General features: G+C 72.1%; 223 protein-coding genes, 1 tRNA gene, 2 pseudogenes and 1 riboswitch (2 of these 227 only partly in view). Of the genes and pseudogenes, 82 read left to right on the top strand and 144 right to left on the bottom strand.

The annotated features are described in order from the left end of the window. Positions 1–407, top strand: partial view of a SpoIIE family protein phosphatase gene (locus NCI01_RS05650; protein WP_254180495.1) — the 3' portion only. It extends 1,690 nt beyond the left edge of the window; only the last 407 of its 2,097 coding nucleotides appear in the window; its start codon lies off the left edge, out of view; the stop codon is at positions 405–407. 30 nt (positions 408–437) lie between these two features. Here the strand turns inward: NCI01_RS05650 and NCI01_RS05645 are convergent, their stop codons facing one another. Next, on the bottom strand, positions 438–587 hold the full coding sequence (locus tag NCI01_RS05645) for a hypothetical protein (protein WP_254180494.1): 150 nt from the start codon (positions 585–587) through the stop codon (positions 438–440). 152 nt (positions 588–739) lie between these two features. On the opposite strand from NCI01_RS05645, the gene NCI01_RS05640 reads away from it, so the two are divergent. Further along, a complete protein-coding gene (locus NCI01_RS05640) occupies positions 740–1,309 on the top strand; it encodes a potassium channel family protein (protein WP_254180493.1) in 570 nt (189 codons plus the stop codon). Between the two features lie 116 nt (positions 1,310–1,425). Beyond that, complete coding sequence (locus tag NCI01_RS05635) at positions 1,426–2,925, top strand: MFS transporter (RefSeq protein WP_254180492.1); 1,500 nt, start codon at positions 1,426–1,428, stop codon at positions 2,923–2,925. A gap of 10 nt (positions 2,926–2,935) precedes the next feature. On the opposite strand, the gene NCI01_RS05630 is transcribed toward NCI01_RS05635, so the two are convergent. Then, positions 2,936–3,442 (bottom strand): hypothetical protein, encoded by a 507-nt coding sequence (locus tag NCI01_RS05630; RefSeq protein WP_254180491.1) that lies wholly within the window; start codon positions 3,440–3,442, stop codon positions 2,936–2,938. 104 nt (positions 3,443–3,546) lie between these two features. After that, on the bottom strand, positions 3,547–4,773 hold the full coding sequence (locus tag NCI01_RS22625) for a peptide ligase PGM1-related protein (protein WP_254180490.1): 1,227 nt from the start codon (positions 4,771–4,773) through the stop codon (positions 3,547–3,549). A gap of 11 nt (positions 4,774–4,784) precedes the next feature. On the opposite strand from NCI01_RS22625, the gene NCI01_RS05620 reads away from it, so the two are divergent. Continuing rightward, entirely contained in the window at positions 4,785–5,429 is a 645-nt protein-coding gene (locus NCI01_RS05620) for a peptidase dimerization domain-containing protein (RefSeq protein ID WP_254180489.1), read from the top strand. Between the two features lie 166 nt (positions 5,430–5,595). Here NCI01_RS05620 and NCI01_RS05615 read toward each other — a convergent pair. Continuing rightward, positions 5,596–5,667 (bottom strand) — tRNA-Val (locus NCI01_RS05615). Between the two features lie 48 nt (positions 5,668–5,715). Continuing rightward, positions 5,716–6,219, bottom strand: a complete 504-nt coding sequence (locus NCI01_RS05610; protein ID WP_254180488.1) for a PGPGW domain-containing protein — start codon at positions 6,217–6,219, stop codon at positions 5,716–5,718. Positions 6,220–6,426: 207 nt separating this feature from the next. Here NCI01_RS05610 and NCI01_RS05605 point away from each other — a divergent pair, with 207 nt between their 5' ends. After that, entirely contained in the window at positions 6,427–6,861 is a 435-nt protein-coding gene (locus tag NCI01_RS05605; RefSeq protein WP_254180487.1) for an SsgA family sporulation/cell division regulator, read from the top strand. Positions 6,862–6,886: 25 nt separating this feature from the next. Here NCI01_RS05605 and NCI01_RS05600 read toward each other — a convergent pair whose 3' ends face one another. The 8 genes from NCI01_RS05600 to priA form a co-directional block, all read right to left on the bottom strand. Then, positions 6,887–8,698 (bottom strand): ABC transporter ATP-binding protein, encoded by a 1,812-nt coding sequence (locus tag NCI01_RS05600; protein WP_308213190.1) that lies wholly within the window; start codon positions 8,696–8,698, stop codon positions 6,887–6,889. Further along, positions 8,695–10,551 (bottom strand): ABC transporter ATP-binding protein, encoded by a 1,857-nt coding sequence (locus NCI01_RS05595; RefSeq protein ID WP_254180486.1) that lies wholly within the window; start codon positions 10,549–10,551, stop codon positions 8,695–8,697. Before NCI01_RS05595 ends, NCI01_RS05600 begins: the two co-directional genes overlap by 4 nt. Before the next feature lie 137 nt (positions 10,552–10,688). Next, positions 10,689–11,441: an amino acid ABC transporter ATP-binding protein gene (locus tag NCI01_RS05590; protein WP_372495112.1), complete on the bottom strand. Its 753-nt coding sequence runs from the start codon at positions 11,439–11,441 to the stop codon at positions 10,689–10,691. 77 nt (positions 11,442–11,518) lie between these two features. Beyond that, a complete protein-coding gene (locus tag NCI01_RS05585; protein ID WP_254180485.1) occupies positions 11,519–12,394 on the bottom strand; it encodes an amino acid ABC transporter permease in 876 nt (291 codons plus the stop codon). Then, positions 12,394–13,308, bottom strand: coding sequence for an ABC transporter substrate-binding protein (locus NCI01_RS05580; RefSeq protein ID WP_254180484.1), 915 nt, complete (start codon positions 13,306–13,308; stop codon positions 12,394–12,396). Before NCI01_RS05580 ends, NCI01_RS05585 begins: the two co-directional genes overlap by 1 nt. Positions 13,309–13,335: 27 nt before the next feature. Continuing rightward, entirely contained in the window at positions 13,336–14,097 is a 762-nt protein-coding gene (hisF, locus tag NCI01_RS05575) for an imidazole glycerol phosphate synthase subunit HisF (protein ID WP_254180483.1), read from the bottom strand. Next, complete coding sequence (locus NCI01_RS05570; protein WP_254180771.1) at positions 14,094–14,540, bottom strand: NUDIX hydrolase; 447 nt, start codon at positions 14,538–14,540, stop codon at positions 14,094–14,096. The genes hisF and NCI01_RS05570 overlap by 4 nt, the downstream gene beginning before the upstream one ends. Positions 14,541–14,542: 2 nt before the next feature. Next, a complete protein-coding gene (gene priA / locus NCI01_RS05565) occupies positions 14,543–15,289 on the bottom strand; it encodes a bifunctional 1-(5-phosphoribosyl)-5-((5-phosphoribosylamino)methylideneamino)imidazole-4-carboxamide isomerase/phosphoribosylanthranilate isomerase PriA (protein ID WP_254180482.1) in 747 nt (248 codons plus the stop codon). An 87-nt stretch (positions 15,290–15,376) separates the two neighbouring features. Between priA and NCI01_RS05560 the strand changes: the two genes are divergently transcribed. From NCI01_RS05560 to NCI01_RS05550, 3 genes are all read left to right on the top strand, one after another. Next, entirely contained in the window at positions 15,377–15,754 is a 378-nt protein-coding gene (locus NCI01_RS05560; protein ID WP_254180481.1) for a hypothetical protein, read from the top strand. 74 nt (positions 15,755–15,828) lie between these two features. Further along, positions 15,829–16,263: an AAA family ATPase gene (locus NCI01_RS05555; protein ID WP_254180480.1), complete on the top strand. Its 435-nt coding sequence runs from the start codon at positions 15,829–15,831 to the stop codon at positions 16,261–16,263. Between the two features lie 95 nt (positions 16,264–16,358). After that, complete coding sequence (locus NCI01_RS05550) at positions 16,359–16,880, top strand: hypothetical protein (protein ID WP_254180479.1); 522 nt, start codon at positions 16,359–16,361, stop codon at positions 16,878–16,880. Here the strand turns inward: NCI01_RS05550 and NCI01_RS05545 are convergent. The 3 genes from NCI01_RS05545 to NCI01_RS05535 form a co-directional block, all read right to left on the bottom strand. After that, complete coding sequence (locus tag NCI01_RS05545; protein ID WP_254180478.1) at positions 16,847–17,479, bottom strand: hemerythrin domain-containing protein; 633 nt, start codon at positions 17,477–17,479, stop codon at positions 16,847–16,849. The genes NCI01_RS05550 and NCI01_RS05545 overlap by 34 nt on opposite strands. Positions 17,480–17,539: 60 nt before the next feature. Continuing rightward, entirely contained in the window at positions 17,540–18,019 is a 480-nt protein-coding gene (locus NCI01_RS05540; RefSeq protein ID WP_254180477.1) for a calcium-binding protein, read from the bottom strand. Positions 18,020–18,106: 87 nt separating this feature from the next. After that, positions 18,107–18,487, bottom strand: coding sequence for a hypothetical protein (locus NCI01_RS05535; RefSeq protein WP_254180476.1), 381 nt, complete (start codon positions 18,485–18,487; stop codon positions 18,107–18,109). A 74-nt stretch (positions 18,488–18,561) separates the two neighbouring features. Here NCI01_RS05535 and NCI01_RS22930 point away from each other — a divergent pair. Both NCI01_RS22930 and NCI01_RS23000 read left to right on the top strand, forming a co-directional pair. Further along, positions 18,562–19,432, top strand: a pseudogene (locus NCI01_RS22930) (ABC transporter ATP-binding protein); the annotation flags it as partial. A gap of 27 nt (positions 19,433–19,459) precedes the next feature. Beyond that, the gene (locus NCI01_RS23000) at positions 19,460–21,046 is read left to right on the top strand and encodes an ABC transporter permease (RefSeq protein ID WP_504928446.1); all 1,587 of its coding nucleotides are present in this window, start codon (positions 19,460–19,462) and stop codon (positions 21,044–21,046) included. A 27-nt stretch (positions 21,047–21,073) separates the two neighbouring features. Here NCI01_RS23000 and hisH read toward each other — a convergent pair whose 3' ends face one another. The 4 genes from hisH to hisD are packed head-to-tail and all read right to left on the bottom strand — an operon-like array spanning position 21,074 to position 24,769. Then, positions 21,074–21,709: an imidazole glycerol phosphate synthase subunit HisH gene (hisH, locus tag NCI01_RS05525; protein ID WP_254180475.1), complete on the bottom strand. Its 636-nt coding sequence runs from the start codon at positions 21,707–21,709 to the stop codon at positions 21,074–21,076. After that, on the bottom strand, positions 21,706–22,314 hold the full coding sequence (gene hisB / locus NCI01_RS05520; RefSeq protein WP_254180474.1) for an imidazoleglycerol-phosphate dehydratase HisB: 609 nt from the start codon (positions 22,312–22,314) through the stop codon (positions 21,706–21,708). The genes hisH and hisB overlap by 4 nt, the downstream gene beginning before the upstream one ends. Beyond that, a complete protein-coding gene (locus NCI01_RS05515; RefSeq protein WP_254180770.1) occupies positions 22,311–23,441 on the bottom strand; it encodes a histidinol-phosphate transaminase in 1,131 nt (376 codons plus the stop codon). The genes hisB and NCI01_RS05515 overlap by 4 nt, the downstream gene beginning before the upstream one ends. A gap of 5 nt (positions 23,442–23,446) precedes the next feature. Next, positions 23,447–24,769 (bottom strand): histidinol dehydrogenase, encoded by a 1,323-nt coding sequence (gene hisD, locus NCI01_RS05510; protein WP_254180473.1) that lies wholly within the window; start codon positions 24,767–24,769, stop codon positions 23,447–23,449. A 78-nt stretch (positions 24,770–24,847) separates the two neighbouring features. Here hisD and NCI01_RS05505 point away from each other — a divergent pair, with 78 nt between their 5' ends. Both NCI01_RS05505 and ybaK read left to right on the top strand, forming a co-directional pair. Continuing rightward, positions 24,848–25,513 (top strand): LON peptidase substrate-binding domain-containing protein, encoded by a 666-nt coding sequence (locus NCI01_RS05505; protein ID WP_254180472.1) that lies wholly within the window; start codon positions 24,848–24,850, stop codon positions 25,511–25,513. 128 nt (positions 25,514–25,641) lie between these two features. Then, positions 25,642–26,130: a Cys-tRNA(Pro) deacylase gene (gene ybaK / locus NCI01_RS05500; protein WP_254180471.1), complete on the top strand. Its 489-nt coding sequence runs from the start codon at positions 25,642–25,644 to the stop codon at positions 26,128–26,130. 30 nt (positions 26,131–26,160) lie between these two features. Here the strand turns inward: ybaK and NCI01_RS05495 are convergent, their stop codons facing one another. From NCI01_RS05495 to NCI01_RS05480, 4 genes are all read right to left on the bottom strand, one after another. Further along, positions 26,161–27,828 (bottom strand): DUF3352 domain-containing protein, encoded by a 1,668-nt coding sequence (locus NCI01_RS05495; RefSeq protein ID WP_254180470.1) that lies wholly within the window; start codon positions 27,826–27,828, stop codon positions 26,161–26,163. 68 nt (positions 27,829–27,896) lie between these two features. Next, complete coding sequence (locus tag NCI01_RS05490) at positions 27,897–28,457, bottom strand: hypothetical protein (protein WP_254180469.1); 561 nt, start codon at positions 28,455–28,457, stop codon at positions 27,897–27,899. 7 nt (positions 28,458–28,464) lie between these two features. Further along, positions 28,465–32,040 (bottom strand): DNA polymerase III subunit alpha, encoded by a 3,576-nt coding sequence (gene dnaE / locus NCI01_RS05485; RefSeq protein ID WP_254180468.1) that lies wholly within the window; start codon positions 32,038–32,040, stop codon positions 28,465–28,467. Positions 32,041–32,212: 172 nt separating this feature from the next. Beyond that, positions 32,213–33,175, bottom strand: a complete 963-nt coding sequence (locus tag NCI01_RS05480) for a DUF2332 domain-containing protein (RefSeq protein ID WP_254180467.1) — start codon at positions 33,173–33,175, stop codon at positions 32,213–32,215. Between the two features lie 154 nt (positions 33,176–33,329). On the opposite strand from NCI01_RS05480, the gene NCI01_RS05475 reads away from it, so the two are divergent. Further along, positions 33,330–34,466 carry a ThuA domain-containing protein gene (locus NCI01_RS05475; protein WP_254180466.1) on the top strand — a complete coding sequence of 379 codons (1,137 nt, stop codon included), beginning with the start codon at positions 33,330–33,332 and terminating at the stop codon, positions 34,464–34,466. Positions 34,467–34,553: 87 nt separating this feature from the next. Here the strand turns inward: NCI01_RS05475 and NCI01_RS05470 are convergent, their stop codons facing one another. The 4 genes from NCI01_RS05470 to NCI01_RS22610 are packed head-to-tail and all read right to left on the bottom strand — an operon-like array spanning position 34,554 to position 37,192. Then, entirely contained in the window at positions 34,554–35,252 is a 699-nt protein-coding gene (locus NCI01_RS05470) for a GNAT family N-acetyltransferase (protein ID WP_254180465.1), read from the bottom strand. After that, positions 35,242–36,180, bottom strand: a complete 939-nt coding sequence (locus NCI01_RS05465; protein ID WP_308213188.1) for an RluA family pseudouridine synthase — start codon at positions 36,178–36,180, stop codon at positions 35,242–35,244. Before NCI01_RS05465 ends, NCI01_RS05470 begins: the two co-directional genes overlap by 11 nt. Continuing rightward, a complete protein-coding gene (gene lspA / locus NCI01_RS05460) occupies positions 36,177–36,758 on the bottom strand; it encodes a signal peptidase II (protein ID WP_254180464.1) in 582 nt (193 codons plus the stop codon). The genes NCI01_RS05465 and lspA overlap by 4 nt, the downstream gene beginning before the upstream one ends. After that, entirely contained in the window at positions 36,731–37,192 is a 462-nt protein-coding gene (locus NCI01_RS22610) for a TraR/DksA family transcriptional regulator (RefSeq protein WP_254180463.1), read from the bottom strand. Before NCI01_RS22610 ends, lspA begins: the two co-directional genes overlap by 28 nt. Positions 37,193–37,223: 31 nt before the next feature. On the opposite strand from NCI01_RS22610, the gene NCI01_RS05450 reads away from it, so the two are divergent. Further along, positions 37,224–37,829, top strand: a complete 606-nt coding sequence (locus tag NCI01_RS05450; RefSeq protein ID WP_254180462.1) for a hypothetical protein — start codon at positions 37,224–37,226, stop codon at positions 37,827–37,829. A 95-nt stretch (positions 37,830–37,924) separates the two neighbouring features. On the opposite strand, the gene NCI01_RS05445 is transcribed toward NCI01_RS05450, so the two are convergent. The 19 genes from NCI01_RS05445 to mraZ form a co-directional block, all read right to left on the bottom strand. Next, on the bottom strand, positions 37,925–38,680 hold the full coding sequence (locus NCI01_RS05445) for a DivIVA domain-containing protein (protein WP_254180461.1): 756 nt from the start codon (positions 38,678–38,680) through the stop codon (positions 37,925–37,927). 104 nt (positions 38,681–38,784) lie between these two features. Continuing rightward, positions 38,785–39,078, bottom strand: a complete 294-nt coding sequence (locus NCI01_RS05440) for a YggT family protein (RefSeq protein ID WP_254180460.1) — start codon at positions 39,076–39,078, stop codon at positions 38,785–38,787. A 15-nt stretch (positions 39,079–39,093) separates the two neighbouring features. Continuing rightward, on the bottom strand, positions 39,094–39,579 hold the full coding sequence (locus NCI01_RS05435) for a cell division protein SepF (RefSeq protein WP_254180459.1): 486 nt from the start codon (positions 39,577–39,579) through the stop codon (positions 39,094–39,096). 61 nt (positions 39,580–39,640) lie between these two features. Further along, positions 39,641–40,342 (bottom strand): YggS family pyridoxal phosphate-dependent enzyme, encoded by a 702-nt coding sequence (locus NCI01_RS05430; protein WP_254180458.1) that lies wholly within the window; start codon positions 40,340–40,342, stop codon positions 39,641–39,643. Beyond that, a complete protein-coding gene (locus NCI01_RS05425) occupies positions 40,339–40,992 on the bottom strand; it encodes a purine nucleoside phosphorylase YfiH/LACC1 family protein (protein ID WP_254180457.1) in 654 nt (217 codons plus the stop codon). Before NCI01_RS05425 ends, NCI01_RS05430 begins: the two co-directional genes overlap by 4 nt. A 38-nt stretch (positions 40,993–41,030) precedes the next feature. Then, positions 41,031–42,275: a cell division protein FtsZ gene (gene ftsZ / locus NCI01_RS05420; protein ID WP_254180456.1), complete on the bottom strand. Its 1,245-nt coding sequence runs from the start codon at positions 42,273–42,275 to the stop codon at positions 41,031–41,033. A 250-nt stretch (positions 42,276–42,525) separates the two neighbouring features. Continuing rightward, positions 42,526–43,476, bottom strand: a complete 951-nt coding sequence (locus NCI01_RS05415; RefSeq protein WP_254180455.1) for a cell division protein FtsQ/DivIB — start codon at positions 43,474–43,476, stop codon at positions 42,526–42,528. Further along, positions 43,477–44,889, bottom strand: a complete 1,413-nt coding sequence (murC, locus tag NCI01_RS05410; protein WP_254180454.1) for a UDP-N-acetylmuramate--L-alanine ligase — start codon at positions 44,887–44,889, stop codon at positions 43,477–43,479. Continuing rightward, positions 44,886–45,965: an undecaprenyldiphospho-muramoylpentapeptide beta-N-acetylglucosaminyltransferase gene (murG, locus tag NCI01_RS05405; protein ID WP_254180453.1), complete on the bottom strand. Its 1,080-nt coding sequence runs from the start codon at positions 45,963–45,965 to the stop codon at positions 44,886–44,888. Before murG ends, murC begins: the two co-directional genes overlap by 4 nt. 11 nt (positions 45,966–45,976) lie before the next feature. Continuing rightward, positions 45,977–47,287, bottom strand: a complete 1,311-nt coding sequence (gene ftsW / locus NCI01_RS05400; protein WP_254180452.1) for a putative lipid II flippase FtsW — start codon at positions 47,285–47,287, stop codon at positions 45,977–45,979. 29 nt (positions 47,288–47,316) lie between these two features. Next, positions 47,317–48,834, bottom strand: coding sequence for a UDP-N-acetylmuramoyl-L-alanine--D-glutamate ligase (murD, locus tag NCI01_RS05395; protein ID WP_254180451.1), 1,518 nt, complete (start codon positions 48,832–48,834; stop codon positions 47,317–47,319). A 10-nt stretch (positions 48,835–48,844) separates the two neighbouring features. Beyond that, positions 48,845–49,957, bottom strand: coding sequence for a phospho-N-acetylmuramoyl-pentapeptide-transferase (mraY, locus tag NCI01_RS05390; protein WP_254180450.1), 1,113 nt, complete (start codon positions 49,955–49,957; stop codon positions 48,845–48,847). Further along, positions 49,954–51,354 carry a UDP-N-acetylmuramoyl-tripeptide--D-alanyl-D-alanine ligase gene (locus NCI01_RS05385; RefSeq protein WP_254180449.1) on the bottom strand — a complete coding sequence of 467 codons (1,401 nt, stop codon included), beginning with the start codon at positions 51,352–51,354 and terminating at the stop codon, positions 49,954–49,956. The genes mraY and NCI01_RS05385 overlap by 4 nt, the downstream gene beginning before the upstream one ends. After that, a complete protein-coding gene (locus NCI01_RS05380; protein ID WP_254180448.1) occupies positions 51,351–52,904 on the bottom strand; it encodes a UDP-N-acetylmuramoyl-L-alanyl-D-glutamate--2,6-diaminopimelate ligase in 1,554 nt (517 codons plus the stop codon). The genes NCI01_RS05385 and NCI01_RS05380 overlap by 4 nt, the downstream gene beginning before the upstream one ends. 17 nt (positions 52,905–52,921) lie before the next feature. Continuing rightward, complete coding sequence (locus NCI01_RS05375) at positions 52,922–54,709, bottom strand: peptidoglycan D,D-transpeptidase FtsI family protein (RefSeq protein ID WP_254180447.1); 1,788 nt, start codon at positions 54,707–54,709, stop codon at positions 52,922–52,924. A gap of 92 nt (positions 54,710–54,801) precedes the next feature. Further along, a complete protein-coding gene (gene ftsL / locus NCI01_RS05370; protein ID WP_254180446.1) occupies positions 54,802–55,362 on the bottom strand; it encodes a cell division protein FtsL in 561 nt (186 codons plus the stop codon). Continuing rightward, positions 55,359–56,336: a 16S rRNA (cytosine(1402)-N(4))-methyltransferase RsmH gene (rsmH, locus tag NCI01_RS05365; RefSeq protein WP_254180445.1), complete on the bottom strand. Its 978-nt coding sequence runs from the start codon at positions 56,334–56,336 to the stop codon at positions 55,359–55,361. Before rsmH ends, ftsL begins: the two co-directional genes overlap by 4 nt. A gap of 4 nt (positions 56,337–56,340) precedes the next feature. After that, entirely contained in the window at positions 56,341–56,502 is a 162-nt protein-coding gene (locus NCI01_RS05360) for a hypothetical protein (RefSeq protein WP_254180444.1), read from the bottom strand. A gap of 263 nt (positions 56,503–56,765) precedes the next feature. Beyond that, entirely contained in the window at positions 56,766–57,194 is a 429-nt protein-coding gene (mraZ, locus tag NCI01_RS05355; protein ID WP_056607086.1) for a division/cell wall cluster transcriptional repressor MraZ, read from the bottom strand. Positions 57,195–57,571: 377 nt separating this feature from the next. Between mraZ and NCI01_RS05350 the strand changes: the two genes are divergently transcribed. From NCI01_RS05350 to NCI01_RS05340, 3 genes are read left to right on the top strand one after another with little or no spacing between them, the layout of a single operon-like run. Beyond that, positions 57,572–58,567 carry an AAA family ATPase gene (locus NCI01_RS05350; RefSeq protein WP_254180443.1) on the top strand — a complete coding sequence of 332 codons (996 nt, stop codon included), beginning with the start codon at positions 57,572–57,574 and terminating at the stop codon, positions 58,565–58,567. Beyond that, a complete protein-coding gene (locus NCI01_RS05345) occupies positions 58,560–59,828 on the top strand; it encodes a DUF58 domain-containing protein (RefSeq protein WP_254180442.1) in 1,269 nt (422 codons plus the stop codon). The genes NCI01_RS05350 and NCI01_RS05345 overlap by 8 nt, the downstream gene beginning before the upstream one ends. After that, on the top strand, positions 59,825–62,191 hold the full coding sequence (locus tag NCI01_RS05340; protein ID WP_254180441.1) for a transglutaminase TgpA family protein: 2,367 nt from the start codon (positions 59,825–59,827) through the stop codon (positions 62,189–62,191). The genes NCI01_RS05345 and NCI01_RS05340 overlap by 4 nt, the downstream gene beginning before the upstream one ends. A gap of 236 nt (positions 62,192–62,427) precedes the next feature. Here NCI01_RS05340 and NCI01_RS05335 read toward each other — a convergent pair whose 3' ends face one another. The 7 genes from NCI01_RS05335 to NCI01_RS05305 form a co-directional block, all read right to left on the bottom strand. Beyond that, the gene (locus tag NCI01_RS05335) at positions 62,428–62,865 is read right to left on the bottom strand and encodes an SCO2097 family morphological protein (protein WP_254180440.1); all 438 of its coding nucleotides are present in this window, start codon (positions 62,863–62,865) and stop codon (positions 62,428–62,430) included. 92 nt (positions 62,866–62,957) lie between these two features. Then, complete coding sequence (dinB, locus tag NCI01_RS05330) at positions 62,958–64,127, bottom strand: DNA polymerase IV (protein ID WP_254180439.1); 1,170 nt, start codon at positions 64,125–64,127, stop codon at positions 62,958–62,960. Positions 64,128–64,151: 24 nt separating this feature from the next. After that, entirely contained in the window at positions 64,152–64,937 is a 786-nt protein-coding gene (locus NCI01_RS05325) for a methyltransferase domain-containing protein (protein ID WP_254180438.1), read from the bottom strand. Between the two features lie 76 nt (positions 64,938–65,013). Further along, positions 65,014–68,907, bottom strand: coding sequence for a DNA polymerase III subunit alpha (locus NCI01_RS05320; RefSeq protein WP_254180437.1), 3,894 nt, complete (start codon positions 68,905–68,907; stop codon positions 65,014–65,016). Positions 68,908–68,919: 12 nt separating this feature from the next. Then, the gene (locus tag NCI01_RS05315; RefSeq protein WP_254180436.1) at positions 68,920–69,360 is read right to left on the bottom strand and encodes an SAV_6107 family HEPN domain-containing protein; all 441 of its coding nucleotides are present in this window, start codon (positions 69,358–69,360) and stop codon (positions 68,920–68,922) included. An 11-nt stretch (positions 69,361–69,371) separates the two neighbouring features. Beyond that, positions 69,372–69,731, bottom strand: coding sequence for a DUF6504 family protein (locus tag NCI01_RS05310; protein WP_254180435.1), 360 nt, complete (start codon positions 69,729–69,731; stop codon positions 69,372–69,374). A gap of 189 nt (positions 69,732–69,920) precedes the next feature. Next, entirely contained in the window at positions 69,921–70,388 is a 468-nt protein-coding gene (locus tag NCI01_RS05305; protein WP_254180434.1) for a hypothetical protein, read from the bottom strand. Between the two features lie 48 nt (positions 70,389–70,436). On the opposite strand from NCI01_RS05305, the gene NCI01_RS05300 reads away from it, so the two are divergent. The 3 genes from NCI01_RS05300 to NCI01_RS05290 are packed head-to-tail and all read left to right on the top strand — an operon-like array spanning position 70,437 to position 72,845. Then, positions 70,437–70,910: a YbaK/EbsC family protein gene (locus tag NCI01_RS05300; RefSeq protein WP_254180433.1), complete on the top strand. Its 474-nt coding sequence runs from the start codon at positions 70,437–70,439 to the stop codon at positions 70,908–70,910. A gap of 13 nt (positions 70,911–70,923) precedes the next feature. Further along, positions 70,924–71,514: a DUF4126 domain-containing protein gene (locus NCI01_RS05295; protein ID WP_254180432.1), complete on the top strand. Its 591-nt coding sequence runs from the start codon at positions 70,924–70,926 to the stop codon at positions 71,512–71,514. Between the two features lie 20 nt (positions 71,515–71,534). Next, entirely contained in the window at positions 71,535–72,845 is a 1,311-nt protein-coding gene (locus NCI01_RS05290) for a phytoene desaturase family protein (RefSeq protein WP_308213187.1), read from the top strand. A gap of 44 nt (positions 72,846–72,889) precedes the next feature. On the opposite strand, the gene metF is transcribed toward NCI01_RS05290, so the two are convergent. Further along, complete coding sequence (gene metF, locus NCI01_RS05285) at positions 72,890–73,780, bottom strand: methylenetetrahydrofolate reductase [NAD(P)H] (protein WP_254180431.1); 891 nt, start codon at positions 73,778–73,780, stop codon at positions 72,890–72,892. A gap of 64 nt (positions 73,781–73,844) precedes the next feature. Here metF and NCI01_RS05280 point away from each other — a divergent pair, with 64 nt between their 5' ends. Continuing rightward, positions 73,845–74,909 (top strand): polyprenyl synthetase family protein, encoded by a 1,065-nt coding sequence (locus NCI01_RS05280; protein ID WP_254180430.1) that lies wholly within the window; start codon positions 73,845–73,847, stop codon positions 74,907–74,909. A 33-nt stretch (positions 74,910–74,942) separates the two neighbouring features. Here NCI01_RS05280 and NCI01_RS05275 read toward each other — a convergent pair whose 3' ends face one another. The 3 genes from NCI01_RS05275 to NCI01_RS05265 form a co-directional block, all read right to left on the bottom strand. After that, complete coding sequence (locus NCI01_RS05275) at positions 74,943–75,377, bottom strand: barstar family protein (protein WP_254180429.1); 435 nt, start codon at positions 75,375–75,377, stop codon at positions 74,943–74,945. 85 nt (positions 75,378–75,462) lie between these two features. Next, positions 75,463–75,945 carry a guanyl-specific ribonuclease gene (locus tag NCI01_RS05270; RefSeq protein WP_254180428.1) on the bottom strand — a complete coding sequence of 161 codons (483 nt, stop codon included), beginning with the start codon at positions 75,943–75,945 and terminating at the stop codon, positions 75,463–75,465. Continuing rightward, the gene (locus tag NCI01_RS05265) at positions 75,945–76,316 is read right to left on the bottom strand and encodes an Rv2175c family DNA-binding protein (protein ID WP_254180427.1); all 372 of its coding nucleotides are present in this window, start codon (positions 76,314–76,316) and stop codon (positions 75,945–75,947) included. Before NCI01_RS05265 ends, NCI01_RS05270 begins: the two co-directional genes overlap by 1 nt. A gap of 89 nt (positions 76,317–76,405) precedes the next feature. Between NCI01_RS05265 and NCI01_RS05260 the strand changes: the two genes are divergently transcribed. The 6 genes and pseudogenes from NCI01_RS05260 to NCI01_RS05235 all read left to right on the top strand — a co-directional run bounded on the left by NCI01_RS05260 (position 76,406) and on the right by NCI01_RS05235 (position 82,644). After that, positions 76,406–77,206: a glycoside hydrolase family 16 protein gene (locus NCI01_RS05260; protein WP_254180426.1), complete on the top strand. Its 801-nt coding sequence runs from the start codon at positions 76,406–76,408 to the stop codon at positions 77,204–77,206. Positions 77,207–77,494: 288 nt separating this feature from the next. After that, the gene (locus NCI01_RS05255) at positions 77,495–78,172 is read left to right on the top strand and encodes a transglycosylase SLT domain-containing protein (RefSeq protein ID WP_254180425.1); all 678 of its coding nucleotides are present in this window, start codon (positions 77,495–77,497) and stop codon (positions 78,170–78,172) included. Positions 78,173–78,322: 150 nt separating this feature from the next. Further along, positions 78,323–79,300: pseudogene (locus tag NCI01_RS22980) on the top strand (protein kinase domain-containing protein); the annotation flags it as partial. Positions 79,301–79,492: 192 nt separating this feature from the next. Beyond that, entirely contained in the window at positions 79,493–80,506 is a 1,014-nt protein-coding gene (locus NCI01_RS22975) for a Stk1 family PASTA domain-containing Ser/Thr kinase (RefSeq protein ID WP_308213195.1), read from the top strand. Between the two features lie 17 nt (positions 80,507–80,523). Then, positions 80,524–81,423: a DMT family transporter gene (locus NCI01_RS05240; RefSeq protein WP_254180424.1), complete on the top strand. Its 900-nt coding sequence runs from the start codon at positions 80,524–80,526 to the stop codon at positions 81,421–81,423. A 363-nt stretch (positions 81,424–81,786) separates the two neighbouring features. Further along, positions 81,787–82,644 carry an NADase-type glycan-binding domain-containing protein gene (locus tag NCI01_RS05235; protein ID WP_254180423.1) on the top strand — a complete coding sequence of 286 codons (858 nt, stop codon included), beginning with the start codon at positions 81,787–81,789 and terminating at the stop codon, positions 82,642–82,644. On the opposite strand, the gene NCI01_RS05230 is transcribed toward NCI01_RS05235, so the two are convergent. The 4 genes from NCI01_RS05230 to NCI01_RS05215 all read right to left on the bottom strand — a co-directional run bounded on the left by NCI01_RS05230 (position 82,622) and on the right by NCI01_RS05215 (position 88,221). Continuing rightward, complete coding sequence (locus NCI01_RS05230; RefSeq protein ID WP_254180422.1) at positions 82,622–83,623, bottom strand: threonine aldolase family protein; 1,002 nt, start codon at positions 83,621–83,623, stop codon at positions 82,622–82,624. The genes NCI01_RS05235 and NCI01_RS05230 overlap by 23 nt on opposite strands. Positions 83,624–83,890: 267 nt before the next feature. After that, positions 83,891–85,228 (bottom strand): class II 3-deoxy-7-phosphoheptulonate synthase, encoded by a 1,338-nt coding sequence (locus NCI01_RS05225; protein ID WP_254180421.1) that lies wholly within the window; start codon positions 85,226–85,228, stop codon positions 83,891–83,893. 88 nt (positions 85,229–85,316) lie between these two features. Continuing rightward, positions 85,317–86,702, bottom strand: a complete 1,386-nt coding sequence (locus tag NCI01_RS05220; protein ID WP_254180420.1) for a metallophosphoesterase family protein — start codon at positions 86,700–86,702, stop codon at positions 85,317–85,319. Positions 86,703–86,769: 67 nt separating this feature from the next. Continuing rightward, complete coding sequence (locus NCI01_RS05215) at positions 86,770–88,221, bottom strand: APC family permease (protein WP_254180419.1); 1,452 nt, start codon at positions 88,219–88,221, stop codon at positions 86,770–86,772. A gap of 196 nt (positions 88,222–88,417) precedes the next feature. On the opposite strand from NCI01_RS05215, the gene NCI01_RS05210 reads away from it, so the two are divergent. Next, on the top strand, positions 88,418–89,614 hold the full coding sequence (locus tag NCI01_RS05210; RefSeq protein ID WP_254180418.1) for a pyrophosphate--fructose-6-phosphate 1-phosphotransferase: 1,197 nt from the start codon (positions 88,418–88,420) through the stop codon (positions 89,612–89,614). Positions 89,615–89,820: 206 nt separating this feature from the next. Here the strand turns inward: NCI01_RS05210 and NCI01_RS05205 are convergent, their stop codons facing one another. Next, entirely contained in the window at positions 89,821–91,068 is a 1,248-nt protein-coding gene (locus NCI01_RS05205; RefSeq protein ID WP_254180417.1) for an MFS transporter, read from the bottom strand. Positions 91,069–91,122: 54 nt separating this feature from the next. Here NCI01_RS05205 and NCI01_RS05200 point away from each other — a divergent pair, with 54 nt between their 5' ends. Together NCI01_RS05200 and NCI01_RS22595 are read left to right on the top strand one after the other, a co-directional pair. Then, positions 91,123–91,980, top strand: coding sequence for a DUF1028 domain-containing protein (locus NCI01_RS05200; RefSeq protein ID WP_254180416.1), 858 nt, complete (start codon positions 91,123–91,125; stop codon positions 91,978–91,980). Beyond that, the gene (locus NCI01_RS22595) at positions 91,977–93,353 is read left to right on the top strand and encodes an FGGY family carbohydrate kinase (RefSeq protein WP_254180415.1); all 1,377 of its coding nucleotides are present in this window, start codon (positions 91,977–91,979) and stop codon (positions 93,351–93,353) included. The genes NCI01_RS05200 and NCI01_RS22595 overlap by 4 nt, the downstream gene beginning before the upstream one ends. On the opposite strand, the gene NCI01_RS05190 is transcribed toward NCI01_RS22595, so the two are convergent. The 3 genes from NCI01_RS05190 to NCI01_RS05180 are packed head-to-tail and all read right to left on the bottom strand — an operon-like array spanning position 93,350 to position 95,607. Beyond that, positions 93,350–94,249, bottom strand: a complete 900-nt coding sequence (locus tag NCI01_RS05190) for a hypothetical protein (protein ID WP_254180414.1) — start codon at positions 94,247–94,249, stop codon at positions 93,350–93,352. The two genes, NCI01_RS22595 and NCI01_RS05190, sit on opposite strands and share 4 nt — an antisense overlap. Positions 94,250–94,258: 9 nt before the next feature. Then, the gene (locus NCI01_RS05185) at positions 94,259–94,717 is read right to left on the bottom strand and encodes a GNAT family N-acetyltransferase (RefSeq protein WP_254180413.1); all 459 of its coding nucleotides are present in this window, start codon (positions 94,715–94,717) and stop codon (positions 94,259–94,261) included. Further along, complete coding sequence (locus tag NCI01_RS05180; RefSeq protein ID WP_254180412.1) at positions 94,714–95,607, bottom strand: arylamine N-acetyltransferase family protein; 894 nt, start codon at positions 95,605–95,607, stop codon at positions 94,714–94,716. The genes NCI01_RS05185 and NCI01_RS05180 overlap by 4 nt, the downstream gene beginning before the upstream one ends. 176 nt (positions 95,608–95,783) lie before the next feature. Between NCI01_RS05180 and NCI01_RS05175 the strand changes: the two genes are divergently transcribed. The 3 genes from NCI01_RS05175 (at position 95,784) to NCI01_RS05165 (ending at position 98,316) form a co-directional block, all read left to right on the top strand. After that, the gene (locus NCI01_RS05175; RefSeq protein ID WP_254180411.1) at positions 95,784–96,665 is read left to right on the top strand and encodes a DUF4397 domain-containing protein; all 882 of its coding nucleotides are present in this window, start codon (positions 95,784–95,786) and stop codon (positions 96,663–96,665) included. Positions 96,666–96,898: 233 nt separating this feature from the next. Continuing rightward, positions 96,899–97,318, top strand: a complete 420-nt coding sequence (locus tag NCI01_RS05170; protein ID WP_254180410.1) for a class F sortase — start codon at positions 96,899–96,901, stop codon at positions 97,316–97,318. Positions 97,319–97,680: 362 nt separating this feature from the next. Continuing rightward, on the top strand, positions 97,681–98,316 hold the full coding sequence (locus NCI01_RS05165; protein ID WP_254180409.1) for a hypothetical protein: 636 nt from the start codon (positions 97,681–97,683) through the stop codon (positions 98,314–98,316). 24 nt (positions 98,317–98,340) lie between these two features. Here NCI01_RS05165 and NCI01_RS05160 read toward each other — a convergent pair whose 3' ends face one another. The 5 genes from NCI01_RS05160 to NCI01_RS05140 are packed head-to-tail and all read right to left on the bottom strand — an operon-like array spanning position 98,341 to position 102,273. Beyond that, positions 98,341–98,985: a response regulator gene (locus NCI01_RS05160; RefSeq protein ID WP_254180408.1), complete on the bottom strand. Its 645-nt coding sequence runs from the start codon at positions 98,983–98,985 to the stop codon at positions 98,341–98,343. A gap of 36 nt (positions 98,986–99,021) precedes the next feature. Continuing rightward, positions 99,022–99,528 (bottom strand): flavin reductase family protein, encoded by a 507-nt coding sequence (locus tag NCI01_RS05155; RefSeq protein WP_254180407.1) that lies wholly within the window; start codon positions 99,526–99,528, stop codon positions 99,022–99,024. A 4-nt stretch (positions 99,529–99,532) separates the two neighbouring features. Further along, on the bottom strand, positions 99,533–100,678 hold the full coding sequence (gene macS / locus NCI01_RS05150; RefSeq protein ID WP_302181670.1) for a MacS family sensor histidine kinase: 1,146 nt from the start codon (positions 100,676–100,678) through the stop codon (positions 99,533–99,535). Positions 100,679–100,683: 5 nt separating this feature from the next. After that, on the bottom strand, positions 100,684–101,451 hold the full coding sequence (locus NCI01_RS05145) for a lysophospholipid acyltransferase family protein (protein ID WP_254180405.1): 768 nt from the start codon (positions 101,449–101,451) through the stop codon (positions 100,684–100,686). Between the two features lie 9 nt (positions 101,452–101,460). After that, positions 101,461–102,273, bottom strand: a complete 813-nt coding sequence (locus tag NCI01_RS05140; protein WP_254180404.1) for an alpha/beta hydrolase — start codon at positions 102,271–102,273, stop codon at positions 101,461–101,463. A gap of 127 nt (positions 102,274–102,400) precedes the next feature. Between NCI01_RS05140 and NCI01_RS22590 the strand changes: the two genes are divergently transcribed. Both NCI01_RS22590 and NCI01_RS22585 read left to right on the top strand, forming a co-directional pair. Continuing rightward, positions 102,401–102,874, top strand: coding sequence for a hypothetical protein (locus tag NCI01_RS22590; protein WP_254180403.1), 474 nt, complete (start codon positions 102,401–102,403; stop codon positions 102,872–102,874). Positions 102,875–102,957: 83 nt separating this feature from the next. Beyond that, positions 102,958–104,193 (top strand): ornithine cyclodeaminase family domain, encoded by a 1,236-nt coding sequence (locus tag NCI01_RS22585; RefSeq protein ID WP_254180402.1) that lies wholly within the window; start codon positions 102,958–102,960, stop codon positions 104,191–104,193. On the opposite strand, the gene NCI01_RS05125 is transcribed toward NCI01_RS22585, so the two are convergent. Next, complete coding sequence (locus tag NCI01_RS05125) at positions 104,178–105,137, bottom strand: ROK family protein (RefSeq protein ID WP_254180401.1); 960 nt, start codon at positions 105,135–105,137, stop codon at positions 104,178–104,180. The genes NCI01_RS22585 and NCI01_RS05125 overlap by 16 nt on opposite strands. 185 nt (positions 105,138–105,322) lie before the next feature. On the opposite strand from NCI01_RS05125, the gene NCI01_RS05120 reads away from it, so the two are divergent. Both NCI01_RS05120 and NCI01_RS05115 read left to right on the top strand, forming a co-directional pair. After that, complete coding sequence (locus NCI01_RS05120; protein WP_254180400.1) at positions 105,323–105,772, top strand: TadE/TadG family type IV pilus assembly protein; 450 nt, start codon at positions 105,323–105,325, stop codon at positions 105,770–105,772. 17 nt (positions 105,773–105,789) lie between these two features. Next, positions 105,790–107,031, top strand: coding sequence for a pilus assembly protein TadG-related protein (locus NCI01_RS05115; RefSeq protein WP_254180399.1), 1,242 nt, complete (start codon positions 105,790–105,792; stop codon positions 107,029–107,031). 1 nt (position 107,032) lies between these two features. Here the strand turns inward: NCI01_RS05115 and NCI01_RS05110 are convergent, their stop codons facing one another. From NCI01_RS05110 to NCI01_RS05100, 3 genes are read right to left on the bottom strand one after another with little or no spacing between them, the layout of a single operon-like run. Beyond that, positions 107,033–107,416: a hypothetical protein gene (locus NCI01_RS05110; protein WP_254180398.1), complete on the bottom strand. Its 384-nt coding sequence runs from the start codon at positions 107,414–107,416 to the stop codon at positions 107,033–107,035. Beyond that, positions 107,413–108,612: an ArsA family ATPase gene (locus NCI01_RS05105; protein WP_254180397.1), complete on the bottom strand. Its 1,200-nt coding sequence runs from the start codon at positions 108,610–108,612 to the stop codon at positions 107,413–107,415. The genes NCI01_RS05110 and NCI01_RS05105 overlap by 4 nt, the downstream gene beginning before the upstream one ends. Before the next feature lie 14 nt (positions 108,613–108,626). Then, complete coding sequence (locus NCI01_RS05100) at positions 108,627–109,064, bottom strand: SRPBCC family protein (protein WP_254180396.1); 438 nt, start codon at positions 109,062–109,064, stop codon at positions 108,627–108,629. A 118-nt stretch (positions 109,065–109,182) separates the two neighbouring features. Here NCI01_RS05100 and NCI01_RS05095 point away from each other — a divergent pair, with 118 nt between their 5' ends. The 10 genes from NCI01_RS05095 to NCI01_RS05050 all read left to right on the top strand — a co-directional run bounded on the left by NCI01_RS05095 (position 109,183) and on the right by NCI01_RS05050 (position 120,452). Further along, complete coding sequence (locus NCI01_RS05095) at positions 109,183–110,979, top strand: AMP-dependent synthetase/ligase (protein WP_254180395.1); 1,797 nt, start codon at positions 109,183–109,185, stop codon at positions 110,977–110,979. 260 nt (positions 110,980–111,239) lie between these two features. After that, entirely contained in the window at positions 111,240–112,025 is a 786-nt protein-coding gene (gene cpaB / locus NCI01_RS05090; protein ID WP_254180394.1) for a Flp pilus assembly protein CpaB, read from the top strand. Positions 112,026–112,072: 47 nt separating this feature from the next. Then, a complete protein-coding gene (locus NCI01_RS05085; protein WP_254180393.1) occupies positions 112,073–113,287 on the top strand; it encodes a CpaE/TadZ family protein in 1,215 nt (404 codons plus the stop codon). A gap of 1 nt (position 113,288) precedes the next feature. Next, positions 113,289–114,713: a TadA family conjugal transfer-associated ATPase gene (locus NCI01_RS05080; protein WP_254180392.1), complete on the top strand. Its 1,425-nt coding sequence runs from the start codon at positions 113,289–113,291 to the stop codon at positions 114,711–114,713. Beyond that, complete coding sequence (locus NCI01_RS05075; protein ID WP_254180391.1) at positions 114,710–116,596, top strand: type II secretion system F family protein; 1,887 nt, start codon at positions 114,710–114,712, stop codon at positions 116,594–116,596. Before NCI01_RS05080 ends, NCI01_RS05075 begins: the two co-directional genes overlap by 4 nt. A gap of 1 nt (position 116,597) precedes the next feature. Next, positions 116,598–117,524, top strand: a complete 927-nt coding sequence (locus tag NCI01_RS05070) for a type II secretion system F family protein (RefSeq protein ID WP_254180390.1) — start codon at positions 116,598–116,600, stop codon at positions 117,522–117,524. Positions 117,525–117,534: 10 nt separating this feature from the next. Further along, positions 117,535–119,115 carry a sensor histidine kinase gene (locus NCI01_RS05065; protein ID WP_254180389.1) on the top strand — a complete coding sequence of 527 codons (1,581 nt, stop codon included), beginning with the start codon at positions 117,535–117,537 and terminating at the stop codon, positions 119,113–119,115. After that, entirely contained in the window at positions 119,090–119,737 is a 648-nt protein-coding gene (locus NCI01_RS05060; protein ID WP_254180388.1) for a response regulator transcription factor, read from the top strand. The genes NCI01_RS05065 and NCI01_RS05060 overlap by 26 nt, the downstream gene beginning before the upstream one ends. 305 nt (positions 119,738–120,042) lie before the next feature. Then, positions 120,043–120,219: a Flp family type IVb pilin gene (locus NCI01_RS05055; RefSeq protein WP_254180387.1), complete on the top strand. Its 177-nt coding sequence runs from the start codon at positions 120,043–120,045 to the stop codon at positions 120,217–120,219. 71 nt (positions 120,220–120,290) lie between these two features. Then, positions 120,291–120,452, top strand: a complete 162-nt coding sequence (locus NCI01_RS05050; protein ID WP_254180386.1) for a Flp family type IVb pilin — start codon at positions 120,291–120,293, stop codon at positions 120,450–120,452. A 109-nt stretch (positions 120,453–120,561) separates the two neighbouring features. Here NCI01_RS05050 and NCI01_RS05045 read toward each other — a convergent pair whose 3' ends face one another. The 6 genes from NCI01_RS05045 to NCI01_RS05020 all read right to left on the bottom strand — a co-directional run bounded on the left by NCI01_RS05045 (position 120,562) and on the right by NCI01_RS05020 (position 126,276). After that, a complete protein-coding gene (locus tag NCI01_RS05045; RefSeq protein ID WP_254180385.1) occupies positions 120,562–121,752 on the bottom strand; it encodes a hypothetical protein in 1,191 nt (396 codons plus the stop codon). Positions 121,753–121,813: 61 nt separating this feature from the next. Then, on the bottom strand, positions 121,814–122,740 hold the full coding sequence (locus NCI01_RS22580; RefSeq protein WP_254180384.1) for a C40 family peptidase: 927 nt from the start codon (positions 122,738–122,740) through the stop codon (positions 121,814–121,816). 99 nt (positions 122,741–122,839) lie between these two features. Continuing rightward, positions 122,840–122,975, bottom strand: a riboswitch (cyclic di-AMP (ydaO/yuaA leader). A gap of 136 nt (positions 122,976–123,111) precedes the next feature. Then, positions 123,112–123,318, bottom strand: coding sequence for a hypothetical protein (locus NCI01_RS05035; protein ID WP_191196838.1), 207 nt, complete (start codon positions 123,316–123,318; stop codon positions 123,112–123,114). A gap of 63 nt (positions 123,319–123,381) precedes the next feature. Continuing rightward, positions 123,382–124,755: a hypothetical protein gene (locus tag NCI01_RS05030; RefSeq protein WP_254180383.1), complete on the bottom strand. Its 1,374-nt coding sequence runs from the start codon at positions 124,753–124,755 to the stop codon at positions 123,382–123,384. After that, complete coding sequence (locus tag NCI01_RS05025) at positions 124,752–125,990, bottom strand: NYN domain-containing protein (RefSeq protein ID WP_254180382.1); 1,239 nt, start codon at positions 125,988–125,990, stop codon at positions 124,752–124,754. The genes NCI01_RS05030 and NCI01_RS05025 overlap by 4 nt, the downstream gene beginning before the upstream one ends. A gap of 10 nt (positions 125,991–126,000) precedes the next feature. Beyond that, positions 126,001–126,276, bottom strand: a complete 276-nt coding sequence (locus NCI01_RS05020; RefSeq protein WP_254180381.1) for a hypothetical protein — start codon at positions 126,274–126,276, stop codon at positions 126,001–126,003. Between the two features lie 101 nt (positions 126,277–126,377). Here NCI01_RS05020 and NCI01_RS05015 point away from each other — a divergent pair, with 101 nt between their 5' ends. Further along, the gene (locus tag NCI01_RS05015) at positions 126,378–128,168 is read left to right on the top strand and encodes a DEDD exonuclease domain-containing protein (RefSeq protein ID WP_254180380.1); all 1,791 of its coding nucleotides are present in this window, start codon (positions 126,378–126,380) and stop codon (positions 128,166–128,168) included. Positions 128,169–128,171: 3 nt separating this feature from the next. Here the strand turns inward: NCI01_RS05015 and NCI01_RS05010 are convergent, their stop codons facing one another. Continuing rightward, the gene (locus tag NCI01_RS05010) at positions 128,172–128,450 is read right to left on the bottom strand and encodes an Lrp/AsnC family transcriptional regulator (protein WP_254180379.1); all 279 of its coding nucleotides are present in this window, start codon (positions 128,448–128,450) and stop codon (positions 128,172–128,174) included. Between the two features lie 97 nt (positions 128,451–128,547). Here NCI01_RS05010 and NCI01_RS05005 point away from each other — a divergent pair, with 97 nt between their 5' ends. After that, a complete protein-coding gene (locus NCI01_RS05005) occupies positions 128,548–130,101 on the top strand; it encodes a DUF2142 domain-containing protein (protein WP_302181609.1) in 1,554 nt (517 codons plus the stop codon). Beyond that, a complete protein-coding gene (locus NCI01_RS05000) occupies positions 130,098–130,721 on the top strand; it encodes a YgjV family protein (protein ID WP_254180377.1) in 624 nt (207 codons plus the stop codon). The genes NCI01_RS05005 and NCI01_RS05000 overlap by 4 nt, the downstream gene beginning before the upstream one ends. Before the next feature lies 1 nt (position 130,722). Here the strand turns inward: NCI01_RS05000 and trpD are convergent, their stop codons facing one another. From trpD to NCI01_RS04985, 3 genes are read right to left on the bottom strand one after another with little or no spacing between them, the layout of a single operon-like run. After that, the gene (gene trpD / locus NCI01_RS04995; protein WP_254180376.1) at positions 130,723–131,751 is read right to left on the bottom strand and encodes an anthranilate phosphoribosyltransferase; all 1,029 of its coding nucleotides are present in this window, start codon (positions 131,749–131,751) and stop codon (positions 130,723–130,725) included. A gap of 44 nt (positions 131,752–131,795) precedes the next feature. Further along, a complete protein-coding gene (locus tag NCI01_RS04990; protein ID WP_443689961.1) occupies positions 131,796–132,212 on the bottom strand; it encodes an Rv3143 family two-component system response regulator in 417 nt (138 codons plus the stop codon). A gap of 56 nt (positions 132,213–132,268) precedes the next feature. Further along, positions 132,269–133,195, bottom strand: a complete 927-nt coding sequence (locus NCI01_RS04985; RefSeq protein WP_254180374.1) for a cytochrome c oxidase assembly protein — start codon at positions 133,193–133,195, stop codon at positions 132,269–132,271. 38 nt (positions 133,196–133,233) lie between these two features. Here NCI01_RS04985 and ctaE point away from each other — a divergent pair, with 38 nt between their 5' ends. The 4 genes from ctaE to qcrB are packed head-to-tail and all read left to right on the top strand — an operon-like array spanning position 133,234 to position 137,702. Beyond that, positions 133,234–133,911, top strand: a complete 678-nt coding sequence (gene ctaE / locus NCI01_RS04980) for an aa3-type cytochrome oxidase subunit III (protein ID WP_443689960.1) — start codon at positions 133,234–133,236, stop codon at positions 133,909–133,911. 46 nt (positions 133,912–133,957) lie between these two features. Further along, positions 133,958–134,830 (top strand): cytochrome bc1 complex diheme cytochrome c subunit, encoded by an 873-nt coding sequence (gene qcrC / locus NCI01_RS04975; protein WP_254180372.1) that lies wholly within the window; start codon positions 133,958–133,960, stop codon positions 134,828–134,830. Beyond that, the gene (gene qcrA / locus NCI01_RS04970; protein ID WP_254180371.1) at positions 134,827–135,939 is read left to right on the top strand and encodes a cytochrome bc1 complex Rieske iron-sulfur subunit; all 1,113 of its coding nucleotides are present in this window, start codon (positions 134,827–134,829) and stop codon (positions 135,937–135,939) included. The genes qcrC and qcrA overlap by 4 nt, the downstream gene beginning before the upstream one ends. Continuing rightward, positions 135,936–137,702: a cytochrome bc1 complex cytochrome b subunit gene (qcrB, locus tag NCI01_RS04965; protein ID WP_254180370.1), complete on the top strand. Its 1,767-nt coding sequence runs from the start codon at positions 135,936–135,938 to the stop codon at positions 137,700–137,702. The genes qcrA and qcrB overlap by 4 nt, the downstream gene beginning before the upstream one ends. A 93-nt stretch (positions 137,703–137,795) precedes the next feature. Here qcrB and NCI01_RS04960 read toward each other — a convergent pair whose 3' ends face one another. From NCI01_RS04960 to ctaC, 5 genes are all read right to left on the bottom strand, one after another. Continuing rightward, positions 137,796–138,959, bottom strand: coding sequence for an RtcB family protein (locus tag NCI01_RS04960; protein WP_254180369.1), 1,164 nt, complete (start codon positions 138,957–138,959; stop codon positions 137,796–137,798). Between the two features lie 113 nt (positions 138,960–139,072). Continuing rightward, entirely contained in the window at positions 139,073–140,281 is a 1,209-nt protein-coding gene (locus tag NCI01_RS04955; RefSeq protein ID WP_254180368.1) for a L,D-transpeptidase, read from the bottom strand. A gap of 132 nt (positions 140,282–140,413) precedes the next feature. Further along, positions 140,414–140,812: a cytochrome c oxidase subunit 4 gene (locus NCI01_RS04950; RefSeq protein ID WP_254180367.1), complete on the bottom strand. Its 399-nt coding sequence runs from the start codon at positions 140,810–140,812 to the stop codon at positions 140,414–140,416. After that, the gene (gene ctaD / locus NCI01_RS04945; RefSeq protein WP_443689959.1) at positions 140,809–142,590 is read right to left on the bottom strand and encodes an aa3-type cytochrome oxidase subunit I; all 1,782 of its coding nucleotides are present in this window, start codon (positions 142,588–142,590) and stop codon (positions 140,809–140,811) included. The genes NCI01_RS04950 and ctaD overlap by 4 nt, the downstream gene beginning before the upstream one ends. Continuing rightward, on the bottom strand, positions 142,587–143,465 hold the full coding sequence (ctaC, locus tag NCI01_RS04940) for an aa3-type cytochrome oxidase subunit II (protein ID WP_254180366.1): 879 nt from the start codon (positions 143,463–143,465) through the stop codon (positions 142,587–142,589). Before ctaC ends, ctaD begins: the two co-directional genes overlap by 4 nt. 187 nt (positions 143,466–143,652) lie before the next feature. On the opposite strand from ctaC, the gene NCI01_RS04935 reads away from it, so the two are divergent. After that, positions 143,653–144,780, top strand: a complete 1,128-nt coding sequence (locus NCI01_RS04935; protein WP_254180365.1) for a cysteine desulfurase family protein — start codon at positions 143,653–143,655, stop codon at positions 144,778–144,780. Continuing rightward, on the top strand, positions 144,777–145,034 hold the full coding sequence (locus tag NCI01_RS04930) for a sulfurtransferase TusA family protein (RefSeq protein ID WP_254180364.1): 258 nt from the start codon (positions 144,777–144,779) through the stop codon (positions 145,032–145,034). Before NCI01_RS04935 ends, NCI01_RS04930 begins: the two co-directional genes overlap by 4 nt. A 28-nt stretch (positions 145,035–145,062) precedes the next feature. Here the strand turns inward: NCI01_RS04930 and NCI01_RS04925 are convergent, their stop codons facing one another. After that, a complete protein-coding gene (locus NCI01_RS04925; protein WP_254180363.1) occupies positions 145,063–146,049 on the bottom strand; it encodes a carbohydrate kinase family protein in 987 nt (328 codons plus the stop codon). A gap of 64 nt (positions 146,050–146,113) precedes the next feature. Here NCI01_RS04925 and NCI01_RS04920 point away from each other — a divergent pair, with 64 nt between their 5' ends. Then, on the top strand, positions 146,114–146,368 hold the full coding sequence (locus NCI01_RS04920; protein ID WP_254180362.1) for a hypothetical protein: 255 nt from the start codon (positions 146,114–146,116) through the stop codon (positions 146,366–146,368). Positions 146,369–146,424: 56 nt separating this feature from the next. Here NCI01_RS04920 and erpA read toward each other — a convergent pair whose 3' ends face one another. The 3 genes from erpA to NCI01_RS04905 form a co-directional block, all read right to left on the bottom strand. Further along, positions 146,425–146,784 (bottom strand): iron-sulfur cluster insertion protein ErpA, encoded by a 360-nt coding sequence (erpA, locus tag NCI01_RS04915; protein ID WP_090971856.1) that lies wholly within the window; start codon positions 146,782–146,784, stop codon positions 146,425–146,427. 366 nt (positions 146,785–147,150) lie between these two features. Continuing rightward, entirely contained in the window at positions 147,151–148,110 is a 960-nt protein-coding gene (locus NCI01_RS04910; protein ID WP_254180361.1) for a hypothetical protein, read from the bottom strand. 295 nt (positions 148,111–148,405) lie between these two features. Continuing rightward, entirely contained in the window at positions 148,406–149,488 is a 1,083-nt protein-coding gene (locus tag NCI01_RS04905; RefSeq protein WP_254180360.1) for a glycerate kinase family protein, read from the bottom strand. 61 nt (positions 149,489–149,549) lie between these two features. Here NCI01_RS04905 and NCI01_RS04900 point away from each other — a divergent pair, with 61 nt between their 5' ends. Both NCI01_RS04900 and NCI01_RS04895 read left to right on the top strand, forming a co-directional pair. Beyond that, a complete protein-coding gene (locus NCI01_RS04900; RefSeq protein WP_254180359.1) occupies positions 149,550–149,966 on the top strand; it encodes an SRPBCC family protein in 417 nt (138 codons plus the stop codon). Positions 149,967–149,986: 20 nt separating this feature from the next. After that, entirely contained in the window at positions 149,987–150,850 is an 864-nt protein-coding gene (locus NCI01_RS04895) for a GNAT family N-acetyltransferase (protein ID WP_254180358.1), read from the top strand. Between the two features lie 29 nt (positions 150,851–150,879). On the opposite strand, the gene NCI01_RS04890 is transcribed toward NCI01_RS04895, so the two are convergent. Further along, positions 150,880–152,106, bottom strand: a complete 1,227-nt coding sequence (locus tag NCI01_RS04890; protein WP_254180357.1) for a glucose-1-phosphate adenylyltransferase family protein — start codon at positions 152,104–152,106, stop codon at positions 150,880–150,882. A 55-nt stretch (positions 152,107–152,161) separates the two neighbouring features. Between NCI01_RS04890 and nadA the strand changes: the two genes are divergently transcribed. Then, the gene (gene nadA, locus NCI01_RS04885) at positions 152,162–153,346 is read left to right on the top strand and encodes a quinolinate synthase NadA (RefSeq protein ID WP_254180356.1); all 1,185 of its coding nucleotides are present in this window, start codon (positions 152,162–152,164) and stop codon (positions 153,344–153,346) included. A gap of 16 nt (positions 153,347–153,362) precedes the next feature. Next, positions 153,363–154,550 carry a winged helix DNA-binding domain-containing protein gene (locus NCI01_RS04880; protein WP_254180355.1) on the top strand — a complete coding sequence of 396 codons (1,188 nt, stop codon included), beginning with the start codon at positions 153,363–153,365 and terminating at the stop codon, positions 154,548–154,550. A 189-nt stretch (positions 154,551–154,739) separates the two neighbouring features. On the opposite strand, the gene NCI01_RS04875 is transcribed toward NCI01_RS04880, so the two are convergent. The 5 genes from NCI01_RS04875 to NCI01_RS04855 are packed head-to-tail and all read right to left on the bottom strand — an operon-like array spanning position 154,740 to position 158,495. Further along, a complete protein-coding gene (locus tag NCI01_RS04875; RefSeq protein ID WP_254180354.1) occupies positions 154,740–155,909 on the bottom strand; it encodes an ATP-binding protein in 1,170 nt (389 codons plus the stop codon). Beyond that, positions 155,906–156,478: a PspA-associated protein PspAB gene (pspAB, locus tag NCI01_RS04870; RefSeq protein ID WP_254180353.1), complete on the bottom strand. Its 573-nt coding sequence runs from the start codon at positions 156,476–156,478 to the stop codon at positions 155,906–155,908. The genes NCI01_RS04875 and pspAB overlap by 4 nt, the downstream gene beginning before the upstream one ends. A 14-nt stretch (positions 156,479–156,492) precedes the next feature. Then, a complete protein-coding gene (gene htpX, locus NCI01_RS04865) occupies positions 156,493–157,407 on the bottom strand; it encodes a zinc metalloprotease HtpX (protein WP_254180352.1) in 915 nt (304 codons plus the stop codon). A 12-nt stretch (positions 157,408–157,419) separates the two neighbouring features. Beyond that, the gene (gene pspAA, locus NCI01_RS04860; RefSeq protein ID WP_254180351.1) at positions 157,420–157,698 is read right to left on the bottom strand and encodes a PspA-associated protein PspAA; all 279 of its coding nucleotides are present in this window, start codon (positions 157,696–157,698) and stop codon (positions 157,420–157,422) included. After that, entirely contained in the window at positions 157,695–158,495 is an 801-nt protein-coding gene (locus tag NCI01_RS04855; protein WP_308213186.1) for a PspA/IM30 family protein, read from the bottom strand. Before NCI01_RS04855 ends, pspAA begins: the two co-directional genes overlap by 4 nt. A 230-nt stretch (positions 158,496–158,725) precedes the next feature. Here NCI01_RS04855 and NCI01_RS04850 point away from each other — a divergent pair, with 230 nt between their 5' ends. The 5 genes from NCI01_RS04850 (at position 158,726) to NCI01_RS04830 (ending at position 161,260) form a co-directional block, all read left to right on the top strand. After that, on the top strand, positions 158,726–159,307 hold the full coding sequence (locus NCI01_RS04850) for a DUF3043 domain-containing protein (protein ID WP_254180350.1): 582 nt from the start codon (positions 158,726–158,728) through the stop codon (positions 159,305–159,307). Beyond that, the gene (locus tag NCI01_RS04845) at positions 159,304–159,864 is read left to right on the top strand and encodes a GNAT family N-acetyltransferase (protein WP_254180349.1); all 561 of its coding nucleotides are present in this window, start codon (positions 159,304–159,306) and stop codon (positions 159,862–159,864) included. Before NCI01_RS04850 ends, NCI01_RS04845 begins: the two co-directional genes overlap by 4 nt. A gap of 108 nt (positions 159,865–159,972) precedes the next feature. Beyond that, positions 159,973–160,200, top strand: coding sequence for a hypothetical protein (locus NCI01_RS04840; protein WP_254180348.1), 228 nt, complete (start codon positions 159,973–159,975; stop codon positions 160,198–160,200). Between the two features lie 32 nt (positions 160,201–160,232). Then, positions 160,233–160,964 carry an AzlC family ABC transporter permease gene (locus NCI01_RS04835; RefSeq protein ID WP_254180347.1) on the top strand — a complete coding sequence of 244 codons (732 nt, stop codon included), beginning with the start codon at positions 160,233–160,235 and terminating at the stop codon, positions 160,962–160,964. Beyond that, complete coding sequence (locus NCI01_RS04830) at positions 160,964–161,260, top strand: AzlD domain-containing protein (protein WP_254180346.1); 297 nt, start codon at positions 160,964–160,966, stop codon at positions 161,258–161,260. The genes NCI01_RS04835 and NCI01_RS04830 overlap by 1 nt, the downstream gene beginning before the upstream one ends. A 25-nt stretch (positions 161,261–161,285) precedes the next feature. Here the strand turns inward: NCI01_RS04830 and dapB are convergent, their stop codons facing one another. Then, positions 161,286–162,053 (bottom strand): 4-hydroxy-tetrahydrodipicolinate reductase, encoded by a 768-nt coding sequence (dapB, locus tag NCI01_RS04825; RefSeq protein WP_254180345.1) that lies wholly within the window; start codon positions 162,051–162,053, stop codon positions 161,286–161,288. Positions 162,054–162,133: 80 nt separating this feature from the next. On the opposite strand from dapB, the gene NCI01_RS04820 reads away from it, so the two are divergent. Next, positions 162,134–162,649 carry a class I SAM-dependent methyltransferase gene (locus NCI01_RS04820; RefSeq protein ID WP_254180344.1) on the top strand — a complete coding sequence of 172 codons (516 nt, stop codon included), beginning with the start codon at positions 162,134–162,136 and terminating at the stop codon, positions 162,647–162,649. A gap of 12 nt (positions 162,650–162,661) precedes the next feature. On the opposite strand, the gene NCI01_RS04815 is transcribed toward NCI01_RS04820, so the two are convergent. The 4 genes from NCI01_RS04815 to NCI01_RS04800 form a co-directional block, all read right to left on the bottom strand. After that, positions 162,662–163,978 carry a M16 family metallopeptidase gene (locus tag NCI01_RS04815; protein WP_254180343.1) on the bottom strand — a complete coding sequence of 439 codons (1,317 nt, stop codon included), beginning with the start codon at positions 163,976–163,978 and terminating at the stop codon, positions 162,662–162,664. An 85-nt stretch (positions 163,979–164,063) separates the two neighbouring features. Next, a complete protein-coding gene (locus NCI01_RS04810) occupies positions 164,064–166,307 on the bottom strand; it encodes a polyribonucleotide nucleotidyltransferase (RefSeq protein WP_254180342.1) in 2,244 nt (747 codons plus the stop codon). Between the two features lie 284 nt (positions 166,308–166,591). Next, positions 166,592–166,867 carry a 30S ribosomal protein S15 gene (rpsO, locus tag NCI01_RS04805; RefSeq protein ID WP_186340976.1) on the bottom strand — a complete coding sequence of 92 codons (276 nt, stop codon included), beginning with the start codon at positions 166,865–166,867 and terminating at the stop codon, positions 166,592–166,594. A 239-nt stretch (positions 166,868–167,106) separates the two neighbouring features. Next, a complete protein-coding gene (locus NCI01_RS04800) occupies positions 167,107–167,373 on the bottom strand; it encodes a DUF6458 family protein (RefSeq protein ID WP_254180341.1) in 267 nt (88 codons plus the stop codon). Between the two features lie 130 nt (positions 167,374–167,503). Between NCI01_RS04800 and NCI01_RS04795 the strand changes: the two genes are divergently transcribed. Beyond that, on the top strand, positions 167,504–169,633 hold the full coding sequence (locus NCI01_RS04795) for a molybdopterin-dependent oxidoreductase (protein ID WP_254180340.1): 2,130 nt from the start codon (positions 167,504–167,506) through the stop codon (positions 169,631–169,633). A 64-nt stretch (positions 169,634–169,697) separates the two neighbouring features. Here the strand turns inward: NCI01_RS04795 and NCI01_RS04790 are convergent, their stop codons facing one another. The 6 genes from NCI01_RS04790 to ptsP form a co-directional block, all read right to left on the bottom strand. Further along, entirely contained in the window at positions 169,698–170,753 is a 1,056-nt protein-coding gene (locus tag NCI01_RS04790) for a hypothetical protein (RefSeq protein ID WP_254180339.1), read from the bottom strand. Continuing rightward, positions 170,750–171,100, bottom strand: coding sequence for a PadR family transcriptional regulator (locus NCI01_RS04785; protein ID WP_254180338.1), 351 nt, complete (start codon positions 171,098–171,100; stop codon positions 170,750–170,752). Before NCI01_RS04785 ends, NCI01_RS04790 begins: the two co-directional genes overlap by 4 nt. Positions 171,101–171,262: 162 nt before the next feature. Next, entirely contained in the window at positions 171,263–171,697 is a 435-nt protein-coding gene (locus tag NCI01_RS04780; protein ID WP_254180337.1) for a PTS mannitol transporter subunit IIA, read from the bottom strand. A gap of 144 nt (positions 171,698–171,841) precedes the next feature. Further along, on the bottom strand, positions 171,842–173,392 hold the full coding sequence (locus NCI01_RS04775; protein ID WP_254180336.1) for a PTS mannitol transporter subunit IIBC: 1,551 nt from the start codon (positions 173,390–173,392) through the stop codon (positions 171,842–171,844). A 147-nt stretch (positions 173,393–173,539) separates the two neighbouring features. Beyond that, complete coding sequence (locus tag NCI01_RS04770; RefSeq protein WP_254180335.1) at positions 173,540–175,276, bottom strand: zinc-binding dehydrogenase; 1,737 nt, start codon at positions 175,274–175,276, stop codon at positions 173,540–173,542. A gap of 28 nt (positions 175,277–175,304) precedes the next feature. Then, entirely contained in the window at positions 175,305–176,996 is a 1,692-nt protein-coding gene (gene ptsP / locus NCI01_RS04765) for a phosphoenolpyruvate--protein phosphotransferase (protein ID WP_254180334.1), read from the bottom strand. 92 nt (positions 176,997–177,088) lie between these two features. On the opposite strand from ptsP, the gene NCI01_RS04760 reads away from it, so the two are divergent. The 4 genes from NCI01_RS04760 to NCI01_RS04745 are packed head-to-tail and all read left to right on the top strand — an operon-like array spanning position 177,089 to position 181,225. Further along, positions 177,089–177,856 (top strand): DeoR/GlpR family DNA-binding transcription regulator, encoded by a 768-nt coding sequence (locus tag NCI01_RS04760; protein WP_254180333.1) that lies wholly within the window; start codon positions 177,089–177,091, stop codon positions 177,854–177,856. Continuing rightward, a complete protein-coding gene (locus tag NCI01_RS04755; protein ID WP_254180332.1) occupies positions 177,853–178,812 on the top strand; it encodes a 1-phosphofructokinase family hexose kinase in 960 nt (319 codons plus the stop codon). The genes NCI01_RS04760 and NCI01_RS04755 overlap by 4 nt, the downstream gene beginning before the upstream one ends. Next, the gene (locus NCI01_RS04750; RefSeq protein ID WP_254180331.1) at positions 178,809–180,926 is read left to right on the top strand and encodes a PTS fructose transporter subunit IIABC; all 2,118 of its coding nucleotides are present in this window, start codon (positions 178,809–178,811) and stop codon (positions 180,924–180,926) included. Before NCI01_RS04755 ends, NCI01_RS04750 begins: the two co-directional genes overlap by 4 nt. Before the next feature lie 56 nt (positions 180,927–180,982). After that, a complete protein-coding gene (locus tag NCI01_RS04745; protein ID WP_254180330.1) occupies positions 180,983–181,225 on the top strand; it encodes an HPr family phosphocarrier protein in 243 nt (80 codons plus the stop codon). Positions 181,226–181,396: 171 nt separating this feature from the next. Here NCI01_RS04745 and NCI01_RS04740 read toward each other — a convergent pair whose 3' ends face one another. The 8 genes from NCI01_RS04740 to rimP form a co-directional block, all read right to left on the bottom strand. Continuing rightward, on the bottom strand, positions 181,397–182,395 hold the full coding sequence (locus NCI01_RS04740; RefSeq protein WP_254180329.1) for a hypothetical protein: 999 nt from the start codon (positions 182,393–182,395) through the stop codon (positions 181,397–181,399). After that, complete coding sequence (locus NCI01_RS04735) at positions 182,392–183,327, bottom strand: bifunctional riboflavin kinase/FAD synthetase (RefSeq protein WP_254180328.1); 936 nt, start codon at positions 183,325–183,327, stop codon at positions 182,392–182,394. The genes NCI01_RS04740 and NCI01_RS04735 overlap by 4 nt, the downstream gene beginning before the upstream one ends. A gap of 21 nt (positions 183,328–183,348) precedes the next feature. After that, positions 183,349–184,206 carry a tRNA pseudouridine(55) synthase TruB gene (truB, locus tag NCI01_RS04730; protein WP_254180327.1) on the bottom strand — a complete coding sequence of 286 codons (858 nt, stop codon included), beginning with the start codon at positions 184,204–184,206 and terminating at the stop codon, positions 183,349–183,351. Continuing rightward, a complete protein-coding gene (rbfA, locus tag NCI01_RS04725) occupies positions 184,206–184,718 on the bottom strand; it encodes a 30S ribosome-binding factor RbfA (protein WP_254180326.1) in 513 nt (170 codons plus the stop codon). Before rbfA ends, truB begins: the two co-directional genes overlap by 1 nt. Positions 184,719–184,931: 213 nt before the next feature. Then, positions 184,932–187,739 (bottom strand): translation initiation factor IF-2, encoded by a 2,808-nt coding sequence (infB, locus tag NCI01_RS04720; RefSeq protein ID WP_254180325.1) that lies wholly within the window; start codon positions 187,737–187,739, stop codon positions 184,932–184,934. A 98-nt stretch (positions 187,740–187,837) separates the two neighbouring features. After that, entirely contained in the window at positions 187,838–188,131 is a 294-nt protein-coding gene (locus NCI01_RS04715; RefSeq protein ID WP_308213194.1) for a YlxR family protein, read from the bottom strand. Between the two features lie 100 nt (positions 188,132–188,231). Next, positions 188,232–189,215, bottom strand: coding sequence for a transcription termination factor NusA (gene nusA, locus NCI01_RS04710; RefSeq protein ID WP_254180324.1), 984 nt, complete (start codon positions 189,213–189,215; stop codon positions 188,232–188,234). Then, positions 189,215–189,721: a ribosome maturation factor RimP gene (rimP, locus tag NCI01_RS04705; RefSeq protein ID WP_254180323.1), complete on the bottom strand. Its 507-nt coding sequence runs from the start codon at positions 189,719–189,721 to the stop codon at positions 189,215–189,217. Before rimP ends, nusA begins: the two co-directional genes overlap by 1 nt. Positions 189,722–189,839: 118 nt before the next feature. Here rimP and NCI01_RS04700 point away from each other — a divergent pair, with 118 nt between their 5' ends. Next, a complete protein-coding gene (locus tag NCI01_RS04700) occupies positions 189,840–190,355 on the top strand; it encodes a hypothetical protein (protein ID WP_254180322.1) in 516 nt (171 codons plus the stop codon). Then, the gene (locus NCI01_RS04695) at positions 190,352–190,786 is read left to right on the top strand and encodes a ferritin-like domain-containing protein (RefSeq protein WP_254180321.1); all 435 of its coding nucleotides are present in this window, start codon (positions 190,352–190,354) and stop codon (positions 190,784–190,786) included. Before NCI01_RS04700 ends, NCI01_RS04695 begins: the two co-directional genes overlap by 4 nt. Positions 190,787–191,040: 254 nt before the next feature. On the opposite strand, the gene NCI01_RS04690 is transcribed toward NCI01_RS04695, so the two are convergent. Together NCI01_RS04690 and NCI01_RS04685 are read right to left on the bottom strand one after the other, a co-directional pair. Beyond that, positions 191,041–191,757, bottom strand: a complete 717-nt coding sequence (locus NCI01_RS04690) for an HAD family hydrolase (RefSeq protein WP_254180320.1) — start codon at positions 191,755–191,757, stop codon at positions 191,041–191,043. 111 nt (positions 191,758–191,868) lie between these two features. Continuing rightward, positions 191,869–193,650, bottom strand: a complete 1,782-nt coding sequence (locus tag NCI01_RS04685; protein ID WP_254180319.1) for a proline--tRNA ligase — start codon at positions 193,648–193,650, stop codon at positions 191,869–191,871. Between the two features lie 119 nt (positions 193,651–193,769). On the opposite strand from NCI01_RS04685, the gene NCI01_RS04680 reads away from it, so the two are divergent. Continuing rightward, the gene (locus NCI01_RS04680) at positions 193,770–194,762 is read left to right on the top strand and encodes a hypothetical protein (protein ID WP_254180318.1); all 993 of its coding nucleotides are present in this window, start codon (positions 193,770–193,772) and stop codon (positions 194,760–194,762) included. Between the two features lie 267 nt (positions 194,763–195,029). Here NCI01_RS04680 and NCI01_RS22575 read toward each other — a convergent pair whose 3' ends face one another. Then, positions 195,030–197,615, bottom strand: a complete 2,586-nt coding sequence (locus NCI01_RS22575) for a CHAT domain-containing protein (protein WP_254180317.1) — start codon at positions 197,613–197,615, stop codon at positions 195,030–195,032. 79 nt (positions 197,616–197,694) lie between these two features. Between NCI01_RS22575 and NCI01_RS04670 the strand changes: the two genes are divergently transcribed. After that, on the top strand, positions 197,695–198,984 hold the full coding sequence (locus NCI01_RS04670; RefSeq protein ID WP_254180316.1) for a S8 family peptidase: 1,290 nt from the start codon (positions 197,695–197,697) through the stop codon (positions 198,982–198,984). A gap of 13 nt (positions 198,985–198,997) precedes the next feature. Here NCI01_RS04670 and NCI01_RS04665 read toward each other — a convergent pair whose 3' ends face one another. The 6 genes from NCI01_RS04665 to dxr all read right to left on the bottom strand — a co-directional run bounded on the left by NCI01_RS04665 (position 198,998) and on the right by dxr (position 204,816). Next, the gene (locus tag NCI01_RS04665; RefSeq protein ID WP_254180315.1) at positions 198,998–199,456 is read right to left on the bottom strand and encodes a hypothetical protein; all 459 of its coding nucleotides are present in this window, start codon (positions 199,454–199,456) and stop codon (positions 198,998–199,000) included. Then, positions 199,453–200,046, bottom strand: a complete 594-nt coding sequence (locus NCI01_RS04660) for an RNA polymerase sigma factor (protein ID WP_254180314.1) — start codon at positions 200,044–200,046, stop codon at positions 199,453–199,455. The genes NCI01_RS04665 and NCI01_RS04660 overlap by 4 nt, the downstream gene beginning before the upstream one ends. A gap of 87 nt (positions 200,047–200,133) precedes the next feature. Further along, on the bottom strand, positions 200,134–200,985 hold the full coding sequence (locus NCI01_RS04655) for a GNAT family N-acetyltransferase (RefSeq protein WP_254180313.1): 852 nt from the start codon (positions 200,983–200,985) through the stop codon (positions 200,134–200,136). 54 nt (positions 200,986–201,039) lie between these two features. Then, positions 201,040–202,191 (bottom strand): flavodoxin-dependent (E)-4-hydroxy-3-methylbut-2-enyl-diphosphate synthase, encoded by a 1,152-nt coding sequence (ispG, locus tag NCI01_RS04650; RefSeq protein WP_254180312.1) that lies wholly within the window; start codon positions 202,189–202,191, stop codon positions 201,040–201,042. A 150-nt stretch (positions 202,192–202,341) separates the two neighbouring features. Continuing rightward, positions 202,342–203,688, bottom strand: coding sequence for a M50 family metallopeptidase (locus NCI01_RS04645; protein ID WP_254180311.1), 1,347 nt, complete (start codon positions 203,686–203,688; stop codon positions 202,342–202,344). A 42-nt stretch (positions 203,689–203,730) separates the two neighbouring features. After that, complete coding sequence (gene dxr / locus NCI01_RS04640; RefSeq protein WP_254180310.1) at positions 203,731–204,816, bottom strand: 1-deoxy-D-xylulose-5-phosphate reductoisomerase; 1,086 nt, start codon at positions 204,814–204,816, stop codon at positions 203,731–203,733. Between the two features lie 26 nt (positions 204,817–204,842). On the opposite strand from dxr, the gene NCI01_RS04635 reads away from it, so the two are divergent. Genes NCI01_RS04635 through NCI01_RS04625 form a run of 3 tightly spaced genes read left to right on the top strand, consistent with a single transcriptional unit; the run spans position 204,843 to position 208,294 of the window. After that, entirely contained in the window at positions 204,843–205,907 is a 1,065-nt protein-coding gene (locus NCI01_RS04635; protein WP_254180309.1) for a tetratricopeptide repeat protein, read from the top strand. Between the two features lie 21 nt (positions 205,908–205,928). Beyond that, positions 205,929–207,227, top strand: a complete 1,299-nt coding sequence (locus NCI01_RS04630; RefSeq protein ID WP_254180308.1) for an AAA family ATPase — start codon at positions 205,929–205,931, stop codon at positions 207,225–207,227. Between the two features lie 14 nt (positions 207,228–207,241). After that, entirely contained in the window at positions 207,242–208,294 is a 1,053-nt protein-coding gene (locus NCI01_RS04625; RefSeq protein WP_254180307.1) for a tetratricopeptide repeat protein, read from the top strand. Here the strand turns inward: NCI01_RS04625 and NCI01_RS04620 are convergent. Together NCI01_RS04620 and NCI01_RS04615 are read right to left on the bottom strand one after the other, a co-directional pair. After that, positions 208,291–208,899: a hypothetical protein gene (locus tag NCI01_RS04620; protein WP_254180306.1), complete on the bottom strand. Its 609-nt coding sequence runs from the start codon at positions 208,897–208,899 to the stop codon at positions 208,291–208,293. The genes NCI01_RS04625 and NCI01_RS04620 overlap by 4 nt on opposite strands. 2 nt (positions 208,900–208,901) lie before the next feature. Next, on the bottom strand, positions 208,902–210,371 hold the full coding sequence (locus NCI01_RS04615; RefSeq protein ID WP_254180305.1) for a M1 family metallopeptidase: 1,470 nt from the start codon (positions 210,369–210,371) through the stop codon (positions 208,902–208,904). A 194-nt stretch (positions 210,372–210,565) separates the two neighbouring features. Between NCI01_RS04615 and NCI01_RS04610 the strand changes: the two genes are divergently transcribed. Then, positions 210,566–211,474, top strand: coding sequence for a serine protein kinase RIO (locus NCI01_RS04610; RefSeq protein WP_254180304.1), 909 nt, complete (start codon positions 210,566–210,568; stop codon positions 211,472–211,474). Positions 211,475–211,488: 14 nt separating this feature from the next. On the opposite strand, the gene NCI01_RS04605 is transcribed toward NCI01_RS04610, so the two are convergent. Then, positions 211,489–212,136, bottom strand: coding sequence for a maleylpyruvate isomerase family mycothiol-dependent enzyme (locus tag NCI01_RS04605; protein WP_254180303.1), 648 nt, complete (start codon positions 212,134–212,136; stop codon positions 211,489–211,491). Between the two features lie 89 nt (positions 212,137–212,225). Here NCI01_RS04605 and NCI01_RS04600 point away from each other — a divergent pair, with 89 nt between their 5' ends. Then, positions 212,226–213,320: an LOG family protein gene (locus NCI01_RS04600; RefSeq protein WP_254180302.1), complete on the top strand. Its 1,095-nt coding sequence runs from the start codon at positions 212,226–212,228 to the stop codon at positions 213,318–213,320. Here NCI01_RS04600 and NCI01_RS04595 read toward each other — a convergent pair. From NCI01_RS04595 to rpsB, 10 genes are all read right to left on the bottom strand, one after another. Next, positions 213,298–214,515 (bottom strand): glycosyltransferase family 4 protein, encoded by a 1,218-nt coding sequence (locus tag NCI01_RS04595; RefSeq protein WP_254180301.1) that lies wholly within the window; start codon positions 214,513–214,515, stop codon positions 213,298–213,300. The two genes, NCI01_RS04600 and NCI01_RS04595, sit on opposite strands and share 23 nt — an antisense overlap. A gap of 189 nt (positions 214,516–214,704) precedes the next feature. Beyond that, on the bottom strand, positions 214,705–215,841 hold the full coding sequence (rlmN, locus tag NCI01_RS04590; protein ID WP_254180300.1) for a dual-specificity RNA methyltransferase RlmN: 1,137 nt from the start codon (positions 215,839–215,841) through the stop codon (positions 214,705–214,707). Between the two features lie 46 nt (positions 215,842–215,887). Continuing rightward, the gene (locus tag NCI01_RS04585) at positions 215,888–216,232 is read right to left on the bottom strand and encodes a hypothetical protein (protein WP_254180299.1); all 345 of its coding nucleotides are present in this window, start codon (positions 216,230–216,232) and stop codon (positions 215,888–215,890) included. A gap of 80 nt (positions 216,233–216,312) precedes the next feature. Further along, positions 216,313–216,825 (bottom strand): histidine phosphatase family protein, encoded by a 513-nt coding sequence (locus NCI01_RS04580; protein ID WP_254180298.1) that lies wholly within the window; start codon positions 216,823–216,825, stop codon positions 216,313–216,315. Further along, positions 216,822–217,604, bottom strand: a complete 783-nt coding sequence (locus tag NCI01_RS04575) for an SDR family oxidoreductase (RefSeq protein ID WP_254180297.1) — start codon at positions 217,602–217,604, stop codon at positions 216,822–216,824. Before NCI01_RS04575 ends, NCI01_RS04580 begins: the two co-directional genes overlap by 4 nt. A gap of 33 nt (positions 217,605–217,637) precedes the next feature. Then, on the bottom strand, positions 217,638–218,537 hold the full coding sequence (locus tag NCI01_RS04570) for a phosphatidate cytidylyltransferase (protein ID WP_254180296.1): 900 nt from the start codon (positions 218,535–218,537) through the stop codon (positions 217,638–217,640). A gap of 12 nt (positions 218,538–218,549) precedes the next feature. Continuing rightward, the gene (frr, locus tag NCI01_RS04565) at positions 218,550–219,104 is read right to left on the bottom strand and encodes a ribosome recycling factor (RefSeq protein ID WP_254180765.1); all 555 of its coding nucleotides are present in this window, start codon (positions 219,102–219,104) and stop codon (positions 218,550–218,552) included. Positions 219,105–219,165: 61 nt separating this feature from the next. Further along, positions 219,166–219,885, bottom strand: coding sequence for a UMP kinase (pyrH, locus tag NCI01_RS04560; protein ID WP_254180295.1), 720 nt, complete (start codon positions 219,883–219,885; stop codon positions 219,166–219,168). 257 nt (positions 219,886–220,142) lie between these two features. Then, positions 220,143–220,955, bottom strand: coding sequence for a translation elongation factor Ts (gene tsf, locus NCI01_RS04555; protein WP_254180294.1), 813 nt, complete (start codon positions 220,953–220,955; stop codon positions 220,143–220,145). Between the two features lie 112 nt (positions 220,956–221,067). After that, positions 221,068–222,096: a 30S ribosomal protein S2 gene (gene rpsB / locus NCI01_RS04550; RefSeq protein ID WP_254180293.1), complete on the bottom strand. Its 1,029-nt coding sequence runs from the start codon at positions 222,094–222,096 to the stop codon at positions 221,068–221,070. A 448-nt stretch (positions 222,097–222,544) separates the two neighbouring features. On the opposite strand from rpsB, the gene NCI01_RS04545 reads away from it, so the two are divergent. Then, positions 222,545–223,120 carry a M23 family metallopeptidase gene (locus NCI01_RS04545; RefSeq protein WP_254180292.1) on the top strand — a complete coding sequence of 192 codons (576 nt, stop codon included), beginning with the start codon at positions 222,545–222,547 and terminating at the stop codon, positions 223,118–223,120. A 37-nt stretch (positions 223,121–223,157) separates the two neighbouring features. Here NCI01_RS04545 and NCI01_RS04540 read toward each other — a convergent pair whose 3' ends face one another. The 3 genes in view from NCI01_RS04540 to NCI01_RS04530 are tightly spaced (at most 28 nt apart) and all read right to left on the bottom strand, a layout consistent with a single transcriptional unit that may run on beyond the window. Then, positions 223,158–224,111 (bottom strand): tyrosine recombinase XerC, encoded by a 954-nt coding sequence (locus NCI01_RS04540; protein ID WP_254180291.1) that lies wholly within the window; start codon positions 224,109–224,111, stop codon positions 223,158–223,160. A gap of 28 nt (positions 224,112–224,139) precedes the next feature. Next, a complete protein-coding gene (gene dprA / locus NCI01_RS04535; protein WP_254180290.1) occupies positions 224,140–225,315 on the bottom strand; it encodes a DNA-processing protein DprA in 1,176 nt (391 codons plus the stop codon). Next, positions 225,312–226,731: the 3' portion of a YifB family Mg chelatase-like AAA ATPase gene (locus tag NCI01_RS04530; RefSeq protein WP_254180289.1), read on the bottom strand. Its footprint extends 182 nt past the window's final position; only the last 1,420 of its 1,602 coding nucleotides appear in the window; the start codon falls outside the window, past its right edge — the gene reads right to left on this strand; the stop codon is at positions 225,312–225,314. Before NCI01_RS04530 ends, dprA begins: the two co-directional genes overlap by 4 nt.

Raw genomic sequence — 226,731 nt, 5'->3', positions numbered from 1 at the left:
AGGCGCCCTCCCCCCGTGAGGGGTCGTCAGGCGTCCTGCTGCGCTGGTCCCACGCCGGGCACCCACCGGCACTGCTCGTCGACCCGCACGGCGCGGTGACCCGGCTGGCCGACGCCGACGCCAACGACCTGCTGCTCGGCTTCGATCCCGCGGCCGACCGCCACGAGGGCGCGGTGACGCTGGAGTCAGGCGCGACCCTCGTGCTCTACACCGACGGCCTCGTCGAGCGCCGCGACCGTGACATCGAGGACGGCATCACGGTGCTCGAGCACCTGCTCGCCGAGATGGCTCCCACGACGTCCGACCTCGACCAGCTGTGCGACCGCCTGCTCGGTGCCATGGCGAGCCAGGAGCAGGAGGACGACGTCGCCCTGCTCGTCGTCCGGTGGGCTCCCGACGCCGCCTGAGGACGTCGTACGGCGGAGCCTGACGGGTCCTCAGGTGTTGTAGCGCAGCAGGCTGATGACGACGAAGATCGCCGCGATCAGCAGGACGCCGCCGATCACCGCCAGGATCGGGGTGACCTTGGGCCGGGGTCCGGGGGCGTTGAGGGGCTGGTTGGTGCTCGGGCGCTCACGATCGTCCATGACCTGCCGTACCCCGGGTGGAGACGCCCCATGCCGGCGCCGTCCCCCGCCGGCGCCTCCCGCTCACCCATGCGGGGGGAGGCGGGCGTGGCGCCGCGTGCCGGATCCTCGTCGGGGGCGGCTGTCCGCCGAACACAGGGAGGGTGCGCAGCATGAGCCAGGCACGTGCCGCGGCTTCCCGACGCGACATCTGGGTGCGCGGGCTCTTCATGCTCGGCCGGATGGTGCTGACGGTGTCGGCGCTGTGCGTGACGTACTTCCTGATCCCGACGAGGCGCCCGGGCGACGGGCTCGGGGTGCCGTGGCTGATCCTGCAGCTGTGCGTCTTCGCCGCGGTCGTCGGCGTGCAGGTCCCGGCGATCGTCCGGGCGAGGTATCCCATCCTGCGCGCGATCGAGTCCCTCGCCGTGCTGGTCCCGGTCTACCTGCTGATCTTCGCCCGGGTCTACCTCGCCAACTCCCAGAACGACCCGACGGGCTTCTCCCGCTCCCTCGACCACGTGACGGCGCTCTACTTCACGGTCACCGTCTTCGCCACCGTCGGCTTCGGCGACATCGTGGCGCAGACCGACAGCATGAGGCTGCTGGTGACCGCGCAGATGCTGGGCAACCTGGTGGTGCTCGGGCTGGGGATCAGGCTGCTCACCTCGGCGGCACGGCGCGGCATCGCCCGTCGGGGAGGGCAGCCGGACGTCGGGGAGCGTGACCGCCCCCTCGTCTGAGAGGTGCCGACTGCGGGCCCTCCGATCGCCCACGGCGGGTGAGGGCAGCGGAACCGCCCGCCCGTACGGTCGGGCCAGAAGCGGCAGCAGCCGGGGCGGTGACCGGGAGGATCCCGATGAGCGAGGTGGCCACGCGCAGCACCCGAGCGGGCGGGGTGCTCGCGGCCACCTGCATCTCCACCCTGGTGGTCAACGCCAACACCTCGGCGGTGAGCATCCTGCTCCCGGCGATCTCCGAGGACACCGGGATGTCGGTGACCACGCTGCAGTGGGCGGTCACCGGCTACTCGCTCGTCGGTGCGGCGGTGATCGTGACGTCGGGCTCGCTCGGCGACGTCTTCGGCCGGAGACGGATCTTCCAGCTGGGCCTCGCCCTGTTCGTCGGCTCGTGCGTGCTGATCGCGCTCGCCGGGTCAGGCGGCATGGTCATCGCGGGCCGCGTCATCCAGGGCGCGGCGGGCGCGACCATCCTGGCCTGCGGGCTGAGCCTGCTCTCGGTCGCCACCGACGGGCCCGCACAGCTGCGGGCCGTGTCCCTGTGGGGGGCGGCTGCCGCCGTCGGGGCAGCGGCCGGCCCGCTGCTGGGCGGCGTGCTCGTCGACGTCACGGGCTGGCAGGGGCTGTTCTGGATCGACGCCGGCGTCGCCCTGGGGTGCATGGCGCTGACCGCGGCGACCGTGCGCGAGTCACGCGACGAGGAGCGGTCGCGGTCGATCGACTACCTCGGCACGGTGCTGATCGCCCTCACCCTGACCCCCGTCATCCTCGGCGTGACCAGGAGCGGCGACTGGGGATGGCTCTCCGCGGCGACGCTCACGTGCTTCGCGATCTCCGTCGGCGCCGGGTATGCGTTCATCGTCGTGGAGGGGCGCGTCGCCGTGCCGCTGCTCGACCTCGCGCTGCTGCGCAACGTCGTCCTGGTCGCATCGACCATCGCGATCCTGATCGGCGCGGGCACCATCAACGGGTTGATGTACCTCCTCAGCCTCTACTTCCAGGACCCGGACGCGCTCGACCTCACGCCGCTCGAGGCCGGACTGGCAACCCTCCCCGCGACGGTCGGGCTCGTCGCCGTCGCTCCCCTGGTGCCCAAGCTGGCGGCCAAGGTCGGGAGCCGTCAGACGGTCGGGGTGGGCTTCGCCCTCAGCGCCGCCGGCTTCGCCGTCGTCGGCCTGATCGACGCCTCGTGGCACTACCGCGCGTTCCTGCTGCCGCTGATCGCCATCGCCGTCGGCATGGGGCTCTCCAACGGCCCCGCATCGGCGGCGGCGACCGCCTCGGTGCCCGAACGGCAGGTGGGCGAGGCGTCCGGGGTGTCCAACATGGCCCGCTACGTCGGCGCCGCGGTGGCCACCGCCCTGGCCGCCACGATCTACGGCACCGTCATCGGCAACCAGACGGCGGACGGCGCGGCGCGGTCCGACGCGCTGGCGAGCGGCCTGGGTGCCGCGTCGTGGATGATGGCGGTCTTCAGCGTCCTCGGCGTCCTGATGGCCCTGCTGCTCCGCCGGCAGCGCGTGGGACGTACGACGCTGGGCGACGCGGCCGCCGCAGCTGCTGCACACACCCACACGCTGCCGACCTCGAGGGCCGAGCAGGCGGGGACCGCTCCCTAGCGCCGCCCGCTCAGTGCAGGAACAGCTTGCCCAGCACGGCGAGGACGCCCAACGAGGCCGCGCCTCCCGACTCGAGCGCGAGCCGCCAGCCTCGGATCCCGGCCCGATGGGCTCCGAGGTAGCCGATCACGGCGAGGAACCCCACCGAGAACCACAGCGCCCACAGGGCCGCGCCGCGGGCGGGCAGCCCCAGCAGGTGCAGCAGGACGTAGACCACGACGGCGGGCACGGCACCGACGAGGATGAAGGCCTCCTTGGCCGCGGCGTGGGGCGTGCGGCGGTGGAGCGGCCGGCGGTCGCCCTCGTAGAGCATCTCCTGGGTCTCCGTGTAGACGTGGGCCAGCCAGTAGACGACCACGACGGCACCGACGCTGAGCGCGACCCGCTGGACGTGGGAGACGTTGGCGCTCACCGCGGCCAGCACTCCGGCCGTGACCACGGCCCCGTAGAGGAGGCCGCCGGGGTCGCGGCGCGCCAGCGTGTCGGCGACCCTGGTGCGACGGCGACCGCGACTCATGGCGGCGTCGGTCGCGGCGATCCCGTCGCGCGTGTGTGTCGGTGCATGCGTCGACCCTCCCGGGAGCATGCTCCCAGACAACCCGCTCCCCGACGATGGGGATCTCACCCGGACCGGCTGCTCCTGGTGCCGTCCCGGGACCGCCTGTCCTCCGTGCCCGGCGCCGCCCCGGCGGGATTGTGCGCCTGAGAGCCGATGGCCGTCACCGCGGCGTCGTGGAGCCGCTGCGCGTGCTCGGGCGAGCGACCGATCGTCGTCAGCCCCACGACCCCTTCGGCCTGCAGGCCGTTGAGCATGTGGAGGACCGCGCCGACACCGTGTCGCCGGTCGAACGTCAGCCCCGCGCGGTCGACGGCGTCGATGACGTCGATCTCCGGGCGCCCGCGCCACGCCGGGTCGACGAGGCTGTCGGTCGAGCGGTAGCAGCGTCGCGAACCGTCGGTCAGCGACCAGGTGCCGTCGGCGCCGTCGTAGTGGCCGGCGGTGAGGTTGTGCAGCAGGGTCAGCGGGTGCGACGTCCCGCTCTTGCGGAGGTTGATCTCGAGGCCGTGGAGGCGCCAGCCCGACGACGTACGAGTCGCCACGAAGTCGACACCGAACCGGCCCAGGGCGCCACGGTCCGCGAGCAGGCGCCCGACGGACGCACCGTGGGCGGCCAGGTCGTCGCGGTAGTCCTCCATCGCGGGGAACCGGCACCCCGCATAGAGCTGCCGGTCCGTGCCGTGGTGGACCTGCTCGTGGGTCGAGATGACGTCCACGCGGCCATCCGGCGTGATGTCGCCCTGCACGCTCGGACTGGTGAGCCGGTCGCCCGCCAGCAGCTCCTCGACGACGGCGCCGGAGGCGAGGTCCGCGAGGTAGCCCGGTCCGAAGGACTCGACGACCGCACGAAGCTGACTGCGGCTGTGGACGTCTGCCAGCCGGACCACCCGGTTGCCGATGCCCGACGCGCTGCTGTCCAGCTTGATGACGACCGCCTCCGCACCGGGGCTCCCCTGCCGCAGGGCGTCGACCGCCGAGAGCACGTCGTCGACGCTGCGGACGTCCTCGCGTCCCGTGGCCAGGGGCACGCCGGCCTCGCGCATGATCCGGCGTCCGTTGCTCTTGAACCCGAGCGGCCACAGGGCGGCGGGCGTGCCGTTCAGCGGGAGCCCGAGGCGCCGCGCGACCCACATCTCCAGGTGGGTCACGTTCCACGGCTCGATGAAGGCGAGGCGTCCGCGGGTCATCGACCGGATCGTCGCGAGGAGGTCGGGCCGGTCGAGGAGCTTGGCGGTGATCGTGCGCGGGGTGGGGTCGGGGACCTCCACCACGTGGAAGCGAGCGCGCACCCCCGCCCAGCTTGCGGGACCCGGACGGCAACACGACCGTCGAGGGCCTCGACAACACCCGCCGGTGGGAGGGCCAGCCCTACCCGCCCGAGCAGTTCGTCGAGGACGCCGGTGTCCTCGAGGGCGTGTCCCTGCTGGGGTCCGGTTCGGTGTCCGACATGCTGTGGGCCAGGCCGGCCGTCACGATCCTGGGCATCGACTGCCCGCCTGTCGTCGGCTCGGCGGCCGCCATCGTGCCCAGGGCGGCGGCGCGCCTCAACCTCCGCATCCCTCCGGGGCTGTCACCGGAGGTGGCGCAGAGGGCGCTCACGGCGCACCTGCGCGCCGCTGCGCCGTGGGGTGTGCAGGTGGGCATCGAGGTCGAGGCCACCGGCTCGCCGTTCCGGGCCGCGACCGACGGGCCGGCCTACCGGGCGATGGGAGCGGCGATGCTGGAGGCCTTCGGCAGGCCGATGGTCAGCCTGGGCCAGGGCGGCTCGATCCCCCTGTGCAACGTCTTCGCCGACACCTACCCCGAGGCCGAGATCATCCTCATCGGCGTGGAGGAGCCCCAGGCGCTCATCCACGCGCCCAACGAGAGCGTCGACCCGCACGAGATCAACGCGATGGCACTGACCGAGGCGCTGTTCCTCCAGCGCTACGCCGTCGCGGGCTGACGGGCTCTGCTCGGCCGGCTGTTCGACGCACCCCACGACGTGCGTCACCTCGGGGACCGCCCGTCGTTGGACAGGGCATGAGCCATCGCCGTGCTGGACGGGCCGCGAAATGCCGACAGCCCCTGGGTCCGCGGATGTCGCAGGTCAGGGGCCGTTCGGGGCTGGGTGGGCGATACTGGGTTCGAACCAGTGACCTCTTCGGTGTGAACGAAGCGCGCTACCACTGCGCCAATCGCCCGAGCTCGGCAGAACCGTATCCCATGGTGCGGCCCGAGCCGGAATCGGGTCAGGAATCGGCTGCGACGGTGCGCTCCTCCGCCGTTCGCCCCCGGGCCTTGATGTCGCGGCGCAGCTCGTCGGCCTTCTCCGGGTGCCCGTGGAAGCGACGGTAGCTGTAGATGATGAGACCGATCGCGATGAAGGCGGACGCCACCTGGGTGACACCGGTCCAGACGCCCCCGGGCAGCCACCACGCGTCGGAGACCGGCCACCAGTCCGGCGCGGGCGGCTTCATGATCCACAGCACACCGCACGCCGCCAGGACGACCGCACCCAGGCAGGAGGCGACGATGCGGGGCCAGGTCTCGACACTCTCCGCCGCGCCGAGCATCGCGCGCAGCCTGACCGGCTCGACGCGCTTCTCGGCCCAGTCGTACTGCTGGGACAGCAGCGCCAGGCCGGCGAAGATGCCGAGCAGTCCCGGACCCGGCAGGAAGATCGCCGCCACCCCGAGGATGAGGAGCGTCCATCCCAGGACCTCGAGACCGATGCGCTTGGCTGCCCCCGTCATGCGTAGAACCTACCCGGCCGGGCCAGCGGTTTTCTCCGCAGCGAAAGCGCGGGTTACCGTCAAGTTCGCCACGAGCCAGCATCAAGATCCGGTCTGGACCGGTTCGGGTCATATTTTGCCGTTCTGCATCACGAGGACGGCCCGATGCCGTCTCATGAGCACGCAACCCGGGGACCTCTCGCCCCGGGCGACCACAAGGAGCTCTCGATGAACCTGTCCGGTAGCGGGCACACCCTGTCCGACGTCGCGTTGGACATCACCGTCGAGTGCATGGACGACCGCGGCATCCGCCACGAGATCGACACCGTGCTCAGCTATGCGAGCTCGGACCCGTTCGCGGTGGCCATGACCTTCGTCACCTCCGACGGCAACCTGGTGTGGACGTTCGGCCGCGACCTGCTCATGCGCGGCACGGAGGCCCCGGCCGGCGACGGCGACGTGCACGTCTCCCCCGCGATCGGCCTCAGCGGCCGCGCGATGGTCTCCATCGAGCTCAGCTCCCCCGACGGCCACCTCGTGCTCCTCGCCCGCGCGGCCGACGTCCTCGACTTCATCACGCGCACCGTCGCGGTGGTCGCTCCCGGCACCGAGTCCGACGCCTTCGACGCCGACCTTCTCATCAGCCAGCTCCTGGCCTCCTGAGCCACGAGCCGCCGGGCGCCGCGACCTAGACCCGGGAGTGCTGGGCGACCCAGCTCGCGTGGAGGCCGGCGTAGACGGTTCCCTGCTGCGCGACGAGGTCGTGGTGCGGTCCGCGCTGCACGACCCGGCCCTTGTCGACCACGATCACCTCGTCGGCGCTCTCGGCCGTCGACAGCCGGTGCGCGATCGTGACCGACGTCCGTGACTGCATGAGCCGCTCGAGGGCCCGGCCGATCTGCATCTCCAGCGCCGGGTCGACCGCGCTCGTCGCCTCGTCGAGGACCAGGAGGTCGGGGTCGGCGAGGTGGGCGCGCAGCAGGGCGACGAGCTGGCGCTCGCCGGCCGACAGCGACTCGCCCCGCTGGCCGACCTGGGTGCGGAGCCCCCGCGGGAGGCCGCGCAGCCAGTCGTCGATGCCGAGCTCGATCGCCGAGGCGAGGATCTCGTCGTCGGTGGCATCGAGCTTGCCGTAGCGCACGTTGGCGGCGATCGAGTCGTCGAACAGGAAGCCCTCCTGCGGCACCAGCACGACACTGCGCCGCAGCGACTCCGCACGGATGCGGCGTACGTCGACGCCGTCGAGCAGCACGGACCCGTCGGTGGGGTCCATCAGCCGGGTCAGCAGCTTGGCGAAGGTCGACTTGCCGGACCCGGTCTCCCCCACGATCGCCACGCGCGTGCCGGCGTCGATGGCGAGGTCGACCTCCCGGAGCACCGGGGGGCCGTCGGGGTAGGCGAAGCTGACGTCGGCGAACCGGACGTCGATCGGCCCACGGGGCAGCACCTCGCCGTCGGCACCCGGGTCGACGAGGTCGGCCGGGGTCTCGAGGATGCCGAGGACGCGGCGCCAGCTGGCGATCGCGTTCTGCGCGTCGGTGAGGATCTGGGTGCCCATCTGGACCGGTCCCACGAAGAGCGTCACGAGGAAGGCGAAGGCCAGGACCTTGCCGGAGGTCATGTCGCCGGTGAACCCGAGCAGCACGCCCACGACGATCACCCCGGCGTTGGCCAGCCCGGCGGAGAGCCCGCCCAGGGAGAACGAGGTGACGGTGTAGGTCTGGGCGTGCGTGTAGGCGTCCTGCCAGTCCTGGATGGCGGTGTCGATGCGCTCCTGGGTCCGGGCCTCGACGCCGTAGGAGCGGACGACCGCGGCGCCGACGACCGGCTCGGAGATCGCGCCGAGCAGCACGCCCACCTGGTGGCGTACGACGGTGTAGGCGGCGGACAGCTTCTTCTGGAACCAGCGGATCGAGAGGAACAGCGGCGCGAAGGCCAGCCACACGACCAGCGCGAGCTCCCAGCTGTAGAAGATCATCAGCGCGGTCGCGACGAGCATCTGACCGATGCTGACGACGAAGATGAGGCCACCGAACACCAGGAACTGGCTGACCTGGTCGACGTCGCTGGTCACGCGCGAGACCAGCGCGCCGCGGCGCTCGGTGTTCTGGGTGAGCAGCGGGAGGTCGTGGACGTGGCGGAACGCCTTCGTGCGCAGCGTCGCGAGCCCTCGCTCGGAGACGGTGAACAGCCGGCTGGTCATGAGGTAGGACGCCCAGCTGGTCAGGGCGATCGCGATGGCGGCCAGCACGCCCATCCAGGCGACGTAGTCGAGGCGGGGCCCGCCGGGACCGTTGAGCCCGCGGTCGAGGGTCTGCTGGACGGCGATCGGCACGACGATCTGGCCGCACGAGGCGATGACGGCGTAGACGAGCGTCCGGCCGAGGCCCTCGCGCAGCTCGGGCGAGTACTTCATGCCGAGGCGCAGGGTGGCGATGGCGCCGATCTCCTCGCCGGTGTCCATCCGGGTGCCGGAGGTGGCGGGCGTCGTGGTGCTCACTGGGGGTCCCTCCCCGCGTCGGCGGTCCCGGCGCCCGCGTCGAGCGCGGCATCGGTCTCGTAGGCGTTGACCAGCTGCGCGTAGGCGGGGCTGGACGACAGCAGCTCGGCATGGGTGCCGCGGCCGACGATGCGGCCCTCGTCGAGGTGCACGACCTCGTCGGCCAGCGAGATCGTGGCCTTGCGGTAGGCCACCACGACGAGCGAGGCGGCCGAGCCGTCACCGCTGCCGTCGCCGTCTCCGTCACCGCGGTCGTCGCGCAGCGAGGCGAGGATGCGCGCCTCGACCTCCGGGTCCACCGCGGAGGTGGCGTCGTCGAGGATCAGCAGGCGCGGGCGCCGGACCAGGGCCCGCGCGAGGGAGAGCCGCTGGCGCTGGCCGCCGGACAGCGACGTGCCGCGCTCCCCCAGCTGGGTGTCGAGGCCTTCGGGGAGGGCGGCGACGAAGCCGTCGGCCTGGGCGGTGCGCAGGGCGGCCCACACGTCGGCGTCGGGGACGTCGGCGCCGAGCGTGACGTTGCCCCGGACGGTGTCGTCGAACATGAAGGCGGTCTGCGGGACCAGCGCCACGTCACGCGGCAGCTCGCCCCTGCGAAGACCCCGGAGGTCGTGGCCGTCGATGCGGATGTGGCCGGCGTCGGGGTCGACGAGGCGGGTCATCAGGCTGGTCAGCGTGCTCTTGCCCGACGCGGTGGCGCCCACGAGCGCGACGGTGCGCCCCGGACGTACGTCGAAGTCGACGCCGCGCAGGAGCGGCGCGTCGGCGTCGTAGGAGTAGTGGAGGTCCTCGACCTCCAGGAGCGCGCCGCCCCCCGCGCGGTCGGGCAGCCGGTCGTGGCCGTAGGCCATGCTGCCGGTCGCGTCGAGCACGGCCCTGGCCCGGCGGTAGCCCACGACCGAGCGCGGGAACTCGCCGAGGAGCCAGCCGATCGCGCGGATCGGGAAGGACACGATGGTGAGCAGGTAGGCGACCGTGACGACGTCGCCGGCATCGGTCGCACCGCTGGCGACGCGCGAGACGCCGACCGACAGCACGATGAGCACGCCGAGGTTGGGCAGGCTGGCCAGGGTCGGGTCGAAGATCGCGCGGAAGCGTCCGGCGCGGATGTTGACGTCGCGCAGCTCCTGGGCCTTGGCCCGGAACCGGTCGGTCTCCTCGACCTCGCGGCCCAGCGTCTTGACCACCATGGCGCCGTCGAAGGACTCGTGGGCGATCTCGCTGACCTCGGCGCGCAGCCCCTGCGCGCGCGTCATCAGGGGGGAGGAGAAGTGCTGGTAGAGCAGGTTGGCCCCCACGACGGCTGGGAAGACGAGCAGGCCGACCACCGCCATGACGACGTCGGCGACGAACATCTGGACCACTGCGATGACCATCATCACCACGGTGCCGAGCGCCATCGGCAGCGGCATGATCGGCGCCCACGCCGCCTCGATGTCCGAGGAGGCGTTGGACAGCAGCTGGCCGGTCGGGTGCCGCTGGTGCCACTCCATCGGCAGCGAGAGGTACTGACGGGTCACGCCGCGACGCGTGTGGGACTGCATCCGGTAGTACATGATGCCGCCGCCGAGACGCCGCGCGACGATGCCGACGGCGCGCAGGATCGCCACGCCCATGAACAGGGCGACCACCCACAGCAGCATGTCGGTGCCGATCTCACCGGTGTCGAACGCGGGGATCAGCACGTGCTCGGTGGCCCAGCCGAGCACCCAGGCGTCGGCCACCGTGAGGACCCCGAAGAGCACCGCGCCCAGCGTCGCGACCGTGAAGACGATCGGCTCGCGCTTGATGCCGACCCACAGGACCCGGAAGCCGTCGAGAGTGGTGGTGCCCCGCGGCTCCGCGTCGTCGCTCACAGGTGTCCCCCGCCTCCTCGTCGTCCCGATGTCTCCGCCGGTCGGTTGCCGAGGGCAACCAACCCGGGAGCAACCAACCCGTCGTTCAGGCTATTCCTCGGCACCGACAGCGGGCGAATCAGGACGCCGCGCCCGGCTCACGCGCGGATGCGGGACAGGAACGCGCGCGTGCGCTCCTGCTGCGGGTCGCCCAGCACCTGCTCGGGACGGCCCCGCTCGTGGATGCGTCCGTCGTGCAGGAAGCAGACCTGATCGGCCACGTCGCGTGCGAAACCCATCTCGTGGGTGTTGAGCAGCATCGTCACGCCCTCGGCCTTGAGGTCGGTCAGCAGGTCGAGCACCTCGCCGACGAGCTCGGGGTCGAGCGCGCTCGTCACCTCGTCGAGCAGCATCAGTCGCGGGTTGGCCACCAGCGCCCGGGCGATCGCCACCCGCTGCTGCTGCCCGCCGGACAGGTCGTCGGGCCGGGCGCCCGCCTTGGTGGCCAGTCCGACGCGGTCCAGCATCGCCGCGCCTCGCGAGCGCGCCTCCTCGGCCCCCACCCCGTGCACCAGTCGCAGCGCGAGGGTGACGTTGCCCATCACGTCGAGGTGCGGGAAGAGGTTGTAGGCCTGGAAGACCATCCCCATGCGGGAGCGCACCTCGTCGCCGTCCACCCGGGGGTCGGTGATGTCGCGGCCCTCGAACGTGATCACGCCGTCGTCGACGACCTCGAGGAGGTTGACGCACCGCAGCAACGTCGACTTGCCCGAGCCGGAGGCGCCGATCAGCACGACGCACTGGCCGGGCTCGACAGTGAGGTCGACGTCGCTGAGCACCACGTTGTCCCCGAAGGACTTGCGCACGCCGTCGAGCCTCAGCAGCTCGCTGCCCTCAGGTCGAAGGTGCAGCTGGTCGTGGATGTCGGGGTCCCCGCGGCGTTGTTCGGGGGAGCGCAGCGGAGGAGAAGAACGTCGTGGGGTGACTCTCACAAGTGGCCTCCAGCCCCGTGGTAGCCCTTCTTGCGGGCGTAGCGGTCGGTGAGCCGGGCCATCGGGATCGTGAGGCAGCAGAACAGCACGCCCGCGACGACGTAGGGCGTGTAGTTGAAGTCGAGCGCCGTCTCGATCTGCGCCTTGCGGATCGCGTCGCTCACCCCGAGCACCGCGATCAGGCCGGAGTCCTTCTGCAGGGAGACCAGGTCGTTCATCAGCGGCGGGATGACGCGGCGCCAGGCCTGGGGCAGCACGACGTGGCGCAGCGTCTGCCCGTAGGTCAGCCCGAGCGAGCGGCCGGCCAGTCGCTGGCTGGGGTGCACCGACTCGATGCCGGCACGGAACACCTCGGCGACGTAGGCCGAGTAGGACAGCACCAGCGCGGCTCCGCCCCAGAACAGCGGCGACGTCGGCAGGCCCTGCAGGCTCAGCGCCGGCCCGCCGAAGCCGAGCAGGAAGATCACCAGCAGCAGGGGCAGGCCGCGGAAGACGTCGACGTACGCCGTGCCGAGCAGCCGCAGCGGGAAGGCGACCGGGCCGCGCAGCGTGCGCACGATCGCGACGGTCAGGCTCAGCAGCAGGATCAGCAGCCAGCAGACCACCATCACGCGGATGTTGAGCCAGAGCCCCTCGAGCACCGCCGGGAACGACGAGACCGCCTTGTCCCAGTCGAAGTACGTCTCGCGGACCCGCTGCCACCCCGGCGAGCTGACGACGGCTCCGCCGACGGCACCGAGCAGCAGCAGGGTGCTTCCTGCCGCGATGACGGCGCTGCGGACCGTACGCCGTCGCCGCCACTCGTCGCGATCGCGCTGGACCTCGGAGGGCTGCCAGGCCCCAGGCGCCTCGTCGGCGACCGGATGGGCCATCAGGACAGCTCGGGGGCGCCCTGCTGGGCCAGCCACTCCTGGCCGATCTGGTCGAGGACGCCGTCCTCGCGCAGCGTGTCGACCGCCTGCGAGACGCAGTCGGTCAGCGGGCTGTCCTTGGCCAGCACCGCGCCGAACTGCTCCGGCTCGCCGTCGGGCAGCGGGAGCTGGCCGACGATGACGCCGTCGTCGAGCTGGACGGCGGTCATGAAGTAGGCGGTCGGCAGGTCGACGACGATGCCGTCGATCTGGCCGTTCTTGAGCGACTGCACCGCCTGGTCGTTGGTGTCGAAGACGGCCGGCTCCTCCGACGGCTGGATCTGGTCGGTGATGGCGGTGTAGCTGGTCGTGCCGACCTGGGCGCCGAGCTTGGCGTCGGCGAGGTCGGCGAGGCCGGTGGCGCCGTCGATCGAGCTGCCTTTGGTGGTGATGACCGCCTGCACGACGTCGTAGTAGCCGGAGGAGAAGTCGACGGCCTTGCGGCGGGCCTCGGTGATCGAGACCTGGTTGACGTCGAAGTCGAACTCCTTGGGGCCGGGCTGCACCACCTTGTTGAACGGCACCTTGACCCAGGCCACCTGCTCCGCGGTGTAGCCGAGCTGCTCGGCGATGGCGTAGGCCACGGCGGACTCGTAGCCCTCGCCGTTGGTCGGGTCGTTGTCGACGAACCACGGCTCGTAGGCCGGGTCGTCGGTCGCGATGGTGAGCGTGCCGTCGGTGACGGTCTCCATCGTGTCCGGCGTGCACTCGTCGGCGGCCGGCGCCTCGGAGCTCTCCGAGGAGTCGGCGGAGTCGGAGCCGCTGTCGGTGTCGGCCTCGTCGGTCGGGGCGCACGCGGACAGCGCGATCGCGGCGGCCGCGAGGGTGACGACGGCGAGGTGGCGCCGGGCAGCGCGCCGGGAGGTCTTCAGCATGGCGGAATCCTACGACTCCGCCCGGCGTCAGCGGACCGGGTAGCCGGCCGCGGACAGACCGGCCTTGACATCGCCGATGGTGAGGGTCCCGAAGTGGAAGACGGTGGCTGCCAGCACGGCGTCGGCCCCGGCCTCGACGGCGGGCGAGAAGTGCTCCACGGCACCCGCTCCCCCGCTCGCGATGACCGGGACGCCCACCTCGCGGCGTACGGCGCGGATGAGCTCGAGGTCGAAGCCGTCGGTCGTGCCGTCGGCGTCCATCGCGTTGAGCAGGATCTCGCCCGCCCCCAGCTCGGCGGCGCGCGCGGCCCACTCGATCGCGTCGAGGCCGGCGCTCTTCCTGCCACCGTGGGTGGTGACCTCGAAGCCGCTGTCGGTCCCCTCCGCCCGCCGGGCGTCGACGCTCAGCACGAGCACCTGGCTGCCGAACCGGTCGGCGATCTCGGCGACCAGCTCGGGGCGGTGGATGGCGGCGGTGTTGACCGCCACCTTGTCGGCTCCGGCGCGCAGCAGCCGGTCGACGTCCGCGACGCTGCTGACACCGCCGCCGACGGTGAGCGGGATGAAGACCTCCTCGGCGCAGCGGCTGACGACCTCCATGGTGGTCGCGCGGCCCTCGTGGGAGGCGGAGATGTCGAGGAAGGTCAGCTCGTCGGCGCCCTCGGCGTCGTAGAGGCGGGCCAGCTCGACCGGGTCGCCGGCGTCGCGCAGGTCCTCGAAGTTGACGCCCTTGACCACGCGTCCGCCGTCGACGTCGAGGCACGGGATGACCCGGATCGCGAGGCTCACTTCCTCGCCTCCCGTGCGGCGAGGGCGACGTCGACGATGTCCGCACGCGGCTGCCCGTCGAGCTCGGCGAGCGGGACCCACCTCGCGTAGTCGGTGGAGCCGTCGACCTCGGTCGTGCCGAGCTCGCCACCGGTGATCGTCGCGTCGAAGACGAAGCGCTGCGAGCGGAACCAGCCGTCGAAGGTGCGGCCACGTCCCGTGAAGAAGTGCTCGGCGAGGAGCGCACCCGGCTCGACGTGGTAGCCGCTCTCCTCGTAGACCTCACGCACGAGCCCGTCGAGCACCGACTCGTCGAAGTCGATGCCGCCACCCGGGAGCGACCAGACGGGGTCGCTGTGCCCCTCCCCGTTCCACCACGCGAGCAGCACCCGCTCCTGCCCCTCGACCTCGTCGACGAGGAGCACGTAGGCGGCCAGGCGGGTGTGGTACTCGGTGAACTCCATGCTCACGCGCCCCTCGTGAGCGCGAGCGCGTCCTCGAGGGTGAACCGGCCCTCGTAGAGCGCGGTGCCGGCGATGGCGCCCTCGACCCCGTCGTCGACGAGGGACATGAGCGCCCGGATGTCGTCGAGGGTGGTGACGCCGCCGCTGGCCACGACCGGCTTGTCGGTGGCGGCACAGACGTCGCGGAGCAGCTGGAGGTTGGGGCCCTGCAGCATGCCGTCCTTGTTGACGTCGGTGACGACGTAGCGCGCGCAGCCCTCGGAGTCGAGACGAGCGAGGGTCTCGTAGAGGTCGCCCCCGTCGCGCGTCCATCCGCGTGCGGCCAGCGTCGTGCCGCGGACGTCGAGGCCGACCGCCACCCGGTCGCCGTACGTCGCGATCGCCCGGGCACACCACTCGGGCTGCTCCAGCGCGGCGGTGCCGATGTTGACCCGCCGGCAGCCCGTCGCCATGGCTGCCTCGAGCGACTCGTCGTCGCGGATGCCGCCGCTCATCTCGACCTGGATGTCGAGCGTGCCGACGATCCGGGCCTGGAGCTCGCGGTTGTGGCCGTGCCCGAAGGCCGCGTCGAGGTCCACCAGGTGGATCCACTCCGCGCCGGCCTCCTGCCACCGCAGCGCCGCCTCGATCGGGTCACCGAAGCGCTTCTCCGATCCGTCCACCCCCTGCACCAGCTGGACGGCCTGGCCGCCCTTGATGTCGACGGCGGGCAGGAGCTCGAGGTAGGGCTGCTCGGGGGTGCTGGGCATGGGTCGATCCTAGGAGCGGGCGGCGCGGCTCCGGGCGGGGCCTCGCCGGGGCGAGACGGGGCTCACCCGGGCTGACAGGATCGCGCCATGGGGGTTCGACCGAGGACGATGCTCGCGGTGATGCTCGGCGCGTTGGCCGCGGCGGGCGTGGTGGCGCTCGTCGTGGCGGTGGCCAGCCTGGCCGGCCCGCAGTTCCCGTCGGAGGAGCACCTCCCGGACCTGCCACCGGGCTACTCCTACGCCGAGCCCGAGCGGGGGTGCGGTTCGGGCGGCTGCTTCCTCGAGGTCGCGGTCGTCGTGCCGGAGGATCTCGCGGCCACCGAAGCCGTGGCCGAGCTCGATGCCGCGGTGTCGGGCTGCCGCGCCCACAGCCTGCTCGACCGCCGCAGCCGCTGCACCGGCGTCGCGGTCCTGGGGCGCGACACGGTCACGGTCTCGGTCCAGCTCCGGGACCTCGGCAAGTAGTCGGGCCGCACGGGTCGCGCGGAGCTGCCGGGCACGGGCCTCGGCGTGTGAGTCGCCAGTGGCACGATGTCGAAGTGACGTCGCGACTCGTGGTGGTGTCGGGCCTCCCGGCCAGCGGGAAGACCACGGTCGGCAGGCTCCTCGGCGAACGACTGGCCATGCCCGTGATCGACAAGGACGCGATCCTCGAGGTGCTGTTCGACAGCCTCGGCTGCCCCGACCGGGCCGAGCGCACACGGCTGAGTCGCGCGAGCGACGAGGTGCTCTACGCGTGCCCGACCGACGTGGCGGCGGCGAGGTTCGCCTCGCGCGTCCGGCACCCCGGACACCATGACGGGGACCGCACCGCCTCCGACGTCCAGCGATCCTTCGACGGCCTGCCCGCGTCTGCGCGGGAGCCCTTGGGACTGGGGACGGTGGTCCGGGTCGACACCGGAGGCACCCTCGACGTCGACCTGGTCGTCCGTCAGGTGCGTGCGGCGCTGGACCGCACGTCCCTCTCCGCCTGACCCGACTGCCCGGGCACGCCGGTCGGGTCTCGCGACCGGACCTCGTCCCTCCTCGACCTACGACCGAGCGAGCATCGTCCGGCTAGCGTGGAGGCGTGATCGGCGACCGGTGGGGTGTCAGCGACGCGGAGGTGCGCCGCACGTACGGCTGCGACGACCTCGTCCCACGGCCGACGCTGGAGGCGTGGCGCGGCGTCACCGTCCACGCCGCCCCGGAGACCGTGTGGGCGCGGGTCCGGCAGGTGCGCCTGGCGCCCTACTCCTACGACCTCGTCGACAACCTGGGCCGGCGCTCGCCGCGGGACCTCCGTGAGCTGCCGGAGCCGCAGGTGGGCGACCCGTTCACCCGCGCGCTCGGGCGCGACCAGGGGCGGGTCGTGGCCGTGGATCCCGGCCGGGAGCTGACCGCGACGATCATGGGCGCCCACCTGTCGTACGCCGTCCTGCCGCACGGTCGCGACGTACGCCTGGTGCTCAAGGTGGTGGCCCGGACCAGCAGGTGGCTGGCGCCGGCCCTCTCGGTCGGCGACCTCGTGATGGCGCGCAAGCAGCTGCTGACCCTGAAGGCGCTGGCGGAGTCGGATCAGCGCCAGACCGGAGCGACCTCACGCCGGTAGCGGCGCGCGAGCAGCAGCGTCAGGACCGTGACGACCGGCCCCGGGATGGTCGCCCGCAGCGACGACCGCTCCCGCTCCCCCGCGCCGTCCTGCATCCAGGCCAGCGAGTTGGCGGCGTCGACCGGGCTCGCCGGCCGGAGCCTCTTGGTCAGCGCCTTGAACTCCTCGTCGTCCTTCAGGGCACCCATGGGCCCCTCCACGTCGCGCTCCTCGTGGTCGAGGTGGCCGTTGATCACCTCGCGGGCGCGTGCGACCTCGTCGGCGGCTGCCGAGGCGTTGATCGCCGACGGTGCGGCGACGACGCCGTCGAGGCTGGTCGACACCGACGACAGCGCCTGCTTCATCGCGACGTGCTCGGACTCCATCTGCTCGAGGAGCGTCAGGTCGACGCCGCGCGACTGGAGGAACGGCCATACGTGCTCGTCCTCGGCCTCGTGGTGGTGGGTCAGCTCGCGGACGAGGTTGCGCCAGGCCGTCCGGATCTGGCGGGCTCGCGCCGTGTCGCCGTCCGGCAGGGTCCGCAGCGCCTGCTCGGTGCGGGTCACGTCCGGGCGCACCGCGGCGTGGATGATCTGGTTCATGCTCAGCGGCTCGGTCATGGCGGGACGCTAGCCCCGCCGGCGCTCGCGCCGCGACCCCGTTCTTGGGGGTCTCAGGCATCACCCGAGACGGTCGTGCGAGTCGTCATGGGTGTCGTCGTGGGTGTCCTCGTGGTGACCGTCGTCCTCGCCGTGGTGCTCACCGTGGACGTCGTCGGTGCCGTCCTGCCCGTAGCACCAGTCCTCGCCCAGCCCGCCGCGTACGACGTCGTCGCCCGTGCCGCCGTAGAGGTGGTCACCACCACCGTGGCCGAGCACGTGGTCGTCCCCCGCCCCACCCCGGACGGTGTCGGCGTGCCCCGAGCCGCAGACCAGGTCGTCCCCGGCCCGGGCGCGGACGACGTGGCCGGGCGCGACGACGGCGACGACGTCACGACGGTCGGTCCCGTGGACCACGTGGGGTGAGTCGCGGGTGACGACCATCGTGGCCGGCTGACCATCGCAGGTGGGCGCCCGGTCGTCGAGAGGTGCGCCACCCGGGCCGGCGAGGGCCAGCACCACGGGCGCGAGGGCTGTCAGCATGGTCGTGGCGAATGTCATCTCGGGCCTCCTCGGACCTCCTCGGATCTGGCGGACCACGGGCCCGGCGCCCTCACGGGGCTCCGGGCCCGCCCCAGGTGGGTGCCCCTACCGGGCCGCACTCGTGGGTCGGTGCCAGTGCAGCAGACCCGTGTGGTCGACCAGCTTCACGGCCCAGACCACGAGGATCGAGCCCATGAACACCGCCAGCAGCGCCTCGGCGGCAGCCGTCTCCGCGAGGACCAGGGCCGCGAGGCCCAGGCCCGCCACGACGGCGGCGAGCGCCGTCTCGGCCTTGCCGAGCTGGTCGAACGAGTCGCCCCACGTCATCACGAGGTACGCCGCGATGCCGAGCACCAGACCGGTGCCCGCCATTCCTCGCGGGTCCTCGATGAAGGGCATTTCACCACGGATGAGGTAGCCGATGTAGGGCACGGCGATGGCCGCCACCAGGACGGTGGCCACCACGTCCTTCGCCTTCAGCTTCATCGTCGAACACCTCCTTCCACCTTCTTCCATGCTCGCCCCGGCGCGCGCCGGCCGGGAGGGCCGTTGGCCACCGGCTGGGGGCGGAAGGTCCTGGGAACGGTGGCTTCGGCACGACCGTGGCCCTCGACGGCCTCGACCTGCAGGTCGAGGAGGGCGAGGTGCACGGCTTCCTCGGTCCCAACGGAGCCGGGAAGTCCACGACGATCCGCATCCTGCTCGGGCTGCTCAGGAGCGACTCCGGCGAGGCCCGGCTGCTCGGCGGCGACCCGTGGCGCGACGCCGTCGCGCTGCACCGGAGGTTGTCCTACGTGCCCGGCGAGGTCTCGCTCTGGCCCAACCTGTCGGGCGGGGGGTCATCGACCTGCTCGGCCGGATGCGCGCGGCGGGATCGACGAGGACAGGAGGGCCTCGCTCATCGAGCGGTTCGAGCTCGACCCGGGCAGGCTCTGCCGCACCTACTCCAAGGGCAACCGCCAGAACGTCGGCCTGGTCGCCGGCCTCTGCGCCGACGCCGAGCTGCTGCTGCTCGACGAGCCGACGGCCGGGCTCGACCCGATCATGGAGGCGGAGTTCCAGCAGGTCGTCCGCGAGGAGGTGGCCCGGGGCCGCACCGTGCTGCTCTCCTCGCACATCCTCGCCGAGGTCGAGGCGCTGTGCGACCGCGTGAGCATCATCCGCGAGGGCCGCACGATCCTGTCGGGCTCGCTCGCCTCGCTCCGCAGCCGCACCCACACCACCCTCGTGGCGCGTCTGCGCGGCGCCCCGGACGGGCTGAGCAGCCTGCCCGGCGTCACGCTCGTGTCGGCGCACGACGGCGAGGTGCGCCTCGAGGCCGACACGACCGCGATCGACGACACCCTCCTCGCGCTGGGCCGGATCGGGGTCGACTCGATCGTGGCGCACCCGCCCACGCTCGAGGAGCTGTTCCTGAGCCACTACGACGACCCGGGCGGGCCCGGGGGGTGTCCAGCCGTGACCCTCTTCGCCGGCACCCTCCCGCTCGTGCGCCTCGCGCTGCACCGCGACCGCTGGCAGATCCCGCTGTGGGTGCTGGGCATCGGTGCCACGACCTACGCGACGGGCGTGTCGGAGGCCCGGGTCTACCCGACCCAGGCCACGGTCGACGCCTACGCCGAGCTCGTCGGGGAGTCCCCCGTCACCATCGCCTTCGGCGGGCCCCCCGTGGGCCTGCAGACCCTGGCCGGGGTCATCGTCTACGAGGCCGCGTTCATGATGATCCTCGGCGTCTGCCTGATGGCGATCACGATGACCGTGCGGCACACGCGCGCGGAGGAGGAGTCCGGGCGCAGCGAGGTCCTCCGGTCGACGGAGGTGGGTCGGCACGCGGCCAGCGCGGCCGCCCTCGTGACCACCACGGTCGCGTGCCTGCTCGTGGGGGCGGCCGTCTGGCTGGCCCTGGCGCCGTCGGCACTGACCTCGGGGGCGTCGCTGCTGCTGGGGGCCGGCATCGCTCCCCTGGGACTGGTCCACGCGGCCATCGCGCTGTGCGTCGCGCAGCTCTTCGTCCACTCGCGGACCGCGGTGGGCGCGTCGCTGGCGGTGTTCGCGGCGGCGTACGTCGTGCGGGCGGCCGGTGACGTCCGCGACGACTGGCTGGTCTGGCTCTCCCCGATCGGCTGGGTGCAGGCCACGCACGTGCCCGTCGACAACCGCTGGTGGCCCCTCGCCCTGCCCGTCCTGGCCACGGGGGTGCTGCTGGCCGTCGCGGTGTGGCTGGCCGAGAAGCGCGACCTCGGTGGCGGCATGCTGCCGACCAGGGCCGCCCGGACCCGCGCGCCGCGCAGCCTCTCGGGCGGCTTCGGGCTGGCGTGGCGGATCAAGCGCGGTGGCGTGCTGGGCTGGTCGGTCTCGGTCCTGCTGCTCGGGTCGCTGGTCGGCACGCTGGGTGACGCCATGGCGGACATGGCACGCGACAACCCGACGCTCGCCGACTACCTCGAGCTCGGCACCGGGGCGACCGTGACGGAGTCCTACCTCGCCACGATGGTGCTGATCCTCGGCCTGACCACGGGCGCCTTCGCCGTCTGGGCGTCCGGTCACGCCGGCGCGGACGAGGACGAGGGCCAGCTCGACGTGGTCCTGGCCGGCCCGACGAGCAGGACCCGGTCGATGACGACCGACGTGCTCGCGACGGTGGCCGGCTCGTGCGTGGTGCTCCTGGCCGCCGGGGTCGGACTGGGGATCGGCCAGGTCCTCGCCACGGACGTCGGCGACGCGGTGACGGCGCTGGGCGCCCAGCTGGCCTACCTCCCCGCGGTGCTGACGCTCATCGGCCTGGTGGCTCTGCTCGACGGGTGGCTGCCCCGCTGGACGTGGGTGGCATGGGCGGTGATGGCGTTCGCGCTCGTCCGCGGCTGGCTGGGCGGGCTGCTCGACCCGCCGCAGTGGGTCCTCGACCTGTCGCCCTACTCCCACGTGCCCCGGGTCCCGGTCGAGGACGTGTCGGCACCCGCCCTCGCCACCCTGGCCCTCGTCGCGGGCGGGCTCTTCCTCGGAGGCGTCGCCGGGTTCCGGCGACGCGACGTCGCCGCGCACTGACGAGGCCCGTCGGCGCTGGCGCGCTTGCTAGAGCGAGGTCACCCAGTTGCGCAGCAGCGCGGCGCCGGCGTCACCGGACTTTTCCGGGTGGAACTGGGTCGCCGAGAGCGGCCCGTTCTCCACCGCCGCGACGAAGCGGTCGCCGCCGTGCTCGGACCAGGTCACCAGCGGCGCGGCCGTGCGGTCGTTGGTGACGAGGTCCCACGTGCGCGCGGCGTAGGAGTGCACGAAGTAGAACCGCTCGTCCTCGACCCCGGCGAAGAGCCGCGTGCCCTCGGGCGCCTCGACGGTGTTCCATCCCATGTGCGGCACCACGTCGGCCTGCAGCCGGGTGACCAGGCCGGGCCACTCGTCGCAGCCGTCGGTCTCGACGCCGTGCTCGACCCCACCCGCGAACAGGATCTGCATCCCGACGCAGATGCCGAGGACCGGTCGGCCCCCGGCGAGCCGCCGGCCGATGATGCGCTCGCCCTTGATCGCGCGCAGGCCGGCCATGCACGCGGCGTAGGCGCCGACGCCCGGCACCACGAGGCCGTCGGCCGCCAGGGCGGCGTCGAAGTCGCCGGTCAGGGTGACGGACGCGCCCGCGCGCTCGACCGCGCGCACGACCGAGCGGAGGTTGCCCGACCCGTAGTCGAGCACGACGACGTCGGGAGCCGTCACAGGCTGCCCTTCGTCGACGGTACGCCGGTCTCGCGGGGGTCGATCGCGACCGCGTCGCGGAAGGCGCGGGCGAAGGCCTTGAACTGCGCCTCGACCACGTGGTGCGGGTCGCGACCACCGAGCACCCGCACGTGGAGCGCGAGGTGGGCGTGGAAGGAGACCGTCTCGAAGACGTGACGGGTCAGCGAGCCCATGTAGGTCGCGCCGGTGCCGCCGATGGCGACGTACTCCTGGCCCTCGGGCTCGCCGGTGTGCACGCAGTAGGGACGGCCCGACACGTCGACGACGGCCTGGACGAGCGCCTCGTCGAGCGGCACGGTCGCGTCGCCGAAGCGCCGGATGCCGGCCTTGTCGCCGAGGCCCTCGCGCAGCGCCTGGCCGAGCACGATGGCGGTGTCCTCCACGGAGTGGTGGGCGTCGATGTGGGTGTCGCCGCTGGTCTGGACGACGAGGTCCACCAGCGAGTGACGGGCGAAGGCGTCGAGCATGTGGTCGTAGAACCCCACGCCGGTCGACACGTCGGAGCGGCCGCTCCCGTCGAGGTCGACCTCGACGAGGACGCGGGACTCCTTGGTGGTGCGCTCGATCTTGGCGGTGCGGCTCATGCCGGCTCCTTCGTCGTCTCGGTTGTCTGCTGGATCGTCTCCAGCAGGGCCTGCCTGAACGCTGCCATCTCCTCCGCCGTCCCGATCGACACGCGGAGCCACCCGTCGGGCCCGGTCTCGCGGATGAGCACGCCGCGGTCGACGAGACCCTGCCAGACCGCGTGCCGGTCGACGAACCGGCCGAACAGCGCGAAGTTGGCGTCGGAGTCGGCGACCTCGAGGCCCTGGTCGCGCAGCCAGGCCACGGTGGCGTCCCGCTCGGCGCGCAGGTCGTCGACCTTGCCGAGCAGCTCCGGAGCGTGCCGCAGCGCCGCCAGGGCGGTCGCCTGCGTCACCGCGGAGAGGTGGTAGGGCAGGCGCACGACCCGGATCGCGTCGCAGATCGCGGGATCGGCGGCGAGGTAGCCCAGGCGCGCCCCGGCCAGGGCGAACGCCTTGCTCATGGTGCGCGTCACCACGAGGTTGCGGTGTCGCGGCAGCAGCTCGAGCGCGCTCGGGGTGCCCGCCCGGCGGAACTCCCCGTAGGCCTCGTCGACGACCACCAGCCCGGCCGGCTCGTAGGACGCGGCCGCCTCGCACAGCATCGTCACCGCCTCGGGCGGCAGCGCCGTCCCGGTCGGGTTGTTGGGGCTGGGCAGGAGCACCACCGAGGGGCGGCGCTCCTCGACCAGGCGGCGCGCGGCGTCGAGGTCGAGGGAGAAGTCCTCGGCGCGGTGGCCGGCCACCCACTCGGTCATCGTGTCGCGGGCGTACTCGGGATACATCGAGTACGTCGGTGCGAACGACAGCGCGACGCGGCCCGGGCCGCCGAAGGCCTGCAGCAGCTGCAGCATGACCTCGTTGGAGCCGTTGGCCGCCCACACCATCTCGGGGGTGATGCCCGTGCCGCCGGAGGTGTCGAGGTAGGCCGCGAGCGCCGTGCGCAGCTCGACGAACTCGCGGTCGGGATAGCGGTTGAGCGAGACCGCGGCCTCCCCGACGGCGCGGGCGATGTCGGCCGCCGCCTCCGGCGAGGGGCCGTAGGGGTTCTCGTTGACGTTGAGCTGCACGGGCGCCTGCTCCAGCGTCAGCTGGGGCGCACCGTAGGGCTCGATCCCCCGCAGCTCGTCACGCAGCGGTGGGAACAGCCCGCTCACCGCTCCGACCGGTCGCTGCCGAAGCGCACGCTGACGGCCTGGCCGTGGCCCGGGAGGTCCTCGGCCTCGGCCAGCGTCACGACGTGGTCGGCGACCTCGGCCAGCGCGGCCTGCGTGTAGTCGATGACGTGGACCGACCGGGTGAACGCCCGCACCGACAGCCCGCTGGAGTGGCAGGCGCAGCCGGCCGTCGGCAGCACGTGGTTGGAGCCCGCGCAGTAGTCGCCCAGCGACACCGGCGACCACGGCCCGACGAAGATGGCGCCGGCGTTGCGCACGCGTGCGGCGTGGGCGGCGGCGTCTCTGGTGACGATCTCGAGGTGCTCGGCGGCGTAGGCGTCGACGACCTCGACACCCTGGTCCATGTCGTCGACGAGCACGATGCCGGACTGGCGCCCGCCCAGCGCCGTGCGGATCCGCTCGGTGTGGCGGGTGGCGAAGAGCTGCTTGTCGAGCTCGGCCTCGACCGCGTCGGCGAGCACGAGCGAGTCGGTGACCAGCACGGACGCGGCCATCGGGTCGTGCTCGGCCTGGCTGACCATGTCGGCGGCGACGAACGCGGCGTCCGCGCTGTCGTCGGCCAGGATCGCGATCTCGGTCGGTCCGGCCTCGGAGTCGATGCCGACGACGCCGCGCAGCAGCCTCTTGGCGGCCGCGACGTAGATGTTGCCGGGACCGGTGACCAGGTCGACGCGGGCGCACGGTCCGGCGCCGTAGGCGAACATCGCGATCGCCTGGGCGCCGCCGACGGCGTAGACCTCGTCGATGCCGAGCAGCGCGCAGGCGGCGAGGATGGTCGGCTCGGGCAGGCCGCCGTGGTTCTTCTGCGGCGGGCTGGCCAGCGCGATCGAGCGCACCCCGGCCACCTGGGCCGGGACGACGTTCATCACCACGCTGCTCACCAGCGGGGCCAGACCGCCGGGGACGTAGAGGCCGACCCGGTCGATCGGCACCTTGCGGTGGGTGACGGTGGCGCCGGGAGCGACGGCGCTGGTGACGTCGTGCTCGAGCTCGGCCTCGCTGGTGGCGCGGAGCCGGCGGATGGACTCCTCGAGGGCCGCGCGCACCGTCGGGTCGAGCTCGTCGAGCGCGGCCGTGATGGCCTCACGGGGCACGGCGATGTCGTCGCTGCTCACGCCGTCGAAGCGGGCGGAGAAGTCGGTGATGGCCTCCACGCCACGGGCTCGTACGGCGTCGAGGATCGGCTGCACCTGATGCGTGGCGGCCTCGACGTCGAACTCGGCGCGGGGCACGCTCGCGCGGTAGTCGACGGACGCCGCGTCGGCGCCCCTCAGGTCGATGCGACGGATCAGGGACATGCCCTGATTCTAGGTTCCCCCGCGGGTCGACCCGAACTCGCGGGTGCAGGGTGGACTGCGGCCACTAGTGTCGTCGGTGTGAGCGAGCCGATGCCGATGTTCCCGCTGAGCACCGTGGTGTTCCCGGGGATGAGCGTGCCGCTCCACGTCTTCGAGGACCGCTACCGGCTGCTGGTGCGCCACCTGCTCGAGCAGGAGGACCCTGCCCAGCGGGTCTTCGGCACGGTCGCGATCCGCGAGGGCTACGAGGTCGGCGACCACGGCGCCCAGTCGGTCTACCGGGTCGGCTGCGTCCTGCAGCTGACCGAGGTCGACCGGCGTGAGGACGGCACGTTCGACATCGTCGCGGTCGCCCGCGAGCGCCTCGTCCTCGAGGAGATGCAGCGCGGCGTCGACTACCCGCAGGGCATCGCCGCCGTGCTCCCCGAGCCGCAGGTGCAGGTGCCGGCTGAGGTGCTCCAACGCGCCCGCGCCACCTTCACGGCCTTCCGCGCGGCGATGACCGAGCTCCAGGGTGACCCCTACAGCGGGACGCTCCCCCGCGACCCCGACTACCTGGCGTGGACCCTCTCGGCGCTGGCACCGCTCCCGATGGCCGAGCGCCAGGCGCTGCTCGAGGCGACCGACGCGACCGAGCGCCTCATCCTGGTGACCCAGCTGCTGACCGAGGAGCTTCGCGCGATCAACGTCATCCCGTCGCTGCCGGCCACCCAGGTGGCGCGCACCGCGTGGTCCCCCAACTGAGTCGCGCAGTGGCGCGCGAGGCACGAGCGCGGCGCGTGGGCGCGGCCAGATTGAGCAAGCGACGCGGCTGAGGGACGAAGTCGCACGAGCGCGTCGAAATCACCCAGCACGACGAGAAGGATCAAGCGGTGGCCAAACGAAAGAGCGCCGGAGGTACGCCGGCGACGGTCGCGCTCGCGGCCGCGGGCATCGCCTTCGAGGTGCGCACCTACGAGCACGACCCGCGGGCCGCGTCGTTCGGGCTGGAGGCCGCCGAGGCGCTCGGCGTCGACCCGGCGCGGGTGTTCAAGACGCTGCTCGCCTCCCTCGACGGCCGGCTCGTGGTCGGCGTCGTGCCGGTCTCGGGCCAGCTCGACCTCAAGGCGCTGGCCCGTGCCCTCGGTGGCAGCAAGGCGGTGATGGCCGACGTCGCGGCCGCGGAGCGCGCCACCGGCTACGTTGCGGGCGGCATCTCGCCCGTCGGGCAGAAGCGCGCCCACCCGACCGTGCTCGACGCCTCGGCGCTCGACCACGGCACGATCCTGGTCTCGGGTGGCCGGCGCGGCTTCGACCTCGAGCTCGCGCCGACGGACCTGGTGGCGATCACCGGAGCGGTGACCGCCACCATCGGTCGCTGAGCCGGGCGCCGGCGGACCGGCTTCCGGGGCTCAGTCGGTGGTGAGCTTGAAGAGCCCGTGCACCACGTCGTCGTCGACCCAGGAGCTCATGCCGAAGGCCGACAGCGGCTCGAGGTTCTTGCTGACCTCGGGCGAGTCGCCGGTGAGCCGGACCAACCAGTCGTTGTCGGCGTCGAAGTCGACGAACAGCACCGACTGCGCCTCGTCGACCTCCACGACCTCCGCGTAGGCCGCGCTGTCGCCCAGGCTGCCGCCCTCCTCGAGGTCGCCGCGGTAGCCCTCCTGCAGCGCGAGGACGGCGTAGCCGTCGCCCTCGGTGACCTGCAGGTAGTCGGCCAGCTCCGGTCCTGCCTGCGCGGCGATCTTGTCGAGGACGGCCTGGATCTCGTCGGGGTCGCCGTCGATCCGGATGCCCACCGGCACCTCGCCCGGTCCGCCGTTGGCGACGGCGTCGGGGTCGAGACCGGCACCGAGCGAGACGGTCAGGCCCTCGCCCAGGAGGGTCTCGAGGTCCTCGGGCAACGCCAGACCGGTCTCCGCCTCGAGCTGGGCGAGCTGCTCGTCGATGGACGCGCTGTCCTCGGGCAGCGCGGCCTTGACGTAGTCGAGCATGGCGCCGGCCCAGCCCTCCTCGAGGGAGAGACCGAAGGCGGCGAGGGTGTCGTCGGGCAGGCCGGCCACCATGTCGGCGCCGGTCCTGCTGTCGACGTACTTCGTCAGGTCGGGCTGGTAGTTGGACATGGCGTACTCGATCTCGACCGCACCGTCGTCGAAGCGGACGGTGGCCGCCATGCCGTCGAAGTCGTCGATCATCTGCCGGAGCTCGTCGGGGATCTCCTCCTCAGACGGTGCCTCCTCGGCAAACCAGCTGCCCTCGTCCATGGGCGACCCGGGCGTGCCCATCATCCCCATGCCGCCCATGGGACCCATGACACCGAGCTCGTCGAGGAACTTGGTGACGCCCTTGCCGACGTAGACCGACATGACGCCGTCGTCGCCGGCCTCGCCGGTCCACTCCCCGAAGGACGCGTCCGCTGCGAGCGTGGAGCCGTCGGCGGCGTCGACGACCTGCTGGGCGATCTCCTTGGTCTCCGCGAGGACGATCCAGTCGCCGTCGACGACCCAGCCGCCGACGTCGCCCTCGGCGTCCTCGCCGCCGCCGCACGCGTCGACGAGCGAGCCGAGCCCGTCCTCGGCCTTGCCGGAGTCGGTCGTCTGCACGACCCCGACCGGGGTCGGCTCGTCCTCCCCGAGGTCGACCATGGCCATCGCGGCGCGCGAGCCCAGCCAGGGCTCGACGTCGGCGTCGTAGTCGAGGCCCTCGCACTCGCCGGAGGAGGTCATCTCCTCGAAGAAGCGCTCGCGCAGGTCGTCGTCGGCCTGGAGGTCGACCTCGTCGACGAACCCGGGGAACTTGCGCAGCGTCTTGATGGCCTCGATCTTCTGCCCGCCGCTCGGGTCGAGGTCGACGCTGAAGTAGGCGACCGTCGAGGCGGGCAGCGCCTCAGCGGGCTGCGCGCCGGTGCTGAAGAAGCTGGTGGCCGCCCAGGCGCCTCCCGCGACGACGGCTCCGCCGGCGACGATCGCGCCCAGGGCGACCAGTCGCTTCTTGTTGTCGTTGTCGGGCGCCGACTGCGCGGGCCCCGATCCGTCGAGGTACTCAGGCCCGTCGGCCGGACCGCCCGGTGTCATGCTCATCTCGCTCTGCTCCCCCGTCGCACGGGTCCCGGCGGTGCCGGGACTGCCCAGTTGCGGGCGCAGCAAGCCTACCCACGCGAACGCCGCGCGAACCCCCAGTCGGGCAAGAGATAGCAGCAGACCAGACCAGCCATCGCACCGGCGGGCAGGGCGACGAGGGCGGTCGCGTGCCACGTCACCCGGCCCTCGTCTGGAGCGGTCAGCCCGAGGTCCCCCGGCAACGTGGTGTAGTCGGGCCGGCCCGCGGCCAGTGCCTGCGGGTCGGGCGGTCCGAGCGCGCTGCCGACGCCGTACATCACGGCCGCGGCGACGCCCGACGCCACGAGCACCGCCACCAGCGTGACGGTCTCGCGCCCCCGCCACAGACCCGCCAGCACGCCGAGGACGAGGCCGAGCGGGAACGCGATCACGACGAACAGGGCGATGGACTCGAAGGAGAGGTCGGGCCCGGCGGGCTCGAGGTACCAGCGGCCCTTGAAGGCGACGCCGGTGGGGGCGTCCCAGAGCCGCTCCCAGAGCACGCCGCCGGCCGCGCCGCCGGCCACGAACAGCGCGAGCACCGCCAGCACGCGGCGCACCAGCCGGCCGCCCGTCCCGGCGCCCGTGACGTCGTCCATGGCGGCGCTCATCCGGTCATCATCCGGTCAGGCAGCCGGGTCCGAGCAGCTGCTTGAGGTCGGCGAAGAGGGCCGGGCTGGGGCTCACGCGCAGGTTGTCGTCGAGGCGCAGCACCTTGGTCGAGCTCCGGGTGAGCAGCCGCAGCTGCACCTCGGTCATGCCGGGGTGGGTGCCGAGCACGTCACGCAGCTGGGCCACGACCGGCGGCGTGCACCGGGTCGACGGCAGGCTGATCACGACCGGCCCGGTCGGTCCGTGGGTCAGGTCGGGGGCGGTGACCTCCTGGGCGCGCAGCTCGGGCTGGTCCTTGTCACGTGAGAGCTGGCCCTTGATCCGGACGATGTTGTCCTCGACGAGCAGCGTCGACGCGAGGGTGTAGGCGCTCGGGAAGAGGAGCACGTCGATGGCACCGTCGAGGTCCTCGAGCGTGATGGTCGCCCACGGGTCGCCCCGCTTGGTGATCTTCCGGGAGACCGAGGTGATGAGTCCGCTGACGGTGATCGTGGAGTTGTGCGGCCGGTCCTCGTCGAGCAGGAGCTGGCCGATGGTGCAGTCGGTGCCCTGGGAGAGGACGTGCTCGAGGCCGAGGAGCGGGTGGTCCGAGACGTAGAGCCCGAGCATCTCCCGCTCGTGGCCGAGGAGGGTCATCTTGTCCCAGTCGTCGATGTCGGGGATGGTCACGCTGACCCCGAACCCTGCGTCGTCGTCACCGTCGCCGAGACCGGCGAAGAGGGAGTCCTGCCCGATGGCCTCGTTCTTCTTGAGGTCGACGAACTGGTCGACGGCCGTCTCGTGGACGGCGGCCAGCGCGCGCCGCTTGTGCTTCATGTCGTCGAACGCCCCGGCCTTGATCAGCGACTCCACGACCCGCTTGTTGCAGACGAGGGCGGGGACCTTCTCCATGAAGTCGTTGAAGTCGGCGTAGCGGCCCTTCTCCTCGCGAGCGGCCACGATGCCGGCGACGACGTTGTGGCCGACGTTGCGGACCGCGGTGAGGCCGAAGCGGACGTCCTGGCCAACCGGGGTGAAGTTGGCGTGCGACTCGTTGACGTCGGGCGGGAGGACCTGGATCTTCATGCGACGGCACTCGTTGAGGTAGATCGCCATCTTGTCCTTGTCGTCCTTCACCGAGGTGAGGAGGGCGGCCATGTACTCCGTCGGGTAGTTGGCCTTGAGGTAGGCGGTCCAGTAGGTGATGACGCCGTAGGCGGCCGAGTGCGACTTGTTGAAGGCGTAGTCGGAGAAGGGGAGCAGGATCTCCCACAGCTTGTCGATGGCCTGCTGGGGGAAGCCACGCTCGAGCATGCCGGCCTGGAAGCCGGCGTACTGCTTGTCGAGCTCCTCCTTCTTCTTCTTGCCCATCGCGCGACGCAGGTTGTCGGCGGCACCGAGCGTGAAGCCGGCGAGCACCTGCGCGATCGCCATCACCTGCTCCTGGTAGACGATCAGGCCGTAGGTCTCCCCCAGGACCGGCTCGAGCGCCTCGGCGAGGGCCGGGTGGATCGGCTCGATCGGCTCGCGGCCGTTCTTGCGGCGGGCGTACTTGTTGTGGGAGTCGGCGCCCATCGGGCCGGGGCGGTAGAGGGCGCTGACGGCCGTGATGTCGGCGAAGGCGTCGGGCTGCAGGGAGCGCAGCAGCGAGCGCATGCCCGAGCCGTCGAGCTGGAAGACGCCCAGCGTGTCGCCGCGACCCATCAGCTCGTAGGTCGCGCGGTCCTCGAAGTCGAGCTCCTCCAGGACGACCTTCTCGCCCCGGTTGACCTCGATGTTGGCGATCGCGTCGTCGAGGATGCGGAGGTTGGACAGGCCGAGGAAGTCCATCTTGACCAGTCCGAGCGACTCGCACATCGGGTAGTCGAACTGGGTGATCACCGCGCCGTCCTGCGGGCGGGACATGATCGGGACGATGTCGATCAGCGGCTCGCTCGACATGATCACGCCGGCCGCGTGCACGCCCCAGTTGCGGATCTGCCCCTCGAGGCCGACCGCCGTCTCGTAGATCGTGCGGACGTCGGGGTCCTGGCCGTGCAGCGCGCGGAACTCCCCGCCGTCGTTGTAGCGCTTGTGGTCGGGGTTGAAGATGTCCTTGAGGGCGACGCCCTTGCCCATCACGTCGGCCGGGTAGGCCTTGGTGATCCGGTCGCCGATCGCGAAGCCGTGGTCGAGCACGCGAGCGGCGTCCTTGATGGCGGCCTTGGCCTTGAGCCGGCCGAACGTCGCGATCTGCGCGACCCGCTCGGCGCCGTACTTCTCGCTGACGTAGTGGATGACCTCACCGCGGCGGGCGTCGTCGAAGTCGATGTCGAAGTCGGGCATCGAGGGACGCTCGGGGTTGAGGAACCGCTCGAAGAACAGGCCGTGCTCGAGCGGGCACAGGTCGGTGATGCGCAGCGCGTAGGCCGCGATCGAGCCCGCACCCGAGCCACGACCGGGCCCGACGCGGATGCCGTTGTCCTTGGCCCAGTTGATGAAGTCGGCGACCACGAGGTAGTAGCCGCAGTAGCCCTTCTGCGAGATGACCGCGAGCTCCATCTCGACGCGGTCGCGGACCTCCTGGTCGAGCCGGTCGCCGGGGTAGCGGGCCTCGATGCCGCGCCAGACCTCCTTGCGGAACCACGACTCCTCGGTCTCGCCGGCGGGCACGTCGGCGCGGGCCATGTAGCCGCCGGTGGACTCGGTGAACTCGACCTCGCACCGCTCGGCGATGGCGAGGGTGTTGTCGCAGGCCTCGGGCATGCCGAACCGGTCGGCCCACAGCTCGCGCATCTCGGCGGCGGACTTGATGTAGTAGCCGCCGCCGTCGAACTTGAGCCGGTTGGTGTCGGAGAGCCGCTTGCCCGAGGCGACGCAGATGAGGGCGTCGTGGGCGGCCGCGTCCTCGGGGTTGTTGTAGTGGGAGTCGTTGGTGGCGATGGGCGGCAGGCCCATCTGCTTGCCGAGGCGGAGCAGGTCGTCGCGGACCCGCTTCTCGATGTCGATGCCGTGGTCCATCAGCTCGAGGAACACGTTGTCGCGGCCGAAGATCTCCTGGAGCTCGCCCGCCTCCCGCACCGCCTCGTCGTACTGGCCGAGGCGCAGGCGGGTCTGGATCGCACCGCTCGGGCAGCCGGTGCTGACGATCAGCCCCTTGCTGTGCTCGGCGAGGATCTCCTTGTCCATGCGGGGCTTGTAGAAGTAGCCCTCCATGCTCGAGCGCGACGACAACCGGAACAGGTTGTGCATGCCCTCGGTGTTCTCCGCCCACATGGTCATGTGGGTGTAGGCGCCGCCGCCGGCGACGTCGTTGCCGCCCTCCTCGGCGAGGTCACCCTGGCCCCAGCGCACGCGCCGGCGCTCGCCGCGCATGGTGCCGGGGGTGATGTAGGCCTCGATGCCGATGATCGGCTTCACGCCGTACTTCTTGGCCTTGCTGTAGAAGTCGTAGGCGCCGTGGAGGTTGCCGTGGTCGGTCATCGCGATGGCCGGCATGCCCAGCTCACTCGTGCGGGCGAAGAGGCCGTCGAGCAGCGACGCCCCGTCGAGCATCGAGTACTCGGTGTGCACGTGGAGGTGCACGAAGTTGTCCGCGGAGCTGGTGGAGGAGCCGGACGACATGGAGGAGACTTCCGCGCCTTTCGGGGTCGCTGACGGGGGCGTGCGTGAGGAGAGGTGCTGGCTGCGCAGCGGTGCATCCAGAAGGAGGGGGAAGAGCAGTCAGCCTACGTCAGTGTGCCCGGCCCCACCGACAGGACACGGCGCGCGGTCCGGACCTCCCGACGGGTCACGCTCACAGCCAGTCGATCGCGTGCCCGTGGCCGTGGCTCCAGGCGACGGGCACACCGTCGAGCGCGGTCACGAAGCGGCCCGGGGGGACCTCCCGGCTCCCCGTGACCGCGGGCAGGACCCGGCCCCCCTCGTTGCTGATCCAGCGGCAGCGGCCGGCTGCGACCAGGCGCGTCATCAGCTCGTGGAAGCGCACCCGGTCGGGCTCCTCCAGGTAGGCGATGACCGCCGAGTGGAGCACGACCGGGGTGCCGTGCCCGGCCGCCTGGTCCACGAGGTCCTCGACGTGGTCGAGGAGGTCGCCCTGCCGCACCGCGGGGGGCTCGCGGCGAGCGACGTCGACGGCGGCGCGCAGCCGCTGACGACGCTCGTCCTGCTCGGGCCAGACCAGGTTCTCCAGCCAGGCCATCGCGTCCTCGTCCGTCACGTCGAGCGGGTTGAGGTCCACGCCGCCGCGCCAGGCGACGTCGGGGTGGGCGGCCGGCACCGGCAGGGTGCCGGTGGCCCGGGCGGTGAGCAGCGGCCCGCCGCTCCCCCGCAGCGCGCCGGACGGCGGCCAGGCGTAGTCGTAGCGGTCGGGGAACAGGCACAGCCCGGCGCTGGCACCGACCTCGACCAGCGCGAGCGGTCCCTCGACGAGCCCGAGCACCGGGACGAGCGTGGCGAGGCGGCCCACCTCGTTGGTCTGGGTCGCTCGCGCCATGACGGTCGCGCGCACGGCCGGCTCCTGCTCAAGCAGCACCGTGCGGAGGGCGTCGTACGGCGCCGGGGCGGGCGCACCGTGCCAGCGGGCGGCGGCGAAGACCAGGTTGGGCTGGCGCTTGATCGGCGGGAAGGTCCCCAACCACGCCAGGACCTCCGCGTCCCCCGCGACGCCGAGCGCCCACTCCTCGAAGCACGGCGAGTCGCCCGCCGCATAGGTCGCGAAGTCGCGGTACTCGGTCACCACGTCGTCGTAGAGCAGCACCCGGTCATCATGCGGGCCACGCCCCGGATCGGGACAGTGACCGGCCGAGCCCCGTTGACCTCAGTGACGTGGGTCACATAGCGTTCCACCCAGTTGCATTTGTTTGGGTTCCATACAAACAAACTCCCCCCACCCCTCCCGAGAGGACCGACCCATGAGGAAACCGCTCAGCCTGATCACCTCCGGCCTGGCCGCCGGCGCCCTGCTCCTGACCGGCGCGACCTACGCGTCCGCAGGAACCGACGCCGCCGAAGCACCAGCCGCCAGCCCGTCCGCCGCCGCGCCCTACAAGGTGCTGGTCGTCGGCAAGACGCTCGGCTTCCGCCACTCCCACATCGACGAGACGACCAACGCCGTCATCGACCTCGGCGGGGAGCACGGCTTCACCGTCGACGTCTGGGACCCGCCGACCGCGAACTCGCCCGGCCAGCCCGGCCTGACCATGGCGACGACGCCCTTCACGTCGGCCGAGGACCTCAGCCAGTACGCCACGATCATCTTCGCGTCGAACGTCGACGGCACCAACAACCAGGACCCCGCTCGCCCCCGCACCCTCGACGACGCCGAGCTGGCGGCCTTCCAGGGCTACATCCGGGGCGGCGGCGGGTTCGTGGGCCTGCACGCCGCGACGGACGCCATGCACGCCGTGCCGTGGTACAGCGAGCTCACCGGCGGCAGCGCGCGCTTCGCCGGCCACCCCGCGCAGCAGACGGCCACCATGGTCGTGGAGAGCCCCAACCACCCGTCGACCACGATGCTGCCGAAGAAGTGGATCCGCTTCGACGAGTGGTACAACTTCACGTCCAACCCGCGTGAGGACGTGCACGTCCTGCTGACCCTCGACGAGAGCACCTACAACCCGGGCCGCGGCGCGATGGGTGCGGACCACCCGATCGCCTGGTGCCACAACTTCGAGGGCGGACGATCCTGGTACGAGGGCGCCGGCCACGTCGACCAGTCCTACGCCGACCCGACCTTCCTGGCGCACCTGCTCGGCGGCATCGAGTGGACCGCCGGTGTCGTGGAGGGCGGTGGCAACTGTGTGACCTTCCCGGAGGTCGAGGAGATCACCGCCGACCTCAGCGAGGGCGGCAACCGCAACGCCAAGCTCGGCGCGGACGTGGCCGAGGCCCTCGCCGCGGCCGAGGCTGCTGCCGAGGACGGTGACCACGCTGCTGCCGCGCACATCCTCAAGAAGGCCAAGGGCAAGGCGCACGGGCTCCAGGACGAGACCCTCGTCGAGAAGCTCGCCGACCTGGTCGACTGGCAGGGAGGCCTGGTCGGCTACTGACCGACCGACACCCAGCAGCACACCTCGACGACCGGCCGCGCCCACCCGGGCGTGGCCGGTCGTCCCGCGTCCGGGACGACCCGACGATCAGCGCGAGGCGTCGAGCGACTCGGTGATGATCACGTCGACGATGCGCGCCACCCGCTCCGGGCCCAGCTCGGGCACCACCCCGGCCACGCGCTCTGCGATCTCCGCCTCGCGCACGGGGTCGCGCTCGTCGGACGGCTTCACCGCCTGCACGGCCCGGGTCAGGGCCGTGCGACGCGCCAGCACGTCGCCCAGCACGAGGTCCACCTCGTCGATCAGGCCGCGCAGGAAGGTCAGCGGGTCGGCACCCGGCCAGGCCACGCGGATGTCGGGTGCGCGCTCCTCGTTGGCCGACCCGTCCGTGCGCTCGAGCTCGAGGCAGCCCCGGCTGCGGTAGAACGCGCGCGCCGGCGCGTTGGACTCGAAGACCCACAGGCAGAAGCCGCCCGGGCGCATCGACGCGACGAGGTCGAAGAGCGCGGTCCCGACGCCGTGACCCTGGTGGTCGGGGTGGACGTAGAGGTCGTCGAGCCAGGTCGCGGTCCAGCGCGCGTAGCCGGCCGGCTCGCCGCCGCGCTCGGCCACCCAGACGTCGTACGACGCCAGGTCCCAGCCGGCGACCCAGGCCCGCGCCTCGTGGTCGGGGTGCACCGGGGGCGGGAAGGCCTCACCCGCGCCGTGCCGTGCCGCGAGGTGGAGGTCGGCGACGACGGCGAGGTCCTCGACCGTCGCCGGGCGCAGGGTGAGCTCAGTGCTCATCTCGGATGACGTCGAGCGCGTGCGCGAGGTCGTCGGGGTAGGTGGACTCATAGCTGACGTGGTCGCCGGTCTCGGGGTGCTCGAAGCCCAGGCGCATCGCGTGCAGCCACTGCCGCTCCAGCCCCAGCCGCTTGGCCAGTGTGGGGTCGGCGCCATAGGTCAGGTCGCCCACGCAGGGGTGCTTGAGCGCGCTCATGTGCACCCGGATCTGGTGGGTGCGCCCCGTCTCGAGGTGCACCTCGAGCAGGCTGGCGAACCGGTGCGCCTCGAGCGTCTCGTAGTGGGTGACGCTGTGGCGGCCGTCGGCCATCACGGCGAACTTGTAGTCGTGGTGGGGGTGACGGCCGATCGGGGCGTCGACCGTGCCGGCGAGCGGGTCGGGGTGCCCCTGCACCAGGGCGTGGTAGGTCTTGTCGACCGTGCGGTGGCGGAACGCGTTCTTGAGCACGGAGTAGGCGTGCTCGGACTTCGCGATGACCATGACGCCGGAGGTGCCGACGTCGAGGCGCTGGACGATGCCCTCGCGCTCCTTGGCACCGCTCGTCGAGATCCGGAAGCCCGCGCCGGCGAGGTGCCCCACGACGGTCGGCCCGCGCCAGCCCGGCGAGGGGTGCACGGCGACGCCGACGGGCTTGTCGATGACCACGATGGCGTCGTCGTCGTGGATGATCCGGATCCCCTCGACGACCTCCGCCTTCACCTCGAGCGGGTCGTGCTCGGCCGGGATCGTCACGTCGAGCATGGAGCCGGCGTGGACCCGGTCGCTCTTGCCGACGGCGCCTCCGTCGACCTGCACGAGGCCCTGCGCGATCAGGTCGGCCGCCCGGGTGCGCGAGAAGCCGAACATCCGCGCCATCGCCGCGTCGACCCGCTCGCCGGCGAGACCGTCAGGGACGAAGACCGTGCGCTGCTCGGCGTGGGTGGTCACGCATCCTCGCGATCGGACCCGTGCCCGGAGTCGCGGGTGCCGTCGAGGGCGATGCCCCGGAAGGTCTGGAGGATGATCAGGCCCGCCGCGACGTTGATGCAGATGTCGGCGATGTTGAAGACGGGCCAGTTGGGAAGCATCAGGAAGTCGACGACGTGCCCGTGGAACGGCTCGGGCTCGCGCACGATCCGGTCGGTGAGGTTTCCGGCGACGCCGCCCAGCAGCAGGCCGAGCGCCAGCGCCCAGCCGGTGCTGACGATGCGGCGGCTCAGCCACAGCACCACCGCGACCGCCACCATCGCCAGGCACGTGAAGACGATGGTGAAGTCGGTGCCGGTGCTGAAGGCGGCGCCGGGGTTGAACGTCAGGTGGAGGGTGAACCAGTCACCGAGCACGGGGATGTCACCGTCGGCCAGCTCGGACAGCGCCCACTGCTTGCTGGCGAGGTCGAGGGCGTAGGCCACGAGGGCCACCGCCGCGAACACCAGCCGCGCGTCGACGCGGGGTCGGGACGGGACCTGGTCGGCCTCGTCGGCCTGGTCGCTGGGATTCAGCGACGCTCCTCGCGCTGCTTGCATGACATGCACAGTGTGGCATGCGGCACCGCCATCAACCGATTCTTGCCCACGGGGTTGCCGCAGGAGTCACAGACACCGTAGGAGCCGTCGTCGATGTGGGCCAGTGCCCGCTCGATCTGCTGCAGGGTGTCCCGCTCGCGGGCGAGCACGGTGAGCTCGTGGTCGCGCTCGAAGCTCGTCGCCCCCACGTCGGCCTGGTCGTGGCCGGCGCCGTCGCCGGCGTCGCGCATCAGACCGGCGAGCTCCTGCTCGGACTGCCCCACGATGGCCGTCAGCCGGTCGCGGTGCTCCTTGAGCTCCTTGACGACCTCGTTGAGCTCGGCCTTCGTCCAGGGGTCCTCACCCTCGAGCACCACGAGGGTTGCGGGAGTGGCCTTGCGTACCTTCTTCGCCGGCGCGGCCTTCGTGGCAGGCGTCGGAGCGGCTTTCGTCACGGGTGCAGCCTTCTTCGTAGGAGTGGCAGTGGTGGGCGCGGCCTTCTTCGCGGGACTGGCGGCCGCTGTCGTCGTGGGGGTCGTCTTCCTGGCCGCTGTCTTCTTGGCCGCCGTCTTCTTGGCGGCTGTCTTCTTCGCAGGGGCCTTCTTCGCGGGGCTCTTCGTCGCCGGGGCCTTGGTCGCCGCGGTCGTGGCCGGCGCCTTCTTCGCGGCAGCCTTCGTCGCAGGGGCCTTCTTCGCGGGTGCCTTCTTCGCGGGCGCCTGCTTCGCGGTGGCCTTGGCCGGGGGCGCCTTCTTCGCGGGCGCCTTCTTCGCGGTGGCCTTGGCCGCAGGGGTCTTGCTCGCGGGCGCCTTCGCGGCGGAGGTCTTCTTCGCGGAGGTCTTCTTCGCGGGCGCCTTCTTCGCGGGCGCCTTCTTCGCGGGCGCCTTCTTCGTGGCCTTCGCGGAGCTGCTCTTCTTCGCCGGCGGCCGGGTCTCAGCCGCACCGTCGGGGCTCGCGGCACGCTTGCGACCGATCACCCGCTTCGCAGCGGCGGCCGCGGTTCCGGCCAGGGACTTGCGCGTGGTGCCAGCCATCTCCGAGGGCCTCCAGCATGCATCAGGTGTGGCGGGAACCACACGGTGGCAGGGAGGCTAGCCGCTGCATCCTGACGAACCAACATCGGCTCGCCGAAATGCGAGAACGACCACCCCGAGGGGCGGTCGTTCTCGATGCCGGACTGGAGCGCCGGGTCAGTTCTCGTCGTCGCCGAGGACCGAGCGGAGGCGCTTGGGCGCGTTGCCGCTGTCGACCGGGGCCTGCGTCTCGCCGCCGCTGGAAAGAGCCTCCAGCTGCTGCGTGAAGTAGGTCTTCAGGCGGGAGCGGTACTCGCGCTCGAACTGGCGCAGGGTCTCGACGTCGCTGTTGAGCTTGTCGCGCTCCTTCTCCAGGTCGCCGAACATCTGCTGGCGGCGCTCGGCGGTCTCGGAGTCGAGCATCTGCGAACGCTGGCGGGCGTCAGCCTCCATGCGGTCGGCCTTGGTCTTGGCCTCGGACTCGACCCGCTCGGCCTTGGTGCGCGCGGCGCCGACGATGCGGTCGGCCTCGTTCTTGGCGTCCTCGACGAGCTCGTCGGCGTTGCGCGTGGCGATCTCGAGCAGGCGCGCGGCGGCGTTGGACGCCTCGGGCACCGTCTCGACGCGCATCGTCTGCACGGGCGCGGCAGCGGCCACGGGCGCCGGCGCGGCCCGCTGGGGCTCCGGCTCCGGCTCGGGCTCGGGCTCCGGCTCGGGCTGGGCGAACGACGTGGTCGCCGGGGCGGGCGCGGACGCGGCACCGGACTGCGCGGCCGACAGCTTGGCCCGCAGGTCGTCGTTCTCCTTGGTCAGCCGGGCGAGCTCGGCCTCGACCTCGTCGAGGAACTGGTCCACCTCGCCCATGTCGTAGCCCTCGCGGAGACGGACAGGCGTAAAGCGCTTGTTGCTCACGTCCTCAGGCGTCAGCGGCATGACCTCACCCAAACTTTCACGATCGATATCACGGTGGCTCTGCTGTCAGGAGACAATAGCGCCCGGGACGTCACCGGGCACAGTGACCCGTGTGACGGATGGTTCTAGAGGCCGAAGATGGTCGCGACCACGTTGAGCAGCAGCCATGCTCCCACCATCACCAGCAGGAAGCTCAGGTCGAGGGCGACCTGACCGATCCGCAACGGCGGGACGACGCGGCGCAGCGCCACGATCGGCGGGTCGGTGGCGGAGTAGACGCCTTCCAGGGCCACAAGCAGCGGGCCCTTGGGCTCCCACCGACGCGCGAACACCTGGACCCAGTCGACGATGAAGCGCACCCACAGCAGGCAGATGAAGATGAAGAGGACGTACCAGAGGATCGAACCGATGATCACCACGACTGAAAGTATGAGTCAGCTCTGGTTGAAGAAGCCGTCCTCGGCGATCCGCTGCTTGTCCTCGGCGGAGACCGCGACGTTGGGCGGCGACAGCAGGAAGACCTTGTTGGTCACCCGCTCGATCGAGCCTCGGGTCGCGAAGATGAGGCCGGCGGCGAAGTCGACGAGGCGCTTGGCGTCGTTGTCGTCCATCTCGCTGAGGTTCATGATCACGGGCGTGCCGTCGCGGTAGTTCTCACCGACGAGACGGGCCTCGTTGTAGTTGCGGGGGTGCAGGGTGGTGATGCGGCTCAACTCGGCCACGACTCCTGTCTGGACCGGTGCCGGACGACGGCGCTCGGCGAGGTCGGACACGGGGGCAGGGCGACGCTCGCCCACGGCAGGACGCTGGTCGACGGCGTCGTGGGTCGTGGTCTCGGTGTCGCCGTCGTAGTCGTCGTAGTGGCCGGTGTCCTCGAGCAGGCCGAGGTACTCGCCGATCTTGCGCATCGCGCCGCTCATGAGACTGTTCCTCCGCTAGACCTGGCACCCAGGACCGGGCACCTGTTGACTGTTGTGGACATTACTGGACCGTGGGCCTCTCACCGAGGACCGCGGAGCCGACACGCACGTGTGTCGCGCCATGGCGGATCGCCGCCTCGAGGTCGCCGCTCATCCCGGCCGACAGCACGGTCGCCCCGGGATGCTCGAGCAGGAACGACTCACGGACGCGGGCGAGCCTGGCGAAGGCCGCGTCCGGGTCCTCCCCCAGCGGCGCGACGGCCATCAGGCCGCGCAGCCGGAGCGGCCCGGCCTCCTCGACGCGCCGTGCCAGCCCGTCGAGGTCGTCGGGCGCCGCCCCGGAGCGGTTGCCGGCGCCGGGCGGGTCGAGGCTGACCTGGAGGAGCACGTCGACGTCGCGGCCCCGTGCGTGGGCGCCGCGGGAGAGTGGCCCGACGAGCTTGGCCCGGTCGACCGACTCCACCACGTCGGCGTAGGACGCGACGGCCGCGGCCTTGTTGGACTGGAGGCCGCCGATGAAGTGCCAGCGCAGCGCGAGGTCGGCGCACTCGGCGGCCTTGGCCTCGGCCTCCTGGTGACGGTTCTCCCCCACGTCGGTGACCCCGAGCCCGGCGAGCACACGGACGTCGGAGGCGGGGAAGAACTTGGTGACCACCACGAGGGAGACGTCGCCCTCCGGGCGTCCGGCCTCGGCGCAGGCGGTGTCGATGCGGCGGCGTACGACCTCGAGGTTGGCGGCGATGGCGTCCGCGCGCGCGGTCACGGGTGGCTCCAGATCACGCCGGCGAACCGGGTCGCCGCGTCGCCGTCTCGTCGGTAGGACGGCCAGGAGGTGTCCTCGCGCGTGCAGGTGTCGACCACGCGTACGTCGTCGACGCCCACACCGGCGAGCTGCGCGCGCACGCCCGCACCCAGGTCGAGCGCCGGTGTGCCCCACGACGTCGTGGACCGCGCCTCGGGGACGAGGGCGACCACTTCCTCCTGGAGGGCGGCGGGGACCTCGTAGCAGGCGCCGCACACGTGGGGGCCGATCCACGCGACGGCGGGGTCGCCCCCGTGCTCGCGCAGGCGGGCGACCGCTGCGGGCACGACGCCGGCGGCCAGGCCCGGGCGACCCGCGTGGACGGCCGCGATCCATCCGGTCGCGGGGTCGGCGAGCAGCACCGGGACGCAGTCGGCCGCACGGGCCGTCAACGCGACGCCGGGCCGCGAGGTGAAGAGCGCGTCGCACGACGGAGGCTCGGTGGAGCCGTGGTCGTCGACGAGAGCGGCGTCCGCCCCGTGCACCTGGTGCATCAGCACAGGCGTCGCGCCGGTCGCCTCGGCCAGGCGCCGCAGCGCCTCGGACCGCACGGCGGCACCGGCCGCGTCGCCGAGGCTCAGGGAGACGTCGGTGAAGGCGACCTCGATCACGAGGTCGCCTTCGAGCCGATCGCGATGACGGAGCAGCGTCACTTCAGGAAGTCAGGCACGTCGAGGTCGTCGTCGTCGAACTGCACCTGACGGGCCGGCCGCGACGGCGCGGGCTGCTGCGCCTGCTGGGCGGGCTGGGACGCGGGCTGCTGCGGGGCCGACGGGCGGCCGTCCTGCGCCGACGGGGCGAAGGTCGTCTGCGCCGGGGCGCTGGACTCGTTGCGCGACGGCGCCGGCGGCTTCGTGGCGAGCTGCTGTGCGGCTGCCCGGGTCTGCTCCTGCGTCTGCGCCGGCTGCCCCTGGCGCAGCACGTGGCCGTCGGGGCGGCGCTTGGGCATGCCGCCGTCGAAGCCGGCGGCGATGACCGTCACCTTGACCTCGTCGCCGAGCGCGTCGTCGATGGTGGCACCGAAGATGATGTTGGCCTCGGCGTGGGCGGCCTGCGAGACGAGCGCAGCCGCCTCGTTGATCTCGAAGAGGCCGAGGTCGGACCCGCCGGCGATGGAGAGCAGCACGCCGTGCGCGCCCTCGATGCTGGCCTCGAGGAGCGGGCTGGAGACGGCCATCTCGGCCGCCGCGACCGCCCGGTCCTCGCCGCGCGCCGAGCCGATGCCCATCAGGGCCGATCCGGCGTTGGCCATCACCGACTTCACGTCGGCGAAGTCGAGGTTGATCAGGCCGGGGGTCGTGATCAGGTCGGTGATGCCCGAGACGCCCTGCAGCAGCACCATGTCGGCCTGCTTGAAGGCGTCGAGGATCGACACGTTGCGGTCGGTGATCGACAGCAGCCGGTCGTTGGGGATGACGATGAGGGTGTCGACCTCCTCGCGGAGCTGGCTGATGCCCTCCTCCGCGGAGTTGGCGCGACGGCGACCCTCGAAGGCGAACGGGCGCGTCACCACGCCGATCGTCAGGGCGCCCAGCGAGCGGGCGATGCGAGCCACGACGGGCGCGCCGCCGGTGCCGGTGCCGCCGCCCTCGCCGGCGGTCACGAAGACCATGTCGGCGCCCTTGATGACCTCCTCGATCTCGTCGGCGTGGTCCTCGGCCGCCTTGGCGCCCACGTCGGGGTTGGCACCGGCGCCGAGGCCGCGGGTGAGCTCACGACCGATGTCGAGCTTGACGTCGGCGTCGCTCATCAGGAGTGCCTGGGCGTCGGTGTTGATCGCGATGAACTCGACGCCCTTGAGGCCGACCTCGATCATCCGGTTGACGGCGTTGACGCCGCCACCACCGATGCCCACGACCTTGATGATCGCCAGGTAGTTCTGCGCTGCTGCCACGGCTCCGGGGCCTTTCTCGAGTGGGTCTGTGTGAAGTCTCGGGGACGAGGGTGCTGCACCCTCCGCGGCTCTGCGGAACCCTAACCGTGAGCCTGAGGGTTATAGTTATGTCAACCTCGCCTTTCGCCAGACACTAGGCACCGGGCGGCGTGAATCGCCGCCGGACACGCCCACGCGGCGCGTGTCGGTGAAGAATTTCTGGCGCACCCGGCTCGGCGGGACGAGGCGCGGTGCGTCAGGGCGTGGTGTGTCAGGGAGTGGTGCGGTAGGTCGGGTTGCCGGGGACGCTGACGTCGTAGTAGGGCGCCCGCTGCGCGGCCAGCAGCTTGTCGACCACCTGGGCCTTCAGCTCCGACTCCTCCGCGCTCCCCCACAGGACCTCGCGCTGGTCGCGCATGACGAGGGTGATCTGGTCGACGGTGGCGACCTCGACGTGGTCGACCCGGGTCGCCAGGTCGTCGGGCAGGGCGCTCACCACGGTGGCCGCCTCGCGCAGCGCGTCGGTGCCGGCTTCGGTCCCGGGACGCACGCGCGGCATGCCCCGGGGGACGGTCTCGTAGTCGCGGAAGACCACGCCGTCGGCGTCGAGGCCGCGGAGCCGGCCGGCCAGCTCCACCACCGCCACCGCGGTGCGCTCGACCACCGAGATCCGCACGCTGTCGGGCCAGGTGCGGGTGACGTCGACGGACGCCACCTCGGCGAGCGCGCCGACGCGTGCGTCGGCACGGTCGAGGTCGACGAGGGCGAGCTGGTCGCCCAGGGGGACGTCGGCGACCTCACGGACCCGGCCGTCGCTCAGCAGGCTGTTGCCGACGACCTCGACCCGCTTGACCTGCAGCCTGGTGGAGAAGAAGACGAGGTGGACCGACGTGGCGATCAGCGCCACGACGAGCAGCAGCGCCACGACGTAGCGCAGCGACAACCAGCGACGGGCCCACTGCCGTCGGGCGAAGCGGCGGCGCGTGCGGCGCGCCGACCTGGCCTGACGCCCTGCCTGCTTGTCCGCCTGGCTGCTGGTCTGCTGACCCGTCTGCTGCCCCGTCTGCTGCCCCGTCCGCTCGCCGGCCGGACGCTCGTCCGGCCGACCACTGCTCGCCTCGGCGGTGCCTGCCTCGCCGTGCGCGTCGCGGCCGGTGCCGGTGCTGGTGCTGGTGAGGCTGCCCGGGTCGCGTGGGCCCGGCCCCGGCACCTCGCGATCCACTCAGCCACCCCCGAGCAGGTCGAGCACCCGCGGCCCGACGCCGGTGATGTCGCCCGCGCCGAGGGTGATGACCAGGTCGCCGGGGCGCGCACGCTCGGCGAGGGCCTGGGCGGCGGCGCCCAGCCCGTCGACGTAGGTCACGTGCTGGACCGGCAGGGGCACGGCGTCAGCGACGAGCAGTCCGGTGACCTCCGGATCGGGGTCCTCGCGGGCGACGTAGACGTCGAGCACGACGACCTCGTCGGCGGCGCCGAGCTCGCGGCCCATCGCCTCGCCGAAGATGCGGGTGCGCGAGACGAGGTGGGGCTGGAAGGCGGCGACGACGCGGCCGTCGCCGGCGAGCGCGCGCGCCGCCTCGAGGTCACCGCGGATCTCGACGGGGTGGTGGGCGTAGGAGTCGTAGACGCGTACCCCGCCCACCTCGCCCTTGAGCTCCATCCGTCGGCCCGTCCCCGTGAAGCCGCCCAGGCCCTCGGCGAGGGCGTCGGCGGGCAGGCCGAGGCGCAGGCCCATGGCCAGCGCGGCCACCGCGTCGAGGACGTAGTGGCGACCGGGGATGCGCAGCCGCAGCTCACCGAGGTCGTCGTCGCCGCGGGTGACGCGGCACGTCGACGTGGAGCCGGCGAGCGTCAGGTCGTGGATGCGCACGTCGGCGGCGGACGACTCCCCCACCGTCACGACGTCGAGGCCGCGCGCGCGGGCCAGCTCCGCGAGCCGGGCGGCGCCGGGGTCGTCGACCACGCAGACGAGGAAGCCGTCGCGGTCGATCGTGTCGGCGAAGTCCTCGAAGGCACGGTGGTAGGCCTCCTCGGTGCCCCAGTTGTCGAGGTGGTCGGCCTCGACGTTGGTGACGATCGCCGCGTGGGGCCGGTAGTGCAGGAAGGCGCCGTCGCTCTCGTCGGCCTCGGCGACGAACAGGTCGTCGGCCCCGGCGTCGGCGTTGCGGCCGGTGGCGGTCAGCACGCCCCCGACGGCGTACGACGGATCGACGCCGGCCGCGAGCAGCGCGGAGGTGAGCAGCCCCGTTGTCGTCGTCTTGCCGTGGGTGCCGGCCACGGCGAGGACGCGGGAGCCGGCCATCACGGCGGCGAGCCCGGCCGAGCGGGGCAGGATCCGCAGGCCTCGGCGGCGGGCCTCGAGGACCTCGGGGTTGTCCTCACGTGCCGCGGTCGTCACCACGAGCGTGTCCGCGTCACCGACGCGGGCGGCGTCGTAGCCGAGGTGGCACGTCACGCCGAGCTCGCGCAGGGCGGGCAGGAACGGCGTGTCGTGGTCGTCGCTGCCGGTGACCGCGATGCCGCGCCGCGCCATGATGCGGGCGATCGCGGAGATGCCCGCGCCGCCGATGCCGACGCAGTGCACCCGTCCGAGCTCGGCGGCGGGCAGCACCTCGTCGGGGACCGGGATCCTCACGGGCGTGCGCCCCCTGCGTCGAGGACGAGCCGGGCCAGCTTCTCGTCCGCGTCGAGCGGGATGACGCCGGTGGCCGCGGCTCCCATGGCGGCGAGCCGCTCGGGGTCGTGGAGCAGCCCGGGCACGCTGGCCGCGACCCACTCGGGCGTCAGCGCGGCGTCGGAGACGAGCAGCCCGCCGCCGGCGTCGACGACGGGGCGGGCGTTGAGCGCCTGCTCGCCGTTGCCGATCGGCAGCGGCACGTAGATCGCCGGCAGCCCGACGCCGGAGACCTCGGTGACGGTGTTGCTGCCGGAGCGGCACAGCACCGCGTCGGCGGCGGCGTAGGCCAGGTCCATCCGGTCGACGTAGTTGAGCGCGACGTAGGGCACCTCGCTCGCCGCGATGGTGACCTCGTGCTTGGGCCCGACGACGTGCAGCACCTGCACGCCGGCCGCGGCGAGGGCGGGCGCCGCCCCGGAGACGGCGGCGTTGATCCGCGCCGCCCCCTGCGAGCCGCCGGTCACCAGGAGCGTGGGCAGGTCGTCGCGCAGGCCGAAGGTGGCGAGCGCCTCGGCCCGCAGCGCTCCCCGGTCCATCGTCGAGATGAGCCGGCGGACGGGCAGGCCGGTGCAGACGGCGCGCGGCAGGTCGGTGCCGGGGAAGCTGGTCGCGACGTGCGTGGTCATGCGGGCGCCGAGCTTGTTGGCGATGCCGGGGATCGCGTTGCCCTCGTGGACGACGATCGGCACGCCGCGCTTGCGGGCGGCGAGGTAGGCCGGGACGGAGACGTAGCCGCCGAACCCGACGACCACGTCGGGACGCACCCGGTCGACCACCTCGAGGGCGGCGGCGCGCGCGGCGCGCAGGCGGGTCGGCGTACGGAGCAGGTCGGGGCCGGGTCGGCGCGGGAGCGGGACGCGCGGCACGATCTCGAGCGGCAGCCCGGCCTCGGGGACGAGCCGGGCCTCGAGCCCCTCGCGGGTGCCGAGGCAGGTGATCTGGGTCGACGGGTCGAGCCGGCGCAGGGCGTCGGCGGTGGCGAGCAGGGGCGAGGTGTGGCCGGCGGAGCCGCCGCCGGCGAGGAGAACGCGCATCGGGGGCAAATCTAGCGAGCGCGACCCGCGGACAGACCGGCGGAGCGGTTGCGTCGGCGTGCCGCCAGCGCGGCCGCCGCCTCGGGCTCGCGGCGCGCGAAGCCGATCACGAGGCCGAGGGCCACGAGCGAGGGCAGCAGGGCCGATCCGCCGTAGGACACGATCGGGAGCGGGATGCCGATGACCGGCAGGACGGCGAGCACCATGCCGACGTTGATCATCATCTGGCCGAGCAGCCACACCACGATGCCGAAGGTGGCGTAGCGGACGAACGGGTCCTCGGTGCTGAGCGCGACCCGGACGGCGGCGTAGGCGATGGTGAAGAAGAGCCCGATGACGAGCAGGGTGCCGACGAGGCCGAGCTCCTCGCCGAGCACGGCGAAGATGAAGTCGGTGTGCGCCTCGGGCAGGTCGCCCCACTTCTGGGTCGAGGCACCGATGCCCTGGCCGAACCAGCCGCCGCTCGACAGGGCGTAGAGCCCGTGGGCGGGCTGCCAGCCCGCGTCGGTGTAGTCCTTGAACGGGTCGGTGAAGTGGGTGATCCGCTCGAGCCGCTCCGGGTCGGTGGCGGCCAGCGCGACGGCGGCCACGCCGAGCACGGACAGGCTGAGCCCGAAGAGCCGCAGGGGCGCGCCGACCACCCAGAGCATCCCGAGGAGGATCGCCGCCAGCACCATCGCGGTGCCGAGGTCGCGGCCGACCAGCACGAGGCCGATGACGGCGAAGAGCCCGGGCACGACCGGCACCAGCAGGTGGTGCAGCTCGCGCAGGCGGCGCTCCTTGTGGGCGTAGATGTTGGCGGCCCACAGCACGATCGCGAGCTTGGCGATCTCGGCGGGCTGGATGTTGACCGGGCCGAGGGCGAGCCAGTTCTTGTTGCCGTTGATGAGCACGCCGAACTGGGCGACGAGGCCGAGCAGCACCAGGGCGACCAGGAAGCCGGGGTAGGCGAGCCGGCGGACGTGCCGCACGGGGATCCGGGACGCCACCCAGGCGGCGGGGACCCCGAGGACCACCCAGAGCAGCTGCCGCTTCACCACGGCGTAGGAGTCGTCGTAGGTGAGGTAGGACCGCACGCTGGACGCGCTGAGCACCATGATCACGCCGATGGTGAGCAGCAGCGCCGACGACCCGAGCAGGAGGTAGTAGGACGCGAGCGGCTTGTCGAGCGCGTCGCGGACCGACCGCCACCCCGCGACGAGCCCCGACCCCAGCGGCGGACGTCCGGCCGCGGTCGAGCCGTCACCCTGCTCGGGCTGCGGGTCGAGGGACGGGCCCGGGCCGGCGTCCAGCCCGACTCCTCCGGGGTTGACGGTGGTCATCGTCGCGGCTCCCCTCGGGTCGGTGGCTGCTAGTCGCTGTCGGGCTGGTCGGGCTGGTCGGTGCGGGCGATGTGTGCGTGGACGGCGGCCGCGAACGCGTCGCCGCGGGCGCCGTAGTTGGCGAACATGTCCATGGAGGCGCACCCCGGCGCCAGCAACACCGTGTCACCGGACCTGGCGAGCCCGGCGGCCGCGTCGACCACGCGCTCCATCGGGTCCCCAGTCTCGTCGGCCCCCACATCGATGACCGGCACATCGGGCGCGTGTCGCGAAAGTGCGTCGGCCACGACCTGGCGGTCCCGGCCCAGCAGCACGACGCCGCGCAGGCGGCCTCGGACCGCGATGACGAGGTCGTCGAAGCGGGCGCCCTTGGCGAGCCCGCCCGCGATCCAGACGACGTCGTCGTAGGCGGACAGCGAGGACTGCGCGGCGTGGGGGTTGGTGGCCTTGGAGTCGTCGATCCACGTGACGCCGGCGGCCTCCGCGACGTGGGCGATGCGGTGGCCGTCGGGGCGGAAGGCGCGCAGTCCGTCGCGCACCGCCTGCTGGCTGACGCCGTGGGCGCGGGCCAGCGCGGCGGCGGCCAGGGCGTTGGCGACGAAGTGGGGGGCGGGCGAGGCGAGGTCGCCCAGCGTGCAGAGCTCGGCGGCGCTGGTCGCACGCTCCTCGATGAACGCGCGGTCGACGAGGAGGTCCTCGACGACTCCGAGGCTGCCGGGCGAGGGCGTGCCGAGCGTGAACCCGACGGCCCGCGCGCCCTCGACGACGTCGGCCTCGCGGACCATGTCCTCGGTGGCGGGGTCGGCGAGGTTGTAGACGCACGCACGCTGCACGCCCTCGTAGACGCGCGCCTTGTCGGCGGCGTAGACCTCCATGCCCGTCCGGGCGCCCGGCTCGACGCCCGCGCCCGGCTCGTCGTCGTACCAGTCGAGGTGGTCCTCGGCGATGTTGAGGACGACGGCCGACTCGGCCGACATCGAGCGGGTGTAGTGGAGCTGGAAGCTGGAGAGCTCGACGGCCAGGACGTCGTAGGGCTCGGGGTCCATCACGGCCTCGACGATCGGGCGCCCGACGTTGCCGACCGCGACGGCGCGGAGGCCGGCGGCGACGAGGATCGACTCCAGCATCTGCACCGTCGTGGTCTTGCCGTTGGTGCCGGTGACGGCGAGCCACGGCGCCGGGTCCTCGGGGTCGCGCAGGCGCCACGCCAGCTCGACCTCGCCCCACACCGGGATGCCGCGCTCGACCGCCTGCGCCAGGAGCGGGGCGGTCGGCTTCCAGCCCGGCGAGGTGACCACGAGGTCGACGTCGTCGGGCAGCACGGCGGTCGCGCCCGGCTCCAGCCGGACGGTCGCGCCCAGCGTCTCGAGGAGCTGCGCCTTCTCGGCCTTCTCCTCGCTGGTGGACTCGTCGAGCGCCGTCACCTGCGCGCCGAGGAAGAGCAGGTTGTCGGCGGCGGCGAAGCCGGACACCCCGAACCCGGCGACGACGACGCGTACGCCGGACCAGTCGCTGGTGCGGCCGAGCTGCTCGATGTCAGGTGTCATCGTGGCGTGGTCATCCGATCCCGGCGACCCACTCGGCGTAGAAGATGCCGAGGCCGGTGGCGACGGCCAGGCCGGTGACGATCCAGAAGCGGATCACGATCGTCACCTGCTCCCAGCCGAGCATCTCGAAGTGGTGGTGCAACGGCGTCATCCGGAAGACGCGGTGACCCGCCTGGACCTTGAAGATGCTGCGGAACAGCCCGCTCGCACGGCTGGCCTTGAAGACGGAGACCTGGATCATCACCGAGAGCGTGATGACCACGAAGAGGCCGCCGATGATCAGCAGCAGCAGCTCGGTGCGGGTCATGATCGCGAAGCCGGCCATCGCACCACCCAGGGCGAGGGACCCGGTGTCGCCGAGGATGATCTGCGCCGGCGACGCGTTCCACCAGAGGAACCCGAAGCAGGCACCGGTGAGGGCGGCGGCCACGACCGCCAGGTCGAGCGGGTCGCGGACCTCGTAGCACTTGGGCCCGGCCTCGAGCGCGCACGACTGGCTGTTCTGCCAGATGTTCACCAGCGTGTAGGCGGCGAAGATCAGGATCGACGCTCCGGTCGCCAGGCCGTCGAGGCCGTCGGCGAGGTTCACCGCGTTGCTGAAGCCGGTCACGATGAACCAGATCAGCAGCAGGACCAGCACGGCGGGCAACGCGAACCGCTCGTAGTCGCGGATGAACGAGATGTGGTCCGACGCCGGACGCCAGCCGCGCTCGTCCTCCAGCGCGGGCGAGAGCGCCAGGACGCCGAAGATGATCGCGACGACCGTCTGGCCGATCATCTTGGCGCGGCTGCGCAGGCCGGTGCTGTGCTGGCGACTCACCTTGAGGAAGTCGTCGAGGAAGCCGACCCCGCCGAGCCCGACGAGCAGGAAGAGCAGCAGCAGCGCCGAGGCGGTCGGGGCCTGACCGGTGATCAGCTTGGCGGCGAAGTAGCCGACGACGGTCGCGAGCACGACCACGGCGCCGCCCATCGTCGGCGTGCCGCGCTTGATGTGGTGGGTGGTGGGTCCGTCGTCGCGGATCGGCTGGCCGAATCCCTGCCGCGTGAAGAACCTGATCGCGTAGCGCGTGCCGAGTAGGGAGATGAGCAGGGAGAGGCCTCCTCCGAACAGGATGGCTCTCATGCGGTGCTTCCTTCCTTGCCGCAACCGATGAGGTCGTCGGCGATCAGTTCGAGCGCCGCCCCCCGTGATGCCTTCACCAGGACGACATCAGCAGCCGAGACATTGTGCCGCAGCCAGTCGGCCGCCTCGTCACGCCCCGCTGTGGTGGTGCTCACTCCCCCACCTCCGACGGACGCGAACCCCTCGGCGATCCCGGCCGCCTCGTCGCCGACGACCAGCAGCACGTCGACCCCGACGCGGGCGGCGTAGTCCCCGACCGATCGGTGGGCCTGGGCTGCTCCGTCGCCGAGCTCGAGCATCTCGCCCAGCACGGCGACCGTACGTCGTCCCGTGTCGGCGCCGATGCCCGCGAGGGTCTCGAGCGCGGCCCGCATCGACTCGGGGTTGGCGTTGTAGGCGTCGTTGAGCACGACGAGACCGTCGGAGCGCTCGGTCAGCTCCATCCGCCAGCGGCTGGCCGGCACGGCGTCGGCGAGGGAGTCGGCGACGGTGTCGAGGTCGAGCCCGGCCGCGAGGGCCATCGCGGCGGCCGCGGCGGCGTTGCGCCACTGGAAGGCGCCGACCTGGCCGAGGTGGACGGTCGCGCCGGAGCCGCGGTGGGCCAGCTCGAAGGACTGCCGGCCCAGCTCGTCGGTGGTGACCTCGCTGACGGCGACGTCGGGGACTCGGCCGTCGGCGGCTTCGCCGAAGGTGACGACCTGCGCGGTCGTGCGGGTCGCCATGGCGGCGACCAGCGCGTCGTCGGCGTTGAGCACGGCGGTGCCGTCGGCGGGCAGCGCCTCGACGATCTCCCCCTTGGCCGCTGCGATCGCCTCGCGGCTGCCGAACTCGCCGATGTGGGCGGTGCCGACGTTGAGCACGGCGGCGACGCGCGGCGGGGCGATCGCGCACAGGTCGGCGATGTGGCCGACCCCCCGTGCGCCCATCTCGACCACGAGGTAGCGGGTGTCGGGGGTCGCGCGCAGCACCGTCAGCGGCACGCCGAGCTCGTTGTTGAAGTTGCCACGCGTGGCGATCGTCGGCCCGGCCTCCGAGAGCAGGTGGGCCAGGTAGTCCTTGGTGCCGGTCTTGCCCTGCGAGCCGGTCATCGCGAGCACCACGGCGTCAGGCAGCCGGTCGACGACGTGGCGGGCGAGCAGACCGAGTGCTGCGACCGTGTCGTCGACCACGACGGTGGGCAGCTCGGTGGGTCGGCTGCCCAGCACGGCGGCCGCACCGGCCGCACCGGCGGCCGCGGCCAGGTCGTGGCCGTCGACGCGCTCGCCGGCGATCGCCACGAACAGCCCACCCTCCTCCGGCGTCCGGGTGTCGACGAACGCGCCACCGCTGACGACCGCCCGGCCGTGGGCGGTGCCGCCGACGACGGCGGCGATCTCGTCGAGGGTCATCTCGATCATGCGTCGCCTCCGGTCCGGCCGGCGCCGTCGTGCCCGGCAGCGAGGGCGCGGACCTCCTCGGCTGCGACCACGCGGTCGTCGAACGGGTGCACCACGTCGCCGACCTCCTGCCCTGACTCGTGACCCTTGCCGGCGATGAGCACGACGTCGCCGGGGCGCGCGCGGCGCAGGGCCTCGCGGATCGCCAGCCGCCGGTCGCCGATCTCCACGACCTCCGCCGGACCGCGTACGCCGGCCAGGACGGCGGCGCGGATCGACCCGGGGTCCTCGGTGCGGGGGTTGTCGTCGGTGACCACCACGACGTCGGCGAGCCGCGCGGCGATCTCGCCCATCACCGGACGCTTCACGGTGTCGCGGTCGCCGCCGGCGCCCACCACCACGACCACCTGGCCGTCGGTGAGCGGCCGCAGGGTGGCGAGCACGGCCTCGAGGGCGTCGGGCTTGTGGGCGTAGTCGACGACCACGGTGAAGTCCTGGCCGACCGACACCTGCTCCAGCCGTCCCGGCACCCCGCCCACGCGGGCGATGCCGTCGGCTACCTGTCGGGGGTCGAGTCCGGCGAGCGCCGCCGAGGCGATCGCGGCCAGCGCGTTGGAGACGTTGAACTCTCCCGGCACATGGACCTGTGCGGGCAGCTCGACGCCGGGCCCCAGGACCGTGAACGTCGCGCCACCCGCCGTGAGGTCGACGTCCACCGCGCGCCAGTCGGCGTCGGCGCCGCGGGAGGAGTAGGTCGACATCGGGATGCCCGCGACGTCGAGCAGACGGCGGCCGAACTCGTCGTCGACGTTGGTCAGGCCGACCCGCGCCCGCTCAGGCGTGAAGAGCCCGGCCTTCGCGGCGAAGTAGTCGTCGAGGTCGGCGTGGAAGTCGAGGTGGTCCCGGCCGAGGTTGAGGAAGGTCGCGACGTCGAAGACGACGCCGTCGACCCGCCCCAGCACGAGGGCGTGGCTGGAGACCTCCATCGCGCACGTGTCGACGCCGCGCTCGCGCATCACCGCGAAGAGCCCGTGCAGGTCCGGCGCCTCGGGCGTGGTGAGCTGCGTCTTGACGTCCTCCCCCGCGATCCTGGTGCCGACGGTGCCGATGACGGCCGAGGTGACCCCGGCCTCGGTGAGGCCCTGCTCCAGGACCCGGGTGGTGGTGGTCTTGCCCTGGGTGCCCGTGACGCCGATGACGCGCAGGCCCGTCGCCGGGTCGCCGTAGATCCGGGCCGCGAGGCGACCGAGCACGCGACGGGGGTCGGGCACCACGACGGCCGGCGTGCCGCCCGGCAGGCGGTCGAGGCCGGCGGGGTCGGTCAGCACGACGACCGCGCCCGCCGCCAGTGCCTGCGCGGCGAAGTCCGCGCCGTGGGCGCGTGCGCCCGGCAGCGCGGCGTACAGGTCACCCGGGCGGACGCGTGCGGTGCTCAGCGAGATCCCGGAGACGTCGACGTCGAGGTCGCCGTGGACGGCCACCTCGGTGGTCTCCGAGAGCCAGTGGGCGAGGCCGGCAGCAGGGGTCGACGGGGACTGCTGCGGCCGCGTCGCACTCCCAGGCTCCTGCACCGGCCGAGCGTATCGAGTCACCACTCGACGGGCAGGCGCGACGGGGTGCCGTTGGTCGGCTCGACGCCGTAGCGGCCCAGCACGTAGCCCATGATCCGCGAGAAGACCGGACCGGCGATGGAGCCACCGCCCCCGTCGACCTTGGGCGCGTGGACGACGACGTAGACGGTGAAGCGGGCGTCGTCGGCGGGCGCGAAGCCGCCGAAGGACACCGAGGTGCTGCCGTCGTAGCCCGTGCCGTCGCTGGCGACGCGCTGGGCGGTGCCGGTCTTGCCCGCGACGAGGTAGCCGGGCACCTGGGCGGCCGGCGCGACGCCGTCCTCGGGGTCGACGACCTTCTCCATCATCCGTGCGGTCGCGCGCGCCGCCTGCTTGCTCACCACGCGTGTGCGGGTGGCGACGTCGGTGCCGACGGTCACGCCGTCGTCGGTGACCGCGGAGCCGGCGATCAGGCTGGGCGAGACCCGCACGCCCCCGTTGGCGATCGTGTTGACGGCGGCGGCCATCTGCGCGACGTTGACCGACAGGGACTGGCCGAAGGCCACGCGGTCCTTGGTCTGCGAGGTCATCGCCTCGCCCGGGGTCAGGATGCCGGGGGTCTCGCCGCGCACACCGATGTCGGTGCGCTGGCCGAGGCCGAACCTCTGCAGGTAGCCCACCAGCTCCACCGGCGAGAACGCGTCGGCGGCGAGCACGGTGCCGATGTTGGACGACTTGGCGATGATGCCCGCCAGCGTCAGCCGGATGTTGCCGTGGTCGAACCAGTCGCCGATGACCCGGTCCTGGCGCGCCAGGTTGGGCGGCACCTTGAACCGCTGGCGCGGGAACGCCTTGCCGGCGTCGATGAGCGCCGCCGCGGTCAGCACCTTCTCGACCGAGCCGGGCTCGTAGGTGTCGCTCATCGCCCGCGAGCCGAGGTCGTCCTCCGACTTCGCCTCGGTCGGGGCGTTGGCGTCGAAGGTGGGCACGTCGGCGAGCGCGAGGATCTCACCGGTGCGGGTGTCCATCACGATCGCGGCGCCGCTGACGGCGCGGTACTGCCGCACCGACTGCGCGAGGACCTTCTGGGTGAACCACTGGAGGTCGCGGTCGATGGTCGTGCGCAGCGGCGCGCCGTTCTTCGCGGCCTTGAGGGTGCTCTCCCGCAGCGGGATCCGGACGCTCTTGCCGGAGGTGGACTGCCACGTGGCCTCGCCGTCGACGCCGGCCAGCTGCTCGTCGAAGGTGCGCTCGAAGCCGCCGAGCGGCTCGTCGGTGCCCATGTAGCCGAGGAGGTTGGCCGCGACGTCGCCGGAGGGGTAGGAGCGGATCGGGTCGTCCCGGAGGCTGATCCCCTCGAATCCCGCGGCATCCACCTCGGTCAGGGTGTCGCCGGCCAGGGTGCTCGGCACCCGCCGGGCGATGTACTCGAACTGGCTGCCCTCCTTGCGCCCGCGGAGCGCCGTGAGGGTCTTGAAGTAGTCGACCGAGAGCCGCTCCGAGAGCAGGCGCGCGAGCTCGGGCGCGCGATCGGCGGTCAGCACCGGGTTGGCGACGACCATCTTGCCCTTGACGGAGTCGGCGAGGGGCACGCCGTTGCGGTCGAGGATGTCGCCCCGCTCGGCCTCCAGCGGCACCCGCGCCGCGCCCTCGGCCGCCGCGCGGACGGCGTAGGAGCGCGGGTCGACACCCTGGAGCTGCACGAGCCGGGCGCCGAAGAAGGAGAGGACCATCGCGATGAGGACGAACCCGATGCGCAGTCGCAGCATCGGTGCGCCGCGTGAGGCGCCGCGCTTGCCACTGCCGGTGGCGCGGGTGCTCGGCACTGGTCTCCCTCGCTTCCGGGCGGCCCCCTCCTGGGGCCGACCTGCTCGACAAATCTAGGTGGGCGTGGCCGCGGATCGGCGCGACCGCGCCGTCAGCGGTTGCGGTTCTTCCGCGGCTCGGCGCCCGTCGCCCCGGGGTCCGTCGCCGCCTGCTCCTCGACCGTCGGCGCGGCCGGCACCTCGACCACGATCGGGTCCGGCGCCAGGGCCGCAGGCATGATCGGCGCGGGCGGCTGCAGCTGGATGGCGTTCTCCCGGGTGGCCGGCGTCCGGACGCCGGTGGTCTTGCCCGTCTCGAGGTCGAGGAACACCGGCGCCGACGGGATGACCATGCCCATCGCCTGCGCCTCGGTGGCCACCCGCTGCGGGTTGCGGAGCTCGTCGAGCTCCATCCGCAGCGTCTGCTCACGCGCGGCGAGCGTGTCGGCCTCGGCCTCGAGCGCGGACGCCGTGAACGAGGCCTGCTGCATCGAGGTGTTGAAGAGCAGGAGCCCGACGATGCCTCCGACGAGGACCAGGCTCACCAGCGTCATGAAGGGCACGCGCGGAGCGCGCGTCCGCACCCGCGGCACCACGGTGAGACGCGCCTTGTCGACCGCCTCCTGGGCGATCCGCGTGACCCGGGTGCGGGGTTGCAGGGCGGGGCTGCTCATCGGGCGACTCCTGGGGAAGAGGGAGTGGACGGGAGGACGCGCTCCACGGCGCGGAGGCGGACGGAGGCTGCCCGGGGGTTCTCGGCGATCTCGTGCTCGTCGGCCTGCTCGGCACCCCGGGTGACGAGCCGCAGGGCGGGCTCGGCCCCCTCGGGCACGAACGGGAGGTCGGGCGGCACGTCGAGCCGGGTGGCGTCGGCGAACGCCCGCTTCACCAGGCGGTCCTCCAGCGAGTGGTAGGACTCCACGACCACGCGCCCGCCGACCCCGATGGCCTCGATGGAGGCCGGGATCGCCCGGCGCAGCACGGCGAGCTCGTCGTTGACCGCCATCCGCAGCGCCTGGAAGGTGCGCTTGGCCGGGTGGCCGCCCGTACGTCGCGCCGGCGCCGGGATCGTCGCGTAGAGCAGCTCGACGAGGTCCTTGCTGGTGGTGAAGGGCGTGGTCTCGCGGCGGCGGACGACCTCGCGGGCGATCCTGCTGGCGAACTTCTCCTCGCCGTACTCCCGCAGGATGCGCGTGAGCTCCTGGGCGGTGGCGGTGTTGAGCAGGTCGGCCGCCGTGCGGCCGGTCGTCGGGTCCATCCGCATGTCGAGCGGTGCGTCCTCGGCGTAGGCGAAGCCGCGGTCACGCACGTCGAGCTGCATCGAGGAGACGCCGAGGTCGAAGAAGACGGCGTCGACGTGGTCGAGACCGAGGGACCCGAGCACCTCCGGCAGCTCGTCGTAGACCGCGTGGACGGCGAGGAAGCGGTCGCCGTGCGCCGCGAGCCGCTCGCGGGACATCTCGAGCGCGGTCGGGTCGCGGTCGATGCCGATGACCCGGACCTGCGGGAGGCGCTCGAGGACCGCCTCGCTGTGCCCGCCGAGGCCGAGCGTGCAGTCGACGTACACGGAGCCGGGGGCCTCGAGCGCAGGGCTCAGCAGGGCGACGACCCGGTCGAGGAGCACCGGGGCGTGGCGGGGAGTCGTCATCTGCTCAGCCCTGGGAGCCCAGGTGGGTCAGCAGCAGCAGGGCGAGGGCCAGGCCGCACGCCGTGGCGGCCGAGAACGCGATCAGGGCAGCCGCCTCGCGCGCCTGGTCGCGCACCCGCAGCGGCGCGGATGCCGGCGTGCGCCCCAAGGGCTGGGTGGTGCTCATGGTCTCGACCCCACTGGTTGCTGTGCTCGTGACGTGCTCGGCTGGTGCTGGTTGGCGGTGCGGCTGACACTCCCCGCCAGGTGGCACGGGGCGAGCCGCCGCACCAGGTCCCTGCCCGCTCCCTGGAAGGGGAAGGCCCTCTGGTGCCGGGGAAGTGCCCCAGATGGCCACGCGAGGGAGCGGGCTCGAGACCTGGTGATACGGGTCGCGATGTCAGCTGTGGAGTTGGGTTTTGTGGTGCTGCCTGTGGTGCGGGGTGGTGCTCAGATCCCGGGGAAGACCTCGTCGCTCAGCTCGGAGAACTTCTGCTCCTGCTCCTCGGAGTAGGTCGCCCACGCGGTCGGGTCCCAGATCTCGATCCGGTTCATCGACCCGATGACGACGCACTCCTTGCGGAGCGAGGCGTACTCCCGCAGGGGTGCCGGGATGTTGATGCGTCCCTGCTTGTCCGGCACCTCCTGGCTGGCGGCGGCGAACAGCATGCGGACGTAGTCACGGGTGTTCTTCTGCGTGACCGGCGCCTCGCGGAGCCGGTCGGTGAGCCTCCCGAAGTCCTCCAGCGACCAGACGGTGAGGCAGCGCTCCTGCCCCCTGGTCACCACGAGTCCCTCCGTCAGCTCGTCCCTGAACTTCGCCGGGAGGAAGAGCCGTCCCTTCTCGTCGAGCTTGGGCGTGTAGGTGCCGAAGAACACGCGGCACCTCCCTGCTCGGCGGGAAGATCGACCCTGTCCCCCACTTCGCACCACAGTACTCCACTTCTCACCACCGTCAACCAGATCGGGCGTGTTCCACGCGTGAATTTCGGGCCCGGCGGCGCCCCGGCGTCCGCCGCCACCACCCGCTGCAGGAGTGCGGATCACGCGTGGACGGGGCCGATCCACGCTCAGGACGCGTCAGGTGGAGCGTGGGTGGGGAGGCCGGGCCACGACTGGTGGGGGGAAGTGGGGGACGGCGTGTCGCCCGAGTGGGGGACGTCCGCCGCGACAGCGGCGCCCGCCTCGGTCGGGCGGGTATGTTGCGCGCACCACATACGGTTGTGGCGAGCACGCACGAGGGGACGGACAACAACGTGACGAGTGGGTCTTCCGGGCAGGCGCCCGACCTGGACACCGTGCGGCGGGTCACCGGCGCCGTACGCCACAACATCGAGCGCGTCATCGCCGGCAAGCCCGACGTCGTCAACGCCGCCCTCGTCGTCCTCCTCGCCGAGGGCCACCTCCTCATCGAGGACGTGCCCGGCGTCGGCAAGACCCAGCTCAGCAAGGCGCTCGCGCGCAGCATCGACTGCTCGGTGCGGCGCATCCAGTTCACCCCGGACCTGCTGCCCTCCGACGTCACGGGCGTCTCGGTGTTCAACCAGGACACCCGCGAGTTCGAGTTCCGCCCCGGCGGCGTGTTCGCCAACATCGTCGTCGGCGACGAGATCAACCGCGCCTCGCCCAAGACGCAGTCGGCGCTGCTCGAGTGCATGGAGGAGCGCCAGGTCACCGTCGACAACGCGACCTACCAGCTCGAGAAGCCCTTCATGGTCATCGCGACGCAGAACCCCATCGAGATGGAGGGCACCTACGCCCTGCCCGAGGCGCAGCGCGACCGCTTCATGGCGCGCGTATCCGTCGGCTACCCCGTGGAGTCCGCGGAGATCGCGATGCTCGAGGGGCACACCGCGCACAACCCGCTCGACGACCTCGAGCCGGTCACCGACGCCGGGGAGATCCGCAAGGTCGTCGAGATCGTCGGCCGGGTGCACGTCTCCCCCGCCGTCCAGCGCTACGCCGTCGCCCTCACCACCGCCACCCGTGCCAGCAACGACCTGCACCTCGGCGCCTCACCCCGTGCGACGCTCCACCTCGTACGGGCCGCCAAGGCGGTCGCCGCGACGCAGGGCCGCGACTACGTGCTCCCCGACGACATCCACGGCATCACGTCCCCCGTCCTCGCCCACCGGCTGCTGCCCAACGTCGAGGCGACGATGAGCGGACGCACGACCGCCGCGATCCTGTCGGGGATCATCGAGTCGGTCCCCGTCCCCGCGGGCCCCGGCTCCAGTGGCAGCCGTGCGTGAGGCACTCGCTGCACTGACCGTCCGCGGGCGGGCGTTCCTGGCCGCCGGCATCACCACCGTCGTGGCCGCGATCGTGGTCGGGCACTCCTCGGTGGTGCGCATCGGCGTCCTGGTGGCGGTGCTGCCGCTGCTCACCGCCTGGTGGGTCGGCCGCTCCCGCTACCGCCTCTCCCTCGTCCGCACGGTCTCGCCCCAGCTCGTCGTCGCCGGGCAGCCCGCCACCGTCGAGCTGACCGTCTCCAACGACTCGCGCACGCCCACGGGCGTGCTGCTGCTCGAGGAGCGCCTCCCCTACGTGCTCGGCACCCGCCCGCGCTTCGTCCTGGAGGGCCTCGGCCACGGGTGGCGTCGGCACGCGACCTACCAGGTGCGCTCGGAGCTGCGCGGGCAGTTCGACATCGGGCCCATGTCGGTCCGGGTGACCGACCCGTTCGGCCTCGTCGAGCTCGGCCGCACCTTCCACGCCACCTCGCGGCTGACCGTCACGCCGCGCACCATCCCCCTGCCGAGCATCCCCCTGGGCGGGGCGTGGACCGGCTCGGGCGACAACCGTCCGCGCGCCTTCGCCACCGGCAGCGCCGAGGACGTCACGGTCCGCGAGTACCGGCGCGGCGACGACCTGCGGCGCGTCCACTGGCGCAGCTCGGCCCGCGTCGGTGAGCTGATGGTGCGTCGCGAGGAGCAGCCGTGGCAGTCGCGCGCGACCGTCTTCCTCGACAACCGCGGCATCGCCCACCGCGGGCAGGGTGCCGCCAGCTCGCTCGAGGGTGCCGTGTCCGCCGCGGCCTCGATCGCCGTCCACCTGGCCCACCACGGCTACACCGTCCGCCTGGTCACCGCCTCCGGCGACAGCCGCGAGACCGAGTGGCACTCCCACACCGCCGAGGCCAGCACCATCCCGCTCCTGGAGGCGCTCGCCGTCGTCCAGCTCGACCACTCCCCCGCGCCCGACACCCAGTGGCTGGCCGAGCCCGGCCACGGCGGGCTCACGATCGGGATCTTCGGCGGTCTCGGTGAGCCCGACCTGCCGTTCCTCCGCCGCCTCCAGCACCACGCGTCGTCGAGCCTGGCGATCGCGCTCGACGTCGACGCGTGGGCGCCCCACCTGCCGGTCCAGCCGGGGCCGGGTGCGGCCGCCCACCTCACCTCCGCCGGGTGGCGCTCGGTGACCCTCGGCCCGCGCGACCGTCTCGACACCGCCTGGCAGGAGCTCGGCCTGATGCAGAGCCGGGCCACGGCCTCCTCGGGGGTCGGACGATGAGGGCCTCGTGGAGCACGCTCCCCCACCAGCTCCGCATCGCGGGCATCGCGCTGCTGGCGGCGTGGACCACCGTGCTGTCGTGGCGGGTCCTGACCGAGGGCTTCGCCGAGGTGGCCATCCCCCTGCTCCTCATCGGCGCCGTCCTCGCCGGCGCGGGCGCCCTGGCCCGTTGGAGCCGCCTCCCGGTGCTCGCCGTCGTCGCCGGGCAGCTGGTGCTCGGCGCGCTCCTCGTGCTCGGCACCACGACCGGCTCGATCGTCCCGACACCCGACAACGTCGACGTCTTCCTGGCCGCGGTGGACGACGCCCTCCAGACCTCGCGCAGCTATGCCGCGCCCGTACAGCTCGGCGTCCCGCCCGTCCACCCGCTCCTGCTCATCGGCGGCGCCCTCGTGGTGCTGCTGGTCGACCTGGTCGCCTGCACCCTGCGTCGTGCGCCAGTGGCCGGCCTCGTCCTGCTCGGCGCCTACACCCTTCCCGTCGCGGTCACCGGCGACGCGGTGTCGTGGTGGCTCTTCGCGATGGTCGCCGCCCTGTTCCTCACGCTCGTCTTCATCCAGCACAGCGACCACGTCACCAGCTGGGGGCGGGCACCCGACGGCGAGAAGGGGTCCTTCTCGGTCCGCACCGGTGCGATCGGCAACACCGCCCTGGCGCTCGGCGGGGCCGCCATCGCGCTCGCGGTCGTCGTACCCGTCGCCGTCCCGACGATGAGCATGAGCGTCTTCGAGGGCAACGGGCCCGGCACCCGCGAGGTCGAGGTGCAGGACCCGATGGTCGACCTGCGCCGCGACCTGCGCCGCGGCGAGGACGTCCCGCTGCTGTGGGTCACCACGTCCGGCCCCCGGCCGAGCTACCTCCGCATCTCGGTGCTGTCGCGGTTCAGCGGGTCGGAGTGGACGCCGGGCGACCGCGAGATCCCCGAGACGCAGGCGGCCAACGGCGCGCTGCCCCCGCTCGACGGGGTCGGCGTCGACGTGCCCCGCCGGCAGTTCAAGTACGACGTGCGCGTCGGACCCGACTTCGCCTCGTCCTGGCTGCCGACCGCCGCGCAGACGACCCGGATCGCCGCGGGCAGCGACTGGCGCTACGACCTCAACACCCGCGACGTCATCGCCGCCCGTGAGGACGTCACGACGGCCGACAGCACCTACGACTTCACCGGGGTGCAGCTGACCTACGACGCCGAACGGATGGACTCGGCCGTCTCGGGCGCCGGCTCGGTGGCCGGCATCTTCACCGAGGTGCCGAGCAGCCTCAACAACGAGATCCGGCGGCTCGCGGCGAGCGTCACCGCCGACGCGCCCACCCGCTTCCAGAAGGCGCAGGTGCTGCAGCAGTGGTTCCGCGAGGACGGCGGCTTCCGCTACGACCTCTCCGAGGTGCCGTCGGCGGGTGACGGCAGCGCGGACCTGCTGGCCTTCCTCAACGACCGTGTCGGCTACTGCGAGCAGTTCGCGGCCTCGATGGCGATCATGGCCCGCGTCCTCGGCATCCCGAGTCGCGTCGCGGTCGGCTTCCTCGAGCCCGAGCGCGCCACCAACGGGTCGTGGGAGTTCTCCTCGCGCGACCTGCACGCCTGGCCCGAGCTCTACTTCCCCGGATCGGGCTGGGTGCGCTTCGAGCCCACGCCCCAGTCCCGCGCGAGCGAGCCGCCCGCCTACACCGAGGCCGACTTCGAGCAGGCCCTGCCGACGCCGACGCCCAGCGCCGGGCGCCCCGCCGAGGAGCTGCCGCAGCGCGGCGAGGAGGCCGACGCCGCGGCAGCCGCCGACGAGGAGAGCGGCTCGTCCTTCCCGTGGGTGGCGGTCCTCGCCGGCCTGCTCGGGCTGGCGCTCGTGGTGCTGCTGGCCATGACGCCCCGGCTGGTCCGTACGTCGCGGCGCCGGCGCCGCCTCGAGGGCGACGTGGAGGACCTCTGGGTCGAGCTGCGCGACGTGACCCGCGACCTCGGTCACGCGTGGCCGGTGGGCCGCTCGCCACGACAGGCCGGCCACTGGCTCGGCCGCCTGCTCGCCGCCCCGGTCCACGACTCCACGCGGCCCGACCGTCCGCGCCGCGGGCGCGACCAGGCACCCGAGGCCGCGCAGGCCCTCGACCGGCTCGTCGCGGCGCTCGAGCGCAGTCGCTACGCCCGCGACCCCGAGACCTTCACCGCCGACCACCTCTCCGGCGACCTCGCCCTGGTCGAGGAGTCCCTCGCCGCCGGGGTGACCTCGCGGGAGGCACGCCGTGCGCAGTGGTGGCCCGCGTCCGTCGTCGGACGACGTACGTCCTGGCGCCCCCGCACCCGGCCCGGCCGAGCGACGACCACGACCCCCGACCACGAGTCCACCCGGACGGTCGACGAGCTGGTCGGCTGACGAGCTGGTCGGCTGACGGGCAGGTCGGCTGACGGGCAGGTCGGCTCAGCCCTCTCCGCTTCCTCCGCGCCGACCCTCGCTCGGGACGAGTTGCAGCAGACGCCGGCGCAGCCGACGTCTGCCCGCGGACGTCCGGAGGTGCTGGACGTCCGCGGGTCGTCCCGGGGTCCGGCGTCCGGACGCACGAACGCCCGGTCCGAGGACCGGGCGTGGGGTGCGATCAGGTCAGTGGCTGCTCAGAGGCCGCGTTCGCGGCGGCGACGCCACCGCTCCTCCATGCGCTCCATGAAGGGGCTGCCGGAGCGCTGCCGGCCGGACCGGTGCTGACGGCCACCGTCGACGACGCCGAAGCCGGTGCGGCCGGAGGCGCGCACCTTGGGAGTCGCGTGACCCGGGCTGCGCGCCGACGTGAGCGCCAGGATCGCGCCCGCGAGCATGACCACGAAGCCGAGGACGCCGACCACGGTCTGCAGCACGGCGGTGAGGTCGAGGAGCACGGCGACGATCAGGAGACCGATGCCGACGAGGAGGATCGCGCCTCCGAACACCATCCGGCGACGGGCGGCTCGCTGGAACGACGTGCCGCGAAGCGTGGAGGCGAGCTTGGGATCCTCTTCCACGAGGGCGCGCTCCATCTGCTCGAGCATTCGCAGTTCTTCCTCGGAGAGCTCCACGGTTCCTCCTCACCTTCTGGCCCAAGTCTAGGCACGCGCCCCCACCTACGGTAGGCGTCCCCGGAAAATTCACCCCCACGCAGGTGCGAGCCTCACACCAGGCTCGCCGGTCGGACTGCCTTGGCACCGAACCGCCGGGTCGCGCGGTCGACGGCGCGGTCGGCATCGGCCCACCCGTGCTCGGGCTCCCCGAGCGCGAGCTGGTGGTGCACCGTCGCACGCAACACGAGCCCCTCGACCCGTACGCCGACCAGCCGCACGCGCACGCGTTGGAGCCCCAGGGCGTCGTAGAGGTGGGTGACTGCGCGGTGCACCTCGACGGTGACGTCGGTGGCCTCGGGCATCGTGCGTGAGCGCGTGATCGTGGTGAAGTCGGCGAAGCGGACCTTCAGCGTGATCGTCCGCCCGGCCACCCCCGCGGCGCGCATGCGACCCGTGACCCGGGCCGCGAGGCGCAGCAGCTCGCGGACGATGACGTCGCGGTCGTCGGTGTCGCGCGCGAAGGTCTCGTCGGCACCCATCGACCGCTCCGGCTCGTGGGGCCCCGCGGTCGGCGAGAGGTCGCTGCGGTCGGTGCCCCAGGCGAGGTGGTGGAGGTGGCGCCCGAGGTGGTCACCGAGGGCGCGCTGGAGGGTCTGCAGCGGGGTGTGGGCGACGTCGCCGACGGTGAGCAGGCCGAAGCGGTGCAGGAGCGCCTGCGTCTTCTCCCCCACGCCGTAGAGCTCGCCGACGTCGAGGGGGTGGAGGAAGGAGGTCACCTCGGCCGGCGACACCACGACCACCCCGTCGGGCTTGGCGCGCCTGCTCGCCACCTTGGCGACCGAGACCGAGGCGGCGACGCCGACGGAGCACGTGATGCCCTGCTCGTCGTGGATGGTCGCCCGCAGGCGCTCGGCGATCTCCCTCGGCGAGCCGAGTCGCCGGGTCGCCCCCCGCACGTCGAGGAACGCCTCGTCGAGCGACATCGCCTCCACCACGGGCGTGACGTCGCGGAACGTCTCCATCACCGACGCCGAGACGCTGGTGAAGGTGTCGTAGTCGGGCGCGAGCACCACGACGTGCGGGCACAGGCGGCGGGCTCGGGTCATCGGCAGCGCCGAGCGGATGCCGTAGCGGCGCGCGACGTAGTTGGCGGCGAGCACCACCCCGCGTCCGCTGCCGCCCACGACGACCGGCTGGTCGACCAGGTCGGGGCGTTCGCGGAGCGCGACGGAGGCGTAGAACGCGTCCATGTCGACGTGCAGGAGCGGCGTGTCGGTCATCGCCCACCCCGGAGGGACCGAGGGTCAGCGGCGCGCGAGGACGTGCAGCTGGGCAGCGAGCGGAAGGTACTCGGGGCGGGTGGCCACGGCCTTCTCGAGCTCCACCAGCGCCGCGGTCGCGCCGGGCTCGAGGTCGAGGAGGCTCCCCGGTACGAGGTCGGCGAAGACGCGGACGGCGTGGACGGCGCCGGGGTCGAGGCCCGCTCCGGAGAGGAGGTCGACGACCTCGTCGTGGGTGAAGCGGCGTCCGCCGCGTCCGACCGGGCCGGTCGGTCCGTCGGCCGATCCGCCCGCCGGTCGGTGGGGCGCGTCGTCGAGCAGCTCGCGGGCGGCCTGGAAGTGGCCGGCCATGGCGCGGGCCACCACGGCCGCGTGCCGCTGGGCCACGAGCAGGCTGAGGTGACCGCCGGGACGCAGCACGCCCGCGATCGAGGCGAGGGACGCCGCAGGGTCCTCGACCATCTCCAGCACGCCGTGGCAGAGGACGAGGTCGGCCTCCTCGACCAGCCCGGCCAGGTCGGACAGGTCGCCCTGCTGGCCCGTGACCCGGTCGGCGACTCGGCGCTCGCGGGCGCGCCGGTCGAGCGAGGCGAGGGCATCGGGACTGGGGTCGATGACCTGCACGGTGTGTCCGAGCTCGGCCAGCGGCACGGCGAACCCGCCGGTGCCGCCGCCGATGTCGACGATGCGGGCCGGCTGCCCGTCGGCGACCGCCTCCTCCAGGAGGCGGCGCAGGCCGTCCCAGACCACGCCGGTGCGGACGGACTGGCGGCGCTCGCTGGCAGAGGAGCTCGCGGTCGGCTGGGCCATGGGCGCCACCCTAGTGGCTCGCTCCGCGGGCGCCCTCCCGCGTCACGAGCGCGGCCGGCCGGCTCCGGGCGGCGTGTCATCCCGGGCTCCCCGGGCTGCGGTGCCACAGGGCACGGGACGGGGACTGGTCGCCGACGTCGGCCGCGAGCCTGCGGCCGGCGCCACGAGGCGAGTCACCGGCCGGGCCGACGTCGGCGTAGGGGGAGAGCAGGAAGCCGGTGGAGTGGACGAGGACGCGCCTGGTGGCGGGCTCGTCCACGCCCCGCGAGTCGGGCTCGGGTCTCCGCGCCAGCTCGGCGCGCACCCGCTCGAGCGCCTCGTCCGTCGTGCGTGCCCGCTGCCACAGGGCGTGCAGCGCCGGAAGCTCCCACGCGCCGGTCGCCCGCAACGACACGCCCCGGCGGCCGGTGCGCCGCAGCTCACCGCGCACCAGCAGCAGCCAGGACGAGAACACGGTCGCGGCGTAGGGCCCCTGGGCGTCCTCGAAGAAGGTCGCGTCGACGGGGCCGGTGCCGTCGTCGACGGTCAGGAACACCACGCGGCGCCCGGACCTGATCGGCGGCGTCTGGGTGGCGACCTTGACCCCGGCCACGAGCAGCTCGGAGCGGCTCCGGCGTCGCAGCAGGTCGCGGCTGCGGGTCACCCCCAGCGCATCGAGGAGCGCGGCGTAGGGGGTGATCGCGTGCTGGCTGACGTCGAGCCCGAGGATCTCGAGCTCGGCGCGCATCCGCTCGAGCGTGGTCATCTCGGGCAGACCGGTCGGCCGCTCCCCCGGTCTCCCCGGCTCGTCACCCAGGGCCAACGTCAGCTGCACCGACTCGGCGCCGACCACCGGCCGCGTCGACCGCGACTGCGCGGAGGCGCGCGCCCACACCCCGGCATCGGCGAGCGCGTGCCGCTCCGTCGGCACCGACCCGGACCGCACCGTGGGGTCGGTGCTGTTGCGGGCTGCGGCGTCGGCTGCGGCAGCGGTCGCGTCGGTCGCGGCAGGTGAGCGCGCGCCCCGAACCGACAGGCCGCGACCGCGGGTGCGCGACGCCCGGTCGACGTGGCGCGCGCGCAGGTCGAGCTCGGCGACCTGCAGCAGCAGGTCACGGCGCGTCACCCGCCCACGCCGGTCGAGCGCCTGCTCCCCCGTCGCGATCCCGTAGATCTCGTCGAAGCCGCCGGCGAGCACGAGCCGCTCGAGGGTCGGACGCGAGACCCGGGCCCGGTGGAAGAAGTCGGACAGCGAGACGTAGCGCCCGCCCCCGCGGGCCTCGACGATGCGGGCCACCTCGGCCGCGCTGATGCCCTTGACGTCGCCGAGCGAGAGCCGGATCGCGTGCCGTCCGGGACCCTCACCCGCGTCGTCGCGCTCCACGACGTAGGTCGACGCGCTGGTGTTGACGTCGAGCCCGCGCACGCCGACGCCGACCTGGCGGGCGTCGTAGAGGATCAGGCGCTTGGGATACATGCCCGGGTCGTGGGTCAGCACCCCGGCGAGGAAGTGGGCCGGCCAGTGGGCCTTGAGCCAGGCCGACTGGTAGGTCGGGAGTGCGAACGCCGCGGCGTGCGCCTTGCAGAACCCGAAGGAGCCGAACGCCGCGAGGACCGTCCAGATGCGCTCGACCAGCTCCACGTCGTAGCCCCGGGCGAGCGCGCGCGGGAAGAACCACGCCCGCGTCGCGGCCATCGTGTCGGAGCTCCCGAGCGACCGGCGCCTCTCGTCGGCCTCGGCGAAGGAGACCCCGCCGAACCGGGCGATGATCTCGATCACCTGCTCGTGGAAGACGACCACGCCGCGGGTGCCCTCGAGGATCGGGCGCAGGTCGTCGTGGAGGTAGTGCACGTCGCGCCACCCGTGCTTGGCCTCGAGGTAGGGCGTGATCATGTCGCTCTGGACCGGCCCGGGCCGGAACAGGGAGATGTCGGTCACGATGTCGTCGAAGGTCTCGATGCCGGACTTGCCGACGAGCTCGCGCTGGCCGGGCGACTCGATCTGGAAGACGCCCAAGGTCCTGGCGCTGCTGATGAGGTCGAAGGTCGTGGCGTCGTCGAACGGCACCTGGGCCTCGTCGTCGAGGTCGAGGTGCACGCCGTCGACGCGGCGCACCTCGGCGACCGCGTGGGCCATCGCGGACTGCATCCGGATGCCGAGCACGTCGAGCTTGAGCAGGCCGAGCGCCTCGACGTCGTCCTTGTCGAACTGACTCATCGGGAAGCCGGCGTGGGACGCCTCGACGGGCGTGCGGTCGAGGAGGGTCACGTCGGAGAGCAGCACGCCGCAGGGGTGCATCGCGATGTGGCGGGGCAGTCCGTCGAGCCGCTCGACCAGGCCGAGGAAGCGGTCGAGCCCACCGTCGCCGAGCGCGCTGGCACGCAGCTCGGGCAGGTCGCGCAGGGCCGAGCGGGCGTCGCGCGCCCGCACGTGGGGGAACGCCTTGGCGATCGCGTCGACCTCCCCGGGCGGCATGCCGAGTGCCGCGCCGACGTCACGGACGGCGTGGCGGACGCGGTAGGTGTCCATCATCGAGACCGTCACGCACCGCTCACCGCCGAAGCGGTCGAGGATCGCCCGGTAGACCTCCTCCCGGCGCGCGGACTCCACGTCGACGTCGATGTCGGGCAGCGACCCGCGCAGCGGGGACAGGAACCGCTCCATCAGCAGACCGTGGCGGATCGGGTCGACCCCCGAAACGCCGAGCAGGTAGTTGACCAGGCTGCCGGCACCTGACCCCCGCGCAGCACGACGGACCCCCATGGCGCCGATCAGGTCGGTGACGTCGGCGACGGTCAGGAAGTAGGACGCGTAGCCGAGGGCCCGGATCGTCTCGAGCTCGTCGTCGAGCCGCTTCCAGATCCGCATCCTGGGGGCGGCGCCGTAGCGCCGGTCGATCGCCGCCTCGCACCGGGCCCGCAGCACGGCGTCGGCGGTCCGGCGGGGGGCGGCGTCGACGAGCGCGAGCTCGGGGAAGTGCACCTCGCCGATGCCGAGGTCGGCGCGCGGGTCGAGCGCGCACCTGTCCGCCACCGCCCTCGTGCGGGCCAGCAGCCGCCTCGCCCCGCGCGCGCTGTCGCCCGGCTCGGCCAGGCGGCAGATCTCGTCGGCGACCTCCTGCATCTGCTTGCCGGACTTGAGGAAGCCCTCGGCGTTGCCGCGACTGCCGTAGGGACCGACGTCGCGCAGCCCGGCCGATCCCAACGGCACCAGGCGCCGGGCCGCGTCGAGGACGTCGATCGTCGGCGCGTCGAGGCGGTCGGCGTAGCGGACCGCATTGGTCAGCACCGTCGTCAGGCCGGCACGGCGGGCGAGTCCGGCCATCCGGGCGGCGTGGGCCGACGTGCCGGGCCCCCAGTCGCCCCCGCGCCCTCCGAGGCGGTGGGAGACCAGCTCGACCACCAGGCGGTCTCGGGGCACGACCTCCAGCCACGGCGCGAGCACGACGGGGGCGAGGTCGTCCCGGCGCCTCGTCGCGACCGCCCCGAGGTCCGACGAGGGTCCGAGCAGCACCAGCACGTCACCACCCGCGAGGTGCGGGGCCAGCAGGTCGAGCGTGGCGACGGGGCGACCGCGCTCGCCGGCCAGGTGGACCGAGGAGACCATGCGGCACAGCGCCGCCCACCCGGCCCTCCCCAGTGCGAGGAAGGTGACGCGGGCGCTGCCGCCCTGCCGCGCCGGCAGGTCACGGGCGACCCCGCCGCGCGCCGGCGTACGACGTCGTGGCGGGCGACCCCCGAGGCTCGCGCCCGCCGCAGCACCCTCCGTCGGCACGACCGCGAGGTCGACGCCGAGCACCGGCCGGATGCCGGCACGCCGGGCGGCCAGCACGAACTTCACCGCGCCGTAGGTGCCGTCGCGGTCGGTGAGGGCCAGGGTGTCCATGCCGTGCTCGGCCGCGCGCTGGACGAGGGCGTCGGGGTGGGACGCGCCGAACCGCAGCGAGAACCCGGAAGCGACGTGGAGGTGGACGAACGGATCCGACGACACCTTCGCCGGCCCTCAGGCGACGCTGGCGTGCGGCACCAGGCCGAGCGCCTGCTCGACCACGGCCAGGAACCGGTCGGCGTCGCGCACGAGGTCGTCGGCCTCCCGCTCCGTCACCGCCCGCGTGGACCCCGCCTCGGCGGCCGCGCGCTTGGCGGCACCGGCGGCGAAGAAGCTCGCCCACTCCGACAGCTCGGGAGCCACCTCGGCGAGCAGGACCCAGGCGTTCTTCTGCCGCCGGGCACGCGGAGCCGGGCGGGCCCGGGCCGCGAGCAGCGCAGCGGCGGCGCACAGGGCAGCGACGTGGGCACAGGCGTAGCGGGTCGGCACGTCGCGGGCCGTGATCGCGTCGCGGAGCGAGGTCGCCGAGCGCTCGAGGTAGGAGTAGGCGCTCGCCGGCAGCACGTGCGGTCCGGGGACGGGCGCGAAGCCCGCGCGGGAGCTGGGTGCGGTCATGACCGGCCCCCTCAGTCCAGGCACCCGACGAGCTGCCAGCGCCCGTCGGACCAGTCGAAGGAGAGGTCGAAGACGCCGTAGGACTGCGCCTCGCCCGCCTGCCGGAGGCCGGCCATCCCCCGGCCGGCCTCCACCCGCCAGAGCTCGCGCTCGGCGACGAGGTCGTCGATCGCTGCCGGACGGTCGCCCTCCGCGCCGCTCTCTGGGCCGCCTCCCGGGTCGCCTCCCGGGCCGGCCTGCCACCACGGGCCCGTCTCCACCCAGTGCGCGACCACCGCGCGCACCTTCCACAGCCTGCCCCGCCACAGGAACTGGTCGGGGTCCTCCGCCTCGCCTCGCCGCACCTCGACGGGGTCGTCGTACTGCCTCATCGCGCCTCCTCGCACATCCGTCGACCCCGGGGCCGACCCGGGTCGCGGTGGGGGTCGAGGTCACCGCCACCCGGGTCGCATCGAACACGTGTTCGAACACCCCGAACGGTACTCCTCCCCACCGACAGCCCGTCAAGAGCCGCGACGCCGGTTGTGCAGGACCGGCAGCCCGGGCAGGCGCGAGGAGCCTCAGACGCGGCGCAGGAAGGCGGTGGTCTCGCGCCGCCAGAGGAAGAACGAGAGGACGAGACCCTCGACGATGACCAGCGCCGAGAGCACCACGAAGACGGCCGGCAGGTGGGTGTCGAGGCTGACCACGCCGACCAGCACGCCGACGCCGGCAGTGACGGTCAGGACGGGTCGGGTCCAGGCATAGCCGCCGACGAAGAACGAGCCGAGCACGAGCACCAGCGCGGCGAAGCCGACGAAGGCGACCACCGACAGGGCGACGAAGCCGGGGACGATGGGGCTGTCCCGCAGCTGCTCGATGCCGCCCTGGGCCAGGATCTCCTGCGCCGACGGGTTGCCCTCGGCCCACCCGAGGATCACCTCGTCGCGCATCAGCCAGATCAGCAGCGTGATCACCCCGGAGGTGGCGACGATCAGCCCCAGCACTCGCATGCTGTTGACCACGGATCCCGGCAGGTCGCGCGCCATCCTTGAACTCCCCTGAGGCTCGTCGTCGTTCGTCGCTAGGCTCGCATCATGTCGTCCGAGCACGCATCGATCACCTCATTTCGAGGCGACCTCACCCGGCGAGGCGGCGCCGGTGACGTCGTCATCCTGCCCGACAGCGCCCACACCGCCGCACTCGCCGCGGCGGCACTGGGGTGTGAGGTCGGCGCCATCGCCAACAGCCTGCTCTTCGACGGCGACGGCGAGCCCGTCCTCATCCTCACCTCGGGCGCCCACCGGGTCGACACGACGGCCGTGGCCGAGCGCATCGGCGTCAGCCGGCTCCGGCGCGCCGACCCCGACTTCGTCCGTCGCCACACCGGGCAGGTGATCGGCGGCGTGTCCCCCATCGACCACCCGGCACCGATCCGCACCTGGATCGACCCGTGGCTGCGCCGCCACGACGTGGTGTGGGCGGCGGCCGGCCACCCGGCCGCGGTGTTCTCGACGTCCTACGACGAGCTGGTGGCGATGACCGGCGCGGTCGAGGTCGAGGTGGACTGACGGTGACCTGCTGATGGACGCCCTGGCCCTGACCTTCTCCAGCGGGTGGGCGAGCGGGATCAACGCCTACCTGGTCGTGCTGGTGCTGGGCATCGCGGACCGGCTCGGGTCCGTCGCGGAGATCCCCGACGTGCTGGGCCGGTGGGACGTCCTGGCGGCCGCCGGCTTCATGTTCGCGATGGAGTTCGTCGCCGACAAGATCCCCTACATCGACTCCACGTGGGACGCGATCTCGACGGCCGTGCGGCCCACCGCGGGCGCGGTGATCGGCGTGCTGCTCGCCGGCGACGCCTCCTCGCTCGACCAGGCCGTGCTCGGCGTGGTGGGCGGCGGGACGGCGCTGCTGAGCCACCTCGCCAAGGCAGGCGGCCGGCTGGCCATCAACTCCTCGCCGGAGCCGGTGACCAACATCGTGGCGAGCGTCACCGAGGACGTCGCCGTGCTCGGGGTGGTGTGGTTCTCCCTCGAGCACCCTCAGGCGGCCGCCGCGATCGCCGGCGTCCTCCTCGTCGTCGGCCTGGTCCTGCTTCTGGTCGTCGGCCGGCTGGCGCGCCGCGGCTGGCGGCGGTGGAAGGGGCGGGAGCCGGCACGCGAGGTGGTGTAGGCGGCGCCTAGGGTTCCCCCGTGGCTCGTGTGGTGGTGGTCGGCGGCGGCTTCGGCGGCATGGCTGCCGCTGCCCGGCTGGCCCGGCTCGGGCACGACGTCACCCTCCTCGAGCGGTCCCAGCAGCTGGGCGGCGCGCTGAGCACGGTGCAGCACGACGACTTCACGTGGGACGCGGGGCCGACCAGCACCCTGCTGCCCGCGGTCGTGCGCGACCTGTTCCGCAAGTCGGGCAGGCCGCTCGAGCGCGAGCTGGACCTCCAGCCGCTCGACCTGGTGCGTGAGCACCGCTTCCAGGACGGCTCCGCGCTGCGGCTGCCCGGCGGGTCGCGGGCCGCCCAGCTCGCCGCGTTCGAGGCCCTCGGCGAGGGCTTGGGCCGGCAGTGGGTCGACCACGTCGCCTCCTACGGTGAGCCGTGGGAGCTGCTGCGCCGCGAGTGGTACGAGCGCCCCTTCGACCCGGACGTCGCGCCTCGCGAGCTCCTGTCCCTGCTCGACCGGCGCGAGTCGCTGCACAAGCGGCTGCGCCGCGTGCTGCGCGACGAACGGCTGCGGCTGGTCGCCGGTCACCGCGTCGTCATGGACGGTCACGACCCGCGCCAGGCGCCCGTGCTCGCCGGGGTCGACGTGTACCTCGAGCAACGGTTCGGGGCGTGGACGGTCCCCGGCGGGCTCGCCGCCCTCGGTGTCGCGATGGCCGATCGGCTCGCGCTGCGCGGCGTCGAGGTGCTCACCGGCACGCCCGCCACCGACCTAATCGTGCGCGAGGGGCGCGTCGCCGCGGTGCGGACCCCCGGTGGCGAGGTCGACGCCGACCACGTGGTCGTCGCGATCGACCCGCGACGGCTGCCCGCCCTGGCGCCGTACGTCCGGCGCACGATGCCGGCCTTCCCGCCGGTCGTGTGCCACGTCGCGCTCGAGGGTGACGTGCCCGACCTGCCCCACGAGGTCGTGCTGCACGGCGACCCGCTGCTGGTGGTGCGCACGGGGGGTCGCGCGCCCGACGGTGCCGCGGCGTGGACGGTGCTGGGACGCGGCCGCGTCGCCGAGGACGTGCTCACCGCGCTGGCGCGTCACGGGCTCGACGTGCGGGCACAGGTCGTCGCCCGCATCGACCGCAGCCCGCGCGACCTCGTCGAGGCCTGGGGCGGGTCCCCGCACGGCGTGCTGTGGCAGGGCCCCCGCACGGCGCGCACGCGGCTCGGTCCGCGTACGCCGATCCCGGGCGTCCTGGCGGCCGGGGCGCACGCCAGCACCGGCTCAGGACTGCCGTTCGCCGGGCTCAGCGCCGCGCTGGTGGCCGAGATGGTCGGCCGCGCGCCGCGTCAGTAGGCCGGCTCGCCGTCGTGGTCGCGGCGACGGCCGGAACCGTCGTCTCAGACCGTGATCTGCAGGTTGGCGAAGATCTCGCGCGTCGCCCTGGACCGGTTGAGCGTGTAGAAGTGCAGGCCCGGCGCACCGGCCGCGAGCAGCGTCTCGCACAGCTCCGTCGCGATCGCGATGCCCTCGGCACGCAGCCGCGCCGGGTCGTCCGCGTGGGGCCTCAGGCGTGCGGACACCTCCTCGGGCAGCTCGCGGCGGGACAGCTCCACCATCCTCTCCATCGAGCGGAGGTTCAGGATCGGCATGATGCCGGGGATGATCGGGAGGTCGGCACCCACGGCCGCGGCCCGCTCGACGAGCGCGACGTAGTCGGAGGCACGCAGCACCATCTCGGTCACCGCGAACTCCGCGCCGGCGTCGTACTTGGCCTTCAGCACCCGGGCGTCGTGGTCGAGGTCCGCGGCGTCGACGTGGCCCTCGGGGAAGGCGGCGACGCCTATGCGCATGTCGGCGCGCTCCCGGATCAGGGCCACCAGCTCGTTGGCATAGGTCAGGCCACCGTCGGTGGGGGTCCACGGTGAGCCCGGACCGCCGGGCGGGTCGCCGCGCAACGCCATCACGTGGTGCACCCCCGCGGCGCGGAGGTCGTCGAGGATCGCGGCGAGCTCGTCGGTGGTGTGGCCGACGCAGGTGAGGTGCGCGACCGGGAGCAGGCTGGTCTCGCGGGCGATCCGTGCGGTGATCGCGACGGTGCGGTCGCGCGTGGTGCCGCCGGCGCCGTAGGTGACCGAGACGAAGGTGGGACCGTAGGGCTCGAGCTCGGTGATCGCCTGCCACAGCTGCGCCTCACCGGCCTCGTCCTTGGGCGGGAAGAACTCGAAGGAGAACGACCGCTCGCCCCGGGCGAGGAGGTCGCGCATGCTCTGGCCGCGTGCGGAGATCATGCCCCGAAGCCTACGGAGCACGGCGGTGCGTCCGGGTCACGTCCCACTCATTAGGCTGCAGCGCGTGACGACCTGGGACCCCGCCGACTTCCGCGACCGGGTCCAGGCGGTCCTCGACGACTTCCTCGACGAGCGCGACGCCGAGCTCGCCCCGCTCGGCCCGGACGCGAGCCGGCTGATCGCCGAGGCGCGTACGGCGGTCAGCGGGGGCAAGCGGTTCCGGGCTGCCTTCTGCCACTGGGGCCACCGGGCGGTCCGACCCTCTGTGGACGACGACGCGGCGCTCGCCCGGGCCTGTGCCTCGCTGGAGGTGCTGCACGCCAGCGCGCTCGTCCACGACGACTTCATGGACGCCTCCGACACCCGCCGCGGCCGGCCCGCGACCCACCGCGCGTTCGAGGCCGAGCACCGTGCCGCGGGCTGGCGCGGCGACGCCGAGCAGTACGGCGCGGCCGCCGCGATCCTGCTCGGCGACCTCCTGCTCGGCTGGGCCGAGGACATGCTGCGGCGCAGCGGGTTCCCGCCCGCGGAGGTCGCGCCCGGGCTCGCCCTCTTCGAGCAGTGCCGCAACGAGGTCATCGCGGGGCAGTTCCTCGACGTGTCCGTGCAGGCGCGCGGGCGGGCCGACGTCGACACCGCCATGACGGTGCTGCGCTACAAGTCCGCGAAGTACTCGATCGAGCGACCGATCCACATCGGCGCCGCCCTCGGCGGGGCCACCCCGCAGCAGCTCGAGCAGCTGAGCCGCTTCGGGCTGCCGCTGGGTGAGGCGTTCCAGCTGCGCGACGACCTGCTCGGCGTCTTCGGCGACCCCGAGCAGACCGGCAAGCCGGCCGGCGACGACCTCGTCGAGGGCAAGCGCACGGTGCTCGTCGCCCTCGCGCTCGACGCCGCCCCCCGGGCCGCCGCAGAGCGGCTGGACGCCGCGCTCGGCACCCCGCTCACCGACACCGACGTCGACGAGCTCCGGGCCATCATCGAGGAGTCCGGAGCGCGCGCCCAGGTCGAGACGGTCATCGAGCAGCTGTCCGGCCACGCGGTCGAGGCCCTGCGCGCGGCCGACGTCGACGAGCACGCCCGCGACGTGCTGGTCGAGCTGGCAGCGGCCGCCACCCAGCGCACCGTCTGAGCAGCGGCGCCCCAGCCGGTCAGTCGAGGCTGGTCAGTCGAGGCTGGTCACACCCGGCACGACCGGGCCCTCGCCGCGGAGCAGCACCGTGAAGGGCACCCCGCGGTCGGCGTGGACGCGCGAGCCCAGCACGCTGAGGGCGATGCTGAACGCCTTCTCGTCGGCGCGGGCGAGGGTCGCCCAGCCGTCCCACAGCAGGACCACGCCGTCGCGACCGCTCCCGATGTCGTGGAGGCAGTCGGCGAGGGCGTCGAAGTTCTGCCCGTAGTGGTCGGGGAAGTCCAGCGCCTCCCCCACCGCCGCGAGGAAGCCGGGCTTGGTGGCCGCCTCGGTCCAGCCGTCGACCCTGCCGAAGCCCCAGCCGGCGTGCTCGACGGTGTGGCGTACGTCGGCGACGTCGAAGGCGCCGTGCCACAGGTGGATGCCGGGCGGCTCGTGCCCGGCCAGGACGGCTGCAAGCCCGCTCATCGACGTGCTCGCTTCGCTCCGTGCGCCGATGAGGCTCGACCCGCGCTGCCCTGGATTGTTCGCTCGCTCCGCTCGTTCACGTTCTCTACCTCCTGATGCGTGCGAAGGAGCTGTAGTGGTCCGCGGTCCAGTAGAGCTCGTCGGGCCCGCCCGCCACGATGCGGCGTGCGCCGCGGTGGTCGAGGCCCGGCGTGGGGACCGTGTACTCCCGGTAGTAGCCCATCGGCCGGTCCGGCAACAGCTCCTCGCGGTTGCCAAAGGTGCCGCCGTCGTGCTCGGGCTCGGGGAAGGGGCCTCCGGCGTCGATCAGCTCCACCGTCCGCGCCGCCTCGGGCGGCAGCTCTGCGAGGCGTACGACGGGCAGGCCGCTCGCCGCGTCGGTCCCGGCGACGTCGTCCGTCGGCGACGACGTCGAGGAGGGCGTCGAGGAGGGCGTCGACCGGGCGTCGCCGGCGGGCTCGGGCTCTCCCTGACCGCCCCCGGTGACCAGCCAGACGACCAGCATCACCGCCGCGACGAGCAGCAGGAGCCACCGGTAGCGCTCCCTGCCGGTCGACGCGGCGGCCATCAGTACTCCAGCACCTGGGCGCGGCGCTTGACCTCGCTGCCGCGGTTCTCGCGCAGGGCGTCGATCGGCCGGCCGGGGAGGTCGTCGTCGGTGAAGAGCCAGGCGATGCACTCGCGGTCGTCGAAGCGGTGGTCATGCAGGAGGGTCAGCAGCCCGGGGAGACCCTTGACCACGAGGCCGTCCTGGATGAAGTCGGCCGGGACCCGCGGCCCCTCACCAGGCACCGGCACCGCAGCCGCCAGCTCGTGCTCGCGGATCATGGTGCGCACCTTGCCCGGCGACACACCGAGCAGCTCGGCGACCTGGTCCCAGTCGAGCCACTCGGGGACGAGGGCGGCCAGGTCACGGTCGGCAAGGGGTACGTCGCTCATGGCTGCAGCCTAGGAGAGGGCGCTCGCGGCAGCGAAGTCGTGCCGGGACGAAGTTGTCACCCCGGCGGGCGATCCGTAGCGTGCCGTGGATGCACCCCCTCAGATCTGCACTCGCGGCAGCCCTCGTGGGCCTGCTGGCGCTCACGCTCTCCCCCGCCGTCTCCCCCGCGTCCGCCGACCACTACGACGGCGCGCCCGGCCCCGTCCACGCCGGCAACACCTTCGGCTGGTACCAGCACGGGGTCTTCCGCCAGGAGTTCATCGGCCCCAAGCCCGGCTTCTGGAAGAAGAAGGGCCGCGGCATCGTGCGCACGCAGAACGGCATGCTCACCCTGATGAGCACCAAGCGCGGCAGCGTGTCGGCCACCCTCGACCTCAAGGGCCACGCCTACGGTCGCTGGGAGATCCGCATGCGGGCCCGCACCATGTCGAAGGTCAAGGGCGGCAAGCCGTTCAAGGTCGTCACCGAGCTGGTCCCCGGCGGCACCCGCGACCAGCACTGCGGCGGTCGTGACATCGGCATCGAGAACTTCACCCTCGGTACCAACACGGTGAAGTCCTACGTCCACACGCTGCCCAACAGCTCCTACCGGGGGTTCCTGGGCCGTCACCTGCGCAACGACCGCTGGCACACCTACGGCGTCGAGGTCGCCAAGGACCACGTGTCGTGGTTCGTCGACGGCCACGTGATCAACACCGAGCGCCGCGCCGAGGCGCTCGACCCGGTGACCCGGCAGCTGAAGTTCGAGCTCCGTGCCCGGAAGGGCGCGACCATGGACCCGGCCCGGATGCAGATGGACTGGATGCGCTACTGGTCGATGCGGGCGCCCAACGAGAAGTCGATCAAGGCACCCCAGCTCGAGCTCAGCACCTTCAACGGGGCCTGCTGACCCCGACGGCACCCCACAGCGACCCACGCGCGGCGGCCGTGGCCGGGCGACACGCCCGGCCCGGCCGCCGTCCACGTTCCGTGCACGACGGTGGCTAGCGTCGACTGCTCGTTCGCGCGCTTCCCTCCCGGGGGCCTCCGACCTCCGGGCGCAGCGGACGTGAGGAGTCCCCCCGTGCCCCCACACCCCCGACACCACCATCCCCGACCTCCCCGACATCCCCGTCCCGCTCGCCCGGCACGACGCTGGCGCCGCCTCGGACGGTCCGCCGCCGGGCTCGTCCTTGCCGTGACCGTGCTCCCGAGCATCGCGGGCCCGGCCCACGCAGACCACGAGCCGCTGCCCGCCGGCCGCACGCTGACGTCGTACGTCGTCGAGCCGGGCGACACGGTCTCGGGCCTGGCCGTGCGGTTCCACGCGTGGACGGCCGAGATCGTCGCCCACAACCACCTGGGCCGCAGCGGTGCGCTGCAGGTCGGCCAGCGCATCGAGATCCCGGTGGTCGGGGATCGGGCCGGAGGAGGCTCGCAGGCCACGACGTGGCACCACCCCGACCCGGAGCGCGAGAAGGTCCGGCGCGTCGTCGCCGGCACCGCCCGCAACCACGGGGTCGACCCGCAGCTCGCGCTGGCGGTGTCGTGGCAGGAGTCCGGGTGGCAGATGGGCGTCGTGTCGCACGCCGACGCCATCGGCGCGATGCAGGTGCTCCCGTCGACGGCGCGCTGGATGGCGCACTACGCGGGGCGTCGGCTCGACCTCCGCCGGCTCGGGGACAACGCGAAGGCCGGCGTGCTGCTGCTCGACGTCCTCTCCCGCCACACGCAGCGGCGCAGCCACAAGATCGGCGCCTACTACCAGGGCCTGGGCGCGGTCCGACGGCACGGGCTCTACGACGAGACCCGGGCCTACGTGGCCAATGTCGAGGCCATCAAGCGACGCCTCGAGGCCGGCCGGCCCCCGTCCTGACCGGTCGCGCGCTCCCGGCGCCGCTGACCGTCCCCGGCCCGGCGCCACGCCGGGACCGCGCCTGAGCGTGGGGTCCGGCGCGCCTTCCGTACGATGGGCGCGCCGGATCCTTCCCCGTCTCGCCCCTGGTCCGGCACTGGAGGTCGATCAGTGGAGCCACTCGAGCACGCCCGCGCAACCGCGCCCGGCACCGCTGGCGACCCCCTGGTCGGCCGGCTGCTGGACGGGCGCTACCGGATCCTCGCCCGCGTGGCCCGCGGTGGCATGGCCAGTGTCTACGAGGCCACCGACACCCGCCTCGACCGCACGGTCGCGGTCAAGGTCATGCACCCCGGGCTCGGCGACGACCAGGAGTTCGCGCAGCGCTTCGTGCGCGAGGCCCGCGCCGCCGCCCGCCTCAACCACCCGCACGTCGTCGGCGTCTACGACCAGGGCGACGACACCTCCGACGGCACCGACACGATCTTCCTGGTGATGGAGTACGTCCCGGGCCACACCCTGCGCGACGTGCTGCGCAAGGAGGCGCCGATGCCGCCCGCGCGGGCGCTCGCCCTCCTCGAGCCGGTCGTCTCCGCGCTCGCCGCCGCGCACCGCGCAGGCCTGGTCCACCGCGACGTCAAGCCGGAGAACGTCCTCATCGCCGACGAGGCGCACGGCGGCAACGTCAAGGTCGCCGACTTCGGTCTGGCCAAGGCGGTCAGCGCCGACACCCAGCACACCGCGACCGGCGGGGTGCTCATCGGCACCGTGTCCTACCTCGCCCCCGAGCTGGTCATCGACGGCCGTGCCGACGCCCGCGCCGACGTCTATGCCGCCGGCGTCGTGCTCTACGAGCTGCTGACCGGCTCGAAGCCCCATGAGGGCGAGTCGCCGATCCAGGTCGCCTACCGCCACGTCCACCACGACGTCCCGATGCCGTCGCTCGTCGAGCCCGGCATCCCCGACTACGTCGACGCCCTCGTGGCGCGCGCGACGTCGCGCGACCGCGACCAGCGCCCGGCCGACGCCACCGTCCTGCTGCACCACCTGCACCGGGTCGAGCAGGCCCTGCGCGACGGCCTCGACTCCGACCCCGAGCTGGCCGCCGACCTCCTGCCCCGGCGTGCCGCACCGGCGCCCCACGAGCCCGCCTCGCCCGACGACACGACGCCCGAGCCGTTCGACGCCGGTGCGCTGGCGCTCCTCACCGCGGTCGACCCGCGCGACTCGGGGCTCGTGGACGACGGCAGCCCCGACCGCACCACGGCCCTCGAGCGGCACACCGCCCACCCGGCGGGAGCGCCGCCGCGCGAGCCCGCCGGCGGCCCCGTCACCGAGCCGATGCGGACCACGGCCGTGCCGGTGGCGACCGCGACCTCCATGCTCCCCGCCCGACCGTCGAGCACTGGCCCCGGCCCCGGACGGGCCCCGTCCCGGGTGGCGGCCGTCGACACCACCGAGCGTCGCCGGTCGGTGAAGGGCCCGCTCGTCCTGCTGCTGTCGCTCCTGCTCGTCGCCGGCGTCGCGGGCGGCGCCTGGTGGTTCGGGTGGGAGCGCTACACCACGACACCGGGCGTCCTGAACCTCGACGAGGCCGCCGCCACGGCCGAGCTGGAGGACTCCGGCCTCCAGGCCGAGGCGGGCGAGCCGGCCTACAGCGAGAACGTGGCCGCCGGCCTCGTCATCGCCACCGACCCCGAGCCGGGCGGCAAGGTGCTCGACGGCGGCACCGTCACCCTCACCCTGTCGCTGGGCCCCGAGCGCTACGACGTGCCCGACCTCGTCGGGCAGACCGAGGACCAGGCCCAGGACGCGCTCGCTGCGACCAACCTCGCCTTCGGCGAGAGCAAGGGGCGCTGGAGCGAGACGGTGCCCGAGGGACAGGTGATCCGCACCTCGCCCAAGGCCGGCACCACCCTCAAGCCCGGCGCCAGCGTCGACCTCGTGCTCAGCCGGGGCCGCAAGCCGATCGAGGTGAAGGACTGGACGGGCGAGTCGTTCGACGACGCCTCCGCCGCCCTCGAGAAGCGCGGGCTGCAGGTCAGCGTCACCAGCGAGGAGTACAGCGACACCGTCGCCGAGGGAGACGTCATCACGCAGAATCCCCCGACAGCCACCCTCTTCCGCGGCGACACCGTCTCGTTCGTGGTCTCCCTCGGCCCCGAGCTGGTCGAGGTGCCGCGCGTGCAGGCCATGGGCGTCGATGCCGCCACCGAGCTGCTCGAGGGCCTCGGGTTCGTGGTCGAGACCGAGGAGTCGGGCACCTACCTCGGCCTCGGCTACGTCGCCAGCTCGGACCCCGGGGCCGGCGAGGAGGTCCGGAAGGGCTCCACGATCACGCTCTACCTCGTGTGAGGTCCTAGCCTTCGTCCGTGCAGCCCGAGCAGACCCGTCGTACGTCCCTGCTCGCGGCCCTCGCGCTGCTCGCGCTGGCCGCGTGCTGGGGCTCGACGTTCTTCATGATCAAGGACCTGCTCGACCGGGTCCCGACGCTCGACTTCCTGGCCGTGCGCTTCGCGATCGCCTCGGTGGTCCTGCTGGTGGTCGCTCCGAAGGCCCTGGGCCGGCTCTCCCCCGTCGTGCGCCGTCACGCCCTCGTGCTCGGGCTGCTCTACGGCGTCGCTCAGATCCTGCAGACCGCCGGCCTGGCCCACACGCCGGCGAGCATCAGCGGCTTCGTCACCGGCCTGTACGTCGTCTGCACCCCGCTGCTCGCAGCGGCCATCCTCCGGACCCGGATCCCGCCCATCACCTGGGCGGCGGTCGCGCTGGCGACCGTGGGCCTCGGCGTGCTCGCGCTCAACGGCTTCAGCATCGGCTACGGCGAGGCGATCACGCTCGCCTCCGCCGTGCTCTACGCGCTGCACATCGTCGGGCTGGGGGCATGGTCGACCGCGCAGGACGCCGTGGGCATGACGATCCTGCAGATCATGGTCATCGCCGTCGTGTGCACGGCGGCGACCGCCCACGACGGCATCGTGCTGCCCGACCGGGCCGCCGACTGGTGGTCGGTGGTCTACATGGCGGTGGTGGTCGGTGCGCTCGGGCTGCTCGGCCAGACGTGGGCGCAGGCGCACCTCCCGCCGACCCGCAGCGCCATCATCATGAGCATGGAGCCGGTCTTCGCCTCCTTCTTCGCGGTCTGGCTCGGCGGCGAGGACGTCACCACCCGGCTGCTCGTCGGCGGCGCGATGGTGCTCGTCGCCATGCTGACCGTCGAGCTCGCCCCGCGCCGCGTGGTCGAGGGCGAGGTCACGCACATCGCCGTCTGAACGGCTCGCCCCGTCCCTCGGGTGGGCCTCGGCGTGGGTCCGTCCCCCTATCGTGGCCCCGTGGACACGTGCGTGGCGTGCGGCGCCGAGCTGGGGGTGGGGCGGTTCTGCCTGAACTGTGGGCACCGCATCGGCACGCCCGCACCGGCCCGTCCCGAGCCCGTCGTCGCTCCTCCGCCCGTGGCCCTCGCTCCCCCGGCTGATCCTCCGGCTCCGATCCCCGACGCGGCCACGGACGATGCGGACGGTGCGACGCCCCGGGCCGTGCCGTCCGACCTTCCGCCGCGCCCCGATCCCGTCGCGCCCCCTGTCGTGCCTTCCGTCGCGCCTCCCGTCCAAGCCGCCGACCCCGTCCCCGTCCCGGTGACCAGCCCGCCCCCCACGTCGTCCGTGCCGCCGTCCGACCCGCCCGAGGTCGTAGGTGACGTCCCACCGGACGAGCCGGCGGCCGACACGCCCCGGCGTACGGCCTGGGACCCTCGCGAGGACCTGCTGCCCTACGAGGAGGTCGACGACCTCGACAGCGACCTCCCGGTGCGGGGGAAGGCCTGGATCGGCTGGGTGCTGGCCGCGGCGCTGCTGATGGGCGCGGCCTTCCTGCTGCTTCGGGTGTTCGACACCAATGGTGACGTCGCCACCGATCCCGCCACCGACCAGGCCACCGGCGCTACGAGCACCGAGACCGCGCCGTCTGACCCGGGCGCGACCGAGGAGGGCGCGGGCGCCCCCACGGGGGTCGGCAAGGTGCGGGAGCTGGCCAGGGGTGCCACCTTCGAGGTACCGGGCACGGCGCCCCCGACGACGGACCTCGACGGCAACCTGGTCGCGTACGAGGCCAGCCAGATGGGCGACGGCAACCCCGCCACGGCGTGGCGCACGGCCGGGGACGCGACGGGCCAGACCATCACCGTGACGCTGCCCGAGCCGGGCGTCGTCACCCGGGTGGGCCTCGTCAACGGCTATGCCAAGCAGATCGCCGGCGTCAGCTGGTATCCCAACAACCGCCGGACGGTCGCGGTGTCCTGGGGCTTCGACGACGGCACCTCGGTCGAGCAGACCTTCGCCGAGCGACCCGGCATGCAGCGGGTGCAGGTGCCACCGGTCGAGACGGCCACGGTCACCATCACCTTCACCGCCGTGACCCCGCCCGGCCTCGGCAACCTCGGTCGTGACTACACCGCGATCAGCGAGGTGAGCATCACCGGGCGGCGAGCCGGCTGAGCACCACGGCCGCCCGCTCGGCGTCGGACCGCGAGACGTCGAGGTGGGTCACGAGCCGCACGGCGCGCGGTCCCACGGCAGCGATGCGCACGCCCTCCGTGGCCGCCCGCTCGACGAACGACATCGCGTCCGGACGCTCCACGACGACGATGTTGGTGTCCACCGCCTCGGGGTCGAGGCCGAGGGCCTCGCCGAGCAGGCGGGCGTGGGCGTGGTCGTCCGCGAGGCGCTCGACGTGGTGGTCGAGGGCGTAAGCCCCGGCCGCGGCGAGGACGCCGACCTGCCGCATGCCGCCGCCCATGCGCTTGCGTCGCACCCGCGCCTCGGCGACGGCGTCGGCCGAGCCGACCATGAGCGACCCGATGGGGGCACCCAGGCCCTTGGACAGGCAGACCGCGAGGACGTCGGCGATCCGGCCGTAGTCGAGGAGCGGGGTCCCGGTCGCGACGTGCGCGTTCCAGAGCCGTGCGCCGTCGAGGTGCACCTTGGTCTCGTTGGTGCCCGCCCACGCCCGCAGGGCGCGCAGGTCCTCGATCGGCAGCACGGCGCCACCGGCGAAGTTGTGCGTGTTCTCGACCGAGACCGCGGCCGTGCGCACGAAGAACGGACCCATGTCGGGTGCGTGCATCGCCTCGATCGCCGCGAGGTCCACCTGACCGCGCTCCTTGGTCCAGGTGCGCATCGTGAGCCCGGTGATGGCCCCGTGGGCGCCGAGCTCCGCACGAGCGATGTGCGCCGACGACTCGCACAGCACCTCCTCGCCGGGCGAGACCACGCTCGCCACGGCGAGCACGTTGGCCATCGAGCCGGTCGGGGTGAAGAGGGCCGCCTCGTGGCCGAACATCCCCGCCACCCGCTCCTCCAGCGCCGCCACCGTCGGGTCCTCGCCGTAGACGTCGTCACCCACCTCCGCGCGGGCCATCGCCTCGCGCATCGGGTCGGTCGGCCGGGTCAGGGTGTCGGAGCGCAGGTCGATCACGCCGCCATCCCATCACGCACTGTCGGGGGTACCTCATGGGCGGTGTCTCAGGAGGATTCGGGCGGCGCGGAATGCCCCTCAACCACCGCTCGCCCGGCGCGCCGACGTACGACACGCCCCCCGGCGGTGTCTCAGGGGGATTCCGGCGGGGCGGAGTCCCCCTTCAGCCACCGCTCGCCCGGCGCGTCGGTGCGCCAGACACGTTCCCCGGCGCCGCGGAACCTGCGCCACGCACCGCTCGTACGCCGCGGCCTCGCGGTCGCTGGCTCAGGCCTTGCGCAGCATCTCCGCGACGAGGAAGGCGAGCTCGAGCGACTGGACGCGGTTGAGGCGCGGGTCGCAGACGGACTCGTAGCGGTGGGCCAGACCCACCTCGTCGATCTCCTCGCCACCGCCGACGCACTCGGTGACGTCGTCGCCGGTGAGCTCGACGTGGACGCCGCCGGGCCAGGTGCCGAGGCTGCGGTGCACGTCGAAGAAGCCCTGCACCTCGTCGATGACGTCGTCGAAGCGACGCGTCTTGTAGCCCGAGGAGGCCTCGAAGGTGTTGCCGTGCATCGGGTCGCAGACCCACGCGACGTTGACCCCCTCGGCGGTGACCTTCTCGACGAGCGCGGGCAGGCCGTCGCGGATCTTGCCGGCGCCGAAGCGGGTGATGAAGGTGAGCCGGCCCGGGGTGTTGTCCGGGTTGAGGCGCGCGGCGTAGGCGAGCGCGTCGTCGGGCGACGTCGTCGGGCCGAGCTTGATGCCGATCGGGTTCCTGATCTTCGACAGCAGCTCGACGTGGGCGCCGTCGAGCTGGCGGGTGCGCTCGCCGATCCACACGAAGTGCGCGGACACGTTGTAGGGCAGGTCGGTGCGCGAGTCGATGCGGGTCAGCGACTGCTCGTACTCCAGCAGCAGTGCCTCGTGGCTGGAGTGGAAGTCGACCCGGTGGAACTCGTCGGGGTCGGCGCCGATCGCCTTCATGAAGGTCAGCGCGCGCTCGATCTCGTCGGCCATCGCCTCGTAGCGCTGGCCGAACGGCGAGGACTGCACGAAGTCGGTGTTCCAGGTGTGCACCTGGCGCAGGTCGGCGTAGCCGCCGGTGACGAACGCGCGGACCAGGTTGAGCGTGGCGGCGGACGAGTTGTAGACCTCGACGAGCCGCTGCGGGTCGGGCACCCGCGCCTCGGGCGTGAAGTCGTAGCCGTTGACGGCGTCGCCGCGGTAGGCCGGGAGGGTGACGCCGTCGCGGGTCTCGTCGTCGGAGCTGCGCGGCTTGGCGTACTGGCCGGCGAGCCGGCCGAGCTTCACGACGGGCACCGAGGCGGCGTAGGTCAGCACGACGGCCATCTGCAGGAGCACGCGCAGCTTGTTGCGCACGTTGTCCGCCGTGACGCCGGCGAAGGTCTCCGCGCAGTCGCCGCCCTGGAGCAGGAACGCCTCTCCGCGGGTGACGGCGGCGATCTTGTCGGTGAGGTCGTCGCACTCGCCCGCAAAGACGAGCGGCGGCGCAGTCCTCAGTCGGGCCACGGCAGCGTCGACCGCCCCGGAGTCGGGGTAGCGCGGCTGCTGGCGGGGCCCGAGCGCGTGCAGCTGCTCGAGGGTGGGGATGGCACTCACCCGACAAGGGTACGGCGCCCCGGTCGCACTGCCCGCACCCTGACCAGCCCCTGAACGCGTGACGCCGCGCACGCCGGGGCCGGTGCGCTCAGCCGCGCGGGGTCAGCACGCCCTCCGCGTCGTCGACGCGCAGTCCGCCCGAGCGGGTGCGGCTGGCGACCAGGGTGCCCGTGACGACGGAGGCGTCGGGATAGCTGATCCGACCGGGGGCGCCCTGGCGTGAGGTGGTCCAGAGCCGGTCGTCGAAGCCGACCTCCCCGCGGAACTGGTGGTTCTCGAGCACGAGGTTGTCGGCGGTGGCCTGCCCGACGACGTACGACGCCTCGCCCCGGTAGAACAGCGAGCCGTGCGACACCTCGAGGATGCCGTCGCGGCGGCGGACGGTCTGGTCGTGCACCTCACCGCTGAGGTAGACGTCGACACCGCCGTCGACCATCGTGCGCCACAGGTCGGACGCCCGGCCCTTCTCGTAGACCAAGTGGGTCGAGTTGCGCACGCGGACCGCACCGGGCATCGGCGTGTGCGCCTGGACCATCACCCACGGCACATCGTCCTTGCGGGCCCGGCGCAGCACGCCCCGCAGCCAGCGCAGCTGCGCCCCGTCGACGGAGATGTGGACGTCGCCGCCGCGCCGCTCGAACACGTCGAGCGTCACGAGCAGCACGTCGGGGTCGAGCCGCACCGCGTAGGCCGTGCGCTTGGCGGGGCCTCGCCGCGGACGGTCGGCGAACCGGGGCCGCCCGTCGCTGTCCGACAGCGCGTGGTCGGCGAAGATCTGCTTGAACTGCGGGATGTGACGGCGCTTGAAGTCCACCCACGCATGGCGCCGCTTGGCCCGCCACGGGTCGTCGCCCACCTCGTGGTCCCCGACGGCCGGGTAGGTCGTCAGGTCGTGGTCGCTGAACCGCTGGAACCAGGCCGGGTAGTAGACGTCGGCGGCCCGGCGCCACGCGCGCAGGCGCTGCGCCTGCGTCCGCACCGGACCGAACACACCGGTCCGCGCGTCGTCGCGCCCCCAACGCCCCTCCACGAGGTCGCCGGGGACGAGGACGTCGCGGGTGCCGTGGGAGGCCATCTCGTCGATGACCCGGTCGAGCGCGGTCTCGTAGGACTCGTTGGTCGAGGTGGCGACCTCACCGGTCGCCTTGACGACATAGGTGCGGCGACCGTCGGCGGTGAGGTCGGCGACGTCCTGGTTGAGGAAGTCGGGCGAGGAGACGAAGCGGTAGGCCCCGGCCAGCTCGGGCGCCGCCGGCACGGACGGACGCTCGCGCGGCCCGCGCCGGGCGGTCGACGGGGACGGCGCCCAGGTACGACCCGGGCCCGGGTCGGCGGTCGGCGGTCGGCTCGCCGGGACCCCGTCGTCCGAGGCCGGCGTCGCGCTCGCAGGCGGGGCGGGCGGCGTAGCCGTGGAGCAGCCGAGGGCACCGGCCACGAGCACCGCCAGCACGGGCCCCACACGTCGTCGAGTCACCCGCCCCACCGTAGACGGCAGGACCGACGTACGCCCACCGAACCCCGCCGTGTCGCCGGAGGGCGCCTCACTCCTCGAGGTGGTCGATGTCGCGGAAGCCGGTCTTCTTGGCGCGCACGCCACGGTTGGTCAGCCAGGTCAGCGCCCAGAGCACCAGGCCGACCGCCATCATCAACCCGGCGATCCGGTACTGGGCGGTGTCGGCGCGCGCCCACGGACCCGCCAGGAACGCGCAGGACAGGGCGCCGATCACCGGGAGGAACGTCGGCGCCCGGAAGTGGTCGTGGTCGACGGGGTGCTTGCGCAGCACGAGCAGCGCGATGTTGACCACCGTGAACACGCACAGCAGGAGGAGGGCGGTCGTACCGCCGAGAAGCGTGATGTTGGAGAGGCCGTCCTCGGACGCGCTGGCCCGGACGACGTAGACGATGAGACCGAACGAGAGGAGCGTCGTGAAGATGATGGCCACCCACGGCGTGCGACGCGAGGCGTGCACCTTGCCGAGCGAGCGCGGCAGCACGTCCTGCCTGGCCATGCCGTAGAGCAGCCGACTGGCCATCAGCATGTTGATGAGTGCCGAGTTGGCCACGGCGAACATACCGATGAACGGGAAGATCTTGTCGAAGGGCAGCTCAGGTGCGCCGGCCGCGACCACCTGGTTGAGGGCGGGCCCCAGGTCGGCGTTGGTGAGGTCGCCCACCGGGACCAGCGCCACCGCGGTGATCGACACGAGGAGGTAGATCACGCCGGTGATCCCGAGCCCGGTCAGCATGGTCTTCGGGAAGTCGCGGATCGGGTCCTCGCACTCCTCTGCCATGTTGACCGAGTCCTCGAAGCCGACCATCGCGAAGAAGGCCAGCGACGTCGCGGCGGTGATCGCAAGGAACGTGCTCTTGTCGCTGGGGCTCTCGAAGACCATGACGCGGGAGAAGTCGGCATTGCCCTGGGTCACGGCGTACATGCCGATGAAGATGATCAGCAACAGGCCGGAGAGCTCGACGAGGGTGAGCACGACGTTGGCCTTGACGCTCTCCCCCACGCCGCGGAAGTTGATCGCTGCCACGAGGGCCATGAAGCCCAGCGCGATGAACATCAGCCCGGATCCGCCAGCCGGGAGGTCGAGCGCGAACCCGGCGTTGATGAACCCGGCGAAGGCGTTGGAGGCGGTCGACGCTGACGTGATGCCGGAGCTCATGACCGCGAAGGCGACCAGGAACGTGACGAAGTGGATGCCGAACGCCTTGTGCGTGTAGAGCGCGGCGCCGGCGGCCTGCGGGTACTTCGTGACCAGCTCGAGGTAGGAGAACGCCGTGATGGTCGCGACGATGAACGCCGCGAGGAAGGGCGCCCACGCCGCGCCCCCGACCTCGCCGGCGACGCTGCCGGTGAGCGCGTACACACCCGTCCCCAGGATGTCGCCCACGATGAACAGCAACAGCAGCCTGGGCCCGATGACCCGCTTGAGCTCGGTGTCCTCAGGACCGTTGACGTCGTGCTGGCTGGCTTCCGTGGCGCTCATCGAGACTCCCCTCATCTGCCCGTGCCGCGCACGGCGTCCTCTCACAATGGCCCGACCGGGGGGGTGTGGCAACCACCGCCGCACCCGGAGAACGCCGTGTCGGCGCCGGGGTGACGCCGTCCACGCTCCCGCTGCCCCCGGAGGGGTGAATGGACACGCTTCGCGGCCCAGGACGTTCGTCACTACCCTGCTCCCCATGCCGAAGCGTGTTGCGATCCTGACCGCGGGTGGGTACGCCCCGTGCCTCTCCTCCGCCGTGGGGGCGCTCATCGAGACCTATGACGCCACCGACCCCGACATCGAGCTGATCGCCTACCGGCACGGCTACCACGGCCTGCTGACGGGCAACAGCATCACCATCGGCGCCGAGGAACGCGCGGGGGCGGCGCTGCTGCACCGTTTCGGTGGCAGCCCCATCGGCAACAGCCGGGTCAAGCTGACCAACGACGACGACTGCCGCCGACGCGGCCTCATCGGCGAGGACCAGACCGCGCTGGAGGTCGCGGCGACGCGGTTGCAGGACGACGGGGTCGACGTGCTCCACACCATCGGCGGCGACGACACCAACACCGCGGCGGCCGACCTGGCGGCCTACCTCGCGACGCGCGGCTCCGAGCTCACGGTGGTCGGGCTGCCGAAGACCATCGACAACGACATCGTGCCGATCCGCCAGAGCCTGGGCGCGCAGACCGCGGCCCAGCAGGCCTCGCGGTTCGCGCAGAACGTGCTGGCCGAGCACGGATCCAACCCGCGCATGCTGATCGTCCACGAGGTCATGGGCCGCGCCAGCGGCTGGTTGACCGCCGCGGCGGCGCGCGACTACATGGCGTGGCACGCCGAGCAGGAGTGGCTCCCCGGCATCGGCCTGGACGCCCGGAAATGGGCGATCCACGCCGTCTACGTCCCCGAGCTCGCCATCGACCTGGCGGCGGAGGCGAACCGGCTGCGCAAGGTGATGGACGAGATCGGCTGCGTCAACATCTTCCTCGCCGAGGGCGCGGGCATCGACGACATCGTCGCCGACCTCGAGGCGTCCGGCGAGACGGTGGGACGCGACCCCTTCGGGCACGTCAAGATCGACACGATCAACCCCGGCCGCTACTTCGCCGACCGCTTCTCCGAGGCCATCGGCGCGGAGAAGAAGATGGTGCAGAAGTCCGGCTACTTCTCGCGCTCCGCGCCGGCCAACGACACCGACCTCGCCCTGATCCGCGAGATGGCGGAGCTCGCCGTGGCCTGCGCCCTCGACGGCACGCCCGGCGTCATCGGCCACGACGAGGACCGCGACGACGAGCTGCGGGCGATCGAGTTCGAGCGGATCGCCGGGCACAAGCCGTTCGACGCCCAGCAGCCGTGGTTCACCGACCTCCTCGCGGGCATCGGCCAGGCCTGAGCGTCCTCGCGCTCCTGTCCCGCCCCGGGTGGCGGCACATCACAGTTCTGACGTGCCCGGGCGCGCAATCTGCCGCCACCCCTGGACTGCACGGCCTCGACGGTGGCGGCACATCGCAGCTCCGACGGGCTCGGGCGCGCAATCTGCCGCCACCCCTACGGCGTACGCATCGCTGCGACCCCAGATGATGTCGCGTGCCGCCACCCTCACTCGGATGCTTCGACCGGCTCCTCGACACGGTTGGTCACGCGCCTGCCCGCGGCCGGCAACACGCGCGGCAGCCGCTGCAGGTAGGCCGCGCTGGCGAGCGCGACGAGCGTGAGCACCCACCACAACGTCGTCCGCCCCTGGGCCAGGAGCCAGGTGAACGCCACGGGCGTCACCGCTCCGCCGACGCCCCAGCTGAGCTGGAACAACCCGAGGTAGCGGCCCCGGAGGTGGTCGGGCGCAGCCTCGGCCGCGGCCGCGCTGAAGACCGGGCCGCCGGTCAGCTCGCCCGCGGTGTAGACGGCCGCGCCGACGAGCATCACCACGACGGCGAGCCACACCGGCAGCCACCCGGCCACGACGAACATCGCGTAGCTGGCGACGAACGCCAGCTGGGCCAGCCCCATCATCCGCGCCCGCACGCGCCCGGTCATGCGACGTACGACGAGTCCCTGGCCGAGCCCGACCAGCGCGGTGTTGAGGGTGAAGATCGCCCCGACCACCCAGCCCGGCAGGTCGATCGTCTCGGCGACGTAGACGGGCAGGGCGAAGTTGAGCACCATCATCCCGGCGACGAAGCCGAACTGCCCGAGCACGAGCCGGAGGTAGGCGGTGTCGCGCAGCACCACGCCCCATCCCTCGACGGGCGCGTCGGCGGGGTGGGCCGCGCGGTGGTCGGGCACGTCGAGCAGGAGGACGAAGGCGACCACGAAGGTCACCGCGTTGACGACCACCACCGACTGGAAGGCCACGTCCGTGCCGATCTGCAGCGCGAGACCCGCGAGCACGCCGCCGATCGAGTAGCCGAGGTTGCGCACCGCCTGCAGGAAGCCGAACCACAGCTCCCGCTCCCCCGGCGCCGAGATCGCTGTGACGACGTTGCCGAAGGACCCCCAGAAGGACTGGCGACCGAGGTTGACCAGCGCGGTCCACAGCGCGACCGCGAGCAGCGAGTCGGCCCACAGGTAGGCCACCATGCCGGCGGCCTGCACGAGGTTGCCGGCGAGCATCATCCGTCGCGGGCCGAACCGGTCGACGAGGCTGCCGATCACGAACGCGCCCGGCATCGTCAGGACCGCGGACAGCGACAGCGCCGAGCCGACCTGCACGAGGGACAGGTCGGTCATCGCCAGGAAGTAGAGCAGCGTGATCGGCATGAACAGCCCACTGCCGACGGTGTCGGCCACGATCGCTGCGACGAACCTGCGATGCTCCCCGACCCGCGGGAATCCGAGACGGCTCAGCACGGGCCAACACTAGGACGGCGCACCGACGACCCGCCTCCCGGATATGTTCGGCACATGACCTTCTCGATCGTGGCCCGGTCCGACGACGGCGAGTCGTGGGGCGTCGCCGTCGCCTCCAAGTTCCTCGCCGTCGGCTCGGCGGTGCCCGCCGCCGCTGCCGGGGTGGGGGCGATCGCCACCCAGGCCGACGCCAACCTCGCCTACAAGTACCTGGGGCTGGCCCACCTCGACGACGGCGCGACCGCCCAGGTCGCGCTCGACCGGCTCGTCGAGGAGGACGAGGGGCGCGAGCACCGGCAGGCGGGCATCGTCGACTCCGACGGCAACGCCGCGACCTTCACGGGCGCGGAGTGCTTCGCCTGGGCGGGCGGGACGACCGGACGCAGCGGCGAGCGGGGCGGCTACGCGATCCAGGGCAACATCCTCACCGGCCCCGAGGTGGTCGACGCGATGGAGCGGGCCTGGCTCGCGGCGGAAGACCAGCCGGTCGAGCGACGGCTGCTCGCCGCGCTGGCGGCGGGCGACGAGGCGGGTGGCGACAGCCGCGGCCGGCAGTCGGCCGCGCTGCTCGTCGTGCGTGAGGGTGCCGGCTACGGCGGGCACGACGACGTCGCCGTCGACCTCCGCGTGGACGACCACGTCGACCCGGTCAGCGAGCTGGCACGGCTGGTCGACCTCAACGAGCTCTACCTGACGGCCTCGACCCCGGAGGAGCAGGTGCCGGTCGACGACGCGCTGATGATCGAGCTCGAGTCGTTGGCCAAGGCCGAGGGCAAGGACAGCTTCCACATGTGGGTCGGGTCGGAGAACTACGAGATGCGCGTCGACTCCGGCGCCCGACCGGCGTGGATCGACCGGCGCATCCTCGCCATCATCCGCGGCGAGGACGCTCGCTCCGGGCCCCCGCAGTGAGCATCCTCGCCATCGATGCCGGGACCACCGGCGTGACGGCCGTCGTGGTCACGCCCGACGGCCGGATCCAGGCCACGGGCCACCAGGAGCTCCGCCAGCACTTCCCCCAGCCGGGCTGGGTCGAGCACTCCGCCGAGGAGATCTGGCAGGCCACCCTCGAGGCGACCCGCGAGGTGCTCGGCAAGGTCGACCGGTCCGAGCTGACGGCGGTCGGCATCACCAACCAGCGCGAGACGATCGTGCTGTGGGACCGCGAGACGCTCGGCTCGCCGCGTCGGGCGATCGTCCGGCAGGACCGTCGTACGGCCGACATCTGCGACCGGATGCGCGCCGACGGGCACGAGGACCGGGTCGCCGAGCTCACCGGCTTGCGCCTCGACCCCTGCTTCTCCGGCACCAAGCTGATGTGGCTGGCCGAGAACGAGCCGCACACGTGGGCGCTCGTGCAGTCGGGCCGCTATGCCGTCGGCACGGTCGACTCCTACCTGATCGCCCGGATGACGCGCGGCACGTGGCACGTCACCGACGTCTCCAACGCCTGCCGCACCCTGCTCCTGGACCTCGAGTCGGGCGAGTGGTCCGACGAGCTGTGCCAGCTGTTCGGAGTGCCGCGCGACGCTCTGCCCGAGCTTGTCCCCAGCTGGGGTGAGGTCGCGCCCACCGAACCGAGCGTCTTCCTCGGTCTGTCGCTGCCGATCGCGGGTGTCGCCGGCGACCGGCAGTCCGCGCTGTTCGGGCAGACCTGCTTCGAGGAGGGCGAGTCCACGTGCACCTACGGCACCGGCTCCTCGATCCTCACCAACACCGGCTCCTCGGTCGTGCGCAGCGATTCCGGCCTGCTGTCGACCGTGGCGTGGCGCTCCCCCCACGGCGAGCTCACCTACGCCCTCGAGGGCGCGATCTTCGTGACCGGGGCGGCGGTCCAGTGGCTGCGCGACGGCCTGCAGATCGTCGGCAGCGCCGCCGAGCGCGCGGCGATCGCCGCCACGGTCGACGACACCGACGGGGTGGTGTTCGACCCCGCGTCGCTCGAGGGGATCGCCCTCGAGGTGCGCGACGTGGTCGAGACGCTCCCCGGGCTCACGACGCTGCGCGTCGATGGGGGCTTGGCGGAGAACGACTTCCTCTGTCAGCTGCAGGCCGACCAGCTCGGCTGCGCGGTGGAGCGCTCGCAGGCGATCGAGACGACGGCGCTCGGCGCCGCGTTCCTCGCCGGGCTCGGCACGGGCGTGTGGGGCTCGACCGACGACCTGCGCGAGATGTGGGCGCTCGACCGGCGCTTCGAGCCCGGTGGCGACCGCGCGGCACTCGACGCATCGTACGCCCGGTGGACCGACGCGGTGCAGCGCTCGAAGGGCTGGGCGAGCTCCTAGAGGCGCTCGCGCGCCTCGCGCGCCTCCTCGACCTCCGACCGGGCCTCGTCGACGGCCTCCTCGACCTCGGCCTGCGCAGCCTCGGCCTCGGCGAGCTCCTCGTCGACCTCCTCGAGGGTGTCCTCGAGGATGGCGAGCCGGCCGCGGAGCTCGTCGATCTCGGACTGGACCTGCAGGGTGCGCGCCTGCAGCTTCTCGACGGCCCGGCGTGCGGCCCGGTGCTCCTTCTCGTGCTCCTTGAGGACGGCACGGGCGTCGGCGAGTCGCTCGTCGGCGGCCGCGCGGGCCTTGGCGTCGGCGTCCGGGTCGGGTACGACGTGGAGCTGGGGCCGCTGCGTCGGGTCGGGGCCCGGCGCGGGCCGGGCCTTCGCGCTGAAGCCGAGCGCCTCGGGGAGGGCCACCGCGCCGCTGAGGTCGAGGTCGCCGAGCCCGGTCGCGGACAGCGCCGTCACGAGCAGCCCGCTGCGCACGGCGCGTGCGGCGTCCGGCTCCAGCATCGCGGCGGTGAGGGTCGCCTCCACCTGCTCGGCAACGGACTCGGTGGTCCTGACGCCCTCCTCTCGCGCCATCCGCCGCGCGGCGGTGGTGACCGAGGCGGTCAGCTGACGGCGCTGCTTGGTGAACTCGCGCAGCTGCGTGGCATCGAGGTTGTCCTGCGCCTCCCGCAGCGCCTCTCCCACGGCCAGCACCTGGTCGACCTGGTCGGGGTCGCGGCGGACGAGAAGGTTGACGACCCACGCCGCGACGGACGCCTTGCGCAGCCCCTTGATCAAGGCGGCGAGCGCCTTGTCGGCCTTGTGCTCCTTGACCAGCGCGTCGCGGGCAGGCGTGAAGTCCGCGAGCGGCAGCGCGTAGAGGTCGTCGGCGATCTCCAGCAGCGGGTCGGCGTCCGGCATGTCCCGATCCTAGGGAGCGGCGTACTCGACCTCGACGGGGAAGGGCGGCCACGGGCACTCCTGGGTGACGCCGCTGGGAGCCCAGCCCAGCGACTCGTAGAGCCTCCGGGCGCGTCCGTTGGCCTCGAGCACCCAGAGGCGTCGCGCTCCCGCTGCCTGGGCCCGCAGGAACCCCTCGCGGCCCAGCCCGGCGCTCCAGTGGTCGGGTCGGACGGCCAGGTGGCGCAGCGTCGCCCCGTCGTGCGCCGTGAGGGCGACAAGGCCGTCGTCGTCCTCGACGACCTCGACGACCACGCCCGGGTCGTCGAGGAGCAGCGCCCAGCGGGCCAGCACGTCGTCATCGGGGTAGGGCAGCTCGCCGAACACGTGCGCCAGCCCGGCCCGGCTGGCGCTCCGCTCGAGGTCGCGCAGGGCGACCGCGTCCTCGGCTGTGGCCCGCCGCCAGGTCCTCGCCCCGTGGGCAATCATGGCCGTCCTGCCTCGTCCCAGGCCCGGTGGGCGGCCTGCGTGCGCTCCCACAGGGAGGTCCACTCGTCGTCGGTCACGTCGGCCGTGGGCAGGAGCAGGTCGTCGGCCAGCGCGCCGCGCCAGTCGTCGTACGACGTCAGGTCCCGCTGGTCCTTCGAGGTCGGCGTCATGACCTGGTGCACCAGGCCGCGGACGGTGCGCTGTTGCGATCCATCGACCCGCTGCGCGACGACCACGCGGCGGAACGGCGAGTCCGGGGCGCCGCTCAGCGTCGCGTGCGCTGCCGCGATCGCGTCGTCGGAGTGGTCGCGGGAGGTGACCACCATGCCGCGCAGCACCCCGCCGGGGAGGTGGCGGTAGGTCCAGGCGGCGGGGCCCGTCGGGCGGCCCGCGGCCTGGGCGCCGTAGCCCGCGCCGATGCCGAACGACCAGCCGTCGACGTCGTGGTCGCCGCGCACCAGCGGCAGCGGCTCGGCGAACCCTTCACCGAGCCCGGCGTCCGGCCACCAGTGCCCGCCCGGGTTGCCGTCGGCGGGAAGGCCGGAGACGACCAGCACGAGGTGGTTGAGCGTGGTGCCCAGCTCGTCCTCCGGCCGCAACCAGACGTGTCCGTGCCGTCGGCTGACCGCGAACCCGAGCCGCTCCAGGAGCCACCCGAGGGCGCCGTTCTGCTGGAAGCAGTAGCCGAGCCGGCCGCCGGCGGCCGCGCGGGCCGCTCCCGCCGCGGGGTCGACCGGGTCGGGCCGGCCGAGCATGATCGAGAGGTTGTCGTAGGGGATCCGCGCGACGTGCGCGCGGTGCAGCTCGCGGAGGCCCTCGACCGTCGGCTGCGGTCGCGAGGCCAGCCCGATGCGGGCGAGGTAGGCCTCGACCGTCCCTGCACCGTCCACGACGACTCCTTCCTCGGGCCCGGGGCGCCGGGCGGGGACGACGGTAGCCGTCGGCGTGTCCGCGCGGGCGGACGTACCCCATTTCGGGGTTGAGGGGCCGGACCTCGAGGTGTTCTGGGAGGGCCGGCGTCTCGTCCGGGACGACGTCGTACGGGGGCTATGGGGGTGTGGTCGGGATGCGTCGACTCGTCGCAGTGCTGGCGGCCACGTGCCTGCCACTCGTGGTCGGGACAGCGGCCGGGACAGCGGCCGGAGCCGAGGCTCCGGCACCGCCACCTGCCCGGGTCAGCGTCGTGCAGGCCGTCCCGGGGGCCAGCGTCGACGTGTCGGTCGACGGCCGTCGGGTCGCGGGCGGAGCGGGTGTCGGAGACGTGCTGGGCCCGTTCGAGCTCCGGCCCGGCAGCCACGAGATCTCGTTCCGGGGCGAGGGCGTCAAGGTCGACTCGACCCTCGACGTCGCGACCGGGGACATCAGCGACGTGGTGCTGCACCTGCCCGCGGACGTCGGGGGCGACCCGGTCGTCCACTCCTACGCCGCACCCACCGGGCCGATCGGTCCCGGCAAGGCCCGCGTCCTGCTCGCGCACACCGCGACCGTCGCTCCCGCCGACGTCGAGGTCGACGGACAGACCGTCTTCACCAACATCGCCAACGGCGAGTTCGCGGACGCCGACGTGCCCGAGGGCTCGATCGAGGTGGCGCTGCTGCCGTCGGGCGCGGACGGCGCCGACCCCATCCTGGGCCCGCTCGACGTGGCCTTGGAAGCCCGGACGCTGTCGATGATCTACGCCTACGGCAACCCGCGCGACCGTTCGATGAACGTCATCGCCCACACGGTCGACCTGGCCGCCGACGGGAGCGTCCGGCCATCGCGCATCGACACCGGGTCCGCGGGCCTCGCCGACGGCCCGGTCACGACCTTCCCCGGCGACACGCCCTCCGCCAACCGCGACCTGCCGCTCGCGGTCACCGCGCTGGGGCTGGTCCTCCTCGGCGTGGTCGCAGCCGCGGGCACCGGTCTGCGGAGGCGGCAGCCGCTCGAGCCACCGACCGGATGACCGTTCGTACGCCCGCGCTCATGCTGTCCGCCTGCCTCGCCGTCGCAGCCGCCGGATGTTCCGGGGGTGGGGGGTCACCGTCCACGACCGCCTCCGCCCCGGCGGCCTCGGCCAGTCGCCCGTCGACGCCTTCCCCGTCGGGCTCGGCCGGTCCGGTGGCCCCGGCCCGGCGCGCCGAGACCGTGGTGGCGCCACGGCGGCCGACCCGGGCCACGCTGCCGAGCGGGCGCGTCGTGCCTGTGGCCGCCGCGGGCACCACCGGGTCCGGGGTGCTCGACGTGCCCGCCGACGTGGACGTCGCGGGGTGGTGGCGCGGCGGGTCACGCCTCGGGGACCCGTTCGGCTCGATCCCGGTGGCGGCCCACGTCGACTCGGACGCCGAGGGGCTCGGGCCGTTCGCCGAGCTCCTCACCGTGCGTGCGGGGGCACGGCTGCGCCTCGAGGCCGACGGGCTGCGCCAGGACTTCGAGGTGACCTCGCGCCGGCTCGTACCGCAGGGCAGCCTCGTCGACGACGCCTGGATCTACGACGCCGCCGGTCGTCTGCGGCTCACCCTCGTCACCTGCGCGCCGCCCTACGAGGCCTCCCGCGGTGGCTACCAGAACCTGGCCGTGGTCACGGCTCTGCCCGTCGGGCCCCCGGAGGCGACGTGAGCCCGAAGAAGCCCTACCAGAAGCGGCTCCCCACCGTCCTGCCCCCGACCCCTCGTCGCGCGCCGGCGCAGGAGACGGTGCGACCGGGCCCCGCTCCCCCGCGGGCACGGCAGACCCCGCCGGCAGGGCCCGCTGTCGCCCCGACGTCGGTCCCGCCACCCGAGCAGCCGCCCGCTGCTACACCCGTCCGGACACCCGACGCCACGCCCGAGACAGAAACCTTCGTGGCACCGACCGCGGCTGCGGCACCCGCACCGGTGACCCGTCCCGCTCACGCTCCGACCACCCCCGAACCGGCGCCGACCACCCCGGCACCGCGGGCGGGGTCCGCTCCCCCGCGATCCGGACCGCTGACCCTCAGGATGCTCGCGCTGGTGGCCGCCGCCCTGGCCGGTCTCATCGGTGGCGGGGTCCTGGCGTGGCAGGTCGCCGGACCTGACGAGGCGACGCGCGCGCCGACGGCGTCACTGCCGGTCGACGGGTGGCCGATCGCCGGCGAGTCGCGCACGGTGAGCGAGGTCCTGCCCGGCGGCGACCTCGAGGTGACCCACTGGATCCACGCGGAGAGCCCGCTCGACACCCTGAGCCTGTCCCTGCCCCGGCTCGACGGTCAGGAGGTCTCGGCGAGCGACGTCGAGGTGACCGCTGACGGCCGCCCCGGCTCGGGTCCCGGGGCTGTCGAGCCGCGCGGGGCGACGTACACCTTCATTGACGCGACCCGGATCCAGGTGCGCTACCGGATGTCCGGTGCGGTGCAGCTCAGCTCGTCCGCGGACGGGCGCGGCCTCGCCACCACGACGTCGCTCGACGTCACCGCGACGCAGCCGCGCGACGTCCGGGTCGTGCGGTCGCAGGAGGTGCTGTCGCTGGCGTGCGTGCAGCCGGGCGAGCAGCCCGTGCCCTGCGGCGAGCCGGGCGGCGAGGACGAGTGGCGGGTGGAGCTCGACGGGACCGATCCCGGCGACCGGGTGCTGGCCGTGGTGACCGTCCCGTCCTGAGTCGGCCGGTTGCCGCGGCCAGGCTCAGGCGTCGTCGTCGAGCCCGTTCTCGATCGCCCAGCGGGTCAGCTGGACGCGGTTGTTCATCTGGAGCTTGCGCAGCGTGTTCTGCACGTGGTTCTGCACCGTGCGGTGCGAGAGGACCAGGCGGGCGGCGATCTGCTTGTAGCTCATGCCGGTGGCGACCATCTTGAGGATCTCGGTCTCGCGCTCGGTCAGCTGGTCACGCGGGTCGTCTGCCGGCCCGTCCGCGATGCGCCGGAACTCCCCCAGGACGAGGCCGGCCAGCCCGGGGGTGAAGACGGTGTCGCCGTCGGCCACCCGCGTCACGGCGTCGATAAGCTCGGCGCTGGAGGCCGACTTCACCAGGTAGCCGGTGGCGCCCGCCTTGATCGCCTCGAGCACGTCGGCCTGCTCGCCGCTGGCCGACAGGATCAGCACGCGGGCCGTCGGGTCGTGCTCCAGCATCATGCTGGTGACCTGCACGCCGCTCGCGTCGGGCAGCTGGAGGTCGAGCACCACCACCTGCGGCGTCGCCGCCGGGAAGCGCGCCATCGCCTCGCGCCCGTTGGACGCCACCGCCACGACCTCGTGCCCGGCCGCCTGCAGGTCGCGCTCGACCGCGTCGCGCCACATCGGGTGGTCGTCGACCACCATCACCCTGACCATCGATCCCCTCCCGGTTCGGTCCGCAGCGTAGACCGCTCAGCCGCCCGGCGGGACGTAACGACCGCGTCGGTGGACCAGTGGTTCGGGGTCGTCGCCGACCACCAGGTCGTCGAGCGTGCAGGTCACGAGCCGCGACCACCCGACCTCGACCGCGCTCTCGACGCCCACCAGCGCCCACGTGGCGCTCGTGGCCAGCCGCGGCCCGTGCGGGGTGTCGACCCACTCCGCCAGCCGCCACGGACCGCCCGGTGCCGGCACCGTGCCGGCGAAGGCGTCCGCCAGGTCACGGTCCGGCCAGGACAGCAGCTGTACGACGCCGCGCCCGGTCTCGAGCAGCAGCTCGGTGAGCTCGGCGTCGGGGTCGAGCAGGGCGAGCACCCGTCCGGGCTCCCCGCCCGCCACCAGCCACGACGTGACCGTCAGCCCGGCCCGCTCAGCGTCGTCGCCGGCCGTCCAGAGCGACACCGTCCCGCCGAGGCGCCCGCGCAGGCGTCGTACGGGGTCGTCCGGGGTCGGGAACGGATGGCCGCTGTGGATCGTCACCCGGTCACGCTAGCGGGACGGCCAGCTCCCACTCGGTGCCCCACTCGCCGCTCTGGACGGTCGCGGTGCCGCCGAGGCCCTCGATGCGGCCCCGGATGGACGAGGCGACCCCGAGCCGGCCCTCGGCCGCCGCCTGCTCCAGCCGCCCGGCAGGCAGGCCGGGACCGTCGTCGCGCACCGAGACGGTGATCGCGTCGGGCGCGGCCTCGGCCAGGATCCACGCGGTGGCGCCGGGGCCCACGTGGGCGAGCACGTTGTCGAGGCACGCCTTGACCGCGGCGACGGTCTCGGTCGCGACGTGGTCGTCGACCAGGACGGCGGCTCCGGGCGTCGCGACCTCCGCGCGCACCGGGTGCGCGGTCGCCATCGCCTCGAGCGCACCGGCGAGGTCGACCTGGGCGCCGCCCCCGGTCGGCACGGTGTCCTGCTGGCGGATGAGGGACCGCAGCCCGCGCTCCTGCTCCCCCGCGAGCCGCCCGAGCTCGGCCCACTGGCCGCCGGCCGCGGCGCCCTGCCGCTGAACCATCGCCAGCACCTGCAGCACGCCGTCGTGCACGGCCCGGGCCAGCCTGGTCCGCTCCTGGGCCGCCGCCGCCGCTCGCTCGGCGGCGTCCCGCTCGCGCGCCATCCGCTGCAGCGACTCGCACATGAAGCCCACGATCGGGCCGCCGATGAGCACGAGGAAGACGTTGCCGTAGTTGCCCTGGTCGACCTCCTGGCGTGGCAGGAGGTCCGCCAGCGAGAGCACGACCGCGGCGACCAGGCCGCCCTTCCAGTGCCAGTGGATGGCCCAGGCGAGCAGCGCGCCCATGACCCAGAAGCCGGGGAGCGTCGCCTGGAAGCCGTCTGACTTCAGCCATGGCGTGACGCCGATCGCCGCGACGGCGATCAGCAGGTCGGCGACGAGCAGGACGGGCGTACGCCTCGAGCGTCGGTGGTAGAGCCAGATCGCGACGCCGGTCCACGCCACGAGCGCCAGCACGACGGCGAGCGCGAGGTCGGGGTGCGTGTAGCTGTCACGGCGGTAGGCGTTGAGGCCGACCATGTTGACCGTGACCACCACCCGCACGATGGCCAGCGCGGAGTAGAGCCGGTCCTCGACGGCGAGGGCTGAGTCGGCCCGCGGGTGGGGTGCCCGCGGGTGCGTCAGCGCGCTCAGGACGCCTTCTGCTCGGGCCCGTCCCCGGCCTGCTCGCGCGCCGCCTTGTCCCGCTCGGCCTTCTCGCGCTCGGCCTGCCGGGCCTTCTCCTTGTCGAGCTCCTTGGCCTTGCTGGCGTAGAGGTCGACGTACTCCTGGCCGGAGAGCCGCATGATCTCGTACATGATCTCGTCGGTGATCGAGCGCAGGATGTAGCGGTCGTTCTCCATGCCGGCGTAGCGGGAGAAGTCGAGCGGCTTGCCGAAGCGCACGACCGGACGCGTCCACGTGCCGTAGACCTTGCCCGTGGGTGCGACGACGTCGGTTCCGACCACCGCGCACGGGATGACGGGGGCGCCGCTCTCCAGGGCCAGGCGGGCCACGCCGGTCTTGCCGCGGTAGAGCCGGCCGTCGTGCGAGCGGGTGCCCTCGGGGTAGATGCCGAAGAGGTCGCCCTGGCCGAGGATCTTCATCGCCGACTTCATCGCCCCCTCGGCGGCGTTGGCGCCCGACCGGTCGATCGGGACCTGGCCGGCGCCGGTGAAGAACTTCTTCTGGAACCAGCCCTTGATGCCCGGGGTGGTGAAGTACTCCGCCTTGGCGACGAAGGTGACCCGACGGTTGAGGGTGAGCGGCATGAAGAGCCAGTCGGCGTAGGAGAGGTGGTTGCTGGCCAGGATCGCGGGGCCCTCCTCGGGCACGTTGTCGATGCCGTAGGCCTTGGGCCGGAAGACGAGTCGCAGCACGGGCCCGAGGGCGATCCACTTCAGGAACCAATAGAGCACGGTCCGAGACTATCCCTGCTTCTGGGCGGTGACCCGCTCGATGAACTCGGCGGACTCGGCGAAGATCCGCGGCGCGTCGTTGTCGAGGGTGGCGACGTGGTAGCTGTCCTCGAGCACCCGCTCCTCGAAGTCCTTCGACGACAGGCCGGCATTGATCGCCTTGGACGACGAGATGTCGGCGACGTGGTCCTCCTTGGACCGGAAGTAGAGGACCGGGATGGTGATCCTTGGCAGGTCACGCCTCAGCTCGGCCCAACCGCCAGACATCTCGTACGCCGCCTTCAGCGGGATGACGGGGTAGGCGATCTCGTCCATGCCCGGCTTCTTGATGTCGTTCCTGATGCCGGGGAAAGCGGGCACGAAGCGCTTGAGGACGGGCAGAAGCACCGCATCCTTGCGCATCGAGTCGACGGCCGCATTGACCAGGACGACGCCGGCGAGCTCCTCGCCGCGGTCTGCTGCGAGCCGCAGCGACAGGGCGCCGCCCATGGAGAGCCCCACCGCCACGACGGTGTCGTTCTCGGCGGCGAGCTTGTCGAAGGCGCCCTCGACGGTCGCCGTCCAGTCGGTCCACCTCACCTTGTTCATGTCCTGCCACCGCGTGCCGTGACCGGGCAGCAGCGGCATCTCGACGGCGTACCCGCGAGCAGCGAGGTCCTCGGCCCACGGCCGCATCGAGGCAGGGCTGCCGGTGAAACCATGGACGACGAGTACGCCGATGCGCCGCCCAGAGGTCAGCTCGGGATTCGCGGGCGTGGACATCGGTGCGACCAGTGTCGGGTCGAGGGGTGCGGCCTGCGCGCCGCGGAAGGGGATCCTCACGCGCACAGTGTGCACCAGGATCGGCCTCTCCGCCGGTCAGGCGGCGCGCCCGGTCTCGCTGGTCGAGGAGGGCGCCCGGGGCGCCCGTCACGGGACCCGTTCACGTCCTGCGGCTACCGTGGTCCGCGTGAGTCGCCCGGAGGACGAGAGCCGCGCCGAGCTCGCCTGGCGCGAGATCGTCGAGAACTATGGCGAGCGCGCCGTCCTCGACGAGCCGTCGGCCCCTGCCGACGCCCCGGCGACCGCCTCCGAAGAGCCGCCGTCGAGCGCTCCCGCCGGGCCGTCCCCGACCGACCTGCCGGAGCACCTGCGCGACGACGACGAGGTCGAGCGGCGCGAGCAGGCGATCGCGGAGGCCGAGCGCTTCCGGCCGCCGCCGGCGCCCCCGTTCCCGGTCCCCCGCACCTGGCAGCGCGGGCTGGCCTGGGCCGGCATCTTCGTGGCGCCGGTGATCGCCCTCGTCATCGGGTTCCTGTCCATCTACGTGCACCCGCTGGTCGGCTGGATGCTGGTCGGCTGGTTCGTCGGGGGGTTCGCCTACCTCGTGCTCGACATGCCCAAGGCGCCCCGCGATCCCTGGGACGACGGCTCCCGCATCTAGTCCTCATCGCCGGTCGAGGAAGGCGTCCTGACCCCTGTCACGAGACCTGTCAGAGACCCCTGCGCAGGCGTAGGGTCTGCCGGGTGGGGTCGCGGGAGACGGTCGAGGTCACAGGGCACCTCATGGACAGCGGCATCCTGTCGCGCGTCCTCGACGACATCCGCGAGTACGGCGGCGAGTTCGTCATCGAGGAGTTCGACGTCGGCCGCGACGCGCACGACCCGAGCAGCGCCCGCATCACCGTGGAGGCCCCGGACGACGACGCGCTCCAGCGCCTGCTCATGCGGCTGCAGACCCGCGGGGTCAACCAGGTGTCCCACGGCGACGCCGCGGTCGCGACCGCCGACGCGGACGGCGTGCTTCCGGACGGGTTCTACGCGACGACCAACCTCGAGACGCAGGTGTGCCTCGGGGGGCGGTGGCTCGACGTCGACAACCCCGAGATGGACTGCGGGCTCGTCGTCGAGGAGTCGCCCTCCGGTGACCTGCGGGTGCGGACGGTGCCGCTGTCGGACGTCGTCCGCGGCATGAGCGTCGTGGTGGGGGCGTCCGGCATCCAGGTGACCGTGCCCGACCCCGCCCCCGCGGCCGAGGCCGTCGCCTCGTTCGAGGGTGGGCACGGACCGGAGCGCCCGCAGGCGGTGCTCGTCCGGCAGGTGGCCGACGGGATGCGGCGGGCGCGGGCCTCGGGCGGACGGCTGCTGTGGGTGACCGGTCCCGGCGTCGTCCACGCGGGCGGCGTACCCGCGATGGTCGCCCTCGTGCGGGCGGGTTGGGTGGACGTCCTCTTCGCCGGCAACGCCATGGCCGCGCTCGACATCGAGACCGCCCTCTACGGCCCGAGCCCGGACGGCAGCGCACCCCCGGGCCACGAGCACGGTCACGAGCACCGGGTCCGGGCGGTCAACACCATCCGGAGGGCCGGCTCCATCGAGCGTGCGGTCCGCGACGGCGTCCTGCCCAGCGGCGTGATGCGCGCGCTGGTCACCGAGGGCAAGCGCTTCGTCCTCGTCGGGTCCGTCCGTGACGACGGTCCCCTCCCCGATGTCCACACCGACGTGGTCGAGGGCCAGCGCGCCATGCGGGCCGAGATCCACGACGTCAGCTACTGCCTGATGATGGCGACCCAGCTCTACGCCGTCGCCACGGGTGGCCTCCTCCCGGCCTCCGTGCCGCTGGTCTGCGTCGACATCAACCCGGCCATCGTCACCCGGCTCGCCGACCGGGGCACCGGCCAGGGGCGCGGCATCGTCACCGACGTCGGGCTGTTCCTCGAACAGCTCGCGCTCGAGCTCGTGCCGGACTACCGCCGGGGTTGAGGCTCGGCGACCAGGAGCGCGGCCCCGATCATCCCCGCCTGTGGGCCCAGCTCGGCCGCGACCAGACCGGGGATCCGGCGATGCGCTGCTCCGACCAGGGTGTGACGCAGCGCGTCCCGCGCCGGCTCGAGCAGGCGGTCCCCCGCGGCTGAGACGCCACCCCCGACGACGATCACCTCCGGGTCGAGCGCCGCGACGAGGTTCGCCACGCCGACGCCGAGCCAGTGGCCCACCGACGCGAACGCCTGGCGTGCGACGAGGTCGCCCTGCTCCGCAGCGATCGTGACCATCGGCCCGGTGATGCGGTCGGGGTCGCCATCCGTCATGTCGCTCAGCACAGACGGCTGCCCGACCATGAGAGCGCGGACGTTGCGCACCAGCGCGTTGCCCGACGAGTACTGCTCCCAGCAGCCCCGCCGCCCGCACTCGCACGCCTGGCCGTCGGGCACGACCTGCATGTGCCCGAACTCCCCCGCCATCCCGTTGGCGCCCCGGACGACCCGTCCTTCCAGCAGGACCGCGCCCCCGATCCCGGTGCCCATCGTGACCATCAGGGCCGACGCCGCCCCCCGGGCAGCGCCGAAACGGGCCTCGGCGCGCGCCGCGCAGTTGGCGTCGTTGTCGAGGCCGACCGGGCAGCCGAGTCGCTCCTCCAGCAGGTGCTTGAGCGGCTCGCCCTGCCACGGGAGGTGGGGGGCGAACATGACCCGCTCCCCCGCCGAGTCGACGAAGCCCGCCGCGGCCACGCCCACTCCCGCAAGCGGCTCGCCCCCGGCGGCCTCCACGATGCCCTCGACCAAGGCGTCCTCGACCCGCCTCGTCACCACGCGACGCCCCGGTGTCGTACGAAGCGCAGTGCGGGCGACCCGGCCCTCGTCATCGACCACGCCGGCCAGCACCTTGGTGCCGCCGATGTCGACCCCGACCACCACGCCCTCGTTCACGCGCCACATCTTGGCGCACCACGATCGGCATGGCCCGGTCGGCACGGCCGTCTAGTCACTTCGAGTCATCTTGCGTCACGGACGGACAAGAGTGTCGTCAAAGCAGCGACACCCGAGACCGACACCTCCTACCGTGACGGACGGACACCTCGGGGAAAGGGGATCTCATGCGCTTAAGCACACGGATGAAGCGTCGCACCGAGGACGGTGCGTCGGCGGTCGAGTTTGCGCTCGTTGTCCCGTTGCTGCTGCTGATTGTGATCGGGATCATCAATTTCGGCTTCGTGTTCGCTCAGCAGATCTCGCTCAACAACGCCGCGCGCCAAGCAGCCCGATTTGGTGCCGTTGCAGGCAACTCGTGCCTTGCAATTGAGAACGAAGGAAAGGCCTCCGCGGGTACCATCGGCATGCCCGCAAGCCAGGTGCCCACACCTGCAATCTCGAATTGCACAGCGGGAGACGATTCGGACTTTCCATGCACGAAGCCAGCCTCCGGGCCCCTCGTGACCAACGTGACCGTCACCATGACCCGGCTCGGGAGCAGTAACCCATGGGTGGCCACCTTCCCTCCCTTCAACCTGATTCCCGCGCCGACGTTGACCGGTCAGGGCGTTATGCGTTGTGAGTACTCATGATGACGTTGAGATCACGCATGATTCGTGACGAGTCGGGCGCTACGGCGATCCTGGTCGGCCTGATGGCGACAGTGTTGATCGGCATGATGGCGTTCACTGCAGATCTGGGCATGGCCTATGCCAACAAGCGCCAGCTTCAGACCGCAGCTGACGCGGCTGCTCTAAGCGCTGCCGGAGTGTTCGCAACAAGTCTTCATGCCGACTGCTCGCAAATTCGTGCAGACAAACTCGGCGACGCCACGTCTGAGGCGGGCTCCAAGGTAACCCTCAACACACCGAGTTCCGGCACCGCCGCGATGGCCGCGAGTGATTTTACGGCAGCATGCACGGCTGACGGGCTCGAGGTCACAGCAAAGGTGAAGGGCACCAGCCCAGACCTTTTTGGCAACCTCGTCGGCCACTCGGGCGACTACGCCGTTTCTCGCACAGCCACCGCTGTCGTCGAACCCGCCACCGGCGTAGGTAACCGACTGCGGCCTCTGGCCGTCTGTTCCAGCGAAATCGATCCGGCGCTCGCGCCCGGCGATCCCTTTCGCATCTACGCTCCGGGCAATGGTCACACCCCGCCGGCGAGTTGCCCGGTGCCGCCTGTCGACGGCAACTGGTGGATGCTCGACTGCCCCGGCGAGCACTCGGACGACGGAGATGACACGAGTGGTACTTCGGCGCTCCAAGCTCAGATCATGAACGGCTGTAAAGACCAGGTGAGCATCGTGGATGGTCAAGACGCGGCGACCAGCCCCTCTCATCTCAACAGCATTCTCGCAAACGCTTGTCCCCCTATTCCGACCACCCGTCCGTTCGACTGCATGAGCGGAGATCCGGGTGCGCCAGACGCTGGCCACATCGAAGATGGATGGCAGGCCCTGATCGATTCTGAGGCGCTCTCGTTTATCCCAGTCTTCTGTGCACCGCCCACCTGCGCCACCTCCTCCGTGACGGGCAGCGGCACCAGCGCTGTCTTCCCGGTCCACGCGTTCATGGCTGTCACAGTGTGCGGGTACCACTTCGGCAAGCAACCGAGCAAGCATTACCGAGACTCGTCACCGGGCCCAATCTGCGGTGCGTCGAGCGTCGATGCGGCGTTGGATCAGATGCTTCTTGAGAAGAACGGCAGCGGTCATCCCTTGATGGACACCAACTACCTCGTCGTCGTCTACCAACGCGCCCAGGCGTCGGGCAGCGTTGACCCGTCCGAGTGCGACCTAGGAGACACAGACTGCGACAAGGGAGTCCGCCAGGTGCGACTGACCAGGTAAGTCACTCGTTCTCAGGCCAGTCGTCGGCGAGGCCGATATGCTCGACCTCGTCCGCGCCCGTGGACGAGTGCGGCCCGGTCGCCAGGAGCGCTGCTGCAGCCTGCGCGAGCGAGGTCGCCGCGGCGGTCAGGTGAGCCGTGACCTCGGGGCTGACATGCCGGACGGTGCTGATCGCGCGGCACAGGGGGCAGACCGTGCACTCGGCGGCACCGGTCGCCAGGTGCTCGTTGAGGTCGTGCGCCGCGGTGGCTGCCTGCGACGCAAAGCCGGACAACCCGTCCCCGGCCTCCGAGGCGTGCTCGCGCGCCCACCCCGACAGCGCGCCGAGGAGCTTGGCGGCCTCCTCGCCCAGGGTGCCGACGTCGTGCGGTTCGGCGTCGGTCACAGGGCCCCCTCGGACAGGTCGGTGGATGCGGCGGCCGGCTCGGTGAACCGGACCTGGAGCTGACCGTCGCGCACCCGCGCACCGACCACCCGATGGCGCGCGAGCCCGGAGGGCAGCGTCAGGAGCCGACGGTACGACGCCACCGAGACGACCAGCTCATCGCCCTTCCGGACGAGGCCGACGTCGTCCTGGGCCACGAGCGGCAGCGGCAGCGACAGCACGAGGCCGCCGGCCGCCGCGCGGACGGACATGGGGGTCGTCGTCGTGCCGCGTGCGAGCGGGTCCGAGCCGTCGTACACCGATGCCGCGAGGTCGAGCAGCTCGTGCCGGCCCACCGGCTCGCTCGCCCGGTAGACCGACGTGCGGAGCTCGAGCCCGGCGAAGGAGTCGGCGGCGTCCGCGAGCTGGCGGCACTGGGCCTCCACCCAGGCGCGCCGCCACTCGTCGGCCCCCTCCTCGGGGAAGACACGGTTCACGATCGCGGTATCGACCTGGTAGCCGAAGAGCGTCAGGAACGTGTAGGCCCGCCGCGCCTCGGCCAGCACCACGGCCTCGGGCGTGAGCACCAGGCGTACCGACGTGTCGGGGCCGGTCAGCACCGTGCGTACGTCGTCGAGATCGGCGTGCAGGCGCTCGATCGCGTCGAACACGGAGTCCTCGGGCATCGGCACACCGGCCGCGCGGGTCAGGACGGGCCGCAGTGCCTTGACGACGCGCCGCTCGACCGGGAGGACGCGGGTCATGTACCACCCGAGCGCCTCGGGGAGCGCCAGCAGGCGGAGCGTCTCGGCTGTCGGCGCACAGTCGACGACCAGCACGTCCCACTCCCCCGACCTCGCCTGCGCGCGCACCTCGAGGAGTGCCAGCACCTCCTCGGCGCCGGGAATGACCGTGAGCTCCTCGGCGGCGACCGGGTCGACGCCGGCCACGTCGAGCACGCTGAGCAGATATCCCTGGATGTCGGCCCACGACCGCTCGAACCGCCTCTGGGCGTCGACGTGCTGGACCCACAGGTTTGCCGCGGCCTCGGTCGGCTCGGACGTGGCGGGCACGTCGAGGGCGTCGGCCAGTGAGTGGGCGGCGTCGGTGGACAGCACCAGCGTCCGGTGCCCGGCCGCGGCGCTGGCGCACGCCGTCGCCGCGGCCAGCGTCGACTTGCCCACCCCGCCCTTGCCGGTGAACAGCAGGATCCGCATGCCCGGACCGCGCGTTAGAGCGACTCGACGCGCTTCTTGAGGCCCTTCAGCGCGGCGTCGATGAGGATCTTCTCGCCCTTGCGCTTGAGCATGCCGATCAACGGGATGCTCACGTCGAGCGCGAGGCGGTAGGTGACCTCGGTGCTGCCGTCGCCGCGGTCGACGAGCGTGTAGGCGCCGTCGAGGGCGCGCAGCATGTTGCCCTCGACCAGGGTCCAGGTGACCTCGCGATCGCCCTCCCAGTCGTAGGAGAGGGTGTACTCGTCCTTGATGGGCGAGACGTCGAGGGCGAAGTAGACCTGCTCGGCGCGGTCACCGGCTCCCGGCTCGACGACCTCGGCCGTCTGCACGCCCTTGGCCCACTCGGGGTAGGACTCGAAGTCGGCGATGACGGCCATCACGTCGGCCGGAGGAGCGTCGACGACGATCGACGAGGAGGTCTGTTCGGCCATGGCCGGAGCCTAGCCCACGGCGCGGACCGCGCCGGGCCGGTGCACCGGGCGTGCTCGCCAACCCGGAACGGGCGATAACCTGCCGATCGCAGTCCACCACCCTCCAGGAGGTTCCACCGTGCGGGAGTTCTCGACGCCGCTCTCCATCACCATCCCGACCACCGGGAACCTCACCGACGACGTCGTCACCAACGGCCGCGACTTCGCGGACACCGTGGTGTTCAGCCGTCGCACCGACGACGGGTGGGCCGACGTCACCGCCGCCACGTTCCTCGAGGAGGTGCGAGCGGTGGCCAAGGGCTTGGTCGCGGCCGGCGTGGAGGTCGGCGACCGGGTCGCCCTGCTGTCGAAGACCCGCTACGAGTGGACGCTCCTCGACTACGCCATCTGGTTCGCCGGGGCGGTCACCGTGCCGATCTACGAGACGTCGTCGGCCGAGCAGATCGGCTGGATCCTTGAGGACTCCGGCGCACGGGCCATCGTGGCGGAGGGCCCCGACCACCTCGCGCGGGTCCGCGAGGCGCGCCAGTCCGGTGACCTCACCGAGCTCCAGCACGTGTGGTCGCTGCAGGACAACGCCGTCGACGTCCTCGGACGTCTCGGGTCCGACATCTCTGACGACGTGCTCGAGCAGCGGCGTACGTCGGCGACACCGCTCGACCTCGCGACGCTCATCTACACCAGCGGCACGACGGGCAAGCCCAAGGGCTGCATGATCACCCACGGCAACTTCATGTTCGAGCTCGGCGTGGCCGTCGACGAGCTGCACGAGCTGTTCGACAGCCACGAGGCCTCGACGCTTCTGTTCCTGCCGCTCGCGCACGTCTTCGCGCGCATCATCCAGATCGGCGCCGTGAAGAGCCGAGCCAAGATGGGCCACAGCGCCGACATCAAGAACCTGGTGACCGACCTCGGCGAGTTCAAGCCGACCTTCATCCTGGCGGTGCCGCGGGTCTTCGAGAAGGTCTTCAACAGCGCCTCGCAGCGGGCGACCGCCGATGGCCGCGGCAGGATCTTCGACCGCGCGGCCGACGTCGCGATCGCCTGGTCACGGGCGTCGGACGGCAAGCGGGTGCCAGTACGCCTGCGCGCCCAGCACGCGCTCTTCGACCGCCTCGTCTACGGCAAGCTGCGCCACGCCCTCGGCGGGAGCTGCACGTACGCCATCTCGGGTGGCGCACCGCTGGGCGACCGGCTCGGACACTTCTACCGCGGCATCGGCCTCACGGTGCTCGAGGGGTACGGCCTCACGGAGACGACTGCCGCACTGTCCGCCAACCTCCCCGACGCCACCAAGATCGGCACGGTGGGACGCCCCCTGCCCGGCACGAGCGTGCGCGTCGCCGACGACGGTGAGCTTCTCTTCCGCGGTGGCCAGGTCTTCGCGGGCTACTGGGGTGACGAGGAGGCCTCGGCCGAGGCGATCGACCGGGACGGCTGGTTCCACACCGGCGACGTGGGCGAGGTCGACGACGAGGGCTTCGTCCGCATCACCGGCCGCAAGAAGGAGATCCTCGTGACGGCCGGCGGAAAGAACGTCGCTCCGGCCGTCCTGGAGGACCGGCTCCGCGCCCACGCCCTGGTCGACCAGTGCCTGGTGGTCGGTGACGGACAACCCTTCATCGGCGCGCTGGTCACCATCGACCGGGAGACCTTCCCCGCGTGGGCCGAGCAGCACGGCAAGTCCAAGGACGTCGCGGACCTGGTCGACGACCCCGACCTCGTCGCCGCGGTCCAGGAGGCCGTCGACGAGGCCAACAAGGCCGTGTCGAAGGCCGAGTCGATCCGCAAGTTCACGATCCTGCCCGGCGAGTGGACCGAGGAGGGCGGTCAGCTCACCCCCAGCCTCAAGCTCAAGCGGCGCGTCGTGATGCGTGAGTCCCGCGAGGAGATCGAGGCGCTCTACCTCGGGTGATAGCGGTCGGCATGGCTCGGGTGGACGGTCGTCCCGCACGCTGGCGGCGTCAGCGGTGACTAGGCCTCACTAGTCCGTTTGGGTGGCGTCGGGGCTACGTTCGGGTGGTTTGGTCGGTTTAGCCCACGGCCGTCCCAGCATCGGTCCTAGATTCATGCCGCTGGGAGGGCTCCGGGGCCCGGTTCACGCAGAGACCCTGGATCCTCCTGCGCGCCCGGGACCCTGCCGTGGGGCTCCCATGACTCGCGAAGGACCGCACCATGGCTCGCCGATCCGTACTTCTCCTCGTCGCCATTCTCATCGCGCTCGCCGGAACGGCCATGATCGTGCTCTACGTGCAGGGCATCGAAGCTCGTGCCACGAAGGAACAGGAGCTCGTCGAGGTGCTCGTCGCCGCTGAGACCATCGACACCGGTGAATCAGTGACCGACGCCCAAGAGGCCGGCAAGATCGAGAAGGCCGAAGTCCGGCGCGCCGACCTGGTCGACGGCAGCCTGTCCTCGACGTCCTCCATCTCCGACCTCGTGGCTGTCGGCACGATCTACCCCGGCGAGCAGCTCATCGCCAGAAAGTTCGGCAGCCTGGGCGACACCGAGAGCCTCGTCATCCCGGACGGCAAGATGGCCGTCTCCGTCGAACTCACCGACTTCGAGCGCGTCGCCGGCTTCGTCAACCCGGGCAATGAGGTCGCCATCTTTGCCACGCCACAGGACCTGACAGCGATCCTTCCCGACGACAAAGAGCAGAAGCTGGGCGACTACACCCGCATTGTGCTCACGCGCGTGCCCGTGCTGGGTGTAGGCACCACGAGCGTGACGTCGCGGACCACGAAGACCGAGGATGGTGGCCAAGTTGCCGAGGAGGTGGCCCGCACCATTCTCACGCTCGCAGTCACTCAAGACGAAGCGGAACAGCTGATCCAAGCCGACCGCAACTCGGATGTCACCTTCGCGCTCCTGACTGATGAGTCCAAGATTTCGGACAGTCCCGGAGTTCGACCCGCCGACCTTTACCCGGAGCTCTTCACAGGTGGGACTCGATCGTGACCGCCGTCCTCGAACCCGACGGCGCTCAGCGTTCCATCCTGCAGGCGATGCTGCATGGCTCCCAGGCGTTCGCCGACCTGGACGGTCTCGAGCAGCACATTCGAACCGCCGACACCGAGTTCGCCGTCGTCATCGGTCCCTCCGTGCCGGGCGAGGCGGCCGCGGAGCTGGCCCAGTGGGCGCGCGTGCACCGACCAGACCTCGGCGTCATCCTCCTGCGGAACGAGATCGACAGCACCACCCTGGCGCTGGCGCTGCGCAGCGGCATGCGCGAGGTGGTCGCAGCCAAAGACCTGGCAGGCATCACGACGGCCGTCCAGCGGGCGCGCAGCGTGGCCAACGCCATCGGACAGACCCTTCTCGACGAGGTGCAGGCTGCCGCTCAAACGGCACGCGCCGAGGTCGCGGCGGAGGTCGCCAAGGCCGCGGCGGACGCCAAGGCCGAGGCGGACGCACCTCGCGGCAAGATCGTCACCGTCTTCTCCACCAAGGGCGGCGTGGGGAAAAGCCTCGTCGCGACCAACGTGGGCGTCGCACTCGCCGACCAGGGTTACAACGTGTGCCTCGTCGACCTCGACGTCAACAGCGGGGACGTCGCCATCATGCTGCAGCTCACGCCGCACCGCACCATCAACGACCTCGCTGGCTTCAACGGTGTGATCGAGGCCGAAGGCATCGGGTCCATCCTGACGCGTCACTCGGACAACCTGTCCGTCGTCGCCGCCCCGGTGCGTCTGGACTCCCCGGACGAGGCGTCCGTGGACGACATCGGCAAACTCCTGGACGCGCTCCGCCGCATGGTCGACTTCGTCGTCGTCGACACCTCCGGGGTCTTCGACGACCACGCGTTGTGCGCGCTCGACCGGTCGGACCTCATCGTCCTTGTCGGCACCCTGGACATTCCATCGCTGAAGGCCCTCAAGCTCGCCACGAGCACCCTCGAGATGCTGAACTTCCCGAAGTCCACGTGGAAGTTCGTCCTCAACCGGGCAGACGGCAAGGTCGGCCTAGCTTCCGAGGAGTACGAGAAGACCCTGAACCTGAAGGCCGACTGCTCGCTCGTGTCGAGCCGCGAGGTCCTTGCCGCAGTCAACCGCGGCGAGGCCCTCGTCAGGGCCTACCCCGGACACCAGAACAGCAAGGCTCTCGTCTCCTTCGCCAAGTCCGTCGCGAGCATCGCCGGCCAGTCCGCCGGTGAGGACGAGAGCAATCCGTCGAGCCGGAAGTCGAGCGGCTCCCGGCTCCGCCTGAGGAGGGGCTGACGTGAGCCTGACAGACCGACTGGCCGCAGCGCGGGGTCGCAGCACCGAGACCATGGACACCCCTGCTCCGAGCGACACCAGCGGTGGTGGCAGCGTGCCGGCTCCCGCCAGCAACGGACCGAAGCGCAAGACCGCCGCACCGAAGGGTGACCCCTTCCAGGACCTCAAGCGCGTCGTGCACCAGCGGCTCGTCGAGACGCTCGGTCCCAAGCTCTACGACGCACACATGACGCAGTCCGAGCTGGAGCAGCAGGTGCGCCTCGCCCTCCAGACGTCCATCGCTGACGCCGACATCCCCATGTCCTCGGCTGACCGCACCCGTGTCTCCCAGGAGATCGCCGACGACATCCTCGGCTACGGTCCCATCGAGCCGCTGCTCCGCGACCCGAGCCTGTCCGAAGTCATGGTCAACTCCTTCCAGGACATCTACGTGGAGCGGAGCGGCAAGCTCGTCAGGGTCGACACCGCGTTCACGGACGAGGCACACCTCCGACGAACTATCGACAAGATCGTCAGCAAGATCGGACGTCGCGTCGACGAGACCAGCCCGATGTGTGACGCACGCCTGCCCGACGGCAGCCGCGTCAACGCGATCATCCCTCCTCTCGCGCTGGACGGCTCGAAGCTGACCATCCGGAAGTTCTCGGAGGACCCGTACACGGTGGAGGACCTCATCGGCTTCGGCACGCTCACGCGTCCGGCGGCCAACCTGCTGGAGGGCTGCGTCCGGGGTCGCCTCAACATCCTCGTCTCGGGCGGAACCGGCGCCGGCAAGACCACGACGCTCAACGTGCTGTCCTCCTTCATCCCCGACGACGAACGCATCGTGACGATCGAGGACGCGGCCGAGCTCCGGCTCGTCCAAGACCACGTCCTCCGCCTCGAGTCGCGCCCGGCGAACATCGAGGGCAAGGGCGCGGTCACCATCCGCGACCTCGTCAAGAACTCGCTGCGCATGCGGCCCGACCGCGTCGTCGTCGGCGAGATCCGCGATGCCGCGGCCCTCGACATGCTTCAGGCGATGAACACCGGTCACGACGGCTCGATCTCGACCCTGCACGCCAACACGCCACGCGACGCGCTCGCCCGCCTGGAGACGATGGTGCTCATGGCGGGCATGGACCTGCCGGTCCGGGCCATCCGCGAGCAGGTGGCCAGCGCCGTCGACCTGATCATCCAGCAGACCCGCCTCAAGGACGGCACCCGTCGCATCACGGCGATCACCGAGATCGTCGGCATGGAGGGTGACATCATCACGACGCAGGACGTGTTCCTCTTCGACTACGCCGCCGGTCTGGACGAGAACGGCAAGTTCAAGGGCGGCCTGAAGTCCATGGGCCTCCGTCCGCGGTTCCTCGAGCGCCTCACCGACCACGGCGTACACGTCGACCCCGCCGTCTTCGCCACCGGCGGGACCCTGCGATGAGGCGCGCCCACGCCGCCCGCGCGGCGTCCGCCCTCCTCGCCGGCGGACTTCTCGTCCTGTCGGTTGCGATGCCGGCCAGCGCCGTCGACGAGGTGACCATCGATCACGTCGAGACGGTCGACGGCGACGTGTCCCTGGTCCTGGCGGTCGACGGCGTCCCCGCGGGCGCGACGGCGGACCCCAAGTCGGTCGAGGTGGACATTGACGGACGTACCGTGGACTCCAAGGCCAAGGTCATCTCCGCCGGCGACGTCGAGCGCACCACCGTCCTCGTCCTCGACGCCAGCAACAGCATGCTGCAGCGCGACAAGTTCGCATCCGCCACGGCCGCGGTCGACGCGTTTCTCGCCTCGGCTCCCGCCGACGTGCGCATCGGTCTCGTGGCCTTCGCCGGCGACCTGGGCGAGGTCGTCGAGCCGACTACCGACCACGACGCCGTGCGCGCAGCCCTGGCTGACGTCACGTTGCGCAAGGGAACGGCTGTCTACGACGCCATGGCAGCAGGGCTCGACCAAATGGGTGCCGACGGGTCGCGCTCGCTGCTGGTCCTGTCCGACGGTGGAGACACCAGCAGTTCGACGACACTGGAGGTCGTTGCGAAGGACGCGACCGACCGAGGTGTCGTCGTCGACGTCGTCTCCCTGGCCAACCCTAAGAACGCGGAGACCATGTCGAGCCTGGCCGAAGGCACCGGCGGCCAGGTCATCCCCGCCGGGCAGAGCGCGCTTGAGGATGTCTTCTCGGCCCAGGCGGACGCGCTCGCCCAGCAGCTCGTCGTGAGCTTTGAGCGACCGCAGGACGCTGCGGAGGAGGTCAACCTCACTGTCAGCGTCGACGCTGGTGGGTCGACCTACAAGGACGCGGCCTTCATCTCCATCGGGGCGGCCGCGGCCGGCCCCGACCTCGTCAGCTCCGGTAGATCGCTGGTCGGCACGCCCGGCATGCTGCTCGGAGCGGCGGCCCTGGCACTCGGCTTCGTCGGGGTGCTCGGCATCGCCCTGTCAGGGCCCGGCCGGTCGTCGGCCGACCGGCGCCTCGAGGCCTACTTCGGAGAGGGCAAGCCCGGCAAGCGCAAGTCGGACACGGCGGCCGACATCAAGGGCTCCGCGGTCGCGCTGGCGGACAAGGTCGTCACCGCCGACCTCGAGACCCGGATCTCGCAGCGTCTGGCTGGCGCCGGATCGGCCCTCACCGCCGCCGAGTGGCTGTTGCTCCACGCCGGGACCGCCATCGGGGCCGCCCTCGGCTGCTTCGTCCTCGGCGGCGCCGGTCTCGCCGTGCTCGGTTTCCTGTTGGGCGTCGTCGGGCCGTGGCTCTACCTCAGGTTCCGGCACTCGCGCCGCCTCAGCCGCTTCAACGGTCAGCTGGCCGAGACGCTCGGTCTGATGGCGGGCGGCCTCCAGGCCGGCCTGTCCCTCCCCCAGGCCGTCGACACCGTCGTTCGCGAGGGAAACGAACCGATGGCGGGCGAACTTCGGCGGGCGCTCGTCGAGCAGCGTCTGGGCGTCGACATCACCGACGCGCTCGAGAGCGTTGGCCACCGGATGGACAGCGCTGACTTCGGGTGGATCGTGATGGCCATCCGCATCCAGCGCGAGGTGGGCGGCAACCTCGCAGAGATCCTCACGACCGTGGCCGACACCCTGCGCGAGCGTGAGTACCTGCGGCGCCAGGTTAAAGCGCTGAGTGCCGAGGGCCGGTTGTCCGGCTACATCCTCGGCGGCATGCCTCCCGCGCTGTTCGCCTACATGTACTTCGCCAACAACGAGTACGTCCGTGTTCTCTACACGTCTCTCATCGGGTTCATCCTGCTGGGCGCAGCCGTCGTGCTGCTCTCCATAGGTGGGTTCCTCATGTTCAAGCTCGCGAAGGTCGAGGTCTGAGATGTCGCTCCTGTTGGTGGGCGCCGTGATGATGTTCGCTGCCCTGACCCTCGGTCTTTCGGTCATCGGCGTCGTCAACCAAGAACGCCGCGGGGTCGCGCGATCCGTCGCCGCGATCCAGGCATTAGACAGCGCGCCTTCTGCACTCAAGTCCGAGATCGAGCAACCCTTTGCCGAACGGGTCCTCGGCCCGCTCGGTGACCGGCTGGTGAACCTCGGCCGCCGCCTCGTGCGGGCCGACACCGCCCAGAAGCTGCAGTACCGGCTCAACATCGCCGGGAACCCTCCGGCCTGGGACGTCAACCGCATCATCGGTCTGAAGGTGCTAGGTCTGGCCGTTCTCGGCGTTCTCGGCTTCGTCTACCTGCTGGGGCAAGACTGGCCGTTCTACCGGGTCGTCCTGGTCACCGGCATCGTGGCAGCGTTCGGCTACGTGCTCCCCAACGTCCTTCTCTACAACGCGGGCCAGAAGCGCGAGACGCAGATGCGGAACGCTCTTCCCGACGCGATGGATCTCTTGACCGTCTCGGTGGAGGCCGGCCTCGGGTTCGACGCTGCGGTGAGCCGAGTGGCCAAGAACGGCGAGGGCCCGCTCAACCAGGAGTTCGCGCGCCTACTTCAGGAGATGCAGCTCGGTGTCGGTCGTGTGGACGCCATGCGACTCATGGCCGAACGCACGTCCCTGGGGGACCTCAAATCCTTCTGCAGTGCGATGGTGCAGGCCGACAGCCTCGGCATCCCGATCGCCCGGGTGCTCCGTATCCAAAGCCACGAGATGCGGACCAAACGACGCCAGCGGGCGGAGGAGAAGGCCCAGCAGGTGCCCGTCCGCATCATGATCCCGTTGGTGCTGTTCATCCTCCCGTGCATCTTCATCGTGATCCTCGGCCCGGCCGGGGTCTCGATCGCCACGACCTTCAGCGAGTAGAACAGTAGTCATGCTTCATTCCTCGGGGATCGATTCGACGGCTGCTGGCCCTGTGCCGGTGCGCAGCTGGCGCGTCACGACGGCGGTCCGGGTTTTCGCGCTGGCGCTCGTGACAGGCACGCTTCTTAGCAAGGGCCAGCTCGAGGAGGCCGCCCCGCTGCTAGGTGCGATGGTGATCATCGCCGGCGCCTGCTCCGCCCTCGAGTGGGGGTCTCTCGACCGCCGCGTGCCGCTCATCCCCGTCTCGGAGACCGCCTTGGTGGGGCTCATCCTGACGAGCGCGCCTCCCCACGGCAGCCTGATCGCCTACGTCGCGGTGCCCACGATCGTGGCGGGTGTCCAGCACGGGTTCGTCACGACCCTCAACGCCGCGCTCATCGGCGCCGTGACCTGCATTGCGGTCCTCTCCGCCTCGTCCGACCCGGACCGTGCCTCGCGGCTCGCAGCGGTCGCCCCGTGGCTGCTCACCGGTCTCGGCGCGGGCCTGTTGGCGAGCTGGCAGTCACGGTCGGCTCGCGACCTCGGCAGCCGGATCGCCCCCTATGTCGCAGCCCATCACCTGATGGCGCAGTTGCACGGGCTGGCAAGGCAGGGCGCCATCGGTCTCGACAGTTCCATGCTGGCATCCGAGCTGGGAGCGTCGCTGCGGGCTGCCACCGGTGCCGACCGGTGTGCTGTCTTCGTCCAACGCAGTTCGGGGACGATGACACTGGTCTCGTCATACGGAGATGCCCGGGGGCTGCTCGACCACATCGGCGCGTCGCCCGACGACCGAGTGCCAGGGATCGTGGTCATCCCCCTAACCCGGGCAGGAGGACGGACCGGCGTTGTCGTCCTGGCTGGGGTGGCGAGCTGGTCGGAGGACCTCGTCGCGGAAACCACTGCGATCGCCGCCGAGTTCGCGCTACGGCTCGACACCGCCGTCCTCTTCGACGACGTGCGCTTCATGGCCGCGTCTGAGGAGCGCAATCGGATTGCCCGTGAGATGCACGACGGCGTCGCGCAAGAGATCGTCGCCCTGGGCTACGTCGTCGACGAGATCGAGTCGGTCTCGCCCGACGCCGAGACGCGCGCCCTCGCCGTCTCGCTCCGCAAGGAGATCAGCCGCGTCGTCACCGAGCTGCGCCACTCGATCTTCGACCTGCGCCACCAGGTCGGCGACCTCGAGCTGTCCGGTGCGCTCGCGGAGTACGCCCAGGCGGTCAGCAGCGACACTGACTTGCGGGTGCACCTCGTCCTCGACAGCACCGGCCCGCAGCTCCCCGCCCGTACACAGTCCGAGGTCCTCCGCGTGGCGCAGGAGGCCATCGGCAATGTCCGGCGCCATGCCAGAGCCGCGAACCTCTGGGTCAGCTACGTGTCCGACGGCTCGAGCTTGCGCCTAGAGGTAGCCGACGACGGCATCGGAAACGCCGTCCCACGCGAGCGCCACTGGGGACTTCAGACAATGCAGGAGAGAGCCGACGGCATCGGTGCCCAGCTCGCCGTCACTCCCCGGCCCGGCGGCGGCACCGTCGTATGTCTCCTGTCCCGACCGCACGCCGCCTCCGAAGGGACCAGTCGCCGTGAACACCACAATCCTGCTCGTTGACGACCACGAGCTGATCCGTCAGGGTCTAGCCCGCGCCTTCGAGCGCGACGGCGCCACAACTGTTGTTGGCCAAGCCGGCAGCGTCAACGACGGTGTTGCCGCCTACGAGAGTCTGCGACCCGATGTTGTGGTTACCGACCTCCAACTCCCCGACGGCCACGGTCTCGACGTCGTGCGCGCGATTCGCGCGCAGAGCGACACGACCGGGCTGGTCGTTCTCACGATGCACGCCGGTGACGATCACATCTTCGCAGCCATGGAAGCCGGTGCGTCTGCTTTTGTGGGTAAGGACAGCAAGGCCTCCGAGGTGCTCAGTGCCGCCAGGCACGCTGCCGTTGCTCCGCGCACGTTTCTGTGCACCGGCCTGAGCGCTGCGATGATGCGTCGGGCAGCCGCTCCCAGCACGCCACGGTTGTCCGCAAGGGAGGAGGAGGTCCTCGCCCTACTCGCGGACGGCCTGGGCACGGGCGAGATCGCCGGTCGGCTCTACATGAGCGAGTCGACAGCGAAGACCCACATCACGCACATCTACCAGAAGCTGGGGGCGGCCAACCGCGCCCAGGCACTGGTCACCGCGATGCGGATGGGCATGCTCGACCACCTCGCCCCGCAGCGCTTCTGAGCACCGCGCCGTCCCGGCGGCCCCTTCGCGCGACACGTCACACAGAGGTCTTCCGTCCACGCATTAGCGACCGCCGCGGATCGTCTAACGCGTGACTCCACAGACGTGCGGGTGTTGGGGAGACAGCAACCCGAAGTGCTACACAACCTGGTCCCGGGAGGCTTCACGGAATAGTCACAAGGGACTACCGATCCGCGGCCGATCACCCGATCCACGGACCGCGCCGCTGATGAAGACTTCTCTTGTCGGGTCCGAGGGGGCTCGGACAATTGCACACCACATCTTCCGACCAAGGGGAACACACAATGCAGCTCATCGAGAACTTCCTGAACCTCATGCTCGCCAAGCGCGGCGAAAAGGGTGCCACCGCCGTCGAGTACGGCCTCATGGTCGCCTTGATCGCCGTTGCGATCATCGCCATGGTCACGACCCTGGGCGGCAAGCTCGGCGCCCTCTTCACCGACATCGCCACCCGGCTCTGATAGCCGTGGAAGGGGCCGGCGTCCGATGACGTCGGCCCCTTCGCCATTCCCACCAGTCGAGAGGAACGCCCATGAGCGTCTCGCCCCGTGAGTCCGACGACCGCGGCGCCACGGCCGTCGAGTACGCCCTGATGGTCACCTTCGTCGCCCTCGCGATCATCGCCGGCGTCACCGCCTTCGGCATCAGCGTGGGGAAGCTCTTCACGATCCCCGCCGGTGTCCTGGGGCCGTGACCAGCACCACCCGACCTTCTTGAGGGCGACCGCATGACCGGTCGCCCTCAGCCGCGTCCATGACTCGTCGAGGGTCTCCCCCGTCAGGTCGCGCCTCGCCCCGGCAGCGTCATCGGACCAGGTCCCCCAGTCGCTCCTGCCAGGCCCGCACCAGCGCGGGCTCGGTCAACGTGGTCGTCCCCAGTGCCAAAGCCGGTGCACTCCCGGCGGCAACCACCTCGCGGTGGAGTTGCACCAGCCGCTGCTCCCCCAGCCGCTCCGAGATGATCCGGCAGGCCAGCCAGGCCTCCTCGTAGCGGGCCTGCAGGTCGCGCCCGCGGGTATCGAAATCCGCTGCCGTCGGCAGTGCATCCGGGACGCCGTCGCGCCTCGCCGCTGCGATGGCGCGGCCCAGGGTGACGCGGTCCGGCAGCCGGGTGTCGCGGAGGGCGACGTAGTCGGCAAAGCCCTCCAGCAGCCACGGCTCCACCGGCCGTCGTACGGCATCGGTCGCAACGTGCACCAGCTCATGGCTCATCACGACCTGCGCCCCGACACGCCGCAGCCCGTCGGACACCGCAGGATTCACGAACACGTGCACCGGGCCGTCGAGATCGGCAGGGTCTCCCGCAGGCGCCGTCACAGCGGCGATGCCGGCGTACGTCCCGGGCTCGGCGCCGAGCGTCTCGTCGAGCTCTGCAGCGCTGGCGGGGACCTCGACCACGACGGGCGACCTCCAGTCCGGCAGCACCCGTCGTACGACGTCGATGCCCCGCACGGCTCGTGCCGCCGCGGCCTCTGCGACGCTCGTGGGTCCGTCAGCCATGACCAGGACGTCGCCCGTCCGCGCCACGGACAACCGCCCGCGCAGCCACAGCGGGAGCCGACTGCCGTCTCCTGCGGACGCCTCGAAGCCCGCGATGGCGAGCCCGTCGCCGTCCGGGGCGAAGCGCACCGCGACGTCGCTGCGTGCGGGCTCCTCGTCGAATCCCTCCAGCTGCCACGTGAGCTCCGCCGAGCCGGTCCACGAGCCGTCTGCGGAGACGGTCCCCACCTGGTTGACGTAGCGCGCGCTGACGGAAGTGAGCGCGAGTGCCCGCACGTTGCTCGCGATGCCTGACAGCAGTTCCTGCGACGCCGGCATGCCAGCGGGCGACAGCGCCTCCAGCGCGTCCCGGTCCCGCCCAGCGACGGCGTCGACGAACGCGGCCAGAGCGGCTGCGGCCTCCGCCGGACTCGCACGCGGCGTCGCCGCGGGCGGCTTCGGCGCGACCTCCCGACGTCCGTCGCGCGTGACCACGACGGCCGCCAGGACCGCCACGAGCAACAGCGAAAGGCCGGCCGCCCACAGGAGTGGACGACCGGCCTTCGAGCCGTGCGTGTCAGCCAGGGCGGACCGCGCCGACGTAGGGCATCGAGTAGAGGCCGGAGACGGCGACGCCGGTGCCGGGGTTGGCGGCGTGAACGATCATGCCGTTGCCGATGTACATGCCGACGTGGCTGATCGGGCTGTAGTAGAAGACCAGGTCGCCGGGCTGCAGGTCGCTGGCCGCGATGCGCGGGCCGGAGCTGAACTGGGCGCTGGAGGAGTGCGGGAGCGACACGCCGGCCTGGGCCCAGGCGCGCATGGTGAGGCCGCTGCAGTCGAAGGCGTTCTCGCCCATGGCGCCGTAGACGTAGGCGTCGCCGACCTGGGCCATCGCGTACTGCACGGCTGCGGCGGCGCGGCCGGATGCCGGGACGGAGACGGAGGCGGGCGGGCGGGTCGTCGTGCCACGCGAGGCGAGCACGCGGTCGCGCTCCTCGGCCTCGAGGTCGGCGAGGAGGTCCTTGGCCTCGGCGAGCTTGTCGTCGACGGTGTCCTTCTCGGTGCTCAGCTGGTCGGTGAGCTCCGCGATCTCCTTGGTGCGGGCACCGGTGGCCTCACGGCGGATCTCGAGGGCGGCGAGCTCGGTGTCGTAGTCGGACAGCAAGGAGGCCTGGAGGTCGTTGAAGGACGACATCGTGGAGAGTGAGTCGAGGAAGGCACCCGGGTCCTCGGACACGACGATCTGACCGACGGTCGAGATGCCCTCGCCCTCGAGCTGGCGGACGACGGCGTCGGAGACCTGGTCGCGAACGTCGTCGAGCCGCTCGTCCTGGCGCTCCTGGTCGGCCTTCAGGCCGTTGAGGTCACGACGCAGGTCGGCGAGGTCGAGCCTGGCGTCGTGGAGGCGCTCCTGCGCCGCCTCGGCCTCGTGGTAGAGGCGGTCGACACGGGCTTTGACGTCCTGGATGTCGGGGTCGGCCTGCGCAGGTGTCGCGGGCACGAAAGCGATGGCAGCGATCGCGGAGAGACCAAGAACGGTCGCACCAACTCGCTTGCGGGGGTGAGCCACGAGCGGGGGAACTCCTCGGGGTGTCGTACGCCTACCAGGTGAGCTGACGGGTTCGGCCACGACCGGCCTACCTCTGCTCCTCGCGCCGCTCGCGCAGCGCGCCTCACAGAGGATTCACCCCAGGGGGAAGTGTGGTTCCCCGGCTCGTGGACCACGGGTGATGCGGGGGTGTGGTCCACGACTCGGCGCGACGCCCGCGCGGGCCGGGTGACCCACTGCCACGGACGTCAGCCCACACCCTAGACCGACGACAGAGTCGTCGCCAATCTTTGGCCCAATCCGATGAAGTCGTGTCCGTCCCGTCAGGCCGACTCGATGACCGGACCGGCCACCGGCTCCACGAGCCGCAGCGGTGGGACCAGCCCTCCTGAGGCCAGCACGTCGAGCGCGGCCATCTCGTCGTCGTCGATGGTCAGCTCGGGGGGTGGGCCGAGGAGCACCGTCACCACGCAGTCGTGGCAGTGCAACCCGCGCACCACGCAGGTGTCGCAGTCGATCCGTGTCGTCATGTCCCGAACGGTGACAGGAGCCACCGACAACGCACCTCGGGCGTGTCGAACCGGCTCCGGCCGTCACCCTCTGACGTAGCAGATCCACGACTCCGTGCACTGGCGCGGGACGAACGCCGGATCTCCTGCCATCAGCTCGGCCTGCGCCGAACCCTCCTCCACCACGACCACGTCCGATCCCGCGATGGCGGCCGCTGCACCGTCGGCTCCGTCCAGGAAGTCGAGGTAGGCACCCTGGACCGGATGGCTGAAGGCGTCGAGCGGGTTGCCCGCCCACAGGGTCACCCCCGCGACCGCCAAGGACTCCGACAAGGGCGCCGGCGCCAGCACGACGCGGTCGCCGGCTGTGGCGGCAACGGCGTCCACGACCTCCGGGGGCGCCCCCAGCACCGCGTCGCCGCGCATGACGACGACGGGCAGGGCAAATGCCAGCGCGATCCCCACGACGAGCGCAGCCTCCCTCAGCGACGGCAGACCGCGCTGCTCGTGATCCGCCCGCCCCGAGGTGACCGCGCCGCCGGCGAGCACGACGAGCAGCATGAGCAACCAGGTGCCGTGGCGCGCAGCGCTCGCAGTCGCCAGACACAGGCCGAGCACCGCGACGTACTCCCAGGGCTGCCGTCGCGAACGCACCCAGACCAGGCCCAGTGCCACCGCGGACACGACCATGACCACGTCGAAGGGCATGTCCACGCTCGGTCGGGCCCAGAGGCCCGTCCCACGCTGGGCGGAGACGTTGTCGAACACCTCGGCGTAGTAGAGCGGTGTTTGCCAGAACTGAGGTGTCGCGCACAACGCGAGGAGGCTGCACGCACCGACCGCGACGCTCAACCCGGGGTCCGAGCGGATGCGGTCCACGACCAGGTAGGCGCCGAGCACGCACACGCCCAGCAGGGCAGCTCCGTGGAGGTTGCCCCACAGCGCCACGAGCGGGACCGCCCACCAGATACGGCGGTCCGGGCATCGAGCCTGGCTCGAGACGAGGGCCACCAGCAGGGCGAACGGCACCATGGACAGGGTCTGGGCCCGGACGATGCCGAAAGTGGCCAGCGCCCCTGCTCCCAGCAGCACGAGTGCGGTCGCGGTGTAGTGGTCGCTGGCACCCCGAGACCGAGCCGCGCGAGCCAGCACCAGGAGCGTGACGGCGACGACCACCATGTGCGCGAGCACCGTGGCCCTCGCGCCCAGGTCGTGGACGATGGAGGCAACGAGCTGGGCGAGCACGGGAACGTTGTGCCAGCCGGACGTGTCACTGGCGGCGAACGGCACCCCCTCGGGCACCCGCATGGTGACCCGGATGACGTCACCCATCGCCACCAACCAGTCCCAGTCACCACCGACGCGCACGAACAGCCCGAAGAACGCGGTGACCAGGACCATCGAGGCGACGGTCCAGCGCCACGACGTGTCGACGCGAGACGCCACGAGCGTGCTCATCCGATGAGGCCCTCGAGCGCCGCGCTGGGCACCACCCGCGCACCTTCCCGTGCCACGTCGCGCGCGACCGCCTGGTCGCCGGTCACCACGACGACCACACGCCCGCGGGGCTCCACCGCGACGAGCTGACGGATGACGTCGTCGGCGATGACCCCCTCCGGGCTGAAGACCACACGGACGCCACGCGGGGCGGGCATCGCCGTACGCACCGTGGACTCCGCTGCGTCGAACACAACGGTTGTCTCCGCCCCCGTCCTCGCGACCAGAGGACCCAGCGCAGCGACCAGGCGGCTCCGCTGGGCCTCGAGGCTGGCGCTCGGCCACCGCTGCTTGGTGACGTTGTAGCCGTCGATTACAAGACGGGCACGTGGCAGGGCGAGGGTCTGCTCGAGCAGAGCCGGCGAGGCCGGCGCGCTGGAGGCAGGTGCCGCATCGACGCCGGCCAGAGCCGACTCCACGGCGTCACCCGGATTGCCGCTCACGGCGGGGAGGGCGAGCTCGCGCCGGAGTCCCGTCGCGGCGTCGACCACCGCATCGAGGAGCAGCCGGGCCCGGATGCTTGCGGCGTCGCGCTCCGAGCGGGTGTCGCGACGACTGGCCGCCGCGCTGGACTCGGCCTCCTCGAGCTGCGCTCGCAGGCGTCGTACATCTGCCTCCGCGGTGCGCGTCGAGGCCTCCGCCGTCGCGACCGCCTCGTCCCGGGCGGCGATCGCGGCGTCGCGCGCCTCTTCCGCGGCGCGCAGGACGCTCCGCGCCTCGCCCAGCCGCTGCCGCAGCACCTTGTGGTCGGCCTTGGCGCGCTCGAGCTCCTTGCGGTGCTCGGCACGCAGGCCGGCGAGCTCGGCCTGCAGCGCGGCCACCTGCGCGGTCAGGCGCGCATGCTCGACGTGCGCATGCTCGTCGCGGGCCTCCTCCTCGGCGAGCGAGTCGACGACTCCTTCGACGAGGGTCTCCCAGCCCTCGTCCCTGACGAGCCAGGCGCGGGCAGCGGCGTCGACCGGATCGTCCACCGACGCCTCGACGGCCGCGACCTGGACGGCCGCGTGCTCGCGGAACGCGTCGTCGCCGAGCGCTGCCCAGATCGCCCCGCCCCCGAGCCGGGCACGGCGGGCGGGCGCGAAGCCCGCGACCTTGCGCAACGCAGGCGGAACGGGGCTGATGGACGGCAGGACTGCCGAGACCAGCGCCACCACCCTCAGGCGGAGCCGCTCCGGCAGGGCGGCGGGGTCGGTCACGGTCCGTCCGTCACCCGGCAGCCGGGTCTGCGGACGTGTCGGCCGACGCGCGGTCCACGACCTCGATGGCGTCGCTCCGGCCGCACCAGCGGCAGGAGACCGACTCGACCGCCTCGGATCGCACGGTCTCCTCCTCGACCTGGTGGTCGCCGGCGAGGTCGAAGTGCCAGTACTCCGTCGTACGACGGGTGCGGGTGACGTCGAAGCGGGTGAGGTTGCCGCAGCCTGCGCAACGCCACCGCTCGCCGTCGCCGGGAACGCGGAGTGCGCTGGTCTGCTCGGGCACGTGGTCTCCTCGGTCGTCGGTCGCCTCTGCGTGGAGGCGCGGTCAGCGTAGTCCGCGCGCCTCGGCGTCGATGTCGGATCCCACGTCTAGCGTCGGCGGACATGAGCACCACCGCCCACCGTCCGACGCGGGACAGGTCCCGCTGGGAGGCGCAGCGCAGCTTCGACGAGCTGGGGCGGCCGCTGCGTGAGCTCACCTTCTGCGTGGTCGACCTCGAGACCACCGGCGGTTCCGCCGCAGCCGGGTCGATGATCACGGAGATCGGGGCCGTGAAGGTTCGCGGCGGCGAGGTGCTGGGCGAGTTCCAGACGCTGGTCAACCCGCACACCGAGATCCCCACGTTCATCGCGGTGCTCACGGGCATCAGCAACTCGATGGTCCACGACGCCCCGCCGATCGAGTCCGCGCTGCCGGCGTTCCTCGACTTTGCGGAGGGCTGTGTCCTCGTCGCGCACAACGCGCCGTTCGACGTCGGCTTCCTCCAGCACTTCGCGCGCCAGCAGGGGCGGCCGTGGCCGAAGTTCGAGGTGCTCGACACGGCCAAGCTCGCCCGGCGGGTGATCACCCGCGACGACGCCCCCAACTGCAAGCTGTCGTCGCTGGCCAAGGTCTTCGGCTCGACCACGACGCCCAACCACCGCGCCCTCTCCGACGCCAGGGCCACGGTGGACGTGCTGCACGGGCTGATGGAGCGCCTCGGCGGGCTGGGCGTCCACACCCTCGAGGAGCTCCAGACGTTCTCGGCGCGGGTCAGCACGGCCCAGCGGCGCAAGCGCCACCTCGCCGAGGGGCTGCCCCACTCCCCCGGCGTCTACCTCTTCCGCGACGACCGGTCGCGCGTCCTCTACGTGGGGACGTCGAGGGACCTCCGCACGCGGGTCCGCACCTACTTCACCTCGTCGGAGACTCGCACGCGGATGGGCGAGATGGTCGGTCTGGCCGAGTCCGTGACCGGGATCGAGTGCGCGACACCGCTCGAGGCCGAGGTGCGTGAGCTGCGGCTGATCGCCGAGCACAAGCCGAAGTACAACCGCCGGTCGCGGTTCCCCGAGAAGGTCCACTTCCTCAAGCTGACGCGTGAGGCGTGGCCGCGCCTCTCCCTCGTGCGCAAGGTGCTCGACGACGACGCCGACTACCTCGGACCGTTCTCCTCGAAGAAGACGGCCGAGAAGTGCCTGGCCGCGCTCCACGAGACCTTCCCCGTCCGGCAGTGCAGCGGACGACTGCCGCTCACTCCCTCGCGGTCGGCCTGCGTGCTGGCCGAGATGGGTCGCTGCCTGTCCCCCTGCGACGGCTCCACCGACGCCTCGACCTACGCGGCGATCGTGCGCCAGCTGCGCGACACGCTGCTGCGCAGCCCGCAGGAGGTCGTGGAGGCGATCAACCAGCGGATGACCGCCCTGGCCGAGCGTGAGCGCTTCGAGGAGGCGGGCGTCCACCGCGACCGGCTCGCGACCTTCGTCCGTGCCGCGGCCCGCACCCAGCGACTGTCGGCGCTGACCCGCTGCCCCGAGATCGTCGCAGCGCGGCGGGAGGACGACGGTCGCTGGGCGGTGCACGTCGTACGCCACGGCCGTCTCGCCGCGGCCGGCGTCATCCCGCCCGGTGCCGACGCCCATCAGTACGTCCGCGAGCTCACCGCGAGCGCGGAGACGGTCCACGGAGCACCGGGACCGGTGCCGGCCGCCACGGCCGAGGAGACCGAGAAGATCCTGCGCTGGTTGGAGTCACCGGGCGTGCGACTCGTGGACGTCGACGGTGAATGGATCTGCCCGCTCGGCGGCGCGGCCCGACACCTGGCTCTCTACGACGCGGCCAACCAGTCCCGCCTCTCGCTTGTGCCCTTCGACGAGCAGCGCCTGCCGTCGCCGGTGCACCGACCGGTGCGTTGATCGTCAGTCGAGCCCGATGCTGAAAGCCGACTCGAGGTCATGCTTGGAGTAGGTGCGGAACGCGATGTGGGTCTCGGTCTCGCTGACGCCTTCGACCTTGTTGAGCCGGTCCGCGACCACCGCGGCGACGTCCTCGTGCTGTCGGACCCGCACCAGGGCGATGAGGTCGATCTGTCCGGTCACCGAGTAGACCTCGCTGACTCCCTCGAGCGACGCGATCTCCTCCGCGACCTCGGGGATGCGTGCGACGTCGGCCTTCACGAACACGATGGCGGTGATCATGGTTCCACCGTATCTGCCTCTTCGGGGCGGCCCCATGTCCGCGGACAAGCCCTTAGCGTTCTTCCCTGGTGCGAGCTGATGCGAACGTCTGACAGCCATGACGAGTTCATGCTTACCTTGCCGCCTGGCGTCCGTTCCCAAACGTACAAGCAGCAAGATCGAAAGAAGAGTCGTGCAGCCACAAACGATCGCTCGTGAATGCGTGACCATCTCCCGGTCCGTCAGCCCCCGAGCCTTCGCTTCAGTCCTAGCCGGCGTGCTACTGCTCCAACTTGGTTGGGCTATCGCACTGCCGATGCTGCGTGGGGCCGATGAGATCGAGCACGTGAAGAAGGCGTCGGGCATCTCGACGGGTGAGTTCCTCTCGGCTGCGGTCCCGGTAGAAGGCGACATAGTTGAAGTTCAACGCGACGTGTGCCTGCTGCTCCACGACGGCTTCGATCTTGCTGCCTGCGAACCGGTCGAGGCTTCGCCTTCGGAAGAGAGCGAGCACTCGTCGACCGAACTCATGAACACCACTGCTGCGCTGTCCAATCCTGTCTGGTACGTCGTCGTCGCCCCGGCGTCGTGGCTGCTCGATGGAGCCGCAACGGTGTGGGGCATCAGAGCGATCGGCGCAGTCATCTGTGCGCTGCTCATTACGTGGGCAGTCATCTTGAACAGCACGATCCGGGCACCACACCGCAGCTCACAGTGTGGGGTGATGCTGTGCCTCACTCCAGCCGTTATCTATGCCTCCACGGTGGCTGCGCCCAACGGCGTGCACATGGCCTCCGCCCTACTCCTGTGGGTCGCGCTGCTGACAACAGATGACCACCGCCACAACGCGTGGGCGATCTGTGTCGCGGGGGCGACAATGTCAGTGACACACACCCTTGGCCTGTTCTGGCTGACGTGCGCCGTGGCGAGCCTCGCGCTGTTGCGCGGACGAAGGCACGTGCTGAGTCTAGGGCGAAACCTCGTGAAGTCGCCCGCCGCCCTAGCTATTCTCGTCGCGACGATCCTGTTCGCTCTCTCATGGATCGCCGCTGTACGTCCTAACGACCCCACGCGCGGGGGAGGTGACCCGCTGGCCGAGAGCACGAAGGACATCCCGGCGATCGCTCACGGGGTGGTGTGGATCATCCAATTGGTGGGCACCATGCCGTATCGGTTCAACTTCTTGTGGTTCATCGTCTACGGATTGTGGTTCGTCGTGTTCGCGGTGTTCCTCGCGCGATCTCTGCAACGGGCCGAAGGTCGCGAACGACTCACGATGGCTGCCGTGACGACGGTGGGCGTGATCATTCCTATCGCCGTGACGATACTGACGTACGAGGTGCACGGCTATGCGTGGCAGGGAAGATACGAGCTGCCCCTACTGTTCGCTGTACCGCTCATCGCGGCAAGTGTCAGACAGACACCTGGTCCACGGGACTTCAAGTGGGCCGCGGCTCAAGAGGTCGCCACTGGGTTGGCGATGGGACTCGGCGCCACGTGCTTGGCCGTCGCCACAGACTCAGGCCCCGCCCTGGCAGTTTGCGCCGGTATCCTGGCGCCACTTGGCTGGTGGATGATGTGGGAATCATCGCACGCCTCGACAATGTCCGACGCAAGACGCCGGCCCGCCGCGTGGTCCAGGGATCAGGACAGCAGTACTGTCCCGCCGTGACCTGGCTCGCTGACCACTGGCTCGACGTCCTCGGATGGGGCGGCAGCGCGCTGCTCGTCTATTCCCTCCTCCAGGCGAGCGTCCTCCGGCTGCGCGTGCTCAACGCGATCGCGTGCCTGATCCTCATCGTCTTCAACGCGGCGCTCGAGGTCTGGCCCATGGTCGGCATGAACCTCGTCCTCGTCGCCATCAACGTGTGGTTCATCGTCCGGCTGCTGCGGGACCGCCACGACGAGACCGCCTTCGAGGTCCTAGAGGTCGGTCCCGCCGACGAGTACCTCCGTCACACGCTGCGTGTGCATGGGGCCGACATCCTCAAGTTCAACCCCACCTTCGTCCACGACCCGTCGGACGACCAGGACGCCTTCCTGGTGCAAAAAGGCGACGAGACCGTTGGCGTCGTGCTCCTTCGCAAGGACGGCGACACGGCCGACGTCCTGCTCGACTACGTCACGCCGCGCTTCCGCGACTTCTCCCCCGGCGAGTTCGTCTGGCGCAAGAGCGGGCTCCTGGCCGATCGCGGGATCCGCCGCGTGGTGACGCCGCCCGGGATGGTCGGCGCCTACTACGACCGGTTGGGCTTCCGGCGCGAGGGCGAGTCGTACGTCCTCGAGCTCTGACTCAAGCTGACGTCGCCGCGACCCACCGCTCGAGCGCAGCCTGGGCCGCGCCGGAGTCGATCGCCTCGGAAGCCTTCGCGGCTCCAGCCTCGAGAGCGGAGCCCACTTCGGCGTCCGGTGCGTCGTAGACCGCGAGCGCGGCACCCGCGTTGAGCACCACCGCGTCACGCACGGGTCCCTGCTCACCGGCGAGGAGGCGTCGTACGACGTCGGCGTTGTGGGCGGCGTCGCCGCCACGGAGGTCCTCGGTGGTCGCCCGGGCGATGCCGAGTGACGCCGGATCGACCGACGACTCGGTGACAACGCCCTCGTGGACCCGCCACAGGGTCGAGGTGGTGGTGGTCGTCAGCTCGTCGAGGCCGTCGTCACCGCGGAAGACCCAGGCGTCGACGCCGCGGCCGGCCAGCACGCCCGCCATGACCGGTGCCATCCGCGCGTCGGCGCACCCGATGGCCTGTGCCTGCGGGCGGGCCGGGTTGGTGAGCGGGCCGAGGATGTTGAAGGTGGTGGCGATGCCGAGCTCGCGGCGCGGCACGGCCGCATGGCGCATGGCGGGGTGGAACGCCGCGGAGAAGCAGAAGGTGATGCCGGCCTCCTCCGCGACCTCCGCGACGCGCGCGGGTGGGAGGTCGAGCCGGATGCCGAGCGCCTCGAGGACGTCCGCCGATCCTGACTTCGACGACGCCGACCGGTTGCCGTGCTTGACCACGCGGGCGCCGGCGCCGGCCGCGACGATCGCGGACATCGTGGAGATGTTGACCGACATCGAGCGGTCACCGCCCGTGCCGACGATGTCGAGGAGCCTGCCGGGCACCGAGATCGGGTTGGCCGCGGCGAGCATCGCGTCGGCGATGCCGGTGACCTCCTCCACGGTCTCGCCCTTGGCGCGCAGCGCGACGACGAGTCCGGCGAGCTGGACCGGGGTGGCCGCTCCGGCGAAGACCTCGTCCATGGCCCATCGCGCCTGCTCGGTCGTCAGGTCGCCACCGGCGACCAGCGTGGAGAGGACGTCGGGCCAGGTGTGGGACATGGGGGTCAGGTTATCGGCGCCACCGTGCGGCGGCCCGAGGGGTTTCAGGAGGTGGCCGGCACCGACGACCGGAGCAGGCCGATGACGGCCTCGGCGAGCTGGATCGGGTCGAGCGGGTGCGGGACGGCGGCCTCGGCGCGCGACCAGGTGGCGAGCCAGGCGTCCTGCGGCCGGCCGGTGAGCACCACGACGGGCGGGCACTGGTAGATCTCGTCCTTGAGCTGCTTGGCGATGCCCATGCCGCCGGCGGGGACGGCCTCGCCGTCGAGGATCGCCAGCGCGATGTCGCCGCGGTCCATGTTCTGCAGCACGACCGGCTCGGTGGCGACCTCGACGTACTCGAGCTCCGGCAGGTCGGGGTGCGGACGGCGGCCCAGCGCCAGGATGACCTGCTGGCGGGTGTTCACGTCGTCGCTGTAGACGAGGACCTTGAGCGGGCGGTCGGCGGCAGCTTCAGTCACGAGACGCATGGTAACCGTCGTCACCCTCCCCCGGCGCCGAGGCATGCGTCACACCATCAGCCGGTCGGCGTACGCCGCTCCGCGAGGTCGAGCCGCCGGTCCTCCCGGGCCGCCTCCTTCATCGACGAGCGCACCCACTGGGTGAAGAGCACGGCGAAGAACAGGACCCCGATCAGGTCACCGCTGGCCCACAGGATCCCGCCGGCCAGGTGCTGGTCCTCGAGCGCCGGCGGCAGCCACGCGCCCATCGGCCCCTCGCGCAGCGCGAGGTAGTGCTCGCCGCCGATGAGCGTCGTCTGGCCCATGATCGTGACGCCCAGGAACGCGTGGAAGGGCAGCGTCATGAGCGTGAGGAGCACGCGGAAGGGATAGCCGACCCGGCCGGGCACCGGGTCGACGCCCATCAGGGGCCAGAAGAACAGCGTCCCGACCAGCACGAGGTGGATGTGCATCATCTGGTGGACGAAGGACGAGCTGAGGCTGGCGTCGTACCAGGGGCTGAAGTAGAGCGCCCATGGCGACGCGACGTAGAGCACGAACGCGAGCGGCGGGAACGCCAGGACCTTGGCCAGCCGTGAGTGGAGCACGGCCAGCAGCCACCGCCGGGGCGTCGCGGGCAGCGTGCGCAGGGCGAGGGTCACCGGAGCGCCGAGCGCCAGGGCGAGCGGCACGATCATCGACAGCACCATGTGCTGGACCATGTGCACGCTCAGGAGCGTGGTGTCGTAGATGCCCAGCCCCGACATGGTGGCGAAGGCGAACGAGCCCATCCCGAGCCCCACGAAGGCCAGCGTCCGGCCGACCGGCCAGCTGTCCCCGCGACGGCGCAGCACGCCCACCCCGAGGGCGTAGAGCCCGACGGCCCAGATCGTCACGACGAACGGGATCGGGTCGATCGACCAGTCCGTCAGGACCCGTCCGAGCGTGAATCTCGGGAGGACCTCGGAGGCGTCCGCAGAGAGGGCGAGGAGGGCGGTGGGCACGTTGTGAACTTTATGACGCCACAACACAGGGGGTCGGGGTGCCCCTCGTCGCCACCTACGGCCATAATGATTGCGTGGCGACAGCAACTGCGACGATTCCGGCCTCCCGTCTGCACGGGCACCACGACCGACCCAGCATGGTCAGCGTGGGCACGATCATCTGGCTCTCGAGCGAGCTGATGTTCTTCGCGGCGCTGTTCGCGTCCTACTTCACCATCCGTGCGGTGAGCCCGGAGCTGTGGGAGCAGGAGACCGCACTGCTCAACGTCCCGTTCTCCACCGCCAACACCGCGATCCTGGTCGCGTCGTCCTTCGCCTGCCAGTGGGGCGTCTTCGCCGCCGAGCGCGGCCAGGTCGGGCGCACCGGCGGCCTGCTCAACTTCACCAAGTGGGGCCTGCGCGAGTGGTTCATCCTGACCTACGTCATGGGCGCGATCTTCATCGGCGGCCAGGCGCTGGAGTACGCCGAGCTCATCGAGCACGGCGTCACCATCCCGAGCTCGGCCTACGGCTCGATGTTCTACCTGACCACCGGCTTCCACGGCATCCACGTGGCCGGCGGCCTGATCGCGTTCCTGTTCGTCCTCGGCCGCACCTACCTGGCCCGGCGCTTCACCCACGAGCAAGCCGTCACCGCCATCGTCGTGTCCTACTACTGGCACTTCGTCGACGTGGTCTGGATCGGACTGTTCTTCACGATCTACGTCATCCAGTAAGCACCCCCAGACAGCCAACACCGTCGCAACTGGCAAGGACTCAAAAGTGCGTTTGCTGAACCGAACCGCTGGTCGCCTCTCCCGGCACCGTCGGGGACCTCTTGCGGGTCTCGCCGTGCTGCTGCTGGGGCTGCTCATCAGCGGCTCCCTCTACACGGCCTTCTCCCCCGCCCAGGCTGACTCGCAGCCGAGCGAGACCGAGCAGGTCGCGCAGGGCAAGGAGCTCTTCCTGGCCAGCTGCGCGTTCTGCCACGGCCAGAACGGCGAGGGCGTGCCCACCGTCCGCGACGGCTACCAGCTCGGCCCCTCGCTGGTCGGCGTGGGCGCCGCCGCCGTCGACTTCCAGGTCGGCACCGGCCGCATGCCGATGGCGGCCCCGGGCCAGCAGGCCCCGCGCAAGCCGGTCGTCTTCAGCGACGAGGAGATCGCCGCGCTGGCGGCGTACGTCGCCTCGCTGGGCCCCGGCCCGGCCATCCCCAACGAGGCCGACTACTCCATCGACGACCTGTCGGAGGAGGAGCGCCAGGAGGCCATCTCCCGCGGCGGCCAGATCTTCCTGACCAATTGCACCGCGTGCCACAACTTCAACGGTGCCGGCGGCGCCATGCCTCGCGGCGGCTACGCGCCCTCGCTCCACGGCGTCGAGCCCAAGTACATCTTCGAGGCGATGCTCACCGGCCCCCAGCAGATGCCCAACTTCAGCAACGGCAACCTCTCGCCGGAGGAGAAGCGCGACGTCATTGCCTACCTCGGTAGTCTCGAGGAAACCCCCGAGTACGCCGGTTTCACCCTGGGCGGACTGGGTCCGGTCTCCGAGGGCCTGTTCGCCTGGGTGGTCGGCATCGGTGGACTCGTGGGTGCAGCGGTCTGGATCGCCTCGCACACGACCCGCAGCAAGAAGAGCAAGGTGAACGCGTGAGCAACGACAACTCCTCGACGCCGAAGCACCCGGTCAACGCGCCGGACGGCACCCCCGTGCCCTACGACACCCACGTGCCCACGCACCGCGAGGCCGAGCCGATCGCCGACCCGGGCCTGCCCGCCCACACGTGGCGCCCGACCGACGTCGACCCCAAGGCCGAGAAGCGTGCCGAGCGCCAGATCGCGGCGATGTTCATCGCGGCGATGATCAGCGCGATCCTGTTCGTGGTGGCCTACTTCTCGTTCGAGGTCGGCGACAACTGGGACACCTTCGCCGGTCTCGGTGCCTCCACGATCACCCTGGGCCTGACCCTGGGCATCAGCCTGCTGCTCATCGGCACCGGCATCATCCACCTGGCGCGCAAGCTGATGGCCGACCACGAGATGGTCGAGATGCGCCACCCGGCCGCGTCCCCGCAGGAGGATCGCGACGCCACCGTCCAGGCGCTCAACGACGGCCTGGCCGAGGCCGGCATCGGCCGTCGCCCGCTGGTGCGCAACACCATGATCGGCGCCGTCGGCGTGCTCGGGCTGCCCGCGGTCGTGCTGCTGCGCGACCTCGCCCCCGGCGACGCGCTCGACATCGACAAGCTCGGGAACACGATCTGGGAGCCCGGCATGCGCCTGGTGCGCGACGTGGTCGGCACGCCGATCCTCGCCAGCGAGGTCGAGATGGGTGACCTGATCAACGGCACCGCCGAGGCCATGTTCCCGAGCGAGGAGAACGGCTACCCCGAGCTCCACGGCGCGGAGGAGCAGGCCGAGAAGGCCAAGGCCGCCATCATCGTCGTCCGGATGGACCCCGACGAGATCACCCCGCTCGAGGGCCGCGAGAAGTGGACCGTCGACGGCATCATCTGCTACTCGAAGATCTGCACCCACGTGGGTTGCCCGATCTCCCTCTACGAGCGCACCACCCACCACGTGCTGTGCCCGTGCCACCAGTCGACCTTCGACCTCGCCGACCACGCTCGCGTGGTCTTCGGTCCGGCTGCCCGCCCCCTTCCCCAGCTGCCCCTAGCGGTGGACGACGAGGGCTACCTGGTCGCGCAGAGCGACTTCACCGAGCCCATCGGGGCAAGCTTTTGGGAGCGTGAGAAGCTGTGAGCACGGACTCCAGGATCGACACCAGCAAGGTCGCGACCAGCAACGGCACGACCGCTGCGACCGCGTCCAAGCCCGGCCCCGCCGGCTCGCTGGCCTCGTGGGCCGACGACCGCCTCGGCCTCGCCACGGCCATGAAGAAGAACCTGCGCAAGGTCTTCCCCGACCACTGGTCGTTCATGCTCGGCGAGATCGCCCTGTGGAGCTTCGTGGTCCTGCTGCTCACGGGTGTGTTCCTCACCCTGTGGTTCAACCCGTCGATGGGCCACATCACCTACGAGGGCTCCTACGACCAGCTGCGCGGCGTCGGGATGTCGGAGTCGATGGCCTCGACGCTGCACATCTCCTTCGACGTGCGCGGCGGCCTGCTGATGCGCCAGATGCACCACTGGGCGGCAGCGATCTTCATCGCCTCGATGATGGTCCACCTGCTCCGCGTGGCCTTCACCGGCGCCTACCGCAAGCCGCGTGAGCTCAACTGGGTCATCGGCTGCCTGCTGCTGCTGCTCGGCACGCTCGAGGGCTTCACCGGCTACTCGCTCCCCGACGACCTGCTCTCCGGCACCGGCGTCCGGGCGGCCGACGGCTTCCTCAAGGCGACCCCGGTCGCCGGCAGCTACATGTCGTTCCTGCTCTTCGGCGGCGAGTTCCCCGGCGAGTCGATCATCCCGCGCCTCTACATCATCCACGTGCTGCTGATCCCGGGCATCCTGCTCGCGCTGATCGCCGCCCACATGCTGCTGCTCGTCTACCACAAGCACACGCAGTGGCCCGGCCCCGGTCGCACCGAGCAGAACGTCGTCGGCTTCCCGATGCTGCCGGTCTACGCCGCCAAGGCGGGTGGCTTCTTCTTCATGGTCTTCGGCGTCATCGCCATCATGGGCGGCCTGATGTCGATCAACCCGGTGTGGAAGTTCGGCCCCTACGACCCGACCAAGGTGACGGCCGGCTCGCAGCCCGACTGGTACATGGGCTGGCCCGACGGCCTCCTGCGCATCATCCCGACCGGCTGGGAGACGGTGATCTTCGGCTACACGATCTCGTGGAACGTGATGCTTCCGATCCTCATCGTGCCCCCGCTGATGCTGGTCATCCTGATGCTGCTGCCCTTCATCGAGGGCTGGATCACCGGCGACAAGCGCGACCACCACCTGCTCCAGCGCCCGCGCAACGCGCCGACGCGCACGGCGGTCATGGTGTCGCTGATGACCTTCTACGGCCTCGCCTGGGCCGCGGGCGGCAACGACATCATCGCCATCAAGCTCGACCTGAGCATCAACCAGATCACCTACTTCATGCGCGTGGCCATCTTCCTCGGCCCGCTCCTGGCGTTCTGGATCACGCGGCGCTGGTGCATCTCGCTGCAGCGCCACGACAACGAGAAGCTGCTCCACGGCTACGAGACGGGCATCATCACCCGCTCCCCGGAGGGCGCCTACGCCGAGCGGCACCTGCCGATCAGCGAGACGTCCGCCTACACCCTCACCGCGCGCGACCGTGACGAGGTGTACTCGGTCGGGAGCGACACGGACGCCGCCGGCGTGGCAGCGCCCAACTCGCGCTCGGAGAGGCTGCGGGCCAGGCTCTCGTCGTGGATGTACAGCCACAACGTGCAGAAGCCCACGCGGGCCGAGCTCGAGGAGGCGCACCACCACGCCGAGCACGAGGCGGAGCTCCAGGCCGGTCTCGACCACCCGGTCGACGGTCACCAGTTCGACGACCACCGCCTGCGTGACACCGACGAGGTCCCGCTGCGCGACCACTGATCGACGCACCACACGCACGAGGGCCCGCCGGGAAGTGATCCCGGCGGGCCCTCTGCTCGTCCACGACGGCAACCGTGCCGCGGCTGAGACCGGTCAGTCGCCCTTGACGTTGACGAGCTGCCGCAGCACGTGGCGTACGTCCACGAGTTCCGCCGCGTCGGCCATCACCTGGTCGATGTCCTTGTAGGCCGCCGGGATCTCGTCGATGAACGCGTCGGAGTCGCGGTACTCGATCCCGACCATCGCGGCGCGCAGGTCGTCGGCGGTGAAGGTCTTCCGCGCCCGCGTCCGCGAGTACTCCCGGCCTGCGCCGTGGGGCGCGGAGTTGAGCGACACCGGGTCGCCCTTGCCGACCACGACGTAGGACGCCGTGCCCATCGACCCTGGGATGAGGCCGGGACGGCCCTCCTCGGCGTTGATGGCGCCCTTGCGAGACAGCCACACGTCGCGGCCGTAGTGGTGCTCGGGCTCGGTGTAGTTGTGGTGGCAGTTGATCTCCTCCACGCGCTCCACGACACCGTCGACCCACTCGCCGAACTGGCGCACGACCCGGTCCATCATCTCCTCGCGGTTGAGCAGGGCGTAGGTCTGCGCCCACTGCATCTCGCGGATGTAGGCGTCGAACTCCTCGGTGCCCTCCGTCAGGTAGGCCAGGTCGCGGTCCGGCAGGTCCTCGCCGGCGCAGAGCTCCCGGGCCACCGCGATGTGCTTCTGGGCGATCCGATTGCCCACGCCCCGCGAGCCCGAGTGCAGGAAGAGCCACACTCCCCCGGTCTCGTCCGCGGTGACCTCGATGAAGTGGTTGCCCGACCCGAGGGTGCCCAGCTGCAGGTCCCACCGCTGGGCGTACGACGCCGGGTCGAAGCCCGCCTCGCCCGCCAGCGCGCGTAGCCGCTCGAGCCGCAGCTCGGTGTGCTCGCGGCTGACCGTGCGGTTGGCGGCGCCGGCGTTGAGCGGGACGGCCCGCTCGATCGCCTGCCGCACCGGCGCACGGTCGGCGGGGAGGTCGTCGGTGGTGTACTGGGTGCGCACGGCGATCATGCCGCAGCCGATGTCCACGCCGACCGCGGCCGGGATGATCGCACCGAGGGTCGGGATGACCGATCCGACGGTGGCGCCCAGGCCGAGGTGTGCGTCGGGCATCAGCGCGACGTGCGGGTGGATGAACGGCATCGTGGCCGCGAGCTCCGCCTGTGCGCGCGTGTTGTCCTCGAGGATCGACGCCCAGCTGACGAGCGTCGGGGTCAGGTTCTCCATCGTCCTTCCTTCTGTGGGTGGGCCCGCGGGGTTGCAGGCCGACCCCGGACCCTACGTACCCGCAAAGGGCTTGCACCGCCCGTTTCCGGTGGCGTAGGGGCGAAGGAGCGGGATCAGCTGAGCGCCGAGCCCTTCTTCCACTCGGCGGGAGGGAGGTTCCAGTCGCCGTAGCCGTTCTCGAGCGTCATCTGGCGGTCGGTGCCGGTGTACTCCACGACGTCGCCGCGTCGGCTCATGGCGTAGAGCCAGCCCGCGTCGGCGGTCGACAGGCCGGTGCAGCCGTGCGACACGTTGGCGTAGCCCTGCGAGCCCACCGACCACGGCGCGGCGTGGATGAACTCGCCCGAGTAGGTGACGCGCATCGCCCAGCGGACGTCGTCGATGTCGTAGGCCTCGGGGCTGTTGCGGTTGATGCCGACCGTCTCGGAGTTCATCCGCCGGGACTCGAACTTCTCCATGATCACCTTCACCCCCGAGCGCGTGGTGAAGCCCGGCTTTCCGGTGGTGATCGGCAGCGTCCGGAGCAGCTCGCCGTTGCTGAAGACCTGCATCTGGTGGGTCTGCGCGTTGACCTTGTAGACGTGGGCGTCGCCGACCTGGAAGGAGACCTGCCGGTCCTCCTGGCCGTAGATCCCGCCGCCGGCGGGCAGGCTGTTGATGTCGAGGTCGACGGAGACGTCGGTGCCGGCCTGCCAGTAGCGGGTCGGGCGGAAGTGCGCCTCGCGGTCGCTCAGCCAGTACCACGAGCCCTTCTGGGCCGGCTTGCTCGTGACCGTCATGTGCTTCTCGAACAGGGCCCGGTCGGTGACGGGCAGGTCGAAGGTCACCACCACGGGCATGCCGACGCCGACGGTCTCACCGTCGAGCGGGGCGACCGAGGGGTAGGTGAGCTGGTCGAGGGTCAGGTCGACGGTGTGGAAGGCGCGGGTGCGCTCGACGGCCTCGCCGTCGGAGCGGGTCGCGGCGGCGGTGATGCGGTAGTCGGTGCCGGGCTCGAGGAGGCTCGTGGAGGTCCACGTGCCTCCCTCGACGCGGCCCTCGACCGGCCCGACGGCGGACGTGACGCGTACGTCGGACAGGTCGCCGCCGGTCGCGGACACGGTCAGCGGCTCGTCGATCGGCACGGAGCCCGCGTCGGTGAAGCTCGTCGTCAGCCGGACCGGGTCCACGGGGTCGGCGGCCTGCGTCGCGCCCGGCGCGTCGCCCTGACCGCCCGCGGAGTCGTCACCGGGCGTCGTCGGCCCGCTGCTGCAGCCGGCGAGGACGACGGACAGCGACAGGAGCGCCGCGGCGGCCGTCGTACGACGGTGCGCAGGACGCATGGAGCGGAGCGCGCGTGGGCGCATACGACGTGACCCCCAGGAGTGGCCCGCCCGAGCGGGCGGTGGAACGGAAGAACCCGTCCAGCGTACGTCGCGGACGGGCTCTTCCTGAATTCCCACGAGGGGCGTGGCTCAGTGGGCGTGCTCGCCCCGGTAGTACTCGAAGACGAACCCGCAGGTCACGACCGCGCCGGCGGTGAAGCCGATGATGACCAGCCACCAGGCGGTCATCGCGGTGCCGTAGACGATCACGCCGAGCGCGAGGGCGCACCACAGCGGCCACCACGAGTAGGGCGGGAAGAAGCCCAGCTCGCCGGCGCCGTCGGCGATCTCACCCTCCTTGCGGTCCTCCGGCCGCGGGTCCATGCGCGAGGCGTGGAACCCGAGGTAGAGGGTGATCATCGCGGTGAGGAGCGCGGTCATCACCAGCGCGGAGGTGCCGGTCCAGTCCCCGGAGAGGAACCAGTAGCCCGGAGCCACCACCGCCACGAACACAGTGGTGATCCCGAAGATCCATGCCTCGGCCTTCATCGGTCCCTCTCCTCGTCGGTGCCGTCGACCGGCATGTCGGCGCGCTCGCGCAGCATCTCCTCGCGACCGTGCACGTCGGGTGCGTCGGCGACGTCACCGTTGCCCTCGGCCGGGTTGTCGTCGAGCTCGAGCAGCGCCACCTCGGGGTGGTGCAGGTCGAAGGCGGGCGACTCCGAGCGGATGCGCGGCAGCATGTGGAAGTTGTGGCGCGGGGGCGGGCAGCTGGTGGCCCACTCGAGCGAGCGGCCCCAGCCCCACGGGTCGTCCACGACCACCTTCGGCGCCTTGGCCGAGAGGTAGACGTTGAGCAGGAACGGCAGCGTCGAGGCGGCCAGCAGGAACGAGCCCACCGTGGAGATCTGGTTGAGCGTGGTGAAGCCGTCCTCGGGGAGGTAGTCGGCGTAGCGACGCGGCATGCCCTCGACACCCAGCCAGTGCTGGACGAGGAACGTGGTGTGGAAGCCGACGAAGAGGATCCAGAAGTGCACCTTGCCGAGGCGCTCGTCGAGCATCCGGCCGGTCATCTTGGGCCACCAGAAGTAGAACCCGGCGAACATCGCGAACACCACGGTGCCGAAGACGACGTAGTGGAAGTGCGCCACCACGAAGTAGGAGTCGGACACGTGGAAGTCCAGCGGCGGGCTGGCCAGGATGACGCCCGTGAGTCCACCGAAGAGGAAGGTCACCAGGAAGCCGATCGACCACAGCATGGGGGTGTCGAAGGACACCGACCCGCCCCACATCGTGCCGATCCAGTTGAAGAACTTCACTCCTGTGGGCACCGCGATGAGGAAGGTCATGCCGGAGAAGAACGGCAGGTCGACCGCGCCGGTGACGAACATGTGGTGCGCCCACACGGCGACCGACAGCATCGCGATGCCGAGGGTCGCGGCCACCAGGCCGACGTAGCCGAAGATCGGCTTGCGGCTGAAGACCGGCAGGATCTCGGAGACGATGCCGAAGAACGGCAGCGCGATGATGTAGACCTCCGGGTGGCCGAAGAACCAGAACAGGTGCTGCCACAGGATCGGGCCGCCGTGCGACGGGTCGAACACGTGGGCCCCGAGGATCCGGTCGGCCTCCAGCGAGAGCAGCGCACCCGCCAGGATCGGGAACACCATGATCACGAGCATGCTGGTGATCAGCGTGTTCCACACGAAGATCGGCATCCGGAACATCGTCATGCCGGGCGCGCGCATGCAGATGATGGTGGTGATGAAGTTGACGCCACCGAGGATCGAGCCGAGGCCCGCCATCCAGAGGCCCATGATCCACAGGTCGCCACCCACGCCGGGGCTGCGTACGGCGTCGGAGAGCGGCGTGTAGGCGAACCAGCCGAAGTCGGCGGCGCCCGAGGGCGTGAGGAAGCCCGACGCGGCGATGAGCCCGCCGAACAGGAACAGCCAGTAGCTGAACATGTTGAGGCGCGGGAACGCGACGTCGGGGGCGCCGATCTGCAGCGGCATGATCACGTTGGCGAAGCCGAAGAACAGCGGCGTCGCGAACAGCAGCAGCATGATCGTGCCGTGCATCGTGAACAGCTGGTTGTAGAGCTGGTCGTTGACGACCTGCTGACCGGGGTAGGCCAGCTCGGAGCGGATCAGCATGGCCATCAGGCCGGCGACCAGGAACCACCCGAACGAGGTGATCAGGTACATCTTGCCGATCAGCTTGTGGTCGGTCGTCGTCATGATGCGCACGGCCTGCTCGCCGAGCCGCTTCTTGCGCTCCGGCGGGGGTGCCGCGGCGTGGGGGGTGGCCGTGGTTGCAGCGCTCACTCGCTGTGTCCTTCCGAGTCGTCGTCGAGACCCGCCTGCTCGCGGACGTAGTCGCCGCCGAGCAGGGGCTGCTCGGCCGTGTTGCCCGCGTCGGCCAGCTCGCCGAGGTAGGCGTCGTAGTCCTCCTGGCTGACGACCTCGACGTTGAAGAGCATCCGCGAGTGGGAGACGCCGCAGAGCTCGTAGCACTTGCCGGCGTAGGTGCCCTCGACGGTCGGGGTGACCTGGAGCTTGTTGACCCGGCCGGGGATGACGTCCATCTTCACGAGGAACGAGGGAACGCCGAAGTCGTGGATCACGTCGGGCGAGTGGAGGTTGAACTGGATGGTCTGGTCGACCGGGAGCACCAGCGTCGGAATGTTGGCACCGGTGCCGGAGGTGTAGACGTAGGAGCCGTAGGCGAAGTCGTCGCCCGTCGCTGTCGCGGACGGGTTCTCCTGCTCACCGACGCCGTGGTTGAAGGTCCACGACCACTGCTGGCCGAGCACCTCGACGGTCATGTCGGGCTCAGGGTCGAGGTTGAGCACCTCGTCCTGCACGCGCACCGTGTGGAAGAAGAACACGACGCACATGAGCACTGGTGCGATCGTGTAGAAGACCTCGAGCGGCAGGTTGTAGCGCGTCTGCCGCGGCACCTCGTCGTCGCTACGACGGCGGAACTTCACCACCGCGTAGAAGATGAGGCCCCAGACGATGACGCCGGTCACCATGGCGGCGACCCAGGCCCACTTCCAGAGCTCGTAGGTGTAGGGACCTTCCGCGCTCGCGCGGTCGGGCATCGCGAGGTTGCGGATCTGGTGCTGGTCGGCCTCGGAACATCCGGCCAGCACCAGCATCGTCACGCCCAGCAGCGCGACCCTCAGGGTGCGCTGCACGCGCGCGCCTGAAAGGTTGGGGACTTGCAGACCCACTGACGAGCCTCTCTCTCGGTCCTTCTCGACACACAGAGGGTATCCCCAACTGGCCACGTCGTGCGGGGCAGGGTCGGGTGTCGTCCCATCTGCGCTGGTCAGGGTCCGTCCGCCCGCGTCCAGGTGCCCGCGCGTGGCATAAGTTGCCCCTGTGACAGCCCTCCCGCCCGGGCCCGCCGACCTCGACGGCGCGTCCTCGACGCCGCTGCACCCGGCGGCGCGCGAGGTGCTCCTGGCCGCCCTCGACAGGGGGTACGCCGACCCGCGTCGGCTGCACCGCCCGGGCCGCGAGGCGCGGCTCCTGCTCGACAACGCCCGGGAAGCGACGGCCGAGGCCCTGGGCGTGCGGCCCGACGAGGTCACCTTCGCCCCCAGCGGCACGCACGCCGTGCACCTCGGCCTGCTCGGGCTGGTCCGGGGCTCGCGGCGCGGCACGCGTGTGGTCCACCCCCCGGTCGAGCACTCGGCGGTGCGGCACGCCGTCGCGTGGGGGGCCGAGTCCGGCGAGGTCGGCGTCGACCGCTCCGGCCGGGTCGACGAGGCCGGCCTGGTCGAGGGCGCCCGCTCCCCCGGCGTCGCCGCGGTCGCCCTCCAGACCGCCAACCACGAGGTGGGCACCGTCCAGCCCGTCGGTGCCGTCGAGCTGCCCGACGAGGTGCCCCTCTTCACCGACGCGTGCGCCTCCATGGGCCGGCTGCCGCTGCCGTCCGGCTGGGCGGCCGCCGCGGGGTCGGCGCACAAATGGGGTGGTCCCGCGGGGGTCGGCGTCCTGCTCGTCCGCAAGCGCGCGCGGTGGCGCAACCCCTTCCCGGGCGACGACCGCGTGGACGAGCGCTCGACCGGCTTCGAGAACGTCCCGGCCGTGCTCGCGGCGGCCGCCTCGCTGCAGGCCGTGGTGGCCGAGCGCGACGAGGTCAACGCGCGCCAGCACGGGCTCGTGGACGTCGTACGACACCGGGTGGCGGCGGAGGTGCCCGACGTCGAGGTCGTCGGCGACCCCGACCACCGGCTGCCGCACCTGGTGACGTTCTCGTGCCTCTACGTCGACGGCGAGGCGCTCGTCACCGAGCTGGACCGGCGCGGCTTCGGCATCGCCAGCGGCTCGGCGTGCACCGCGTCGACGCTGACGCCGAGCCACGTGCTCGAGGCGATGGGCGTGCTGACCCACGGCAACGTCCGGCTCTCATTGCAGCGCGACACCACGCGCGCCCAGGTCGACGCCTTCTGCGACGCCCTCCCGGAGGTCGTCGCCGAGATCCGCTCGCGGGTGGGCCTGTGACTCCCCCGCCCGACCGGCGCCACGACGTCGCCCTCGAGCTCGACTGTCGCGAGGTGCCGTGCCCGATGCCGGTCATCGAGCTCGCGCGCCACCTCCGTGACGTCGAGGTCGGCGAGCTGCTGGCGGTGGTCGCCCACGACCCGGCCGCCGCGGTCGACGTCCCGGCCTGGTGCCGGATGAAGGGGCAGCACTACGTCGGCGCGGACGTCACGGACGACGGCGCCCCGCGCTACGTCGTACGACGCGTCGGCTGAGCGCGCTGCCCGGCCGACCGGGTCTCGATCAGGGACGGATCGTGCGCAGGTGCGGCTCGAAGTCGGCCGCGGCCTCGTCGCCGTAGGTCGCGGCGCACCGCGCGAGGAAGGCGCTGCGGGCGATCTCGTACTCCTGGGTGCCGACCTTCTCCACCACGTGGACGGCGAGCAGGCAGCCGAGCTGCGCGGCGCGCTCGTGTCCGAGCCCCCAGGTCAGGGCCGCGAGGAACCCCGCGCGGAACGCGTCGCCGACGCCCGTCGGCTCGACCTTGGCGATCTCGGGGACCGCGCCGACGACGACCGACTCCTCGCCCTCGCGGTCGATGCGGACGCCGTCCGCGCCGAGCGTGACGACCCAGGTGCCGACGCGTGAGAGCACCTCGTCGCGGCTCCACCCGGTCTTCTGGGTGATCAGGCTGGCCTCGTACTCGTTGGAGAACAAGATGTCGGCCCCGTCGATGAGGGGCCGGATGAGGTCGCCGTCGCCGAACGCCAGCTGCTGGGAGGGGTCGGCCAGGAACCGGTAGCCGCGCTGGCGGCACTCCTCGGTGTGGCGCAGCATCCCCTCCGGGTCGTCCGGGCCGATGATCACGTAGTCGGGGTCGCCGACGCGGTCCACGATCGGCTTGAGCTCGATCTCGCGCGACTCGCTCATCGCGCCGGCGTAGAAGCTCGCGATCTGCGCCATCGAGGCGTCGTTGGTGCACACGAAGCGGGCGGTGTGACGGGTCTCCGAGACGTGCACCGAGTCGCAGTCGACGTTGTGCCGCTCGAGCCACGAGCGGTACTCGGCGAAGTCCTCGCCGACTGCCCCGACGAGCACCGGGCGGAGGCCCAGGTTGCCCAGGCCGAAGCAGATGTTGGCGGCGCACCCGCCGCGGCGCACCTCGAGGTCCTCGACGAGGAAGGACACCGAGAGCTTGTCGAGCTGGTCGACCACCAGGCTGTCGGCGAACTTGCCCGGGAAGGACATCAGGTGGTCGGTCGCGATGGATCCGGCAACGAGGAGGGACACGCCGCGAGACACTACCCCGCAGTACGGCTCGGGATACGCATCAGTAGCCAATAGCGTCGTGGTCATGACGACGTCCCGACGCCCCGCACCCCTCTTCAGCGACGAGTTGGGCACGCCCGCCGAGATGGCCGCCGACGGCCGGGAGACCCGCCGCAACCTCGGCCTCCAGGGGCGCCTCGAGCGCGCCGCCCGCGCTGCCACGTCACCCGCGCCGAGCCTGCGCTTCGACGACTACCCGGCCGAGGTCGGCAAGCGCGAGATCCGGGTCTCGGACGCCGCCGCCCGCATCGCCAACGCCCTGCACCTCCACCTCGACTGACCCCACGCACGGCGAAGGGCCCCCGCCGGTGGCAGGGGGCCCTCCGCTGTGTCAGATCAGTGGAACGAGTCGCCGCAGGCGCAGGAGCCGGTGGCGTTGGGGTTGTCGATCGTGAAGCCCTGCTTCTCGATGGTGTCGACGAAGTCGATCTCGGCACCGTTGAGGTAGGGGACGCTCATCCGGTCGACGACGACGGTGACGCCGTCGAAGTCGGTCGTCACGTCGCCGTCGAGCGTGCGCTCGTCGAAGAAGAGCTGGTAGCGGAGGCCCGAGCAGCCACCCGGCTGCACGGAGATCCGGAGGGCCAGGTCATCGCGACCCTCCTGCTCGAGGAGGCTCTTCACCTTGCCGGCGGCGACAGCGGAGAGGTTGATCTGGTCGGTGCGGCGCTCAGTGGTCTCGACCTGCTCGGTCATCTCATCACTCCAGAAGTCTCGGGTACTGCTTGCCTCAATGGTCGCACACCGGGGGATATTCCCCACCCCCACGACCGCGAGCTCGCCCGGCGAGGTGGCGGCAGATCGCACATCGACCGGCCCGCCAGCCGCGATGCGCCGCCACCCTCCGCCCGCCAACCCCCGAGGTGGCGGCAGATCGCACATCGACCGGCCCGCGGGCTGCGATGCGCCGCCACCCTCCGCCCGCCAACCCCCGAGGTGGCGGCAGATCACACATCGACCGGCCCGCCAGCCGCGATGCGCCGCCACCCTCCGCCCGCCAACCCCCCAGGTGGCGGCAGATCACACATCGACCGGCCCGCCAGCCGCGACGCGCCGCCACCCTCACGAGGTACGTCGGCGAGGCGGCGCCACCGGGACCCGCCCCAGGAAGGCGACCCTCCCCGCTGGCGTGAACAGCGAGTCCCGGAGGAGTCGGTGCCATTCACGGATCCGAGCGGGATCGTGGTCCCTCCCCAGCGACCGATCGGCATCCTCGAGGATCGAGACCGCGCGAAGGATGACGTCGCCGCCGGTGTAGCCACGGCGGACGAAGCCCTGCCGATCGACCCGGCGGTCGCGTCGCCGGTCCATGACTCTCCGCGGTGGCTTCTCGTGCTCGTCCCCGTCGTACTCGTGGAGCGCAGTCGTCCCGACGACCCAGAGATCAGCCTGGGCCACCACGACCCCGTCGGCGTCGACCAGCTGCCACTGCGGCTCGACCTCGATGTCGCAGGCGACGTGGACGAGCCGCAGGAGCGACTCCCACAGGGATTCGGCCCGGCCGTCGACCCACGGCAGAGCCGCTTCCAACCGACGGCCACCCGGTCGCCGTGAGCGGGCGATCACCTCCAGCTCCTCGATGGAGACGAGCTCCAGGTTGAGTGCCGCGTCGACGATGGCGACCATGTCGACAAGCCCCACCCAGCGTGCCGCCGACGCCAGCGCTTCAGGCATCACCGCGACACGTAGGCCGCGGACGACCTCGTGCTCCACCGGCTTCAGGTGGCGGCTCGTGTGCACGCCGCGTCGCATCGGTCTCGGATCGTCCTTGGCCAGTGCCATGAAGACCGGACAGCCCTCGGGCAACGGAGGCAGCGGGACACCATGGACCTCGAGTGCCGTGAGGCCGGTGAAGCACCCCACGTCGGTCATCAGCAGCTGCCACCCCGTCAGGTCGTCCTCGTCCCAGGTCGGCGGGTGCTCATCGGCGGCGGGGGTACCGCTCGACCGGTGCACGCCGTACGTCACCGACGTCCACCTCACGCCGCGTCGATGTCCCCGGACCGCGTCGACCTCACCCATGCCCCGAGGTTCGCTGCGCCGAGCGCCGCTGTCCTGATGGGAGCGTTGCTGCTGGGGATGACCTCCGCGAACGCCCTGTTGTGGACGTCTGGTGGCCCGGAGAGGTCGCCGCCCCGTGGTGGCGGCACGTGGCATGGTCGAGAGCCTCGGACCTGCGATCTGCCGCCACCCTCGGAGGTCGGCGGACGGAGGTGGCGGCACATCGCGTGAGATCGGCCTCGTGGGGTGCGATGTGCCACCACCCCGGGTGGCTGACCAACCGACCGCCGACGAGCCGGACGACCCACGGACCCCGTCAGCGCGACCAGGTGCGCGCGACGCGGGCGGCGAGGTCGGCGAGCGCCTCGGCGGGGGCGCTGAGGGCCCGCTCCTCCCCGACGAGGTCGACGAGGGAGTACGCCGACTCGATGCCGAGGGCGCGCATCTCGCGCGAGCCGACCAGCACCTTGCCGGCGAGCGCGATGCAGGGGCGGAGCGCCTCCGAGGCGACGGTCGCCACCCCGTAGGGCACCTTGCCGGCGCGGCTGGAGAAGTCGAAGGCGCCCTCACCGGTGATGACGAGGTCGGCCGCACGGGCCCGCTCCCCCAGCGACACCGCGGACGCCACGAGCTCGATGCCGGGCTCCCGGGTCGCGCCCAGGGCGAGGAGGGCGTAGCCGATGCCACCCGCGGCGCCGGCGCCCTTCTCCAGCGACGTACGCCGGTCCGTGGCGGTGGCGAACGCCTCGAGCCACCCGTCCACCTCGGCGATGCGGTCCTCGGTCACGCCCTTCTGCGGGCCGAAGGTCTTGGTGGCCCCGAACAGCCCGGTCAGGGGGTTGTCCACGTCGCTGGCGGCGACCAACGTCACCCCCGCCAGCCGCTCGCGGGCCCGGGAAAGGTCCACCGTCGTCACCGATGCCAGGGGCGCGGCGCCGCCGTCGAGCACCCCGTCGGCCTCCGCGCCGAGCGCGGACAGGACGCCCGCGCCGCCGTCGTTGGTGCCGCTGCCTCCGAGGCCGACGACGACGGTCCGCGCGCCACCGGCCACGGCCGCGAGCACCAGCTCACCGACCCCGGCACTGGTGGCGGTCTCGACCGGCCCCGACACCAGGTGCAGCCCCGCCGCCTGCGCGCTCTCGACGTAGGCCGTCTCCCCCACCCGCAGCACCACCGCGGGCACCGGCTCCCCGTGGGGCCCGCTCACGGTCACGGCGTCGAGCGACCCGCCCAGCGCGGCGTGCAGGACGTCGACGAAACCCGGCCCGCCGTCGGCCATCGGCGCCAGGTCGAGGTCGTCGTCGGGGGCGTGCCGTCGCCAGCCCGCGGCGACCGCCTCGGCGGCCTGCACCGCGGTCAGGGTGCCGGCGAACTTGTCCGGGGCGATCAGCACGCGCATGGCTGCATCCTTGCAGCGGGGGCACCGGGACCGCAGCGCGGGCGTCCGGCATGCTTGGCGCATGAGCCCCGACCCCATCGTCGCCGAGATCACGGTCCCGGCGACCCCGACCGAGGCCTTCGTCGGCTTCACGGCCCAGATGGGCGAGTGGTGGGACCCCCTGCTCAGCCCCGAACCGGCCACCTTCACCGGCATCGCCATCGACCCCAACGGGCCCGTCGCCTCGGTGCACGGCGACGAGCAGTACGTCTGGGGCCGGGTGATGGAGTGGGACCCGATCGGCCGCTACACGCAGGAGCTGTGGCTCTGGCACCCCGAGGACGAGGCGACCGTGCTCGACGTCCGCTTCACCGAGTCCCCCGAGGGGTCGTCGGTGCGGCTCGTGCACAGCGGCTGGCTCCCCGGCAGCGACGAGCTGCGCGAGCGGTTCACCGTCTGGGACGACCTCCTCCGGCGCTACGCCGCCCACGTGTGGTGACCGCTACGGTCGTCCGGCCGATGCGCGAGGAGGACCTCGCGGCGTTCGCCGAGATCACCGCCACCTCCTACCACGAGGTCGACACCCGCACCCACCAGCGCGCCTGGCCCGACCCCGTACGACGTCCCGCTGACCGCAACGGCCACTGGATCCGCCGCACCGGGCAGGCCCTGGTCACCGACCCGGGCGGCTGCTGGATCGCCGAGGTCGACGGCCAGGTCGTCGGCGGGGCGGTGTCCCGGGTGCGCGAGCTGATGTGGATCCTCGCCTCGTTCGCCGTGCGGCCCGAGCACCAGGGCCGGGGCATCGGGACCGAGCTGATGGCCGCGGCGATGCACCACGGGCGGGGCTGCCTGCGCGGCATGTTCGCCGCCAGCGCCGACCCCGGCGCCGTACGCCGCTACCGGCTCGCCGGCTTCGACCTGCACCCGCAGATGATGCTCACCGGCGTGGTCGACCGCAGCGCGATCCCGGTCGTGGACCGGGTCCGCGAGGGGACCGCGGCCGACGTGGACCTGATGGACTCGATCGACCGGCGCACGCGCGGGGCGGCCCACCTCGGCGACCACGAGCTGCTGCTCGCGCAGTTCCGGCTCGTCGTGACCGACCACTCCACCGGCTCGGGCTACGCCTACGTCGACCACGACGGGGTGCCGGTGCTGGTCGCGGCCACCAACCGGCGTACGGCGTCAGGGCTGATGTGGGAGGCACTGGCCTCCTCGGCCCCCGGGTCCCAGGTCGAGGTGCGCCACATCACGGCGGCCAACGAGTGGGCGCTCGACGTGGGGCTGGCCGCGCGGATGGCGATCTACACCAACGGCTACCTCTGCCTGCGGCGGATGAAGCCACCGTCGCCCTACCTGCACCACGGCTCGCTGCTGTAGCGGCAGCCGGTCGGCGGGCGGCGCGTCGGTCAGGTCGTCGAACCCGGCTCCAGGCGGGACCCGGCGGCCACCGTGCCCGACACCGACGAGTCACGACCGACGAGCACCAGGTCGTCGTCGTGGGCCACCCGGCGCGACGGCTCCTCGCCGACCCGGGCCCGGCCGAGGACCTCGCAGCGTTCGTCGAGCACGGACGTGCGCACCACCGACCCCGCACGGATGACGCAGTCCTCCATCACCACGCTGTCGTGGACCTCGGCGCCCTTCTCCACCACGACGCCCGGTCCCAGGACGCTGCCCACGACCAGCCCGGCCACGTCGGCGCCCGGCGACACCAGCGAGTCGCGGCACTCCCCCGTCGCGCGCACTCGAGCGGCGGGCCGGTCCGGCCAGTGCGAGATGACCGGGCGGCCGGGGTGGTCGAAGACGTCGACCCGGCCGGCGAGCAGGTCGCGGTGGGACTGCAGGTAGAGGCTCGGCTGACCGACGTCGCGCCAGTAGCCGGTCAACGGCACCGCACCCGTCCGCCCGGTCTCCACGAGCCGTGGCAGGAGGTGCTCGCCGAAGTCGCCGATGCCGCTGTCGTCGTCGTCCGCGTCGCCCGACAGCTCGCGCCGCAGGTCGCGCAGGGTCTCGAGCAGCGCCTCGGTGTCGTAGACGAAGATCTCGGTCGCCACCGTGCCGGCCGACGGTCGCGACGGCTTGTGCTCCACACCGGTGACGGTCCCGTCCTGGCCGGCGAGGACGACCACGTTGTCGGAGGCGTCCTTCTTGATGACCTCGGTGGTCACCACGGTCGCGACCCGGCCGGCCGCGACGTGGTCCTCGACGACCGGGCCGAGGTCCATGTTGAAGACGTGGTCGGCGCTGCACACCACCAGGGTGCGCGCGCCGAAGGCCTCGATGTCAGCGGACATCCGGAGCAGCAGGTCGCCGTTGCCGTGCGCGAAGCCGCTCTCGGTCGCGGGCCCGGTGCCGGTCTGCGGGACGATGCGCCTGAAGCCGCCGCGGTTGCGGTCCAGGCTCCACGGGCGCCCACCCGAGAGGTAGTCGTCGATCGAGGTGACCTGGTACTCCAGCGACACCCACACGTCGGCCAGGTCGGCGTGCACGAGCCCGGAGAGCGCGAAGTCGATCAGCCGGTGCACACCGCCGTAGGGCAGCGCCGGCTTGGCACGCTCCCGCGTCAGCACGTCCATCCGGGACCCCTGGCCCCCAGCCTGCACCAGGGCAAGCACCTCACCGCGTCGCGTCATGGCCGAAGCATGGCACCCGGCTCCCGACGCCTGCGCCCCCTCCTAGGATGAGGCCATGACCACCGTCGACCTGCCGCTCCTCCCCCTCGGCAAGGGCCGCGACCTCGACGCCGAGCGCGGCGTCGAGTGCCCCGGCGACCTGCCGGCGGCGTCCGACCCCGACCTGGTCGCCCGGGCGCGGGCGGCGAAGGAGGCCCTGGGTGAGCGGGTCTTCGTGCTCGGCCACCACTACCAGCGCGACGAGGTCATCCAGTTCGCCGACGTCACCGGCGACTCCTTCAAGCTCGCCCGCGACGCCGCGGCCCGCCCCGACGCGGAGTTCATCGTCTTCTGCGGCGTGCACTTCATGGCCGAGTCGGCCGACATCCTCACCTCGCCGAGCCAGCAGGTGGTCCTCCCCGACCTGGCTGCCGGCTGCTCGATGGCCGACATGGCGCGCCTGCGCCAGGTCGAGGACGCCTGGGACGCGATGGCCGACGCGGGCATCCAGGACTCCGTCGTCCCGGTGACCTACATGAACTCCAGCGCCGACATCAAGGCGTTCTGCGGCCGCAACGGCGGCGTCGTCTGCACCTCCTCCAACGCCGACGTCGCGCTGGACTGGGCGTTCGCGCAGAAGGCCCACCTCGAGGGTGGCGGCAAGGTGCTCTTCCTCCCCGACCAGCACCTCGGCCGCAACACCGCGGTCCTCCAGATGGGCATCGGCCTCGACGAGTGCGTCGTGTGGGACCCGCTGCAGCCCGGCGGCGGCGTGAGCGCCGAGGAGCTGCAGAAGGCCCGGATGATCCTCTGGAAGGGCCACTGCTCCGTGCACGGGCGCTTCTCCGAGGACGTCGTCGACGAGCTGCGCGCCAAGCACCCGGACATCAAGGTGCTCGTCCACCCCGAGTGCAAGCACGAGGTCGTGCTCAAGGCCGACCTGGTCGGCTCCACCGAGTTCATCATCAAGACGATCGAGGCCGCCGAGCCCGGCACGGTGTGGGCCATCGGCACCGAGCTCAACCTGGTCAAGCGGCTCGCGGACGCCCACGCCGACAAGACGATCGTCTTCCTCGACCGCAACGTCTGCTACTGCTCGACGATGAACCGCATCGACCTGCCCCACCTCGTGTGGGCGCTCGAGAGCCTGGTCGCCGGCACGGTGGTCAACCGCATCAGCGTCGACCCCGACACCGAGGCCGACGCCCTCGTCGCGCTGCAGCGGATGCTCGACCTGCCCGGCAAGTCGCACCGCGACTGACCCGGCCGGGACGACGATGTCACGACGGCGGGTCAGCGACGCCGAGCGCCGCAGCCGCATCGCCGTACGTCACGCGCTGGCGCCGGCGCACCGGCACGACGACGTGGCGTCGGTGGTGCGCTCGATGACCGCCCTGCACGCGACCGAAGCCGCCACGGTCCACCTCGCGGTCGCGGCACGCTCGGAGGGCGTCAGCCCCGAGGACGTCGACCGTGAGCTCTACGACATCCGGTCGGTGGTCAAGCAGCTCGCGATGCGGCGGACCCTGTTCGTCTTCCCCCGCGACCTGCTGCCCGCCGCGTGGGGCAGCGCGTCGGCGCGCGTGGCGGCGTCGGAGCGCAAGCGCATCGCCAAGGCGATCGCCGGGGCAGGCATCGCCGACGACGGCGACCGCTGGCTCGACCTGGCCCGCGCCGCGACTCTGGAGCGGCTGGCTGCGGGGCCGGCGACGACCACCGAGCTGCGGGCCGAGGTCCCCGAGCTGGCCGGGACGGTCGGCGGCACCACCGACAAGCCCTACGACCGCCCGGTGCCCGTGGCGCCGTGGGTCCTCACCCACCTCGGGCTCGAGGGCAAGGTGATGCGGGGCCGCAACGCCGGGCACTGGCGGCTCAACAAGCCGACGTGGACGACCACCGAGGACTGGCTGGGGGTCGTGGACGACCCCCTCGACGAGGGTGCCGGCTACGCCGCGCTGGTCACCCAGTGGCTGCTCACCTTCGGCCCCGGGACCGCGGCGGACATCCAGTGGTGGCTGGGCTCGACCAAGACCGCCGTCACCCGGGCCCTGGGCGACGTGGGAGCCGTGGAGGTGGACCTCGACGACGGCTCGACGGGCTGGCTCCACCCCTCCGATGTCGGGGATGTCGGGCCGGTCGAGCCCTGGGCGGCCCTGCTGCCCACGCTCGACCCCACCGTCATGGGCTGGAAGTCCCGCGACTTCTACCTCGAGCCGGGCCACGTCCCCTACCTCTTCGACACCAACGGCAACGCCGGCACCACGGCGTGGTGGGACGGCCGCATCGTCGGCTGCTGGGTCCAGGACGAGGAGGGCATGGTGCGGCTGTCCCTCCTCGACGACGTCGAGCCCGAGGGGCGCGCCGCGCTCGAGCAGGAGGCGCGCCGGCTCACCGCGTGGCTCGAGGGCACCGTGATCGGCCACATCTACGCCTCGCGCCAGATGAAGCACGCGAAGCTGCCCTGACGGCCCGCCCGGTGGCGGACTCCCCCTCCCGGTGGCGGACTCCCCGCACGAGCGGGGAGTCCGCCACATGGGGGCCGTTGCAACCCCATCGGAGTGTCGGACTACCCCCACCAGTACGCCGTCAGCCGCGGCCGCGGCCCGTCGACCGGACGTCTCGACCCACCGGAGCGCGGCGTGCGTCCGGCCGGTTCAGTCCTCCGCGCGGGGCAGCTCGAACCAGAACACGGACCCTCCGCCCGCACGGTCCTCGACGCCCATCTGGCCTCCGTGCGCCTCGACGATCCGGCGACACGTGGCCAGCCCGATGCCGGAGCCCTCGACGGTCTTGTCGAGACGCGCGAGCGGCGCGAAGACCCGCTCACGCTTCTCCTCCGGGATACCGCGGCCACGGTCGCGCACCTCGATGCGGTGGTGGCCCTCGACCGGCATCGAGTCGACCTCGACGTCCGGCTCCTCGCCGGGCACGGTGAACTTCGCCGCGTTGTCGATGAGGTTCATCAGCACCGAGCGCAGCTGGCCCGCGTCGCCGCGCACCAGCGGCAGCTCCCCGACGCCGACCCGCTCCCGGGGGACCCGGCCGGCGAGGTCGTCGAGCGCCGAGCCCAGCTCAACGGACAGGTTGACGACGTCCTCGCCCGGGGCCTCGCCCTGCTGGGCGAACTCCAGCAGGTTGTTGATCAGGTCGGTCATCCGGTCGACGCCGCGGCGGGCCCGGGCCAGCGTGTCGAGCTGGTCCGGGTCGTCGATGTCGAGCTCGAGCGTCTCCAGCGACAGGGAGATCGACGTCAGGGGGTTCTTGAGGTCGTGGCTGACCTGTCCGGCGAAGTGGGCCAGCCGCTGGTTGGAGGTGCTCAACCGAGCATTGGCCTCGCTGAGCCGGCGGGAGGCGAGCTCGAGCTCCAGGACGTCGACCACGCGGTCGGCCAGCTGGGCCAGGCCGCGGGTCGCCTCCGGGGTCACCTCGTGGCTGTGGTCGTCGAACACGCAGAGCGTGCCGATCGTGACGCCGGCCGGCGTGGTGAGCGGGTGCGAGCCGTAGTACTTCACCTCGGCGATCTCGCCCGTCGTCCACGGGTTCTCGGCGAAGCGCACGTCCTCGCCGGCGTCCTCGAGCATGATGGGCTTGCCGCTCTCCACCACCAGCCGGCACATCGAGTGGTCGATCGGCGAGTCCGTGCCTTCGAAGCCGGCGGTCGCGACCTGGTGCTGCGAGTGCGAGCTGAGCAGGTTGACCGCGGCGAAGGGCACGCCGGCCAGCTGGGCGGCGAGCTCGACGAGCGAGTCGAGCTCGCGGCGCGGCGGGTGGTCGAGGACGTCGTACGCCGCGATGGAGCGGTCGCGGGTCTCGCCGGGGTTCACAGCCCCGGAGCCTTCCAGACCGCCAGCCACCGCTGGGGGTCGGGCTCCATGGGCAGCTCCTCCTGCAGCAGGTCACGCACGGACAGCTCGAGCAGGGTGTCGCGCGCCTGCTCGCCGGTGGGGGCGAACGGGTAGAAGGTTCCCTGCTTGTAGAGGTAGGTCAGGCCGAACCGCTGCCCTGACGCGTTGGCGAACGGGACGAGCGAGCACAGCAGCCCGGACTCGAAGCCGTTGAGCTCGAGGGTGGTGTTGACGGCGTGGAGGTCGGTGCACAGGCCGGCCATGTCGCTCCTGTCGCCGGTGACGACGAGCCAGGTGAACCCGAAGTCGTCCTGGGTGACCTCCACGTCGGGCGCCTCGGCGTCGTCGCGGATCAGGGCGAGCACGTCGGCCTGGGTCTGCGCGAAGGCGGAGCCGGCGGCCGAGCGGTAGCACACGGACCCGGTGCCGGTGGGCTCGAACCCCAGCGCGGTCTGCAGGGTGATCGCCGCGCTCGGCACGTGGAAGAGCGCATCGAGGTTGTTGCGCTTGGGCTGGGTGCGACCCCGCACCACCTCCCACAGTCCCATCCCGGTCCCCCTCCTCAGCCGGTCGGCCGGCTGAGCTCGGCCTGGATGCGCGCGAGCTGCTCGAGGCGCTTGGGCAGCGGCGGGTGCGTCGCCATCAGGCCGCCCAGCCCGCCGTGGAGTGCCGGGACGATGCACAGCGCGCTCGCCGCTCCGGCCGCGCTGCCGGCCCGCAGGTCGCGCTGCGGGGTCGCCGCACCCTCCCCGCTGATCTTCTGCAGGGCGCTGGCCAGCGCACCCGGCTTGAGGGTCAGGTAGGCGCCGGCGCGGTCGGCGCTGAGCTCGCGGTAGCGCGAGAGCAGGCGCAGCAGCACGAAGCTCACGGCGTAGACCACGAGGCTGACGACCACCGCGACCAGGACGGCGGGCAGCGTGCTGTTGTTGCGCGAGCGGCCGAGCGCGCCGAACTGCGCGAATCGCATGAGCAGGCCCGCGGCGATGCCGGCCGACGACGCGACCGTCATGACGAGCACGTCGCGGTGGGCGACGTGGCTGAGCTCGTGGGCCAGCACGGCCTCGAGCTCCTCGGCGTCGAGGGTCTGCAGGATCCCGGTGGTGACGCACACGACGGACCGGTCGGGCGAGCGGCCGGTGGCGAACGCGTTGGGGATCGCGAGGTCGGAGATGCCGACGCGGGGCTTGGGCATGTCGGCGAGCGCGCACAGCCGGTCGATCATGCCGTGCAGCTCGGGGGCCTCCTCGGGCGTGACCTCGCGGGCGCGCATCGCCCGCATGGCGACCTTGTCGGAGCTCCACCACTGCCAGAACGCGAGGCCGATCGCGATGATCGCCACGAGGACGGCACCGCCCGGGCTGCGAACGTACGCCATGACCGTGGCGACGAGGGCGACGAACAGCGCCCCGAGCAGGAACATGGTGAGGGTCATCCGGGCGGTCAACCCGGAGTCCTTGATGAAGCGTGAGGTGGCCACCGGTCGGGGCGTCTAGCCCGGGATCAGGCCGTCGTCGCCCAGGAGCTCACGGACCTCGTCGATCGTCGCGTCCGGCGGCGGCAGGATGAGGTCGGACTCGTCGAGCGAGTCGAGGGAGTGGTGGGTGCCGCTGGAGCGGACGGCCGACAGCAGCCCCTGCAGCGCCGTGCGGAACATGTCCTCGTCGCCCGACTCGATGGCCTGCTCGATCTGGGTGTCGAGGCCGTTGAGGGCGTCGAGGGCGTGGTCGTCGAGGTCGTACTGGCCCTCGCCCAGGATGCGGACGATCATGCCCGGCCACCCTCGTTGCTCTCGCCCTCCGACCGTACGGCCTCGGGCTCGGCCGCGAGGATGTCGCCGCCGTCGTCACCCGACTCGATGGCCTGGGGGGTGCTGCCGGCCTTGAGCCGGGCCAGCTCGGCCTCCACGTCGGAGCCGGAGCTCAGCGCGTCGAGCTCACGCGAGATGTCGTCACCGGCGTTGAGCTGCGAGGCGTCGTCGAGGGCGCCGGAGGCGATCAGCTCGTCGATGGCCTGCCCACGTGCCTGCATCTGGGCGGTCTTGTCCTCGGCACGCTGGATGGCGAGGCCGACGTCGCCCATCTCCTCGCCGATGCCCGACATCGCCTCGCCGATGCGCGTCTGCGCCTCGGCCGCCGTGTAGGTGGCCTTGATGGTCTCCTTGCGGGTGCGGAACGCCTCGACCTTGGCCTGCAGCCGCTGCTGCGCCAGGACGAGCTTCTCCTCCTCGCCCTGCAGCGTGGCCTGCTGCTCCTTGAGGGCGGTGATCTGCGAGGCGAGCCCGGACTTGCGGGTCAGCGCCTCGCGGGCGAGGTCCTCACGACCGGCGCCGATCGCCTTCTCGGCCTGGCCCTGCAGCTTGGCGGCCTGCTGCTCGAGCTGGTTGACCTGGAGCTCGACGCGCTTGCGGCTCGTGGCCACGTCGGCCACGCCCCGTCGGACCTTGGACAGGAGCTCGAGCTGCCGCTGGTAGCTGTAGTCGAGGGTCTCTCGGGGGTCCTCCGCCTTGTCCAGGGCCTTGTTGGCCTTGGAGCGGAAGATCAGGCTGATGCGCTTCATGAGACTCATCGGGGTGGAGACCCTCTCTTGGTCAAGCGGGGGTGGTGGCTGGGACGACTGGAGTGACCTTCTCACCCTAGAACCAATGGCAAGCCCGAGGTAGGGCAAAGCGCGAGGTTGGGCGGGTCGGACATCGGGCCTCCCTCGGCACCCGGCCCGGTGGGTCGCGGCGATAGGCTGGCCCCCACCACCCGATCCACCCGTTCCGTCCCTCTTGTAGCCATGTGAAGGCAGCACCCGTGTTCCGTCGTACCAGCTCCGAGCCGGAGACCCCCACCACCGACGAGAAGGTGGGTGGCAAGGGCCGGCCCACGCCCACGCGCAAGGAGGCCGAGGCAGCCGCCCGCGCCCGCGCCAAGGTGCCCCGCACGCGCAAGGAGCAGGCCGCCGCGCAGCGAGCCGCGCGGGGCGACAGCTCCCGCAAGATGCGCGAGGCGATGAAGACCGGTGACGAGCGCTACCTGCCGGCCCGCGACCGCGGTCCCGTGCGCCGCTTCATCCGCGACTTCGTCGACTCGCGCTTCTCCTTCATCGAGCTGATGGTCCCGCTGCTGATCGTCTCGATGGTGCTCGGCTACTCCGGCAGCCAGGCCGCGAGGAACCTCGGGAACACCGTCCTGTTCACCACCCTGCTGGTGATCGTCTTCGACATCGTGATGCTGCGGTTCCGGCTGCGCCGCGAGCTCGCCCGCCGCTTCCCCGGCGAGCCGACCAAGGGCACCACGCTCTACGCCGCGATGCGCTCCCTGCAGATGAAGTTCCTGCGGCTGCCGAAGGCCCAGGTCAAGATCGGCGAGAAGCTCCCCGAGACCTATCGATGAGCCACTCACACTCCGGCGGGCCCACCGCCGACGTGTCGGTGCGCGTCGCCTGGGCCGACGACGCCGCGGCGATCGCCGCCGTCCAGCTGCGCGCGTGGCCCGAGCTCTACGCCGGCCTCCTGCCGGCCGAGGTGCTCCCGACCGACGTCGACGCCGTCGCCGCCCAGTGGCGTGCCGCGCTCACGAAGCCGGCCGACGCCCGCAACCGGGTGCTCGTCGCCCTCGAGCGCAACCGGGTGGTGGGCTTCGCCCTGACGTCGCCGGCTGCCGACCCCGACTGCGACCCGGTCGCCGACGGCGAGCTGGCCGAGGTCACCCTCGACCCGGGCGAGCGGGCCAAGGGCCACGGCTCCCGGCTGCTCCAGGCGGCTGTCGACACGCTCGCGGCCGACCGGTTCACCCGGGCCGTGACCTGGGTCAACGCCGGTGACGACGCCCTGCGGACCTTCCTCACCGACGCCGGCTGGGCGCCCGACACCGCCCACCGCGAGCTCGACCTCGACGGCACCGGGGAGACCACCGTCAAGCAGGTACGTCTCCACACCGCGATCGCCTGACACCCGGGCCCGACCCCGCGAAGTCCACCCCTGGGGTGCTTGTATTTCCTGTGACGCACGTCACCATGGAGTGACCGGCCACTTCGCCGGCACACCACGGGGGTCCAGATGCTCGGTCCGCTTCCCGCTCTGCACAAGTACCTGCTCGTCATCGCAGCACTCGTCGTGTGCGTCGGCCTCGGCCTCTGGGTCGGCGCCGTGCCCGAGATCCCGCTCAACCTCCGCGTCGGCCTCGCCGCCGGTGCTGCGGCAGGGATCGCGGTGGCATTCGTGCTGGTCCACGACTTCCACCAGCGTCAGGGCCGCACCGCTCGCGCACGCCGCCGCCCGCACTGAGGACGCCGCCCCGCATGACCTAGCCTCGGACCGTGCACGACGCCGTCCTCCCACCCGGTGAGCGGACCGCGATCGTCCGCGACAGCCTGGCCGTCGGCGTGGCCACCGGGGCCTACGGCTTCGGCTTCGGCGCCGTGTCGGTGGCCTCGGGCCTGAGCATCGCCCAGACGTGCGTCCTCTCGCTGCTGATGTTCACCGGGGCGAGCCAGTTCGCCCTCGTCGGCGTCGTGGCCGCGGGCGGTGCGCCGCTGTCGGGCGCCGCGACGGCGCTGCTCCTGGGCACCCGCAACACCCTCTACGGGCTGCGGATGGCGCCGCTGCTGCGGTGGCGCGGCTGGCGGCGGGCGGCGGCCGCCCACGTGCTCATCGACGAGTCGACCGCCATGGGGGTCAGCCGGGGCACGACGGAGGGCGCCCGGCTCGGCTTCGTCACCACCGGCGTCTCGGTCTTCGTCCTGTGGAACCTCGCGACCGCGGTCGGGGCGTTCGCCGGGGACGCCGTGGGCGACCCGCGGACCTTCGGCCTCGACGCGGCCGTGGGGGCGGCGTTCCTGGCCCTGCTGTGGCCGCGGTTGCGCGATCGGCGCAACGTCCTCGTCGCCGTGCTCGCGGCGGCCGTGGCGCTGTCGCTGGTGCCGCTCACGGCCGCGGGCGTGCCGGTGCTGGCCGCAGGCGGAGTGGCCCTGCTCGTCGGTGTGCTGGGGAAGCGGCAGGACCCGACCGAGGTCCCCGGCCCGGACGACGTCGCAGGGGGTCACCGCTGATGTGGACCGCTGTCCTGCTGGCCGGCGTCGGCTGCTACCTGCTCAAGCTCGCCGGGCTGTCCCTGCCGGAGCGGGTGCTCGAGCACCCCACGGTGGAGCGGGTCGCCGACCTCATCCCGGTCGCGCTGCTCGCCGCGCTCGTCGCCGTCCAGGTGTTCTCCTCCGGTTCCACGCTGACGCTCGACGCACGAGCCCTCGGCCTCGGCTTCGCGGTCGTGGCGCTGCTGCTGCGGATGCCCTTCCTCGTCGTGGTCGTGGGCGCGTCGGTGGTCGCCGCCGTGGCTCGACTCCTCTGACGTCGCCCCCAGCGATCTCTGGGACTCAGCCCAGGTCGAGGAAGTGCTCGAGCCCGACCGTGAGGCCCGGGTGGTCACCGATCGCGCGGATGCCCGCCAGCACGCCCGGCGTGAAGGAGACCCGGTCGAGGGAGTCGTGGCGGATGGTCAGGGTCTCCCCCGCCGTGCCGAGCAGGACCTCCTGGTGCGCCACCAGGCCGCGCACCCGCAGGCCGTGGACGCGTACGCCGTCGACGTCGGCGCCGCGCGCCCCCTCCAGGCCGGTGGACGTCGCGTCGGGCATGGGAGCGCTCCCGGCCTCGCGGCGCGCTGCCGCGATCATCTCGGCGGTGCGTCGCGCCGTGCCGGACGGGGCGTCGGCCTTGTCGGGGTGGTGCAGCTCGACGACCTCGACCGACTCGAAGAACGGGGCGGCCTGGGCGGCGAACCGCATCATCAGGATCGCCCCGATGGAGAAGTTGGGCGCGATCAGCACGCCGACCCCCGGCGCATCCGCCAGCCAGGCTTCGAGCTGGTCGAGGCGGGCCTGGTCGAAGCCCGTCGTGCCGACGACGGCGTGGATGCCGTGCTCGATGCAGAAGCGCAGGTTGTCCATCACGACGTCGGGGTGGGTGAAGTCCACGACGACCTCGGCACCCGACCTGGCGAGCTCCTCGACGTCGTCGCCGGCGTCGACCGAGGCCACCAGCTCGGTGTCGGGCGCCGCCTCGACGGCCCGGCAGACCTCCGAGCCGACCTTGCCGCGCGCTCCCAGCACGCCGACCCGGACCTGTGCCTCGTCTCCTGTGCTCACACGGTCAACCGTATCGGCCCGGACGTATCGGTGAGTGGCGGTGGCTGACTCGCGAACAGGCGTCTGGCAGGCTGTGCGCCATGCCTGCTTCGACCATCCCGCCGCGCATCAAGTGGGCCGTCGACCTCATGGACGTCCAGCCGTCCGACCAGGTCCTCGAGATCGGCTGCGGCCCCGGCGCCGGGGCGGAGGCGATCTGCGCCAGGCTCGAGACCGGCAAGCTGTTCGCGATCGACCGCTCCGAGTCGGGCGTGGACCGCACCAAGCGCCGCAACCAGAAGTACGTCGACGCCGGCCGGCTCGTCGTACGCCAGATCGACCTGGCCACGCTGCGCGTCCCGGTCAAGCGCCTCAACAAGGTCTTCGCCTTCAACGTCAACCTGTTCTGGGTGCGCGACTGCGACGACGAGGTCGCCCTGCTCCACGAGCGGGTCGTCCCCGGCGGGGCGGTCTACCTCTTCTACGAGGCCGCCCGCCCGGAGCTGGTGCCCAACATCGTGAAGAAGGCCTCGGAGAACCTCCTGCGCGGCGGCTTCCGGGTGAGCGTCGTGGAGCAGAAGGCTCCCCCGGTCATCGGCATCATCGCCCGCCGCTGACGGGCGACGCGGCTACCTCGGGCCGACGACCGCGAGCAGCTCGGGCTGGGTGAAGAGCTCCTCGGCGAGCGCCGCCACGTCGTCGGTGGTCACGGCCTCGATCCGCTCGACGACCTCGTCGATGGTGAGCAGCTCGTCGTGGACGAGCTCGGCCTTGCCGATGCGCGACATGCGAGATCCGGAGTCCTCGAGACCGAGCACGAGACCGCCCTTGAGCTGGCCCTTGCCGCGCTCGACCTCCTCCTCGGTCAGGCCCTCGGCGGCGACCTTGGCGAGCTCGTTGCGCACGGTCTCCAGGACGGCGTCGTACTTGCCGGGCAGGCAGCCGACCGAGACGCCCACGACGCCGGCGTCGGCGTGGTGGGTGGCGAACGAGTAGACGGAGTAGGCCAGCCCGCGCAGCTCACGGACCTCCTGGAACATCCGCGACGAGGTGCCGCCGCCGAGGGCGGTGTTGAGCACACCGAGGGTGTAGCGGCGCGGGTCGGTGCGGGTCAGCCCCTTGACGCCCAGGACCAGGTTGACCTGCTCCTGCGGGCGGACGGTGCGCGTCTCGCCCGGGTAGACCTTGCGAGCGCGCTCGGACTGCGCGGACGGGGTCGGGTCGGCCTCGCCCTCGAGGAAGCCGCCGCGACCGAACGCCTTGCGGACCTGTCGTACGACGGTCGCGTGGTCGATGTTGCCCGCGACCGAGACGACCATGTTGTCCGGGCGGTAGTGGCGCCGGTAGAAGCGGTGGATCTGCGCCCGCGTCATCGCGGTGATGGAGACCTCGGTGCCGGCGATCGGGCGACCGAGCGGGGTGTCGCCCCACGCCTGCTGCGCGAAGAGGTTGTGGACGACGTCGTCCGGATCGTCGTCGTGCATCGCGATCTCGTCGAGGATCACGTCGCGCTCGGCCTCGACGTCGGCCGGGGTGATCGTCGAGGCGGTCACCATGTCGCCGAGCACGTCCACCGCGGTGCCGAGGTCCTCGTCGAGGACCCGCGCGTGGAAGACGGTGTACTCCTTGGTGGTGAAGGCGTTGAACTCGCCACCGACCGCGTCGAGCGCCACGGAGATGTCCATCGCGCTGCGCTCGGGGGTGCCCTTGAAGAGCAGGTGCTCGAGGAAGTGCGAGCAGCCGTGCAGCGCGGGCGTCTCGTCGCGCGAGCCGACGGCCACCCACACGCCGATGCTGGCCGAGCGGGTGCCGGCCATCTGCTCGGTGACGACGCGCATGCCGCTGGGCAGGACCGTGCGTCGTACGCGCGAGGTCACCGCGCCGTCGGCGTCCTTCACGGTGTGGAGGGTGCGGGTGGTGCCGGTCTTCTGCGGCGCCTTCTGCATGAGGGGTCCTTCCGGGGTGGGGTGAAGCGCCACGACCGGCCGGCCAGACGGCCGACCGGTCGTGGGGTGGAGCGTCAGGCGAAGGTCACTCGCCGGCGGGCTCGAGGGCCGCGTCGACGTCAGCGGACTCCTCGGAGCCGGCCTCGTCCTCCTCGACGACGGGGACGAGCGAGAGCTTGCCGCGGTCGTCGATCTCGGCGATCTTGACCTGCACCTTCTGGCCGACGGCCAGGACGTCCTCGACGGCGTCGACGCGCTTGCCACCGGCCAGGGCGCGCAGCTTGCTGATGTGCAGCAGGCCGTCCTTGCCCGGGAGCAGCGAGACGAACGCGCCGAAGTTGGTCGTCTTCACGACCGTGCCGAGGTAGCGCTCGCCGACCTCGGGCATCGTCGGGTTGGCGATCGCGTTGACCGCGGCCTTGGCGGCCTCGGCCGCCTCGCCGTTGGTCGCACCGATGTAGACCGTGCCGTCGTCCTCGATGGACAGCGTCGCGCCCGTGTCGTCCTGGATCTGGTTGATGACCTTGCCCTTGGGCCCGATCACCTCGCCGATCTTGTCGACGGGCACGCGGATGGTGATGATGCGCGGCGCGTGGATCGACATCTCCTCGGGAGCGTCGATGGCCTCGCCCATGACGTCGAGGATCGCCAGGCGCGCGTCGCGGGCCTGGGTCAGCGCGGCGGCCAGGACCTCGGCGGGGATGCCGTCGAGCTTGGTGTCGAGCTGGAGCGCGGTGACGAACTCGCGGGTGCCGGCGACCTTGAAGTCCATGTCGCCGAACGCGTCCTCGGCACCGAGGATGTCGGTCAGCGCGACGTACTGGGTCTCACCGTCGACCTCGCCGGAGATGAGGCCCATCGCGATGCCGGCGACGGGCGCCTTCAGCGGCACACCGGCCTGCAGCAGCGACAGGGTCGAGGCGCAGACCGAGCCCATCGAGGTGGAGCCGTTGGAGCCCATGGCCTCGGAGAGCTGGCGGATCGCGTAGGGGAACTCCTCGCGCGTGGGCAGGACGGGGAGCAGCGCGCGGCGCGCCAGGGCGCCGTGGCCGACCTCGCGGCGCTTGGGCGAGCCCACGCGACCGGTCTCGCCGGTGGAGAACGGCGGGAAGACGTACTTGTGCATGTAGCGGCGGTGCTTCTCCGGCGACAGCGTGTCGAGCTGCTGCTCCATCTTGAGCATGTCGAGGGTGGTGACGCCCAGGATCTGGGTCTCGCCACGCTCGAACAGCGCGGAGCCGTGGACGCGCGGGATCACGTTGACCTCGGCGTGCAGCGGACGGATGTCGGCGAGGCCGCGGCCGTCGATGCGGATCTTGTCGCGCAGGACGCGCTCGCGCACGACGTTCTTGGTGACCGAGCGGAACGCGGCGCCGAGCTCCTTCTCGCGACCCTCGAACTGGCCGGCGAGCTGCTCGAGCAGCGCGACCTTGAGCTCGTCGGTGCGCGACTCGCGCTCCTGCTTGTCGCCGATCTGCATGGCGGCGGTCAGGTCGTCCTTGGCAGCAGCCTCGACGGCGGCGTAGACGTCGTCCTCGTAGTCGAGGAAGACCGGGAAGTCCTGGACCGGCTTGGCGGCCTCGGCCGCGAGCTGGGCCTGGGCCTCGACGAGCTGCTTGATGAAGGGCTTCGCCGCGTCGAGGCCGCTGGCCACGACGTCCTCGGTGGGCGCCTGGGCGCCACCCTGGATGAGGGAGAAGGTCTCCTCGGGGGCCTCGGCCTCGACCATCATGATGGCGACGTCACCGGACTCGGTGACGCGACCGGCGACGACCATGTCGAACACGGCCGACTCGAGCTGCGAGTGGCTCGGGAAGGCCACCCACTGGCCGTCGATGAGCGCGACCCGGACGCCGCCGACCGGGCCGGAGAACGGCAGGCCGGAGAGCTGGGTCGACAGCGACGCGGCGTTGATCGCCAGCACGTCGTAGGGCTGGTCGGGGTCGAGCGCCATGACGGTGATGACGACCTGGACCTCGTTGCGCAGACCCTTCTTGAAGGTCGGGCGCAGCGGGCGGTCGATCAGGCGGCAGGTGAGGATGGCGTCCTCGCCCGGACGGCCCTCGGAGCGGAAGAAGGAGCCGGGGATCTGGCCCACGGCGTACATCCGCTCCTCGACGTCGATGGTCAGCGGGAAGAAGTCGAAGTGGTCCTTCGGGTTCTTCGAGGCGGTGGTCGCCGAGAGCAGCATGGTCTCGTCGTCGAGGTAGGCCGTGACGGAGCCGGCGGCCTGGCGGGCGAGCAGCCCGGTCTCGAACTTGACCGTGCGCTGGCCGAACTTGCCGTTGTCGAGGACGGTCTCGACAGCGGAGATGATGGGTTCACTCATGGAAGCAGGATCCTGCTTTCTCTTCGCGGAGCGATCCGCGGCGTCCACCCCTCATGTGGTGGACCATCGAAGGTCCCGCGGGGCCGGTCTTCGATCGAGGCCCGCAGATCTCGCAGCCGGGGGCTGGAATCTGAAGGCCACTACCGAGGACCGGGCGACGAGGCGGGTCGCTCCTGTTGGGTGTTGTTTCAGTTGTGCCGGACCGACATTAGCGCGGCCCGGGCCGGGAGGGTGGTCCCGGATGTGACAGGAGCGGCTCCCCGTGCGGGAAGCCGCTCCTTCGCTCAGCGGCGGAGACCGAGGCGCTCGACGATCGAGCGGTAGCGCTCGATCTCCGTCTTCTGCAGGTAGTTGAGCAGGCGGCGGCGCTGGCCGACCAGGAGCAGCAGGCCACGACGGCTGTGGTGGTCGTGCTTGTGCTGCTTGAGGTGCTCGGTGAGGTGCGAGATGCGGTGGCTGAGCAGCGCGATCTGGACCTCGGGGGAACCGGTGTCGCCCTCGGTCAGGGCGTACTCGGCGATGATCTTCTTCTTGGTCTCCGCGTCGGTACCAATCGACATGGGGGCTCCTTCGGTTCTCGTTGCGCGGCGCGCCCGGGCCTGTTCACCGGGGCACTCTGGTTCCGCGGCCGTCGTGACGGCGTCGTCGCCCTGCTGGGCAACCGCAGAAGCATATCGAGGCGCTGGACCACAGGCCCAATCCGCGCCGCGAAGCGAGAGCAGGAGCCCTGCGGAGGGAACGGGGTCCCCGCGGCGTTGTCCGGAGGAGCGAAGCGGAGGAGGAGAACGCCGCGGGGTGTTCACACGGCCGGCGGGGCCGGCGGGTCGGACTCGCTGGTCCGCTGCGTGGACGCCTGGCGGCCCTGCGCGTCGGTGGTGGTGGCGGTCGTGGTGTGGCGCCGCTTGGTGTTCTGCTGGACCAGCGTCAGCACGAGCCAGAGCACGCCGGCGATGACGAGGATCCAGCCCAGTGTGATGACCTCGAGGGGACCCACCTGCTGCTCGTTGAAGGCGAGCGCCAGGACCAGTCCGATGACGATGAGGCCGATCGGCCCTCCGAAACCCATGTCGTGCTCCATTCTGTTGGGGATGCCGCCCGGCGACCGTGCTGGTCTGGACCGGGCTCGGCAGAGTCTGACGCCTCGCTCGTCCGGTGTCATCCCCCTGCGGGGTGCCGCTCGTGCGACGATCGCTGACATGTCGGAGAAGCGGATCGGCGTCTGCAACCTGTGCGAGGCGATCTGCGGCCTCGAGCTCACCGTCGAGGGTCGCGAGGTCGTCGGGGTGCGCGGCAACGCGGCCGATCCCCTCTCCCGCGGTCACGTCTGCCCCAAGGGGGTGGCGATCGCCGACGTCTACGCCGATCCCGACCGGTTGCGTCGGCCCGTGCGTCGCGTCGGAGAGCACGCGGACGCCCGGTGGGAGGAGATCGGCTGGGACGAGGCGTTCGACCTCGTCGCGGACAACCTCGCGCGCGTCATCAACGAGCACGGCGACGACGCGCTCGGCGTCTACCTCGGCAACCCCAACGCCCACAGCCTCGGGTCGATGACCCACGGCACCGCGATGTTCAAGTCCTTCCGCACCAGGAACCGCTACTCCGCCACCTCGGTCGACCAGCTCCCCCACCAGCTCGTCGCGCACCTCGTCTTCGGCCACCAGCTCTTCCTGCCGATCCCCGACATCGACCGCACCTCGTGGTTCCTGGTGGTCGGCGGCAACCCGATGGCCTCCAACGGCTCGCTGATGACGGTCCCCGACTTCCCGCAGCGCGTGCGCGACCTGCGGGCGCGCGGCGGCAAGATGGTCGTGCTCGACCCGCGCCGCACCGAGACCGCCAAGGTGGCCGACGAGCACCACTTCGTCCGGCCCGGCACCGACGCCTGGGTGCTGCTCGCGATGCTGCACGTCCTCACCGCGGAGACCACGCCCGACAGCGCCCCCGGCGTGGCGTCGTACGTCGACGGGCTGGACACCGTCGTCGAGCTCGTCGCCGACTTCACCCCCGAGCGCGCCGAGGCGATGAGCGGGCTCCCGGCCGGGGAGGTCCGCCGGCTCGCCCGCGAGCTCGCGGCGGCCGAGTCAGCCGTCGTCTACAGCCGGATCGGCGTCTCCGCCGGCCCGTGGGGCACCGTGTGCCAGTGGGCGGTCACCTGCCTCAACGTCATCACCGGCAATCTCGACCGGCCCGGTGGCGCGATGTTCACCACGCCGGCGATCGACGCCGTCGGCACCGGGCTGATCGGTCGCGGGCACCACGACGCCTGGCGCTCGCGGGTCCGCGGCCTGCCGGAGACGGCGGGCGAGCTGCCGGTGGCGGCGCTGCGCGAGGAGATCGAGACGCCCGGCGAGGGCCAGGTCCGCGCCGTGCTCACGGTCGCGGGCAACCCGGTCCTGTCGACCCCGGACGGCGCCCGGCTCGACGGCGCGCTGCGGGGCCTCGACTTCATGGCGGCCGTCGACATCTACGTCAACGAGACCACCCGGCACGCCGACGTGATCCTCCCGCCGACCACGGCGCTCGAGCGCGACCACTACGACCTGGTCTTCCACCTGCTGGCGGTGCGCAACACGGCTCGGTTCACCCCGGCGGTGTTCGAGAAGGAGCCCGACCAGCGCCACGACTGGCAGATCTTCCGCGAGATCACCCTGCGCACCGCCGCGCGGCTGGACCGCAAGCCCCCGCTGAAGAAGCGGCTCGTCCAGCGCGCCCGGCTGACTGCCAGCCCCACCTTCCTGGTCGGGCAGCTGCTGCGCAGCGGGTCGAGCGGGGTCACCCTCACCAAGCTGCGCGCACGACCGGCCGGCATCGACCTCGGCCCGCTCCGCGGTGGGCAGCTGCCCGGGCGGCTGCCGGCCCGGAGCAAGCGTGTCGACCTCGCGCCCGCGCTCGTGGTCGCGGAGGTGGCCCGGCTCGCCGCCGTCCCGGTCCCCACCGGCGACGAGCTGCTCCTGATCGGGCGGCGCCACCAGCGCGACTGCAACTCCTGGATGCACAACTCCGAGCGACTGACCCGGGGTCGACCGCGCCACCAGCTGCTGATGAACCCGGACGACCTCGCGCAACGCGCGATCGAGGACGGCTCGCGCGTGCGGATCACCTCTCGCGTCGGGTCGGTCGAGGTGGAGGTGGCCGCCTCCGACGACCTGATGCCGGGGGTGGTCTCCCTCCCCCACGGCTACGGTCACGGCGCGGACGGCGTGCTGATGTCGCGCAGCCGCGAGGTGCCGGGGGTCTCGGTCAACGACCTCACCGACCCCGAGCTGCTCGACGTGTCGGGCAACGCCGCCCTCAACGGCGTACCGGTCGCGGTGGCGCCGGCCTGACGGTGCGGACGTCATGGGGAGCGGTCATCCCCGCGACCACTCCCCACGACGTCGTGGACCGGGCTCAGCGGCTCCGGTCGTTCGTGCGCCCGCGGTCGCGGTCGGTCCTCTGATCGACCTCCCGCTCGTCCTCCTCCGGTACGAGGGGGTTCGTCACCTCGGGCGTGGTGGCGCGGTCGGGGGTCGGGAAGGCGGCGCCCTCGAGGTCCTCGCGCTGCGCGGGGCGGCGGGCGGGGACGTCGCGCTCGCCGAGCGGGAAGACGTTCCAGCGAGTGACGTCGCCCAGCACCCACGGCACCAACTTGTCGACCTGGCCGTTGCACCGCACGTCGAGCGGGCGGCCGGCCTGGTCGAAGAGCTGCACACCGACCAACGGCTGCCCCTGGGCGTCGTACGCCGCGATGTTGCAGACCTGCTCACCGCGATTGACGACACCGCGCGTGTCGCCGCCCCACTGGGCCTCGTCGTACCCCTGGCTGTACCGGCTCCAGGACTGCTGGTCCAGCTGCCCGTTGATGACCGGCAGGGCGAGCACCGCAGCGATGTTGAGGAGGAGCAGGACCGTGCGCCCAGGCGTGCCACGCCGTCCGCCGGGCCACAGCGTGCCGACGCCGACGAGCGCGCTCCCCACGAGGCAGGCCGCGAGGACGGCGAGCCCCAGGACCGGGGGGACGCCCGGCAGCCAGACGAGTCCGTAGTCGTACCAGCCGGGCACGAGCCTGGCGATGATGACCGCTGCGGCCCACGCACGCACCGCCCACCACGCCGGCCGGAGGGCGACGAGGACCGTCCACACCGGAGCGACGCGGGGCCGGGAGACCAGCGCGCCCCAGAGGTCGCGGGCCACGTCCAGCTGCTCGGCCATCGACCTGCCCGTCGGGACCTGCAGCCGGCGGCGCGGCGCGGGATCGAACCCGGCGGCAGCGCGCAGCTCGCGGGCGTACGCCTCGGGGTCCGCCAGCACTCCCCCACCCTGCTCGGCGACCTGGTCGGCGAGATCCGCCTCGAGCCCCTCGGTCAGCTCGAGCCGCTCGTCCTCGGCCAGGTCCGCCAGCAGCTCGCGGACGCGGGAGACGAAGGCGGTGACGTCGGGGCGGACGGGGAGTTCGGTCGTGTTCATGCGCTGGCTCCTCGAGCGGCAGGGGACGCGGGTCCGGCGAGGAGCCCGTCGAGAGTGGTGGCGAAGGCGTGCCAGTCGTCGCGCTGGCGGGCGAGCTGCTCGCGGCCGATGGGCGTGATGCCGTAGTACTTGCGATGCGGCCCGCTCTCCGACGGCACCACGTACGACGTCAGCGCGCCGGCGGCGTAGAGGCGGCGGAGCGTGCCGTAGACCGAGGCGTCGCCGACCTCGGCCAGGCCCCCGTCGCGCAGGCGTCGGACGATGTCGTAGCCGTAGCCGTCGTCTCCCTGCACCACGGCCAGCACCGCGAGGTCGAGCACTCCCTTGAGGAGCTGGGTCTGATCCATGCGACGCACACTACTACGCACTCCGCAGTAGTGCGCCGTGCGCATGGGCGCGTGTCGGCCGACGCGCTCCGCCAACGCCTCGAAATGAGCACTCCCGCCCCCATCAGTGGGGGCGGGAGTGTGCGAACGGACCGTTACCGGCCCTGACGCGCGGTGCGGGCGTCAGGCGCTGACGTCGCCCAGCACGGCGAGCACGTCGTCGGGGGTCTGCGCGGCGTCGAGCGCGGCGATGCTGGAGTCGTCGGTGAAGGCGCCGGCCAGCGCCTGCAGCACGGTCAGGTGGTCGTCACCCGCGCCGGCGATCCCGACGACGTAGCGGGCCGGGCTGCCCTTCCAGTCGATCGGCTCGTCGTAGCGGACGAACGAGATCGCGGTCCGGCTGATGAGCGACTTCGCCTCGTTGGTGCCGTGCGGGATCGCGAGGCCGTTGCCCATGAACGTGGAGACCGACGTCTCCCGCTCGTGCATGGCGTCGACGTAGGCCTCGTCGACCGCACCGCTGGCGACCAGCAGGCGGCCGGCCTCCGTGATCGCTGCGTCCCTGTCCGTGGCCTGGCCGCCGAGCACGATGGCCTCCCTGCTCAGTACGTCGCTCATCTGGCGTCTCTCTTCCTCGCAGTGTTCGGGTGGGTGTCGGGTGGAAGTCATCAGACCACACGCTCGCGGCGGAGCGGGGCCGGCGAAGGTCGAGCCCGGCCCCCACGGGGGGAGGGCCGGGCTCGACGTCCGGTCGCGCCGGGGTCAGGTGCGGTTGGTGTCGCGCACCCTCTCCACGATCTCGTCGTAGCGGGGGCTGGCCATGAAGTTGTCGACCGAGACGTGCTCGGCGGACGGGGTCTTCTGGCGGGCCCGGTCGGTCAGGTCCTGGTGGCTGACCACGAGGTCGTAGCTGTCGTCGAGGTTGGCGATGGCCTTGTTCACCACCGTGACCTCGGAGTGTCCCGCGTCCTGGATCTTCTTGCGGAGCACCGAGGCGCCCATCGCCGAGGACCCCATGCCCGCGTCGCACGCGAACACGATGTTGCGGATCTCGCGGGTCGTCGTGGCCGTGGTGGCCGCGGTGGCCGTGGTGGCACCGGTCAGTGCGGACGCGACCGACGACTTCTTGCCCTTGTTGGCCTCCATCTGGGCGGTGGCCGCGGCGAGGTCACCCTCGTCCCCGGACTTGTCGAACCTCAGCAGCACGGCGGCGACGGCGAAGGTCACCGCAGCGGAGGCGATCACGGCGAGCGTGACGCCGAGGAAGCTGCCGCGGGCCGTCTGGGCGTAGACCGCGAAGATCGAGCCCGGTGCCGCCGGAGCACGGAGGCCCACGTCGAAGGCGACGTTGACGGCCACACCGGTCATGCCGCCGGCGATCATCGCCAGGATCAGCTTGGGCTTCATCAGCACGTAGGGGAAGTAGATCTCGTGGATGCCGCCGAAGAACTGGATGATCGCGGCACCGGGGGCGGTGGCCTTGGCGATGCCCTTGCCGAAGAACGAGATCGCCAGCAGCAGGCCGAGGCCGGGGCCGGGGTTGGCCTCGAGCAGGAACAGCACCGACTGGCCGGTCTCGGCGGCCTCGGTCAGTCCGAGCGGCGTCAGCACACCGTGGTTGATGGCGTTGTTCAGGAAGAAGACCTTGGCGGGCTCGATGATCAGCGAGGTCAGCGGGAGCAGGTTGTTGTCGACCAGGGTCTCCACGCCGTTGCCGAGGACCTCCATGATCTCGTTGACGACCGGCGCGACGACCCAGAAGCCGACGATCGCCATCACGAAGGCGACGATGCCCGCCGAGAACATGTTGACGAGCATCTCGAAGCCGGGCTTGACCTTGCCGTCCCAGATCGCGTCGAGGCGCTTCATCACCCAGGCCGCGAGCGGGCCGAGGATCATCGCGCCGATGAACATGTGGACCTGGCCGAGCGAGCTGTAGTCCGCCGCGTCGTTGCCGTCGGCGACCCAGGCCGCCAGGGCGTCGGCGTTGAAGTTGGCGATGAGGAGGTCGGAGCCCGCGATCGCACCCATGACCGCGAAGGCACCGACGACGGCACCTCGGTCGCCGTGGACCATGCGGCCGCCGGTGGCGGCGATGAGGATCGGGAGCAGGTAGTGGATGGTCGGGCCGACCATCGTGGCGAGATCGGCGTTGGGCAGCCACCCGACGTCGATGAACAGGGCGGTGAGAAGTCCCCACGCGATCAGTGCCGGGATGTTCGGCATGATCATGTTGGAGAGGAAGGTGCCGAAGCGTTGCACGCGCACCCGGGCCGACGTACCGCCCGCGGGTGTGGAAGTTGTGGTCGCCATGCTGATGTCCTCCAGTTGAACGCGGGGTGACCCCCATCACATGATGACCAGATTAAACCTCACGTTCGGGCACGTTGCCAAGCATTCGGGCACAATTTGTGCCCGACCTTGTGGTTTTGGCCGAGCCAGAGTGCGTCGTGCGCTCCGCTAGCTGCTCAGCTGGCTGTCGAACAGCGCCCGTTCGGCCTCGCCGTTCCACGTGTCGCCCGGCCCGAGCTCCGCGGCGACCTCCGGCAGCTTCTCCCCCAGCTCGTGGAGGCCCATGAGGGGGAGGTCGTGGATCTGGGGGAAGATCAGCACCTTGCCGGAGTAGGTCCCGTCGACCAGGGCCTGGAGGCCGTCCTTGGCCGCCCGCATGCCGCCGACGGCGCCCACGATGGATCCCGGGGAGAGCTGACCCTGGACGGCCAGGTCCACCACCTGCTGCTGGTCGTGGATGGTCAGGCCTGACGTCCCGGTGTACTGGGCGTTGTCCAGGTAGACCCTGCTGAGGTCGAGCGGCGCCAGCGTGCCGTTGGGGACGCCGGCGAAGAAGACCAGCATGCCGTCGGGGTTCATCAGGGTGTCGGCCTCGGCCATCACTCCGGCGATGGGGACGCTGACCACCACGTCGTCGGCCCCCCGACCGTCCGTGAGCCCCATGACGAAGTCGTGCAGGGACTCCGCCGCGGTCTGGGAGTTGAAGGTGATCAGCTCGCAGTCGTTGCTCGCCGCCAGGTGGCCCAGCCGGTCCTCGAGGCTCTTCAGGCGTTCGTCGCTCACCTCGGTGGCGACGATCGTGCGGGGACCGTCGGGCTGCTGGATGGCCCTCTGGACGTGCATCAGCCCCATGGGACCGCCGGCGCCGACGAAGACCGTCGTCCCCCGCGAGCGCAGGTCGGCCCGGTTGCGCGCCTCTCCGTAGGAGGCGGCGATGTCCGGGCCGCGACCACCGACATAGGCGGTGTAGTCGTAGTGCAGGCGGCCCACGTCGGTGTCCACCAGGCCGTCGAGCGCGGTCTCGCCCACCATGTTGAGCGTGCCTCGCCGGGCGATGTGCTTCGCGACGGCACCCACGGTCGCCGCGGAACGCGGGTCGAGCACGACGATGTCGTCGAAGCCGGCACCTTCGGTCAGCTCGTCCACCAGTGCCTGGAAGTCGTCGGCGCCGAGGCCGTCGCGCACGACGGTGGTGGCCGAGGTGCGCTCCACGAGCTTCGCCACCGACGCGGGCACGTCGGTCATCACGATGGTGGCCGGAGCGTCCAGCCCGGTCGAGAAGGTGTAGTCCCGCTCGTCCCCCGGCCGGCCGACGATCCACATCGTCCCGCCCGCCCTGGGCTCCAGCCGGCGACGCTGGGTGTAGGCCGCCATCACGCACCCCCAGGGCTCCAGCGTCGAGGCCTCGGCGTACCCCATCATGTCGGGCAGGGGCAGCAGGCACGCCCCGTCGTCGGTCTCGAGCATCTCCGCGCCCATGAGGTGGTACTGGATCAGCCCGCCGGGGATCGTGTAGCCGTAGGCCGTGCTCCTGCCGTCCTGGTAGATGTCGGGCTGCACGGCCAGCCGCTGGCCGGCGTGGTAGCGGTCCTTGAGGTTGTCGCCGACCTCGATGACGGTGAGGCTGACCTCGTGGCCCAGCCGCGTGGGGTCCGCGGACAGGTCGCGGTCGTAGAGCTTGGGGTGGCTGCCGCCCTGCCGCATGATCTTCACGTCGGAGAAGCAGAGCCCGACGCTGTCGATCCGCACGAGCATGTGGTCGGCATCGGGCCGGGGAACGGGGACCAGCTCGGGCGCTCCGTCCTTGCCCATGTTGTCCTCCCCCGCGCCGTGCAGGTTCCAGGCCCAGGCCTCCTCCGGCAGGTCGGAATCGGCCGCGCGGTAGCGGTCGTACGCTGAAGTCATGCTTCCTCCGTCGTGAGGTGGGTGGGTCTCAGTGGCCGAGCAGCTCGCGGACGGCGGCGCGCGCCGCCATCGGGTCGGGCGCGCCGAGGGCGGCCTCGGCCGCGGCCTCGCACGTCTCGAAGCTGACCTTGCCGAGCTGGGCGCCGACGGGACGTACGGCGCGTGCCGCCATGGAGAGCGAGGAGATGCCCATCCCGATCAGCGCCGTGGCGAGCAGCGGATCGGCGGCGGCCTCGCCGCACACGCCGACCGGCTTGCCGGCCTCGGTGCCGGCGTGGGCGGTGATCGCGATGAGCTGCAGGACCGCCGGCTGCCAGGGATCGGTGAGGTGGGCGAGGTCGGTGGCCATGCGGTCGGCGGCCATGGCGTACTGGGTGAGGTCGTTGGTGCCGATCGAGAGGAAGTCGACGACCTCGAGCATGCGGTGCGCGAGCAGCGCCGCGCTCGGGATCTCGACCATCACGCCGGCCTTGAGCCCGCGCTCGCGCACCTTGCCGGCGAAGTCGGCCGCCTCGGCGACCGTGGCCACCATCGGGGCCATCACCCATGTCTCGGTGCCGGTGCGCTCGACCGCCGCGGCGATGCCGTCGAGCTGACGGTCCATCAGGGCGGGGTTGCCGAAGCTGAGGCGCAGGCCGCGCACGCCGAGGGCGGGGTTCTCCTCGCCCTCCTGGGTGGCGAAGGCGATCGGCTTGTCCGAGCCGGCGTCGAGCGTGCGTACGACGACGTAGCGGCCGTCGGAGTAGGGCGCGAGGACCTCGGAGTAGATGTCGGCCTGCTCCTCCACGCTCGGCTCGTCCTTGCGGTTGAGGAAGCACAGCTCGGTGCGGAACAGGCCCACGCCCTGCACCGGCTCCCCGCCCGCGGACTGGGCCGAGGCGCCGTCGGCGACGTTGGCCAGCAGCTTGACCGGCATCCCGTCGGAGGTCGCCGCGGGGCCGCTCCAGCTCGCGAGCTCCTCGCGCACCCGGCGGCTCTCCTCGACGCGCGAGCGTGCCTCCTCGGGGTCGGCGCCCTGCTCGATGGTGCCGGCCTCGCCGTCGACGACGACGAACGTGCCCGCCGGGACGTCCATCACGCCGGCCGCCCCGACGACGCAGGGGATGCCGAGCTGCCGCGCGATGATCGCCGTGTGGCTGGTGGCGCCGCCGCGCTCGGTCACCAGCGCGGTGACGAGGTCGGGGTCGAGGCCGGACGTGTCGCTCGGCGCGAGGTCCTCGGCCACCAGGATCGACGGCTCGCTCGGGGTCGGCACGCCGGGGGCGGGCTCGCCCACGAGGTGCGCGACCACGCGACGCTCGATGTCGCGCAGGTCGGTGACGCGCTCGGCCATGAGGCCGCCCATGTTGGTGAAGATGGTGACGAACTGCTCGACCGCCCCCTGCACGGCGGCGACGGGCCCCTGGCCCCCCTGCAGGTTCTTCGCGACACCGGAGCGCAGCCCCTTGTCGCGCGCCAGCCCGGCGCTGGCGGTGAGCACCTCGGCCGCCGCCCCCTGGGCGGAGGCGGCCTTGGTGGTGAAGGTCTCGGCGACCGCGGCCACCGCGTCGTCGTAGGCCGCCAGGGCGGCGCCGGCGTCGGCGAAGTCGCCGTCACCGAAGCGCGCGATCGCGTCGGGCGACACCTCCCCGCGCACGTGGAGGACCGGGCCGGCGGCGACGCCCGGCACCACCGGGGTCCCGCTGAGGGTGTTCGCGGGCGACTGCGCGGATGTGGTCATGGACACACCGTAGGACACGGGTAGGTTGACAAGCAACACATTCGGGACTAAAACAACACATACACAGATCGACTCCCCGGAAAGGTGGACCGATGTACGCGGAAGAGCGTCAGCAGGCGATGGCCCACCTGATCAGTCGGCGCGGCCGGCTCTCGGTGGTCCAGCTGGCCGAGCAGTTCGAGGTCACCACCGAGACCGTGCGCCGCGACCTGTCCACGCTGGACCGGATGGGACTGGTCCGACGCGTCCACGGTGGCGCAGTGCCCGCCGGTTCGCTCACCGTCATCGAATCAGGCATCGGCGAGCGTGACCAGTCCAACACGCAGGCCAAGGAGGCCATCGCCAATGCCGCTGTCTCCCTGCTGCCGCCCCCGGACTCGGTCGTCGTGATCGACGCGGGCAGCACCACCGCACGCTTCGCGGCCGCCCTCCCCCGCGACTACCGGCTGGTCGTCATCACCCATGCCGTCCCGGTCGCCACCCGACTGGCCGGCCTGCCCCAGATCGAGCTCCACCTCCTGCCGGGCAAGGTCCGCCCCACCACCCATGCCGCGGTGGGTGCCGAGACCGTCGCCGCCCTGGCCGACCTGCGGGCCGACGTGGCGTTCCTGGCCACCAACGGCCTCACCGTCGGGCACGGACTCACCACCCCGGACAGCGAGGAGGCGGCCAGCAAGCGCGCGATGATCGCCTGCGCCCGCAAGACCGTGGTCCTGGCCGACTCCACCAAGCTCGGGGTGGAGGCGGCCGTGCGCTTCGCGACCCTCGACAGCATCGACGTGCTGGTCACCGACAGCGACGTGGAGCCGGCCGACCGACGCGCGCTCGAGGACGCCGGCATCGAGGTGGTGGTCGCATGATCCTGACCCTGACCCCCAACCCCAGCATCGACCGCACGGTCGCCCTCGACGGCGAGCTGCAGCGCGGCCAGGTGCACCGGGTGGCGTCGGTGACCTCCCAGGCGGGAGGCAAGGGCGTCAACATCTCCCGCGCGGCCGTCAGCGCCGACATCCCCAGCATCGCCGTCGTACCCGCCGCGAAGGACGACGCCTTCGTCCTCGATCTGCTCGGCGCGGGCATCGACTGCCGGCCGGTGCGCCCCGCCGGCGACGTACGGGTCAACCTCACCGTCACCGAGCCCGACGGCACCACCACCAAGCTCAACTCCCCCGGGGCCGCGGTGCTGCCCCTCCACCTCGAGCTGATGGCCCAGGCCGTGCTGGTGCGCGCCTCGAGCGCGGACTGGACGGTGCTCGCCGGCTCCCTGCCCGCGGGCGCGCCCGCCACGTTCTACGCCGACCTCCTGCGACGACTCCGCGAGGTGGGCGGCCGCGTGGCGGTCGACACGAGCGAGGCCCCCCTCCAGGCGCTCGTCGACGCGCTCCCCGCCTCGGCACCCGACCTGATGAAGCCCAACGGCGAGGAGCTGGCCTCCTTCACCGGCGGCGACGCCGACGAGCTGGAGTCCGACCCGCGGGCGACCGCGGCGGCGGCGCGCCAGCTGATCGAGCGCGGCGTCGGGGCGGTCCTGGCCACCCTCGGCGGCAACGGCGCCGTGCTGGTGACGCCCGAGGGCGCCTGGCACGCGAGCCCGCCCCCCACCACAGTCGTGAGCACCGTCGGTGCGGGCGACTCCAGCCTCTTCGGCTACCTGCTCGGCGACATCCGGGGGCTGCCCGCCCCCAAGCGCCTGGCACTGGCCGTCGCCTACGGCAGCGCCGCCGCAGGTCTCCCCGGCACCACCATCCCTCTGCCGTCGCAGCTCCGCACGGAGCTGGTCGACGTCACCGTCCTCACCCCCGGAGGCACAGCATGACCGCACTCATCACCACCGACCTCGTCCGGTTGGGCGCCGACTGGGGCGCCGACAAGCACGACGTCATCCGCGCGCTCGCCGGCGTCGTCGACGACGCCGGTCGCGCCACCAGCAAGGACCAGCTGATCGAGGACGCGTTCGCCCGCGAGTCCACCTCGGCGACGGGCCTGCCGGGCGGCATCGCGATCCCGCACTGCCGCACGGCCGGCGTCGACGAGCCGACGCTCGCCTTCGCGCGGCTCGAGCCGCCGGTCGACTTCGGCGCCAAGGACGGGCCGGCCGACCTCGCGTTCCTGATCGCCGCTCCCGCCGGTGGCGACGCCGACCACCTCACCATCCTCACCAAGCTGGCGCGCGCGCTGGTCAAGCCCGCCTTCACCGACGCGCTCCGGTCCGCGGAGAGCGACGAGGAGGTCGTCGACCTGGTCGCCCACGAGCTCGGCGAGCCCGCCGCCGCGAAGAGCGCCGCTCCGGCGTCGGGCGCACCGTCGGGTGCCGCCGTCCCGGGTGGCGGCGAGACGACGGCTCCCGGCCAGGCAGCCGACGCAGCCGCGCCCGCGCCCGCCGCCCCCGCGACCACCACCGCGACTGCCGGCTCGGGGACCACCACGTCCCTCGTCGCGGTCACCGCCTGCCCGACCGGCATCGCCCACACCTACATGGCCGCCGAGGCCCTCGAGGCCGCTGCGGAGCGCGCCGGCGTCCCGCTCCAGGTCGAGACCCAGGGCTCCGCCGGGTCGACGCCGCTCTCCCCCGACACGATCGCGGCCGCCGGTGCGGTGATCTTCGCCGTCGACGTGGGTGTGCGCGACCGGTCCCGGTTCGCCGGCAAGCCGATGGTGAGCTCGGGCGTGAAGCGTCCGATCGACGACGCGGACGCGATGATCGCCGAGGCCCTGCGCTACGCCGCCGACCCGGCGAGCGCGCCCAAGGTCGAGGGCACCGCGTCCGACTCGAGCGGCACGACGACCGGCACGGAGTCGTTCGGCGCGAAGACCCGTCGCGTGCTGATGACGGGTGTCTCCTACATGATCCCGTTCGTCGCCGCCGGTGGTCTCCTCATCGCCCTCGGCTTCCTCTTCGGCGGCTACGAGATCGTCAACGACGGCCAGACGATCGCGGTGGACAACACCTTCTTCAACCTCCCCGACGTCGAGGAGCTCGGCCTCGACCACGCCCTCGGCGGCAGCGCGTTCTTCGCCTACATCGGAGCGCTGCTCTTCACGCTCGGCGCAGCGGCCTTCGGCTTCCTCGTGCCGGCCCTGGCCGGCTACATCGCCTACGCCATCGCCGACCGCCCCGGCATCGCCCCGGGCTTCGTGATGGGTGCCATCGCCGGCACCATCAACTCCGGCTTCCTCGGCGGCATCGTCGGCGGCGTCCTCGCCGGCATCGTGGCACTGTGGATCTCGCGCTGGAAGGTCCCCGTGTGGATGCGCGGGCTGATGCCGGTGCTCGTCATCCCGCTGCTGGCGACCCTCATCTCCGGCTTCGTGATGGTGGTCGTGCTGGGCAAGCCCCTCGCCGCCCTCATGGAGGCGCTGTCCGACGGCCTCAACAGCCTGCAGGGTGGCTCGGCGATCGTCCTCGGCGTCATCCTCGGCCTGATGATGGCCTTCGACATGGGTGGCCCGCTCAACAAGACCGCCTACGCCTTCGCGACCACCGGTCTCGGCGCCGCGGCCACCGCGACGGACGCCCCCGAGCTCAAGGTCATGGCAGCCGTCATGCTCGCCGGCATGGTGCCGCCCCTGGCCCTCGCGCTGGCCACCGTCGTACGCCCCGGCCTCTTCACCGTGCCCGAGCGCGAGAACGGCAAGGCCGCCTGGGCGATGGGCGCGTCCTTCATCACCGAGGGCGCGATCCCGTTCGCGGCCGCCGACCCGCTGCGCGTGATCCCGTCCATCATGGCGGGCAGCGCGCTGACCGGAGCGCTGTCGATGGGCCTCGACGTGGGGCTGCGCGCCCCGCACGGCGGCATCTTCGTGCTCTTCGCTGTCGACGGCGTGCTCGGCTTCGTCATCGCGCTCGTCGCGGGCGTGCTGCTCAGCGCCGCGCTCGTCATCGCCCTCAAGAGCGTGGGCTCCCGCGACTCCGACGTCGCTACCGTCTGACCCGCACGACCGATCGACCCGACCCAGCCCGACCCAGCCCGACCCCAAGGAGAACCATGCCCAGCAAGTCCGTCGTCGTCGGCTCCGCCGTCGGCCTCCACGCCCGTCCCGCCGCGCTCATCGCCGAGAAGGCCGCCGAGCTCGGCTCGGACGTGACCATCAACGGCGTGGACGCCAGCTCCTCGCTGATGATCATGACCCTCGGTGCCGGCAACGGCGACACCGTCGAGGTCGCCGGCGACGACCAGGCCGCGGTCGACACCATCGCCGCGCTGGTCGAGCAGGACCTCGACGCCTGAGCACCTGATCCGTCGCTGACCGCGCCGTGGGCGGTGCGTCAGCCACCTGTCGTACGTCGACGAGGTGGCTGCCGCACCGCCCGCGCGCACGTCCGGGCCGACACGCCGTCGGCGGTGCCCCACCCACGTCCGGCGGCGCAGCCATGGGGCTGGCGCACCGCTCGGGGAGCGTCAGCGGCGCTCGCGCGTGGCGAGGTAGACCGTGCGCATGCCGACGGCGCGCTCGAGCTGGCTCTCGACGACGGAGAAGAACTGGCGCCGGTAGGTGTCGTCGGTGACGGCCGAGACGGTGAAGTAGAAGCCGCTGAAGGACGCGAGGAACAGCGAGACCTTCACCAGCGAGAGCGACACGTGGGACACGAACGGCGCCTCGCCGACCGACGCCGCGCCGGTCCACGCGAGCTGGGTCTCGGTCTCCATGACCAACGACCCGAACAGCATGAAGAACACGAACACGGTCACCGCGAGCAGCAGCACCTGCACGGACTGGATGACCAGGAGCACGAGGATCAGGTTCCAGCGCTCGAAGCCCGAGACCTGGGCGTGCTCCTGCGGGTCGATCCGCGGGTCGGCGGCGACCTCCCGGCTGGCCTCCTCGAGCGGCGTCCCGGCGCACGCCCGCACGATGAAGGCGTCGTCCACCTCGTCGTCGACCCGGTCGACCTCCTCGGGCAGCCGTACGAGCAGGAAGAGCACCGCGAGGCCGAACATCAGCAGCACGGTCACCCAGAGCAGCCCGAAGGGCAGGTTGGTGGTCATCTGCCAGGCCTCGGCGTTGACGAAGAGGAACGTCACGAAGACGAGCAGCAGCGGCAGCGCCCGCGAGGCCATCGGCACGAGGAAGCGCACGCTGCCGAGCGTGCGGGACAGCGCGAAGCCGAGGATGGGGCGCGCGTGCAGCGCGGTGGAGGCGTACCAGAGCAGGGCGAGGCCGGTGACCGACATCCAGACCGCCGGCCCGGCCGAGTACGACGACTCGGTCGCCGAGGACGACTCGACCAGCCACGCGAGCACGCCGAGGCCGGCGGCGAGCAGGGCGAGCACCAGCGCCAGGGACACCAGGCGCCTGGGTCGCAGCCCGGCCCGCGCGGCGGCGCGCTCCTCGGCGACGAAGTAGGGCAGGCCGTGGGCCAGGAACCACGCCTCTACGGCGGTCCGGTCCCCCGTCACGCGAGCAGGTCCCGCGCCCGGCGTACGTCGTCGTGCATGGTCTCGACGAGGGCCTCCATGCCCTCGAACTTCACCATCCCGCGCAGCCGGTCGACGAAGGCGACCTCGACCTCGACGCCGTAGAGCTCGAGGTCGTCGCGGTCGAGGACGTAGGACTCTACCCGGCGGTCGCGCTCGCCGTCGAAGGTCGGGTTGGTGCCGACCGAGATCGCGGCGGGATAGGTCTCCCCCGTGTCGAGGCGGGTGAGCCGGCCGGCGTAGACGCCGTCGGCCGGCGCCGCGTCGACGGGCGGGATCGGGACGTTGGCCGTCGGGTAGCCCATCTCGCGGCCTCGCTTGTCGCCCTCGACGACGGTGCCGCGGACCGTGAACGGGCGGCCGAGCGCCTCGGCCGCGCCCGCGACGTCGCCGGTGGCCAGGCACTGGCGGACGTAGGTCGAGCTCCACACCTGCGGGCCCCCGTCGAGGGCCACCCCGACGGTCTCGAAGTCGCGGGACGCACCGGCCTCGACGAGCGTGGCGACCTCGCCGGCCGCCTTGGCGCCGAAGCGGAAGTTGGCGCCGACCACGACCGCACCGGCGTGCAGCGTCTTGACGAGGATCCGGTCGATGAAGTCCAGGGGCGACCACGACGCGATCTCGCGGTCGAAGGCGATGACCAGGATGGCGTCGACGCCGGCGCCCTCCAGCAGCCGGGCGCGGGTGTGGATCGAGGTGAGCGTGGGCGGGGCGTGCTCGGGCCGCAGCACCGCCATCGGGTGCGGGTCGAAGGTCACCGCCACGACTGTGTCGATGCCCAGGCGCTCGGCGGTCGTCCGCGCCTCTCGCAGCACGTGGGCGTGACCGAGGTGCACGCCGTCGAAGTTGCCGATGCTGACCACGGTGCGGCCGAGGTCGGCCGGCACGTCGTCGACGTCTCGCCAGATCTGCACCCGCGCAGCCTACTGGCGGGCTCAGACGAAGACGGCGACCGGTCGGGCCTGCTGGCCGCGCCGCTCGTAGAGCGCGAGGAACTCCCCGCCCGGCGCGAACACCGCGTGCGGTCCGTCGGCGGGGAGGGCGAGGTCGAGGGCCCGGCCGAACCGCACGTGGGCCGCCTGCTCCTCGTCGAGCTCGACGACGGGGAACGTCGACCGCGCAGCGTCGGCGATGGGGAGCACCGTGACGTTCTCCGACAGCTGCTCGAGGGTGCGGGCGACGGAGAGGTCGAAGGGCCCGACGGCCGTACGCCGCAGAGCGGTCAGGTGCCCACCGACGCCGAGCGCCGCGCCGAGGTCACGGGCGATCGCGCGGACGTAGGTGCCCGAGGAGCACCGCACGGAGATCCGCACGTCGGGGAGCGCCACCTCGTGCACGACCAGCTCGTGGATGGTCACGGGGCGGGCCTTCAGCTCGACCTGCTCGCCGTCGCGCACCCGCGCGTAGGCCCGCTTGCCGTCCACCTTGATGGCGGACACGGCAGTCGGGACCTGCTCGATGTCGCCGACGAACCGCGCCAGCGCAGCGCGTACGTCGTCCGGGTCGACGCCGTCGGTGGTCGCGGTCGCGGTGACCTCGCCCTCGGCGTCGTCGGTCGTGGTCGAGACGCCGAGCCGGATCGTGGCGACGTAGGCCTTCTCGGTCAGCATGAGGTGGCCGAGCAGCCGCGTGGCGCGCTCGACGCCGAGCACCAGCACGCCGGTGGCCATCGGGTCGAGGGTGCCGGCGTGGCCGACCTTGCGGGTGCCGGCGAGCCGGCGGACCCGGGCCACCACGTCGTGCGAGGTCATGTCCGGGGCCTTGTCGACGACGACGAGCCCGGGCTGGACCATCAGGCGCGGTCGTCCGTGCTGTCGAGGTCGATCCCGTCGGCCTCGTCCTCGTCGGCCTCGTCCTCGTCGGCCTCGTCCTCGTCGGCCTCGTCCTCGATCACGCGCGGCTTCTTGTAGGGGTCGGCCTCGCCGGCGTAGGCCTCGACCCGCCGGGCGGCGACCTCCTCGTCCTGCTGCCGGGCGCGCTCGAGCACCTCGTCGAGCGCACGGGCGCTCTCGGGGAGCGCGTCGGGGATGAAGGTCAGTGACGGCACGATGCGCATGCCGAGCTGCTTGGCGACCTCGGAGCGGATCACGCCCTTGGCCGACTCGAGGGCCGCGGCCGTGCTGGCCAGCTCCTCCTCGGTGCCGAGCACCGTGTAGAAGATCGAGGCCTGCTGGGAGTCGCCGGTCACGCGGACGTCGGTGACGGTGACGAAGCCGAGGCGCGGGTCCTTGATCCGGCGCTCGAGCATCTCGGCGACGATCACCTGGATCCGGTCGGCGATCTTGCGCACGCGGGGGTTGGTCATGGACGTACTCGCTTCGCTCCGTGCGCCCACAAGGCTCGTGGTGCGCTGTGTTGTCCGATTCGCTCGCTGCGCTCGCTCATGGAACCAGTCTCTCCTACTCGTGACCGGGCACTTCCTCGCGCCCACAGACGCTGACCGGGCACTTCCTCGCGCTGTAGCGCGAGGAAGTGCCCGGTCGAGCTCGTTCAGCGCGAGCAAGTGCCCGCTCGGTGATCAGCTGCGCGGGATCTCGCGCATCTCGAAGGCCTCCACGAAGTCGCCGATCTTGATGTCCTGGAAGTTGCGGAGCACCAGACCGCACTCGAAGCCCTCGCGGACCTCGGACGCGTCGTCCTTCTCGCGTCGCAGCGAGGCGAGGTCGAGGTTGTCGGCCACGACCGCTCCGTCGCGCAGGATCCGCACCTTGGCGTTGCGGCGGATGACGCCCGACGTGACCATGCAGCCTGCGATGTTGCCGGCCTTGGACGAGCGGAAGATCTCGCGGATCTCCGCCTGGCCGAGGGTCGACTCCTCGTAGACGGGCTTGAGCATGCCCTTGAGCGCTGCCTCGATCTCCTCGATCGCCTGGTAGATGACCGAGTAGTAGCGGATCTCGACACCTTCCTTGTCGGCCATCTGGCTCGCCTTGCCCTGTGGGCGGACGTTGAAGCCGATGATGATGGCGTCGGAGGCTGCGGCGAGGTCGACGTTGGTCTCGGTGATGGCACCGACACCGCGGTCGATCACGCGGAGGGAGACCTCGTCGCCGACGTCGATCTGCGACAGCGCGTCCTCGAGCGCCTCGACCGAGCCGGACACGTCGCCCTTGAGGATGAGGTTGAGCTCCTGGCTCTCGCCCTTCTCCATGGAGGCCATGAAGTCCTCGAGGCTGCGACGCACGCGACGCTTGGCCTGCATGGCCGCACGCTCACGCGCCTCACGCTTCTCGGCGATCTGGCGGGCCATGCGGTCGTCGTCGACCACGATGAAGTTCTGGCCCGCACCCGGCACCGCCGAGAGGCCCAGCACCATCGCCGGACGCGACGGGTCGGCCTCGGTGATCTCCTGGCCGTGCTCGTCGAGCATGGCGCGCACACGACCGTGGGCCGGACCGGCCACGATCGAGTCGCCGACACGGAGGGTTCCGCGCTGGACGAGCACCGTGGCGACCGGACCGCGACCGCGGTCGAGGTGTGCCTCGACCACGAGGCCCTGGGCGTCCTGCGTCGGGTTGGCCCGCAGGTCGAGCGAGGCGTCCGCGGTCAGGACCACGGCCTCGAGCAGCTTGTCGAGGTTGAGCCCGGCCTTGGCCGAGACGTCGACGAACATCGCGTCGCCGCCGTACTCCTCGGGGATCAGGCCGTACTCGGTGAGCTGGCCGCGGACCTTGGTCGGGTCTGAGTCCGGCTTGTCGATCTTGTTGACCGCGACCACGACCGGTACGCCGGCGGCCTTGGCGTGGTTGAGCGCCTCCACCGTCTGCGGCATGACGCCGTCGTCGGCCGCGACCACGAGGATCGCGATGTCGGTCGCCTGCGCACCACGAGCACGCATGGCGGTGAACGCCTCGTGACCCGGGGTGTCGATGAGGGTGATGCGGCGGTCCTCGCCGTCGACCTCGGTGTGGACCTGGTAGGCACCGATGTGCTGGGTGATGCCACCGGCCTCCTTGTCGACCACGTTGGCGTCACGCAGCGCGTCGAGGAGCTTGGTCTTTCCGTGGTCGACGTGACCCATGACGGTCACGACCGGCGGTCGGACGACCAGGTCGGCCTCGTCGCCCTCGTCGGCGCCGAACTCGAGGTCGAACGTCTCGAGCAGCTCGCGGTCCTCGTCCTCGGGGGACACGATCTGCACGACGTAGTTGAGCTCCTCGCCGAGCAGCTCGAACGTCTCGTCGCCCACCGACTGGGTCGAGGTCACCATCTCGCCGAGCGAGAACAGCATCTGGACCAGGGCGGCCGCGTCGACATTGATCTTCTCGGCGAAGTCGGTCAGCGAGGCGCCGCGCGGGAGACGCACGGTCTCGCCGTTGCCCTTGCGGACCCGCACGCCACCCAGGGTCGGGGCGTCCATCGCCTCGAACTCCTGACGACGCGCCCGCTTGGACTTGCGACCGCGACGCGACGGACCGCCGGGGCGACCGAAGGCACCCTGGGTCTGACCGCGCTGGCCGGGACGACCGCCACCGGGACGACCGCCACCGGACGGGCCGAAGCCGCCGGGACGACCGGGAGCGCCACCGGGGGCACCGGCGCCGGGACGACCCGGGGCGCCGCTGCGACCGGGAGCACCCGGACGGCCGGGGCCGCCACCGGGGCCACCGCGGGCCGGGCGTCCGCCCGGACCGTTGCCGAACGCAGCCGGAGACTTGGGCATCATCGCCGGGTTGGGACGCGGCATGCCGGGACGGGCGTCGCCGCCGGCCGGCGGACGCGGCGGGCGGTTGTCGTCGCCACCGGTGCGCGGGGCGGGCCGCTGGCCCATGCCCTGGCTCGGGGCGAACGGGTTGTTGCCCGGGCGCGGGGCGCCGGGACGACCGACCGGGCGGGGAGCCGGGCTCGGGGCCTTCGCGGCCGGGGCGGCAGGCGCCTCGGGCTCGGCCGGCGGAGCCTTGGGCTCGGCGGCCGGGGCCTTTGGGCCGGGCCTGGGGCCCGGACGCGCGGCGGGCGCTGCCGGCTCGGCGGCAGCAGGGGCAGCGGTCTCGGCGGGTGCCTCGGCCGGCGTCTCGACCGGGGCCGCGGCGGCCGCGGGGGCCTCGGGCTCGGTCGCGGCGGGTGCCGGTGCGGGCTTGGGGCCGGGCTTGGGCGCGGCCTTCTTGGCGGCCGGCTTCTCGGCCGGTGCCGTGTCGGCGGCGGGAGCGGAGGCCGCTGCGGCCTTCAGCTCGTCGCCGTACTGCTTCTTGAAGCGCATCTCGACGGGAGGCTCGACAGTCGACGATGCCGACTTGACGAACTCCCCCATCTCCTTGAGCTTCTCGAGAACGAACTTGCTCTCGACTCCGAACTCCTTGGCGAGTTCGTGGACTCGGGTCTTTGCCACGGTTGTTTCTGCTCCTTCTGGTCCGTGACCCCAGAAGGAGAGGGGAAACGGAACAGCTAGTGGGTGTGCAAACTCATCGCGAGTTACTCATCGAGTGCTCATGAGCTGCGTGCTCCAGTTTCTGGTCGGTGCTGCGGTGGATCGGACTGGTGGATCTGTGCGAGGTGGTCGGCCACCGGTGCCGTGCTGAGCCCCTCGCCGGAGCGCAGGGCCCGGGAGAACGCCCGGCGTCGCACCGCGAGCTGCCAACACTCCGACGTGGGGTGGACGTGCGCCCCGCGGCCGGGTGCCCGGCGGTCCGGATCGGGCACCAGGGCGGGTCTGCCCTCGGCGTCCGAGCCTGCGACCACACGGAGCAGCTCGCTCGCAGCGGCCTTCGCCCGACAACCCACGCAGGTCCGGACGGGTCCGGGCGCAGGGGTGTCAGACGTGGTGGCCACTGGCCTCCACTCTAGCCGGTACGGCCAGTGGTTTACGAACTGGGCGCCTCGCTCAGGCCTCGCCGGGGTCGGGCGCCTCGTCCGAGCGGATGTCGATGCGCCAGCCCGTGAGGCGAGCGGCGAGGCGGGCGTTCTGCCCTTCCTTGCCGATGGCCAGCGAGAGCTGGAAGTCGGGCACGACGACGCGACACGAGCGTGCGGCGAGGTCGACGATCTCCACGGCCGTGACCCGCGCCGGGGAGAGGGCGTGCGCGACCAGCTCCGCCGGGTCCTCCGCCCAGTCGACGATGTCGATCTTCTCACCGTGCAGCTCGCTCATCACGTTGCGCACGCGCTGGCCCATCGGGCCGATGCAGGCGCCCTTGGCGTTGACGCCGGGGACGGTCGAGTGCACGGCGATCTTGGTGCGGTGACCGGCCTCCCGCGCGATGGCGGCGACCTCGACGGTGCCGTCGGCGATCTCCGGCACCTCGAGCGCGAAGAGCTTCTTCACCAGGGTCGGGTGGGACCGCGACAGGGTGATCTGCGGGCCGCGCATGCCCTTGCGGACCGACGTCACCAGGCACTTGATGCGCTCGCCGTGGACGTACTTCTCCCCCGGCACCCGCTCGCTGACCGGGAGGACGGCCTCGATCTTGCCGAGGTCGACCATCACGTCGTCGGGGTTGCGCCCCTGCTGGATGATCCCGGAGATGATGTCGCCCTCCTTGCCGGAGAACTCGCCGAACTTGATCTCGTCCTCGGCGTCGCGCAGCCGCTGGAGCATGACCTGCTTGGCGGTCGTGGCCGCGATCCGGCCGAAGCCCTGGGGCGTGTCGTCGTACTCGGGGCCGGCCGTGCCGTCCTCGTCGATCTCGCGCGCCCAGACCGTGACGTGCCCGGTCTTGCGGTCCAGCTCGACCCGTGCGGGGTGCGAGGACTCGGTGGCGCGCTGGTAGGCGGTGAGCAGGGCCTGCTCGATGGCCTCGGCCAGCACCTCGAAGGAGATCTCCTTCTCCCGCTCCAGCATGCGCAGGATGCTCAGGTCGATGTCCATCAGTCGTCCTTCTCTCCGGGCGTCCCGGACTTGTCGGTCTTGCGGTTGAACTCGATCTGCACGAGCGCCTTCGCCACGTCGGCGTAGGCGACCTCGTGCTGCGTGCCGGACACGTCGAGGGTCACCGAGTCCTCGGTGGAGGACACGATGCGGCCGGTCAGGCTCGACCCGTCGGCCAGCGTGGCCTTGACGAGGCGGTCCTGGTTGCGCCGCCAGTGGCGCGGAAGGGTGAGGGGCCGGTCGACGCCGCGGGAGGTGACCTCCAGCGTGTAGGGCATCTCGCCCATCACGTCGGACTCGTCGAGCACCCGCGAGACCTCGCGCGTGGCGTCGGCGACGTCGTCGAGGGTGACCCCGCCGTCCTTGTCGACGGCGACGCGCAGGACCCGGCGCTTCCCGGCCGGGGTGACCTCGACGGCCTCAACGTCGAGCGCCATGGCTCGCAAGGGGTCGACCAGCTCCGCCTCGATGCGGTCCCGGGTGGCGTCCTGGCGGGGAGTGCTCATCGGGTGTACGACCTCCTTGTGTAGTTGTGGCGAGGAACCACGATAGCGGCCTCGGGGCCGACCGCGACAAACACCGGTGGCCGGTCCGGACCGGGGCGTGGGCGGATAGGGTCGGGGGGTGCCCGGACGCCCGCTGACCCGTCGTACGACGGTGGGCGCGGCACTCGTGTCACCACTGGTGGTGACCGCCTGCGACATCGATCCGCCCTCGCGCGACAGCGGAGCGGCGGCGCCGACGGCGCCCCCGCCGGAGGACTCCGAGCTGGTGGCCGGGGTCGTCGCGGCGCTGGTCCGCGCGCGGGCCGTGGTGGAGGCCGCGACGCTCTCGCAGCCCGACCTGACGGCCCTCCTGACGCCCGTGGCGACGGCCCACGCCGCCCACCTCGAGGTGCTGTCCGGCGCGGTCGCCGACGCTGACGTCCCGGCCCCGGCGCCGCCCACGATCGCGGCCGGACCGGCCCGGGCCCTGGGCGCCGTACGACGCTCCGAGCAACGCCTGCTGCGCGAGGTGCGCCGCGGCTGCCTCGACGCGGCCAGCGGCGACCTCGCGCGGGTGCTGGCCAGCATGGCCGCCTCCACCGCCCAGCACGGCGCCGCGCTCGCCGACCTGCCGGCCGGCGGTGAGCCGTCGTGAGCGTCCTCGACGCCCTCCAGGCCACCCTCGCCGACGAGCACGCGGCGCTCTACACCTACGGGGTGCTCGGCGCCCGGACGTCACAGGCGACCTCCCCGGCCCTCTTCGAGACGTTGACGGCGGGCTACCGCCGCCACCGGGCCCGTCGCGACCAGCTGCGGCTCATGGTGCGCGACGTCGGCGGCGACCCCGTCGCGGCCGAGGCGGCCTACGACCTCGACGGCACGCTGCTGCGGCCACCGCAGCTCGAGCGCGCCGCCGCGGACCTCGAGGCCGCGAGCGTGGAGGTCCTCCTCGCGCTCGTCGCGCGGTCGAGCGGCTCAGTGCGCGAGTGGGCGCTCACGGAGGCGACCTGGTCGGCGGTCTGGCAGCTCCAGCTGGGCGGCGGCGCCGCGACCTGGCCGGGCGCTCCCGAGCTCGACCTGCCGTGATCGACGCTCGGCCCTGACGCGGGCCCTGAGACGGAGAAAGCGGCCCGCGGCCTCAGCCTTTGGGAAAGTCCCGAGATCTCTCCCAAAGGCCGAGGACGCGGACCGCTCCATGGGGTTGGTCAGCATCACCCTGTGTCGCTCTACCTGTGGGGGCGGTGGAGCGACATGCACAATCATGCATTCGTCAGAGCCCGAGGGAAAGCCATGGCGACTTGCATGTTCCTGCAACGCACGAAGTTGCAGAACTTCCCCGCTCAGACGTCGTCGAGCCGACGCACGACATCGGTGATCTCGCTGAGCGAGGTGACGCTCGCGTCCGGGTCGCCCTCGGTGTGCCCGACCTGCTCGACCGGGATGTTGCTCAGCGGGACGTGGACGGCGCGCATCCCCGCGTTGTGGGCGCCCCACACGTCGTCGAAGAGCCGGTCCCCCACGTAGACGCAGGACGCGGGGTCGGTGACCCCCACGGCCTCCATGGCGGCACGGAAGGCGAGCGGCGACGGCTTCGTCCACGGGATCTCACTGGTGTAGACGTCGCCGTCGACGAGGTCGTAGACGCCGTCGCGCTCGAAGAAGCCGACGTGCCACTCGCGGGGCCAGACCGTGTTGGACAGGACGCCCACCTTGATCCCGGCGGAGCGCAGCTCCTCCCACATGGGTCGGACCTCGGGGTCCGTGGCCGTGTGCGGCTCCCAGAACTCGTAGTAGGCGGACAGCAGGTCCGGGTCGTGGTCGAGCCCCGCCTCGGCGAAGAGGTCCTCGATCGTCGAGCTCCGCTGGTGGTCGCGGCTACGCCCCCAGATGACGTCGCCGGCGCGGTGCAGCCGCGTGGCCCACGCGTGGTGGTCGTCGTCCGGCGTGGGCGTACGACGTACGGCCTGGGCCAGCGCGACCGACTCGGCGTGGAAGTCCACGTCGTGCCAGCGGGTCAGCGTGCCGCCCCAGTCGAAGATCACTGCCTGGATCGTCATGCCCCGAACCTACCGACCCACCGCACCGTGCAGGCAGTTCGCCTGTCGATCGACTTCGCCCACGCTCAGCGGCGAGCACCGCCGGCGCGAACTGCCTTCATGGTGTCGGCGTCAGCCGCGCAGGACCAGGTCGGCCACGTGGGTCGCGGCGTCGCTGACGGGGACGTCCTCGCGCTCGCCGCTGCGGCGGTCGCGGACCTCGACGAGGCCGTCGGCCAGGCCGCGACCGACGGTGACGATCGTCGGCACGCCGATCAGCTCGGCGTCCTTGAACTTCACGCCGGGGCTGACCTTGCCGGCACGGTCGTCGAGGAGCACCTCGACGCCTGCGGCCTTGAGCTCCTGGGCGAGGACCTCGGCCGCCGAGAAGATCGCCTCGTCCTTGCCGGCCGCGACGACGTGGACGTCGGCCGGCGCGACGTTGCGCGGCCAGCACAGCCCGAGGTCGTCGAGCGTGCCCTCGGCGATGGCGGCGACGGCCCGCGAGGGGCCGATGCCGTAGGAGCCCATCGTGACCGTGACGAGCTTGCCGTTCTCGTCGAGCACCTTGAGGCCCAGCGCGTCGGCGTACTTGCGACCGAGCTGGAAGATGTGGCCCATCTCGACGCCGCGCGCGGACTCGAGGGTGCCCTCGGAGCAGTTGGGGCAGGCGTCGCCGTCGCGCACGTCGGCGGCCTCGATGGTGCCGTCGGGGGTGAAGTCACGGCCGACGACGAGGTCGAGCACGTGCGAGCCCGGCACGTTGGCGCCGGTGACCCAGCGGGTGCCCTCGACGACCCGGGGGTCGACGAGGTAGCGGATGCCGGACTTGGACTCCTCGCCCAGCACCTCAGGACCGATGTAGCCCTTGACCAGCGCGGGGTGCTTGGCGATCTCGGCCTCGTCCATCGGCTCGACCTCGATCGGCTCGAGCTGGCCCTCGAGGCGCTTCTGGTCGACCTCGCGGTCGCCGGGGACGCCGATGGCGAGCGGCTCGCGGGTGCCGTCGGGGTGCTTGAGCACGACCATCACGTTCTTGAGGGTGTCGCCTGCGGCCCAGGGCCGGTCCTCGCGGGGGAAGGTCGCGTTGAGGTGGTCGACCAGCGTCTCGATGGTCGGGGTGTCGGGCGTGTCCTCGGCGTGCGCCGCGGGTGCGTCGTCGTACGGCTGGGCAGGCGGGGCGGGCACGGTGACGGCCTCGACGTTGGCGGCGTAGTCGCAGCGCGTGCAGCGGACGTAGGTGTCCTCGCCGACCTCGGCCTTGGCGAGGAACTCCTCGCTCGCGGAGCCGCCCATCGCGCCGGACGTGGCCTTGACGATGACGTACTCGAACCCGAGCCGGTCGAAGATCCGGATGTAGGCGTCGCGGTGCTGCTGGTAGGACTGCTCGAGCCCGGCGTCGTCGATGTCGAAGGAGTAGGAGTCCTTCATCACGAACTCGCGGCCGCGCAGCAGCCCGGCGCGCGGACGCGCCTCGTCGCGGTACTTGGTCTGGATCTGGTAGATCGAGAGCGGCAGGTCCTTGTAGGAGGAGTAGAGATCCTTCACCACGAGGGTGAACATCTCCTCGTGGGTGGGCCCGAGCAGGTAGTCACCGCCCTTGCGGTCCTGGAGCCGGAAGATGTTGGGCCCGTAGTCGGCCCAGCGGCCGGTGGCCTCGTAGGGCTCCTTGGGGAGCAGGGCGGGGAACGACAGCTCCTGGGCGCCCATCTCGTCCATCTCCTCGCGGATGATGTCCTCGATCTTGCGCAGCACCCGCAGCCCGAGCGGCAGCCAGGTGTAGATCCCGGGTGCGGCCCGGCGGATGTAGCCGGCGCGGACGAGCAGCCTGTGGCTCGGCACCTCGGCGTCGTTGGGGTCGTCGCGCAGGGTGCGCACGAACAGGGTCGACATGCGGAGGAGGCGGCCGGTCATGGGCGCAACGATAGGGGTGGGCCCGTCGGCGTCGCGAACCGATTCCTCCGCGGACGTCGCAACCCCGGGCCCCGGCCCGACGTCTCCTCCACGACACCGCACGCACCCAGGGGGACCGCATGCTCCGCTCACGCCGCGCAGCCACCGTGCTGGGCGCACTCGCCACCGCCACCTCGCTCGCCGCCTCGGCCCTCGCACCCGCCCAGGCCGCCACGCCGACCGTCGAGCTCCAGCCGCAGCAGCTGACGCGCGGGGCCGACATCGCGGTGCCGCACGTCGAGGACGGACGGTGGGGAGATGTCTTCGTCGACGGCGCCCGGCGCGTCGAGCTGCCCGGCAGGGTCGCTCGGGTCATCGGCCGCTCCGGGGACTCGTGGCTGGTCGGCACGAACAACGTGGACCGCAAGCGCAACCGTCGCGTCGTACGGGTCGCGGCGGACGGGTCGGTCACCGACGTGCTGCGCAACATCGACCCCTCGACAGTCATCGTCTCCGCCGACGGGAGCACGCTGGCGTGGCAGCGCTTCGTCAGCAAGGGACGCAAGGTGATCACGTACGCCGCGCGCGCGAGCGACGGCGAGACGCTCGGCGCGAAGGGCCCGACCGGGTACGTCGACCTCCTCGATGTGGACGCTGAGAAGGTCGTCCTGGGCAGCGACAGCCGCACCTTCGCGTGGAGCTTCTCCCGCGGTCGCACCCGCACGCTGGCGAAGGGGATGTCGGGGGACGCCGACCTCGCGCTGGACCTGCTGACGACGTGGACCGAGGACCCCTACCTGGGCGGTTGCATGGTGGTGAGCCGGTTGAGCAGGCCCGGCGCAGAGATCTGGAGGTCGTGCCGCGACCGAGTCGCAGCCTTCTCCCCGGACGGCACGCAGATGCTGACGTTCCACAAGCTCACGGACGGCCTCGGCCCCGGCGAGATCCACCTGCGCAGGATCGACGGCACGAGGCTCGCGACCTGGACGACCGGCTGGTTCGGCAGCTGGCAGTGGGAGTCGGCCGGTGCGGTGCTGCTCGGCGTCAACGGCCAGCGGAAGTCCGCGACCGTGCGCTGCACGCTCGACGCCTGCGAGAACGCGACCGACCCGGTGGCGGTGCAGACGCCCTGACCGAGGGGCGTCCTCCGCCGGCGCCGCCGCGGCGGCCGCGCGAAAGTGGCGGCCGATTGCAAATTCGACAGCCCCGCACACGCGATGTGCCGCCACCCCCACTCGCCCGAACCCGATGGTGGCGGCAGATCGCTGGTACGACGGCCCTTCGCTCGCGATGTGCCGCCACCCCCACTCGCCCGAGCCCGAGGGTGGCGGCAGACTGCAGACTCGACAGCCCCGCACACGCGATGTGCCGCCACCCTCGGCCGCGGCACGCGTGGACCCTCAGGTACCCAGCACGGTGAACGACGCGGCGGTGGCGGCGAGCACGGAGTCGCCGGCCGCGGCCTCACGGGCGGCCAGCATGGCGTCGCCGAGCCCACCACCCTGCCGCAGCCGGGCGTGCAGCGCGACCATCACGTCGACGGTCGCGGCGTCGTCGACCTCCGCGAGGCTCGAGACCACCCCGGCGGTGCCCATCGACAGCAGGGCGGCGGCCAGGCCGAGCAGCTCCTGGTCGCCCACCGGCTGCATGACCCCGGACTCGCAGGCCGAGAGGACCACCCGGTGCGGCGGCCGCTCGAGGCCCTGCAGGTCGTGCACGAGGAGCGGGCCGTCGGCGAGCGTGAGCGAGGAGAACAGCGGGCTGTCACCGCGGAAGTGCCCGTGGGCGGCGACGTGCGCGAGCGCCGCCCCGTCCAGCGCGGCCAGGGCGGCGGAGACAGTCGCGGCCTCCCCGTCGAGCACCTCGGCGCGAGGGTCCTCGGCCGCGACGGCCGGCACCTCGGCCCCGCCGCTGCCGAGCCCCGGGCCAACCAGCATCACCCGGCGGTCGTCCGCGGGTCTCGACGCGCGGGCCCGCAGCCACAGGCGGGCGGACGGGGTGCTGGTCACGGGCCGCGGGGCCAGCGAGGGCAGCAGCCCCCACGGGACGCTCTGCAGCGTCGCCGGCGCGCAGACCACCACGCGCTCCTCCCCCACGCCGTCGAGCGCGGTGCCGAGGAGGGCGCGCTCGAGGCGCGCGCCTGCGGCCTCGAGCTGCGCCCGGCGACCGCGCGCGGCCTGACGCAGGCTGAACAGCGCGAAGTCGACCGCCGCGGCCGCGGTGGCTGCCTCGCCGACCGTTCGATGCTGTACGCGTCCGCGACCCGCGACGAGCGCGTGCAGGACGCCGTCGAGCTCGGTCAGCTCGACGAGGACCGTGTCGTCCTCGCGGAGGGCGGTGAGCAGCGCGCCGACGTCGAGGACCTGCGCCGTCTCTCCCGACCCCCGCTGCTGGAGCAGGCGGCGCCGGACCGACTGCTCGAGCCGGCCCGCGCGCGCCTCGAGCGCATCGGAGGGCGCGCCGTCGGAGCGGGCCTCGTCGAGCCGCCGCCGCTGGGCCCGGAGGGCGGCCAGGTCGGCGGCGATCTCCGGGTCGTGCCGGGTGCTGCGCACGGGCGTGGAGAGGGCCGTGGCCCGCCACCGTTCGGACCACCGCAGCAGCTGTCGGGCATCGCCGCTCGCCATCGCGGTCCGCGTGCCGAGCTCCGCGAGGGCCGCACCATGGCCCGCGGAACCGGCCCGCAGCTCCTGGCTGCCGAGGGTGGCCTGCTGCTCGTCGAGGGCGCGCAGGCCGAGCTCGCAGGCGCGCAGCACGCCCCCCGGGTCACCGGCCAGCTCGCGTGCCCGGGCCTGCGCCAACCAGCCGAGGGCCCGCTCGGAACCGGTGGGCGCGCGACGGTAGGACGCCGCCTCGGCGAGCCAGTCCGACGCGAGCGCGGCGGCGCGCGCGGACCGGACCCGGCTCGCCAGACCGGCACCGAGGAGGAGCGCCTGCGGCAGCTGCGGCGCCCGGGCCTCGCGCATCCCGTCCACGACGCGCTGCGCCCGGCGCAGGAGGAGGGCGCTGCGGCCACCGGCTCGGTCGCGCGCCGTGATGGAGAGGAGGTCGGCATCCATCCGGTGGATGTGACGCGACTGCGCGCGCAGCAGGGCGGAGCCCTCGTCGGCGGCCGACGCGGCACGGTCCCAGTCGCCCGCGGCGAGGGCCGCGCCGGCCACCGCCACGAGCAGGTCGGCCTGCTCGCGCGGCTGGAGCGGCCGGGCGACGAGGGCGGACTCGACGACCGCGAGGGCATCCTGCGCGAGCCCTCCGGAGAGGTAGGCGGCCACCTGGTCGAGGACGAGGTCGACGCTGGTGGTCCCCATCGAGTCGAAGATCGCGGCCGCTGCGGCGTACTGCTCGAGCGCGCGCGGCAGGTCGTCGCGCAGGAAGGCCAGCCACCCGATGTTGTGCTCGGCGACGGCGATGCCGAACCTGTCACCGAGCGAGGCCGAGATCTCGCCGAACCGCGCGAACGCCTCGGCCGCGGACTCGACCTCACCGAGCTTGACGTCGACCAGGGCCTGCAGGTTGAGCACCCGCGCCTCCCACACCTGGTCGTGGGACCCGGCGACGAGCTCGCGGGCCCGGCGCAGGTCGGCAGCGCTCTCCTCGAACCGGGCGAGCAGGACGCCGAGGACGTAGGCGCGCCGGTGGAGCACGCGCGCGAGGGGTACGCCGTCGAGCATGGTCGCGGCCTCGTCCAGCTGCCGGATGCCGTCTCGCATGCGGCCGACGGCGCACAGCGTGATCCCCAGCGTGGCCATGACGTCGGCGGTGCGGTCCCGGTCCTCGGACCGGCGGGCCAGCCGGAGGGCCGTCCGCGTCTCGCGGAGGGCGCCGTCGACGTCGCCGAGGTCGCGCAGCACGATCCCCACGACCTGGTGCCCGATGGAGGCGAGCGCAGGATCGGGGTCCGGCACGAGCACGTCCAGCGCCCGCTGGCGAGCTGTCTGCGGATCGACGAACAGGTTGCGGAGCAGCTCCTCCGCCTCGTCCCGGTCCACGGGCCCATCCTCGCGGATCCGCGGGAGAATCTCCGGCGAACCGCTCTGCGCGAGACCTCGACGGCGCTAGCGTCGGACCATGTCAGGCGACTGGAAGATCGGCGACGACCGACGACGACGCACCACCGACCAGATCCGTGCCTTCCAGAAGGCCAACGACGGCGAGGTCGCGTGGGACACGCTGGCCCCGGCCGACTTCACCTTCGTGTTCCATCCCGACCGGGTCCTGGTGGACGGCGACGACGTCGGGGCGTTCGAGGAGCTCGTCGCGCAGCTGGGCGACCGGGTCCTGCTCGGCGAGCTGCGTCGTGACGACGTCGAGCTCGTCGGCGGCGAGGTGGTGCGCTACGTGCTGCCCGAGCGCCGTGACGGCCAGTCGGTGCCCGAGGTGCTCGACCTGCTCGAGGACAACGGCCTGCGGCCGGGGGCCGCGTCGCCCGACCACTGGGTGCACGTGGCGCCCGGCGGGGGCGGCGGCGCCATGTGCCCGGCCATCGAGCCCCAAGAGACCGGGCTCACCGAGCCGTGGCCGCCGGTGGCGCCGAGGACGGAGGGCAAGGGCGGGGAGGTGAGCGTGGTCGTCGTCGACACCGGGTGGCACCCGCCCGCCGCGACCGACCCGCGCACCCCGTGGCTGGAGGGCGTGAAGGGCGACGACGAGCGCAACGGCCCCGAGCTGAGGCCCTACGCCGGTCACGGCACGTTCATCGCCGGGGTCGTGCGGTGCGTGGCGCCGGAGACGAGGATCTACGTCGAGGGATTCGCCATCGGCGGCGTGGGTGGGGGCGGGATCCTGGAGTCGGACCTCGTCGTGCAGCTCGAGGAGGCCCTCCGTCACGACCCGCAGGTCATCAACCTCTCGGCCGGGTGTCGCACCCGGCGCGACCGGCCCTCGATCCCGCTGCTGAAGTTCCACCGCTGGCACCTCGAGGGGAAGGACCGCGTGCTGGTCGCCGCCGCGGGCAACGACTCGTGGGCGGCTCCCTTCTGGCCGGCCGCCTTCGACTGGTGTGTCGGCGTCGGCTCGCTCGACCGCGACGGGCGCGTGTCGTCGTACTCCAACTTCGGCGTCTCCGCCGACGTCTACGCGCTGGGACGCAACCTGGTCAACGCGTTCCCCGACGGCACCTTCGAGTGCAACGAGACGCCGGACAAGGGAGACGTCCGGGTGTTCAGCACCGGACTCGCGCGATGGAGCGGTACGTCGTTCGCCGCGCCGGTCGTGGCCGGCCTGATCGCCCGCGAGATCAGCGAGAAGGGCCTGTCGGCACGCGACGCGGCCGACGCCGTGCTGATGCGCGCCAGGACCGACTCCGACCCGACGATCGGGCCCCACCTGGAGCTGCGCCAGCCCTACCCCCACCCCTGACCGGGGCGCCGGGTCAGAGCTCGATCCAGCGGCTGGTCGCCGACCGGGCGCCGTCGCGCACCGTGAAGCGGACCGAGCCGGTCGGTTCGGCGGCGAGGGCGAAGAACCCCACCTCGTCGAGACCGGTCGTCCAGCTCTGCCCGCCGGTCGTCTCGACCACCACCTCGACGGACCCGAGGTCACCGTCGAAGTCGAGCAGCTGTCCGCGCACCTGGCCCTCGTCGAGCTCCGCGTCGAGCGACCAGCCCTCGGCGGCGGTGAAGTAGAGGATCCGCGACGTCGCGAGCCCCCTCACCTGGGCGGCGGGCTCGTCGCGCGAGTCGCGCACCAGGGTGAGCATCTCCCACTCGGCGTCGAGGTCAGCGGCAGCGACGGCAGCGATCATCGTCGCGACGAGGCCGGGCGGCGGCGGGTCGTAGGTCATCCACATGTCACGCAGTTCCTCGAGGAGAGCGTCGTCCCCATCGGTCATCGCTCGCCTCCTCTCATCAGGGCGGTTCGGACCTTGGCCAGGCACCGGGCTCGGGTGGGCCCGATGCTCCCGACCGGCATGCCGAGGTCCTGGCTGATCGACTGGTAGTCGGGCCGGTCCATGAAGGCCACGACTCTCAGCAGCTTGCGACAGCGCTCGTCGACGGACGCCACGGCTCCCCACAGCCGGGACGCCTCGTCGTCGAGCACGGCGAGCGCCTCGGCCGACTCCGTGTCCGGGAGGGCGGCGTGCAGCGTCTCGTCCTGCACCGGGGTCGCACGTCTCGCGGCCCGGGCATGTGCGGCGGCGCCGCGCCTGGCTGAGGTGATCAGCCAGGACGCGACCGCCTGTGGGTCCTCGATGGTCCGGTGGAGGCGCACGAAGCCGACCCAGGTCGCCTGGATCACGTCCTCGGCGCTCTCCCTGTCGTGCCCGTAGGCCCGCACCACGTGCCAGAGCACCGGTGTCATCGCGGCAACCAGCTCGTCCACCGCCCTGGCGTCCCCCGAACGCCAGGCGATGAACGCCCCACTGGCCATGTCCCACGGTGACTGCTCGGACTGCCCCTCAGCCCTTCGGTCCTCTGACATGGTGACCATTGTCCCCATGTCTGCTCAGGTGCGCGCACACCCCGCGGTGATACGTCCTGCCGAGAACTTTTTTTGCCTGCGCCGCGCCTAGAACATCAGGGTGGCGAAGGTCGCCGTCTGCTCGAACCCGACCCGGGCGTAGGCGGCCCGCGCCGGGGCGTTCCACTCGTTGACGTAGAGCGAGACGACCGGCGCCGTGCCCGAGGAGATGATGTGGGAGACCACCGCGGCCATGCCGCTGGTCGCGAGGCCCTCGCCCCTGCGGTCGGGGCGGACCCACACCCCCTGCACCTGGGCGGCGTACGGCGTCACGCAGGCGACCTCGGCCTTGAAGACCACGCCGTGCTCGTCGAAGCTCGCCATCGACCAGCCGCGGCCGATGAGCTGCCGGATCCGCGCCCGGTAGAGGTCACCGCCGCCCGCGTCGTTCTCCGGCGAGACGCCGACCTCCTCGGTGTACATCGCCACGCACGCGGGGTAGAGCACGTCGAGGTCCTGCGGGGTGGTGAGCCGCACCCGGGGGTCGACGGCGATCGTCGGTAGCCGCTGCATCTCGAGGTGCGGCTGGTCCGGGCGGATCTCGCGGGGCGTGGTCCAGCGCGGCTCGATCAGCTCCCACAGCGCGGACACCACGTCGGCGAGCCCCACGATGGTGCCCACGGTGTTGCGCCGGCGCAGCGCGGCGTCGGCGAAGGCGCCCACGTCGGCCGGCGTGCACTGCACGGGGACGAGGTTGGCCCCGAGGTGGCAGCCGGCGACGAGCCGGTCGCCCTCGAAGCGTCCCCACACCTGTCCCCCGAGCCACCGCTCGTCGAGGTTGGTGAGCCGGGCGCGGTAGTCGGCGAAGACGTTGACCACGGGGTCCTGCTCCGCGAGCGCGATGAACGCGTCCCGGTCACCCGGGCCCAGCACGCGCACCTGCTCGCGGGTCCTCAGCATCTTCGTGAGCCTAGGGTGCGCCGGTCCCGCTGTCGCGTCGCGGTCGTCCTGCGATCAGCTGACGCTGACGCTGGCCTCGGCACCCTCGATCGGCTCCATGCCCTCGGCGATGCGCATGGCCTCCTCGATGAGGGTCTCCACGATCTGCGACTCGGGCACGGTCTTGATGACCTCGCCCTTGACGAAGATCTGTCCCTTGCCGTTGCCGGAGGCGACGCCGAGGTCCGCCTCGCGGGCCTCGCCCGGCCCGTTGACGACACAGCCCATGACGGCGACGCGCAGCGGCACCTCCAGGCCGTCGAGCCCGGCGGTGACCTCCTCGGCGAGCTTGTAGACGTCGACCTGGGCCCGCCCGCAGGACGGGCAGGAGACGATCTCGAGGCGACGCGGCTTGAGGTTGAGCGACTCCAGGATCTGCAGGCCGACCTTGACCTCCTCCACCGGCGGCGCCGACAGGGAGACCCGGATGGTGTCGCCGATGCCCTGCCCGAGCAGGTGGCCGAAGGCCACCGCGGACTTGATCGTGCCCTGGAACGCGGGGCCCGCCTCGGTGACACCGAGGTGCAGCGGCCAGTCGCCGGCCTCGGCGAGCAGCTCGTAGGCCCGGACCATCACGACCGGGTCGTTGTGCTTGACCGAGATCTTGAAGTCGTGGAAGTCGTGCTCCTCGAACAGGCTGGCCTCCCACACCGCGGACTCGACGAGCGCCTCGGGCGTGGCCTTGCCGTACTTGTCGAGGATGCGCTTGTCGAGTGAGCCGGCGTTGACGCCGATGCGGATCGACGTGCCGCGGTCCTTGGCGGCCCGCGCGATCTCCTTGACCTGGTCGTCGAACTTGCGGATATTGCCCGGGTTGACCCGCACGGCCGCGCAGCCCGCGTCGATGGCGGCGAACACGTACTTGGGTTGGAAGTGGATGTCGGCGATGACCGGGATCTGTGAGTGCTGCGCGATCTCGGGCAGGGCGTCGGCGTCGTCCTGGCTGGGGCACGCCACGCGCACGATGTCGCAGCCCGTGGCGGTGAGCTCGGCGATCTGCTGCAGGGTGGAGTTGACGTCGGAGGTCAGCGTCGTGGTCATCGACTGGACCGAGATCGGTGAGTCGCTGCCGACGCCCACCGAGCCCACCTTGATCTGGCGGGTCTTGCGGCGGGGGGCCAGGACGGGGGGCGGGAGGGCGGGCATGCCCAGGCCGACAGAGGTCATGCGCTCATCGTACGGGCCGGGCAGCAGGACACCGCTGCTCGGGCAAGCCTCCCGCGCACGCCCGGGCAGCGGCGCCCCTCGCAGGTTCCCACAGGTCGTGAGCGCTGTGCGGCGATCGCGCAGTGGTGGGAGCCGGGGCAGGCGGCGGGGTCAGCTCAGGCGCAGCGGTACGACGATGTCGGCGACGATGAGGACGACGCCCATCACCAGCATCGCGAGCCCCACCACGTAGGCCACCGGCAGGAGCTTGGCGACGTCGACGTGCCCGGGGTCGGGTCGGCCGAGGAGCCGGGCGAGGCCGCGCTTGAGGCCCTCGTAGAGGGCACCCGCGATGTGGCCACCGTCGAGCGGCAGCAGCGGCACGAAGTTGAACATGCCGATGAAGAAGTTGAAGCTCGCGATCAGGAAGAGCAGCGTGACGACCTTCTCGGTGAGCGGGAACGCCTCGCTGGAGGCGGCCTCGCCGGCGAACCGGCCACCGCCCACGATCGACACCGGGCTCTCGGGGTCGCGCTCCTGCAGCCCGACGACCGCGCGACCGACCTCGTAGACCTTCACCGGCAGCTGGCCGAGCGCCTGGACCGTCTCGACGGTCATCGTCTCCATCTGGGCCGCCGTGTAGAGCACGCCGCCGGTCTCGAACCGGGTCTCGGGCTGCACGCCGAGGAAGCCGACCTCCGTGAGGGTGCGGTCCTCGATTGACGTCTGGCGCAGCGTCACGGTCGTGTTGGTCGTCAGCGTCAGCTGCTCGTCGCCGCGCCGGACCTCGATGACGGCGTCGCCGTCGGCGTTGGCGCGGATCTGCGACTGGAAGCTGTCCCAGTCGCGGAACGGGGTGCCGTTGAAGCTGAGGATCTCGTCGCCGGGGCGGATGCCCGCCTCCTTGGCGGGGGTCGGCGGGTCGTCGGCGGTGCAGGCCCGGCCCTGGTCCTCGACGGGCACGACGCACTCGGGAACGGCCGCGACCACCGGCTCGACCACCTCGTCGCGCGGGTTGCCGTAGGTCGCGAAGAGCAGCGTGAAGAGCCCGAAGGCGATGGCGATGTTGACCATCGGCCCGCCCGCCATCACGATCACCTTCTTCCACCACGGGAGGCGGTAGAAGAGCCGGTCGGTGTCGTGCTGCTTGACGTACTCCCACTCCGCGGCGCGGGCGTCGGAGATCAGCTGGGTGAACATCCCCGTGTTGGAGCGGCGGACCTTGTGGACCGGCTCGCCGTCCTCGTCGTAGGTCGTCTCCTCGACGAGGTCCTCCGCACCCGGGGGCAGCATCCCGACGATCTTGACGTAGCCGCCGAGCGGGATCGCCTTGACGCCGTACTCGGTGTCGCCGATCTGCTTGCTCCACACCGTGGGGCCGAAGCCGATGAACCACTGCGGCACCTTGCAGCCGAACTTCTTGGCCGGCACCAGGTGCCCGAACTCGTGCAGCCCGATCGAGACGAGGATCGCGAGCACGAAGGCGACGACACCCAGGGTGTAGAGCAGGGCGGACATGTGCGTGAGGGTCCTTCTCGGTGGGGCGTCGGGTGGGAGGCGTCAGATGAGCGCCGCGGCCTCGGCTCGTGCCCAGTCGTCCGCGGCGAGGACGTCGTCGACGGTGAGGTGCTGATTCGATGGTACGTCGTGGCGGTCGAGGACGTGAGCAACCGTGGCAACGATGTCGGGGAACCGCAGCCGGCCCTCGTGGAAGGCGTCGACGGCGACCTCGTTGGCCGCGTTGTAGACCGCGGGTGCGGTGCCGCCCCGCTCCCCCGCGCTGCGGGCGAGGGTGACGGCGGGGAAGACCCCGTTGTCGAGGGGCTCGAAGCGCCAGTCGGCGGCCTTCGTCCAGTCGATCGGCGTCTCGGCGTCGGGCACCCGGTCGGGCCAACCCATCCCGAGCGAGATGGGGACCAGCATGGTCGGCAGGCCGAGCTGGGCCACCACGGCACCGTCGATGAACTCGACCATCGAGTGGATCAGCTGCTGCGGGTGGACGACGACGTCGATCCGGTCGAAGGGGATGTCGAAGAGCAGGTGCGCCTCGATCACCTCGAGACCCTTGTTGACGAGCGTCGCCGAGTTGGTGGTGATCACCCGGCCCATCGCGAAGTTGGGGTGGGCCAGCGCCTGCTCGGGGGTGACGTCGGCGAGCTCGCCTGCCGTGCGCCCACGGAACGGGCCGCCGGACGCGGTCAGGACGAGGCGTCGTACCTCCTCGGCGGAGCCGGCGCGCAGGCTCTGGGCGATGGCGCTGTGCTCGGAGTCGACCGGCACGATCTGACCCGGTCGCGCGCGCTCCTTGACCAGCGGGCCGCCGATGATGAGCGACTCCTTGTTGGCGAGCGCGAGGGTCGCTCCGGCGTCGAGCGCGGCGAGGGTGGGGCGGAGGCCCACCGCGCCGGTGATGCCGTTGAGGACCACGTCGCACGGGCGTCCGGCGGCCTCGGTGGACGCCTCCTCCCCCAGCCCGGAGAACGCGGGCGAGAACTCGGCGACCTGTGCCTCGAAGAGGTCGGGGTTCGAACCCCCGGCCGTCAGGCCCACCACGCGGAACCGGTCCGGGTGGGCACGCACGAGGTCGAGCGCCTGGGTGCCGATGGACCCGGTCGAGCCGAGGATCACGATGTCGCGCGCAGTCACCCCCGCAGTTTGTCAGGATGGGCCCCGTGGACCGGGACGGGGCGGACTGGCGGGCGCTGGCGCACGCCGAGCAGCTGCTCGACCTGCGCCGCGACACCGAGGCCGAGCAGCGCTTCCGCGACGTGCTGGCCGGCGACCCGCAGTGCGTGCCGGCACTCCTCGGCCTGGGCCGCGCGCTGAACCGTCAGGACCGGCACGACGAGGCAGAGGCCGCGGTCCGCAGCGCGCTCGCCCTCGACCAGGAGAACGCCAGCGCACACCAGGTGCTCGTCGACGTCCTCTGCGACCGCCGCGACGGGCCGGCCGCCGTCGCGGCGGCCGAGCGCGCCCGCGCCCTGGCCCCGCACGACTTCACCTCCCACTACCAGCACGCCCGGGCCCTGCTGTGCCTGAGGCGGCCGCGGGTCCGCGACGCGTACGAGTCGGCGCTCCGGGCCGTCGACCTCGCGCCGCACAGCCCCGACGCGCACAACCTCGTCGGCCTGTGCCTGGACGGGCTGGGCCACCACGACCAGGCGCAGACGGCCTTCCGCAACGCGCTCGCCATCGACCCCGTCCACACGCTCGCGCAGAACAACCTCGCCGCCACCGAGATGGACCGCGGCCGGCTCGGGCGGGCGGCCGGGATGCTGCGCTCGGCGGTCGGCAACGACCCCCAGGAGAAGCGGCTGCACGACAACCTCGACACGGTGCTGCTCCTGCTTGGACGCCGCGTCCTCTGGTCCCTCCTCGGGGCCGCCCTGGTCCTCGTGATCATGCTCGCGACCGGGGCGCCGTGGTGGGCGCGCGCCCTCGCCGGTGCGGCGTACGTCGCGGTGCTGGTGCTGCTCGTCCAGCGGGTCCGGGCCCAGCTGCCGAGCGGCGTGCGCCGATGGGGCCGCGGGATCTGGGGACGCACCCGGTGGACCGGTCGTTACCTGGTGGCGCTCGTGCTGTTCCTCTCCGTCGGGGTGCTGCTGCTGGCGTTCGCGCCGTCCGCCGTGGCCACGGGAGCAGGCGTCGCGATCGCGGCCTCGCTGCAGGTGCTCGGCTTCGTCTGCATCCTCGGCTGGCTGGGCTACGGCGTGGTCAACCTCGTGCGCGGCCGCTGACCTCCCGCCTAGGGTGGCGCCGTGGACGAGCGCCTGATCGAGAGCCTGGTGGCCGCCGTGCGCGCCGCCCCCGACGACCTGCCGCTGCGGCTGCACCTGGCCGGCCTGCTGGTGGAGGCCGACCGCGGTGGTGAGGCGGTCGAGCACGTCGCGACCGCGCTGGCCAAGGACCCGACCTCCGCTCAGGCCCGCGAGCTGATGGCGCGGGCGATGGGCGGCCCGGCCGGCGACACGGCCGGCGACACGGCCGGCGACACGGGCGGTGGCACGCCCGGCGACACGCCCGAGGACCCGACGAGTGACCCGACCGGCGGGTCCACGGACCCGACCGACGCAGCGCCGCGGGCTGACACCACGGCCTTCGACTGGCACGCCGCCGAGTCCGACCTCGGTGAGGCGGTCGGCCCGATGTTCGTCGACGGCTCGACCGAGGACCCCGGCCCGGCGGCGTACGACGTCGAGGCGGCGGGCGTGCGCCTCGCCGACGTGGGCGGGCTCACCGAGGTCAAGAAGCGTCTGGAGGCGAGCTTCCTCGCCCCGCTGCGCAACCCCGAGCTGCGCGCGCTCTACGGCAAGTCGCTGCGCGGTGGGCTGCTGCTCTACGGACCGCCCGGCTGCGGCAAGACGTTCCTCGCCAAGGCGGTCGCCGGCGAGCTGGGCGCGTCCTTCCTGCACGTGTCGCTGGCCGACGTGCTCGACATGTACATCGGGCAGAGCGAGCGCAACGTCAAGGAGCTGTTCGAGGTCGCCCGCACCTCCGCGCCGTGCGTGCTGTTCCTCGACGAGCTCGATGCCATCGGCGGCAAGCGCTCCCTCAACCGCAGCTCCGGCGCGCGCACGACCGTCAACCAGCTGCTGACCGAGCTCGACGGCGTGGGGTCGGACAACGAGGGCGTCTTCGTGCTGGCGGCCACCAACCACCCGTGGGACGTGGACCCCGCGCTGCGTCGTCCGGGCCGGCTCGACCGCACGCTGCTCGTGCTGCCCCCCGACCGCGAGGCGCGCGAGGCGGTCCTGCGCACCCACCTGCGCGACCGACCCGTCGAGCGCATCGACACCAAGCGGCTGGCCAAGGCGACGGAGGGCTTCAGCGGCGCCGACCTGGCGCACCTGTGCGAGTCGGCGTCGGAGATCGCGCTGATGGACTCGGTGGGCACGGGCAAGGTGCGGATGATCGGGATGGCCGACTTCGACCAGGCGCTGTCGGAGGTCCGGCCCTCGATCGGCCCCTGGGTGGAGACCGCGCGCAACGTCGCGCTCTACGCCAACGCCTCCGGCGAGTACGACGACCTGGCGAAGTGGCTGCGCAAGCGGCGCTGAGGACCACCGGGACGATGGAAGCCGACGACCTCGTCGAGCGCGCCCGGGCGCTGCTCGAGCTCGGCCGACCGGTCGAGGCCGAGCAGGCTGCGGGCGAGGCGCTGGCCGACGACCCCGTGTCGGCAGGCGCGCTCGTGGTGCTCGCGAGGGCCTTGACCGAGCAGCGCCGCCACGACGAGGCCGTCGAGGCGGCGCAGGCCGCCGTGGCGGCGGACCCCGAGGACGGCGACGTCCACGTCGCGCTGGCGTGGGCGCTGGTCGGCGACGACCGCGCCGAGGAGGCGGTGACGGCCGCAGGGGCGGCCGTCGACCTCGAGCCGCACGCGTGGGCGACGCACCACGCCCTGGGCTGGTCGCTGCTGCAGACCGCCCCGCCACGGCACGAGGAGGCGCGCGACGCCGCCGGCCGCGCGCTGGAGCTGGAGCCGGGAGCCACGCCGGCCCACAGCGTCCTCGGGCTGGCACTCACCGGTCTCGGGAGACGGCGCGAGGGGCGCCGGGTCATGCGGGAGGGGCTCCGCATCAACCCCCACGACCCCTACCTCCACAACAACCTCGCCAAGATCGACCTCGACCGCGGCCTGCGCGTGGGACGCACCGGGCGGCACCTGACGGCCGCCGCGGGCGCCATCCCGCAGGAGCCGGTGGTGCACCGCAACCTCGACACCCTCGTCCTGCGCTTCGGGGTCCGGCTGGTGTGGCCGACCCTGCTGGCGCTGTTCGTGCTGCGCGTCCAGCTGGCCCTCGACGCGCCGTGGTGGGCGCGGGTCACGACCGGGCTGGGCTTCCTGGCGGTGCTCGGGCTGCTGGTCGCGTGGTTCGCCGCCCAGGTGCCGCGCGGCTTGCGGCACTGGGCGCACGGGCTGCCGGGCCGCCTGAGCGTGCCGTTGCGGCTCCTCGCGGCGGTGCTCCTCGCCTTCGGTGCGTGCGTGCTGGTCACTGCGTTCGCGCCGCCCGCCCTGGCCTCCGTGACCGAGCAGGCGGCCGGCCTGGCCCTGCGGCTCGTGCTCGTGCTCGCCGTGGTCCTCGTCGTCGTACGCCTCGCGGAGCGGCGCCGGTCGGGCTAGCCCTGCGGCGTGGCGAACGACCAGAACCGCAGCCCGCCGACCTCCACCAGCGCGGCCCCGTCGGGCACGGGCACGGTGTGGTCGTCCGACGTGCCGAGCGCGTCGAGCACCGTGAGCGTGTCGGCGCCGTGGCGGGACAGCACCGCGTCGCCGGGCACGTCGACGCACCCGGCCGGGTCGGTGCGGCCGGCGCGCATCGCCACGTCCCACGGCAGGTCGTCGTCGTCGACGGCGAACGCGACGCCGTCCGGGCCGCCGCGGACGACGACCTTGCCGGTCGCGCCCGCCGAGTCGTCGTGCTGGACCACGGCGCCGACGCGTGCGGCTGCGAGGACGGCGACGACGCCGGTGCCGTGCGGCACGGCCCCGAGGGCGACCTGGTCACCCACCTCGACGCCGAAGGCGCGCAGCACCCCGGCGCACGCGGCGACCTCGGTGAGCAGCCACGCGAACGTGCGCGCGGTGCCGTCGAGGTGCGCCGCGACGTCGTCGGCGCGGCCGCGCACGACGTGGATGTCGAGGGCGTTGTAGCAGGCGTTGAGGGTGCCGGGATCGCCGTCGGTCGGCGCCCGGAACCAGGTCACGTCCGTGAGGTCGCTGGTCATGGTCAGTCCAGCCCGTTGTCAACCGTGGCGGCCGGCTTCGCCGGCGTGCGGAGCCAGACGTCGAAGAAGGCGCCCAGGTCCTGCCCGCTCACGCGGGCAGCGAGCTCCTCGAGCTCCGCGGTCGAGCCGTTGCCGCCGCGCTGCTCACGGATCCAGGTGCGCACGACCTGCCAGAACACCTCGTCGCCGACGCGGTTGCGCAGGGCCTGCAGCGCCATGGCGCCCCGGCCGTAGACCGCGCCGTCGAACACCTTGGCCGCGCCCGGGTCACCCACCACCACCTGCCAGAAGGCCGAGGACGCGTCGACGTTGGCGTAGTAGCTGCGCATGATGGCGTCGGCCGAGCGGCCGCCGTGCGTCTCCGTCCAGCGCCACTCCATGAAGGTGGCGAAGCCCTCGTTGAGCCAGATGTCGGACCAGCGCTCGACCGCGATGTCGTCACCGAACCACTGGTGGGCGAGCTCGTGGACGACGAGGCTGGTCGCGCTCGCGCCGACCGCGGGGTAGGTGGGGCGGGTCTGGTTCTCCAGGGCGAACCCCGGGTCGAGGCCGGTGGTGATGCCGCCGACCACCGAGAACGGGTAGTCACCGAGGTCCTTCTCCAGCCCGGCGACGACCTTCGGGGTCTTCCTCATCAGCCGCATGCTGGCCGCCTGGTCGCCCTTGCTCAGCCGCTCGGAGACCGCGACGAGCCACGGCAGCCCGCGGTGCCGGCCCTTCTCGATCGCGAAGTCGCCGGCTGCGAAGAAGGCGAGGTAGGGCACCATCGGCTCGTCGGCGCTCCAGTGCCACTGGGTCGACCGCCTGCCGACCTCGCGGCCGCGCAGCTTGCCGTTGGAGACGACCTCGCGACCGTTGGGCACCCGGATCTTCACGTCGACGAGGGCCTTGTCGAGCGGGTGGTCGTTGGCGGGGAACCACCACGGCGCCATGTGCGGCTCGTTCATCGTGATGACCTCGTGCTTGCTGGCCAGCCAGTTGCGCTCGCCCGCATAGGAGTGGCGCGCCGGGCGATCGGCGTACGTCACCACGACGGTGTGCCTGCTGCCCGCAGCGAGCGCGCGGGCCGGGGTGATGCGCAGCTCGTGTCCCCCGTCGGTCTTCGTGAAGCGCGCCTTCTCGCCGTCGACGCTGACCCGCGAGACGTCGAGCAGGAAGTCGAGGGAGAAGCTGGCCAGGTCCTGGGTCGCGGTCAGCTCGATCGTCGTGCGGCCGCTGAGCCGCTTGGTGTCGAGGGCGTAGCGGTTGGCGATCCTGTAGGAGGCGACGTCGATGCCGCCGTTGCCGTCGAGCGGCCAGTAGGGGTCGCCGATGCCGGACGCGCCGTCGACGGCAGCGGCCGGGGCCTCCGCGGTCGCCGTCGTGGACCCGACGCCGACCGTGAGCCCGGCGGCCAGCGCCGTCGCGAGGGCGGCGGACAGGGCGGCGGACAGGACGGTGCGGGTGGGTCGGGGCATCCAGCGCGTGGTCACCGTCCGAACCTAGCGCGGTTAATTGCGTTGCGCTGTCGTGTCGGGCACCGCGACGATGGGGTCGGCGCCCGCCGCGTGCGTGCGCCCACCGTGCCGACAGGGCCGGTGCCCGTGAGACGAGAGGAGCCGTGACATGTCCATCGCTGTCCTCGGCCTGCCCGCCGACCACCTCTCGCACACACGGAGCACCTACCTTGTCCCACCCCTCATTCCCACGAGCACTGCCGGAGGACTTCTTCCGGCCTGACGACCGTTCGCCCCTCGAGGGCATCGACGAGTCGTTCGTCTTCACCTACGACACCTACGCCGACGAGCTCGGCGAGGGTCAACGCTGGTCCCGCTGGGAGGATCTCGAGGCCCTGATGAAGGGACCCGAGCCACGCCCCGACTGGGTCGTGACCTCGAGCGGCGCCATCGACACCGAGCTCGGCGTCCTCAAGACCGGCAAGGAGGCGGACGTCTTCCTCGTCGAGCGCGAGGACCCGCACCGGCCCGACGAGGCGGTCGTGATGGCCGCCAAGCGCTACCGCGACACCGACCACCGCACCTTCCATCGCGCCGCCTCCTACACCGAGGGTCGCTCGATGAAGCGCTCCCGCGACAACCGCGCCCTCAAGCGCAAGTCCACGTGGGGCAAGCAGGTCGCGGCGGGCGAGTGGGCCGTCTCGGAGTGGAACGCGCTGCGTCGCTGCTGGGAGCTCGGCCTGCCGGTCCCCTACCCGGTGCAGATCGACGAGACCGAGATCCTCATGGAGTGGATCACCGTGACCGTCGACGGGGACACCGAGACCGCCCCGCGCGTGGCACAGGTCCGCCCGGAGCACTCGGTCGTCGAGGGGTTCTACGACCAGCTGCGCGACGCGCTGACCACGCTCGTCCAGGCAGGGCTTGTGCACGGCGACCTCTCGCCCTACAACACCCTGGCGGCGGGCGACCGGCTTGTCATCATCGACCTCCCCCAGATGGTGGACCTCGTCGGCAACCCGCGCGGCATGGACTTCCTGCTGCGCGACTGCGCCAACATGTGCGCCTGGTTCCGCTCGCGAGGGCTCGAGGTGGACGAGCAGGAGCTGTTCGGGGAGCTGATGGCCCACGCCTTCTGAGGTGGGCCCGGCGCTCACCGGTCGCGGGAGCGCAGCACCTCGACGCCGGGGCCCGCGAGGTCGTCGTACGCCGCCGGGCGGCCGGCGATGCCGAGGGCGAGCGCCTCGGCCGGGCCCCGCACGAGGTCACCCGCGCCCCGCGACCAGTCGAGGTCGGTCGCCTCGAGGCGGAGCCCTGCGGTGCGACCCCTGCCGACGAAGCCGCGCTCGGCCGGCCCGGTGAGGAGGAAGTCGAGCACCGGTCGCCAGTCCTCGGGCGGCGGGCCGGTGTCCAGGCCGAGCGGCCGCGCCGCGTCACGCAGGTGGATGGCCGTGTCGACCATCGGCCCGTGAGGACCGACCACCGGCGCCTTCAACCGCTCGCCGGCCCGGTCCCGGAGCGCCGCCACGAGCTCGGACGTCGGTCGCCGGGCCTCCTCGCGCGTGGTGACGTCGACCATGCGCTCCAGGTCGCCGCGGAACCGGATGACCGTGCCGGCGAGCGACCACAGCTTGAACCCGCCCTCCGGTGGCACCATGTGGGCGCACACCTCGCGCACCGTCCAGCCCGCGCACAGGCTCGGGGTTGCCCACTGCTCGTCGGTCAGGCCGGCGAACATCTCGGCGGCGAGGAGGCGGTTGCGGGTCGCCAGTGCGTACACCTCGTCGTGGTCCGAGCCCATGCCGCCACCTTGGCACGGCAGAGACGGGTGCCACCACCGCGGGGCCGGTCGCGGGTCCCTCGCAGGAGCAGGGCCCTAGGTTGGGGCGCGTGAAGCACTCCCACGGACGCGTCGTCGACGTCACGACCCTGCCCGACCTCGACCGGCGGCTGGCGGCCGGCGCGCAGTCCCTCGCCGGGTGGCGCGTGGTCGGGCTCGACCTGACCGCCCGGGGGGCGGCGCTGCTGCAGCGGTCGCTGGGCCAGGCGCTGTTCCTGGGGTGCGAGTTCGCCGACGGGGACGACGACGCCGTACGCCGGGCCGGTGCGATCGTGCTGCACGACATCCCCGGCATCCCGGTCGACCCCTACCGGCCCACGCTCTACGCCCCCGGCGACCTCTACGACGCGCCGCGCTACGACGACACCCTCGACGCGCGCAGCTATGCCTGGTCGCGGCACGGCAACAGCCCCGAGGACACCCTGGCGATGGCGCTGCACGACCACCACGTCGATGCGGCGCTGGCGGCATGGGTGGCCGACCGCGACGTCGTCGGCGTCATGGGCGGGCACGCCCTCGAGCGCGGCAGCACGGCCTACGCCGAGGCCGCCGCTCTGGGCCACGCGCTCGGCGACCACCTGACGGTGGCCACGGGGGGCGGCCCGGGGGCGATGGAGGCGGCCAACCTGGGCGCGTTCGTGCCGGACGGCCTCGACGACGCGCTGGCCCGCCTCGCGAAGGTCCCGTCGTTCCAGCCCGACGTGGGCGCGTGGGCGGGGGCCGCCCTCGACGTCGTCAGGGCCACCAACCGGGGCCGGCAGTCCCTCGGCATCCCGACGTGGCACTACGGCCACGAGCCGCCCAACGTGTTCGCCTCGTCGATCGCGAAGTTCTTCGCCAACGCCCCACGCGAGGCGCTGCTGCTCGAGGTGTGCACGGCGGGCATCGTGTTCCTGCCGGGCGCCGGCGGCACCGTCCAGGAGGTCTTCCAGGACGCCTGCGAGAACTACTACGCAGCCCGGACCGCGGTCGCGCCGATGGTGCTGCTCGGTCGCCGCTATTGGACCGAGGAGCTGCCGGTGTGGCCCCTGCTGCAGGCCCTGGCCGCCGGGCGGACGATGGAGCCGCACGTCCACCTCGTCGACACCGTCGAGGAGGCGGTGGAGGTCGTGCGCGCGACGCTCAGCCGGCGCGACGACGCGTGACGACCGGCCCGCTCACCTCGCGGTAGTGGTCCACCAGCAGGTCGTTGACCGCCTGCCACGTGCGCCCCTGCACGCTCTGCCGGGCGGCGAGCGCCATCCGGCGCCGGAGCACCGGCTGGGCGGCGAGACGCGCGACGTGGGCCGCCAGCTCCTCCGCGTCCCCCGGCTCGTAGAGGTGGCCCGCCACGGTGTCGTCGACGACGTCGATCGGTCCGCCCGAGCGCGGCGCGACCACCGGCACCCCGCTGGCCAGGGCCTCCTGGGCGGACTGGCAGTAGGTCTCGTGCCGACCGGTGTGCACGAAGACGTCCAGGGTGGCGTGGGCCCGGGCGAGCTCGTCGCCGTGCAGCACGCCGAGGAACGCCGCGCCCGGCAGCAGGGATCGGAGCCGGGCCTCCTCGGGTCCGCCACCGACCAGCACCAGCCTGACGCCGGGGAGCTGGTCGACGTGGGCGAGGAGCTCGAGCTCCTTCTCGGCGGCCAGCCGGCCGACGTAGCCGACGAGCACCTCCCCGTCGGGCGCGAGGTCGGCGTGCAGCGCGGGGTCCCGCTTCGCCGGCTCGAAGAGCACCTGGTCCACCCCGCGCGGCCAGCGGGACACGTCGTCGATGCCGAGCCTGGCCAGCTGGGCGACGCTGGCCGTCGACGGGGCGAGCGTCCGGTCGACGCCGAGGTGGATCCGGCGGGTCAGCGCCTCCATCGCCCGCGCGCCTCCCGGCACGCCGTACCGCTCGGCGAACCCGACCAGGTCGGTCTGGTAGATCGCGACCGTGGGGATGCCGAGCGACCGGGCCGCCCGCGCCGCCTGGAGGCCGAGGGTGGCCGGTGAGGCGACGTGCACGACGTCGGGCGCGAACCGCTGCATCACCGCCCGCAGCCGGCGGGTGGTGTCCCAGCCGATGCGGAAGTCGGCGTAGAACGGCAGGTCGGCGCCGCGCGCGAGCGTGACCGGGAAGCCGGCGTAGGTGCTCGGGCCGGTCGGGGCGACCAGCTCTGCCTCGTGCCCCTCCGCCGCCAGGTGCTCCAGGACGCGGCGCACGGAGTTGGTGACTCCGTTGACCTGGGGCATGAAGGACTCGGTGACCACCAGCACGCGGAGCCGTCCCCCGCCCGCGAGCGTCGGCCGGTCGGCTGCGAGGGGGACGACGGTGGCCGGGACGGTGCGGCTGCGACGCCGCCTCTCGAGCAGGTCCATGCCCCGGACGCTAGGGAGACCCGGGCAACGGACGCCCCGGCCCGGACGGACGACACGTGAACGGACCGCGACGTCTCGGCCGTCGACTGTGCACCCGAGACTCACGCTTCGCTGTGGAGATCGCGGGTGCAAAGAGGGGTGGTCACCGGATATCCGGTGACCGCCCGACGCTCAGCGACCGCCGCCCGGCTACTCCTTGGCGGCGAGCTGGCCGCAGGCGCCGTCGATCTCCCGGCCGCGGGTGTCGCGGACGGTCGTCGGGATGCCCTTGGCCTCGAGCCGGCGGACGAACTCGCGCTCGTCGGCCGGGTCGGAGGCGGTCCACTTCGACCCCTCGATCGGGTTGAGCGGGATCAGGTTGACGTGCACCCAGCCCCAGTCGCCGTAGGAGTTGAGCACGTCGGCGAGCAGGTCGGCGCGGTGCGCCTGGTCGTTGATGCCGCGCATCATGGCGTACTCGATGGAGACGCGACGCTTGGTGACGCGCGCGTAGTTCCACGCGGCCTCGACGGTCTCGGCGACCGAGAAGCGGGTGTTGATCGGGACCAGCTCGTTGCGCAGCTCGTCGTCGGGCGCGTGCAGGCTCAGCGCGAGCGTGACCGGGATGCCCTCTTCGGTGAGCTGGTTGATGCGCGGGACGAGGCCGACGGTGGAGACGGTGACGCCGCGGGCGCTCATCCCGAGACCGGCCGGCGACGGGTCGGTGAGGCGGCGTACGGCACCGATGACGGCCTTGTAGTTGGCGAGCGGCTCGCCCATGCCCATGAAGACGACGTTGGACACGCGGCCCGGGCCGCCGGGCACCTCGCCGCGGGCCAGCGAGCGGGCGCCCGCGACGACCTGCTCGACGATCTCCGCGGTCGACATGTTGCGCTGCAGGCCACCCATGCCGGTGGCGCAGAACGGGCACGCCATGCCGCACCCAGCCTGGCTGGAGACGCAGATGGTGGCGCGGTCGGGGTAGCGCATGAGCACCGACTCGACGAGCGCGCCGTCGAAGAGCTTCCACAGCGTCTTGCGCGTGGTGCCGCGGTCGGCCTCCATCGTGCGCAGCGGCGTCATCAGGTCGGGCAGCAGGGCGGAGACGAGGTCGTCGCGCTGCCCGGCGGGCAGGTCCGTCATCTCGGCGGGGTCGTCGGCGAGCCGGGTGAAGTAGTGGTTGCTGAGCTGCTTGGCGCGGAAGCCCGGCAGGCCCATCTCCTCGAGCAGCGCCTTGCGGCCGGCCTCGTCGAGGTCGGCGAGGTGGCGCGGCGGCTTCCTGCGGCCACGCGGCTCGTCCATCACGAGGGGGAGCGTCTTGATCGGCTGGTCACTGGGCTCGGACATCGGCTCGATCATCCCATCCCCGCGGGTGCCGGGACGATTCAGCGGCTCAGGAGTCGACCATGAAGTAGAGAACCAGCGACGCGACACCGCCGACGACGAGGGCGGTGACGACCATGCCGACGAACATGAACTGTGCGAACCGCCGGGTCTTGCGCGCCACCAGCAGCCCGATCGGCAGGGCCAGCGCGAGGAGCACGAACGGGAAGAGGCGCTCGGCCGCCTCGTGGTCGAACAGCAGGCGCAGCACGCCGGCGAAGGCGCCGGGGAGAGCGGTGACGAAGAGCATCCCGGCGAAGAAGCCGGTGATGCCGGCGAACGTCGGGTGGCTGTGGTGCCACCACTCGAAGTGCCGGTCCTGCGACTCCTCGAGGTGCCTCTCGTCCGTCTCCACGGGGCCAGCCTAGGCGCTCGCGACGGACGGACGACGGCGCCCACGCCCCGTGGCCGGATTTCCCGGTAGGCCGGAGCGGCTCACACGTCGACGGTGATCAGGTCCGGCATGGCCAGCGCGGCCCAGCGGTCGAGGTCGGGCGGCTGACCGGTCAGGTCGGCGACCACCAGGGTCCACGCCGTGCCGTGACCCACCAGGACCACGTCGTCGTCACCGTGCACCTCCAGCACCCGGCGGACGGCGGGGACGACCCGGTCGCGGCACGCCGCCAGCGGCTCCCACCCGTCGACGGCCGGCTCGTCCGGTCGGTCGAAGGCCCGCCGGACCGCCGCGGGGAAGTCCTCGATCCACTCCCCCGTCCGCTCGTGCTCACGCAGGTCCGGGAGCACGCCCACCTGGGCGTCGGTCAGCAGCTGTGCCGTCTGGACCGCCTTGGGCTCCGGGGAGGTGAACCACGCGGCGCGCGCGGGCAGCCGCCCGGAGGACCGCAGCGCCCACACGGCGTCGTACCCCGCCGGGTCGAGGTCCCACTCGGCGGCGGGCGTGCCCGGGGCTTGGGCGGAGGGTCCGTGCCGGACCAGGTGCAGGGTCATGGGGTCAGGAACTCCTCGGCTCCTCGCAGGCGGGTGGTCAGCACCCGGCGCGCCAGCGAGGAGTCCAGGCGTACGTCGACGGGGCCGGGGTCGGGGAGGTCCGCGCGGCGCCCACCGCGCAGCGCGTCGGGGTCGAGACCGTCGCGGCGGACGACGAGGCGGCCGAGCTCGAGACGGCTGGTGGCGTCGGCGCCGCCGAGGTGGAGCACCCCGCGGACGTCGTTGCCGGCGAGCTCGACGAGAGCGGCCGCGAGGTCCGCGACGTGGACCGGGCAGCGGCGCTCGTCCTCGAACAGCGCGCCGTCGCCGCCGAGGGCCAGCGTGCGGAACAGCCGCTCGTGCTTGGACTCCCCGTCGCCCAGGATCAGCGAGGTCCGCGCGACCGCGACGTCCGCGCCGGATCCCAGGGCGGCGCGCTCCGCCTCCACCTTCGCCTCTCCGTAGGCGGACACCGGGTCGGGCCGGGCCGTCTCGTCGTAGGGCTCGGGCCGACCACCGAAGACGACGTCAGAGGAGACCAGCACGAGCCGCGCGCCCACCCGTGCGGCCGCCTGCGCGACGTGGGCGGCGCCGGTGGCGGTGACGTCGCGGTCGGACTGGACGTAGGCCGTGTGGACGACCGCGTCGGGCGCGACGTCGTCGAGGAGGCGCTCCACCGCGGCGCGGTCGCGGACGTCGCAGTCGGCCGAGCCGACCGCCACCACGTCGTGGGCCGAGGCCGCGGCCACGACGTGACGACCGAGGTAGCCGGTGCGACCGCCCGTGACGAGGAGCCGCATCAAGGGACCAGCCGCATCAGGAGACGAGCCGCGTCAGAAGACGAGGTAGTAGAGGACCAGCCAGATCGGGGCGACCGTGGCCAGCAGCGAGTCGAGACGGTCCATCAGGCCGCCGTGACCGGGGATGACCTGGCTCATGTCCTTGATGCCGAGGTCACGCTTGATGACCGACTCGCACAGGTCGCCCAGGGTCGCCATGACCGCGGCGATGACGCCGAGGATGACGCCGACCCACCAGTCGCCGCCGAGGAACGACGTCACCAGCCAGACGCCGACGGCGATGGTGGCCACCATGGAACCGGCGAACCCCTCCCACGACTTCTTGGGCGAGATCACCCGTGCCATCGGGTGCTTGCCGAACAGCACGCCGGCGACGTAGCCGCCGGTGTCGGAGGCGACGGTGATCGCGATGAAGGTGATGACGCCCCGCACGCCGGGGTCGTCGAGGTCGAGGCCGAACGCCGGGGCGGTGCCGCCCTCACCCAGCAGCAGGGCGACGAACGACGCCAGGAACGGCACGTAGACGAGGGTGAAGACCGACGCGGTGGCGTTCTTGACGTAGCCGTCGACGCCGCGCCGCAGCAGCCACAGCATGAGGACGAGCGCGGTGACGGCGGTCGCGGTGACCAGCGCCGGCGCCCCCCAGACGTAGGCCACGACGACCATCACGACGCCGCCGAGCATCAGCGGCTGCTCGGGGATGTCGACGCCCTTGGCGGAGAGCCCCCGGTGCAGCTCCCAGACCGCGATCACGACCGCGACCGCCACGATGCCCATGAACGCGGGCTTCCAGAACAGCAGCGACAGCAGGATGGCCGCGACCAGGACGACCGCCGAGATGACGGCGGCGCGGAGGTCTCGACCGGCGCGACCGTGGTCCTTCGGCGCCTTGGGTTGTGGGGCCGGCGCCGCCGGTGGGTCAGGTGTGGTCATCGACGGGGTGGCTCAGACCTCGAGCAGCTCGGCTTCCTTGTGCTTGAGGAGCTCGTCGATCTTGTCGGTGTGGGTCTTGGTCATGGCGTCGAGGCGCTTCTCCGCGCCCGTGACGTCGTCCTTGCCGACCTCGCCGTCCTTCTCGAGCTTCTCGAGGCCCTGCTTGGCGGTGCGGCGCACGTTGCGCACCGAGACGCGGCCGTCCTCGGCCTTGGACCGGGCGAGCTTGATGTACTCCTTGCGGCGCTCCTCGGTCAGCTCGGGGAAGACGCAGCGCAGCACCTTGCCGTCGTTGGCCGGGTTGACCCCGAGGTCGGAGTCGCGGATGGCGCGCTCGATGTTGCCCATCGCGCCGATGTCGAACGGCTGGATGAGGATGGTGCGCGCGTCCTGGGAGGTGAAGCTCGCGAGCTGCTGCAGCGGGGTCTGCGTGCCGTAGTAGTCGGCCGTGATCTTGGCGAACATCGCCGGGTTGGCGCGGCCGGCCCGGATGGCGGCGAACTCCTCGCGCGTCGCCTCGACCGACTTGCCCATCTTGGCGTCGGCATCGTTCATGACGTCGTTGATCACGGTTGCTCTCTCTCCTCGTACGTCGTGGTGCGGGTGTCGCAGGCGGGTGGGGCCTGGCTCAGGCCGTGCTGCTCACCAGCGTGCCAATCTTCTCACCCCGCACCGCGCGCCCGATCGTGCCCGGGGTGGAGAGGTTGAAGAAGACGATGTCCATCTTGTTGTCGCGCGCCATGGCGATACCGGTGGCGTCGGCGACCTTGAGGTCGCGCGCGAGGTACTCGTCATAGCTGAGTTGGTCGAACTTCACCGCGTCGGGGTTCGTCTTGGGGTCGGAGTCGTAGACGCCGTCGACGCCCTGCTTGCCCATCAGGATCACCTCGCAGCGCGTCTCCAGCGCACGCTGGGCGGCCACGGTGTCGGTGGAGAAGAACGGCATGCCGGCCCCGGCGCCGAAGATCACGACGCGGCCCTTCTCCATGTGGCGGATCGCGCGGCGCGGGATGTAGGGCTCGGCGACCTGACCCATGGTGATGGCGGTCTGCACCCGCGTCTCCACGCCGTGCTTCTCGATGAGGTCCTGCAGCGCGAGGCAGTTCATCACGGTGCCGAGCATGCCCATGTAGTCGGCACGCGCTCGTTCCATGCCGAGCTGCTGGAGCTCGGCGCCGCGGAAGAAGTTGCCACCGCCCACGACGATCGCGATCTGCACGCCCGACTTGGCGACCTCGGCCACCTCACCGGCGAGCGCGTTGATCACGTCGAGGTCCAACCCCACCTCGCCTCCACCGAAGACTTCACCAGAGAGCTTGAGCAGGACTCGGTTGTAGGCCACGTGCATCCCTTCACAGCCAGACGGGGCGGGTCATGCGAAACCTACCGGACCGGACGGGGGCCGACGAACCCACGGACGCCCCACCCGCCTCGTGGTGCCCGGGAGAACCGTGGCGCGGCGGCGCGGGTCGTCGTACGAGCGGTGGCTGAGCCACCTTCCCGGCGCCCAGGAGGTGGCTGGCGCACCGCTCGACCCGGGCATGCGACGAGGGGCCGTACGCCGGTGGCGTACGACCCCTCGTCGGTGATCGGGTGAGGCGTGGCTCAGGCGCCGACCTCGAAGCGGGCGAACCGCTTCACGGTGGTGCCGGCCTCGTCCAGGACGGCCTTGACCGACTTCTTGGACTCGGTGACCGACTCCTGCTCGAGCAGGACGATCTCCTTGAAGAACCCACCGAGACGACCCTCGACGATCTTGGCGATCGCCTGCTCGGGCTTGCCCTCCTCGCGGGTCTTCTGCTCGGCGATGGAGCGCTCGGACTCGACGATCTCGGCCGGGACCTCGTCGCGGGTGAGGTACTGGGCCTTCATCGCAGCGATCTGCATCGCGGCGGCGCGGGCGGCAGCCTCGTCACCCTCGAACTCCACGAGCACGCCGACGGCGGGCGGGAGGTCGGCGGCACGCTTGTGCATGTAGGTGACCGTGGTGCCCTCGAAGTAGGCGACATCGCCCAGCTCGATCTTCTCGCCGATGGTGATGGCCAGGTCCTCGACGACCTCGCCGACGGTCTTGCCGTCGAGCTCGGCGGCCTTGAGGGCCTCGGTGTCGGCGGCCTTGACGGAGTCGGCGACGTCGGCGATCTGCTGCGCCTTGGCGATGAACTCCTCGTTCTTGGCGACGAAGTCGGTCTCGCTCTTGAGCTCGACCAGGGCGTTGCCGGAGGTGGCGACGAGGCCTGCGGCGGTCTCGCGCTCGGCGCCGCGGGCGGCGGCCTTCGCGGCACCCTTGACGCGGAGCAGCTCGACGGCCTTGTCGAAGTCGCCGTCCGCCTCGGTCAGCGCCTTCTTGCAGTCCATCATCCCGGCCTGGGTCAGCTCACGGAGCTTCTTGACGTCGGCAGCGGTGAAGTTGGCCATGGTCCTTCTTCCTTTGATCCAGGGGTTTCGCGGGCGGCGGAGCGACCCGGCGGTGGGTGGGACGACGCGGGGCGCCGGCCGCGGACGTGAGCCCGCGGCCGGCGTGACCTGCTCAGTCCTTCTTGTCGGCCTCGGTCTCGGCGGGCGCCTCGGTGGCAGCAGCCTCGGTCTCGGCGGGCGCCTCCGTGGCAGCAGCCTCGGTCTCGGCGGGCGCCTCCGTGGCAGCAGCCTCGGTCTCGGCCGGCGCCTCGGTCGCAGCGTCAGCGGCGGCCTCGGCCTGCGGGGCCTCGGCAGCGGCACCGGTGGCCTCGGAGGCCGGGGTCTCCGCGGCGGCATCGCCGGTGGCGGCCGCAGCGGCCTTCTCGGCGTCACCCGCGAGGAGCTCGCGCTCCCACTCGGCGAGGGGCTCCTCGGCACCGACGGTCTCGTCGGCGTCGCCGGCCTTGGCACCGGAGCGGGCGATGAGGCCCTCGGCGACGGCGTCGGCGACCACGCGGGTCAGCAGGCCGACCGCGCGGATGGCGTCGTCGTTGCCCGGGATCGGGAAGTCGACCAGGTCGGGGTCGCAGTTGGAGTCGAGGATGCCGATGATCGGGATCCGCAGCTTGCGGGCCTCCTCGACGGCCAGGTGCTCCTTGTTGGTGTCCACGATCCAGACCGCGGAGGGCACCTTGGTCATGTCGCGGATGCCGCCGAGGGTCTTGTCGAGCTTGGTGCGCTCCCGCTTCATCTGCAGGAGCTCCTTCTTCGTGCGGTTGGAGCCGGCGACGTCGTCGAAGTCGATCTCGTCGAGCTCCTTGAGGCGGTTGATCCGCTGGTGCACGGTCTGGAAGTTGGTGAGCATGCCGCCCAGCCAGCGCTGGTTGACGTAGGGCATCCCGACGCGCGTCGCCTGCTCGGCGATGGCCTCCTGGGCCTGCTTCTTCGTCCCGACGAACATGATGACGCCGCCCTTGGCGACGGTCTCCTTGACGAAGGCGTAGGAGCGGTCGATGTAGGCGAGCGACTGCTGCAGGTCGATGATGTAGATGCCGTTGCGCTCGGTCATGATGAAGCGCTTCATCTTGGGGTTCCACCGACGGGTCTGGTGACCGAAGTGGACGCCGCTCTCGAGCAGCTGGCGCATGGTGACGACTGCCATGGGTTCTCCTGTTGTGACGGAGTCGCACTCCTCGACGGCCGGGGCCGATGCGTCCGACCTTGACGCAGGTGCGGACCGGGAGCGGACTCCTGTTGGTTTCAGTTGCTGCGCCCGGCGGGTGCCGGGAGCCCTGACGCTCGCGCGCCGATCCGATCCCGCCGGTGGAGCTGGCAGGAACTGAGGACCGACGCCCGCGGGTGGTCCGGGACCTGCGGAGCATCCCGGGCACGGTCGGCGAGCGTGCGAAGTCAGTCCGGGTGGACTGCTCCGCACATCGTAGGCCAGAGGCTCCCCGCGAGGCGAATCACTGTCCAGCCCCTCTCCTGAGCGGTGGCCGAGCGTGGATCCGCCGGCCCGGAGACGTCCACAGCCGCGGCGTGCGGACCGTCGTCCACAGGCCTGTTCGACGCCGTTCGTCCTGCCCTCGCGGCCGGAGCAGGATCGGCGGATGCGAGCCGTCCTCGGAGCCGTCCTCCTCCTGCTGCTGCTCGGTGTCGCCGGGCCGTCCCGGGCGAGCCCCGACGAGCCCGTCGGCGTGTGGCCGCTCGATCCACGGCCCGACGTCGTCCGCCACTTCGAACCTCCTCCCACCCCGTACGCCGCAGGCCACCGCGGCGTCGACCTGGCCGGGTCACCCGGGCAGGCGGTGCACGCCGCGCTGGCGGGGACGGTCGGCTTCGCGGGCTCCATCGGGGGCAAGCCGGTGGTCACGGTGCTGCACGGCGGTCGTCGTACGACCTACGAGCCGGTCGTCGCGTCCGTCGAGCGCGGCCAGCCGGTGGCCGCCGGCGACGTGCTCGGCCGGCTCGTGGTCACCGACAGCCACTGCTTCCCCTCCGCCTGCCTGCACTGGGGACTCGTCGAGGGCGAGGGCGACGACCGGACCTACCTCGACCCGCTCTCCCTCGTCGGCGGCGGCCCGGTGCGGCTGCTCCCGCTGTGGCGCGACGACCCGGTCACCGTGCGACTCCCGTGGAGTCCCCCGCTCTGGCGCTGGCGGCGACCGGTCGACTGGGTCGCCTGAGCACCCGACCTCCCGCCGCTCCCCCGACGAGGCGCGGTCAGGCGCGGGGGTGGGCCTGCTGGTAGGCCCGACGCAGGCGGTCGGTCGTGACGTGGGTGTAGAGCTGGGTCGTCGCGAGCGAGGCGTGGCCGAGGAGCTCCTGCACGGAGCGGAGGTCGGCCCCGCCCTCGAGCAGGTGGGTGGCGGCCGTGTGGCGCAGGCCGTGCGGTCCGATGTCGGGAGCTCCGGGCACACCGGCGATGCGCCGGTGGACGAGCTCGCGGACCGCCCGCTGGTCGATCCGCCGGCCACGCACCCCCAGGAACAACGCCGGCCCCGAACCCTCCACGCGCAGCCGCGGCCGACCGTCGGCCAACCAGCGGTCGATCGCCCGCCCGGCCGGCGTGCCGTAGGGCACGGATCGCTCCTTGCGACCCTTGCCGAGGACGCGCACCACCCGGCGCTCGTCGTCGACGTCGTCGATGTCGAGCCCGACGAGCTCGCCGACCCTGATCCCGGTCGCGTAGAGAAGCTCCAGCATCGCCACGTCGCGGACCCCGACAGGAGTGCCGTCGTCGGCGAGGTCGGCGGCCGACCGGATCAGCGCCTCGGCCTCGTCGGCCCGCAGGACGGGCGGGAGGGTCTTGTGCTTCTTGGGCGAGCCGAGCGCGGCGCCGGGGTCGGTCGGCACCCGGCCGGTCCGGTGCAGCCAGGCGGTGAAGACGCGCGCGGCCGTGGCGCGTCGCGCGATGGTGGTCCGGCTGCGGCCCGTCGTCTGCAGCCGCGCCAGCCAGCTGCGCAGCGCGCGCAGGTCGAGGTCGGCGACGTCGGTGACGCCAAGCCGCTGGCAGTGCTCGAGCAGTCCGGAGACGTCACCGAGGTAGGCCCGCACGGTGTGCGGGGCGAGGTCGCGCTCGGACACGAGGTGGCGCTCGTAGTCGCCGAGGAGGCGGACGAAGGACTCGGGAAGGTCCTCCCCCTGCTCCTGGTGGGGGGCCTCGGGCTTGCTCACCTCCGCAGCGTAGGCGGGCGACTGCTCCTCACGCGTCAGGCACGAGCCGCCAGCCCTCGTCGGTGAGCTGCACGAACCGTTTCGACCGGAGCCGGCGCAGGGCGCCCTCGGTCGTGCGGAGGGAGAGCCCGCACAGCCGGGCGATCGAGTCCACCCGCGCCGGCTCGCTGACCGGCACCCACTCCACGACGTTGCGCTCGGTCGGGGTGAGCGCGTCGCGCGGACGCTCCTCACCCCGCGGCGGGTCGACGAGGTGGTCCCCCGCCGCACTGATCAGCTCGAGCACCTCGGAGCCGTGGGTGACCACGGCGCCTCGACCCTCACGCAGGAGGTTGTTGACGCCGCGCGAGGTGTAGCTGGTGACCGGGCCCGGCACGCACATCACGTGGCGGTAGAGGCTCTCGGCCCACCCGGCGGTGTTGAGGGCGCCACTGCGCAGAGCCGCCTCGACCACCACGGTGCCGCTGGTGATGGCGGCGATCAGCCGGTTGCGGGCCAGGAACCGCGGCCGCGTCGGCGCCGACCCCGGTGGTTGCTCGGACACGACGGCGAACTCGGCGGCGAGGTGCTGGAGCAGGCGTCGGTTCTGTGCGGGATAGACCCGGTCCACCCCGCACGCCAGGACGGCGGCCGTCGCGCCGTCGGCGGACAGCGTGGCGTCGTGCGCCTCGAAGTCGATGCCGAGTGCGCCGCCCGAGACGACCGGCACACCGGAGAGGGCGAGGTGCTCGCAGACCGCGCGGGCCATCTCCACGCCGTAGACCGATGCGGCTCGTGAGCCGACGACGGCGACCGACGTGGCGAGCTCGTTGAGCGGCATCGGACCCTTCACCCAGAGCCCCGGCGGCGTGCCCCCGAACCCGTCCGCGGTGATGGCGTCGTCGAGCTGGTCGAGGCTGGCGGGCCACTCGGGGTCGCCCGGGACGAGGAAGCGGATGCCGCACCGAGCGGCCTGGTCGAGCTGGCGGGCCGCGTCGACCTCCGCCAGCCGCTGCGCCAGCATCTCCCCGGGCTCGCCCTCGCTCGTGGCCCGCGCCTGCTCGAGCGCGCGCTCCGCGCCGATCTGACGCACGAGGGACGACGTCGTACCGTCACCGGGCTCCACCGCGCAGCTCAGCGCCACTCGAGCGAGGCGCTCGCGCTCGAGCACCTGACTCACCGGCTCCTCACCCGGCGGCATCGACCGCAGGTCCGCCGCCGTCATGACGCCGCTCGCACGACGCCCGCGGGCAGCGAGCGCGTGCAGTCGTCGGACCGCAGCGCCATCGCGATCTCGGCCTCGCGCTCGCCCGGTCTCACCACACCGGCACAATCCGCGACCGTCCAGGCCAGGCGCTGCACCCGGGTCATCCCACGCCGGGTGAGCCTGCCCTCGGACAGCTCCTTGTCGACGAGACGCTGGCCCCCGGGCTCCAGCGGCCAGCGCTCCACCAGGGCCGGGCCGGGACAGGACGAGTTGAGCAGCCACGAGCAGTCGCGGTAGCGGCGGGCCTGTCGCAGCCTCGCCTCGGCCACCCGGGCCCGCACGTCCGCGGACGACTCCGGTTCGGCGCCGAAGGACACCCCCCTGCGCCGGCCCTGCGGTCGCACCTCCATCCAGATGTCGACCCGGTCGAGGATCGGGCCGCTGAGCTTGCGGCGGTAGTGGGAGCGCACGACCTCGCCGCACTCGCAGCTGCCGCCGGACAGGCCGTGGAAGTTGCCGCACGGGCACGGGTTGGCCGCGAGGACGACCAGCGAGCGCGCGGGATAGGTGGCCGACTCCTCCCCACGCGCGATCGTCACCTCGCCGGACTCGAGCGGCTCCCGCATCGCCTCGACGACGTCGGAGCGGAAGTGGGGGAACTCGTCGAGGAAGAGCACGCCGTGGTGGGCGAGGCTGACCTGCCCGGGCCGCGCCCGGCCGGTGCCGCCGCCGAGCACGCTCGCTGCGCTCGCTGAGTGGTGCGGGGCGAACCATGGCGGACGGCGCACCAGCCCGCTGCCCTCCGGGAGGACGCCGGCCACGGAGTGCAGGGCCGTCACCTCGAGCGCCTGCTCGGTGGTTAGGTCGGGCAGGATCGTCGGGATCCTCTCGGCGATGGACGTCTTGCCCGTCCCGCGAGGACCGATGAGCATCGTGGGGTGCCCGCCCGCCGCGGCGACCTCGACGGCGTAGCGGACGTCCTCGAGACCGTCGAGGTCGCGGAGGTCGAGGTCGGCCAGGCGGTCCGCGCCCCGCCACGTCGCCAACGGGCTCGACGACGGTCCGACCACCGGGTCGGCCTCCGGCACCTCGGCACCGCGCAGGACGGCGGACACCTGCGACAGGGACCGCACCCCGAAGACCGTCATGCCCGGCACCAGCCCCGCCTCACCGGCCTGCGGCTCGGGGACGAAGACGCGGGTGATGCCGTGGGCCGCCGCGGCGATGACCATCGGCAGCACGCCGGGCACCGGACGCAGGCCACCGGCGACCGACAGCTCGCCGATGAACGCCCAGCCCTCGAGCAGGTCGGGCGTCAGCTCCTCGTGCTTCTTGTCGGCCGCCATCACCGCCACGGCGATGGCGAGGTCGTAGTGGGTGCCGCTCTTGGGGAGGTCGGCGGGGGCGAGCAGGATGGTCACCCGCTTGGTCGCA

It is taken from the genome of Nocardioides pinisoli, from assembly GCF_024199985.1.
Classification (GTDB): domain Bacteria; phylum Actinomycetota; class Actinomycetes; order Propionibacteriales; family Nocardioidaceae; genus Nocardioides; species Nocardioides pinisoli.
This window is presented reverse-complemented; position numbering and strand designations above follow the sequence as displayed.

Coding starts and splice junctions, on each gene's coding strand:
- NCI01_RS04795 (WP_254180340.1), top strand. CDS start 167,504: ATGTCGGAGAAGCGGATCGGCGTCTGCAACCTGTGCGAGGCGATCTGC.
- pspAA (WP_254180351.1), bottom strand. CDS start 157,698: ATGATCGTCCGCATCCTGGGCGAGGGCCAGTACGACCTCGACGACCAC.
- NCI01_RS04605 (WP_254180303.1), bottom strand. CDS start 212,136: ATGGGCTCGGACCACGACGAGGTGTACGCACTGGCGACCCGCAACCGC.
- NCI01_RS22975 (WP_308213195.1), top strand. CDS start 79,493: ATGCGGACCACGGCCGTGCCGGTGGCGACCGCGACCTCCATGCTCCCC.
- tsf (WP_254180294.1), bottom strand. CDS start 220,955: ATGGCCAACTTCACCGCTGCCGACGTCAAGAAGCTCCGTGAGCTGACC.
- dnaE (WP_254180468.1), bottom strand. CDS start 32,040: ATGTCGTCCGGCTCCTCCACCAGCTCCGCGGACAACTTCGTGCACCTC.
- NCI01_RS05635 (WP_254180492.1), top strand. CDS start 1,426: ATGAGCGAGGTGGCCACGCGCAGCACCCGAGCGGGCGGGGTGCTCGCG.
- pspAB (WP_254180353.1), bottom strand. CDS start 156,478: ATGGGACTGTGGGAGGTGGTGCGGGGTCGCACCCAGCCCAAGCGCAAC.
- NCI01_RS04820 (WP_254180344.1), top strand. CDS start 162,134: ATGCCTGCTTCGACCATCCCGCCGCGCATCAAGTGGGCCGTCGACCTC.
- NCI01_RS04895 (WP_254180358.1), top strand. CDS start 149,987: ATGCGCGAGGAGGACCTCGCGGCGTTCGCCGAGATCACCGCCACCTCC.
- NCI01_RS05175 (WP_254180411.1), top strand. CDS start 95,784: ATGCGTCGACTCGTCGCAGTGCTGGCGGCCACGTGCCTGCCACTCGTG.
- NCI01_RS05585 (WP_254180485.1), bottom strand. CDS start 12,394: ATGGCCCATCCGGTCGCCGACGAGGCGCCTGGGGCCTGGCAGCCCTCC.
- ftsW (WP_254180452.1), bottom strand. CDS start 47,287: ATGACCACCGTCAACCCCGGAGGAGTCGGGCTGGACGCCGGCCCGGGC.
- rbfA (WP_254180326.1), bottom strand. CDS start 184,718: ATGACCAACCCCCGCGTGCGCAAGATCGCCGACCGGATCCAGGTGATC.
- NCI01_RS05050 (WP_254180386.1), top strand. CDS start 120,291: ATGAGCGTCTCGCCCCGTGAGTCCGACGACCGCGGCGCCACGGCCGTC.
- NCI01_RS04745 (WP_254180330.1), top strand. CDS start 180,983: ATGCCCAGCAAGTCCGTCGTCGTCGGCTCCGCCGTCGGCCTCCACGCC.
- NCI01_RS04810 (WP_254180342.1), bottom strand. CDS start 166,307: ATGAGTGAACCCATCATCTCCGCTGTCGAGACCGTCCTCGACAACGGC.
- NCI01_RS04845 (WP_254180349.1), top strand. CDS start 159,304: ATGAGCCACTCACACTCCGGCGGGCCCACCGCCGACGTGTCGGTGCGC.
- NCI01_RS05545 (WP_254180478.1), bottom strand. CDS start 17,479: ATGACCGAGCCGCTGAGCATGAACCAGATCATCCACGCCGCGGTGCGC.
- NCI01_RS05325 (WP_254180438.1), bottom strand. CDS start 64,937: ATGGCCCAGCCGACCGCGAGCTCCTCTGCCAGCGAGCGCCGCCAGTCC.
- NCI01_RS04890 (WP_254180357.1), bottom strand. CDS start 152,106: ATGACGCGACGCGGTGAGGTGCTTGCCCTGGTGCAGGCTGGGGGCCAG.
- NCI01_RS04665 (WP_254180315.1), bottom strand. CDS start 199,456: ATGACCGATGGGGACGACGCTCTCCTCGAGGAACTGCGTGACATGTGG.
- truB (WP_254180327.1), bottom strand. CDS start 184,206: ATGGTCCAGCCCGGGCTCGTCGTCGTCGACAAGGCCCCGGACATGACC.
- NCI01_RS04645 (WP_254180311.1), bottom strand. CDS start 203,688: ATGTCCGCCCTGCTCTACACCCTGGGTGTCGTCGCCTTCGTGCTCGCG.
- NCI01_RS05160 (WP_254180408.1), bottom strand. CDS start 98,985: ATGGTCAGGGTGATGGTGGTCGACGACCACCCGATGTGGCGCGACGCG.
- NCI01_RS05445 (WP_254180461.1), bottom strand. CDS start 38,680: ATGCCGCTGACGCCTGAGGACGTGAGCAACAAGCGCTTTACGCCTGTC.
- NCI01_RS04905 (WP_254180360.1), bottom strand. CDS start 149,488: ATGCGCGTGCTGATCGCCCCGGACAAGTTCGCCGGCACCCTGACCGCG.
- NCI01_RS05005 (WP_302181609.1), top strand. CDS start 128,548: ATGACGAGTTCATGCTTACCTTGCCGCCTGGCGTCCGTTCCCAAACGT.
- NCI01_RS05260 (WP_254180426.1), top strand. CDS start 76,406: ATGCACCCCCTCAGATCTGCACTCGCGGCAGCCCTCGTGGGCCTGCTG.
- NCI01_RS04575 (WP_254180297.1), bottom strand. CDS start 217,604: ATGCGGCTCCTCGTCACGGGCGGTCGCACCGGCTACCTCGGTCGTCAC.
- NCI01_RS05185 (WP_254180413.1), bottom strand. CDS start 94,717: ATGATTGCCCACGGGGCGAGGACCTGGCGGCGGGCCACAGCCGAGGAC.
- NCI01_RS05115 (WP_254180399.1), top strand. CDS start 105,790: ATGATTCGTGACGAGTCGGGCGCTACGGCGATCCTGGTCGGCCTGATG.
- NCI01_RS05295 (WP_254180432.1), top strand. CDS start 70,924: ATGGACGCCCTGGCCCTGACCTTCTCCAGCGGGTGGGCGAGCGGGATC.
- NCI01_RS04770 (WP_254180335.1), bottom strand. CDS start 175,276: ATGACTTCAGCGTACGACCGCTACCGCGCGGCCGATTCCGACCTGCCG.
- NCI01_RS05630 (WP_254180491.1), bottom strand. CDS start 3,442: ATGAGTCGCGGTCGCCGTCGCACCAGGGTCGCCGACACGCTGGCGCGC.
- NCI01_RS05270 (WP_254180428.1), bottom strand. CDS start 75,945: ATGGCCGCCGCGTCGACCGGCAGGGAGCGCTACCGGTGGCTCCTGCTG.
- mraY (WP_254180450.1), bottom strand. CDS start 49,957: ATGAGAGCCATCCTGTTCGGAGGAGGCCTCTCCCTGCTCATCTCCCTA.
- rsmH (WP_254180445.1), bottom strand. CDS start 56,336: ATGACGACTCCCCGCCACGCCCCGGTGCTCCTCGACCGGGTCGTCGCC.
- murG (WP_254180453.1), bottom strand. CDS start 45,965: ATGCGCGTTCTCCTCGCCGGCGGCGGCTCCGCCGGCCACACCTCGCCC.
- NCI01_RS05300 (WP_254180433.1), top strand. CDS start 70,437: ATGTCGTCCGAGCACGCATCGATCACCTCATTTCGAGGCGACCTCACC.
- NCI01_RS04680 (WP_254180318.1), top strand. CDS start 193,770: ATGCTCCGCTCACGCCGCGCAGCCACCGTGCTGGGCGCACTCGCCACC.
- NCI01_RS04660 (WP_254180314.1), bottom strand. CDS start 200,046: ATGTCAGAGGACCGAAGGGCTGAGGGGCAGTCCGAGCAGTCACCGTGG.
- NCI01_RS05315 (WP_254180436.1), bottom strand. CDS start 69,360: ATGACCGCACCCAGCTCCCGCGCGGGCTTCGCGCCCGTCCCCGGACCG.
- NCI01_RS04545 (WP_254180292.1), top strand. CDS start 222,545: ATGCGAGCCGTCCTCGGAGCCGTCCTCCTCCTGCTGCTGCTCGGTGTC.
- NCI01_RS05475 (WP_254180466.1), top strand. CDS start 33,330: ATGAGGAAACCGCTCAGCCTGATCACCTCCGGCCTGGCCGCCGGCGCC.
- NCI01_RS05215 (WP_254180419.1), bottom strand. CDS start 88,221: ATGAGCGCCACGGAAGCCAGCCAGCACGACGTCAACGGTCCTGAGGAC.
- NCI01_RS05275 (WP_254180429.1), bottom strand. CDS start 75,377: ATGAGCGGGCTTGCAGCCGTCCTGGCCGGGCACGAGCCGCCCGGCATC.
- lspA (WP_254180464.1), bottom strand. CDS start 36,758: ATGCAAGCAGCGCGAGGAGCGTCGCTGAATCCCAGCGACCAGGCCGAC.
- NCI01_RS05190 (WP_254180414.1), bottom strand. CDS start 94,249: ATGCCGGACGCCGACCCGCTGCTGGAGATCGCCGACGACCTCTACGCG.
- NCI01_RS05015 (WP_254180380.1), top strand. CDS start 126,378: ATGAGCACCACCGCCCACCGTCCGACGCGGGACAGGTCCCGCTGGGAG.
- NCI01_RS05065 (WP_254180389.1), top strand. CDS start 117,535: ATGCTTCATTCCTCGGGGATCGATTCGACGGCTGCTGGCCCTGTGCCG.
- NCI01_RS04625 (WP_254180307.1), top strand. CDS start 207,242: ATGGAAGCCGACGACCTCGTCGAGCGCGCCCGGGCGCTGCTCGAGCTC.
- NCI01_RS04830 (WP_254180346.1), top strand. CDS start 160,964: ATGTGGACCGCTGTCCTGCTGGCCGGCGTCGGCTGCTACCTGCTCAAG.
- NCI01_RS04670 (WP_254180316.1), top strand. CDS start 197,695: ATGTCAGGCGACTGGAAGATCGGCGACGACCGACGACGACGCACCACC.
- NCI01_RS05495 (WP_254180470.1), bottom strand. CDS start 27,828: ATGAGCATGACACCGGGCGGTCCGGCCGACGGGCCTGAGTACCTCGAC.
- NCI01_RS04880 (WP_254180355.1), top strand. CDS start 153,363: ATGTCACGACGGCGGGTCAGCGACGCCGAGCGCCGCAGCCGCATCGCC.
- NCI01_RS05605 (WP_254180487.1), top strand. CDS start 6,427: ATGAACCTGTCCGGTAGCGGGCACACCCTGTCCGACGTCGCGTTGGAC.
- NCI01_RS04955 (WP_254180368.1), bottom strand. CDS start 140,281: ATGCGTCCTGCGCACCGTCGTACGACGGCCGCCGCGGCGCTCCTGTCG.
- rpsO (WP_186340976.1), bottom strand. CDS start 166,867: ATGTCGATTGGTACCGACGCGGAGACCAAGAAGAAGATCATCGCCGAG.
- NCI01_RS05640 (WP_254180493.1), top strand. CDS start 740: ATGAGCCAGGCACGTGCCGCGGCTTCCCGACGCGACATCTGGGTGCGC.
- NCI01_RS05030 (WP_254180383.1), bottom strand. CDS start 124,755: ATGAGCACGCTCGTGGCGTCTCGCGTCGACACGTCGTGGCGCTGGACC.
- NCI01_RS05010 (WP_254180379.1), bottom strand. CDS start 128,450: ATGATCACCGCCATCGTGTTCGTGAAGGCCGACGTCGCACGCATCCCC.
- NCI01_RS04595 (WP_254180301.1), bottom strand. CDS start 214,515: ATGGACCTGCTCGAGAGGCGGCGTCGCAGCCGCACCGTCCCGGCCACC.
- NCI01_RS05055 (WP_254180387.1), top strand. CDS start 120,043: ATGCAGCTCATCGAGAACTTCCTGAACCTCATGCTCGCCAAGCGCGGC.
- NCI01_RS04960 (WP_254180369.1), bottom strand. CDS start 138,959: ATGGAGAACCTGACCCCGACGCTCGTCAGCTGGGCGTCGATCCTCGAG.
- NCI01_RS04750 (WP_254180331.1), top strand. CDS start 178,809: ATGACCGCACTCATCACCACCGACCTCGTCCGGTTGGGCGCCGACTGG.
- NCI01_RS05200 (WP_254180416.1), top strand. CDS start 91,123: ATGACCTTCTCGATCGTGGCCCGGTCCGACGACGGCGAGTCGTGGGGC.
- NCI01_RS05305 (WP_254180434.1), bottom strand. CDS start 70,388: ATGGCGCGCGACCTGCCGGGATCCGTGGTCAACAGCATGCGAGTGCTG.
- NCI01_RS04620 (WP_254180306.1), bottom strand. CDS start 208,899: ATGACCAGCGACCTCACGGACGTGACCTGGTTCCGGGCGCCGACCGAC.
- NCI01_RS04655 (WP_254180313.1), bottom strand. CDS start 200,985: ATGCTGAGGACCCGCGAGCAGGTGCGCGTGCTGGGCCCGGGTGACCGG.
- NCI01_RS05310 (WP_254180435.1), bottom strand. CDS start 69,731: ATGAGGCAGTACGACGACCCCGTCGAGGTGCGGCGAGGCGAGGCGGAG.
- NCI01_RS04900 (WP_254180359.1), top strand. CDS start 149,550: ATGAGCCCCGACCCCATCGTCGCCGAGATCACGGTCCCGGCGACCCCG.
- NCI01_RS04760 (WP_254180333.1), top strand. CDS start 177,089: ATGTACGCGGAAGAGCGTCAGCAGGCGATGGCCCACCTGATCAGTCGG.
- NCI01_RS04775 (WP_254180336.1), bottom strand. CDS start 173,392: ATGGCGACCACAACTTCCACACCCGCGGGCGGTACGTCGGCCCGGGTG.
- NCI01_RS05085 (WP_254180393.1), top strand. CDS start 112,073: ATGCTGCATGGCTCCCAGGCGTTCGCCGACCTGGACGGTCTCGAGCAG.
- NCI01_RS04580 (WP_254180298.1), bottom strand. CDS start 216,825: ATGACCCTGCACCTGGTCCGGCACGGACCCTCCGCCCAAGCCCCGGGC.
- NCI01_RS05360 (WP_254180444.1), bottom strand. CDS start 56,502: ATGAGCACCACCCAGCCCTTGGGGCGCACGCCGGCATCCGCGCCGCTG.
- NCI01_RS04920 (WP_254180362.1), top strand. CDS start 146,114: ATGACGACGTCCCGACGCCCCGCACCCCTCTTCAGCGACGAGTTGGGC.
- NCI01_RS05210 (WP_254180418.1), top strand. CDS start 88,418: ATGCCGAAGCGTGTTGCGATCCTGACCGCGGGTGGGTACGCCCCGTGC.
- metF (WP_254180431.1), bottom strand. CDS start 73,780: ATGATCTCCGCACGCGGCCAGAGCATGCGCGACCTCCTCGCCCGGGGC.
- NCI01_RS04910 (WP_254180361.1), bottom strand. CDS start 148,110: ATGGGTGAGGTCGACGCGGTCCGGGGACATCGACGCGGCGTGAGGTGG.
- NCI01_RS05070 (WP_254180390.1), top strand. CDS start 116,598: ATGTCGCTCCTGTTGGTGGGCGCCGTGATGATGTTCGCTGCCCTGACC.
- rpsB (WP_254180293.1), bottom strand. CDS start 222,096: ATGGCAGTCGTCACCATGCGCCAGCTGCTCGAGAGCGGCGTCCACTTC.
- NCI01_RS05035 (WP_191196838.1), bottom strand. CDS start 123,318: ATGACGACACGGATCGACTGCGACACCTGCGTGGTGCGCGGGTTGCAC.
- NCI01_RS05435 (WP_254180459.1), bottom strand. CDS start 39,579: ATGAGCGGCGCGATGCGCAAGATCGGCGAGTACCTCGGCCTGCTCGAG.
- cpaB (WP_254180394.1), top strand. CDS start 111,240: ATGGCTCGCCGATCCGTACTTCTCCTCGTCGCCATTCTCATCGCGCTC.
- NCI01_RS05610 (WP_254180488.1), bottom strand. CDS start 6,219: ATGACGGGGGCAGCCAAGCGCATCGGTCTCGAGGTCCTGGGATGGACG.
- NCI01_RS05385 (WP_254180449.1), bottom strand. CDS start 51,354: ATGATCGAGATGACCCTCGACGAGATCGCCGCCGTCGTCGGCGGCACC.
- murD (WP_254180451.1), bottom strand. CDS start 48,834: ATGACACCTGACATCGAGCAGCTCGGCCGCACCAGCGACTGGTCCGGC.
- NCI01_RS05265 (WP_254180427.1), bottom strand. CDS start 76,316: ATGAGCGACGTACCCCTTGCCGACCGTGACCTGGCCGCCCTCGTCCCC.
- NCI01_RS05570 (WP_254180771.1), bottom strand. CDS start 14,540: ATGGAGTTCACCGAGTACCACACCCGCCTGGCCGCCTACGTGCTCCTC.
- NCI01_RS04570 (WP_254180296.1), bottom strand. CDS start 218,537: ATGACCACACCTGACCCACCGGCGGCGCCGGCCCCACAACCCAAGGCG.
- ftsL (WP_254180446.1), bottom strand. CDS start 55,362: ATGAGCAGCCCCGCCCTGCAACCCCGCACCCGGGTCACGCGGATCGCC.
- NCI01_RS05120 (WP_254180400.1), top strand. CDS start 105,323: ATGAAGCGTCGCACCGAGGACGGTGCGTCGGCGGTCGAGTTTGCGCTC.
- NCI01_RS05470 (WP_254180465.1), bottom strand. CDS start 35,252: ATGAGCACTGAGCTCACCCTGCGCCCGGCGACGGTCGAGGACCTCGCC.
- NCI01_RS04800 (WP_254180341.1), bottom strand. CDS start 167,373: ATGGGTTTCGGAGGGCCGATCGGCCTCATCGTCATCGGACTGGTCCTG.
- NCI01_RS04855 (WP_308213186.1), bottom strand. CDS start 158,495: ATGAGTCTCATGAAGCGCATCAGCCTGATCTTCCGCTCCAAGGCCAAC.
- NCI01_RS04785 (WP_254180338.1), bottom strand. CDS start 171,100: ATGGATCAGACCCAGCTCCTCAAGGGAGTGCTCGACCTCGCGGTGCTG.
- ispG (WP_254180312.1), bottom strand. CDS start 202,191: ATGACCTCTGTCGGCCTGGGCATGCCCGCCCTCCCGCCCCCCGTCCTG.
- dprA (WP_254180290.1), bottom strand. CDS start 225,315: ATGACGGCGGCGGACCTGCGGTCGATGCCGCCGGGTGAGGAGCCGGTG.
- nadA (WP_254180356.1), top strand. CDS start 152,162: ATGACCACCGTCGACCTGCCGCTCCTCCCCCTCGGCAAGGGCCGCGAC.
- rimP (WP_254180323.1), bottom strand. CDS start 189,721: ATGAGCACTCCCCGCCAGGACGCCACCCGGGACCGCATCGAGGCGGAG.
- hisD (WP_254180473.1), bottom strand. CDS start 24,769: ATGTCCCTGATCCGTCGCATCGACCTGAGGGGCGCCGACGCGGCGTCC.
- NCI01_RS05100 (WP_254180396.1), bottom strand. CDS start 109,064: ATGGCCGAACAGACCTCCTCGTCGATCGTCGTCGACGCTCCTCCGGCC.
- NCI01_RS04950 (WP_254180367.1), bottom strand. CDS start 140,812: ATGAAGGCCGAGGCATGGATCTTCGGGATCACCACTGTGTTCGTGGCG.
- NCI01_RS05075 (WP_254180391.1), top strand. CDS start 114,710: ATGAGGCGCGCCCACGCCGCCCGCGCGGCGTCCGCCCTCCTCGCCGGC.
- dinB (WP_254180439.1), bottom strand. CDS start 64,127: ATGACCGACACGCCGCTCCTGCACGTCGACATGGACGCGTTCTACGCC.
- NCI01_RS05535 (WP_254180476.1), bottom strand. CDS start 18,487: ATGAAGCTGAAGGCGAAGGACGTGGTGGCCACCGTCCTGGTGGCGGCC.
- NCI01_RS04755 (WP_254180332.1), top strand. CDS start 177,853: ATGATCCTGACCCTGACCCCCAACCCCAGCATCGACCGCACGGTCGCC.
- NCI01_RS04790 (WP_254180339.1), bottom strand. CDS start 170,753: ATGAACACGACCGAACTCCCCGTCCGCCCCGACGTCACCGCCTTCGTC.
- NCI01_RS05105 (WP_254180397.1), bottom strand. CDS start 108,612: ATGCGGATCCTGCTGTTCACCGGCAAGGGCGGGGTGGGCAAGTCGACG.
- NCI01_RS04840 (WP_254180348.1), top strand. CDS start 159,973: ATGCTCGGTCCGCTTCCCGCTCTGCACAAGTACCTGCTCGTCATCGCA.
- trpD (WP_254180376.1), bottom strand. CDS start 131,751: ATGTCCCACACCTGGCCCGACGTCCTCTCCACGCTGGTCGCCGGTGGC.
- nusA (WP_254180324.1), bottom strand. CDS start 189,215: ATGGACATCGACCTGAGCATCCTGCGCATGCTGGAGCGGGAGAAGGAG.
- NCI01_RS04690 (WP_254180320.1), bottom strand. CDS start 191,757: ATGACGATCCAGGCAGTGATCTTCGACTGGGGCGGCACGCTGACCCGC.
- NCI01_RS05560 (WP_254180481.1), top strand. CDS start 15,377: ATGGGGGTTCGACCGAGGACGATGCTCGCGGTGATGCTCGGCGCGTTG.
- NCI01_RS04780 (WP_254180337.1), bottom strand. CDS start 171,697: ATGAGCGACGTACTGAGCAGGGAGGCCATCGTGCTCGGCGGCCAGGCC.
- NCI01_RS05645 (WP_254180494.1), bottom strand. CDS start 587: ATGGACGATCGTGAGCGCCCGAGCACCAACCAGCCCCTCAACGCCCCC.
- priA (WP_254180482.1), bottom strand. CDS start 15,289: ATGCCCAGCACCCCCGAGCAGCCCTACCTCGAGCTCCTGCCCGCCGTC.
- NCI01_RS05165 (WP_254180409.1), top strand. CDS start 97,681: ATGCTCGCGCTGGTGGCCGCCGCCCTGGCCGGTCTCATCGGTGGCGGG.
- erpA (WP_090971856.1), bottom strand. CDS start 146,784: ATGACCGAGCAGGTCGAGACCACTGAGCGCCGCACCGACCAGATCAAC.
- NCI01_RS05490 (WP_254180469.1), bottom strand. CDS start 28,457: ATGAGCGCCGCCATGGACGACGTCACGGGCGCCGGGACGGGCGGCCGG.
- ptsP (WP_254180334.1), bottom strand. CDS start 176,996: ATGACCACATCCGCGCAGTCGCCCGCGAACACCCTCAGCGGGACCCCG.
- NCI01_RS05340 (WP_254180441.1), top strand. CDS start 59,825: ATGAGGGCCTCGTGGAGCACGCTCCCCCACCAGCTCCGCATCGCGGGC.
- pyrH (WP_254180295.1), bottom strand. CDS start 219,885: ATGCACGTGGCCTACAACCGAGTCCTGCTCAAGCTCTCTGGTGAAGTC.
- NCI01_RS05540 (WP_254180477.1), bottom strand. CDS start 18,019: ATGACATTCGCCACGACCATGCTGACAGCCCTCGCGCCCGTGGTGCTG.
- NCI01_RS04685 (WP_254180319.1), bottom strand. CDS start 193,650: ATGACCGGCCGCCTCCTCCGCATGTCGACCCTGTTCGTGCGCACCCTG.
- rlmN (WP_254180300.1), bottom strand. CDS start 215,841: ATGTCCGAGCCCAGTGACCAGCCGATCAAGACGCTCCCCCTCGTGATG.
- NCI01_RS04815 (WP_254180343.1), bottom strand. CDS start 163,978: ATGCAGAAGGCGCCGCAGAAGACCGGCACCACCCGCACCCTCCACACC.
- hisB (WP_254180474.1), bottom strand. CDS start 22,314: ATGAGCCGCACCGCCAAGATCGAGCGCACCACCAAGGAGTCCCGCGTC.
- NCI01_RS05580 (WP_254180484.1), bottom strand. CDS start 13,308: ATGCTGAAGACCTCCCGGCGCGCTGCCCGGCGCCACCTCGCCGTCGTC.